The organism is Klebsiella sp. RHBSTW-00484 (genome assembly GCF_013705725.1).
Lineage (GTDB): Bacteria > Pseudomonadota > Gammaproteobacteria > Enterobacterales > Enterobacteriaceae > Klebsiella.
Window position 1 is genome coordinate 2693647 of sequence record NZ_CP055481.1, and the last position, 228755, is coordinate 2922401.

General features: G+C 53.2%; 223 protein-coding genes, 3 tRNA genes and 2 pseudogenes (1 of these 228 running past the window's edge). 97 read left to right on the plus strand and 131 right to left on the minus strand.

Annotated elements, in window-relative coordinates:
- Positions 1-185 precede the first annotated feature (185 nt).
- From nqrC to HV213_RS12840, 9 genes are all read left to right on the plus strand, one after another.
- On the plus strand, positions 186-947 hold the full coding sequence (nqrC, locus tag HV213_RS12800) for an NADH:ubiquinone reductase (Na(+)-transporting) subunit C (protein WP_181485950.1): 762 nt from the start codon (positions 186-188) through the stop codon (positions 945-947).
- A gap of 251 nt (positions 948-1198) precedes the next feature.
- Complete coding sequence (locus HV213_RS12805; protein WP_181485951.1) at positions 1199-3139, plus strand: FTR1 family iron permease; 1941 nt, start codon at positions 1199-1201, stop codon at positions 3137-3139.
- Positions 3140-3166: 27 nt separating this feature from the next.
- Positions 3167-3694 carry an iron transporter gene (locus HV213_RS12810; protein ID WP_181485952.1) on the plus strand — a complete coding sequence of 176 codons (528 nt, stop codon included), beginning with the start codon at positions 3167-3169 and terminating at the stop codon, positions 3692-3694.
- Positions 3695-3781: 87 nt separating this feature from the next.
- Positions 3782-5161, plus strand: a complete 1380-nt coding sequence (locus tag HV213_RS12815; RefSeq protein WP_181485953.1) for a Fe-S-containing protein — start codon at positions 3782-3784, stop codon at positions 5159-5161.
- A gap of 2 nt (positions 5162-5163) precedes the next feature.
- Positions 5164-6447: an ABC transporter permease gene (locus HV213_RS12820; protein ID WP_181485954.1), complete on the plus strand. Its 1284-nt coding sequence runs from the start codon at positions 5164-5166 to the stop codon at positions 6445-6447.
- Positions 6437-7567, plus strand: coding sequence for an ABC transporter permease (locus HV213_RS12825; protein ID WP_181485955.1), 1131 nt, complete (start codon positions 6437-6439; stop codon positions 7565-7567). The genes HV213_RS12820 and HV213_RS12825 overlap by 11 nt, the downstream gene beginning before the upstream one ends.
- 4 nt (positions 7568-7571) lie before the next feature.
- On the plus strand, positions 7572-8267 hold the full coding sequence (locus tag HV213_RS12830) for an ABC transporter ATP-binding protein (protein ID WP_064176584.1): 696 nt from the start codon (positions 7572-7574) through the stop codon (positions 8265-8267).
- Positions 8254-8739: a TlpA family protein disulfide reductase gene (locus HV213_RS12835; protein WP_181485956.1), complete on the plus strand. Its 486-nt coding sequence runs from the start codon at positions 8254-8256 to the stop codon at positions 8737-8739. Before HV213_RS12830 ends, HV213_RS12835 begins: the two co-directional genes overlap by 14 nt.
- 124 nt (positions 8740-8863) lie before the next feature.
- On the plus strand, positions 8864-9886 hold the full coding sequence (locus tag HV213_RS12840; RefSeq protein ID WP_181482372.1) for an IS110 family RNA-guided transposase: 1023 nt from the start codon (positions 8864-8866) through the stop codon (positions 9884-9886).
- Positions 9887-10290: 404 nt separating this feature from the next.
- On the opposite strand, the gene tal is transcribed toward HV213_RS12840, so the two are convergent.
- From tal to ptsP (HV213_RS12865), 5 genes are all read right to left on the minus strand, one after another.
- On the minus strand, positions 10291-11241 hold the full coding sequence (gene tal, locus HV213_RS12845) for a transaldolase (protein WP_181485957.1): 951 nt from the start codon (positions 11239-11241) through the stop codon (positions 10291-10293).
- 83 nt (positions 11242-11324) lie between these two features.
- Entirely contained in the window at positions 11325-12578 is a 1254-nt protein-coding gene (locus tag HV213_RS12850) for a class II D-tagatose-bisphosphate aldolase non-catalytic subunit (RefSeq protein WP_181485958.1), read from the minus strand.
- A gap of 9 nt (positions 12579-12587) precedes the next feature.
- The gene (locus HV213_RS12855) at positions 12588-13691 is read right to left on the minus strand and encodes a PTS fructose transporter subunit IIC (protein WP_181485959.1); all 1104 of its coding nucleotides are present in this window, start codon (positions 13689-13691) and stop codon (positions 12588-12590) included.
- 164 nt (positions 13692-13855) lie between these two features.
- Positions 13856-14176, minus strand: a complete 321-nt coding sequence (locus HV213_RS12860) for a PTS fructose transporter subunit IIB (protein WP_181485960.1) — start codon at positions 14174-14176, stop codon at positions 13856-13858.
- A gap of 61 nt (positions 14177-14237) precedes the next feature.
- Positions 14238-16748: a phosphoenolpyruvate--protein phosphotransferase gene (ptsP, locus tag HV213_RS12865; protein ID WP_181485961.1), complete on the minus strand. Its 2511-nt coding sequence runs from the start codon at positions 16746-16748 to the stop codon at positions 14238-14240.
- A 332-nt stretch (positions 16749-17080) separates the two neighbouring features.
- On the opposite strand from ptsP (HV213_RS12865), the gene HV213_RS12870 reads away from it, so the two are divergent.
- The 3 genes from HV213_RS12870 to HV213_RS12880 all read left to right on the plus strand — a co-directional run bounded on the left by HV213_RS12870 (position 17081) and on the right by HV213_RS12880 (position 20671).
- Positions 17081-17734: an HAD-IA family hydrolase gene (locus tag HV213_RS12870; RefSeq protein ID WP_181485962.1), complete on the plus strand. Its 654-nt coding sequence runs from the start codon at positions 17081-17083 to the stop codon at positions 17732-17734.
- A 12-nt stretch (positions 17735-17746) separates the two neighbouring features.
- A complete protein-coding gene (gene tkt / locus HV213_RS12875) occupies positions 17747-19741 on the plus strand; it encodes a transketolase (RefSeq protein WP_181485963.1) in 1995 nt (664 codons plus the stop codon).
- A 189-nt stretch (positions 19742-19930) separates the two neighbouring features.
- Entirely contained in the window at positions 19931-20671 is a 741-nt protein-coding gene (locus tag HV213_RS12880) for a phosphatase (protein ID WP_181485964.1), read from the plus strand.
- A gap of 122 nt (positions 20672-20793) precedes the next feature.
- On the opposite strand, the gene HV213_RS12885 is transcribed toward HV213_RS12880, so the two are convergent.
- The 6 genes from HV213_RS12885 to HV213_RS33235 all read right to left on the minus strand — a co-directional run bounded on the left by HV213_RS12885 (position 20794) and on the right by HV213_RS33235 (position 26629).
- Positions 20794-21183, minus strand: coding sequence for a PTS fructose transporter subunit IIB (locus HV213_RS12885; protein ID WP_181485965.1), 390 nt, complete (start codon positions 21181-21183; stop codon positions 20794-20796).
- Positions 21180-22034, minus strand: coding sequence for a helix-turn-helix transcriptional regulator (locus HV213_RS12890; RefSeq protein WP_181485966.1), 855 nt, complete (start codon positions 22032-22034; stop codon positions 21180-21182). Before HV213_RS12890 ends, HV213_RS12885 begins: the two co-directional genes overlap by 4 nt.
- A 1-nt stretch (position 22035) precedes the next feature.
- Positions 22036-23055 (minus strand): PTS fructose transporter subunit IIC, encoded by a 1020-nt coding sequence (locus tag HV213_RS12895; protein WP_181485967.1) that lies wholly within the window; start codon positions 23053-23055, stop codon positions 22036-22038.
- A gap of 23 nt (positions 23056-23078) precedes the next feature.
- Positions 23079-25580: a phosphoenolpyruvate--protein phosphotransferase gene (gene ptsP, locus HV213_RS12900; RefSeq protein WP_181485968.1), complete on the minus strand. Its 2502-nt coding sequence runs from the start codon at positions 25578-25580 to the stop codon at positions 23079-23081.
- Between the two features lie 351 nt (positions 25581-25931).
- The gene (gene cspF, locus HV213_RS12905; protein WP_181485969.1) at positions 25932-26144 is read right to left on the minus strand and encodes a cold shock-like protein CspF; all 213 of its coding nucleotides are present in this window, start codon (positions 26142-26144) and stop codon (positions 25932-25934) included.
- Positions 26145-26458: 314 nt separating this feature from the next.
- Positions 26459-26629, minus strand: coding sequence for a YnfU family zinc-binding protein (locus HV213_RS33235; RefSeq protein WP_220138899.1), 171 nt, complete (start codon positions 26627-26629; stop codon positions 26459-26461).
- Positions 26630-27110: 481 nt separating this feature from the next.
- Between HV213_RS33235 and HV213_RS12910 the strand changes: the two genes are divergently transcribed.
- The 4 genes from HV213_RS12910 (at position 27111) to HV213_RS12925 (ending at position 31179) form a co-directional block, all read left to right on the plus strand.
- A complete protein-coding gene (locus HV213_RS12910) occupies positions 27111-28298 on the plus strand; it encodes a trans-sulfuration enzyme family protein (protein WP_181485970.1) in 1188 nt (395 codons plus the stop codon).
- The gene (locus HV213_RS12915) at positions 28291-29709 is read left to right on the plus strand and encodes a Na+/H+ antiporter NhaC family protein (protein WP_181485971.1); all 1419 of its coding nucleotides are present in this window, start codon (positions 28291-28293) and stop codon (positions 29707-29709) included. Before HV213_RS12910 ends, HV213_RS12915 begins: the two co-directional genes overlap by 8 nt.
- A gap of 26 nt (positions 29710-29735) precedes the next feature.
- Complete coding sequence (locus HV213_RS12920) at positions 29736-30122, plus strand: RidA family protein (protein ID WP_181485972.1); 387 nt, start codon at positions 29736-29738, stop codon at positions 30120-30122.
- Positions 30123-30186: 64 nt separating this feature from the next.
- Complete coding sequence (locus HV213_RS12925; protein WP_181485973.1) at positions 30187-31179, plus strand: D-cysteine desulfhydrase; 993 nt, start codon at positions 30187-30189, stop codon at positions 31177-31179.
- Between the two features lie 155 nt (positions 31180-31334).
- On the opposite strand, the gene HV213_RS12930 is transcribed toward HV213_RS12925, so the two are convergent.
- The 3 genes from HV213_RS12930 to HV213_RS12940 form a co-directional block, all read right to left on the minus strand.
- Positions 31335-32645, minus strand: a complete 1311-nt coding sequence (locus tag HV213_RS12930; RefSeq protein WP_181485974.1) for an L-cysteine desulfidase family protein — start codon at positions 32643-32645, stop codon at positions 31335-31337.
- Between the two features lie 281 nt (positions 32646-32926).
- Positions 32927-33067: a hypothetical protein gene (locus HV213_RS12935; RefSeq protein ID WP_004102786.1), complete on the minus strand. Its 141-nt coding sequence runs from the start codon at positions 33065-33067 to the stop codon at positions 32927-32929.
- A 261-nt stretch (positions 33068-33328) separates the two neighbouring features.
- Positions 33329-34009: a helix-turn-helix domain-containing protein gene (locus tag HV213_RS12940; RefSeq protein WP_181485975.1), complete on the minus strand. Its 681-nt coding sequence runs from the start codon at positions 34007-34009 to the stop codon at positions 33329-33331.
- A 403-nt stretch (positions 34010-34412) separates the two neighbouring features.
- Between HV213_RS12940 and HV213_RS12945 the strand changes: the two genes are divergently transcribed.
- Positions 34413-34964, plus strand: a complete 552-nt coding sequence (locus HV213_RS12945; protein ID WP_181485976.1) for a tyrosine-type DNA invertase — start codon at positions 34413-34415, stop codon at positions 34962-34964.
- 39 nt (positions 34965-35003) lie between these two features.
- Here the strand turns inward: HV213_RS12945 and HV213_RS12950 are convergent, their stop codons facing one another.
- From HV213_RS12950 to HV213_RS12975, 6 genes are all read right to left on the minus strand, one after another.
- Positions 35004-35531: a fimbrial protein gene (locus HV213_RS12950; protein ID WP_181485977.1), complete on the minus strand. Its 528-nt coding sequence runs from the start codon at positions 35529-35531 to the stop codon at positions 35004-35006.
- A 45-nt stretch (positions 35532-35576) separates the two neighbouring features.
- A complete protein-coding gene (locus HV213_RS12955; protein ID WP_181485978.1) occupies positions 35577-36587 on the minus strand; it encodes a fimbrial protein in 1011 nt (336 codons plus the stop codon).
- 15 nt (positions 36588-36602) lie between these two features.
- Positions 36603-39185: a fimbria/pilus outer membrane usher protein gene (locus HV213_RS12960; RefSeq protein WP_181485979.1), complete on the minus strand. Its 2583-nt coding sequence runs from the start codon at positions 39183-39185 to the stop codon at positions 36603-36605.
- A 62-nt stretch (positions 39186-39247) separates the two neighbouring features.
- Positions 39248-39922, minus strand: coding sequence for a fimbrial biogenesis chaperone (locus HV213_RS12965; protein ID WP_228288610.1), 675 nt, complete (start codon positions 39920-39922; stop codon positions 39248-39250).
- Between the two features lie 115 nt (positions 39923-40037).
- Entirely contained in the window at positions 40038-40556 is a 519-nt protein-coding gene (locus HV213_RS12970; protein ID WP_181485981.1) for a fimbrial protein, read from the minus strand.
- Positions 40557-41015: 459 nt separating this feature from the next.
- On the minus strand, positions 41016-41564 hold the full coding sequence (locus HV213_RS12975; protein ID WP_181485982.1) for a tyrosine-type DNA invertase: 549 nt from the start codon (positions 41562-41564) through the stop codon (positions 41016-41018).
- 474 nt (positions 41565-42038) lie between these two features.
- Between HV213_RS12975 and HV213_RS12980 the strand changes: the two genes are divergently transcribed.
- Both HV213_RS12980 and HV213_RS12985 read left to right on the plus strand, forming a co-directional pair.
- Positions 42039-44444 (plus strand): membrane-bound PQQ-dependent dehydrogenase, glucose/quinate/shikimate family, encoded by a 2406-nt coding sequence (locus HV213_RS12980; RefSeq protein ID WP_181485983.1) that lies wholly within the window; start codon positions 42039-42041, stop codon positions 44442-44444.
- Between the two features lie 137 nt (positions 44445-44581).
- Positions 44582-44767 (plus strand): annotated as a pseudogene (locus HV213_RS12985) (DUF1543 domain-containing protein); the annotation flags it as partial.
- Between the two features lie 3 nt (positions 44768-44770).
- Here the strand turns inward: HV213_RS12985 and HV213_RS12990 are convergent.
- The 3 genes from HV213_RS12990 to HV213_RS13000 are packed head-to-tail and all read right to left on the minus strand — an operon-like array spanning position 44771 to position 46219.
- Positions 44771-45157: a GFA family protein gene (locus tag HV213_RS12990; protein WP_181486480.1), complete on the minus strand. Its 387-nt coding sequence runs from the start codon at positions 45155-45157 to the stop codon at positions 44771-44773.
- A 9-nt stretch (positions 45158-45166) separates the two neighbouring features.
- Positions 45167-45805 carry a CatA-like O-acetyltransferase, family 1 gene (locus tag HV213_RS12995; RefSeq protein WP_181485984.1) on the minus strand — a complete coding sequence of 213 codons (639 nt, stop codon included), beginning with the start codon at positions 45803-45805 and terminating at the stop codon, positions 45167-45169.
- A gap of 30 nt (positions 45806-45835) precedes the next feature.
- On the minus strand, positions 45836-46219 hold the full coding sequence (locus tag HV213_RS13000) for a VOC family protein (protein ID WP_181485985.1): 384 nt from the start codon (positions 46217-46219) through the stop codon (positions 45836-45838).
- Positions 46220-46310: 91 nt separating this feature from the next.
- Between HV213_RS13000 and HV213_RS13005 the strand changes: the two genes are divergently transcribed.
- A complete protein-coding gene (locus HV213_RS13005) occupies positions 46311-47081 on the plus strand; it encodes a DeoR/GlpR family DNA-binding transcription regulator (protein ID WP_181485986.1) in 771 nt (256 codons plus the stop codon).
- Between the two features lie 45 nt (positions 47082-47126).
- On the opposite strand, the gene HV213_RS13010 is transcribed toward HV213_RS13005, so the two are convergent.
- Positions 47127-47756 carry a LysE family translocator gene (locus HV213_RS13010; RefSeq protein ID WP_181485987.1) on the minus strand — a complete coding sequence of 210 codons (630 nt, stop codon included), beginning with the start codon at positions 47754-47756 and terminating at the stop codon, positions 47127-47129.
- Positions 47757-47991: 235 nt separating this feature from the next.
- Here HV213_RS13010 and HV213_RS13015 point away from each other — a divergent pair, with 235 nt between their 5' ends.
- Complete coding sequence (locus HV213_RS13015) at positions 47992-48627, plus strand: carbonic anhydrase (RefSeq protein ID WP_110273955.1); 636 nt, start codon at positions 47992-47994, stop codon at positions 48625-48627.
- A 131-nt stretch (positions 48628-48758) separates the two neighbouring features.
- Here HV213_RS13015 and HV213_RS13020 read toward each other — a convergent pair whose 3' ends face one another.
- Positions 48759-49643, minus strand: a complete 885-nt coding sequence (locus HV213_RS13020; protein WP_181485988.1) for an SDR family oxidoreductase — start codon at positions 49641-49643, stop codon at positions 48759-48761.
- A 404-nt stretch (positions 49644-50047) separates the two neighbouring features.
- Here HV213_RS13020 and HV213_RS13025 point away from each other — a divergent pair, with 404 nt between their 5' ends.
- On the plus strand, positions 50048-50197 hold the full coding sequence (locus HV213_RS13025) for a hypothetical protein (RefSeq protein ID WP_181485989.1): 150 nt from the start codon (positions 50048-50050) through the stop codon (positions 50195-50197).
- 68 nt (positions 50198-50265) lie between these two features.
- Here the strand turns inward: HV213_RS13025 and HV213_RS13030 are convergent, their stop codons facing one another.
- From HV213_RS13030 to HV213_RS13050, 5 genes are all read right to left on the minus strand, one after another.
- Positions 50266-51876 (minus strand): FAD-NAD(P)-binding protein, encoded by a 1611-nt coding sequence (locus tag HV213_RS13030; protein WP_181485990.1) that lies wholly within the window; start codon positions 51874-51876, stop codon positions 50266-50268.
- 133 nt (positions 51877-52009) lie between these two features.
- The gene (locus HV213_RS13035; RefSeq protein ID WP_181485991.1) at positions 52010-53581 is read right to left on the minus strand and encodes a carbohydrate porin; all 1572 of its coding nucleotides are present in this window, start codon (positions 53579-53581) and stop codon (positions 52010-52012) included.
- A gap of 123 nt (positions 53582-53704) precedes the next feature.
- Complete coding sequence (locus HV213_RS13040; RefSeq protein WP_181485992.1) at positions 53705-55102, minus strand: PTS transporter subunit EIIC; 1398 nt, start codon at positions 55100-55102, stop codon at positions 53705-53707.
- A 7-nt stretch (positions 55103-55109) separates the two neighbouring features.
- Positions 55110-56774, minus strand: a complete 1665-nt coding sequence (locus HV213_RS13045; RefSeq protein WP_181485993.1) for a glycoside hydrolase family 13 protein — start codon at positions 56772-56774, stop codon at positions 55110-55112.
- Positions 56775-56819: 45 nt separating this feature from the next.
- Positions 56820-57818 (minus strand): LacI family DNA-binding transcriptional regulator, encoded by a 999-nt coding sequence (locus HV213_RS13050; protein WP_181485994.1) that lies wholly within the window; start codon positions 57816-57818, stop codon positions 56820-56822.
- Between the two features lie 190 nt (positions 57819-58008).
- On the opposite strand from HV213_RS13050, the gene HV213_RS13055 reads away from it, so the two are divergent.
- Together HV213_RS13055 and HV213_RS13060 are read left to right on the plus strand one after the other, a co-directional pair.
- Complete coding sequence (locus HV213_RS13055) at positions 58009-58500, plus strand: GNAT family N-acetyltransferase (RefSeq protein ID WP_181486137.1); 492 nt, start codon at positions 58009-58011, stop codon at positions 58498-58500.
- 64 nt (positions 58501-58564) lie between these two features.
- Positions 58565-58942: a RidA family protein gene (locus HV213_RS13060; RefSeq protein ID WP_181485995.1), complete on the plus strand. Its 378-nt coding sequence runs from the start codon at positions 58565-58567 to the stop codon at positions 58940-58942.
- Between the two features lie 159 nt (positions 58943-59101).
- Here HV213_RS13060 and HV213_RS13065 read toward each other — a convergent pair.
- From HV213_RS13065 to mdtK, 4 genes are all read right to left on the minus strand, one after another.
- Positions 59102-59178, minus strand: a tRNA-Val gene (locus HV213_RS13065).
- A 4-nt stretch (positions 59179-59182) separates the two neighbouring features.
- Positions 59183-59259: transfer RNA gene (locus HV213_RS13070), tRNA-Val, on the minus strand.
- A gap of 4 nt (positions 59260-59263) precedes the next feature.
- A tRNA-Val gene (locus tag HV213_RS13075) sits at positions 59264-59340 on the minus strand.
- Between the two features lie 397 nt (positions 59341-59737).
- The gene (gene mdtK / locus HV213_RS13080; protein ID WP_181485996.1) at positions 59738-61111 is read right to left on the minus strand and encodes an MdtK family multidrug efflux MATE transporter; all 1374 of its coding nucleotides are present in this window, start codon (positions 61109-61111) and stop codon (positions 59738-59740) included.
- 231 nt (positions 61112-61342) lie between these two features.
- Here mdtK and HV213_RS13085 point away from each other — a divergent pair, with 231 nt between their 5' ends.
- Positions 61343-61978, plus strand: a complete 636-nt coding sequence (locus tag HV213_RS13085) for a riboflavin synthase subunit alpha (RefSeq protein WP_181485997.1) — start codon at positions 61343-61345, stop codon at positions 61976-61978.
- 145 nt (positions 61979-62123) lie between these two features.
- Here the strand turns inward: HV213_RS13085 and cfa are convergent, their stop codons facing one another.
- Both cfa and punC read right to left on the minus strand, forming a co-directional pair.
- Positions 62124-63272, minus strand: coding sequence for a cyclopropane fatty acyl phospholipid synthase (cfa, locus tag HV213_RS13090; protein WP_181485998.1), 1149 nt, complete (start codon positions 63270-63272; stop codon positions 62124-62126).
- A gap of 298 nt (positions 63273-63570) precedes the next feature.
- Positions 63571-64755, minus strand: coding sequence for a purine nucleoside transporter PunC (gene punC / locus HV213_RS13095; protein WP_181486406.1), 1185 nt, complete (start codon positions 64753-64755; stop codon positions 63571-63573).
- A 121-nt stretch (positions 64756-64876) separates the two neighbouring features.
- Between punC and punR the strand changes: the two genes are divergently transcribed.
- Positions 64877-65788 (plus strand): DNA-binding transcriptional activator PunR, encoded by a 912-nt coding sequence (gene punR / locus HV213_RS13100; RefSeq protein ID WP_181485999.1) that lies wholly within the window; start codon positions 64877-64879, stop codon positions 65786-65788.
- An 18-nt stretch (positions 65789-65806) separates the two neighbouring features.
- Here punR and purR read toward each other — a convergent pair whose 3' ends face one another.
- Positions 65807-66832, minus strand: coding sequence for an HTH-type transcriptional repressor PurR (purR, locus tag HV213_RS13105; RefSeq protein WP_110273968.1), 1026 nt, complete (start codon positions 66830-66832; stop codon positions 65807-65809).
- A gap of 296 nt (positions 66833-67128) precedes the next feature.
- Here purR and cydH point away from each other — a divergent pair, with 296 nt between their 5' ends.
- Together cydH and HV213_RS13115 are read left to right on the plus strand one after the other, a co-directional pair.
- Positions 67129-67218, plus strand: coding sequence for a cytochrome bd-I oxidase subunit CydH (gene cydH, locus HV213_RS13110; protein ID WP_154680799.1), 90 nt, complete (start codon positions 67129-67131; stop codon positions 67216-67218).
- Positions 67219-67385: 167 nt separating this feature from the next.
- Complete coding sequence (locus HV213_RS13115; RefSeq protein ID WP_181486000.1) at positions 67386-68552, plus strand: MFS transporter; 1167 nt, start codon at positions 67386-67388, stop codon at positions 68550-68552.
- Positions 68553-68629: 77 nt separating this feature from the next.
- On the opposite strand, the gene sodB is transcribed toward HV213_RS13115, so the two are convergent.
- Complete coding sequence (gene sodB / locus HV213_RS13120; protein WP_004102696.1) at positions 68630-69211, minus strand: superoxide dismutase [Fe]; 582 nt, start codon at positions 69209-69211, stop codon at positions 68630-68632.
- A gap of 313 nt (positions 69212-69524) precedes the next feature.
- Positions 69525-70409: a C40 family peptidase gene (locus tag HV213_RS13125; protein ID WP_181486001.1), complete on the minus strand. Its 885-nt coding sequence runs from the start codon at positions 70407-70409 to the stop codon at positions 69525-69527.
- Between the two features lie 339 nt (positions 70410-70748).
- Between HV213_RS13125 and HV213_RS13130 the strand changes: the two genes are divergently transcribed.
- Positions 70749-71096 carry a Grx4 family monothiol glutaredoxin gene (locus HV213_RS13130; RefSeq protein WP_110273973.1) on the plus strand — a complete coding sequence of 116 codons (348 nt, stop codon included), beginning with the start codon at positions 70749-70751 and terminating at the stop codon, positions 71094-71096.
- Positions 71097-71151: 55 nt separating this feature from the next.
- On the opposite strand, the gene rnt is transcribed toward HV213_RS13130, so the two are convergent.
- The 4 genes from rnt to HV213_RS13150 form a co-directional block, all read right to left on the minus strand.
- Positions 71152-71796, minus strand: a complete 645-nt coding sequence (gene rnt, locus HV213_RS13135; RefSeq protein WP_181486002.1) for a ribonuclease T — start codon at positions 71794-71796, stop codon at positions 71152-71154.
- A gap of 111 nt (positions 71797-71907) precedes the next feature.
- Entirely contained in the window at positions 71908-72315 is a 408-nt protein-coding gene (gene gloA, locus HV213_RS13140) for a lactoylglutathione lyase (RefSeq protein ID WP_004862713.1), read from the minus strand.
- An 84-nt stretch (positions 72316-72399) separates the two neighbouring features.
- Entirely contained in the window at positions 72400-73497 is a 1098-nt protein-coding gene (locus HV213_RS13145; RefSeq protein ID WP_181486003.1) for an alkene reductase, read from the minus strand.
- Between the two features lie 53 nt (positions 73498-73550).
- Positions 73551-74150 carry a TetR/AcrR family transcriptional regulator gene (locus HV213_RS13150; protein ID WP_112214407.1) on the minus strand — a complete coding sequence of 200 codons (600 nt, stop codon included), beginning with the start codon at positions 74148-74150 and terminating at the stop codon, positions 73551-73553.
- A gap of 91 nt (positions 74151-74241) precedes the next feature.
- Here HV213_RS13150 and HV213_RS13155 point away from each other — a divergent pair, with 91 nt between their 5' ends.
- From HV213_RS13155 to sodC, 3 genes are read left to right on the plus strand one after another with little or no spacing between them, the layout of a single operon-like run.
- Complete coding sequence (locus HV213_RS13155) at positions 74242-74532, plus strand: DUF1289 domain-containing protein (RefSeq protein WP_181486407.1); 291 nt, start codon at positions 74242-74244, stop codon at positions 74530-74532.
- A gap of 48 nt (positions 74533-74580) precedes the next feature.
- A complete protein-coding gene (locus HV213_RS13160; protein WP_181486004.1) occupies positions 74581-75477 on the plus strand; it encodes an aldo/keto reductase in 897 nt (298 codons plus the stop codon).
- A 60-nt stretch (positions 75478-75537) separates the two neighbouring features.
- Positions 75538-76059, plus strand: a complete 522-nt coding sequence (gene sodC / locus HV213_RS13165; protein WP_181486005.1) for a superoxide dismutase [Cu-Zn] SodC — start codon at positions 75538-75540, stop codon at positions 76057-76059.
- Here the strand turns inward: sodC and HV213_RS13170 are convergent.
- The 3 genes from HV213_RS13170 to HV213_RS13180 are packed head-to-tail and all read right to left on the minus strand — an operon-like array spanning position 76052 to position 79219.
- A complete protein-coding gene (locus HV213_RS13170; RefSeq protein WP_181486006.1) occupies positions 76052-78076 on the minus strand; it encodes an FUSC family protein in 2025 nt (674 codons plus the stop codon). The genes sodC and HV213_RS13170 overlap by 8 nt on opposite strands.
- Positions 78076-78972, minus strand: a complete 897-nt coding sequence (locus tag HV213_RS13175; protein ID WP_181486007.1) for an efflux RND transporter periplasmic adaptor subunit — start codon at positions 78970-78972, stop codon at positions 78076-78078. The genes HV213_RS13170 and HV213_RS13175 overlap by 1 nt, the downstream gene beginning before the upstream one ends.
- A gap of 10 nt (positions 78973-78982) precedes the next feature.
- A complete protein-coding gene (locus tag HV213_RS13180) occupies positions 78983-79219 on the minus strand; it encodes a DUF1656 domain-containing protein (protein WP_181486008.1) in 237 nt (78 codons plus the stop codon).
- Positions 79220-79389: 170 nt separating this feature from the next.
- Here HV213_RS13180 and slyA point away from each other — a divergent pair, with 170 nt between their 5' ends.
- Positions 79390-79830, plus strand: coding sequence for a transcriptional regulator SlyA (gene slyA, locus HV213_RS13185; protein ID WP_110273982.1), 441 nt, complete (start codon positions 79390-79392; stop codon positions 79828-79830).
- Between the two features lie 45 nt (positions 79831-79875).
- On the opposite strand, the gene HV213_RS13190 is transcribed toward slyA, so the two are convergent.
- Together HV213_RS13190 and slyB are read right to left on the minus strand one after the other, a co-directional pair.
- Complete coding sequence (locus HV213_RS13190; RefSeq protein ID WP_181486009.1) at positions 79876-81228, minus strand: sensor domain-containing diguanylate cyclase; 1353 nt, start codon at positions 81226-81228, stop codon at positions 79876-79878.
- A 232-nt stretch (positions 81229-81460) separates the two neighbouring features.
- Complete coding sequence (slyB, locus tag HV213_RS13195; RefSeq protein WP_110273983.1) at positions 81461-81928, minus strand: outer membrane lipoprotein SlyB; 468 nt, start codon at positions 81926-81928, stop codon at positions 81461-81463.
- A 268-nt stretch (positions 81929-82196) separates the two neighbouring features.
- On the opposite strand from slyB, the gene anmK reads away from it, so the two are divergent.
- The 5 genes from anmK to pdxY all read left to right on the plus strand — a co-directional run bounded on the left by anmK (position 82197) and on the right by pdxY (position 86899).
- Complete coding sequence (gene anmK / locus HV213_RS13200; protein WP_181486010.1) at positions 82197-83321, plus strand: anhydro-N-acetylmuramic acid kinase; 1125 nt, start codon at positions 82197-82199, stop codon at positions 83319-83321.
- A gap of 92 nt (positions 83322-83413) precedes the next feature.
- Positions 83414-83737, plus strand: a complete 324-nt coding sequence (gene mliC, locus HV213_RS13205) for a C-type lysozyme inhibitor (protein ID WP_112214429.1) — start codon at positions 83414-83416, stop codon at positions 83735-83737.
- Between the two features lie 57 nt (positions 83738-83794).
- Entirely contained in the window at positions 83795-84451 is a 657-nt protein-coding gene (gene pdxH / locus HV213_RS13210; RefSeq protein ID WP_181486408.1) for a pyridoxamine 5'-phosphate oxidase, read from the plus strand.
- Between the two features lie 251 nt (positions 84452-84702).
- A complete protein-coding gene (gene tyrS / locus HV213_RS13215) occupies positions 84703-85977 on the plus strand; it encodes a tyrosine--tRNA ligase (protein ID WP_112214397.1) in 1275 nt (424 codons plus the stop codon).
- Between the two features lie 61 nt (positions 85978-86038).
- On the plus strand, positions 86039-86899 hold the full coding sequence (gene pdxY / locus HV213_RS13220; protein WP_181486011.1) for a pyridoxal kinase PdxY: 861 nt from the start codon (positions 86039-86041) through the stop codon (positions 86897-86899).
- A 42-nt stretch (positions 86900-86941) separates the two neighbouring features.
- Here pdxY and gstA read toward each other — a convergent pair whose 3' ends face one another.
- From gstA to blr, 13 genes are all read right to left on the minus strand, one after another.
- Entirely contained in the window at positions 86942-87547 is a 606-nt protein-coding gene (gene gstA, locus HV213_RS13225; RefSeq protein WP_181486012.1) for a glutathione transferase GstA, read from the minus strand.
- A 108-nt stretch (positions 87548-87655) separates the two neighbouring features.
- Positions 87656-89161: a dipeptide/tripeptide permease DtpA gene (dtpA, locus tag HV213_RS13230; protein WP_181486013.1), complete on the minus strand. Its 1506-nt coding sequence runs from the start codon at positions 89159-89161 to the stop codon at positions 87656-87658.
- A 599-nt stretch (positions 89162-89760) separates the two neighbouring features.
- Entirely contained in the window at positions 89761-90396 is a 636-nt protein-coding gene (gene nth / locus HV213_RS13235; protein WP_181486014.1) for an endonuclease III, read from the minus strand.
- Position 90397: 1 nt separating this feature from the next.
- Positions 90398-91096: an electron transport complex subunit E gene (locus HV213_RS13240; protein WP_181486015.1), complete on the minus strand. Its 699-nt coding sequence runs from the start codon at positions 91094-91096 to the stop codon at positions 90398-90400.
- Positions 91097-91099: 3 nt separating this feature from the next.
- Positions 91100-91720, minus strand: coding sequence for an electron transport complex subunit RsxG (gene rsxG / locus HV213_RS13245; protein WP_181486016.1), 621 nt, complete (start codon positions 91718-91720; stop codon positions 91100-91102).
- Positions 91721-91730: 10 nt separating this feature from the next.
- Entirely contained in the window at positions 91731-92783 is a 1053-nt protein-coding gene (gene rsxD, locus HV213_RS13250; RefSeq protein ID WP_181486017.1) for an electron transport complex subunit RsxD, read from the minus strand.
- Positions 92784-95099: an electron transport complex subunit RsxC gene (gene rsxC, locus HV213_RS13255; RefSeq protein ID WP_181486018.1), complete on the minus strand. Its 2316-nt coding sequence runs from the start codon at positions 95097-95099 to the stop codon at positions 92784-92786. It lies immediately after the preceding gene.
- Complete coding sequence (gene rsxB, locus HV213_RS13260; protein ID WP_110273995.1) at positions 95092-95670, minus strand: electron transport complex subunit RsxB; 579 nt, start codon at positions 95668-95670, stop codon at positions 95092-95094. Before rsxB ends, rsxC begins: the two co-directional genes overlap by 8 nt.
- Positions 95670-96251: an electron transport complex subunit RsxA gene (rsxA, locus tag HV213_RS13265; RefSeq protein WP_181486019.1), complete on the minus strand. Its 582-nt coding sequence runs from the start codon at positions 96249-96251 to the stop codon at positions 95670-95672. The genes rsxB and rsxA overlap by 1 nt, the downstream gene beginning before the upstream one ends.
- 77 nt (positions 96252-96328) lie before the next feature.
- Complete coding sequence (locus HV213_RS13270) at positions 96329-96769, minus strand: DUF2569 domain-containing protein (RefSeq protein WP_112214389.1); 441 nt, start codon at positions 96767-96769, stop codon at positions 96329-96331.
- 205 nt (positions 96770-96974) lie between these two features.
- Entirely contained in the window at positions 96975-97190 is a 216-nt protein-coding gene (gene ydgT, locus HV213_RS13275; protein ID WP_004134363.1) for a transcription modulator YdgT, read from the minus strand.
- Between the two features lie 221 nt (positions 97191-97411).
- Positions 97412-98782 (minus strand): GH1 family beta-glucosidase, encoded by a 1371-nt coding sequence (locus HV213_RS13280; protein WP_181486020.1) that lies wholly within the window; start codon positions 98780-98782, stop codon positions 97412-97414.
- A gap of 103 nt (positions 98783-98885) precedes the next feature.
- Complete coding sequence (blr, locus tag HV213_RS13285; RefSeq protein ID WP_112214386.1) at positions 98886-99035, minus strand: division septum protein Blr; 150 nt, start codon at positions 99033-99035, stop codon at positions 98886-98888.
- A 187-nt stretch (positions 99036-99222) separates the two neighbouring features.
- Here blr and HV213_RS13290 point away from each other — a divergent pair, with 187 nt between their 5' ends.
- A complete protein-coding gene (locus HV213_RS13290; RefSeq protein ID WP_181486021.1) occupies positions 99223-100263 on the plus strand; it encodes an oxidoreductase in 1041 nt (346 codons plus the stop codon).
- Between the two features lie 49 nt (positions 100264-100312).
- On the opposite strand, the gene HV213_RS13295 is transcribed toward HV213_RS13290, so the two are convergent.
- The 8 genes from HV213_RS13295 to add all read right to left on the minus strand — a co-directional run bounded on the left by HV213_RS13295 (position 100313) and on the right by add (position 108692).
- Positions 100313-100894, minus strand: coding sequence for a fimbrial protein (locus tag HV213_RS13295; protein ID WP_181486022.1), 582 nt, complete (start codon positions 100892-100894; stop codon positions 100313-100315).
- A 28-nt stretch (positions 100895-100922) separates the two neighbouring features.
- The gene (locus tag HV213_RS13300; protein ID WP_181486023.1) at positions 100923-101462 is read right to left on the minus strand and encodes a fimbrial protein; all 540 of its coding nucleotides are present in this window, start codon (positions 101460-101462) and stop codon (positions 100923-100925) included.
- 114 nt (positions 101463-101576) lie between these two features.
- Positions 101577-102710 carry a fimbrial protein gene (locus tag HV213_RS13305; protein WP_181486024.1) on the minus strand — a complete coding sequence of 378 codons (1134 nt, stop codon included), beginning with the start codon at positions 102708-102710 and terminating at the stop codon, positions 101577-101579.
- Positions 102707-103441 carry a fimbrial biogenesis chaperone gene (locus HV213_RS13310; protein ID WP_228288612.1) on the minus strand — a complete coding sequence of 245 codons (735 nt, stop codon included), beginning with the start codon at positions 103439-103441 and terminating at the stop codon, positions 102707-102709. The genes HV213_RS13305 and HV213_RS13310 overlap by 4 nt, the downstream gene beginning before the upstream one ends.
- Before the next feature lie 27 nt (positions 103442-103468).
- Positions 103469-106039 carry a fimbria/pilus outer membrane usher protein gene (locus tag HV213_RS13315; RefSeq protein ID WP_181486025.1) on the minus strand — a complete coding sequence of 857 codons (2571 nt, stop codon included), beginning with the start codon at positions 106037-106039 and terminating at the stop codon, positions 103469-103471.
- 49 nt (positions 106040-106088) lie between these two features.
- Complete coding sequence (locus tag HV213_RS13320; protein WP_181486026.1) at positions 106089-106664, minus strand: fimbrial protein; 576 nt, start codon at positions 106662-106664, stop codon at positions 106089-106091.
- Positions 106665-106718: 54 nt separating this feature from the next.
- Complete coding sequence (locus tag HV213_RS13325) at positions 106719-107291, minus strand: fimbrial protein (protein ID WP_181486027.1); 573 nt, start codon at positions 107289-107291, stop codon at positions 106719-106721.
- Positions 107292-107687: 396 nt separating this feature from the next.
- The gene (add, locus tag HV213_RS13330; protein ID WP_181486028.1) at positions 107688-108692 is read right to left on the minus strand and encodes an adenosine deaminase; all 1005 of its coding nucleotides are present in this window, start codon (positions 108690-108692) and stop codon (positions 107688-107690) included.
- Between the two features lie 272 nt (positions 108693-108964).
- On the opposite strand from add, the gene metQ reads away from it, so the two are divergent.
- Positions 108965-109780, plus strand: a complete 816-nt coding sequence (gene metQ / locus HV213_RS13335) for a methionine ABC transporter substrate-binding lipoprotein MetQ (protein WP_110274011.1) — start codon at positions 108965-108967, stop codon at positions 109778-109780.
- A gap of 59 nt (positions 109781-109839) precedes the next feature.
- Here the strand turns inward: metQ and yedF are convergent, their stop codons facing one another.
- From yedF to ydfZ, 3 genes are all read right to left on the minus strand, one after another.
- Complete coding sequence (yedF, locus tag HV213_RS13340) at positions 109840-110073, minus strand: sulfurtransferase-like selenium metabolism protein YedF (protein ID WP_110274012.1); 234 nt, start codon at positions 110071-110073, stop codon at positions 109840-109842.
- Positions 110070-111281 carry a selenium metabolism membrane protein YedE/FdhT gene (yedE, locus tag HV213_RS13345; protein ID WP_181486029.1) on the minus strand — a complete coding sequence of 404 codons (1212 nt, stop codon included), beginning with the start codon at positions 111279-111281 and terminating at the stop codon, positions 110070-110072. Before yedE ends, yedF begins: the two co-directional genes overlap by 4 nt.
- Before the next feature lie 327 nt (positions 111282-111608).
- Entirely contained in the window at positions 111609-111812 is a 204-nt protein-coding gene (gene ydfZ / locus HV213_RS13350) for a putative selenium delivery protein YdfZ (protein ID WP_181486030.1), read from the minus strand.
- A gap of 307 nt (positions 111813-112119) precedes the next feature.
- Between ydfZ and HV213_RS13355 the strand changes: the two genes are divergently transcribed.
- Positions 112120-113148, plus strand: a complete 1029-nt coding sequence (locus HV213_RS13355) for a CorA family divalent cation transporter (RefSeq protein ID WP_181486031.1) — start codon at positions 112120-112122, stop codon at positions 113146-113148.
- Positions 113149-113198: 50 nt separating this feature from the next.
- Here HV213_RS13355 and HV213_RS13360 read toward each other — a convergent pair whose 3' ends face one another.
- From HV213_RS13360 to manA, 3 genes are all read right to left on the minus strand, one after another.
- On the minus strand, positions 113199-114371 hold the full coding sequence (locus HV213_RS13360; protein WP_181486032.1) for a MalY/PatB family protein: 1173 nt from the start codon (positions 114369-114371) through the stop codon (positions 113199-113201).
- Positions 114372-114589: 218 nt separating this feature from the next.
- Positions 114590-116149, minus strand: coding sequence for a YdgA family protein (locus tag HV213_RS13365; protein ID WP_181486033.1), 1560 nt, complete (start codon positions 116147-116149; stop codon positions 114590-114592).
- 101 nt (positions 116150-116250) lie between these two features.
- Positions 116251-117426 (minus strand): mannose-6-phosphate isomerase, encoded by a 1176-nt coding sequence (manA, locus tag HV213_RS13370; protein ID WP_181486034.1) that lies wholly within the window; start codon positions 117424-117426, stop codon positions 116251-116253.
- A gap of 197 nt (positions 117427-117623) precedes the next feature.
- On the opposite strand from manA, the gene fumA reads away from it, so the two are divergent.
- Entirely contained in the window at positions 117624-119270 is a 1647-nt protein-coding gene (gene fumA, locus HV213_RS13375; RefSeq protein WP_110274019.1) for a class I fumarate hydratase FumA, read from the plus strand.
- A 142-nt stretch (positions 119271-119412) separates the two neighbouring features.
- Positions 119413-120813, plus strand: a complete 1401-nt coding sequence (fumC, locus tag HV213_RS13380) for a class II fumarate hydratase (RefSeq protein WP_181486035.1) — start codon at positions 119413-119415, stop codon at positions 120811-120813.
- Here the strand turns inward: fumC and tus are convergent.
- The 3 genes from tus to rstA all read right to left on the minus strand — a co-directional run bounded on the left by tus (position 120803) and on the right by rstA (position 123844).
- Positions 120803-121735 carry a DNA replication terminus site-binding protein gene (tus, locus tag HV213_RS13385; RefSeq protein WP_181486036.1) on the minus strand — a complete coding sequence of 311 codons (933 nt, stop codon included), beginning with the start codon at positions 121733-121735 and terminating at the stop codon, positions 120803-120805. The genes fumC and tus overlap by 11 nt on opposite strands.
- Before the next feature lie 75 nt (positions 121736-121810).
- A complete protein-coding gene (rstB, locus tag HV213_RS13390) occupies positions 121811-123112 on the minus strand; it encodes a two-component system sensor histidine kinase RstB (RefSeq protein WP_181486037.1) in 1302 nt (433 codons plus the stop codon).
- Between the two features lie 15 nt (positions 123113-123127).
- Positions 123128-123844 (minus strand): two-component system response regulator RstA, encoded by a 717-nt coding sequence (gene rstA / locus HV213_RS13395; protein WP_181486038.1) that lies wholly within the window; start codon positions 123842-123844, stop codon positions 123128-123130.
- Between the two features lie 127 nt (positions 123845-123971).
- Here rstA and HV213_RS13400 point away from each other — a divergent pair, with 127 nt between their 5' ends.
- Positions 123972-124307, plus strand: coding sequence for a GlpM family protein (locus tag HV213_RS13400; protein WP_004119621.1), 336 nt, complete (start codon positions 123972-123974; stop codon positions 124305-124307).
- On the opposite strand, the gene folM is transcribed toward HV213_RS13400, so the two are convergent.
- From folM to ydgH, 3 genes are all read right to left on the minus strand, one after another.
- The gene (gene folM, locus HV213_RS13405) at positions 124304-125029 is read right to left on the minus strand and encodes a dihydromonapterin reductase (RefSeq protein ID WP_181486039.1); all 726 of its coding nucleotides are present in this window, start codon (positions 125027-125029) and stop codon (positions 124304-124306) included. The genes HV213_RS13400 and folM overlap by 4 nt on opposite strands.
- A gap of 36 nt (positions 125030-125065) precedes the next feature.
- Complete coding sequence (locus HV213_RS13410) at positions 125066-126448, minus strand: amino acid permease (RefSeq protein WP_181486040.1); 1383 nt, start codon at positions 126446-126448, stop codon at positions 125066-125068.
- A 179-nt stretch (positions 126449-126627) separates the two neighbouring features.
- Positions 126628-127578, minus strand: coding sequence for a DUF1471 family protein YdgH (ydgH, locus tag HV213_RS13415; RefSeq protein WP_181486041.1), 951 nt, complete (start codon positions 127576-127578; stop codon positions 126628-126630).
- A gap of 521 nt (positions 127579-128099) precedes the next feature.
- Here ydgH and pntA point away from each other — a divergent pair.
- The 3 genes from pntA to HV213_RS13435 all read left to right on the plus strand — a co-directional run bounded on the left by pntA (position 128100) and on the right by HV213_RS13435 (position 131366).
- On the plus strand, positions 128100-129629 hold the full coding sequence (gene pntA, locus HV213_RS13425) for a Re/Si-specific NAD(P)(+) transhydrogenase subunit alpha (protein ID WP_181486410.1): 1530 nt from the start codon (positions 128100-128102) through the stop codon (positions 129627-129629).
- A 10-nt stretch (positions 129630-129639) separates the two neighbouring features.
- Complete coding sequence (gene pntB, locus HV213_RS13430; RefSeq protein WP_112214364.1) at positions 129640-131028, plus strand: Re/Si-specific NAD(P)(+) transhydrogenase subunit beta; 1389 nt, start codon at positions 129640-129642, stop codon at positions 131026-131028.
- A gap of 149 nt (positions 131029-131177) precedes the next feature.
- A complete protein-coding gene (locus HV213_RS13435; RefSeq protein WP_181486042.1) occupies positions 131178-131366 on the plus strand; it encodes a YdiH family protein in 189 nt (62 codons plus the stop codon).
- A gap of 127 nt (positions 131367-131493) precedes the next feature.
- Here the strand turns inward: HV213_RS13435 and uspE are convergent, their stop codons facing one another.
- The 3 genes from uspE to ogt all read right to left on the minus strand — a co-directional run bounded on the left by uspE (position 131494) and on the right by ogt (position 134047).
- Positions 131494-132444, minus strand: a complete 951-nt coding sequence (gene uspE, locus HV213_RS13440) for a universal stress protein UspE (protein ID WP_110274030.1) — start codon at positions 132442-132444, stop codon at positions 131494-131496.
- 139 nt (positions 132445-132583) lie between these two features.
- The gene (gene fnr / locus HV213_RS13445; RefSeq protein ID WP_004102577.1) at positions 132584-133336 is read right to left on the minus strand and encodes a fumarate/nitrate reduction transcriptional regulator Fnr; all 753 of its coding nucleotides are present in this window, start codon (positions 133334-133336) and stop codon (positions 132584-132586) included.
- A 195-nt stretch (positions 133337-133531) separates the two neighbouring features.
- Entirely contained in the window at positions 133532-134047 is a 516-nt protein-coding gene (gene ogt / locus HV213_RS13450; protein ID WP_181486043.1) for a methylated-DNA--[protein]-cysteine S-methyltransferase, read from the minus strand.
- 301 nt (positions 134048-134348) lie between these two features.
- On the opposite strand from ogt, the gene smrA reads away from it, so the two are divergent.
- A complete protein-coding gene (gene smrA, locus HV213_RS13455) occupies positions 134349-134912 on the plus strand; it encodes a DNA endonuclease SmrA (protein ID WP_181486044.1) in 564 nt (187 codons plus the stop codon).
- Here smrA and HV213_RS13460 read toward each other — a convergent pair.
- Positions 134909-135715: an IclR family transcriptional regulator domain-containing protein gene (locus HV213_RS13460; protein WP_181486045.1), complete on the minus strand. Its 807-nt coding sequence runs from the start codon at positions 135713-135715 to the stop codon at positions 134909-134911. The two genes, smrA and HV213_RS13460, sit on opposite strands and share 4 nt — an antisense overlap.
- 167 nt (positions 135716-135882) lie before the next feature.
- Between HV213_RS13460 and HV213_RS13465 the strand changes: the two genes are divergently transcribed.
- The 6 genes from HV213_RS13465 to pcaC are packed head-to-tail and all read left to right on the plus strand — an operon-like array spanning position 135883 to position 140947.
- Positions 135883-136569 carry a 3-oxoacid CoA-transferase subunit A gene (locus tag HV213_RS13465; RefSeq protein WP_181486046.1) on the plus strand — a complete coding sequence of 229 codons (687 nt, stop codon included), beginning with the start codon at positions 135883-135885 and terminating at the stop codon, positions 136567-136569.
- Between the two features lie 10 nt (positions 136570-136579).
- Positions 136580-137236 carry a 3-oxoacid CoA-transferase subunit B gene (locus HV213_RS13470; RefSeq protein ID WP_181486047.1) on the plus strand — a complete coding sequence of 219 codons (657 nt, stop codon included), beginning with the start codon at positions 136580-136582 and terminating at the stop codon, positions 137234-137236.
- Between the two features lie 10 nt (positions 137237-137246).
- On the plus strand, positions 137247-138449 hold the full coding sequence (gene pcaF / locus HV213_RS13475) for a 3-oxoadipyl-CoA thiolase (protein ID WP_181486411.1): 1203 nt from the start codon (positions 137247-137249) through the stop codon (positions 138447-138449).
- A 9-nt stretch (positions 138450-138458) separates the two neighbouring features.
- On the plus strand, positions 138459-139811 hold the full coding sequence (locus HV213_RS13480; RefSeq protein WP_181486048.1) for a 3-carboxy-cis,cis-muconate cycloisomerase: 1353 nt from the start codon (positions 138459-138461) through the stop codon (positions 139809-139811).
- The gene (pcaD, locus tag HV213_RS13485) at positions 139801-140568 is read left to right on the plus strand and encodes a 3-oxoadipate enol-lactonase (RefSeq protein WP_181486049.1); all 768 of its coding nucleotides are present in this window, start codon (positions 139801-139803) and stop codon (positions 140566-140568) included. Before HV213_RS13480 ends, pcaD begins: the two co-directional genes overlap by 11 nt.
- Positions 140558-140947: a 4-carboxymuconolactone decarboxylase gene (pcaC, locus tag HV213_RS13490; protein WP_181486050.1), complete on the plus strand. Its 390-nt coding sequence runs from the start codon at positions 140558-140560 to the stop codon at positions 140945-140947. The genes pcaD and pcaC overlap by 11 nt, the downstream gene beginning before the upstream one ends.
- A 59-nt stretch (positions 140948-141006) precedes the next feature.
- Here pcaC and HV213_RS13495 read toward each other — a convergent pair whose 3' ends face one another.
- The 3 genes from HV213_RS13495 to HV213_RS13505 all read right to left on the minus strand — a co-directional run bounded on the left by HV213_RS13495 (position 141007) and on the right by HV213_RS13505 (position 144930).
- A complete protein-coding gene (locus tag HV213_RS13495) occupies positions 141007-141738 on the minus strand; it encodes a carboxypeptidase (RefSeq protein WP_181486051.1) in 732 nt (243 codons plus the stop codon).
- Between the two features lie 856 nt (positions 141739-142594).
- A complete protein-coding gene (dcuR, locus tag HV213_RS13500; protein ID WP_181486052.1) occupies positions 142595-143314 on the minus strand; it encodes a two-component system response regulator DcuR in 720 nt (239 codons plus the stop codon).
- Positions 143311-144930 (minus strand): sensor histidine kinase, encoded by a 1620-nt coding sequence (locus HV213_RS13505; protein WP_181486053.1) that lies wholly within the window; start codon positions 144928-144930, stop codon positions 143311-143313. The genes dcuR and HV213_RS13505 overlap by 4 nt, the downstream gene beginning before the upstream one ends.
- A gap of 433 nt (positions 144931-145363) precedes the next feature.
- Between HV213_RS13505 and mqo the strand changes: the two genes are divergently transcribed.
- The 3 genes from mqo to HV213_RS13520 all read left to right on the plus strand — a co-directional run bounded on the left by mqo (position 145364) and on the right by HV213_RS13520 (position 149472).
- Positions 145364-146974 carry a malate dehydrogenase (quinone) gene (gene mqo, locus HV213_RS13510; protein ID WP_249415949.1) on the plus strand — a complete coding sequence of 537 codons (1611 nt, stop codon included), beginning with the start codon at positions 145364-145366 and terminating at the stop codon, positions 146972-146974.
- A 265-nt stretch (positions 146975-147239) separates the two neighbouring features.
- Positions 147240-148415, plus strand: coding sequence for a multidrug effflux MFS transporter (locus HV213_RS13515; RefSeq protein WP_181486055.1), 1176 nt, complete (start codon positions 147240-147242; stop codon positions 148413-148415).
- A 130-nt stretch (positions 148416-148545) separates the two neighbouring features.
- Positions 148546-149472, plus strand: coding sequence for a LysR family transcriptional regulator (locus HV213_RS13520; protein WP_181486056.1), 927 nt, complete (start codon positions 148546-148548; stop codon positions 149470-149472).
- Here the strand turns inward: HV213_RS13520 and mdcH are convergent.
- The 8 genes from mdcH to mdcA form a co-directional block, all read right to left on the minus strand.
- Positions 149462-150364: a malonate decarboxylase subunit epsilon gene (gene mdcH, locus HV213_RS13525; protein ID WP_181486057.1), complete on the minus strand. Its 903-nt coding sequence runs from the start codon at positions 150362-150364 to the stop codon at positions 149462-149464. The two genes, HV213_RS13520 and mdcH, sit on opposite strands and share 11 nt — an antisense overlap.
- Positions 150361-150981, minus strand: coding sequence for a malonate decarboxylase holo-ACP synthase (locus tag HV213_RS13530; RefSeq protein WP_181486058.1), 621 nt, complete (start codon positions 150979-150981; stop codon positions 150361-150363). The genes mdcH and HV213_RS13530 overlap by 4 nt, the downstream gene beginning before the upstream one ends.
- Positions 150982-150983: 2 nt before the next feature.
- Positions 150984-151943 carry an AEC family transporter gene (locus HV213_RS13535; RefSeq protein ID WP_181486059.1) on the minus strand — a complete coding sequence of 320 codons (960 nt, stop codon included), beginning with the start codon at positions 151941-151943 and terminating at the stop codon, positions 150984-150986.
- A 131-nt stretch (positions 151944-152074) separates the two neighbouring features.
- Positions 152075-152875, minus strand: a complete 801-nt coding sequence (gene mdcE / locus HV213_RS13540) for a biotin-independent malonate decarboxylase subunit gamma (protein ID WP_181486060.1) — start codon at positions 152873-152875, stop codon at positions 152075-152077.
- Complete coding sequence (locus HV213_RS13545) at positions 152875-153708, minus strand: biotin-independent malonate decarboxylase subunit beta (protein WP_181486061.1); 834 nt, start codon at positions 153706-153708, stop codon at positions 152875-152877. The genes mdcE and HV213_RS13545 overlap by 1 nt, the downstream gene beginning before the upstream one ends.
- Positions 153701-154000 (minus strand): malonate decarboxylase acyl carrier protein, encoded by a 300-nt coding sequence (gene mdcC / locus HV213_RS13550; protein WP_142463105.1) that lies wholly within the window; start codon positions 153998-154000, stop codon positions 153701-153703. The genes HV213_RS13545 and mdcC overlap by 8 nt, the downstream gene beginning before the upstream one ends.
- Positions 154001-154017: 17 nt before the next feature.
- On the minus strand, positions 154018-154860 hold the full coding sequence (locus HV213_RS13555) for a triphosphoribosyl-dephospho-CoA synthase (RefSeq protein WP_181486062.1): 843 nt from the start codon (positions 154858-154860) through the stop codon (positions 154018-154020).
- Positions 154860-156515 (minus strand): malonate decarboxylase subunit alpha, encoded by a 1656-nt coding sequence (mdcA, locus tag HV213_RS13560; protein WP_181486063.1) that lies wholly within the window; start codon positions 156513-156515, stop codon positions 154860-154862. Before mdcA ends, HV213_RS13555 begins: the two co-directional genes overlap by 1 nt.
- A 326-nt stretch (positions 156516-156841) precedes the next feature.
- On the opposite strand from mdcA, the gene HV213_RS13565 reads away from it, so the two are divergent.
- Complete coding sequence (locus HV213_RS13565; protein ID WP_181482387.1) at positions 156842-157864, plus strand: IS110 family RNA-guided transposase; 1023 nt, start codon at positions 156842-156844, stop codon at positions 157862-157864.
- Positions 157865-158318: 454 nt separating this feature from the next.
- Here the strand turns inward: HV213_RS13565 and HV213_RS13570 are convergent, their stop codons facing one another.
- From HV213_RS13570 to HV213_RS13575, 3 genes are all read right to left on the minus strand, one after another.
- Complete coding sequence (locus tag HV213_RS13570) at positions 158319-159353, minus strand: AI-2E family transporter (RefSeq protein WP_181486064.1); 1035 nt, start codon at positions 159351-159353, stop codon at positions 158319-158321.
- Between the two features lie 164 nt (positions 159354-159517).
- Complete coding sequence (locus tag HV213_RS33565) at positions 159518-159730, minus strand: hypothetical protein (protein ID WP_327021798.1); 213 nt, start codon at positions 159728-159730, stop codon at positions 159518-159520.
- Complete coding sequence (locus HV213_RS13575; RefSeq protein WP_000019445.1) at positions 159712-160692, minus strand: IS5-like element ISKpn26 family transposase; 981 nt, start codon at positions 160690-160692, stop codon at positions 159712-159714. Before HV213_RS13575 ends, HV213_RS33565 begins: the two co-directional genes overlap by 19 nt.
- A 25-nt stretch (positions 160693-160717) precedes the next feature.
- Here HV213_RS13575 and mdtJ point away from each other — a divergent pair, with 25 nt between their 5' ends.
- From mdtJ to HV213_RS13590, 3 genes are all read left to right on the plus strand, one after another.
- The gene (gene mdtJ, locus HV213_RS13580; protein ID WP_228288627.1) at positions 160718-161053 is read left to right on the plus strand and encodes a multidrug/spermidine efflux SMR transporter subunit MdtJ; all 336 of its coding nucleotides are present in this window, start codon (positions 160718-160720) and stop codon (positions 161051-161053) included.
- Positions 161040-161369 carry a multidrug/spermidine efflux SMR transporter subunit MdtI gene (gene mdtI / locus HV213_RS13585; RefSeq protein WP_181486065.1) on the plus strand — a complete coding sequence of 110 codons (330 nt, stop codon included), beginning with the start codon at positions 161040-161042 and terminating at the stop codon, positions 161367-161369. Before mdtJ ends, mdtI begins: the two co-directional genes overlap by 14 nt.
- 105 nt (positions 161370-161474) lie before the next feature.
- Complete coding sequence (locus HV213_RS13590; RefSeq protein WP_181486066.1) at positions 161475-163631, plus strand: putative bifunctional diguanylate cyclase/phosphodiesterase; 2157 nt, start codon at positions 161475-161477, stop codon at positions 163629-163631.
- Between the two features lie 4 nt (positions 163632-163635).
- Here the strand turns inward: HV213_RS13590 and HV213_RS13595 are convergent, their stop codons facing one another.
- Positions 163636-164448 carry a trypsin-like serine peptidase gene (locus HV213_RS13595; RefSeq protein ID WP_181486067.1) on the minus strand — a complete coding sequence of 271 codons (813 nt, stop codon included), beginning with the start codon at positions 164446-164448 and terminating at the stop codon, positions 163636-163638.
- A gap of 576 nt (positions 164449-165024) precedes the next feature.
- Positions 165025-165951, minus strand: coding sequence for a LysR substrate-binding domain-containing protein (locus HV213_RS13600; RefSeq protein WP_181486068.1), 927 nt, complete (start codon positions 165949-165951; stop codon positions 165025-165027).
- Positions 165952-166068: 117 nt separating this feature from the next.
- Between HV213_RS13600 and HV213_RS13605 the strand changes: the two genes are divergently transcribed.
- The gene (locus HV213_RS13605) at positions 166069-166677 is read left to right on the plus strand and encodes a LysE family translocator (protein ID WP_181486069.1); all 609 of its coding nucleotides are present in this window, start codon (positions 166069-166071) and stop codon (positions 166675-166677) included.
- Here HV213_RS13605 and HV213_RS33570 read toward each other — a convergent pair.
- The 3 genes from HV213_RS33570 to HV213_RS13615 form a co-directional block, all read right to left on the minus strand.
- Positions 166671-166799 (minus strand): small membrane protein YdgU, encoded by a 129-nt coding sequence (locus HV213_RS33570; RefSeq protein ID WP_112214323.1) that lies wholly within the window; start codon positions 166797-166799, stop codon positions 166671-166673. The two genes, HV213_RS13605 and HV213_RS33570, sit on opposite strands and share 7 nt — an antisense overlap.
- Before the next feature lie 23 nt (positions 166800-166822).
- Complete coding sequence (asr, locus tag HV213_RS13610) at positions 166823-167188, minus strand: acid resistance repetitive basic protein Asr (protein ID WP_110274073.1); 366 nt, start codon at positions 167186-167188, stop codon at positions 166823-166825.
- Positions 167189-167362: 174 nt separating this feature from the next.
- Entirely contained in the window at positions 167363-168850 is a 1488-nt protein-coding gene (locus HV213_RS13615; protein ID WP_181486070.1) for a carboxypeptidase M32, read from the minus strand.
- Between the two features lie 487 nt (positions 168851-169337).
- On the opposite strand from HV213_RS13615, the gene HV213_RS13620 reads away from it, so the two are divergent.
- Positions 169338-170339, plus strand: coding sequence for a RelA/SpoT domain-containing protein (locus HV213_RS13620; RefSeq protein ID WP_181486071.1), 1002 nt, complete (start codon positions 169338-169340; stop codon positions 170337-170339).
- 245 nt (positions 170340-170584) lie between these two features.
- A complete protein-coding gene (locus tag HV213_RS33240) occupies positions 170585-170677 on the plus strand; it encodes a KPN_01571 family protein (RefSeq protein ID WP_220022287.1) in 93 nt (30 codons plus the stop codon).
- A gap of 34 nt (positions 170678-170711) precedes the next feature.
- On the opposite strand, the gene HV213_RS13630 is transcribed toward HV213_RS33240, so the two are convergent.
- On the minus strand, positions 170712-171962 hold the full coding sequence (locus HV213_RS13630) for an MFS transporter (RefSeq protein WP_181486072.1): 1251 nt from the start codon (positions 171960-171962) through the stop codon (positions 170712-170714).
- A 118-nt stretch (positions 171963-172080) separates the two neighbouring features.
- Between HV213_RS13630 and HV213_RS13635 the strand changes: the two genes are divergently transcribed.
- The 3 genes from HV213_RS13635 (at position 172081) to bioD (ending at position 175151) form a co-directional block, all read left to right on the plus strand.
- The gene (locus tag HV213_RS13635; RefSeq protein WP_181486073.1) at positions 172081-172974 is read left to right on the plus strand and encodes a LysR family transcriptional regulator; all 894 of its coding nucleotides are present in this window, start codon (positions 172081-172083) and stop codon (positions 172972-172974) included.
- A 133-nt stretch (positions 172975-173107) separates the two neighbouring features.
- A complete protein-coding gene (gene mlc / locus HV213_RS13640; RefSeq protein ID WP_110274081.1) occupies positions 173108-174328 on the plus strand; it encodes a sugar metabolism global transcriptional regulator Mlc in 1221 nt (406 codons plus the stop codon).
- A gap of 127 nt (positions 174329-174455) precedes the next feature.
- A complete protein-coding gene (gene bioD / locus HV213_RS13645; RefSeq protein ID WP_181486074.1) occupies positions 174456-175151 on the plus strand; it encodes a dethiobiotin synthase in 696 nt (231 codons plus the stop codon).
- Here the strand turns inward: bioD and clcB are convergent.
- The 6 genes and pseudogenes from clcB to HV213_RS13675 form a co-directional block, all read right to left on the minus strand.
- Positions 175104-176399: a voltage-gated ClC-type chloride channel ClcB gene (clcB, locus tag HV213_RS13650; RefSeq protein ID WP_181486075.1), complete on the minus strand. Its 1296-nt coding sequence runs from the start codon at positions 176397-176399 to the stop codon at positions 175104-175106. The two genes, bioD and clcB, sit on opposite strands and share 48 nt — an antisense overlap.
- Positions 176400-176541: 142 nt before the next feature.
- The gene (dmsD, locus tag HV213_RS13655) at positions 176542-177150 is read right to left on the minus strand and encodes a Tat proofreading chaperone DmsD (protein WP_181486076.1); all 609 of its coding nucleotides are present in this window, start codon (positions 177148-177150) and stop codon (positions 176542-176544) included.
- Between the two features lie 38 nt (positions 177151-177188).
- Complete coding sequence (locus HV213_RS13660) at positions 177189-178046, minus strand: DmsC/YnfH family molybdoenzyme membrane anchor subunit (protein ID WP_181486077.1); 858 nt, start codon at positions 178044-178046, stop codon at positions 177189-177191.
- A gap of 1 nt (position 178047) precedes the next feature.
- Positions 178048-178665: a DMSO/selenate family reductase complex B subunit gene (locus HV213_RS13665; RefSeq protein WP_181486078.1), complete on the minus strand. Its 618-nt coding sequence runs from the start codon at positions 178663-178665 to the stop codon at positions 178048-178050.
- Positions 178666-178675: 10 nt separating this feature from the next.
- Positions 178676-181111: pseudogene (ynfE, locus tag HV213_RS13670) on the minus strand (selenate/tellurate reductase subunit YnfE).
- Between the two features lie 151 nt (positions 181112-181262).
- Complete coding sequence (locus tag HV213_RS13675; protein WP_110274088.1) at positions 181263-181514, minus strand: DUF1161 domain-containing protein; 252 nt, start codon at positions 181512-181514, stop codon at positions 181263-181265.
- Positions 181515-181616: 102 nt separating this feature from the next.
- On the opposite strand from HV213_RS13675, the gene HV213_RS13680 reads away from it, so the two are divergent.
- Positions 181617-182327 (plus strand): YnfC family lipoprotein, encoded by a 711-nt coding sequence (locus HV213_RS13680; protein WP_181486079.1) that lies wholly within the window; start codon positions 181617-181619, stop codon positions 182325-182327.
- On the opposite strand, the gene speG is transcribed toward HV213_RS13680, so the two are convergent.
- Positions 182321-182881, minus strand: a complete 561-nt coding sequence (gene speG, locus HV213_RS13685; protein WP_110274090.1) for a spermidine N1-acetyltransferase — start codon at positions 182879-182881, stop codon at positions 182321-182323. The genes HV213_RS13680 and speG overlap by 7 nt on opposite strands.
- Before the next feature lie 60 nt (positions 182882-182941).
- On the minus strand, positions 182942-183283 hold the full coding sequence (locus tag HV213_RS13690) for a DUF1283 family protein (protein WP_181486080.1): 342 nt from the start codon (positions 183281-183283) through the stop codon (positions 182942-182944).
- Positions 183284-183421: 138 nt separating this feature from the next.
- On the opposite strand from HV213_RS13690, the gene HV213_RS13695 reads away from it, so the two are divergent.
- The 10 genes from HV213_RS13695 to HV213_RS13740 all read left to right on the plus strand — a co-directional run bounded on the left by HV213_RS13695 (position 183422) and on the right by HV213_RS13740 (position 194634).
- Positions 183422-183748: a YnfA family protein gene (locus tag HV213_RS13695; RefSeq protein WP_181486081.1), complete on the plus strand. Its 327-nt coding sequence runs from the start codon at positions 183422-183424 to the stop codon at positions 183746-183748.
- Positions 183749-183956: 208 nt separating this feature from the next.
- On the plus strand, positions 183957-185171 hold the full coding sequence (gene rspA / locus HV213_RS13700; protein WP_181486082.1) for a starvation-sensing protein RspA: 1215 nt from the start codon (positions 183957-183959) through the stop codon (positions 185169-185171).
- 10 nt (positions 185172-185181) lie between these two features.
- Entirely contained in the window at positions 185182-186201 is a 1020-nt protein-coding gene (locus tag HV213_RS13705; protein ID WP_181486083.1) for a Zn-dependent oxidoreductase, read from the plus strand.
- A gap of 43 nt (positions 186202-186244) precedes the next feature.
- Positions 186245-187621, plus strand: a complete 1377-nt coding sequence (locus HV213_RS13710) for an MFS transporter (RefSeq protein WP_181486084.1) — start codon at positions 186245-186247, stop codon at positions 187619-187621.
- A gap of 229 nt (positions 187622-187850) precedes the next feature.
- Positions 187851-189314: a mannitol dehydrogenase family protein gene (locus HV213_RS13715; protein ID WP_181486085.1), complete on the plus strand. Its 1464-nt coding sequence runs from the start codon at positions 187851-187853 to the stop codon at positions 189312-189314.
- Positions 189315-189678: 364 nt separating this feature from the next.
- Positions 189679-190662 carry a C4-dicarboxylate TRAP transporter substrate-binding protein gene (locus HV213_RS13720; protein ID WP_181486086.1) on the plus strand — a complete coding sequence of 328 codons (984 nt, stop codon included), beginning with the start codon at positions 189679-189681 and terminating at the stop codon, positions 190660-190662.
- Between the two features lie 48 nt (positions 190663-190710).
- Positions 190711-191190: a TRAP transporter small permease gene (locus tag HV213_RS13725; RefSeq protein WP_181486087.1), complete on the plus strand. Its 480-nt coding sequence runs from the start codon at positions 190711-190713 to the stop codon at positions 191188-191190.
- Between the two features lie 17 nt (positions 191191-191207).
- On the plus strand, positions 191208-192458 hold the full coding sequence (locus HV213_RS13730; RefSeq protein ID WP_249415950.1) for a TRAP transporter large permease: 1251 nt from the start codon (positions 191208-191210) through the stop codon (positions 192456-192458).
- 90 nt (positions 192459-192548) lie between these two features.
- A complete protein-coding gene (gene uxaC / locus HV213_RS13735) occupies positions 192549-193955 on the plus strand; it encodes a glucuronate isomerase (protein ID WP_181486412.1) in 1407 nt (468 codons plus the stop codon).
- A 247-nt stretch (positions 193956-194202) separates the two neighbouring features.
- Positions 194203-194634 carry a universal stress protein gene (locus HV213_RS13740; protein WP_181486089.1) on the plus strand — a complete coding sequence of 144 codons (432 nt, stop codon included), beginning with the start codon at positions 194203-194205 and terminating at the stop codon, positions 194632-194634.
- Between the two features lie 55 nt (positions 194635-194689).
- Here the strand turns inward: HV213_RS13740 and HV213_RS13745 are convergent, their stop codons facing one another.
- Positions 194690-195376: a GntR family transcriptional regulator gene (locus HV213_RS13745; RefSeq protein ID WP_110274099.1), complete on the minus strand. Its 687-nt coding sequence runs from the start codon at positions 195374-195376 to the stop codon at positions 194690-194692.
- Between the two features lie 88 nt (positions 195377-195464).
- A complete protein-coding gene (gene ydfG / locus HV213_RS13750) occupies positions 195465-196214 on the minus strand; it encodes a bifunctional NADP-dependent 3-hydroxy acid dehydrogenase/3-hydroxypropionate dehydrogenase YdfG (protein WP_181486090.1) in 750 nt (249 codons plus the stop codon).
- A 160-nt stretch (positions 196215-196374) separates the two neighbouring features.
- Between ydfG and dcp the strand changes: the two genes are divergently transcribed.
- On the plus strand, positions 196375-198423 hold the full coding sequence (dcp, locus tag HV213_RS13755) for a peptidyl-dipeptidase Dcp (RefSeq protein ID WP_181486413.1): 2049 nt from the start codon (positions 196375-196377) through the stop codon (positions 198421-198423).
- A gap of 134 nt (positions 198424-198557) precedes the next feature.
- On the opposite strand, the gene HV213_RS13760 is transcribed toward dcp, so the two are convergent.
- On the minus strand, positions 198558-199097 hold the full coding sequence (locus HV213_RS13760; RefSeq protein WP_110274102.1) for a DUF2058 domain-containing protein: 540 nt from the start codon (positions 199095-199097) through the stop codon (positions 198558-198560).
- 209 nt (positions 199098-199306) lie between these two features.
- On the opposite strand from HV213_RS13760, the gene HV213_RS13765 reads away from it, so the two are divergent.
- Complete coding sequence (locus HV213_RS13765; RefSeq protein WP_110274103.1) at positions 199307-199618, plus strand: hypothetical protein; 312 nt, start codon at positions 199307-199309, stop codon at positions 199616-199618.
- A 41-nt stretch (positions 199619-199659) separates the two neighbouring features.
- Here the strand turns inward: HV213_RS13765 and HV213_RS13770 are convergent, their stop codons facing one another.
- Together HV213_RS13770 and HV213_RS13775 are read right to left on the minus strand one after the other, a co-directional pair.
- Positions 199660-199932, minus strand: a complete 273-nt coding sequence (locus HV213_RS13770; protein WP_110274104.1) for an ElaB/YgaM/YqjD family protein — start codon at positions 199930-199932, stop codon at positions 199660-199662.
- Positions 199933-200040: 108 nt separating this feature from the next.
- Positions 200041-200367, minus strand: coding sequence for a hypothetical protein (locus HV213_RS13775; protein ID WP_181486091.1), 327 nt, complete (start codon positions 200365-200367; stop codon positions 200041-200043).
- Positions 200368-200644: 277 nt separating this feature from the next.
- Between HV213_RS13775 and HV213_RS13780 the strand changes: the two genes are divergently transcribed.
- The 3 genes from HV213_RS13780 to HV213_RS13790 all read left to right on the plus strand — a co-directional run bounded on the left by HV213_RS13780 (position 200645) and on the right by HV213_RS13790 (position 202380).
- Positions 200645-200899 (plus strand): hypothetical protein, encoded by a 255-nt coding sequence (locus HV213_RS13780; protein ID WP_181486092.1) that lies wholly within the window; start codon positions 200645-200647, stop codon positions 200897-200899.
- 28 nt (positions 200900-200927) lie between these two features.
- Positions 200928-201188, plus strand: a complete 261-nt coding sequence (locus HV213_RS13785; RefSeq protein ID WP_112214426.1) for a hypothetical protein — start codon at positions 200928-200930, stop codon at positions 201186-201188.
- Between the two features lie 103 nt (positions 201189-201291).
- Positions 201292-202380, plus strand: coding sequence for an AAA family ATPase (locus HV213_RS13790; RefSeq protein WP_181486093.1), 1089 nt, complete (start codon positions 201292-201294; stop codon positions 202378-202380).
- 52 nt (positions 202381-202432) lie between these two features.
- Here the strand turns inward: HV213_RS13790 and HV213_RS13795 are convergent, their stop codons facing one another.
- Both HV213_RS13795 and HV213_RS13800 read right to left on the minus strand, forming a co-directional pair.
- The gene (locus tag HV213_RS13795; RefSeq protein ID WP_181486094.1) at positions 202433-203683 is read right to left on the minus strand and encodes an MFS transporter; all 1251 of its coding nucleotides are present in this window, start codon (positions 203681-203683) and stop codon (positions 202433-202435) included.
- A 55-nt stretch (positions 203684-203738) separates the two neighbouring features.
- A complete protein-coding gene (locus HV213_RS13800) occupies positions 203739-206846 on the minus strand; it encodes a beta-galactosidase (RefSeq protein WP_181486095.1) in 3108 nt (1035 codons plus the stop codon).
- A gap of 207 nt (positions 206847-207053) precedes the next feature.
- On the opposite strand from HV213_RS13800, the gene HV213_RS13805 reads away from it, so the two are divergent.
- Positions 207054-208124, plus strand: coding sequence for a LacI family DNA-binding transcriptional regulator (locus HV213_RS13805; protein WP_181486096.1), 1071 nt, complete (start codon positions 207054-207056; stop codon positions 208122-208124).
- Between the two features lie 379 nt (positions 208125-208503).
- A complete protein-coding gene (locus HV213_RS13810; RefSeq protein ID WP_181486097.1) occupies positions 208504-208941 on the plus strand; it encodes a GNAT family N-acetyltransferase in 438 nt (145 codons plus the stop codon).
- 114 nt (positions 208942-209055) lie between these two features.
- Here HV213_RS13810 and HV213_RS13815 read toward each other — a convergent pair whose 3' ends face one another.
- Positions 209056-209619, minus strand: coding sequence for a hypothetical protein (locus HV213_RS13815; protein WP_181486098.1), 564 nt, complete (start codon positions 209617-209619; stop codon positions 209056-209058).
- A 337-nt stretch (positions 209620-209956) separates the two neighbouring features.
- Between HV213_RS13815 and HV213_RS13820 the strand changes: the two genes are divergently transcribed.
- A protein-coding gene (locus HV213_RS13820) for an IS1 family transposase (RefSeq protein ID WP_223335778.1) occupies positions 209957-210654 on the plus strand; the annotation gives its coding sequence in 2 pieces (ribosomal slippage) (positions 209957-210206 and positions 210206-210654; 699 coding nt in all).
- Positions 210655-210840: 186 nt separating this feature from the next.
- Here HV213_RS13820 and HV213_RS13825 read toward each other — a convergent pair.
- The 4 genes from HV213_RS13825 to ftrA all read right to left on the minus strand — a co-directional run bounded on the left by HV213_RS13825 (position 210841) and on the right by ftrA (position 214244).
- Complete coding sequence (locus HV213_RS13825) at positions 210841-211308, minus strand: DUF2846 domain-containing protein (RefSeq protein ID WP_181486099.1); 468 nt, start codon at positions 211306-211308, stop codon at positions 210841-210843.
- A 316-nt stretch (positions 211309-211624) separates the two neighbouring features.
- Positions 211625-212683, minus strand: a complete 1059-nt coding sequence (locus HV213_RS13830; protein WP_181486100.1) for a hypothetical protein — start codon at positions 212681-212683, stop codon at positions 211625-211627.
- Between the two features lie 318 nt (positions 212684-213001).
- Positions 213002-213097: a protein MgtS gene (gene mgtS, locus HV213_RS13835; RefSeq protein WP_049089018.1), complete on the minus strand. Its 96-nt coding sequence runs from the start codon at positions 213095-213097 to the stop codon at positions 213002-213004.
- A 136-nt stretch (positions 213098-213233) separates the two neighbouring features.
- A complete protein-coding gene (gene ftrA / locus HV213_RS13840) occupies positions 213234-214244 on the minus strand; it encodes a transcriptional regulator FtrA (protein WP_181486101.1) in 1011 nt (336 codons plus the stop codon).
- Between the two features lie 67 nt (positions 214245-214311).
- Between ftrA and HV213_RS13845 the strand changes: the two genes are divergently transcribed.
- The 7 genes from HV213_RS13845 (at position 214312) to urtE (ending at position 221644) form a co-directional block, all read left to right on the plus strand.
- Complete coding sequence (locus HV213_RS13845) at positions 214312-214704, plus strand: rhodanese-like domain-containing protein (RefSeq protein ID WP_181486102.1); 393 nt, start codon at positions 214312-214314, stop codon at positions 214702-214704.
- 149 nt (positions 214705-214853) lie between these two features.
- Entirely contained in the window at positions 214854-215957 is a 1104-nt protein-coding gene (locus HV213_RS13850; RefSeq protein WP_181486103.1) for a cobalamin-independent methionine synthase II family protein, read from the plus strand.
- Between the two features lie 178 nt (positions 215958-216135).
- A complete protein-coding gene (gene urtA, locus HV213_RS13855) occupies positions 216136-217407 on the plus strand; it encodes an urea ABC transporter substrate-binding protein (RefSeq protein WP_110274118.1) in 1272 nt (423 codons plus the stop codon).
- 84 nt (positions 217408-217491) lie between these two features.
- Positions 217492-219066: an urea ABC transporter permease subunit UrtB gene (gene urtB / locus HV213_RS13860; protein WP_181486104.1), complete on the plus strand. Its 1575-nt coding sequence runs from the start codon at positions 217492-217494 to the stop codon at positions 219064-219066.
- Positions 219066-220139, plus strand: a complete 1074-nt coding sequence (urtC, locus tag HV213_RS13865; RefSeq protein ID WP_181486105.1) for an urea ABC transporter permease subunit UrtC — start codon at positions 219066-219068, stop codon at positions 220137-220139. The genes urtB and urtC overlap by 1 nt, the downstream gene beginning before the upstream one ends.
- Positions 220139-220936 (plus strand): urea ABC transporter ATP-binding protein UrtD, encoded by a 798-nt coding sequence (urtD, locus tag HV213_RS13870; RefSeq protein WP_181486106.1) that lies wholly within the window; start codon positions 220139-220141, stop codon positions 220934-220936. Before urtC ends, urtD begins: the two co-directional genes overlap by 1 nt.
- 9 nt (positions 220937-220945) lie before the next feature.
- Positions 220946-221644: an urea ABC transporter ATP-binding subunit UrtE gene (gene urtE, locus HV213_RS13875; protein ID WP_112214280.1), complete on the plus strand. Its 699-nt coding sequence runs from the start codon at positions 220946-220948 to the stop codon at positions 221642-221644.
- Positions 221645-221784: 140 nt separating this feature from the next.
- On the opposite strand, the gene HV213_RS13880 is transcribed toward urtE, so the two are convergent.
- Both HV213_RS13880 and ydeE read right to left on the minus strand, forming a co-directional pair.
- Positions 221785-222255: a helix-turn-helix domain-containing protein gene (locus HV213_RS13880; protein WP_181486107.1), complete on the minus strand. Its 471-nt coding sequence runs from the start codon at positions 222253-222255 to the stop codon at positions 221785-221787.
- 117 nt (positions 222256-222372) lie between these two features.
- Positions 222373-223566 (minus strand): efflux MFS transporter YdeE, encoded by a 1194-nt coding sequence (gene ydeE / locus HV213_RS13885; protein WP_181486108.1) that lies wholly within the window; start codon positions 223564-223566, stop codon positions 222373-222375.
- A gap of 193 nt (positions 223567-223759) precedes the next feature.
- Between ydeE and eamA the strand changes: the two genes are divergently transcribed.
- The gene (gene eamA / locus HV213_RS13890; protein WP_181486109.1) at positions 223760-224659 is read left to right on the plus strand and encodes an O-acetylserine/cysteine exporter; all 900 of its coding nucleotides are present in this window, start codon (positions 223760-223762) and stop codon (positions 224657-224659) included.
- A 32-nt stretch (positions 224660-224691) separates the two neighbouring features.
- Here eamA and marB read toward each other — a convergent pair whose 3' ends face one another.
- Genes marB through marR form a run of 3 tightly spaced genes read right to left on the minus strand, consistent with a single transcriptional unit; the run spans position 224692 to position 225773 of the window.
- The gene (gene marB / locus HV213_RS13895) at positions 224692-224910 is read right to left on the minus strand and encodes a multiple antibiotic resistance protein MarB (RefSeq protein ID WP_112214277.1); all 219 of its coding nucleotides are present in this window, start codon (positions 224908-224910) and stop codon (positions 224692-224694) included.
- A 30-nt stretch (positions 224911-224940) separates the two neighbouring features.
- The gene (marA, locus tag HV213_RS13900) at positions 224941-225321 is read right to left on the minus strand and encodes an MDR efflux pump AcrAB transcriptional activator MarA (protein WP_004102351.1); all 381 of its coding nucleotides are present in this window, start codon (positions 225319-225321) and stop codon (positions 224941-224943) included.
- A gap of 17 nt (positions 225322-225338) precedes the next feature.
- A complete protein-coding gene (gene marR, locus HV213_RS13905) occupies positions 225339-225773 on the minus strand; it encodes a multiple antibiotic resistance transcriptional regulator MarR (RefSeq protein ID WP_110274127.1) in 435 nt (144 codons plus the stop codon).
- 261 nt (positions 225774-226034) lie between these two features.
- On the opposite strand from marR, the gene HV213_RS13910 reads away from it, so the two are divergent.
- The gene (locus tag HV213_RS13910; protein ID WP_181486110.1) at positions 226035-226703 is read left to right on the plus strand and encodes a MarC family NAAT transporter; all 669 of its coding nucleotides are present in this window, start codon (positions 226035-226037) and stop codon (positions 226701-226703) included.
- Positions 226704-226754: 51 nt separating this feature from the next.
- Here the strand turns inward: HV213_RS13910 and HV213_RS13915 are convergent, their stop codons facing one another.
- Positions 226755-227039, minus strand: a complete 285-nt coding sequence (locus tag HV213_RS13915) for a hypothetical protein (protein ID WP_181486111.1) — start codon at positions 227037-227039, stop codon at positions 226755-226757.
- Positions 227040-227679: 640 nt separating this feature from the next.
- Between HV213_RS13915 and HV213_RS13920 the strand changes: the two genes are divergently transcribed.
- Positions 227680-228309, plus strand: coding sequence for a hypothetical protein (locus HV213_RS13920; protein WP_181486112.1), 630 nt, complete (start codon positions 227680-227682; stop codon positions 228307-228309).
- A 134-nt stretch (positions 228310-228443) separates the two neighbouring features.
- Positions 228444-228755: the 5' end (the start) of a hypothetical protein gene (locus HV213_RS13925; protein WP_181486113.1), read on the plus strand. 366 nt of this gene lie beyond the right edge of the window; only the first 312 of its 678 coding nucleotides appear in the window; it begins with the start codon at positions 228444-228446; the stop codon falls past the right edge of the window.

A 228755-nucleotide genomic window follows, 5' to 3' on the forward strand; every position in this document is an offset into this window, starting at 1 on the left:
ATAAATTGCCTGCAAGAAAGATTATTTTTATATGTGTAAAAAATAGGGTTAATATTTTTGAGCTTAATTTTGATTGTCACGAAATATCAAAGCAAGTAAATGCGTATTGTCTGGAGGGCTAGACAAAAGAATGGGAATGGTTGCACTCTATATTACAGATGCCAACTGATGGGAAAGATGAGCGCATGCGTAAAGGTAAAATTATTGTTTTAGTTTTGATGGTTTTTTGTGTTCTTATTTTTGCAATTGTTGCTGCCTGGTTTTTGCTGTCCAAAGACAATTTTGCCGTACCCGAAAACGCGGAAACAGAAGCTGCGGTTCTCCAGGTTGCTGGTTTAACGCGTAATGGGCAACGCGATCCGCAGGCGCTGAAATCGCTCTATCAACAACGCGTGGCGGTGCGTCAGGTAAATCTTGATAACGGTCAGTTGTTGGCTATGGGAGCAGAGAGCAATGTGAAAAAACGCTGTGTCGAACTGGCAGCGTCACGTGATCCGGCGCAAATCCGCCAGCGCTGTTCACTGGGTGAGGTTTACGTTGTTCGAGATAATAATAATGAAATTCAGCAGGTTATACTTCCGGTTTACGGCAAAGGCGCGAAGTCGATGATGTATGCGTTAATCGCCCTTGAGACCGATGGCCGCACGGTAAAAGACCTGATGTATTACCAGCAGAATGAAACACCGCTGCTGGGGGCAAGAGTCGAAGACCCGGCCTGGCGTAGCCAATGGCCAGGCAAAAAAATACGCGATAATAACGGCCAGCCAGCGCTAAAGGTTATTCAGAATAATCCCGGTCAGCACAATGATTATACGGTGGACGGAATCAGCGGCGCGACCCTGACTTCAACTGGCGTCGAGAAGAGTATTAATTACTGGGTGGGTGAGCAGGGGTACGGTAAGTTCCTTCAGCGGCTACAGCAAAACCCTGAAATATTAAATCGTTAATAATAAATCCCGCAAAATATCCCTCAAACAACCGGTGTGAATACAGCACCGGTTTTTTATGCATCTGATTCCGTTATTCCACAACAGGAAAACCTCAACGCACGCCTAATAACCCAGCGTTATAAATATTTATTTCTTTGCAACATTTTACACAAATTGTCACAGTTTGACATTTTCATGATCCAGGTCATGTACATTACGAGTAAAAATGACAACGATAATCATTATCATTAACTCTAATGGGATGCGTCATGGCTGTTCCTCGTTCTTTCTTGCTGCTGATGTTGTTTAGCCTCGTGTTCGGCAGCGCGTGCGCGATGGCGCAGACCCACTATGCGCCGTATATCGAGGATATCGAGCAACGTCTTGATAAGACAGCCGAATTCTATCAGCAGCAAAAAAATACCGAAGCGCGCCGTGAGGTGCAAATGGCCTACTTTGAAGTGTTTGAAAACCTCGAAGGACCAATCCGCATTAACATTTCGGCGCGGAAAAGCTACGAGATGGAAAGCACCTTCGGTGAAATCCGGCGCATGATCGGCGAGGGCAAACCGCAGAGCGAAGTTCAGGCGCGGATCGACGGGCTGAAGCAGGCGCTGCGCGAAGTTGAGCCGATACTGGACGGCGGGCATCGACTGGTGGCGGAGGAGCAGCATACCGCGCTGTCGCGCGATGACATTGCGCTGCACTGGCAAGATAGTTTTCGCACCATTGACGATATGCTGGCGCAGGCGGTAACGGAGTATCAGGCCGGTAACTATGCGCAGGCCAGCCAGCAGGTGCAGCAGGCGCACTATCAAGGCTTCAAAAACTCCGAAATGGAAACCTCGGTACGTCAGAATCGCTCGGCGAAAGAGGCCGCCGCTATCAACCAGCAGTTTACCGCGCTGATTACCCTGACCTCCCAGCCGGACCACCTGAACGATGTTTCCTATCAGGTCACCACGTTATTGCAGGATCTGGAAGATATTCTGCCAGGTCTGCCAACCACCCGTGACGATCAGCCGGTAAGCGCTCCGGCTAGCGCCGACAACGCCGCACCGATTGAGGATGCGGGGGCTCGGGCAGATTGGGCGAGCGTCGCTGCCGGGATCAACCAAAGCATCAATGCCGCTCTGGAGCGCTATCAGAACGGGGAAGGGCAGGATGCGATTCTCGATGTCCAGGACACCTACTTTGACCGTTTCGAAGCCACCGGAATGGAGAACAAAATCGGCTCCCGCGACTCGGCGTTTAAAACCTCTCTTGAGGCGCACTTTACGCGCATGGTCAGCCTGATGAAGGCCAACCAGCCGCCGGAAAAACTGGTTGCCGAAGCCGCTGCGCTGGAGCAGGACCTGCAAAAAGCTGTGGCTATGCTGGGCGAGGGCGAAGAGACCCAATGGAGCCTGCTGCTCTACAGCCTGATGATCATCGTGCGCGAAGGGCTGGAAGCGCTGTTGATTGTGGCGGCTATCGTGGCCTATCTGGTTAAAAACAACCATCACGATAAACTGCCGCTGATTCGTCAGTCGGTGATTGTGGCGCTGGTGGCCAGCGTGGCGACGGCGTTTATCTTCCAACTGCTGTTTACCAACTCTGGCGCCAGCCGGGAGCTGCTGGAAGGGGTCACCATGCTGATTGCCGTGGTGATGCTGTTCTTTATGAGCTACTGGCTGCTGTCGAAGGTCGAAGCCCGCCACTGGAAAGCCTGGCTTGAGGGCAAACTCTCCCATTCGCTGTCGCGCGGATCGCTGGTAGGGCTGTGGCTGACCAGCTTTCTCGCGGTCTATCGCGAGGGTGCCGAAACGGTGCTGTTCTACTACGCCCTGATTGGCGATGCTCAGGGGCTGCCGGGTCATCTGGCCATCGGTGCCGGGTTTGTTATCGGCTGCGTGGTGTTGCTCATTGCCTGGCTCGTCATGCGCTACTCGGTAGTTCGACTGCCGCTTAAACCCTTCTTCATGTTCACCGGCGGTTTTATGTACCTGATGGCGTTTGTATTCGCCGGTAAAGGGGTACTGGAACTGGTGGAGGGCAAACTATTCCAGCCAACGTTGATTAACGGGATGCCCGAAATCAGCTGGCTGGGGATTTACCCCTACGTGGAAACGCTGTTACCACAAATTGTATTGCTGCTCGCGGCGCTGGTGGCGCTATGGATCATGCGCCGCCGCCGGGCACCCGATGAGACCATTAAAACAAGTTTCTAACTATTTTAAGACGAGAGGATGAGTCAGATGACCATTAAGAAGACCCTGATTATCAGCGCGACCGTAGCCAGTATTTTCACCGCACCTGCGGCGCTGGCTTTTAAAGAGTATCCGGCTGGTGAACCCGTCACCATGAATGAGATGGAGATCGCTGCGGTTTACCTGCAGCCGATCGATATGGAACCGCGCGGTATGGGTTTGCCGGCAGCGAAATCGGATATCCATCTGGAAGCCGATATTCATGCTGTTGAAGGCGGTAAAAATGGTTTTGGCGCAGGTGAATGGATCCCTTATCTGACCATCTCCTATACCCTGGTCAATAGCGACACCGGCGAAAAACAAGAAGGCACCTTTATGCCGATGGTGGCGAGCGATGGCCCGCACTACGGTGCGAATATCAAGATGATGGGCGTCGGTAACTACAAAGTGACCTACCACATTGACCCGCCGTCAAAAGCCGGGATGCACCGTCATACCGATAGCGAAACCGGCGTTGGCCGCTGGTGGAAGCCGTTTGATGTGAGCTATGAGTTTAAGTATGTCGGCCTGAACTAAGCGTCATTAAACGCGAGTACTATTACGCAGGATGGCCGGGCGGTCATCTTGCGGCGTGTTATTCACCCGCCGTACTGAGTTGAAGTCATGAGCTATTTTTTCGTCACGACGCTACAGGTCTTTTTCTGCATCACGCTGCTCTCCGCCGTACTCTGGGGCCGCGGCAACCCTCCTGCACTGCGCCCGCTGGTCTGGACGTTGCTCACCGCGCTGGCTGGCGGACTGATCGCCGGGCTGTTTATTCGCCCGAGCCAGTCGCTGGAGCTTCTTTTCGTTGGTGCTGAAATTCTCGTTTCACTGCTATTTTTGCTGAGCTTCTGGTGGTCAACGCCGCGGGTTCGCTATCTGTGGCAATGGATCCTGACCTTTGGCGCGGCCCGCCACTGGGCGCTGGACCCGAACCTCGGCGGCCTGACCTCCACACACGTGCTGAATACCGATCTGCTGCTGAATCTGACCGCGCTGGTGCTGGCGTTCGCGCTTTTGTGCCTGGCGTGTGCGCTCTGCGCCATGCTGCTGCGCCGGATGCGCGGGTTCTACTGGCCGCTGACCCTGCTGCTGATGGTTCTGTTGTGGCTGCCGCTGAGCGGGAATTTGCTGCTGCTGTTGATGAAGCTACAGGTGGTGCCGCTGCTCAAGCCGCTGCTGAGCTTTGTCGCCAAAGTGACCAATAATGCGGCGATGTACAACTGGGCCGCCGCCGCGGTACTGCTGTTAATGTGCCTGTTCTGGATCCCGGCGCTGCGCCGCTATTGCCGCAAGGTAAAAGCCACCGACGAGCCGATCTCCCGCCGTCTGGCGCTGGCCGAACGCCGTGGGGCGACCCGACTGTGGCTCACGACTATTTGCTGCGCGCTGGCGATTATCGGCGGCCAGCTATGGTGGGATCTGGTGGCTTCGCAGCCGCCGCGCTTGTCCGAGGCGCAGCCGGTCACGCTGGCCGCTGACGGTCAGGTGCATATTCCGGTCGAACAGGTGCGCGATGGCAAATTGCATCGCTTCGTCTGGGTGGCGGATGACGGCAAAGCGATTCGCTTTTTTATCATTAACCGCTATCCCGACAAACTGCGTTTCGGCGTGGTGTTCGACGCCTGCCTGCTGTGCGGCGATCAGGGGTATGTGATGGAAGGCAATCAGGTGATTTGCGTTGCCTGCGGCGTGCACATCTTTATTCCTTCCATTGGCAAACCCGGTGGATGCAACCCGGTGCCGATCGACGACTGGCGCAACGATGAAAAAGAGCTGACGATACCCGGCGCGGCGCTGGCCGTGGGAGGGAACTATTTCTCTACCGTCCTGACAATTAAAGTGACCGACCCGGTGGATGGTTCGAGCCTGACCAACACCAGCGCCGACTTCAAATACAGCTATGGCGGCAAAACCTGGTTCTTCTCATCAGAAGCGAACTATGACCGTTTCCGCAATGCGCCAGAGCAGTTTGTTCCTGACGCGGCGAAGGAGGAGTAGCGATGCTGTGGCGAATGATCTACCAGTCATGGGGGCGCAATCTGCGGCGTAAAGCGCTGGCGGTATTGACCGTGTTTCTGGCGACCAGCCTGATCTCGGCGCTGCTGGCAGTCTCTATCGACATCGGCGACAAGATGTCCCGCGAGCTTAAATCCTACGGCGCCAATATTCTGATTGAGCCTGCAGGGCAGGCGGCGCTGCCCGCGCTGTTTAGCGAGCAAAGCAACCCGCTGGCTAGCGACGATTTTCTGGATGAATCCGAGCTGCCGAATATCAAAGATATCTTCTGGCGCAACAACATTGTTGGCTTCGCACCGATGCTCGGCGGCGAAGTGAGCGTGGATGGCCATGATATCCGCGTGCTGGGGACCTTTTTCAGCCAGCCGGTCGATATCCCGGATGAAGAGGGATACGAAACCGGGCAGCGGACGGTCAGCCCGTTCTGGCAGGTGAGCGGCGAATGGCCGCAGGAGCCGGCCGGTGAGACACCGCAAACCCTGGTCGGCCACGCGCTGGCGCGAAACTACGGCTGGAAGCCCGGCGATCGCCTGGCGTTAAAGGTTGCGGATAACGTGGTAAACGTGCAGGTGAGCGGTATTTTATCCAGCGGCGGCGATGAAGATAACCAGCTGGTCATGCCGCTCAGCGTGGTGCAGCAACTGCTGAATCTGCCGGGGAAAGTGCAGGCGATCCGCGTGTCGGCGCTGACGGTGCCGGAAAACGAACTGTCGCGTCGGGCGCGTGAGGATCTCGAAGCGCTGAATGCCGAAGAGTACGATCTGTGGTACTGCACCGCCTATGTGTCGTCTATCGCCCACCAGCTTGAGGAGGCGATTTCCGGGGCGGAAGTGCGTCCGGTCTGGCAGGTTGCCGCTTCGGAAGGCGTGGTTATCGATAAAATTCAGCTGTTAATGGGCGTGGTAACTTTAGCCGCGCTGGCCGCCGCCGCGATGGGCATCGCCTCATTGATGACCAGCACCATTATGGAACGCGCCAAGGAGATTGGCCTGATGAAAGCGCTGGGCGCGCGGCAGTGGCAAATTCTGCTGCTGTTCTATCTTGAGGCGGCGCTGGGCGGTCTGGCCGGAGGAGCCCTGGGCTGCATTGCCGGATGGGGTCTGGCGAAGGCTATTGGCCTGATGCTGTTTGATACGCCGCTTAATTTTGCCTGGGTGGTGGTGCCCTGCGTGCTGGTGATTGCGGTGCTAATTGCGTTAATCGGCACCTGGTTCCCGGCGCGGCGTATTGCCCGTCTTTATCCTGTGGAGGTGCTGTATGGCCGCTAAGCGCGACATGCTGTGGTTATTAGTGTGGCGGGCGCTGCGGCTGCGTATGCAGCGGGTCAGCGTGGTATTTGCCGCGCTGGCGGTCGGCGCGACCATCGTCACGGCGCTTTCCGCCGTGTGGTTCGACATTAATAGCAAAATGAGCGAGGAGTTGCGCACCTTTGGCGCGAACTTCTACATTGGTCCGGGCCATGGCACCAGCATGCCGCAGCCGGAGCTTCAGGCGATTCTTGATGGCGCACCGGGGGGACTTATCCACGGTGCCAGCCCTTGGCTCTACGGTACCGCGCGCACCGAGCTGGAAAAAGTGGTGATGGTCGGAGTGTGGTTTGAGTCGTTGCAAAAACTTGTGCCCTATTGGCAGGTCAACGGTAGCTGGATCGGCGTTAGCTTTGACGATCGCAACGCGATGATTGGCGTGAAGCTGGCGCAGCGTCTGGCGCTGAATATTGGCGATAGCGTGACGCTGGTGGACCATAGTCGGCGCAAGAAACTGCTGATTAAGGGCATCGTTGAAGCCGGGGACGCGACCGACAATATGCTGATCGTCAGCCTCGACGTGGCGCAGTCATGGCTGCAAAAGCCCGGTGTTATCAGCCACGGGCTGCTTAGCGTCAGCAATGACCTTGGCCAGGTGGAGAGCTACGCCAGCCAGTTACAGCGGCAATACCCTGACCTTGAGATTCGTCCGGTGCGTAAAGTATCGGCATCTGAAGGGCAGGTGCTCGAGAAAATTAAGGGGCTGATGGGACTGGTATCGATAGTTATCCTCGCGCTCTCATCCCTGTGCGTGAACACCACCCTGATGGCGATTGTCGGTGAACGCGCCCGCGAGTTTGCCCTGCAAAAAGCGCTGGGGGCCAGCAACGGCGATATCATCCGTCAGATGCTGCTGGAGACCAGCATTATTACTCTTGCGGCGGTGGTTTGCGGTTGGGTTCTGGGCTATCTGCTGGCGCAGTTGCTGGGATTAACGGTGTTTAACGCCAGTATCTCGCTGCGCCTGCCGGTGCTGCCGATTACCCTGATTCTGTCTTTACTGGTCGCCCTGCTGGCGGCCATTGTTCCGGTGCGGCGCGCGGTGAGCGTCGAACCTGCGAAAGTGCTGAAAGGAGAGTAACGCCATGACCGTCACGTCTTTGCGTCAGATGGCGATTGAAACGCGTCATTTATATAAGCGGTTCGGGGAAGTCACCGCGCTGGAAGATATCAACCTGCGCATCGCCCGCGGCGAGTTTGTCGCCATTATGGGGGCGTCCGGTTCCGGTAAAACGACGCTGATGAATATTCTCACCTGTCTGGATACCGCCAGCGAAGGGCAGGTGATCCTCGACGGAACCGACGCGGCGGCGCTGGACGAAGAGGGGCGCAGGCGCTTTCGCGCGCAGAAAATTGGCCTTGTGTTCCAGCAGTTCCACCTGATCCCGTTTCTGACGGCGCTGGAAAATATCATGCTGGCGCAGCATTACCACAGTGTGGTGGATGAAGCTGCCGCCAGAGCGGTGCTGGCTCAGGTCGGCCTTGAGCATCGCGTGACCCATCTACCGAGCCAGCTTTCCGGTGGTGAGCAGCAGCGCGTCTGCATTGCCCGGGCGCTGGTTAACGAGCCACCGGTTATTTTTGCCGATGAGCCAACCGGTAACCTCGATGAAGAGAACGAACAGCGGGTGCTGGATCTGCTGACCGATTTGCATCGCCAGGGGCGCACCATTGTGATGGTGACCCACAATCCGGCGCTGGGGCAGTTCGCCGATCGCATCGTGCGTTTGCAGCACGGAAAGTATCTGGGAGAAGAGGTAAATCATCATGCGCATGCCTAAAGTGATGCTTGTCCTGCTGCTGGTGCTGCTCGGTGGCTGCAAAGAGGAAAAGCTGGCGCGCGGCGAGGCGGCACCCGCGCTGGCGGCGTTTGATTTGCAGGGGGAGTCGGCCAGCCTTGAGCGCTGGCAGGGCAAGGCGGTGTATCTTAATTTCTGGTCATCAAGCTGCGGCGGCTGCCTGGCGGAGATGGATACCTTACAAGCGCTCAGCCAGCGCTGGCCGGATAAGCTGGTGGTGGTGGGCGTTAATACCGACCCGGAATCAGTCGATATCGCGCCGCTGTTAGCTAAGCATGGCATCAGCTATCCGGTGCTGCGCGATCAGCTCAAAATGACCCAGGAGCGCTATCAGGTTATCGGCACCCCAACGTCGGTATTGATTGATAGCCATGGCACGGTGCTGGATTTGCATCAGGGCCTGCGCAAGTCCGAGGAGCTACAGACGGTGTTTGGCCAGCTGGCGCAGAAATAGTTTCCCCACGCGCGAGCAGTCTGATGGTTTTGTAGCCCGATGTGATGGACACCTCCCACCTTACGGCATCAGAACGTGCCAGACTGGAAGTGTTACCTGCAGTCCACAGGAGGAGGTGTCCACCATGAATATTAAACGTATCGGTCTTGACCTGGCAAAAAATGTCTTTCAGATCCATGCTGTGGATCACCATGAACATGTCGTCGTGCGGAAATCTCTCCGCCGCGCCCACATGCACGCTTATTTCTCTCAGCTGGCTCCCTGCACCGTCGGGATTGAAGCCTGCGCGTCATCCCACTACTGGGCCCGCGAACTCACCCGCATGGGACATACCGTGCACATTATTCCCCCGAAGTTTGTTAAGCCCTACCTCAGGGGCAACAAGAATGATGCCAACGATGCCGAAGCCATCTGTGAAGCCATCAGCCGCCCCGCCATGCGCTTCGTCGCGGTTAAGACAGAGCGCCAGCAGACTCTTCAGGCTGAGCATCGCGTGCGGGCCAGAGTGATAAAAAGCCGCACGGCGCTGTGCAACGAGATACGGGGCTTTCTGGGCGAATTCGGCGTGGTGCTGCCGGTCGGCATCAGCCAGTTGCGTAAGGCGCTGCCGGAGATACTGTCACAGCAGGAGCAGTGGGATGACCGGTTTATGCGCCTGCTGTGCGAGCTGGCCGAAGAGCTGCGGATGCTGGATGACCGGGTGGCGGGGCATGACCGGCGGCTCGCAGAGGCGGCGCGGGAAGATATCTGCATCCAGCGGCTGATGAAAATAGAAGGTATCGGCGTGATAACCGCCAGCGCGATGGTGGCGTTGTTGGGTGACGCGACGCAGTTTAAGAACGGTCGGGAGATGGCGGCTTATGTGGGGCTGGTTCCCCGGCAGCACTCAAGCGGCGGTAAGCAGCAGCTGGGGCATATCAGCAAGCGGGGTGACAGCTACCTGCGTACGCTGGTCATCCACGGGGCACGGTCAGTTCTGAAGACATGTGCAGGCAAAGAAGACCGGCGGAGCCAGTGGCTGCAGTCGGTGGCGGAAAGACGGAACCGGAATATCGCGACGGTGGCGCTGGCGAACAAGAATGTGCGGATAGCGTGGGCGGTGATGAGTCGCGGAGAAGATTACCATGGTTCACGGGTCGCCGGTTAACCGACGCCCCGTGAGCCATGCAGTAAAAAGAGCAGTAACCCTGTCGTGAGATTGCGAAGCGATTTAGCGTGATGAGTAACCGGTAAGACCAGCACCTGAGAAATCCGGCCTGTCCGAAGGCTCCCTGCGAAGCAAAGCCGATAGCCCGAAAGGAAGCAGGTGCGCAGAACACATCATGGCCCGGGTACGACGGTACCGAAAGAGAGGCCGGATATACGAACGCAACTTACCCTGGTGACTCACACAAAAAATAGCTTGCATCACGGGAGGTGTCCATATACGGACAGGCGCTTTAGCGCCGCCTCCGGGAAAATAGCTTTCAGTGGGCTTTCGTTGATTTCCCGGTGGCGTAGTTGCTTCCCGGGCTACAGGTTCGTCATCGTCTGCCACCCGGGATGTTTCACTTACAGATACTGGCTCAGCAGCGCCTCAAGGCTGTTCTGGTCCACGGCAAACAGGCGAATACCTTCGGCGAGCTTCTCCACCGCCATCGCATCCTGATGATGCGCCCAATAAAACTCCGCTTCACTCATTGCGGCGGGCTTCGCCTGAACCTCACCTTCATACGTCAACGGTGCGGGTACCGGCCCCTGAGTTTGCTGCAATTGCGCCAGCAGTGCCGGGGAAACGGTCAGACGGTCGCAGCCGTTAAGCGCCAGCACCTGTTCCGGCGTGCGGAAGCTGGCCCCCATCACCACCGTCCGGTAACCGTGCATTTTATAAAAGCGATAGACCTTCTGTACCGATTCGACGCCCGGATCGTTCTCGACGGTGAAGGTGGTATCAGGGTTGTTTTTCTTGTACCAGTCGTAGATGCGACCGACAAATGGGGAAATCAGGAAAACCCCGGCATCGGCGCAGGCCCTGGCCTGGGCAAAGGAGAACAGTAGCGTCAGGTTGCACTGGATACCCTCTTTTTCCAGGATTTCTGCCGCGCGGATCCCTTGCCAGGTGGCGGCGAGCTTAATTAAAACCCGATCTTTACCGATCCCTTTATCTTCATACAGCGCAATGATTTCCCGCGCTTTAGCTATGCTGGCCTGAGTATCAAACGAGAGGCGAGCATCCACTTCGGTTGAAATACGCCCAGGAACGCTTTTCAGGATCAGCGCTCCGATACTTACCGCCAGATAATCGGCAATATCCGCAGGCAGTACTGCTTTTCCACTCTGGCGGGACTTCACTGCCGCGACGGCATCCTTCACCAGTTTCTGATACTGCGGAAGCTGCGCTGCCTTGTAGATAAGCGAAGGGTTGGTGGTCGCATCTTCAGGCTGATAAGCCATAATGCTGTCAATGTCCCCGCTGTCGGCAACAATGGTTGTCCGCTGCTTTAGTTGTTCAAGCTGATTCATCGCTATGACCTGTTTTTCAATAATAGGGCTGGAAACAACAAGGAGGGGCAGGGCCCGCTCCTTGTTGTTGGCTGGATGGGTGATTATTTTGCCTGCGCGACGCGGGAGGTGAGGCCTGGCATATTGAAGCATTCGGCTTCGTTCTGGATCATATCTTTAATTTTATTGACCACGTAACGCTCAGGCTCGACGCCAAACGACTTCAGATTGGCAAACATGGTTTGCATCTCTTTGACAACGTCCGGTTTTTCGTAGTTGTAGTGGCCGCTGAGTTCAAGAATCTCTTTCAACAATTCTGGCTCGTTAAAGATTTGCTCTTCGGACTTGTTTTTGTGCTCATCGGTCATCCATTTTTCCCATTTGTGGCTCAGCACGCACTCGCGGGTCAGGACGGTTTTTAAATCAGACGCTGACTTGATAAAGCCTTTCGCTGCCAGATCTTTCTCGACTTCCGCCAGCTTCAGATAAGCGCGGGTTTCAATGGTGCCGTAGGCCGGGGCGACGTTCATCGCGGTGATGCCCAGACCTGGATGCTTCAGTAGAATTTCATCCGGCAGGTAGTCGCCGTTATGCTCTTTCAGGCCCACGCCATGGCGGGTGCTGATAGCCGAAAGCTCTGCGGACTGCTTATCATTAAAGTGGCCAACGTTCTTGGTCAGGCGGGTCAGAGTGCCGGTTTGACCGACGATAAACAGCGGCTGCGGCAGCGATTCAGCGGCCAGACGCTTATTCAGCTCGATAATAAACCCTTCATAGGCGCTGACGTCGGTCAGGCCGCCGTTGGTCTCTTCGGTACCGACTTCATAGAAGAATTCCTTCAGGTTATTGGCCTTACGGTACTCTTCGCAGAAGTGAATCAGCTCAACGGTGCGGCTTAGAACCAGTTCAATATCAATGACTTTACCAACAACGTACGGGTCTTTCGTCGGGTCAATATGCAACAGGTCGAAACCGGCATCCATATCAATCTGATAAGAGCGGCGGGCCAGCTTCATCGCTTCGGCTTCCGGAATATGATCTTTACGCTCTTTATCACGCTGCCATGGGCCGCCGTGGTCGCGGCAGAGGAAGTAATCGCCGTCGAAGCCGACTTTTTCCGCCATGGCTTTCAGGTCGGCAGCAAAGCGGAACTGATCCCAGTTATTAACGTAACCCGCGCCAAACTCATCGGCATCAACCTGGTTGCGGCTGGCAATAAACATCAACGGCAGATCTTTTTCTTTACCCAGTTCAAAGCAGGCCTGAATTAACGCCGGAGACATGGGGCCAATTCCCAGCATCGTAGACTTGCCACCGTTAACAATATAATCGACGTACTGTTTCATTGTGTTTTTCATGATAACTCCTCAGACTTTATTCATATCAGAAGTGATTGTTTTTTTAGCCGACTCTTTTTTTACCGGCTCGCTAATATTGGGGCGCAGAATATGCAGGCAGATGGCGGTGACAATAACGCCGATAAGCATATCGATGACGTACCACATTGGTGCTTTATTGACGCCAGCTATGGCAATTAATCCACCGTGGGGAACCATAGATTCGACGCCGTGAACCATGGCCAGACCGGCACCGACGGCGCTGCCGATAATAATTGACGGCAGCACGGTCTTCAGGTTTTTAACGGCGAAAGGAATCGCCCCTTCGGTAATGCCAATTAATCCCATAAAGGCAGCAGAGGTCCCCATTCTTCTTTCATCTTCAGCCCATTTACGCTGAGAAATAAAAGTCGAGAGGGCAATGCCGAGCGGTGGAATAGCGCAGGCAATACGGTAAGCACCGTTCGGGCCATAAATACCTTCAGCCATTAAGGCGAGGGTAAATGCCGTGGCGGTTTTATTAACCGGCCCACCCATATCAAAGGCCGCCATGGCGCCGAGAATTAAACCTAATACGACGCCGCTGCTTCCCTGCATATTAGAGAGCATGGAAACCAGCCATTTCATGGCAAAACCGATGGGCCCAATCAGCACGTACAGATAGAGCATACCGACAATGACGCTTGAGACGATGGGAATAATCATTATCGGCATGACCGGCATTAACGCCTTACCGACTTTCCAGGTTTTTATCCACTTAGCGACGTAGCCGCTGAGAATACCGAGCAGCATCGCGCCGAGAAAACCAGTTACCACGTGGTCCGCGCCTAGCGGCGTGCTGGCCATAAACCCGGTGATTAAACCCGGCGTCAGGCCCGGCTTACCGGCAATAGAGTAGGAAATATAGGCCGCCAGCACCGGGATCATCATTCCCAGCCCGGCGCTGCCGATAGCGCCAAGGTTTAATAAGAATGGATTGGTGACGACCATGCCTTTGCCAGCAACCGGCTCGCCGCCAATCAGCGACAGCGCCAGACAGATGCCGCCGACCACCACCACCGGCATCATATATGACACGCCGGTGCTAAACGCTTTGACTAAATCATCCTTAATGGCTTTTGCTTTTTCCGACATTTTTTATCCTCCCGATACCCTGTATTTTTATGGGATGACCACGGTATACGGGCGTAGTCATCCCCGGGCGCTTTTGCGTCATAATTGAAATACAGTGTTCGCAGAAATTTAATTAAAGTTTTATTCACCGATCGCGAATGCCGAAATAAATTCGCATCGGTGGTTTATTTAACCAGCTTCTCGGCTCTGTCAATAATCGCCGCCGGATCGCGAACGACTTCCGCCGGGTTGAGCGAAATAACCAGTCCGGCGTCTTCCTTTTCTTCAAAGCGTTCGACGCCTTCAATACCGATGGCTATTGCCAGAATAACCACATCGGCTTCGGCAATCTCATCTTCGCTTAATTCATTTTCAATCCCCATACCGCCCTGGGTTTCGACTTTGACGTCATAACCTCTTTTTTTACACTCCTGCTCAATCGCTTCCTGGGCCATATAGGTGTGAGCGACTCCGGTAATGCATGCTGCGACTCCGACAATTTTCATGAGTGACTCCTGATTTTTTATTTGGCTGTAATTTTAAATATGGCTTAATAATTTCCTGATTTCATACGGCCAGAGTATTGGCCATCAGGTTGTAGAGTACGGTGACGTTTTCGGCCTGTTTTATTTCATTGCGGAAATCCTCTTTCATTAGCTTTCTGGCAAGCGTAGAGAAATATTTCATATGTTCATTAGGGTCGGCGGATTTACTCACCGTCAGCATAAACACGGTTTCGACCTCCTGATCGCCCCACATAATGGGCGTCGCCAGGGTCGCCATACTGATAGTGGAGTAGTGAATATGGTCCGACTTGGTGTGCGGAATGGCGAAGCCATAGCCTACGGCGGTGGAGAATGAGTCCTCGCGCGCCCAGATGTCGTCGGTGAGTTGATCCCGATTATCGGTGCGATGGTGCAGCCACAGATTGTCGGTCATCTTTTTGATAACCTCGTTTTTATCACTGACTTCCAGATCACAGAGAATGAACTCCGGGGCGAGGATCGGCATTTTGCTGACCGCTTTTACGTCCGGTGAACGCAGCGCGGTTTTGACCTCAGCAGAGCGTTTTAACGCCACGATATCCTGCGCCAGCCGCTGGCATTTAGCGAAACTCAGCTCGCGCAGCGCATGTTTAACGCCTGGAATCGAGGTGCCGCTCATGCTGAGCTCGTCAAAGCCCATGCCGACGAACAGCGGCAGAAAATCTTTGCTGGCGCCCAGCTCCCCGCAGATGCCAATCCACTTGCCAGCACGATGGACCTCATCGGCGGCAAACCGCATGGCGCGAAGGAATGCCGGGGCATAGTTGTCGTACACCGCCTCAACCTGGGTATTTCCGCGGTCGGCGGCAAAAAAGTACTGCGTCAGGTCGTTACTGCCGACGCTGAAGAAGTCCGCGTATTCGGCTATTTCACGAATTGCGAAGATGACGGAGGGTACTTCCAGCATCACGCCGAGCGAAATCTCATCGTTGAACGCCAACCCCTCGCTGCGCATCGCGCTTTTCACCTCCTCCAGCACTTCACGGCACCAGATAACTTCATCAACGTTAGCGATCATTGGGATCATGATTTTGGCATTGCCAAATGCCGAGGCGCTGAGGATGGCCTTGAGCTGCATGGCAAAAAGGTCGCGATAGTGCGGATAGGTGCGTACCGCCCGGAAGCCGAGAAACGGATTTTCCTCTTCACCGAGGTTCATATAGTCGACGGGTTTGTCGCCGCCGATATCGAAGGTGCGAAATATCACCGGCTTCCCTTCGGCGAGCTTCATCACCTGGCCGTAGAGCTCAGCCAGCTCGCAGTAGTCCGGTGCGCTTTCACGATCCATAAAGGACATTTCGGTACGGAACAGCCCAATACCTTCAGCGCCGTTGTTGAACGCGGCTTCGGCTTCCGCCAGGCTGGCAATGTTGGCGGCGATTTCGATGCTATGGTTATCGCGGGTCATCGCGGGTTGGCGGACGTTAGCCAGCATCTGCTGTTGCATGGTCTGCTGTACGGCGATTTCATTGCGGTAATAGCGCAGGACTTTTTCATCCGGTGTGGTAATCAAAATAGCCGGATTACCATCGATGATGATGTCATTTTCTGCATTCAACGCCAGGGCTGAAAAATCGATATCCGTTAGGGTTGGGATGCCGAGCGAACGGGCCAGAATAGCGGTGTGCGATGTTTTACCAGTGGCAGATAACACCATTCCGGCAAGATACTCTTTATTGATACCGAGGAACTGACTCGGCGTCAGGCTATTGGCCAGAATAATCGATGCTTGTGTTAATTCAAGACTGTTTTGTGGTAATACGCCTGCACCATAAACCGAAGTCAGTAATTGTCCGGTAATATCGAGAACGTCCAGGGTGCGCTCTTTAATATATTTGCTTGATGAGCGATTAAGAATTTCACAGAACTCAATGGCAGCCTTAATGATCGCATCCCAGGCATTTTCTCCGCCAGCAATCGCGGTGGAGATATGGCGCTGGAAGGTTGCGTCGGTAATTATTGATAAGTGCGCCTGCAGGATATCATGCTCAACGCCTTTTTGGGTTTCCAGCGCGGTCTGCTTATCATTTTTGAGCGTTTCTAAACCTGCCATAAAAATACGCTGCTGGTGCTCAGTGGAATATTCACCGCCGGGGTTACGCGCCAGCATTTCATCCAATGACAGGCTCTGAATACGAACAGGTCTGGCAATGGCCACACCGCCGCTGATGCGTGAACCCTGAATAAAACTGAGCTGGGTTTCCCGTAGAGAGCGTGGGAGATAGCCTGCTGGCGCTGTTGTTTCTTCCACCTGGCTGACTTCGAAAGAGGGGAGTTTTTTGAGCAGCGCACTCAGCTTTTGAGCAGCGTTTGCAGCATCTTTTCCGTTGATTGTAATTTCACAGGCGTCGTTAAGTAAGGTATCGGTGGCAACAATAGAAAGCGCGCTTTTGCCATTGCCCGACATTCCGCTGCGAATATTATTCCAGCACACCGCAGATTGAAAAGTATTGCACAGTCGTTCGATATGCCCCGCCGGTCGGGCGTGAATACCATCCTTTAGATTACATTGATACGTTATTATCTCTGACATTGTCACTCCCGAGAATCTTTAAGCAAAAGCTAATTAATTTTTTGAGCAGGTATTAATGTCTGCGTTTCATGCTTTATATCCTTCATCGTTCTCGCTCTGCTTTGAATAGAAAAAAAGTGACCTTTGCTCGAATAAAAAAGCTCGGTCGTTATTTTGTGATCGCAGTCATGAATTTAGCGCGTAAAATCTCTTGTGATAGTTATCACACTCTTATTAACGATGGAAGGTCGGTAACGTATTTGCTATTAAAGTGCTTTTCTTTCTATTTAATGGTTGTGGGGTAATGGAGTACAAAATAAAACACACTCATTTATTTCGCTGTGGTAAGTACGATGTATTTTCGTGGAGTATTACTGGATTTAGACGGAACGCTGGTGAACTCGCTGGATTTCGTTGAGGCATCCTGGAGTTTATGGGCGACTAAAAAAGGACTGGAGCCGAGGGCGGTATGCCATTATCTCCACGGTAAACCTGCCCTGAGCACGCTGCGTCATTTTATGCCCGATGCCAGCGAACAAACCATCATTGATGAATTTCTCGCGTTGGAAGAGTTTGAAGCGCGCAATACTGACGGCATTACTGCGGTGAACGGGGCCGTTGATTTTCTCCGCCAGCTGGAGCAGTTGCAGTCCCCCTGGGCCATTGTGACTTCCGGGTCGCTGAAGGTGGCTTCGGCACGGATCCGACAAGCCGGTTTTCCGTCTCCGCCGGTGCTGGTGACCAGCGAAGATATTCACCACGGCAAGCCGCATCCCGAGCCTTTCCTGACGGGAGCTGCCCGACTCGGTCTTTCTCCCGCTAACTGCCTCGCTTTTGAAGATTCCACTGCCGGTCTGCTTTCCGCCACCCTGGCGGGATGCGTGGTGGTTGAAGTGTTGACCCGTCAGTCGGTGGTTCACGATATCGATACCTGGCAAACCATTGATAACTATCTTGACCTGCGCGTAATGCACAAGGGTGAGGCGGATTTTTTCCTTAAGATTTAGAGGGAGTTTTAAATGTCATCACGAAAAACCCTGGCCAATGCCATCCGTATGCTGAGCGTTGATGCCGTGCAGCGGGCGAACTCAGGCCATCCGGGCGCCCCTATGGGAATGGCGGATATTGCCGAAGTGCTGTGGCGAGATTTTCTCAACCATAACCCGACTAACCCCGCATGGGCCAACCGCGACCGTTTTATGCTCTCCAACGGCCACGGTTCGATGCTGATCTACAGCCTGCTGTACCTTACCGGCTACGATCTGCCAATGGATGAGCTGAAAAACTTCCGTCAGCTGCATTCGAAAACGCCGGGCCACCCGGAAGTCGGCTATACCCCCGGTGTGGAAACTACCACCGGGCCATTGGGTCAGGGGATCGCCAATGCGGTTGGCATGGCGATTGCCGAGAAAACCCTCGCGGCGCAATTTAACCGTCCGGGCCATGAAATCGTCGATCACTTCACATATGTCTTTATGGGCGATGGCTGCATGATGGAGGGCATTTCACATGAAGTGTGCTCACTGGCGGGGACGTTGAAGCTCGGTAAGCTGGTGGCGTTCTACGACGATAACGGCATCTCTATCGATGGCCACGTTGAGGGATGGTTCACCGACGATACCGCTAAACGCTTCGAGGCCTACGGCTGGCATGTGGTGCGCGGAGTTGATGGGCACGACCCTGAATCCATTCGTGCCGCGATTGATGTCGCAAAGTCGATTACCTCCATGCCGACGCTAATTATCTGCAAGACGGTGATTGGTTTTGGCTCGCCGCAGAAAGCGGGTACCCATGAGGTTCACGGCGCACCGTTGGGCGAGGACGAGGTGGCGGCGACGCGTGAGGCGCTGGGCTGGCCGCATCCGCCGTTTGTTATCCCTTCTGAGATAGCCGCACAGTGGGATGCTCGCAAATCAGGGCAGGCGAAGGAGGCTGCATGGAACGAGAAGTTTGCCGCCTACGCTCAAGCCTTCCCCGAGCTGGCTGGCGAATATACCCGCAGAATAAAGGGGCAACTGCCAGCAGACTTTGCCAGCAAGGCGCAGGCGTTTATTGAAAAATTACAGGCAAAACCGGCGAAAATTGCCAGCCGTAAAGCCTCGCAAAATGCGATTGAAGCCTTCGGTCCCTGGCTGCCTGAGTTCCTCGGCGGATCTGCGGATCTGGCACCGTCGAACCTGACCTTGTGGTCCGGCTCTAAAGCGATTAACGAAGACAGCGCCGGGAACTACATCCACTACGGCGTGCGCGAGTTCGGTATGACCGCCATCGCCAACGGTATTGCGCTGCACGGCGGCTTCCTGCCGTACACTTCGACGTTCCTGATGTTTGTCGAATATGCCCGCAACGCGGTGCGCATGGCGGCGCTGATGAAGCAGCGTCAGGTGATGGTTTATACCCACGACTCTATTGGCCTGGGTGAAGATGGCCCGACCCATCAGCCGGTCGAACAGATTGCTTCATTGCGCCTGACGCCGAACCTCAGCACCTGGCGTCCCTGCGATCAGGTGGAATCGGCGGTGGCGTGGAAATATGGCGTTGAGCGGCAGGATGGCCCGACGGCGTTGATTTTTTCCCGACAAAACCTGACCCAGCAGGAACGGACCTGGCAGCAGGTGCAGGATATCGCGCGCGGCGGCTATGTACTGAAGGATTGTGACGGGCAACCGCAGCTGATTCTTATCGCGACCGGATCGGAAGTTGAGCTGGCGGTAGCCGCATGGCAGCAACTGATGACTGAAGGTGTGAAGGCGCGGGTGGTCTCGATGCCGTCCACCGATGTCTTCGATAAACAGGATGCGGCGTATCGCGATGCGGTGCTGCCGCAGGCGGTGTCTGCGCGTATTGCCGTGGAAGCGGGGATCGCGGATTACTGGTTTAAATATGTTGGGCTGAACGGCGCGATTATCGGTATGCAGAGCTACGGTGAGTCCGCTCCGGCGGAACAGCTTTATCAGGAGTTCGGCATTACCGTTGAGGCGATGTTGCAGCAGGCAAAAGCGCTGCTGGCTTAATTTTTGACGGTCCCTTATACCCTAAATAATTCGAGTTGCAGGACAAGGCACTTGTGCCTTGAACAGCGCTTGCGCTGGCCCCGGAGGGGCGAGGCCCAGGGATGGGCCGAGTATTGCCAACGCACAAGCAACTTGAAGTATGACGGGTATATACGCTAAGGGGCAGCTTTTCATTAAGGGAGAGATAATATGTATCCCGTCGATCTTCATATGCATACCCTGGCCAGCACCCACGCCTACAGCACGGTGCATGACTATATCGCCGCTGCGGTGCGGAATCATATTCGCCTGATCGCCATCACCGACCATGGCCCGGAAATGGTTGATGCGCCGCATCCGTTCCACTTCAATAATTTGCGCGTACTGCCGCGGGTGGTTGATGGGGTCGGGATCCTGCGCGGTATTGAGGCTAATATCAAATCCGGCGGCGAGACCGATTGCAGCGACAAAATGCGCGCGTCGCTGGATTTAGTGATTGCCGGATTCCACAAGCAGGTGTTTGCGCCTGCGGACATTACCACCAATACCGATGCGCTGATTGCCGTGATAGCGAGCGGGAAGGTGCATATCATCAGCCACCCTGGTAATCCGGAGTATCCGATTGATATCCCGGCGGTGGTGGCCGCCGCCAAAGCCTGCGACGTGGCTCTGGAGGTCAATAATGCCTCTTTTGTCCTGTCGCGTCAGGGTAGTGAGGGGAACTGTCGCAAAATTGTTGCTGCCGTGCGCGACAGCGACGGACTTCTCTCGTTGGGTAGCGATTCACACAGCGCATTTTCGCTGGGGGATTTCAGCGCCTGCCAGCATCTGCTGGCGGAGGTGGATTTTCCGCCATCAAGAGTGCTGAACACCTCCGTGCGTCAGGTGCTGGCGTTTCTTGAACAGCGCGGTGGGGAGCGGATTGATGCGCTTTATGCGCTGCCGGGATGAAAAGCCTTGTGGGTTAAACCCTCTCCCTTAAAAAGGGAGAGGGAGTACGGCGTGCCCGTGCGGCTTTGAGGTTGGGCGGTTGTAGCCGGACAGGTGCGCAGCACCGCCTCCGGGAACTCCTTCTACAGGTCAATAACGTTGCCTCGCGGCAGATTTAAAGACTTGCGAATGGCGGCGATAACCTCCGCCGGTTTGAGCAGCAATGAGTTAATGCAGACGTTCAGAATACGACAGCCGTCAAAACGTGAGGGGTTATCGATCGTAATGTCGGAGGCAATAATTGCGAGCTCTGATTCGAAAATATCTTTATCGGTAATTGGGTTCTTGAGCCCCAGCACGCCCTGGGTCTCTATTTTGATCGTAAAGCGATACTGCTTCGCGAGTTTCTCCAGTTGCTCCGCGGCCATATAGGTGTGCGCCACGCCGGTCGCGCATGCGGTCACCGCCACAATATGCAGATTCCGTTCGCTGGAGAAGGGCTGAATCTCATCTCTTCCTGCACGAGTGGTCATATGCTTGCTCCCTTATTTTTGCGCCGGTACTCAAGCGGCGTACAGTCGTTAATATCGCGAAATACCTTGCAGAAATAGTTGGTATCAGTAAAACCGCACTTCTCTGAAACCTCGTTTATTTTCAGATTGGTATTGGTTAGCAGTGCTTTTGAACGCGAGATGCGTGCTAACTTGAGATATTCATTGAATTTCACGTCTGACTCCTTCGAAAACAGACGCGACAGATAGCCGGGAGAGATATTAAAGGTTTCGGCGACGCTCTCCCGACTAATGTCCGTATGGTAGTGGCTATCAATATGGCCTTTAATTTCATCCAGTAGCGAAAAGGGCCCTCGCGGGTTATTCAGGCCATCGGTAATTTGGTATAGCAGGTCGTTAAGCAGCGCATAGACGATATGGGCAAAGGTCTCGCCGGTATTGTCCTGCGCCCACGCCAGGGATTCGGCCAGCTCAAGCAGCCGGTCGCGAACCGAACTGCTGGAGTTTTGCAGGTTATATTTCTCCACTTCTTTAAACTGCGTACCGTCCCAGTTGCTGATGCTAAAACCGACATCCTGCTTCCAGAAAACAATCGACATGCAAATAACCGGGCTTTCCCACTGCGGTGAGTTCCAGCTGTTGGCGGGAATATAGGTAATGGTGCCGACCGGGCGTTCATATTTAACGATTCTGTCCGCCCCTTTCGGCAGCAGCATACTGAGCGCCCCTTTTACCGTCAGCTCGATGCGCGGCACGTGCAGATGATAGGCCATCGCCGGGGCCTGCGCGTTGCCGTTGGCCACCAGCACGCTCTCGTTAGTGGCGCACTGGTTACTGAATTCACTGAGGATCGATTGAATAAACGTAGCCATATTATGCCCGTGGTTTCATAACGGTCTTTAAGACCTTGACCGCAACTGCGGTTGTGATGGTCCCGGCGATCACCGAAACGATATAGCCAAAATGGTTACTGACCACCGGTAATACAATCAGCCCGCCCCACGGGGCGGCGTTGGTTGCCCCAAACCATAAAGAAAGGACGGCGGCGACCGCGCTGCCGAGCATAATCGCCGGGATCACCCGTACCGGATCCGCTGCCGCAAACGGGATCGCACCTTCGGTGATGCCGACAAAACCCATGATCACCGCGGGCTTCCCGGCTTCCCGCTCTACATCATTAAAAATGTCTTTAAACAGAAAGGTCGCCAGCGCCAGCCCCAGCGGCGGCGTGCAGTCGGCGGCGGCCACTGCGGCCATAAGCTGCGGATTGGTCGAGATCAGGGCGACGGCAAAGAAAAAGGCGGTTTTGTTCATTGGCCCGCCCATATCGACGGCAATCATACAGCCCAGAATGGTACCGAGAATAATGAACGAGGCCCCCTGCATATTGCCAAGCCAGACGCTAAGCCACTTCATGACCCCGGCAATCGGGTCGCCAATAATGTAATAAACCGCCATTCCGGTCACGAACGTGCCAATCAGTGGAATAATAAAAATCGGCAATATCATGCGCAGGAAGTGAGGAATATTGAGCCGGGCAATCAGATTAAGCAGGAGGTAGACCACCAGTCCGGCAATAATCCCGGAAAGCATGCCGCCTAAAAAGCCAGCGCCCATTTGATACGCCATTAACCCGCCGATGGCGCCCGGCGCGATGCCCGGTTTATCGACCATTGAATAAGCGATAAAACCCGACAGAATGGGGATGAACAGGGTTAATCCCGCCATCCCAATTTGCGACATCGCTTTCAAAAATCCGCGATCCGGCACGGCGGCTTCACCGTTAAACATTACCGCCAGCGCCAGCAGCACGCCTCCGGCCACCACGAATGGGATCATGTACGACACGCCGGTCATGAAATGCCGCTTGGTATTTTTTAATAGTTTTAACATGTCAGCCTCATAACGTTTGGTGATCAGAAGGCCAGAGTTCTGGATATCAGGTTGTAGAGTGCTTTTGGGTTTTTCATTTCTTTGACCAGACTGACAAATTCATCATTCATCAGCATGCGCGCCAGGGTGGAGAAATATTTCATATGCTCATTATCCTGCGCGGAATTGCTGATCGTCAGCATAAACAGGGTGTCTACCATCACGCCGCCCCAGGCTATCGGCTGCTTAAGCGTTGCGACGCTAATAGCAGAGTCGTGGATGTAGTCCGTTTGGGCGTGGGGGATGGCAAACCCCGAGCCGACAACGGTAGGAAAAGGCACTTCCCGGGCCCAGATGTCGTCACATAGTCTGTCACGCTCATCGGTACGCTCACGCAGCCACAGGTTATCGACCATCATTTTGATCGCTTCGTTTTTATCGGCGGCGTCAATATTCCACAGGATCATCTCCGGTGACAGAAGCGGTTTTTTCGCCGCTCCGCCGCCCGAGCTTTGCAGTATGGCTTTGACCTGGTCTGCGCGTTGGCTCGCGAGCAGGGTTTGCGTTAGCGTCTGGCAACCGGCAACGTTAAGCTTTCTGAGCGCATTTTTAATCCTTGGGATTGCGGCGCAGTTCATACTCAATTCATCAAAACCGATGCCGATGAGCAGGGGGAGAATAGGGGCGTCGGCGGCCAGTTCGCCGCAAAGCCCGATCGGTTTACCGGCGCGATGAGCTTCGCTGACCGCAAACTGCAGGGCGCGTAAAAAAGGCGGCGCGTAGCTGTCGTAGAGGCTCTTTACCTGAGCATTTCCCCGGTCGGCGGCGAAAAAGTACTGCGTCAGGTCGTTACTGCCAACGCTGAAAAAATCGGCGTATTCGGCCATTTCCGCCATTGCGAACAGCACCGAGGGAACTTCCAGCATGATACCGAGCGCGATCGCTTCATCGAATGCCAGCCCTTCACCGCGCATCTCCTGCTTGACCGACTCCAGTACCTCCCGGCACCAGAGAAGTTCTTCAACTCGCGTAATCATCGGCAACATGATTTTGGCCTGACCTGCCGCCGATGCGATAAGAATCGCCTTCAACTGGGCGGCGAAAAGGTCGCGATAGTGCGGATAGGTACGCACTGCCCGGAAGCCGAGAAACGGGTTCTTTTCTTTGTCGCTGCTAAGGTATTCGACGGGCTTATCACCGCCGATGTCAAAAGTGCGAAAGATAACCGTTTTACCCGCAGCCAGAATGATCACCTGTGTGTAAAGGTCGGCCAGCTCCTTGCAGGTGGGGGGCGTATCGCGGCCCATAAAGGTTATCTCAGTGCGAAACAGCCCGATGCTTTGTGCGCCATTATCAAAGGCGGCCTGCGCTTCGGCGAGGCTGGCAATGTTTGCCGCGATCTCAATGCGCTGCCCGTCGCCGGTCTGTGCTGGCGTTGAAGCGTTTGCCCGTAATAACTGCTGCATGGCCTGCTGTACGGCAATTTCCTGGCGGTAATAGCGCAGCGTCTTCTCATCTGGATGGGTAATCAGAATTCCGGGCTCGCCATCAATAATTATCTGCCGCTCAGGCTCAAGCTTGAGCGACGACATATCGATATCGGTCAAGGTTGGAATACTTAATGCGCGCGCCAGGATTGCCGTGTGCGATGTTTTTCCCGTGGACGATAACACCAGGCCGGCGATCCGGTTTTTGTCGAGAGCCAGAAACTGGCTGGGAGTCAGGTGGTTGGCGAACACAATCGCCGGTTCGTTGAGCGTAAGCGGCGAGTGTGCCAGCGCCTGTTCGCCATACAGCGTGCAAATAAGCTGTGTAGCGATGTCGAGGATATCCAGCGTTCGCTCCTGAATATAATGGCTGGATGAGCGCTCAAGCATGTGGCAAAAATCGAGAGCCGCCTGAGCGATGGCGGACCAGGCATTGATATTGTTACTAAGATAACCGATCGCCTTATCCCGAAAGGTCATGTCGGTAATTAGCGAGAGATGGGCTTCGATAAGCTCGCGTTCAACGCCGTGGGTTTGTCCAAGGGCCGTCTCTTTCTCTGCGCGCAAAGCGTCTAAACCAGCGATGAGTCGGGCCGTTTCATCTTCAAGGTGATCAACGTGGCCCGGATTTTGCTCGATGATGTCGGCGAACGTGAGGCTTTGCACTACCCTTGGTTTGGCGATCGCCGCGCCTTTATTGATGCGGGTTCCCTGAATAACCTGCGGGTTCAGCTCCCGCAGGCAGCGGGGCAGATAGCCCAGGCTGGTCACCGGTGCAGGTGCAAGGCTAAATGTCGGCAGGTCGCAAAGCAGAGCGTGAAGTTGTGCGGCGGCGTTCTGTTCATCATTGCCGCTCAGTGAGATACGACATTCGTCGTTTAACAGCGTGTCGGTAGCTATCAGCGAAAGGGCGCTTTTCGCGTTGGCCTGGAGGCCGGTGCGGGTGTTCTCCCAGTCGATAGTGGCCTGGAATAAATGACATAATCGCGCGATGTATCCAGCAGGCCTGGCGTGTATACCTTCACTTAGCTCGCATATATAAGTTAGGACCACCGCCATTTCGACTCCTGAGCGCTTTCGTGCACGACAATGAACTGCTGGATCCCGCTATCTTTCCCTGTTCGTACTGGTGATGACATAGTAAAAAAGTCACCTTTACTTAAAAATAGTGACCTGATTGTGATTTTGTGACTTTTGTCATATTTATCGCTGATGAAAACATTGAGTACTGAATTGATTTAAAATGCTTTTTACTTTTCTGCTTTTGCAATGGGTTTGCGAGATTGGTCACAAATTTAAAGCAATAAGAGAGGAGAGCGAACGGGGGGGAACCGCCAACAATCTGGGCAAAAAACACGTCGGTATTACCAAGGCAAGGCATCAGTAAAAACAGATGCTTTTTAATATGGTTTAAGAAAGATAGACGTTTGCTGCAGTTGGGCCCCGCAGTCCGTTTACCCGACGAAATTCGACGCGGATACCGGGGCTGATGGTGGTGGGTTCACCTGGGGATAATGCGGAAATGTGGACCTGAACGTCTTTACGACCATCAGAAGGGACTATCAGGCCTTTGCCTGTTTTATTATCGAATGTTTTGACAATACCTGTCATTTTTTGGAACAAATAAATACCTTTTAAATGTGAAAATCGACATAACTATACCCTAAATAATTCGAGTTGCAGGATAAAACGATTCATCGTTTTGAACAGCGCTTGTGCTGGCCCCGAAGGAGTGAGGCTGAATCACGCGGCTAACGCATATGTAACTTGAAGTATGACGGGGATATACAGTAGGCAAACGAGAAGTCTATTCATGTTGAAATAAAACCCGCGTGCTTGCGGGCTTTCTCTTAGCCAAAATAGCGTAAAAAGCGTCATCTGTGTTGTCTGATTATTGCTCAATCACGCGTTACAATCGGTAGTTGGCAAGGGATAAATTAAGCGGCAGTTCTTGTTGAAGACTGGAAAAGTTTATGGCAGTAGGGGCAAATGAGTTGAGCACCTTTTTGTACTCGACTGAAGCTGTGTTCTGAGTCCTGGGAGCAGTTAGGACAGTTGCATTTTACGAGATAATTACGGCGAGTTTTAGAGTCTTTGCGTTCTGACATATGATATTTCCTGATCTATGGAGTTAAGACCATACCTCATTTCCGCATAAATAGCTCTAACTGATTCTCGGTTGCATTCGATTGTGCGGCTTACGCTGTGATCAATTGATGACAGAAATAGTTTTTACGTACAGGACGTTGCGAAAGAGTAAAATTCCCCCTAATTTTTTGTGATTTAAATCACCATTTAAAATGGATGTGTTATTTATCATGGTGTTAGTGATATCATGTGTTTGCGATCAGAGAACAATTTTCTCCATATTCGCCTGATTAGAGGGAAAATAGGTAAGATTTTCTTCCCCGCCTAATATACATTTTAACTGTGGTTGAAGGATGCAAATCACTATGTTGATGATGAAATGGCCATCTATTATCTGGCCATTAAACGAAGTTTTGGCTGCTGTTTTATACGCCGACTTTGCTAACCAAAAAAATATAAGCTCACGATATTTTATGACTAATAATAGTTTGAGTGTACCCTATGAAAAATAGAACTATAGATATTGCCACCCTGGCCGTTCATGCTGGAAATCAATCCGATCCAGTAAATAACGCTATATTTACTCCGATTGTGACCGCCAGCTCTTTTATTCAACCTAATCTTTATGAAGGCGGCGATTTTTGCTATTCCCGCGTTTCTAACCCAACACGCACAGCTTATGAGTCAGCGCTCGCGGAACTGGAAGCAGGTATTTATGCTACCGCCACCGCGTCTGGAATGGCGGCAACGAACATTGTTATGGAGTTACTGCCGAAGGATGCGCATATTATCGCGATGAAAGGCGTATATGGCGGCACCTGGCGACTGTTTGAAAAACTGAAGACATTAACTACCGGGGCGACTATTTCCTATGTCGACCTTAATGATGAGGTGAGCCTGGTTAATAGTATTCAAGAGAATACGGCTTTAATCTGGATCGAAACGCCGACCAATCCACTACTTGAGCTGGTCGATATTGATAAGGTTTGTCGCATTGCTAAAGAATACGCAATCCTCACCTGTGTCGATAATACTTTTGCCAGCGCCTGGAATCATAAACCGCTCGAGATGGGGGCTGATATGGTGATGCTCTCCACCAGTAAATATATCGGGGGACACTCAGATTTAATTGGCGGTGCGGTGATCACCAATAATGAAGTATTAGCAGGGCGGCTCGACTTTATCAAAACCACTATCGGCTCAATTGCTTCGCCTTTTGATGCCTATCTCGCACTGCGTGGTATGAAAACGCTGGATCTGCGCATGGAACGTCAGTGCAGTAACGCGTTGCGTATTGCTCAATATCTCGAAAACCACCCGGTGATTGCCAGTGTTTATTACCCTGGCCTGCCGTCACACCCGCAGCATCAATTGTGCAAGAAGCAAATGCGTTCAGGCGGCGCGGTAGTGACTGCGACCTTAAAAGGCGACATTCAGAGCCTGAAGCAATTTATCAGTGGTCTGCACTATTTTGTGCTGGCGGAGTCGCTGGGCGGCGTGGAGAGCATGATTAACCATTCGGCCTCCATGTCGCATGGGGCGATGTCAAAAGAAGAGCGCGAGGCTATTGGCGTCTATGACACCACGCTGCGTTTTTCCGTCGGCATTGAACATGTTGATGACTTAATTCAGGACCTGGACATCGCCTTCGACGGTATGGACATCAAACAGGATAACCATCATGCATGACTATGGCATCTGGACGATCATTACCCCGCTGGTCACTATTATTCTGGCAATCCTGACCCGCCAGGTGATCCTCTCGCTGCTGACCGGTATTTTTGTCGGCTATGCGGTGATTAACCACAGTATTATTCAAGGCGTTGGCGGTACCCTGAACGGGATTATCGAAACCTTTGCGTCCGCAGGTAATGCGCGAACTATTATTTTTATGGTGATGATCGGCGGCATTATGCGGCTGATCGTCGTCACCGGCGGCGTGCGCAAGCTGGTGCAATATCTCTCGGAGAAAAACGATTTTGTCACCAATAAGAAGTCGGTTCAGCTGCTGGCGATGGTGGTCACATCGTTAATTTTTATCGAAAGTTCGATTAACCAGCTTATTGCCGGCGCCTCGACTAAAAACCTTGCCCGGCGCTATAAAGTCTCGCCGGAAAAGATGTCCTATATTATCCAGACATCCTGCGTCTCGGTCTGTTCATCGGTGATGATCAATGGCTGGGGGGCGGCAATGATGGGGGTTATCGGCGTACAGATTGCGCAGGGCTATCTGACCGGTGAGCCTTTTGAAGTGCTGGCCAGCTCAATGGTCTGGAATACGATGGCCTGGTTTTCATTAGCCTCGGTGCTCTTTTACATCCTCTCCGGCTGTAGCTGGGGACCCATGAAAAAGGCGGAAGTGAAGTTTGAAACCACCCTGACGGAAATAGAACAGGATCAGGGGGAAGATGAAGCGGACCCGGTTATTGATCACCCGGCATGTCACTCCAAGCTCAACTTCTTTATTCCGATTCTGTCCACCGTATTAATGGTGCCCGTGGTGCTGTATATCACCGGCGACGGACAGTTTTCCAAAGGCAGTGGCTCTATGTCGGTCTATTCCGGCGTGATGTTCGGTACCGTGGTCTCTTTTGTCTGGTTCAGAGTGCGCGGTATTCTCAACGTTGAGAACTTTTTCAAAGAGCTGTACATCGGCTATGCCAGCATGGTCAAAATTAGCTCAATTATGATTCTGGCCTTCCTGATGGGGCATATTTCGGCGGAGCTGAACACCGGGCAGTATATTGCCTCGATTACCTCCGGCGTTATTCCATCCGGTTTCTCGATTGGCTTTATCTTCCTGATTGCAGCGGTAATGTCGCTGGCGACGGGCACCTCCTGGGGAACCTTCGCTATTATGATCCCGATTGGCGTTCAACTGGGCGTGTCATTAGGTATTGACCCGCACTTTATGATCGGCGCGGCTATTTCCGGTTCAATTTTCGGCGACATGACTTCACCTATCTCCAGTGACGCTATCGTCGCATCGATGGCGACCAACTGCGACCACATTGAACATATCCGTACCCAGATGCCTTATGCACTGGTGACGGGAGGTCTGGCGCTAATTGTCTATTTAATTGTTGGGTTTACCCTCTGACACTAAACGTGATTTAAGGATTGACGATGACTAAGATTATTACGACTGAACAGGCTCCGGAAGCGATTGGCCCTTATATTCAGGGGGCGCGAACCGGTAATTTCATTTTTACTTCGGGTCAGTTGCCGATTAATCCGCAAACCGGAAATATTCCTGAGTGCGCTGAAGGTCAAACCCGCCAGAGCCTGGAGAATGTTCAGGCGATTATCGAAGCCGGTGGGCTAACGGTTGGTGATATTTGCAAGGTCACTATTTTTGTCAAAGACCTGAACGAGTTTGCCGCGATTAATAATGCCTATGCTGAATTTTTCACTCAGCGCAATGCCTCTTTCCCGGCGCGTTCTTGCGTGGAAGTCGCCCGGTTGCCAAAAGACGTCAAAGTAGAAATTGAGGCCGTGGCCTCTCAGAGCTAATCGAGCATCAATAAGACTCTACGGCGGCTGATGGCCGCCGTTTTTTTGAGAAAGGAAAGCGTCTATGTCCGTAAAGGAGTTTTTGAATACGTTACCGCGCGTAGAGTTGGTCGGTGGCGTTACGCCTGTTCAGCATTTGAAGCGCCTGTCGGAATATTTGCAGCGCGATATCTATATTAAACGCGATGATGTTTCGCACCTTGGCATGGGCGGCAACAAGCTCAGAAAACTGGAGTTTCTGGCGGCAGATGCCATTAGCAAAGGTTACGACACGCTGGTGACCGCCGGGGCGATTCAGTCCAATCACGTACGCCAGACCGCGGCAGTGGCGGCGCATCTGGGGCTAAAATGCGTGGCGCTGCTCGAAAACCCAATTCAAACCACAGAATCCAACTATCTCTACAATGGTAACCATCTGTTGTTTAGTCTGATGGGCTGCCAGGTTGAAATGGTTGATGAGCTTAATGACCCGGATGCACAGTTGCAGGTGCTTAGCGACCAGCTTTCGGCAAAAGGTGCGAAACCCTATATTGTTCCCGTTGGCGGCTCGAATGCGCTGGGTTCATTGGGCTACGTTGATTGCGCTTTAGAAATCGCTGAACAGTGCGACCAAATGAGCCTCAATGTTCAGTCCGTCGTGGTGCCATCAGGGAGCGCGGGGACGCATGCCGGGCTGGCGGTGGGTTTTGCTCACTGCCAGCCTGATATGGAGGTCGTAGGGGTCACGGTTTCTCGCCAGGTTGGCGATCAGCAGCCTAAGGTTGAGAAGCTGCAGCGCGAGTTATCCGCTATGTTGAAGGTCGAGTCACTGTCGCCGTTGACGCTATGGGATGACTATTTCGCACCGCGTTACGGGATGCCGAATACTGAGGGGATGCACGCGGTGGAGTTGCTGGCGCGGTTGGAAGGGATCATGTTAGATCCTGTTTATACTGGCAAGGCAATGGCTGGTTTGATTGATGGCGTGAAAAGGTCGCGGTTCGCCGGTAACGGGCCGTTGATGTTTATGCATACCGGCGGTGCCCCGGCGCTGTTTGCCTATCATCCTCACGTTTAGCCAGCATTTTAAACATGAGTTTGAACCACCCTGATGCCTACGGGCCGGGGTGGTTTTTTATGCGTAATCGCAGGGAGATAAAACGAGTGTGCGTATTTTTGCCGGGCGGCGGTTGACGCCTCGCCCGGACAACAGCTCAGGCTTGAGTAGACAGTTTAATACCGTTTATGCGCCATGATTTCGATGATTTGCCGGTCGGTATGCTGCATGGCGCGTCCAGCGATATCACAAAGATTGCGGATGGAATTTTCCACGTCGCGCTCAACAATTCCGTCATTCCCCGAGACCACCGAGTTATCCAGCGCCAGCAAAATGGCTTTCCAGGCAGAAGAGATACTGGTCGATACTTTCATTGAACAACTGCTGGAAGCGCCATCGCAAATCATGCCGCTGACGTCGCCAATCATGTTATTCACTGCCATGGCGATGTTGTCAAAGTTGCCGTCCATTAACCAGATAATCCCCGCCGCAGCACCCATCCCGGCGGTGGTGGTCGCGCACAGCGCCGACAGCCTTGGGAGTTTGCAATGGATATAGATAGCCACCAGATGTGAAAGCGCCAGCGCGCGGACCAACTGCTGCGGGCTGGCATTGAGACGCTCGGCTGCCACCACCACCGGCATGGTGGCGGTGATCCCCTGGTTGCCGGAGCCGGAATTTGTCATTGCCGGTAGCGTCGCGCCGCCCATTCTTGCATCTGACGCGGCGCTGGTTCGGTAGAGGATCTCGGTAAAAATGTCGTCGGAAACGAGGCCCTTATCGACCTGACGTTTGAGCGTTGGGCCGATGTGCAGGCCCCAGTCTTTAGACAGACCTTTCTTCGACAGGGCGTTGTTCATTGAGCCGGCGTCGAGAATAAAGTCGAGCTCTTCGCAAGGAACGACGCTAATGAAGTCATAAATGTCGCGCAGTGAACTGTGGGCGAGTTGTTCCAGCGGATTGATGATGTCGTCACTGACCAGGCTTTCGTCTTTGATAAACAAAGGCTGACCCATTTTTTCAATCGAAACTACGTTGGTGTGGTCGCCAACAATGGTGACCGTGGCGTGCTGATCCCCGGCGTAGACCCTGGCGCGAACGTAGAGTATTTCATCACAGGGATCCTGCAATACCACGCGCACGGCTCCGACTTCCAATAATGCTCTGGCGGCATCAATTTCCCGTTGGGTGGCTTTTTTCAGCACTTCGAGCTTCGCCTGAGGATCGCCGGCGATAGCGCCCAGGGCGGCCGCAATGGGCAGACCGGTCATTCCGGTACCCGGGATAGTCACGCCCATACCGTTTTTCATTAAATTCGGTGATACCGCAGCTTCGATACGCACAATCGCGCCGGACAGGTGCTGCACCGCGACGGCGCAGGCGAGGGCGACCGAGACCGGTTCGGTGCAGCCTAAAGCGGGTTTAACTTCCTGTTTTAGAGCATTAATGAAGATATTCCATTTAACGCGGCTTTCCCGGTGTGACATGACTGAGCCTCTGGGTCGGTACAGAAAAGTGTGCGTCGAGCGATGGCGTGATTTCTCGACGTTGATGTGCGCCTGTGGGCCGCGTTTGTCAATACGACCGGCAGGAACGATAGTGGGAATATTAGCGCACTCGGCAGAGAAAAAAGTTGCTAGTTAAGTCTGTAAAACAGAGTGTTAGGAGGAAAATTTTCTTCTTTTTGGTGAACAATAGAAGTTTTTTTACCGTGTCCGATCGGCGATAGGGGAGATAAAAAAAACCGGCAGGGCTGCCGGTTTTGCAATTAGATTTTGCAGGCGTCGCCGCAGTCGTCATCGGCAACGATTGCCTGGGCTTTTTTGTCAGCATCTTCAAGGCGTTCAGCGTTACGTTCTTGCGCTTCTTCCAGGCCGCTAAAAACCAGGTTGTCGAGATCAATTTCCATGAGTTACCCATTTAAGTTCAGTTTTGACCGTAAGCAAGTATAGGTAAATCGGTCAGCGGATGCACCTGGCGTGAGCGTGGACAGCACATACCGGTAAGCGCGATTCTTTATTTGATAACCAGAGATTAAAGACTGGAATACTTGCCATTCTATTTTGCCGGTCAACAGGAGTTGTTGGCCGGCAGTGTTTGCGTAGAGGTTCTGCGGGTTTTATCAGCGACGTAACCGCACATGAGCGCAGAGATATCACTATCAGTGGAGTTATTCTGTAAGGTCGAATTCCTTAAGACGTTGTGGTAGCTGATGGATAGCAATAAGAACACCGCGCGAGAGGTGGATAGCCCCCTGATCTTTTAACTTTGCCAACGTACGCATTACGCCGCTACGTGATAAAAATGTGCGTGAGAGAATGTAGTTTGCAGCAGTGATTTTATGCCTAATCTCCTCTGGTTCATTATTTAACTCGACTAATTGATGGAGGATGATTTCATAGCAAGAGAGTTTTGAAACCTTAAAACAGTGTGAGTAAACTTTTGCTGAAGAGTATTCCAGCAGGCGCGAAACGTTTTCCCATAGTTGATGCTCGGCGATAATTTTATACGCGTTTTCAATAGAGATTAATCCAATAATTGATGTTTCCTGAGTGCGTAGATAAATATGACGGGAGAAACGCAATTGACTATTCATACCAAATATAAACGGACCAGATTCGGAGTTGATGATCAGACCATCGTTGCTGCGATACAAAGCCATCGTACCACTGAATAAAATTAAACATTGCTGCTGATTTTCCCTCATTATGCCGATGTTTCGTCTTTTTTCCATTAACAATTTGTTACATTTGGCTTCCATGAATAGAATGAGTTGTTCGATGTCATATAGGGGTTTATTGATTGTACGAAGCAGATCGGTGTCATTTTGTATGCGAGGTATGATTTCCATGTGTTTGTTTTCCTTCTAAAAAAAGAGAACTCCCAAAAATAACAAATAGTAGAAAAAACATTATCAATGACTCTGTGTAGATTGATAAGACTCTATTTAGTCTACACATAGACCCGAAACATCTTGCTGGGGAAGTGGAGATAAGCTAAATATTAATTGTGTTGACAGAAAAGCAATCATTAACACCTTTCAGACTGCTTTAATTTTGAGTTTTATAATTTAAATTGATTTGGACTATCCTTAGTTGATGATTTTTTCTGGTAATGATATTAATAATTATTAGATGAGTGTGGTGTATGTAGTCATAAAGGATTGCTCGACAGTGGGTAGATAGTAGCCATGAGCAGAGTCAATACAGGAGTCATGTTCCTGATGCTCCTTTAAAAATACCGTCAGGTCGGCTATGAAAAAACGAAAATATTTGAGCAAAAAGGAAGTAGATGCTTTAATCCACGCATCACAGCAGCAGGAAAATACGTTGCGTGATTATTGCATGCTACTCATGTGTTTTATTCACGGGTTACGCGTCAGTGAGCTGCGATTTTTAAAAGTTAGCGATATTGATTTTTCCGGCCAGCGAATAGCTATACGGCGTTTAAAAAATGGTTTTTCAACAGTTCATCCTCTGCAGCCCAGAGAACAACTTGCACTTAAACAGTGGCTGGTTAAACGAGCGGGATGTTTAAATGCAGACCTTCCCTGGCTTTTTCTTTCGCGCATAGGCACGCCGCTATCGCGTCAGCATATTCATTCAATGATGCGCAATTATGGCGTGCAGGCGGGAATTCCCATCCCCGTTCACCCACATATGTTACGTCATGCTTGCGGTTATGCGCTGGCGGAAGAGGGTGTAGATACGCGACTGATTCAGGATTATTTGGGTCATCGTAATATTCAACATACCGTACTGTATACCGCCAGTAATCCGGCGCGGTTTAAAGTCATTATCCTTTAAATATTAATGAAACCTGGCTCCGTAAGAGCCAGGCAAGATTTAATTATAAGTGAAATTCATTATTACCATCGAACTGATATTCCCGGCCGTTGCGCCGCCTGTGGTGCTATAGAGGCGTGCTTGCATATCGAATGTAGCTCTATTATTACTGTCGACATTAACCGACAAGAATTGACCATTACCGGCATTAACTGAGCCGGTAACTCGCTGGAGTTCAATGGCAACATTACGTGAGTTGTCTGGCTGGCTTATATTGGCATATAATTTATTATCAATGCTGTCTATGGGGCCGGAAAAATGAGCGGTGACTTTGGATGTCCCGGTAGGGCAATCCCTCAATGTTACATTGAATTTTTTCCAGTCGGAATAGGAACTTGCCTCACTCAATTTTTGACTGGGGATATTCTGCCCCAGGTTAATGCTATGAATGCCATTGTTCTCAAGAGTGCAGGAGGAGGCTATGATATCCCCGCTAATATAAATTGTGACATCGGCAGCGTATGTGGGCCACGGTAACGAAATTGCCATAAATATAGTTATGACGACAGGGCTGGCGATAATTCGCATTATCGACTCCTTATTAACAGGTTATAAATATGGGGCGGAATATTTTCAGTTGTACATCATCGTTAAGGTTGCAACCGCATTGGCGCTTCCCGGTAAGATCTCCGGTGTATCCTGGTAATAGCGAAAAGTTAAAGGCAGGGCTATTGACGCTCCAGCTTCCGGGATATGCCCGACCGGAAAGAAAGTATCAAATTGCACGGGATTGCCGTTATATAACACCTGCACGCCAAATCCTTGCGCAACGCCAGTTTCATTGGTTAAGGCTATTATGCCGTTTGTCGTAGAGAGATAACGCTGACTACTGATTGAGGTATTCACCGTGACCTTATCATCACATCTCACCGGGATATTCAGGGTCTGTTCTGCGCTTGTGCTACCAGGGCCGGAGAATTGACTGACTGGAATGGTGCCCATCACAACATTTAACGTTGAAGGTACGGTACAGCTCACCGCTTTATAGATGATATCCCCTGTATAGCTTATGTAGTTTTGCGGCCCTTGATTGCCAATACCGAGGCCGGTGTCGTAAACCCCCATACCGAATTGAGTCTGGGCGGCGTCCAGCGTGCCGCTAATGGCGGTATCAGCCGTTTTCACCAGCGTTAATTTAACTGTATACCCGAAGGTCATTGAGGCGTCGGTAGAGATATACCCCAGAGCATCTGCGCGTGTATCGCATTGACGGCCTGCGCCTTTAATTCTGCGGCCCGCGCTATTTTGTAGCGCAATGCCAATACCCTCAACGCCCGTTTTATAGACCCCAGGAAAGCCAGCGATTTCCGTGCCGGTGCCGTAGTAGCAGGCAATAATGGGGTGCCCTGGTGTGACGGGTGCCCAGCCGACCCGGTTTTTACAGCTGCCGCTGAAGGTGTAGTCTCGTTGGGTACCGGGAATATCGCTACCAACCGGCAGCGCCCTTGATACCGCAATTCTTGAAAGCTGCTGGGTATAGGGTGTCGGGGGCGAACTGGGACAAAAGTTATTTGCCGCATGGGCGGCGGGTACTGCTCCTGCTGCCAGTATCGCGAGTACAAAGGGGAACGTTAATCTCTTCATGTCGCCATGCTCCTGTTACAGACACTGTCCGTTGATTTTGATGATCCCGCTGCTGTTTTGCGCCAGGCGGTAATTCACTTTGCATCGACCATCCGTCTCATTGCCCCATTTCACCTGCAGTTGGCCGTCGTCTTTCAGACCCGTCAGATAAACCTGCCCGCCGTCACCGACAATAAAGCTTTTCTGATCCGGGTTTTCTACATCGGTGACCATCGCGCCGAACGGAACCGGGAAACCGTCTCGTCTATGCAGATTCATCAAAACTCTTTTACCGAGGCTGGTTTGATAGCTGGCTTTCACCACCGCGCCGCGTGTTGGCGTGACGGTTTGTGTGGTCAGCGTCAACTCAGCATCATCAGCCAGGGTTTCGGTATTCAGCGTCAGATCGTTTTTACGATACGGGCTTACGTAGGGCACGATGGTATAGCCAAAGAGGTCGGTTTTGACACCTGACTGCCCCTGTACCATGACGTTTTGCGCGCCGGGAGCGGCGATCAGCGCAATGGTTTCTCCAAGAGGCTGACTGAAGGTAATGCCGTTGCGATGGGCGACAATACCGCCCTGCAGGCCGTAGTTCAGACGCTCGCTATAGCGGTCCCAGGCATATCCGCCGAGCAGTTCCCCATATGAGGCACGCCAGTCAGCATTGATCCCGCCGCTATTTCCCTGCCCCTGAGAACCATAGCCCTGCATCACGCTCCAGCTCAGATTGTTATCGGCAAGCAGCGTGCCGCCAATACTCAGGCTGTTGTTGGTATTACCCTGTTTGCTGGTATTGAGCATGTAGCTGGCATAGGTTGATTTGCCGGCAAAAAATTTGTCCAGCGGAACGTTGATATTGAGCGAGAAGAGCTGGTCACGGTCATATGTGCGCCCGGAGTGCTGACCGTAGCGTTCGGTGGAATTGATGTTGTAGCTGTAGGTCAGCCCGAAACTGATGCCGTTGTACGAATTATTGTAGCTCGCGCTGTAGGACTCCATACGCTTATGGCTGTTCCAGTAATCTTCGCGTATAGCACTGAGCGCGATGTTTCCACCAACCTGAAAAAGATCCTGGGTGATGGTGAGCTCGGCGCGATTGCGTCTGCGTTCGGTCTGGGTATACCGCTGTCCATCACGCCAGGTGTCGAGGACCTCCTGCATCCCCCAATAGCCGTTGGTGGCGTAGCGATAGCCCGCTAGCGCGAAGTTGGTGCCGGTCTGTACCAGATTTTTGCTGTAGCGAATCCGCCAGGATTGGCCATCTTCCCGCTCCTCACCTTTTTGATGCGACCAGGCCTGGGTAACATCAGCGGAAATAGCGCCGAGATAACCCAGGTTTTTACCGACACCTAACGCTAAAGACTGATATTTGCTGCTGAACTGACCGCCACCGTACAGGGTATATCCTGCAGGCAGTCCGTAAATTACGGTGCCAGTTGTCAGCGGTGTTTTGTCGATGCCGTTGTCATACGCGCGGTAGACCCCGGTAGTCACTGCGTATTTTAACCGGCCTTCACGTTGTAGTACGGGGACCGAGGCGTAGGGCACGACCAGTAACTGTTCGCTGCCGTCGGATTCTTTGATTGTCACATACAGGTCGCCGGAGCCGCCGGTGGGGTACATATCGGTAATTTCAAAGCTGCCGGGGGATACGTAGGTCTGATAAATGACGTAACCATTCTGGCGGATCGTGACCTGGGCGTTGGTTCGGGCAATCCCCCGGACCACGGGCGCATAGCCTCGCAGACTTTCCGGGAGCATGTCATCATCTGACGCCAGTTGGCCGCCGCGAAACGGAATACTGTCGAAAACATCTGAAGGCGTGGTGCTGTCGCCAAGCGTCAGGCGGCTCTTCAGAGAGCGTATGTCGCGCTGTGCGTAGGTATAGACCGTATCCCATTTTGCCGAGGTTGTGCCTTTTGCATCCTGACTGCTGTTGCGGTTCCAGGTGGTGTAGTTGCGCAGTCGCCAGGGGCCAACGTTAAGGCCGGGGCGTAAGTTGACGTACTGGCTGTTGTTGTCGTTTCCGATGCCGTTTTTCGCCCAGCTATTCGCGCCGCTCACGCTGTAATTTAATAAGGCCGCAGGAATGCCGTCATCCCACAGTGCCGGGTCGACCCATCCGCGTGCGGCGTTGGCAATCGACGACTGCGGGAAGCTCAGCAGCAGCTGTTGACGGGAGAAGCGAAAGTCGGCGCTGGCTTGCGCAATCGCGGAGAGCCTGGCGCAGGCGGCGTCGGCTGCCCCGAGTTGCGGGTAACGGCGAGTCATGACGCCCCATGAAGCCAGGTCGCTCACCGCCAGGCAGGGCTGCAATGTCTCTTGCCCCAGGGCGTTTTGTTGAAGCCGGAATTCAACATCGCGAGTATCCACCTTGCTGTTATTGACGTAAATATCCACCCGGTAAAGACCCGGTAACTGTCCTCCTTGTTCGTTGAAGGCCGATAGGTCGGTTGCAGCTTGTCCGCCCGAACCCGTTTCAAGAAGGGCAGAATTAAACAGCTCGCGGGCATACGCTTCGCAGGAAATACCCGCCATTAGAATAAATTGGGTGGCGATAAAATAGGCCAGATGTTTCATACGCAGGGGCGTATCGGTCGAAGGTCTTTTATTCATCCTGAAATACTCCTTAGCTGGCGGGGGAAATACCCGCAGCGTAAACAGTCGACTGCAGTTCGTTAGCGAACAACGCTGTGACTCTCCCCAATGCCGCCAAAGTCACTGATGATTTTCCAGGACACTTGACCTGATATGTTGGCTGGAGTGTCAAAGGTTGCCGTACTCATCGGCGCGACAAAGGTGGCTTGCGCAATGGGATGATTTCCTACCGTCACTTCGTTGAAATTCATATAAAACGCTGTCGGGTTTGTTACCGTCAGCTTGTTACCGTGATGGCTCCAGCTCAGTCTTTGCGTCACTTCTTCAGGAATGCCCTTTACCGTACTGGGACGATAGATAAGCTTGATACGGGTTCTGATAGCGACCTGTAGGGTGTTTGCGCCATCAGGAATATTGCTCGCTGGAATGGTTTTAACGTTGAGCCAGTAGAGCGATTCGCGATCGACAGGAAGCTTGCCGCCGATATAGACGATCCGCAGCAAATTCTGTTCGTTGCCCTCCAGACGGAATAGCGGAGGGGTAATAATAAAAGGTGGTTTCGCCGGATCGTTGGCTTGGGACTCAATCCACGACTGAATAAGGTAGGGGCTGGTATCGGAATTGCTGACGCTCAGCGAAGTCTCTTTTTTATCGCCGGCAAAAATAAGCCGCGTACCGCCGACGGTAACGCCACCGTTTTCTGCGGCGACGGTCTGACAGCAGGCCAGTAATGTGAGGAGGAGAGGGAGTGCCATATATCTGCTATGCATGATGTCCATATACTCCACAAAGAATAAGGGGGACGGACCGGTCGCAACCGGCCCGCAGGAATATCGCCTGCAGAACAGAAATAAGCAGGCGGAATATCCTTTAGTTGTAATTGAGGGTGAAGTTGCTGGTCGAATTCGCCTGACCTGCGGTCACAGTGCTTGCCGTCGCATAATAACGGGCAACGAAGTCGAGATTATTATTGCCTGGACGAAGCGGATAAGCGGAAGAGGCCGTATATAATGGAACAACGACATTTTTATTGTCCATCAGTTGAATACCCACCCCTTTCGCCATATCCGTCTGCTGGGTCAGTGCCAAAAGAGTACTGACGTTGCTATCCGCCGTGCCATCGAATTTAACCGTGGCGGAGCTGACGGATTTTGGGCAGTCTTTCAGGGCGATAGTGAATTTCGTCGGCGAGGCAGTGGACCCCGCACCGGTGAAGGCCTTGCTGGAGACCGTGCCCATCATGACCGACAGGGGGTTACTCATGTTATTAATAACGGTACAGGCGGTATCGGTAATTGAGCCGAAGAAATTAATTTTACCATCATCAGCAAATACGGATGCTGACATTGCGCCGGTCATCATAACTGCGGCAATAAGACATTTTTTCATAAATAGGGTCCTTAACATTTAATATCTATGATTTATAGGTGCTGCGATTTTTAAGATCGCAAAGCGCCCTTATTAATCTGAACGTCATGATTCCTTGGAAATATATTTCGCTGTAGGCGGGCTTATTTCTGCAGAAGACATTTTGTATCAAAGTGTCATGTTTGGTTTATTCTGTTTTGTTATTTTAATTTTCAGAAATAAATGCCATGGAAGGCGTCTTTTGTGAAATTAAATGCCAGCGCAGAGCGGGGAAATGTTAAGAGTGTAGGTTTGTGGCGATAGCGATATTGATAGGTAGATGAGAGTCAAAAAATGGAGGTGATTCTAATTAATTGATAATTAAGGTAATTAATCATTGCGCACAATAAAAACCACACAAGTTGACAGGTTATAGGCTATTCATTATGTTAGTGACAATCTGATACATTATGTCAAGTAAGGCGCGTATTATTTATGTTTTCACCATATATTTTTAAATCTTGCGGCATTACTCGCTGTATAAAGCACCGTATGCTGGATGTTTCTGTGGCCGAGGTAATCCTGTATCAGTCGGGTATCCATTCCTTTATCGGCGAGTGAAAAACCACAGGCATGGCGAAGCATATGGGGATGTGCCGCTATCCTTAAACCGGCCCTTTGGCTGTAATGGCTGATCAGTACATGGATCCGCTGACGCGATAGTGGCGTCCCTTTTTGCGATAAAAAAAACCAGTCACTGTCGCTATTACGATAGTTTTTTCGCACAGACAGCCAGTCATGGATAAATGCCTTCTCGCTGGAAAATAAAGGATGGGTGGTAGAAAAACCGTTTTTAAGACGTTTGACGTAAATCGAATTGTTATGTAGGTCAAGGTCAGATAGCCGCCAGTGACGAATTTCGCTCACGCGACAACCATGAATAAAACACATCCAGATCAAGCAACGGTCTCTTTCCGGGTTAGTGCCTTTCGATGCTTCGTTAATGATTTTTTTAATCTCCGTCTCCGTAAGATATTTTCGTTTGTTCATGATTAACCTCCTGAATAGTCGTGACAATATTTTTCCTACCTGGTGAAGGGGCGAACGGCTACGCCATACCGGGCGCAATCAACGGATTGCTCCCGGTATGATTAAACAGGGGGCGAAGGATAGCAAGGTGGTTTCCGGGTCTTCCGTCGCCCCAGTGTGGGCCGATTTTTGCCCGTATCTGACCCGTTTCGGTCGGCTGAAAATCCCCGTGCTCTTCGGTGTAAGACTCGTTTTCTTCTTAGTCTTATAACCGCATGACTTTTCAAATTACTTTTATAAATTAAAAAATTTTAAACATTTAATGCTGTATAATTTTACATAACATTTACAAATGCATATGATTTCTTACGTTCTTCGCTCTGGTCTGGAGCGTCCAACCAACATGATATGCGGTCTGTGCTTTTATCATCTTGATAATGCACTGTTTAAAATAAATGTTTTGGTTTTTTCGACTGACGTCGTATGGGATGAAATATGGACGAACGACAAGGTAGCGGGAGAGGGATTTTCTTCACCGTCTACCGGTTACTCTTTGTACTCCTAAGCTTTGGCATAGGGCTTTTTTTCACTATCTGGGGCGGCAAACTCCTCTCTCTTGGCGGTAGCGCCTGGTATCTGCTAGCCGGTGTGGCTTATCTGCTTATCGCCGTCGGCTTTATCACCCGCAGTAAATATGTTCTCCCTTTCGCTATTCTGACTTTCCTGTTAACCCTGTGCTGGGCACTGTATGAAGTGCAGTTCAGCTACTGGGGTCTGATCCCACGCCTGGTGGTTCCGGCGCTAATGCTGATGTTGGCGCTGTGGCTAGCGACCACGCTGCCGGTGAAACGCGCTCGGGTGCGCTACGCCAACTGGAGTGCGTCGGCGATTTTCCTCGTACTGCTGGCGACGCTGGTGTCGGCGTTTTACCCGCACGGTGGCATTCATAACGGCGCGGTAAAAGCGAGCAATGACAAAACGCCAACGCTGGCGTCGAAAAGCGATAACTGGGAATTCTTTGGTCGCGATGCGTCGGGAACCCGCTTCGCGCCGTACGATGACATCACCCCGGAGAACGTCAAAAACCTGAAGGTGGCGTGGACCGCGCATACTGGTCGCCGTCTTACCGGTGCCGGGATTGGCGTCGATGAAAATACTCCGCTGCAAATTGGCGACACGCTGTACTCTTGCACGCCGCTAAACGTTGTCACCGCGCTGGATGCGGATACCGGCAAACCGCGCTGGCGTTTTGACCCACAGGCGCAGACCGCTGAACACGTGACCTGCCGCGGCGTGGGTTATTACGATGTGCAGAGCGACGATTCGCTGAGCGCGGAAGAGAAGTCCAGTCCGGCGTTGCAGCAGTGCCCGCAACGTATTCTGATCTCTACCGTTGATGCACGCCTGATCGCGCTGAACGCCAAAACTGGCGAATTGTGCGATGACTTTGGCGACCACGGTAGCGTTGATCTGAAACAGGGCATGGACAATACCGAAAACAGCAAACGCTACCATCCGACTTCAACGCCGGTGATCATGGGGCACATTGCGGTGCTTGGCGGCTGGGTGCGCGATATTGTGCACGGCGAGCCGTCTGGCGTGGTGCGCGCGTTTGACGTGCGTACCGGTAACGTGGTCTGGGCCTGGGACGTGGGCCAGCCGGAAAACATTACCGACCCGGAAAAAGGTCGTGTCTACACCCTCGAAACACCGAACGTCTGGACGGTGCCGGGTTTTGATAAAGAGCTGAACCTGATTTACCTACCAACCGGTAACGGTCCGCCGGATTACTGGGGCGGCGATCGCAACGAGGCTAAAGAGAAATACGGCTCATCCGTCGTGGCGGTGGATGCCAGCACCGGGGAGACCAAATGGGTCTTCCAGACCGTGCATCACGATATCTGGGACTATGACCTGCCATCGCAGCCGGTACTGTTCCATATGAAAAACGACAAGGGCGAAGAGATTCCGGTTCTGATCCAGACGACCAAAACCGGGCAGATTTACGTCCTTGATCGTCGGACGGGCAAGCCGGTGACCCGCGTGGAAGAACGGCCTGTTGCTCACGATGGCGCAGAAGGTGAGCATCTCTCGGCGACTCAACCGTTCTCCACCGGAATGCCGCAGTTGGGCGTTGAACCGCTGACCGAGAAATCGATGTGGGGCGTCACGCCGTTTGATCAGTTGATGTGCCGTATCGACTTCAAAGAATCGACGTATCTGGGGATGTACACTCCGCCGTCAGAGAAGCCCTATATTGAATGGCCTAGCCTGCTGGGCGGCATGAACTGGGGTGGTATCACCATCGATGAGCGCACCGGTACGCTGTTCGTCAACGACATGCGGATGCCTCTGAGAATGTCGCTGGTGCGCCAGGAGGATATGGCGAAATACAAAGTCTCCACCGACGAAGTTCCGGGCTTTATGGGCACCGTTCGTCCGCAGGTTGCCGGGCCTTACGGCGGCGTGCGGATTGACATTCTGCAATCGGCGCTGGGCGTGCCGTGCAATACGCCGCCGTTTGGCACCATGAGCGCGATTGACCTCAACACCCGTCAGTTGATGTGGCAGGTGCCGATGGGGTCGGTTGAGGATACCGGTCCGCTGGGCCTGAAAACGCATCTGCATATCCCATTGGGTATGCCAACGTTGGGTGGCCCGACTTCAACCGCTTCCGGGTTGGTGTTCTTTGCCGGGACTCAGGATAACTACCTGCGCGCGCTGGATTCCTCGACCGGTAAAGAGCTGTGGCGCGCTCGTCTGCCGGTAGGTGCCGTGGCGGCTCCGCTTATCTATAAGTCACCGAAGACCGGGAAAGAGTATGTGGTGATCTCCGCAGGCGGTGCCAGCCACTCGCCGGACGTTGGTGATGATATTATCGCTTACGCGCTGGAAGAGTAGGCGACGTTTCTCCTTTATTGCATGAGCCAAACCGCTCCTGAGGGGGCGGTTTCACACTCTTTGGCCCCTCTAGCTGTTGCACTAACATTTCTGCCGGGTGGCGGCTGACGCCTTACCCAGCCTACAAATCCTACTACGAAGCGTTGCAAAAGCTGCTTTGCGGCGTCGATCAGCAGCATAAAGACAATCTTAAAGAAGTGGATGATTGCCTGCTATTGGAAAAGGTTGGCGACTGGTATCTCTATCTCACACCTAACGCCAAAGGCGTGGCTCCGAAACCAGAATGGCAGGGCTACCAGCCGATTGGCCTGGTAGCCGGTTAATCATTATTCTGCATCAGGGCAGATCTGCCGCCACCATGACGGCTTCATGTCCTCAAATGAGTGAAACTCAGGGGTAAAGGTTTTATCATTAGGCTGGTCGAACGCGCCGGTCAGCAGGGCGATAACCGGGCCGTCATCAATGGCCCCCAGTGAACTGCCGCAACGCGGGCAAAAGGCGCGGCAGGTGTTCTGTGACGAGCGCCATGTTGCTGGCGCGCCGCCATCGCCGGTCCAGTTGACGTCTTTGGCTGTGAACTCCAGCCACACTGCCGTCTGAGCACCGGTATGTTTCTGACACATATTGCAAGAACAGCTGTGCGGGCTGACTGGGTTAACGGCGCTGAAGCGAATATAGCCGCACAGGCAGCCGCCGGTTAGCGTTTTGCTCATCATATCCCTCTATTGTGGCTGCCACAGCGTGTCGGGTTCAGCAAAGCCTTCTTCTACTCGTGCGAAGAAGCGGCTGGCGTGCAGGCCGTCGACAAAAGCATGATTAAACTTGCCTGCTACCGGGATGATGCCGTTTTTTAGTTTACCCCAGGTGAGGGCGGGAACCGCCGCGCCGACATAGTATTCAGCGTGGGTAATCGCGCTGAAATGCAGCCACGGCAGGCAGCTGGCGCAGAAAAAGTTCTCGCCTTTGACAATGAGCGGAGCCGGAGCGGTGTGTTTGGCGGCATTAATGCTCGGCGTCGCTGCCCGGCTGAAGGTGCTAAAATCGGCGGCGTTGTCGCACCATACCTGGCGGAACCCTTCCTGAGCGGTCATCACCGGCGTCATCACCGCCAGTTCATCATATTCGATAATATCGTCGCCCAGCAGGCGCTGTTTAAGCTGTGGTACCCCGTTTGCCGCGCGAACCAGCGCGTAGAGTGCCAGTTGGAAGAAAGAGACGTCGCGGTCTTTTGCGCACTCGTATAACCGCTGTGCTTCTAAGGGTACGCAGAGGTTAAAACCAGGATTGGCAAAACCGCGATAAAAATCAAAATGATCTTTTCGCGGCCAGCTTTGTTTATCGATTACGCGATAGTTGGCCACGGGCATCTCCTTTTTAGCATTTGTCCCACACTATGCGACGATTTCAATCAGGTTGCCATCAGGGTCTTTGATAACCGCTTCGTAATAACCGTCGCCGGTAGTACGCGGAGCAGAGACCAGGATACCTTGCGCCTCGGCGCGTTTAGCCAGCGCATCGACTCTCTGCGCGCCGTCAACGCTTATCGCCAGATGCACCCAACCGGTGTGGTTATTATCCGGTTTCAGCTCGCTCAGACCCGGTTTGGTCATCAGTTCAATGGCAATATCATCACCGATTTTGACAAAGTAAGATTCAAACCCGAGGTTAGTCTGGCTGCAATATTTTTCATTTATTTCGCCTTCAAAGAACGACACCCAAAAGCGTGCCTGTTGCTCAAGCTGGCGGGTCCATAGGGCGATATGGGCAATTTTCATTTCAAACCTCTTCACACGGTGTGTTGACAGTCAGGGACAGAATGCACGATCATGCACTTTGTTGCTCGATAAAGATTTACCAGGAGTTATTGTGCTCGATTATGCTGCTTTCCCTAAACAACGACAAGCGTTGATTTGCCAGATCCTGCAAGAAAACGGTAGGGTGGTTTGCGCTGAGCTGGCCAGCCGCCTGAGCGTATCAGAACACACAATTCGCCGTGATTTACATGAACTTAGCAAAGAGGGTTTTTGCAAGAAGGTTTACGGTGGGGCGGTTATGACTCTGCCTGAGTCGGGAGACTACAGCGAGCGCAAGGATAAGAATACGGCGATAAAAAGCAGGATCGCGCAGAAGTGCGCAAGGCTGGTTAAGCCCGGCGGCTGCATTTTTATCGACACCGGCACCACTAATCTGGCGATGGCGGAGGCGCTGCCTGCTGAGCTGGCGCTAACGGTGGTGACCAATTCTCCGGAGATCGCCGCGGTGCTGCTCAAGAAACCGCTGTATGACGTGGTGATGCTGGGCGGCCAGATCCAACGGGCTACCGGCGGCTGCGTGGGGGCATCCGCCGTGGCGCAGATCCAGGGGATGTTGTTTGACCAGGGCTTTATCGGCGGCTGCGCGATGGCTCCGGAGTCTGGCCTCACGGGATTTGATTTTCCCGACTGCGAATTTAAAAAAGCGGTTATTAAGCAGTGCAGCGAAATCATCGTGGGCCTGACTTCGGATAAGATCCCCGCGGTGGCGCGCTTTGTGGTGGTCGAAAGCGGCGACATTGATGTGCTGGTGGTGGAAGAGAATGTCAGTCGTGAATATAGCGATGCGTTCCGCGAGCACGATATTCGTATTTACACCGTTTAAGCGCGAAGCGCTAGCCCGAGCGGCGAGTGCGCTCGGGCCATGAGGTTATTTCGATAGCGAAGTCGCTATCAGGCGCAATCCCAGCGCACCCAATACCGTGGCGGTGACGATATCGATTTTGTGCTTCAGACGCAGATAGACGCTGCGCGGCCGGGCGGAAGAGAGCACCAGGGCCACCAGTGAATACCAGCTGACATCAATCAGAAAGCTCATCAGCGGTACGATATAGTAAAAGGCTACCGGGATGCGCTCTGGCAGCAGGGCGGTAAAAATAGAGGCGAAGACCAGCGCCGTTTTCGGATTGCTGAGCTGGGTATAAAGACCGTCGCGGAAGGTTTTCAACAGCGACTGTTCTGCTGCCATGCCCCCGGCGGCGAAGTCCATCGGCTGCGCTGCGCTGCGATAGATTTTATAGCCTAACCACAACAGATACAGGCCACCGGCAACCTTCAGGCCGATAAACATCTCTGGTACCGCCGTCAAAAACTTCTGTAGACCCATCATTGCCATAATCGAAAAGATAGCTGCGCCGGTACCGGTCCCCAGCGCGGTGACCAGGCCATGAAGGCGTGAACGGGCCACCGCGTTGCGGGCGACGTAAATAAAGCTCGGTCCTGGGCTTATCACGCCCACGATAAGGACTGCGGCAATGGCCATCAGGCTGGATAAAAACATAAACGCTCCCGATTAATGTTTAGTGCTGAAGTCATCAATGACCTTCGCTCATAATTGTTTTCTAGTGAAAAAATAAACAATCTTTGCCGCAATGTCACCACGCTTTGTATCGGCAATTTGAGTGCGTTCTTAAGGCCATTTTCGAATAACGATTCCCATTCTGCTCTTCAGTGATACACTGGCTAAATGTGATCTTTGTCATATCGTCATTAAAACAGAGAAAAGAGACACTGCTATGCAACATATCATTGAGGGCTTCCTCAACTTCCAAAAAGAGATCTTCCCGCAACGTAAAGAGCTCTTCCGCAGCCTGGCGTCCAGCCAGAATCCCAAAGCGCTGTTCATCTCCTGTTCGGATAGCCGCCTGGTGCCGGAGCTGGTGACTCAGCAGGATCCGGGTCAGCTGTTTGTTATTCGTAACGCCGGTAATATCGTTCCCTCCTTCGGACCGGAGCCGGGTGGGGTTTCCGCCACTATCGAGTACGCTGTCGTCGCCCTGGGCGTGACCGATATTGTGATTTGCGGCCACTCCAACTGCGGAGCGATGAAAGCGATCGCGACCTGTCAGTGTCTGGATACGATGCCCGCAGTTTCCCATTGGTTGCATTATTCCGATGCGGCAAAAGCGGTGGTTGATAAAAAGACCTGGGCGAATGAGACCGATAAGGTGAATGGGATGGTGCAGGAAAACGTCATCGCCCAGTTGAATAATATCAAAACCCACCCGTCGGTCGCCGTTGGCCTGCGCGACAATACTCTGCGTCTGCACGGCTGGTTCTACGATATTGAAAGCGGTGATATTCGCGCGCTGGATAAAAACAGCAAAAACTTCGTTTCGCTGTCGGAAAATCCTGACGTTTTCTTCGAGTAAACCTCTCTTTTCAGGGCACGGAGGCCCTGTGAGTCGTGCTTTCCTGTTCGATATCTCCTGCCTGTCAAACTTCAGTTTTTATGCGCTTCCATAACGGAGTGCCGCTTCGTGAGCGCTCCATTACATCCGGCTTATAACACGCCGTCGCCGCCGTCCGAGCACCAGACCTGGCCGGAAGTGAAGGAACAGGCATCAGAGGCGAGGGTGACGTACAACGGGGCAATCTCCACCGGCTGGCCCGGGCGACCCAGAGGGGTATCGGCACCAAACTGGCGCACCTTCTCATCTGGCTGCCCGCCGCTGGATTGCAGCACCGTCCAGTAAGGGCCGGGCGCAACGGCATTGACCCGAATCCCTTTTGGCCCCAGTTGTTTGGCGAGAGATTTTGTGAATGCTACCAGGCAGGCTTTAGTTTGCGCATAATCCAACAGAATGGGGCTTGGCTTAAAGGCCTGCACGGATGAGGTATTAATAATGGCGCTGTGTTCTTTAAGATGGCGCAGGGCGGCCTTGGTTATCCAGAAAGCCGCATAGACGTTGGTTTTGAAGGTGGCGTCAAAATCCTCAGTTGATAGATCTTCCAGCGATTCACAATATTGCTGGCGACCGGCGTTGTTCACCAGAATATCCAGACCACCGAGTTCGCTGGCGGCTTGCTCCACCAGGGCTTCACAGAAAGATTCGCTGCGAATATCGCCTGGGATGGCCACGGCTTTGCGTCCTTCGGCCTGAATCAGCGCGATGACGGTTTCAGCATCAGATTCTTCCTCCGGCAGGTAGTTTATCGCGACATCTGCACCTTCTCGGGCAAAGGCGATTGCCACTGCCCGGCCAATCCCGGAATCACCGCCAGTAATTAGCGCACGTTTACCTGTCAGGCGATCGGAGCCGACATAGCTCAATTCGCCGTGGTCCGGGGCCGGTTTCATCTCTTCAGCTAAACCCGGTGGCGATTGCGGCTGGTCGACAAAAGGGGGGCGGGGATACTTCGCGGTATTTTTAGCGTTGTCGCTCATACGGACCTCCTCGTGGTAAAGGGTTAAGGATAGGCCCTCAGGCAGCGCATAAAACGTAAGTGGTGAATAAATGAACTCTTTCATTTTGTTAATTCACTGAGTGATTGACGGTAATTCACTGATTGCCGGGAAACTTTTTTGAATTGTGACGGCGTAAGTGTTGCGAATTTTAGGACTATTCTATCGACGTTGCATGGAATATTCAGGTCAGGTTTTATCAGGGGGGGATATATTTAAGCTGCTAAGAGTAAAATGAATAATATTATTATCGGACGATTCGTGAATTATTACAGTTGTGAAAATGGATATTAGCGACCAGACTTTATGAGACACACAGGATATTAATCGGGGGACTGCGGGAAATAAAAGTGGTCCCGAGGTGACAGTGAATACAGGAGAAACCTATGTCTGTTCACAATCCAGCCGATCCCGATAAGCAGGGGCGGCATCCGGCGAACGAAGACCCGTGCGAGCAGGGGGAAATCCCACGCAAAAGAGACGACAGCGAAGATCATAAAAAAGATCCTTATCATCCCCGGCCTGAAAAGCGCTAGAACTGATGACAAACCTGTTCTGGATATTGTGATCGTTCTTTCTGCGTCCGTGCGAAAGAATAACCGATTTAAAGGTCAATTAACGGCAAACGCCTGCGTGAGCGGCTCGCCGGTTGCGATATTGCTTTCGCTATCGCCGCGCCGATTTCTGCACAGGCGGTGATGCCCTGGACAAACGGCTGGTCATGCATCAGCCAGGGGATTGCGCCAAACGCAATGCGCCCACGCACCTCAGCCGGTTCCTGCAAGGTGTAGTCGTCCCCGACGTCAGGAATATCATCGCCGGTCGCCAGTAATTGCTTTCTTAAATGTGGAAAGGGGAGATCGGTAGTTTTGAGCGGTTTCTGCCCCCGCGCATCGATAAACACATCATAGATATAGCGGTTATCGTGGCTAATAATCTGCGTTTTATCTTGCTCAACTGATAACTCATAATCCGCGCCCAGAGCGAGAATGCTGATGACGCCGGCTTCGCGCAGCGCCAGTAGCCGGCGAATAGACTCGGAGGGAATGGCGGCGTAACAGTCAATAAACACCCGGGCGAGGCCCCGGCTGAAGCGCTCGCGGTCCCGATCGTTGAGATGCGGAACCATCTCCTGAACGGCTTCGTGTAGCCGCAAAATAACGTAGCGCCAGGGCACGGTGTAACGCTCTCGCTTATGACGTTCAACTTCGTCGAGATTCGCCCGCGCCCAGTGAAATGGGTTGTGCTGCTGGCGTTTTTGAAACCACGCCTCGCTGAAGCTGTCGGCGTCCAGCACGTTAAGGGCGATGTTCTCGCTCCAGCACGGGTCGGCCAGTTTGATTTCCTGCGCCATCAGCTGAAATACCCGGTCGAGTAAGCCGTCGGCACCCGCCGCGATCTCTTTTTCGACCGCACTTTCGCTGACGATATGCAGCGGCTCCCAGGGAATAGGGCAGTAAAAATCGGCTTCGGGCAGAATGCCGGAGCGGGACATCAACACAATATTGAGCGCCTTGCTGTCATCATCCAGCCTGAAGGTCAGCGCTCCATCGTCCGAATCAGTAAATCTGCCATGCTGAACGACGACGGCCATTGCTGCATCAATCCCGCTGAGCGAGGTGCCCATAATCCCCACCCGACAGGGCGGAATGTTGGCTTCCATCAGGCCAGACCACGGGCTGGGAAAATAAGTTCGGGTCGACTCCTCTTGCGTAGGCCACACGTGGCCGGTGGCGATTACTGCGAGACTGAAAACGTCTGCTGTTTGCTCACCTTCGGCCCACAGCCTGACGCCTTGCGCGGTGGCCTGCAGGTCGGTGACGGTGCAGGATTCATGAACCTGCACCCGAAAGCCTCGTTCTTTAGCTTGCGCAACCAGCCCAATAAACTGGTCGCGAAAGTATTCGCCTAGCAGGATGCGCGGCAAAAATTGACGATCATGCAAAGCGTCATAATCTACGCCATAGCGCGCAAGATGCGACTTGTCCTGGGCTTTTAGCCACTTGATGTAGGTGCACAGAATAGGCGGGATCTCAATGCTGGCGATATTCGCCAGCATCATGCGTGAATTTTCTTCATCACTGTAGGGCATGCCCACGCCCGCTTCATGGGCTTGCTCATAAATCGATACATACAGCGGTTCGTGGTGTTTAAGGAGTGCAAACAGGGTATAAATTCCGGTAGGCCCTGCGCCGATGATGGCAATTTTTTTCATATAGAATGACCCGCTGTTGTGTTGATGTTACATAGATTCGCTGTCCTTACGCAGATTTAGTGTGGTTGAAAATGGTGAGAGAGGCCAATTCAGAGACTCCTCTTCCGAAGTTGAGTCAGAAGAGGAGCCGATTTTAGAACCACGTTTCGAGCTGAGCGCCGAAGAAGAGCGTCCCGGCACCATGGTAACCGGCGCTGCCGAAGGTATCGGTGGAAGAGTAATTATCCAGCGATTTATCCCAGGTCATCCATGTAGCAAAGAAGCGAATTTCCGGGCGTTCAAAAAAGTCCGTCACGTTCTGCATTTTAAAGGTCGGGGCAAAGGTGAGCTTGTAATAACTGCCGCTGGCGGCTTTATTGCCGTTAAAGCCTTTCGGATCGATATCTATATATTGATAGCTGGTCTCATATTGCAGCGCGAAATTTTGGTTAATTTGCTGGATCACTCTGGCATTAAGCGTCACCCAGTCGTAATGGTCGGAATCGATATAGCGATTATTGCTGCTCTGAGCGACGATTAGCGGCGCGAGGCTCAGGCTATCGGTGAGCGAAGTAATGCCGTAAGAGGCAAATTTCACCGTCCAGGCCGGGTCAATCAGGTAGCCGTCGGAACCCGGCCCGCGCACTTCCGCACCCAGCGCGCGGCCATAAAGCAGCACCGTTTTAGTCAGGCCGGGGCGCAGGCCATAGAAACTGTCACCATGATAAGCCAGCATGGTGTTAAAGCCACGCGAGGCGGCTTTATCTGTGGCCAGCCCGTCGTTAATCCGCTTATCGTTATCCTGCGAGTAAAGACCGTTGACCATCCACTGCCAGTTATCCAGGCGGTTATTGAGCGAGAAGGTATAGTTCTGAATATAGGTGTTATCAGCCCCGGTCATGTTGTTATATTCAACGTTCTCCATCGTATCAATATCATTGAAGTTACGTCCGTAAACCGCCAGATTGGTCTTAATATCGCCCCAGAAGTTCACATCATAAATGCCGGCTCCGGTACCGATTAAATTCATCATGTCGGAGTCGAGCCAGTGAATATCGAAATTATCCCGGTCTTCACGTTTCCCGGCCCATAGCGTGGCATTTTTGAATGCGCCGCTGAACGAGGGCATGTCGCTCATTTCCACAAACGCCTGACGCACGTTCATCTGACCATTGAATGAGCTGTCGGTATTATAGGTTTTATCCCATTCGGCAATTTTCATGTAATAACGCAGCTGGCTATTATTGTCATATTTACGCCGATAGTTGATGTCAGCAGTGACGTAGGTATCGGATTCGTTACCAAGGCGACCAACGCTTCCCCCGGTGCTTCCCGCTGGCGTCAGAGAAGGGCCGACGGTGCTGGTGGTGCCTTTGCTGGTCAATATCCCCGTTCTCACATAGCCGCCAAATGTTATTTCCGAGCGATCGTCTTTTTTTTCTGCGCTAGCGGCTGACTGACTTTTGATTAACGCAAGATCTGCATCGGTTTTTTGTTCAACGGCTTGCAATCGTTCTTCTGCACGAGCGGCATTTTGCTCGGCTCTGGCGGCTCTTTTTTCCGCATTATCAATTTTGCTGCTGGCATCTTGTAATTGTATTCGCGACTGCTTTAATTCCGCCTCAAGCTTTTCCAGTCGGGCGTTAATTTCGCTTAAGGTTGTATCCGTCGCAAGGGCAGGCGCTGGCAAAGCCAGCGCACAGAGCGTAAGCATATAGGCTTTCATTATTAATACCTGTACAGGAGGAAGCGGTGCTCTGAACACAGGGGTGCAGAGCACATATTACTGTGCCATTGAAAATGGATTGTTTAACTGCTTGTTAAATTAATAATTGGGCTTTGTTATCCCCTAAGATTTTTTCGTGGTTTTATTGGTATTGACAAAAACGAACGTCATTATGAAGGCGAAGATAAATACGGCGATTCCGACGGTAATATAGGATATAAACTGATAACGGTCATACAAATACATTAATGGCGACAGCAGAACCGCCAGACCGTAAGAGTTGGCTTTTATCGACAGCAAAGAGAGGACCATTCCACCCAGCGCGGAGCTGGTTAACATTACGATAATAGCGCGGAGTCCGGACTGCATCACAATCCCGAACAACGCGGGTTCAGAAACGCCAAGTAGCTGGGTAATAGTGGCGGAAATACCCGCGGTTTTAAACGCGACATTTTTGGATTTTAACGAAATAGCCAGACACACGGCGGCGTTGGCAAAACCGTACATCGCGCAAACGGTAATTAATGGATTGAAGCCAGTACCAGCAATCAGCGAGGTTTCAATCATAATGAACATATGATGCATCCCGGTCATCACCGCAATCGGATAGATAAAACCAATTAACAATCCGCCAATACCCGCCGGTAATGTCAAAAATTGCTGGATGGCCATTACCGCATAATGTTCAAAACCATGTACCAGCGGCCCTAGAATTAATAAGGCGATGGCGACCGCGATCAGAATGACAATAAATGGCGTAAAAATAAGATCCATAGAATTAGGCATCACCCGGCGGAAAAATATTTCCAGTTTCGCGCCAATAATACCGGTGATGAGCGCGGTCAGAATCGACCCCTGATAACCCACCAGCGGAATAAAGCCAAAAACATAAATAGGGCTGCTGTTGCCATACGCTACGTCGTAGGCGTTCGGTAGTGCGGGGGAGACCAGCATCAGGCCGATCAAAAAGCCGATAATCGGCGTTCCGCCAAATTTCTTAAACGCCGACCAGCAGATAAATGCCGCAAGAAAGGCAAAGGCAGTATCGCAAAGCACCGTGGTCAGCGTTTGCAGGGCCACGGGAATGTCCGCGACGCTGCCGCCAAACCAGGCCTGCACCGTGTCATTAAAGATAACGCCCTTCAGGCCGAGGAACAGACCGGTTGCCCCGAGCACCGGTACTATCGGCACAAAGACGTCGGATAAATTGCGTATCCCTCGCTGTAAGCGTCCCGTGCTTTGCTTCGTCATCTCATCTTTGCTAACTTCGGCGACCTGATATTCGTTAACGAACTCCTGGTAGACTTTATTCACGATGCCGGTGCCAAGGATTATCTGATATTGACCTGAATTATAAAAAACGCCTTTCACTTCGCTGATGTTGCGGATTTTTTCATCATCAATTTTCTGCCGATCTTTCACCTGCAAACGTAAGCGAGTGGCGCAGTGCGTCGCGGAGGCAATGTTTTCCTTGCCAATGGTATTAACAATTTCGATGGCAATATTTTTATATTTGTTCATCTTTAACTCATTCCTTCACGAGAATGGTCTGATAGGGTTGCAGGGTTGCGCCAATATTGGCGTAATTATTGAGGACCACTTCGCCCGCCGGAAGCGTAAAAGGCAGGTGTTGGGCACTTAAATTAGTGATAGAGACAAAGCGTTGGGTGTCCGTTTTCCGTTCATAGGCCACGATGCGGTCGTCTACGTTCTCTATCGGCGCGAATGAACCGTAGATAAGCGCTTGCGGGTAGCGCTTATTTCTTAAATCGATCATCGTTTGATAAAAAGAGAAAACGGAATGTTTATCAGCAGCCTGGCTTTGCGCATTGACGCTAAAGTCAGGTGCGGAGAAAGGCAGCCAGGGCTTCGCGCCCAGGTTAAAGCCAGCATTAACGCCATCGGACCACGGGAAGGGGGTTCGTGAGTTATCCCTTGAGCGCTGGTTGATAAAGCCTAAAGCCTGTTCGCAGGTAAATCCTTCCGCCAGAGAGCGATGGTAGTTATCCAGGCTTGAAATATCATCAAATTCATCAATGCTCGTGCGCTGGAAGTTTTTCATCCCCAGCTCCTGGCCCTGGTAAATAAACGGCGTTCCCTGCATGAAAAAATACATACCGGCTAGCGCCCTGGCACCGATCGCATTTTGATACTCAACGTCGCGGATGAGTTTTGACAGCGCGCGCGGCTGGTCATGGTTTTCAATAAACGTCGTTCCCCAGCCGGTCTGGCAAAATGCCCGCTGGCTGGCAAACAGCGCTTCTCTGAATTCGCCAATACGCCAGTCGCGCTGTTTAAACCACTCTGAACCGTTTTCGACATCGATATCCGCAGCGTGGAAATCAAAGATCATATCGAAGTAGCCATTGGGGCCAATATAGCTGTCGTACTCATCCAGAGGGACGCCCGGCGCTTCGCCCACGGTTACGCAGCGGTGGCGGTTGAACGTTTTTTCTTTCAGCTCATTGAGAAATAGCTCAATCCCCGGTCGATTACGTGATTTACTTTTGATGGACGCCAGGCCATCAACGCCATCGGCAGGCAAAGAACCGTAGTCCTGATCTTTTTTAATAAACGTAATTGCGTCAATACGAAACCCGGCAATGCCTTTATCCAGCCACCAGTTGACCATGGAGTAGATTTCCTCACGCAGTTGAGGATTTTCCCAGTTCAGGTCCGGCTGTTTTTTATGGAAAACGTGAAGATACCAGGTCTCTTCGCCCGCGACTTTTTCCCATGCGCTGCCGCCGAAGATGGAGCGCCAGTTATTTGGCGCGCCCCCCGCAACCGCGGGTTTGAAAATGTAGTAATCACGATATTTTGATTGAGGGTCAGCAAGGGCCGCCTGGAACCAGGGATGTTCGTCGCTGGTGTGGTTGACCACCAGGTCGATCATTACCTGTATTCCCATTTCTGACGCCTGCTTTATCAGGTTGTCAACATCCTGCATTTGGCCCAAATCAGGGTTCACCGCATAGTAGTCGGCAATATCATAACCATTGTCCGCCATCGGTGACTGATAAAAGGGCGAGACCCAAATCATGGTAATACCTAACTTCTTGAGATAAGGCAGTTTGGCAATAATACCTTTGATATCGCCGATACCGTCGTTATTACTGTCATAAAAGCTTTTTGGGTAAACCTGATAAATAACAGATTCTTTCCACCATGCGGTCTGTTGCGGCTGGTTCATAGCTTCTCCTTGATATGAAATCGATACCATATTGCGATAAAAAAATTAAGCGGATGCCCTGATGATTAATTCAGACTGCAAATCTTCTTCGTCATAGCGATATTGAGCGTGGTTAATCATCGCCAGCAGGCGCTCTACGGAAATTCGGCCTAGCTGTTCAATGGGCTGGCTGATGGTGGTCAGCGGAATAGGGATCATCTCGGCAATGGGTAAATTATCAAAGCCCATAACCGCCAGTTCACCGGGAATGCTGACCCCTTTGGCTGAAAGCGCGGAAATTAATCCGCAGGCGACTTCATCGCTACCGGTAAAAATAGCATCAGGGCGCTCGTTTTTATCCATTTTCAGGATTTGCTCAGCCAGATGCCGCCCGTCGCGGTAAGTATGAAGATGGCGGAAAATAAGATGATCGTGAATTGGCTGATGTGCGCTTTGCATAGCGGTAATAAAGCCACGGTTTCGTCTGCTACCGTGCCCTTTTTGCTCAAAGCTCCCGCCCGTAGAGTAGGCGATTTTTTGATAACCTTTGTTGAGCAGCCAGCTGACCGCATTGTAGGTTGCCAGTTCATCATCCACCTTAACAACAGGCAGGCTGGTGTCATCAATGCTGGTGTTGCACAGCAGAATAGGGCCATATTTCTGATATTGCTCGATGACGTTTTTATCGTTCTCAACGGCACATAAAATAAGACCATCAATAATCTTTTTCTTCAGCAGATCGAGACAGCTTTCCTCTTCCCCTGCGCTGTCATGGTTTTGCACGATCAGTACTGAATAGCCATGCTTGCGTGCGGTCACCTCAAGGGCATCGACCAGGCTGGCAAAATAGGGGTTGGTTATCCGTGAGATCAGTATGCCAATCCGGTGGGTTTTCACGCCGCGCATCTGCTGTGCGACGGTGCTCGGTTCATAATCCAACGCCTTCATCGCCGCGAGGATTTTTTCCTTTTTATCTTCCGAGATATAAGGATGATTGTTCAGGAAACGAGAAACCGTCGTTACCGATAAGCCTGCTTTTTCCGCTACGTCTTTTATGGTTGCCATGGTTTTTATGAAATCGATATCACATGGGTGTAAAATATTTTTGGACGTCATATAAGTCAACCGTATTTTTAGAAAATATGATCTGATTCACAATAAAATGGCAGGATGCAAGAAGCTTACCCGCGTGCGTGAGGGGGGCTTAAAAGGTGTATTATGTGGGTCACAAAATGGATGCTGAAAAGGAAAAATGATGTCTACACCCATCTTTCGCCAGGCGACGCCCGCCGATGTTGATCGCTGCTATACGATAGAAATCACCGCCTATGAAGGCGATGAGGCCGCGACCCGGGAAAAAATCGCCACCCGTATTAATCGTTACCCGGAAGGTTTTATGTGCATGGAACTGGACGGTGAAGTGATTGGATTTATCAATGCGGGCTGCGCCTGGGACGTGGTGATGTCGGATGAAGAGTTCAAAGAGCTTATTGGGCACGACCCCGCGGCACCGAATGTGGTCATTATGTCGGTGGTGTTAGATCCTGATTTTCAGGGGCAAGGCTATTCATCGCTTATGATGCGCGAATTTGTCTCTCGCATGAAAGCCATGAACAAGCAAACTATCCATTTAATGTGCAAAGATCGGCATGTCGATCTTTACGCGCATTTTGGCTACCGTTATATCAAACCTTCTGAGTCCGATCATGGCGGCATGGCCTGGCATGAGATGATGATGGAGCTGTAAAAGAAACTACGCAGACGTTAAGCCGCAATAGGGGGGGCTGGTTGCCCTCAATAAGGAAGTCAGCATGGGTATGATAGTACGGAAGAATTATCCGCAATTGGGTGAGGTTAAGGCTCCCTATGTCCACTCAGTAAGGCATGGTAACACGCTCTATATTTCAGGGCTAACCGCGTTTGGCACGGCTGCGCAGCGCTCAGGCATTGCCGGACAGGCTGAAGAGATCTTCAGCCAGATCGGAAAAATCGCCAGCGCAGAAGGCACGGATTTTTCAGCCCTGATTAAGGTGACCCTATTCATTACTTCTTTTGAAGAGATCGACGAGTTGCGTGAAGTGCTCTACCGACATTACGGCGCCAGCTTGCCAGCCAGTTCTCTGGTTGAAGTTAGCCGCCTTTTTTCTCCCGATCTCAAGATAGAAATTGAGACTGTATTCGGCCTCTGACTTATTGCTTATCGCCGGACGGCAATAGCCGTTTGGCTTGATAGGCTTTTGCCGAACGTAGAGGCAAGCTGATGAATCAATCGGTTTTGTCAGGCACGACGATGAGAAGACTGAAGTAAAATCGGGATGAAGAAGAGAGGGAATAACCGGAAAACAAAATGGTGCGTCTGAATGGACTCGAACCATCGACCCCCACCATGTCAAGGTGGTGCTCTAACCAACTGAGCTACAGACGCATTATGGTGCGTTTAATTGGACTCGAACCAACGACCCCCACCATGTCAAGGTGGTGCTCTAACCAACTGAGCTATAAACGCATTATGGTGCGTTCAATTGGACTCGAACCAACGACCCCCACCATGTCAAGGTGGTGCTCTAACCAACTGAGCTATGAACGCAATGTTGCAGTGGCAACGGGGACGCATATTAGCGGCAGGGAGGGGTTGTGGCAAGAGGCAAACGTCACTTTTCTTCCAGATTTCACGCGATCGCAGAAGTTTTATCCATGTTGCTTATATTTTACTGATGCAAAAGAAGATTTCTTCGTCGATTACGGACAATGGCGCTCAATCAGCGCCGTTGTCATATACCCGTCATACTTCAAGCTGCTTATGTGTTGGCTACGGATTACTCGGCCCATCCATGGGCCTCGCCCTCACGGGCCGTCGCAAGCGACGTTCAAATCTGCTCCCGGCAGATTTGTCACTCGCCCCAGTCGCATAGTTATCTATGCTCCTGAGGACTCACTCCCTTGCCGCCTTTAAGCAACTCGAATTATTTAGGGTATAGATCGGATTAGCGCGTTGCGCGCTGCAAAATCACGCTGGAAGGCTGACGTTGCAAAAAGCGCATACGCAGCATCATCATGATGGCCGCAGAGGTTAAACCGATAATAAATCCGCACCAGAAGCCTGCAGGGCCCATGCGCGGAACCACAATATCGGTTAATGCCAGCAGATAGCCGCTTGGCAGTCCCAGCACCCAGTAGGCGGTAAAAGTGATAAAAAAGATGGAACGCGTGTCTTTATAGCCACGCAGGATCCCGCTGCCGATGACCTGAATCGAGTCGGAAATCTGGTAGATCGCGGCTAATAACATCAACTGGGAAGCCAGCGTGATGACCTCAGGGTTGTCGTTATACAACAGCGCGATTTGCTTACGCATCAGGACAGTAAAAACTGCCGTGATAACCGCCATGCACACCCCGACGCCAACGCCGGTTCTGGCTGACGTTTGCGCTTCCAGGGTTGAGCCCTGACCAAGGCGGAAACCTACGCGAATGGTCACTGCCGCCGCGAGGGACAGAGGCAGAACGAACATCAGCGAGCTGAAGTTTAGGGCTATCTGGTGCCCGGCCACGTCGACAATGCCCAGAGGGGAGACCAGCAGCGCGACGACGGCGAACAGGGTCACTTCAAAAAACAGCGCCAGCGCAATCGGCAGACCCAGTTGTACCAGTCGCTTGATGATTTCGAAATCTGGTTTGCTGAACGGCTCAGGGCTGCGAATATCACGCATTGAGCGTGCCCGGCGAACCCAGGAGATCATGCTGAAAAACATCACCCAGTAAACCGAAGCTGTTGCGACGCCGCAGCCAACGCCGCCAAGTTCCGGCATCCCGAAGTGACCGTAGATAAAGATGTAGTTAACCGGAATGTTGACCAGCAGGCCGATAAACCCCATGACCATTCCAGGTTTGGTTTTTGCCAGGCCTTCGCACTGGTTACGTGCGACCTGGAAGAAAAGATAGCCCGGTGTACCCCACAGCAGTGCGCGCAGATAGCCAACGGCTTTATCTGCCAGCGCCGGGTCGATGTTATGCATCGAACTGATGATGTAACCGGCGTTCCACAGCACAACCATCACCAGAACAGAGACGAAGCCCGCCAGCCAGAATCCCTGGCGTACCTGATGGGCAATGCGGTCGCGACGACCAGAACCATTCAATTGGGCAATGACCGGAGTCAGGGCCAACAGCAGGCCGTGGCCGAAGAGGATCGCCGGTAACCAAATCGAGGTACCAATGGCGACCGCCGCCATATCGGTTGCGCTATAGCCGCCTGCCATAACGGTATCGACGAAGCCCATAGAAGTCTGGGCTACCTGAGCCAGAATAACGGGTATAGCCAGTGCTAATAACTGACGCGCTTCAATAAAGTACTTCTGCACGTGAACACCTTTATCTTGTTGTTATTTTAAGACTAAAAAAGCCGCCCAATATGGCAGCAAGAAGAAAAAAGCAGAGGGATTTGCCAGACTATTGTAGCGAGGATTAGCCATTTAGCCAGTGAAAAAATCCCAGTGCACGTTGTGCGCTGGCAACCTGTTTTGCCACCTGTTATTGTTCCGCATAGCCTAAAACGGTAATGATACCGTCACGAATTTATACAGGAGCAAAATATGTTTACCGGTATTGTGCAGGGGACCGCGAAGGTTGTGTCCATAGACGAGAAACCCAATTTTCGTACCCACGTGGTGGAGTTGCCTGAGCATATGCTTGCGGGGCTCGAAACCGGGGCGTCAGTGGCGCACAATGGCTGTTGTTTGACCGTCACCGAGATTAACGGCCCGCGGGTGAGTTTTGATCTGATGAAAGAGACGCTGCGTATAACCAACCTGGGCGGGATCCGTGAAGGCGATTGTGTGAACGTTGAGCGGGCAGCAAAATTCAGCGATGAAATTGGCGGCCACCTGATGTCCGGTCATATTATGACGACTGCGGAAGTGGTGAAAATTCTAACCTCGGAAAATAATCGCCAGATTTGGTTTAAGGTTCAGGACCCAACGCTGATGAAATATATCCTCTATAAAGGATATATCGGTGTTGATGGGATTAGCCTCACCGTGGGTGAAGTGACGCCAACACGTTTTTGCGTGCATTTGATTCCCGAGACGCTGCAACGTACAACGCTTGGCGCGAAAAAACTGGGCGACCGGGTCAATATTGAAATTGATCCGCAGACTCAGGCGGTCATTGATACCGTTGAGCGCGTGTTGGCAGCAAAAGATGCCGCGCTGAAAGCGGCGGCGGAGTAATTTATTCGACAGCCCGGTTAACGTGGCCGGGCTGTCGCTTTAGCAAATGCCCTGTAAACCCTGGCCCAATGCGGGCAGGGATGTTACTGCCGTCGCGGTGAATAAAAAAGCAATCCCTGCGCCAGCGGCGCAGGAGGGACAGCGATTAGCGAGCCACGCGCAGGCCGTGTTCGACACCGCGAGAAAAAACCACCTGCCAGAGCTGAATATCGCGGGCGCGAAAAGCACCAGCACAGGCATTCAGGTAATAGCTAAACATACGTTTGAATCTTTCCGAATAGTTGTCAGCGATTTCCGGCCAGCTATTGAGAAAACGCTCATACCATGCCATTAGCGTGGTGTCATAATCGGCACCGAAATTATGCCAATCTTCCATCACGAAATGCGTTTCACTGGCCTGTGCGATGTGGCGTACCGACGGCAGACAACCGTTCGGGAAGATATATTTATTAATCCACGGGTCGACGCTATGGTCGGTTTTTTTCGAGCCGATTGTGTGCAGCAGGAAACGACCGTCAGCTTTTAAATTATGATCCACCACGTCAAAATAGGTGTCGTAATTTTTAGGCCCGACATGTTCAAACATACCAACGGAAACAATGCGGTCAAAACTATCATGCAAATCGCGATAGTCCTGAAGCAGAATTGTTACGTCCAGCCCTTCACAACGCTGCTGGGCCATCTTTTGCTGTTCGGCTGAAATAGTGACACCAATAACGCTGACCTGGTAGTTTTTAGCCATATAGTAAGCCAGACCACCCCAGCCGCAGCCAATATCCAGCACCCGCATTCCGGGTTCAAGCTGCAGCTTTTGGCAGATCAGATCTAATTTTGCCTGCTGTGCATCTTCCAGATTCTGCGCATCTTTCCAGTATCCGCAGGAATATTGCATAAAAGGGTCGAGCATGCGGCTGAAAAGATCGTTACCTAAGTCGTAATGTTCTTTGCCGACTATCCAGGACCTTTTTTTACTTTGCAGATTGAATAAGCGAGCGCCCGCGATGCGAAGGGTATCTTTAAAATGGTGGGGAAGTTGACTTTCCAGTCCGGCACGTAAGACTTTATGGAAAAATAAATCCAGCCGCTCACAATCCCACCAGCCGTCCATATAGCTCTCTCCCAATCCCAGCGACCCTTCTTGTAAAACGCGCTTAAAAAAGAGGGGGTTTTTAATCCGCAGATCGGAGGGGGCAGGACCGTTAATTTCGATGCCCGCACGGCCTAATAATTCAGCGACAATCCGGTACCAATCATCATTTGGTACGCTTACTTCTTCTATACACGATGAACTCATAGCTTCTCCATCACGCCCAAGTGATCAGAACCTTAAAACAGCGTAGACGCTTTTCTGGCTTTGTGAGAAATCTCACGGACAATCCGTGAGGCTGCTATCCGACGTAGAACAGAGGAAGGGAGATAACCCTTGCCGAAAGGCCTTCCATGGAGAAACGGGACGCATCCTGCTCCCGTTAAATCAATTAATCTTTCTATTTATGTGATGCCGGATCCAGTATAGGCCGCTAAAAACAGGCTTTCAATAAAAATATGTTAGCAAGCTAATTACTGGACCTTAACACTATCTGAAGATTACCTTAAGCATGTGACGATTCTGTTGCCAGCGCGGTGGCCTTGTACTGCATACGGTAACCGATACCGGCCAGCACAATGGAAATAAGCATCACGCTGGTGGTGGTTTGCAGCGGTGTCGCTATCAGCGTAGAAACCAGCAAGCTGGCGATAAAGCAAAGACCCAACTGTAAGGTATTTTGCAAGGCTGCGGCGCGACCGGTCGCCTGCGGGAACGGCTTCAGCGCCTGAGCAACGACGATAGGATAAATACCGCCATTTACCACTGCCATTGCGCAGAACGGAATCATTAATCCGACAAGTGTGGCATTAGCCTGCAAACCTACCAGCCAGGTAGCGGCAACGCTGATGGAGAAAATCACCAGCAGCCACGGCAGAATCTGCTGCCCTGACCATTTTTGTAAAGCCGCGCGACAGCCGTAACCACCAACCAGAAACGCGATAGTTTGTGGAACGTAGCTCAGGCCGATAACGGTCGGGCTATAACCCATCTCGTGAAGAATAAATGGCGAGCCGGTCAGCCACGCGAAAAAGCTGGCGGAGCAGGCGGCATAAATCAGCACGTTGCCGCTGTATTCGCGCGAGCGTAGTAGGGCAAGGAAAGTCAGCTTCTGCTGGGTGCCGACAACCGTCTTTTTCGCCGCTTTCAGGCGCAGGGCAGGCAGCATGAGCAACAGGGTTATCGCGAACAGAACGGCGAAAATAGCCTGCCATTCGAAATGAACCAGCAGCCAGCTGCCGAGCAGCGGCGCCAGTGCTGGAGACAAGCCCACCAGCGGCATAATGGCGGCAAAAATACGGTTCGTGCGATGGGCTGGGTAGTAATCGGTCACCATCGCTTGCCAGGTCACGGCGGCGGCGCAAACGCCAATTGCCTGAATGAAGCGCAGCGCCAGCATCAGTGTGGCATCTTGCACCCAAAGCATCCCCAGACAGCCGATAGCGAAAATGGCCAGGCCGCTTAGCAGTACCGGCTTGCGTCCGTAACGGTCGGAGAGCGGCCCCCAAAAAAGCTGTCCAATGGCAAATCCTGCCAGGAACAAGCTCAGGCTGGCGCTGACTGAAGCTGCTGAAGTGTTGAGATCTTGTTGGATCGCGGCGAAAGCCGGCAGATACATATCGGTGGCCAGAAAGCCGAGCACGCTGAGCCCGGCCAGCCAGACTAAAAATCCTTTCCCAGGTTGTTGCAATTGTTGCATAAAATTCTCTTGTTATTGATGCAGGTACGGTGCGGCAGAGTGTAGGGAGTGCATTCAGGCTTGTGAAACGCTAATATTTGTCAGGTGGATTCAAAAATTTTGTAGGCAGAATATGTGGTCAGAATACTCACTTGAGGTGGTTGATGCTGTTGCGCGTAACGGCAGTTTTAGTGCAGCGGCGCAGGAGCTACACCGCGTACCTTCAGCGGTGAGCTATACCGTGCGTCAGTTGGAAGAGTGGCTGGCGGTTCCGCTCTTTGAACGTCGTCACCGCGATGTCGAATTAACCCCGGCCGGGGTCTGGTTTTTGCAGGAAGGGCGCTCTGTTATCAAAAAAATGCAGATCACTCGTCAGCAATGTCAGCAGATAGCCAACGGTTGGCGCGGGCAGCTATCCATTGCCGTCGATGACATCGTCAAACCGGCGCGTATTCGGCAAATGATTGTTGATTTCTATCGTCATTTTGATGACGTTGAACTGATTGTCTTTCAGGAGGTATTCAACGGCGTCTGGGATGCGTTAGCTGATGGTCGCGTGGAATTAGCTATCGGCGCGACGCGCTCAATTCCCGTCGGTGGGCGCTATGCGTTTCGCGATATGGGGATGCTGAGTTGGGATTGCGTGGTGGCGAGCGATCATCCTTTGGCGAAAATAGACGGCCCGTTAAGCGACGATGTGTTGCGCAACTGGCCGTCACTGGTACGGGAAGATACTTCGCGCTCGCTACCGAAACGCACGACATGGCTGCTGGATAATCAGAAGAGGGTGGTGGTGCCGGACTGGGACGCTTCCGCGACCTGCCTCAGCGCAGGGTTGTGTGTTGGCATGGTGCCAAAGCATTTTGCGCAGCCGCGAATTGATAGCGGAGAATGGACGGCGCTGGCGCTGGAAAACCCATTCCCTGATGCGGCCTGCTGCCTGACGTGGCAACAAAGCGATGCTTCACCGGCGCTGATGTGGCTGCTGGATTACCTTGGCGACAGCGAAACGTTGAACCGGGAGTGGCTGCGGGCGCCGGAATAGCCGACGCCGCGAGGAGAATTAACGGCGATAATCGACAAACGGGCCGTCGGCCACGGATCGACGTTCGACCAGGCGCGGATGTACTTCAATAGACTGGGAAATTTCGCGCTTGTTGACGATGCGGTCCAGCAGCATGTTGAAGGCCGCTTCGCCCAGAGAATCTTTTGGCTGATGGATGGTGGTCAGCGCCGGGCTGAAGTAGCGGGCGTTGCGCACATTGTCATAACCGATCAGCGAAATATCCTGCGGCACGCGCAGACCCATTTCATCTGCTGCACAGATAGCGCCCATCGCCATGATATCCCCGCCGCAGAAAATCGCCGTCGGGCGATGGTGTTGACTGAGGATTTGCTGCATCGCGCGGTAGCCGGATTCCGGCTCGAAATCACCTTGCACGACCCAGTTTTCAGGAACGTTGATCTGCGCTTCTTCCATCGCTTTCATAAAGCCCGCCAGGCGGCCGGCACCGGTGTTCCGCTCAAGCGGGCCGGGGATCACGCCAATTTCGCGATGACCACGTTCCACCAGATAGCGCCCGGCGATATAACCCCCTTCGAAGGCGTTATCGATAACCGAGTCGGTGAAGTCGGCTTTTGCTTCACCCCAGTCCATCACGACCATCGGAATATGGCGATATTCTTCCAGCATGCTCAGTACCGACTCAGGATACTCAGAACACATCACCAGCAGACCGTCCACGCGCTTCTGCGCCATCATTGACAGGTAGGCGCGTTGTTTCTCCGGATCGTTCCATGCGTTGCCGAGAATCAGGGTATAGCCCTTCTGGAAACAGCTTTTCTCAACGGATTCGATAATTTCGGCAAAATAGGCCGCTTCGCTGCTGGTCGCCAGCAATCCGATAGACTTCGTGTGATTAACCTTCAGGCTGCGAGCAACGGCGCTGGGGGAGTAGTGCAGTTCTTTAATCGCAGCCCACACCGCGTTGCGCGTCTCTTCCGCAACGAAACGCGTTTTGTTAATTACATGTGATACTGTTGTAGTGGAAACGTTTGCGCGCTTCGCTACATCTTTAATAGTTGCCATTACTTCTCACTCCAGACCTTGACCTGATCGTCCGTTAATCGGTACGTAAACGTTTGCCTGTACACACCCTGATGCCAAAATTGAACATTGCATCACGTCGGGAAAACGACACAGAACGACAGGAAGGGGTCAATGGCCGATACGCTTTCAAATTAGCGTGGGATTTTGTCCGATCTTGGGGCAAAGGGGAAGAGCAAAAATGTGCATCCCTCTAAATCTCGGAAGATATTTGCGCTAATCTATGTAAAAATGAGCAAGCTCACTTTTTATGTGGGGATAATCAAGGGGAAAAATTGATGGATACAGATTTAAAGTTTTCGCTGACAACGACGATTATTGTTCTGGGTTTGATTGTCGCCTCAGGACTGGTCGCCGTACTGCACTAATTTCAATATGAGGGAGACATCGTGCTCCCTTTTCTTTTCCCTCCATTGTTATCAATTTCGCAAAAATCTTTTGCCATTTCGTTTACTTTTGTTTTTCTGTGATTGATGTCATGCTTTTGGCTTCTGATGAGATGCCGTCGCTGAAGACGGCCCGATGGAGTCATTGAATGAAAATCAACTTTCCCCTGCTCGCTCTGGCAATCGGTGCCTTCGGTATCGGTACTACCGAGTTCTCCCCGATGGGGCTATTACCGGTTATCGCCAAAGGCGTGGATGTTTCTATTCCGGCTGCGGGAATGCTTATTAGTGCCTACGCCATTGGGGTGATGGTTGGTGCGCCGCTGATGACTCTGTTGCTTTCGCACCGTGCGCGCAGAAATGCGCTGATTTTCCTGATGGCGATTTTTACTCTTGGCAACGTGCTCTCTTCAATTGCGCCGGATTACACCACTCTACTGCTGTCGCGCATTATTACCAGCCTCAACCACGGTGCTTTCTTTGGGCTTGGCTCGGTGGTGGCGGCAAGCGTTGTGCCGAAGCATAAGCAGGCCAGCGCGGTGGCGACCATGTTTATGGGGCTGACGATTGCCAACATTGGCGGTGTGCCGGCGGCGACCTGGTTGGGGGAAACTATCGGCTGGCGGATGTCGTTCCTCGCAACGGCGGGTCTCGGCGTGGTGGCGATGATCAGCCTGTGGTTTTCTCTGCCGAAAGGGAGTGCGGGTGAGCGCCCTGATGTTAAGCGGGAAATCTCGGTACTGATGCGCCCACAGGTGCTGTCAGCGCTGCTGACCACCGTTCTGGGGGCAGGGGCGATGTTTACGCTTTATACCTATATATCACCAGTTCTGCACAGCATCACTAACGCATCGCCACTGTTTGTGACCGCGATGTTGGTGCTGATTGGCGTAGGCTTCTCGCTGGGTAACTATCTTGGCGGTAAGTTTGCCGACCGCTCAGTTTCCGGGACGTTGAAGGGCTTTCTGCTGCTGTTGATGGTGATCATGCTGGCGATCCCGCTGCTGGCCCAGTCACAAATTGGTGCGGCTATCAGCATGGTTGTCTGGGGTGCCGCGACTTTTGCGGTGGTTCCGCCACTGCAGATGCGCGTGATGCGCGTGGCTCACGAAGCTCCCGGGTTGTCATCATCGGTTAATATCGGCGCTTTCAACCTCGGTAACGCGTTAGGCGCAGCCGCCGGTGGTGCGGTGATATCTGGTGGGCTGGGCTATGCATTCGTACCCGTGATGGGAGCGATCATTGCGGGCGTTGCGCTACTGCTGGTGTTTTTCAGCGGTCGGTCGCAGCCGGAAGAGGCTTTTGCTAACCACTAATCGTTCATGAATAGTATGTGAATTGTGAGTGAAGTGAAAAATAACCGCAGAAGGCGCAATCCTTCTGCGGTTTGCTTTTATGCCGCCAGGTTGGCCGCCACAAATTTCCAGTTCACCAGCGCCCAGAAGTGTTCCAGATAGTTCGGACGCGCGTTACGGTAGTCGATGTAGTAAGCGTGTTCCCAGACATCTACGGTCAGCAGCGGGGTTGCGTCGCTGGTCAGCGGCGTACCGGCGTTGCTGGTGGAAACAATCGCCAGGCTACCATCAGCGTTTTTCACCAGCCAGGTCCAGCCAGCGCCAAAGTTTTTCGCTGCAGCATCGGTGAATTTTGCTTTGAAATCAGCAAAGCTGCCGAAGGATTTAGCGATAGCTGCCGCCAGTTCACCTTCCGGTTCGCCGCCAGCGTTTGGTGCCAGGCAGTTCCAGTAGAAGGTGTGGTTCCAGACCTGAGCTGCGTTGTTAAAAACGCCGCCATCGGAAGAGCGAACGATCTCTTCTAAGGTCTTGCCTTCAAACGCGGTGCCTTTGATCAGGTTGTTGAGATTGGTGACATAGGCCTGGTGGTGTTTACCGTAATGGTATTCCAGGGTTTCTGCGGAAATGTGCGGCGCGAGGGCGTCTTTTGCATATGGTAATGCAGGTAATTCGAACGACATTGCTACTCTCCTTTTTATAGTTATACCCTTCATACTTCCAGCTGCATCTTTGTTGGCTGCCTGCACTTACCCCGGTCACGTACTATTTGTACGCTCCCGGGGATGCGCTTAGTTGCCGCGTTACTCGGCTTAAGCCTCGCCCCTTCGGGGCCAGCGCAAGCGCTGTTCAAAACGCCACAGCGTTTTGTGATACAACTGGAATTATTTTGGGTATAGTTCGCGCAATAACCATGTATTGCGCAAGGTAATAGTAGCAAATTAAAAGATGTGGCAAAAGAGAGAGTTACCCCGCCGCAGAGGCGACGAGGCACAATTAGCGAATGGTTTTTGGCGTCATGACGCGGCGCGCGCCAACGTAGTGGCGTTCCCAGTAATCTTCACTCAGCGAGGTTATCTGAATATCGCGACCGGTGCGCGGGGACTGGATAAATTTACCGTTGCCGACATAGACACCAACGTGATCGGCGGTACCGCGCCCACGGGTGCGGAAGAAGACTAAATCACCGCTTTGCAGCTCACCGCGATCGACCGGGCGGGCATCGCGCAGATGATACATTTCATTAGCGGTACGTGGGATGTGAATTTTCACCAGATCTTTATAAGCGTAATAGACCAGACCGCTGCAATCAAATCCGGTGCGTGGCGAAGTGCCGCCCCAACGATAAGGTTTGCCAATCTGATCCATTAACTTCGACATGGCGGTGCTTTGCGCCTTTTGTACCCGAGCTTTATGCGCATCGGCGATGGTCAACTGAGGCTCATCAGCGACAGGTTTACAGCGGGTTTTATAGCCTTTGCGCACGACGCACTTTTTCTGCACGCTTGCTCTGGCGACTTTGCTTTCTGCTACCGATTTTGTCGAGCTAGCGCACTGCTTTTTGTAGCCTTTGCGCAATACGCATTTTTTGCTTGCACCGGCAACCTGACGGTTAAGCGCGGTTTGGCTTGAGGCGGTTGTGCGGGTAGGGGCTTTTGCGCGGCTGGCGGTCGATGTTTTCTTGCTGGAGGTTTTAGCGGTGGTCTTACTTTTGGAACTGGCTGCTTTTTTCTTACGCTCTGCGGTAGTGCCTTTGGCCGGATGCGCTTTTGGCGTAGCCGAAGCGTGCGTATGCCCGGAAGCATGCGCCAGTGGCGTAAATGAGATTGACGTAATAAGTAATGCACAGAGCGAAATCGCGATTTTGTTAAGACGCGCCACTGAGCAATCCCCTGATTAAATTACAGACATATACAGATGCCTGACGATGAATGACAAACCGCATCGATTCTAAAGCATAAAAACCCTGAGAGTTAATATTCTTTTGTATCTAAAGTGTCGTTTGGTTAACGATTGCAAAAAAATACGTCAGACAATAACCATGTCGCGTGAAAAAAGAGCAGTGCACTCTTGCGCCAGACGATAAAATGATATTTTTGAGGCAACTTCTGGGCACAGAAGATAAAATGTGAAGAGTGACAAAAATGTTATTATCGGTCCTGCGTTCAGGACGCTACAATGACAAATTACTGCCGTAGAGAAGTTTAAGGAAGCAAGACAATGAGCACGACTTTAGAAAAAATCCAACATCAAATCGCTGAAAACCCAATCCTGCTGTACATGAAAGGATCCCCGAAACTGCCAAGCTGCGGCTTCTCCGCCCAGGCCGTACAGGCGCTGTCTGCTTGTGGCGAACGTTTTGCTTACGTCGACATCCTGCAGAACCCGGACATCCGCGCAGAGTTGCCGAAATACGCAAACTGGCCGACTTTCCCACAACTGTGGGTAGATGGCGAACTGGTCGGCGGTTGCGACATCATTATTGAGATGTATCAGCGCGGCGAACTGCAAACGTTGATCAAAGAAACGGCCGCTAAGTACAAGACTGACGAGCCGAAAGCAGAGTAATTTTTGCTGCCAATAAAAAAGCGACTTCTGGTGGAGTCGCTTTTTTTTGTCTCTACTATTCTTCGGCTACCGGTAACGGCCAGCCGCCAAGTCGTTTCCAACGATTGACGATTTCGCAAAACAGCTGCGCGGTTTGTTCGGTATCGTAAAGCGCCGAATGCGCCTGAGTTCCATCAAAAGCCATACCCGCGGCGATGCAGGCTTTCGACAACACCGTCTGGCCGAGCGCAAGCCCGCTTAGTGCTGCCGTATCGAATGTCACGAACGGGTGGAAAGGGTTGCGCTTCAGGCTCGCGCGCTCGGCAGCCGCCATGGTAAAACCATGATCGAATGTGGCGTTATGGGCGACCATAATGGCACGGCTACAATCGCTCTCTTTCATCCCTTTACGGATCATTTTGAAAATCGCGTGCAGGGCGTCATATTCGCTCACCGCGCCGCGCTCAGGATCGTTCGGGTTAATCCCGTTAAAGGCCAGAGCTTCAGGCTGCAGGTTGGCACCCTCGAAAGGTTCAACATGAAAATGCAGCGTTTCGTCCGGCATCAGCCAGCCTTGCTCATCCATTTTCAACGTAATAGCGGCGATCTCCAGCAGGGCGTCGGTTTTGGCATTAAATCCCGCGGTTTCAACATCAATTACCACAGGATAGAAACCGCGAAAACGGCCGCACAGACCATTAAGTTGAGCGTTCTCGGACATCAGATTCTCTTAGCTGGAAAAAAGTAGCGCGCATTATGGCAAATTTTGCCACCGCTTGCAGCAGGAAGGGGGATAAAACAGCGGGCGCCGCCGGTGGACGCCCGAAGCCGATTAGTTGCCGAGGCCTTTGCCGGCATCTTTCTCTTCAATCAGTTCAATTTTGTAACCATCCGGATCTTCGACAAAAGCGATGACCGTGGTGCCGCCTTTGACCGGACCCGCTTCACGCGTCACGTTGCCGCCGTTCTGGCGAATACGCTCGCAGGCTTCAGCCGCGTTATCAACGCTTAGCGCGATATGGCCGTAGGCGCTGCCGAGATCGTACTTATCAACGCCCCAGTTGTAGGTCAGTTCGATAACGGCGGTGTCGCTTTCTTCGCCATAACCCACGAATGCCAGCGAGTATTTGTACTCAGTGTTTTCGCTGGTACGCAGCAGTTTCATGCCCAGCACGTTGGTGTAAAACTCAATCGAACGTTGCAGGTCGCCAACGCGCAGCATGGTGTGAAGTAAGCGCATAATGTCCCCTATGCAGTTTATTTTGATACATCAGAGCGTTAAGTATAGCGGCGATAACCCGCCGCTATCAATGCAATGGAGGGATTACAGAGTAGGATAATCGGTATAGCCTTCCGCGCCGCCGCCGTAGAAGCTTTCCGGGCGCTGTTCATTCAGTGCGACTTTTTTCTGTAAACGCGCAACCAGATCCGGGTTGGCGATATAGTCCCGACCAAAAGCGACGGCATCAATCAGGCCTTTGCTGATTAAGTCGTTGGCTTTTTCTACCGTATACGCGCCTGCGCCGATAATTGCGCCTGGGAAACGGTCGCGCACTTTCTGGCGGAATTCATCGCTATATGGTTGGCCGCCTGCCCAGTCCGGTTCGGACATATGCAGGTAGGCAATACCGCGTTTAGCCAGCTCTTCAATCAGATACAGCGCATCGGCTTCTTCGTCCGGCCCGTTGTCGACGTTCTGGAAGCTACCGATTGGCGAGACGCGAATACCGATACGGTCGGCGCTCCACTCTTTGCTCACCGCATCAACGACTTCCAGCACCAGGCGAGCGCGATTTTCAACGCTGCCACCGTACTGATCGGTACGATGGTTAGAGGTCGGGGAAAGGAACTGGTGCAGCAGGTAACCGTGCGCGGAGTGCAGTTCGACAAGGTCAAAACCGGCATCGCGAGCGTTACCGACCGCCTGACGGAAATCATCAACGATCCCGGGGATCTCTTCGATTTCAAGTGCGCGTGGCATAGAGGTATCAACACGAATCGCGTGACCGTTTTCATCGCGCAGCGAAGTACGGGTACCGGCGCTAATCGCTGATGGCGCAACCGGAGCCTGGCCGCCAGGTTGGATGCTGTTATGCGAAATGCGTCCGGTGTGCCACAGCTGAACGGCAATGTGACCGTTTTCGGCATGTACACCAGCGGTGATTTTCGTCCACGCCGCAATCTGTTCCGGGCTGTGCAGGCCGGGGGCGCCAGCATAGCCTTTCGCCTGAGCGGAGATCTGCGTAGCTTCGGAAATAATCAAGCCGGAGCTGGCGCGCTGACGGTAGTATTCGCCCATCAGAGGGGTCGGAATATCGCCTGGTTCAATGCTACGCAGACGCGTCAGCGGAGCCATGAATACGCGGTTAGGTACGGTGACCGCACCGACTTTCAATGGGGTAAACAACTTAGATTCTGACATAATGACTCCTGAGTAGACCGGTCGTCTTGAAACTGGTTAAATAAAAACGCCTGTTAAACGGCAGGCGCAGCAATAATATTTTTAGCGTGGGCAAGGGCGCTTTCCAGCGGCGTTGCGCTACGGGTAATCTTGGCTTGCAAATTGGCCCCCAGCCACAGAGAGTAAAGCACCTGGGACAGAGTCAACGCATCGCCAGCGAACATCAGACTGCCTTCCTGACGGCCTTTCTCCAGGGCATCACCCAGCAGAACGATAATCTGGCTGGCACCTTTATCCATCGCGGTGCGCATGTCTTCCGACAGATCGCACACTTCTGCCGACAGCTTCACCGTCAGACAGCCGCTGATAATGCCCTGCTGACAAAACTGGGTCAGCGTATGCTGGTAGTAGGCCAGCAGACGGTCGCGATAGTTTCCCTCGCCGTGGTCGAAATGCTCGACCAGGCGTTGAAGATATCCGGCGTAATGGTACTCAAGCAGGGCCACGCCATACGCTTCTTTTGAGCGGAAGTAGTGGTAGAAAGAGCCTTTCGGCACTTCTGCTGTTTTCAATAATTCGCTCAGGCCCATACCGGTAAAGCCCCGCTGCATGCAGAGCTGCTCGCCGGTGACCAGGATATGTTCGCGGGTAGTGCATTCACTGTGCTTGTTCATGGGGCTCACTGTAATAGACCGATTGGTCTAATGCAAGCGATTATTAAAAATGCCGTCCGGCGCAGAGGCTGGTGAACAAAATTTGCGAATGATGAGTGAAACGTCTTCAATAAAGAAAGAGAAAGGTGGCAGGAGAGGCGAAGTGGCTGAACAACTGGAGTTCTTTCCGGTACAAAGTCCGTGTCGGGGGATTTGTCAGTCTGATGAACGCGGCTACTGTCGGGGTTGCCTGCGCAGCCGTGATGAGCGTTTTAACTGGCAAAAAATGAGCGATGTGCAAAAGCAGGACGTTTTGCGTCTGTGTCGGCAACGCTGGCTGCGTAAATTACGCGCAACCAAACAGGATAGTGCGGAAGAACCGCAGCAACCCTCACTGTTTTAAGCACGAAACTGCGTATACTCAGAACACTTTTTTGTTGAGGAAGCTGTTATGGTTCAGCGTATTGCTATGGCTCCGCAGGGGCCGGAATTCTCTCGTTTTGTGATGGGCTACTGGCGTCTGATGGACTGGAATATGTCCGCTAAAGAGCTGGTTGGCTTTGTTGAGCAACACCTGGATCTGGGTATCACGACCATCGATCACGCTGATATTTATGGTGATTACCGGTGTGAGGCAGCGTTTGGCGAGGCGTTGAAGCTGGCCCCGCATCTGCGTAGCCGCATGGAAATCGTCACTAAATGCGGGATCGCCACCCAGGCGCGAGCAGAAAACACCATCGGCCACTATATTACCGACCGCGACCATATTGTGCAGAGCGCGGAACAATCGCTGCGTAATCTGGCCACCGATCATCTCGACCTGCTGCTGATTCATCGCCCGGACCCGTTGATGAATGCTGACGAAGTTGCGGAAGCCTTCCTGGCGCTGCATCACAGCGGTAAAGTACGCCACTTTGGCGTCTCTAACTTCACGCCAGCTCAGTTTACTCTGCTACAGTCGCGCCTGCCGTTTACCCTGGCGACCAATCAGGTGGAAATTTCTCCGGTGCACCAGCCGCTGTTGCTTGATGGTACGCTGGATCAGCTGCAGCAACTGCGCATCCGACCAATGGCCTGGTCCTGCCTCGGCGGCGGTCGCTTGTTTAACGAAGAAAGCTTCCAACCGCTGCGGGATGAACTGGCCCGTGTGGCACAGGAACTGAATGCCGAAAGCATTGAGCAGGTGGTATATGCCTGGATCCTGCGCTTGCCTTCGCAGCCGCTGCCGATTATTGGCTCTGGAAAGATTGAGCGCGTGCGCTCTGCGTTGGTGGCTGAGAAGCTCAATATGACTCGCCAGCAGTGGTTCCGCATCCGTAAAGCGGCGTTAGGCTACGACGTTCCTTAAACCTCGCTCGCCTCCGTAATGGCCTACACTTGTCAGTGATACAGCCATTTCGGAGGTGTTATGCAACGATGTATTCTCGCACTCTTTACCCTTGCCGCCAGTATGGGCGTGCAGGCGGCAAGTGAAAATGTCGATATCAATCTTGTGACCAGCCAGAGCGTGGGTCAGGCTATTGGCAACATCAAAATCAGCGAAACGGATAAAGGGCTGGAGTTTACGCCCGATCTTAAAGCGCTGCCTCCCGGTGAGCATGGCTTTCATCTTCATGCCAACGCCAGTTGTCAGCCCGCTATCAAAGATGGCAAAGCTGTCGCCGCTGGTGCTGCCGGGGGACATTTTGATCCACATAATACTGGGAAACATGAAGGCCCGGATGGCGCAGGCCATCTTGGCGATCTGCCTTTCCTGGTAGTCAATAGCGATGGCAAAGCAACACAATCCGTCGTGGCTCCACGGTTAAAAACGCTTGATGAGGTGAAAGGAAAGGCGCTGATGATTCACGTGGGCGGCGATAACATGTCTGACAGCCCGCAGCCCCTCGGCGGAGGTGGCGAGCGGTTTGCCTGCGGCGTCATCAAGTAGCTCTTTCGGTAATCGTTCCGGCAATCGGGGCCTGCTCAAGCTGCGATAGCGCGCACCACAGTCGCCAGATAACCGCCGCCAGCTCTTTTGCTGCGGGCTGGTGGTGGTGATTGAGCGCGTCGCAAATTCGCTGCAATTCCTGGAGTGTTGAGGCGAGCGGTCGCTGCTGCACGCCGCGTTCGCTCATCACGTCGCGCAGCAGGCTAATACACAAATCGCGTACCTGCGAGAGCGGGTCGGAGCGTGTTTCCCATTCGCGAAGCTGCCAGACCACATGGGAGCAGTTGAGCAACACTACGCCCCAACGCAGCAGCCAGCGGCGTGCCAGCGCATCCTGACTGTTACTGAGTTGGCTGATGTGATGATAAACCAGCGATTCAAATTCGTGTTCGCTATGCTGCGGGCGGCGGCTTAATTGGTCGACAAAGTGACGCCGTAACGCCCGAATGTGCCGGCGGCTTTTACGCGCGTCTGAACCCGGACTGATAATTGCGAAGGCCAGCCAGGCAAGACCTACTCCGATGATTTTGCCCAAATTATCGTTGAGAAATGAAGCGTAATCATAGACCGGTGGATTGGTCACCGCGATAAATGAACCCATAAAGACAATCAGTTGTCCCCAGAGTCCGGCGAATTTGGGCATCTGTAATTTAAGCAGTTGCATGGTCGTCAGGAGCGGGAACAGAAACAGCAGAAATTGCCATAAATCGGTTATCTGCACCATCAAACCGAATTTAACCGCGAAGCTGAACAGCGAGAGCAGGACCAGCGTGCGCATTAAAAGCGTTAATGACTTAAACGGCGAAGGTGACACTGAGTAGAGCACGCAGCAGATGGCCGCCAGGGTCAGGGCGGCGGCACAGGCCTGCCATTGGGTGCTAATTCCCCAGGCACCCACCATCACCAGCGCGAAAAACGTACGTACACCGTTCCACAGCGCTTCAGCTTGATCGGTATGGCGAGTCAACGCAGGTGCTGAGGGAATGTTAAATTCGGTCAACACGGTGGCGTTTTCGATGCGCTTAATCCATCGGCTACTCTCCAGATAGAGGCGGCAAAAATAGCGCAGACGCTTCCAGAAGGCGATATGTCGATAGTCTGCTTCCGCTGGGGGCGCCAGGGGGGCGATGAGCTTCGCGATGCTATAGCTGTCGGTCCCTGAATGGGTCAACTCGTTCAGCAACGCTTCCAGAACCTCACGGGTGTTAGCGGGTGCCGCAGGCCAGTTGAGCAGCATTCGCCGCAGGCTTGAAATCACGCTGGTCATTCGCAACTGTTGATGCAGCAGATAGTTGAGCAGCGGGTTTTGCCGACGAAAGCGGTAGTGGCTCCAGAACGCCTGAATGCGCAGCAGATTCATGGTCAGTATTTGCCCAATCACACTTTCATGCGCGGTACGGATCGCATCAGTGGTTTCCGGAACCCACAACATGCTGGCGTGCTCTAACAGCCGGGCATGCATGTTTTTCAGGGCGGTCAGTAGCGTGGTGCCATCCGAGGTACTCGGCAAAATCATCATCATCAGACCGCCGCAAAGAATACCGACAATCACTTCACAGACCCGCGACTGGGCGATAGTCCACAGTTCGTTAGCATCAGTGATATTGATAACCGGAAAGGCGATGATGGCGCAGGTATAACCGGCGAGCTGGAAGGCGTAGGCAACGTTGTTGGTATACATTGCGCAGGCCCAGGTACAGAGCGCTATCCACGCCGAAATGCTAAACAGAAACAGCCAGGGATCGTTTAGGGTATGTCCGGCCAGCAGCAACGCCGCGCAGGCACCGAGCAGGCTGCCCGCAATGCGCCCGAAGCTTTTACTGATCACGCCGCCGACGGTGGGAAAGCTCACGACGGCGGCGGAAGTCATCGCCCAGTAGGGCTCATCAAGATTCAGCCAATAGGCGATGCTGAGCGCCAGGCACATCGCGATCCCGTTACGCAGAGCATAGCGCCACTGCGGACGGCTGGCCTTAATCCACGGGAGCGAGCGCCACGTCAGGGCCTGCAGCTTCATTACTGTGGGCCAATGGCGACGGTACAGGTGGTACCGGAAACCAGCGTGGTATCCGATGGTAAGCTGTCAAACTCAATGCGCACTGGGACGCGCTGGGCCAGGCGGACCCACGGAATATTTGGCTTGATGTCCGCAACCAGACCGCCTCCGCTTGCAACGCTTTGATCGACAATCGCACGACCGATACTACCTACGTGACCCTGTAACTTTTGTTGGCTGCTGTAGAGGATTATTTGCGCACTGTCGCCCGGGCGGATATTGCGCAGCTTGGTTTCTTCAAAATAGCCGACCACGTAGAAAGAGTGACTATCAACGAGAGCAAAAACCGGATGCCCCACGGAGGCGTAATCGCCAACGCGAGTTGACAGGTTGGTCACCCAGCCATCCACCGGGGCTTTAATTTCAGTTTGTGTGAGTTGCCACTGAGCGTGATCAAGGCTGGCCTGCGCGACGTCAACCACGGCTTTTATAGCCTCAAGATTGGTATTTGCGGTATTAAGGGCGGTATTGGCATTTTCCAGATCTTCCGCCGAGATAAAATTCTGCGACAAATTACGCCGACGGTTAGCATCGCTCGCCGCTTTCTTCTGTTCAGCTTTGGCTTTCGCCACTTCAGCTTTTGCTTTGGCTAACTGTGCCTGGGCGTTGAGAACGGCAATTTTATAGGGCGTATCGTCAATTCTGAACAGGACATCCCCGGCTTTAACCAACTGGTTGTCGCGAACGTTTAACTGCAGGATGCTACCGGAAACCTGTGGGGTGACCCCAACCTGTTCGGCGCGAACCTTTCCGTCGCGGGTCCAGGGGGATTGGGTGTAGTAATTCCACACCAGCCAGGCGGCAATGATGGCAAGCGCGACAACCAGTAAAGTGGATAGGTATTTTAGTTTCTTCATGAAATGAATATCACCAGGCAGTCAGTAAAACCAGCGCCAGACAGACGGAGAGCGCAAACAGGGACAGATCCATTAGCAGAGGGTGCCAAATCTCACCTGCGTACATCCAGTCGCGAAGGTGACGGTGAATCATCAACCAGATAAAGAAGCCCAACAGGACGGCTTTAAAAATAGGGGGGAAGTAGACAGAAGCGCCAAATACCAGGTCCTGGAGCGACAATCCGGCAGTGTTGAGACTCAGTTTCACAAGCAAAAATCCTTGCCGTTGCAGGAGAAATGTTCAGGTTATGCGATTATTCACATTGTAAATCATTGTCTTGATTTTAGTGAATCGGGTAATTCATTTGTTTTGATAATTTAAATGCTGCACACTATTCTAAAATCAGTATAATAACTTAGCAAGCTAATTATAAGGAGATGAAATTGGAATCGCCACTGGGTTCTGATCTGGCACGTTTGGTACGCGTTTGGCGCGCGCTAATCGACCATCGCCTGAAACCTCTGGAGTTAACGCAGACACACTGGGTCACTCTGCATAACATTCATCAGCTGCCGCCTGAACAGTCGCAGATTCAGCTGGCGAAAGCCATTGGTATCGAACAGCCATCGCTGGTCCGCACGCTTGACCAACTGGAGGAGAAAGGCCTTATTTCTCGCCAGACTTGCGCAAACGATCGGCGGGCAAAACGTATCAAGCTTACGGAAAAAGCCGAGCCGCTGATCAACGAAATGGAAGAGGTGATCGGCAAAACGCGTGATGAAATTCTGGCAGGTGTTTCCGCACAAGAAGTGGAAACGTTGCTCAATTTGATTCGTAAACTTGAACACAATATCCTCGATCTCCAGGCAAAAGACTGACCTTGTGAGGCCTTGAGTAGTTCCAAGGCCTCCTTTTTATTCACATTATTCATGCCAAACGACAACGCGATTTCGGCCGTTATTTTTGGCTTCATACATCGCTTCATCTGCGCGCCGAACGCACTCCTCTGCTGAAATGTCAGTGTTCTGCGTGGTGAAAACCCCCATACTGATGGTCATTCTTTCCGGTAGCTCAGCTCGTTCTTCACTGACGGTCAGGCGGATACGTTCAGCAATGGTTAGCGCCTCTTTGGCACTCGTATTCACCAGCAGTAAAGCAAACTCCTCGCCGCCGATACGTGCGGCTGCGTCGTGCTGCCGCACACTGTTTTGCAGGACGCTGGCGGCAAACTGAATCACCTTATCCCCTTGTACGTGCCCGTAGTTGTCGTTAATGCGCTTGAAGTGGTCAAGATCGCTGACGATAACCGATAATGGCTGTGAGGGGGAAACCTTCGGCAGCAGCCCGTTCAGCGTGTCGTAAAAGTAGCTGCGGTTATACAACCTGGTCAGAGGGTCGCGGATGGAGTTTTGGTAAGAGTGAATGTATTTATTGTTTGATTCGCGGTAGAGCATAAAAACGTCACAAAGCAGAACCAGAATCAGAAACAGGGTGCTCAGGGTTTCAAAGACGCGAGCCTGGTTCCAGGAGTGGTCACTACTACTCGCTGAGGAAAGTAGCATCATTAACGTAAAGATATAGGCGCTACAGAAGAACGCACCGCTATACCAGAATATATTACGTAGTTGCGTAATACTAATAAGTAAAAGCAGGGTTAATGACCAGATGATAATTAATATCCAGCCAATTCGGCTATGCCACAGTGGTGTAAAGGTAAAGGTTAAATTATCAATAAAGTCTATATTCAGCCATGGCGAATGGCTGGAGTGAACCCAGGATAGCGTCAGTATTACGCTGATGAAAAAAATGCAACCGATGAGCACTATACCATGAACTTTCCATGAGTGGACCGTTCTATGACGGAAGTAATATAAAATGGTTGAGGTGGTGAATAATACTGCCATCATGACGTTACGAAAAAAATAAAAAATCAGCGCATCGTTTTGATTAACGGCACGCCCCTGACCGCAAAGCAGCCAGTCCGGGTAGCTGCTCAGCGTTCCCAACATCAACAGGGCCGAGCAGCAGAAAGCGAAGGCGATGGGGGCCAGGTACAATCTTTTTTTATCGCAGAGATATTTCATTGCCATAAAACAGGCAATGGTAATATGGAAGCTCATCAATGAAATAGTCAGGACAGGAAACAGCGTGGGCGATGTTGTAGAGATGCGATGAATTAATGAGTTGGCCAGGAAATTAATCGCAGCAATAGAAATAATACAGGCAAGGACATAAAAAAATACACGATGAGATAAACGCTTCAGATGGAAAGGCATAAGCTGTATCCCGCAATAAAGTGCAATGTAAAACGACAAAACGTAAAACGACAAAACGTCGCAAATGGTTAGAACAAAATAACGGGTTGGAGGATTTGATTTATTGAGCGGGCGCAAATAGTAGAAGGAATATAAGGATAAAATTTAAACGTATTTCCTGTGTTTATGTATTTTGGTTAGTAATGCTTTTTTTGTATAAATATGCGGCCCGGGAGGACCGCATAAGCACTTTTTAGCGCGGGGACACCGTCACCTGACTGCCGCTGCCGGCAATCGCTACGCGCTGACCGACCGAGAACGGGGTGCTGCCCTGTTTCTGTACCACCATAATGGTGTTGCCGTCATCTTTGCGAATTTCCAGCTCAACGCCCTGGGTTTTGTTCATCGCACCCTGCACACCCTGGCCTGCAACGCCACCTGCGACCGCGCCTGCCGCCGTTGCCAGCGAACGACCCGTACCGCCACCGATGGTGTTACCCAGGAAGCCGCCCAATACCGCACCGCCGATTGCACCGATTGCATTGCTCTCATCACCGCCCTGAATCTGAACTGCGCGGGTGTGCACGATGGTGCCGTAGGTCACGCTTTGGACCTGTTTGGCTTCAGATGCGGAGTAAACGTCACCGGACAGGCCACTGCTGCTGACACAACCTGCAAGTGTAAAACCAATCATCGAGACAGCCAAAACACGTAAAATCATTTCTGAATCTCCTGTTCACCAAGAAGCGTTCTATTGAACTTCCTTGTAGCCAATTATATGGCATTTAAGCGTCTGCTGGCATAGCAGATGCGTGGACTATACAAAAAATAATAATCAGAGTCGTCTCAACCTAAACTAAACATAAGTTCTTTACGCTAAGGACAATCGCACTGCTTGTATTGTTAAAAAATATTATAGCAGCATAGCATTGCCCCCCCGTTTATGGTGGAGTGTGGATATACGAGAGTCATGGAATGAAGGAAAGCGTATGAAATCAGGTCGCTTTATCGGCGTAATGTCCGGCACCAGTCTTGATGGTGTTGATGTTGTTCTCGCAGCAATTAATGAAAACCTGGTCGCTCAGCAGGCCAGCCTGACGTATCCCATCCCCATTGCTATTAAAGAAGAGATTCTGGCTATCTGTCAGGGACAGCAGTTGACGTTGTCGCAACTGGGTCGGCTTGATACGCGCCTCGGGCGGTTGTTTGCAGATGCGGTTCTGGCGCTGATGCGTCAGGAGAATTTGCAGGCATCGGAAATCATCGCCATTGGCTGCCACGGTCAGACGGTCTGGCATGAGCCTGGCGGTGATGCGCCGCATACTATGCAAATTGGTGATAATAACCAGATTGCCGCGCACACCGGGGTGACGGTGGTAGGGGATTTTCGTCGCCGCGATATGGCGCTCGGCGGGCAGGGCGCGCCTCTGGTTCCGGCATTCCACCATGCGCTGCTGGCTCATCCGGTAGAGCGACGCATGATTCTCAACATTGGCGGCATCGCCAACCTTTCTTTGCTGGTACCGGGACAACCGGTACGCGGCTACGATACAGGCCCTGGCAATATGCTCATGGATGCCTGGATTTGGCGTCAGTGCGGCAAGCCCTATGATAAAGACGCGCAATGGGCCAGCGAGGGTAGAGTTTTGCTGCCGCTGCTGCAGGACATGTTAAGCGATCCGTGGTTTGCGTTGCCCGCACCGAAGAGTACCGGGCGTGAATACTTTAACTACGGCTGGCTGGCGCAGCATTTAGCGCGGTATCCGGGACTGCGTGCTCAAGATGTGCAGACTACGCTGACGGAACTGACCGCCGTGAGCATCAGTGAACAGGTGCTGCTCAGCGGCGGTTGTGAGCGTCTGTTGGTATGCGGTGGCGGAGCGCGTAACCCGCTGTTGATGGCGCGTCTGGCGGCGCTGCTGCCGGGAACCGAAGTGTCGACCACCGATGAGGCGGGGATCAGCGGCGATGATATGGAGGCATTAGCTTTCGCGTGGCTGGCATGGCGCACCCTCGCCGGATTACCGGGAAACCTGCCTTCCGTCACCGGTGCTTCGCAAGCCTCTGTGCTGGGAGCTATTTTTCCGGCAAATCCACCGCAGAATCGGAGTTAACTGAAATCACCCGCCGGTATTTATTTGTAAACTGGATATCGTTGAAGGAGGGCGTAATGCTCTCCTGGACCGGGAAAGTCGAAGGCAAACTGATGAAAAAAATTCTTATCCTTGCTGTACCTTTTATGCTCGCGGGCTGTAGCTACTACAACCAGTTTGTCGAGCGGATGAATACAGACACGCTGGAGTATCAATGTGACCAGAAGCCGTTGACCGTCCATCTGAATAACACCCGCCAGCAGGTCAGCTTTATTTACGATAACCAGCAGCTGAATTTGCCGCAGGGGTTATCAGCATCCGGCGCTCGCTATACCGATGGCGTTTACGTTTTCTGGTCTAAAGGCGATAGCGCAACCGTCTATAAACGCGACAGCGTTGTGCTGGAAAACTGCCAGCTACAGGCCGCCAAACGTTGAGATTTCAGTCCTGGGGGCGCACAATGAAGCCACCCTTTGACTACTTTCTCAATTGCCATGTCTGATAACGACGAATTGCAGCAAATCGCGCATCTGCGCCGTGAGTATATCCGTGGTGGCCTGCGTCGCCACGACCTTCCCGCCGAACCTTTGGCGCTATTTGAACGTTGGTTGCGTCAGGCTTGTGACGCGAAACTTGCCGATCCTACGGCAATGGTTGTCGCGACCGTTGATGAAAACTTGCAGCCTTACCAGCGCATCGTTTTGCTGAAGCATTACGATGAGCGAGGTCTGGTGTTCTACACCAACCTTGGCAGCCGCAAAGCGCACCAGATTGAAAAAAATCCCCGTATCAGCCTGCTTTTTCCATGGCACATGCTGGAGCGCCAGGTGATGGTTATTGGCAAAGCTGAGCGTCTCTCGACGCTGGAAGTAGTGAAGTATTTCCACAGCCGGCCACGCGATAGCCAGATTGGTGCTTGGGTGTCACAGCAATCCAGCCGCATTTCGGCTCGCGGTATCCTCGAGAGCAAATTCCTTGAACTGAAGCAAAAGTTCCAGCAGGGCGAAGTGCCGTTGCCGAGCTTCTGGGGTGGATTCCGCGTCAGCATTGAGCAGATGGAGTTCTGGCAGGGCGGTGAGCATCGCCTGCACGACCGTTTTCTTTACCAACGACAAAACAGCAGCTGGCAAATCGACCGCCTGGCGCCATAAAGGACGCAAAATGTTGTGTTAAGCGCTGGTGCAACGTGGCCCGGCGCTTTATTCTATACGCTTCATTTTTCAAGCCGCATCTTTGTTAGCTGCGCCTGCTCACCCCAGTCACTTACCTGAGTAAGCTCCCGGGGCTTCACATGCTTGCCGCCGCGATGCAGCTTGAACAATTTTGCGTAGATGTTTTTTTTCGCGTCTGGCGAAAAGTCGTGTACCGGCAAAGGTGCAGTCGTTTATAGATGGAGAATTTGATGGCAAGCAGTAACTTGATTAAACAATTGCAAGAGCGGGGGCTGGTAGCCCAGGTGACGGACGAGGAAGCGTTAGCAGAGCGACTGGCGCAAGGCCCGATCGCGCTCTATTGCGGCTTCGACCCAACCGCCGACAGCTTGCACTTGGGGCATCTTGTTCCATTGTTATGCCTGAAACGCTTTCAGCAGGCGGGCCACAAGCCTGTTGCGCTGGTTGGTGGTGCAACGGGTCTGATTGGCGACCCGAGCTTTAAAGCCGCCGAGCGTAAACTGAACACCGCAGACACCGTGCAGGAGTGGGTCGATAAAATCCGCAAACAGGTCGCACCTTTCCTCGACTTTGATTGTGGCGATAACTCTGCCATTGCCGCGAATAACTACGACTGGTTTGGCGGCATGAATGTGCTGACTTTCTTGCGTGATATCGGTAAGCACTTCTCTGTTAATCAGATGATCAACAAAGAAGCAGTCAAGCAGCGTCTGAATCGTGACGATCAGGGTATCTCTTTTACCGAGTTCTCCTACAACCTGTTGCAGGGTTATGACTTTGCCTGCCTGAACGAGTTGCACGGCGTGGCGCTGCAGATCGGCGGTTCCGACCAGTGGGGTAACATTACCTCTGGTATCGACTTGACCCGCCGTCTGCACCAGAACCAGGTATTCGGTCTGACCGTTCCGCTGATCACCAAAGCTGACGGCACTAAATTTGGTAAAACCGAAGGCGGTGCAGTATGGCTGGATCCGAAGAAAACCAGTCCGTACAAGTTCTACCAGTTCTGGATCAACACTGCGGATGCAGACGTTTATCGCTTCCTGAAGTTCTTCACCTTTATGGACATTGCCGAGATCAATGCCCTCGAAGAAGAAGACAAAAATAGCGGTAAAGCACCTCGTGCCCAGTATGTGCTGGCTGAGCTTGTCACGCGTCTGGTTCACGGTGAAGAAGGTCTGGTGGCGGCAAAACGCATCACTGAAAGCCTGTTCAACGGTAATCTGAGCGACCTGAGCGAAGCTGATTTCGAACAGCTGGCGCAGGATGGCGTGCCGATGATCGAAATGGAAAAAGGTGCCGACCTGATGCAGGCGCTGGTGGATTCTGACCTGCAGCCGTCTCGTGGTCAGGCGCGTAAAACCATCGCCTCTAATGCGGTAACCATCAACGGTGAAAAACAGTCTGACCCGGAATATTTCTTCCAGGACAGTGATATTTTGTTTGGTCGCTACACCTTGCTGCGCCGCGGTAAGAAAAATTACTGTCTGGTCTGCTGGAAGTAATTGCGTAAAGGCAGGGGCGTGGGAAACCACGCCCCTTATTTTTTGCTGTCAGGTAATCAAGATGAAGAATATCCTCGCCATCCAGTCTCACGTTGTGTTTGGCCATGCCGGTAATAGCGCCGCTGAATTTCCGATGCGTCGTCTTGGCGTTAACGTCTGGCCGCTTAATACCGTCCAATTCTCCAACCATACTCAGTACGGAAAATGGACCGGATGCGTGATGCCGCCAGCGCACCTAACGGAAATTGTTCAGGGTATCGCCGATATTAACCAACTGCAGCGCTGTGATGCTGTGCTGAGCGGTTATCTGGGGTCTGCCGAACAGGGCGAGCACATTCTCGGTATTGTGCGCCAGGTCAAAGCCGCCAATCCGGCAGCAAAGTATTTTTGCGACCCGGTCATGGGACATCCTGAAAAGGGTTGTATCGTAGCTCCTGGCGTAGCGGAGTTTCACGTGCGTTATGCGCTACCGGCGAGCGATATTATTGCGCCAAATCTGGTTGAACTGGAGATCCTTTGCGGGCATCCAGTGGCTAACGTCAGCGAAGCGGTTGCTGCCACGCGCGAGCTGATTGTTCAGGGGCCGGAAGTGGTGCTGGTCAAGCATCTCTCGCGTGCTGGTTTGAGCATGGATCGTTTTGAAATGCTGCTGGTCACTGCAGATGAAGCCTGGCACATCAGCCGTCCGTTGGTGGATTTTGGCATGCGTCAGCCGGTGGGTGTAGGCGATGTCACCAGCGGTTTGCTGCTGGTTAAACTGCTGCAAGGGGCTAATCTGCGCGATGCGCTGGAGCATGTTACCGCGGCAGTCTATGAAATCATGCTGGCGACAAAAAATATGCAGGAGTATGAGCTTCAGGTGGTGGCGGCGCAGGATCGTATCGCTCAGCCGGAGCATTACTTTAGCGCCACGCAGCTTTAAGCGTGAAGAGCTTGCCCGACGAGCGTCGGGCAAGTATTTGCCTTACTTCAGGCCTTCGGCTTCCAGCGCCGCGGCGACGGCAGGGCGCGCGGCAACATGCTTCATCCAGGCCGAAATGTTGCTATAACCTTCCATATCCAGCTTCACGGCATACGCCCAGCGAAGCACGGTGAACAGATAGCCGTCGGCGATGCTGAAACGGTGCCCGTTAAGCCACTCTTTATCCTGCAGGTACTCATCAACATACTGCATTTTTTTATCTAGCTGCGCGCGGGCGATGGGTTTGAAATCCTCCGGCGTATCCGGGCGGAATAGCGGGGTAAAGCCCTTATGCAGCTCTGTCGCCACGTAGTTTAACCATTCCAGCGTCTGATAACGGGCAATGGAACCCACCGGGGCCAGTAGCTGGCGGTCAGGCACGCGATCCGCGATATATTGCATGATAGCCACGCCTTCAGTCAGCAGCACATCATCATCCAGCAGCAGCGCCGGAACCTGCCCCTTAGGGTTGATCTGCAGATAATCATCCCCGTTTTCGAGGCGTTTTTTCATGACGTCAACGCCCTGCAAGGTGAAATCCAGCCCGCTTTCGCGCAGCGCGATATGCGAAGCAAGAGAACAAGCGCCGGACTTGTAGAACAGTTTCATCGATAACTCCTCGTGGCTACGGTTTTCTGTATGTTAGTCCGCCCAGGGATAAAAAAAAACCGCTAACAGCGCGTTAGCGGTTTAAATTTACTGGTTTTCCCGGAGCGCTTAAGCGGTAGCGGTATCGCTAGCTTTCGCAGTTTTATCGTCATCCAGGGTCATGCGGTTCAGCTTCGGTGCCGTCAGCAGCATCAGGATAGCGATAACGCCGGTTGCTACACCAATATGCAGGAACACGCGACCGTACACTTCCAGTGACATCAGCGGGTCAGTCACGTTTTCTGGTACTGCCATCATATTCGCGACATAGCCGCCGATGAGGTTAGCGCCAGCGGTTGTCAGGAACCAACTACCCATGATGAAGCCCATCAGACGCTGTGGAACCAGCTGTGCAACCATGGCCAGGCCGAGACCGGAAATCATCAGTTCACCAATACTCTGCAGGCCGTAGCTGATAACCAGCCAGCTGACGTTAACGATACCAGCATCGCTGGCGAACTTAGCGCCCAGCGGCAGCACGAGGAACGCGCCAGAGCACAGAACCATACCAATAGCGAACTTCATCGGCATCGGTAAGGTATCGCCCATTTTGTTATAAATAGCGGCCAGAATCGGACTACCGATAATGATCCAGAATGGGTTCAGCGCCTGATACTGTTCAGGCTCGAACGCGATGCCCAGCAGCGAGTGTTCAACGTTACGAATCGCAAAGAAGTTCAGAGAAGTTGGCATCTGGCTATACAGGACGAAGAAGATAATTGCCTGCAGCATCAGAATGAATGCCACCACCATTTTACGCCGCGCGGCGCCCTGCATTGCAAAGGCTTCTTTAGCGAAGATAAAGATGATACCCAGAGCGACGACGCCCAGCGCCATACGTGCAATACCCTGGTTGTGCAGCAGCCAGGTGGCGATCGCTACCAGAACCACTACACCGACGATAGTCGCCAGCAGTTTGCCGACATTTACCGGTTCGAAGTCAGGTTTAGAGCCGTACTGTTTCACCCAACGCTGGCAGAAAGCAAAGTTGATGATGGTGATCACCAGGCCTACGAAGCTCAGCGCAAACGCCACGCTCCAGCCAAATTTTGCCGCCAGCCATGGCGTGGCCAGCATAGAGAAGAAGGAGCCGATATTGACGGACATATAGTACATGGTAAATGCACCGTCCAGACGCGGGTCGTTCTTGTCATAGCAGGTAGAGAGCAGGGAGGACGGGTTGGCTTTAAACAGGCCGTTACCGACGGCGATAGTCGCCATACCCATATAAACGATAGAAGCATCGTGCCCGGACCAGGCGACGAGAGCGTAACCGATAGCCAGAACGATGGCACCGAGCATAATGACGCGTTTAGTGCCCAGTACTTTGTCGCCCAACCAGCCGCCGATAGCCACCAGACCGTATACCAGGGCGCTAAAGGAGGAGAACAGAGTGATAGAGTCCGCTTCTGACATACCCAGCTGTTTTACCAGGTAAACGGCCATGATCCCTTGCAGGCCGTAGAAACCAAAACGCTCCCATAACTCAATAGAGAAGATGAGATAGAACGCGCGTGGTTGTTTGAAAGCGTTCAAACTCACGCCTTCTGTTGGTTTATTGTTTGCAGTAGACACAAATACCTCTTTTTTTACATCCCATATTAACGGGGGGTGTTCGGGGCGCAATCTTAGAAGACCGCCGCCTTTATAGTTATTCTGGAGGGAAAACGGCAGGTAATGTTCACTATCCTGCCCCTTCAGGCAATAGCTTTGCAATAATCTGTTACACATATCCTGTGCGTTATAATACACCGCCTATTCAAATGTTATGCAGAGTTAAATTTCATCGTTTGACCAATGAAAGCGTTTTTATCTGCTGGGATCCGAAATTTATCGCATAATGGCAATATGTTCTGCTGTTAACGCTTGCATCCAGTCATATAGCCCATAATCCTAAAAATTGATGGGGTATTGTGTTGGTATTTAAGGTGAGGGTATTTGAATAAGCAGATTTACGTATTAATACATTAACAGTAAATTAACAAAAACATTGATAAGTGACCTGGATCACAAATGTATAGAAATTTTGACTCTGAAAAAAATGAATAACCTGGCTGGTGGTTATATCGCCGAATAATCAGCCAGTACATAGGCGAAACTATGGCGTTAATGACGGGGAAATAAGTGATTAAACAGGGTCATAACCACAGGTTGGGTTATGGCCCTGAATTTTGTCAAGAATAGACCTTCTCTTTGAACTCGCAAAGGTCTTCGATCAGGCAAGAGCCGCAACGTGGTTTACGGGCGATGCAGGTGTAGCGACCGTGTAGAATAAGCCAGTGGTGACAGTCTACTTTGAATTCGGCGGGAACCACCTTTAACAACTTTTCTTCGACTTGTTCAACGTTCTTGCCGGGGGCAAATTGTGTCCGATTGCAAACGCGGAAGATATGCGTATCAACGGCGATTGTCGGCCAGCCGAAGGCGGTGTTAAGCACCACGTTGGCGGTTTTACGCCCAACACCGGGCAGGGCTTCCAGTGCGGCTCTGTCTTCCGGTACTTCGCCGTTATGCAGCTCAAGCAGTAGCCGACAGGTTTTAATGACGTTTTCCGCTTTGCTGTTAAACAAACCGATTGTTTTGATATACGACTTAACGCCGTCAACGCCCAGCTCCAGCATAGCGGCTGGCGTGTTGGCTACCGGGTAAAGCTTTGCCGTCGCTTTGTTGACGCTGACGTCAGTAGCCTGTGCTGAGAGCAACACGGCGATTAATAATTCGAACGGAGAATTGAAGTTAAGCTCCGTGGTAGGGTGCGGGTCGTTATCCCTGAGCCTGGTGAGGATCTCCAGGCGTTTACTTTTATTCATCCTATACTCTTCCCGTCACATCAGACGGCGCAATAATTTCGGCTTCTACCGCTTTTGCTTTGCGCTGTTTGCTACGTTCATCGATGAGGTATTTTAGCGCCAGCATCATCCCAAGGCCAATAAATGCGCCCGGCGGCAGCATCGCCAGCAGGAAGGGGGTATCAGTATGAAATACTTCGATGCGCAGCACTTTAGCCCAGCTACCCAGCAGGCTATCTGCACCGTCAAATAAGGTACCGTTACCGATAATTTCGCGCATCGAGCCGAGGACAAACATGGCGCATGTTGCCCCCATGCCGATGGAAAACCCATCCAACGCCGACAGCGCTGGGCCTTTTCGGGCGGCAAAGGCTTCCGCACGTCCAACGACGATACAGTTGGTCACGATAAGCGGGATAAAGATCCCCAGCGACTGATACAGGCCAAAGGCGTAGGCGTTGATCAGCATCTGCACGACGCTCACTACCGAGGCAATGATCATCACGTAAATCGGAATACGGATCTCCGCAGGCGTCCAGCGGCGCAGGCTGGAAATCGTCAGGTTGGTCAGCGTGAGCACCAGGGTCGTTGCCAGCCCAAGCCCCAGGGCGTTGGTGGCGGTAGAGGTCACGGCCAGCAGGGGACACATCCCCAGCAGTTGAACCAGTGCCGAGTTGTTTTTCCACAACCCCTGAACAATAACGTCTTTTACTTCGCTCATGGTCTAGTCTCCACAGGCGGTGAATGTGGGAATCTGCGCAGGCAGCGTTTGTGCGTATAAACCCGCACGCTTAACGGCGTTAACCACAGCTCGCGGGGTAATCGTGGCCCCGGTAAACTGATCGAAATCACCGCCGTCTTTTTTCACGGCCCAGTGACTATCGCTTTGCCCGTGAATAACTTTACCGGCAAAGAGGGTGATCCAGTCAGAAATTCTGAGTTCGATTTTATCGCCCAGGCCTGGCGTCTCGTGGTGCTCGGTGACGCGGGTACCCAGCACGCTACCTTTAAAATCGGCGGCGACCAGTAGCTGAATGGCCCCGGAATAGCCGTCTGGCGCAGTGGCTTCCATTACAGTGGCGACTGGTTGATCGTTATTTTGCGCGATCCATACCTTATGCTGACCTTTACCCAACTCTGGCGCGGTAACCAGATAACAGCTTTTCAGCAAATCATTGTTATAAAGATTGGCCGGCATAACCTGGTCGAATAGGGCTTTTTGCTGCAGGGCGGCCTGGTCCTCAATGGTGCTTTTGGTCAGCTCATTAATGGCTGCCGTCAGCCCGGTCGAACCCGCAGCAAAGAGTGCCAGCGTAATGCCGTGTTTGCGCATGCTTTGTAACATGTTCGGGTCCTCAGCGGTGGCCATACGCGCGCGGACGCGTGTAGTAGTCGATCAGTGGAACGGTAATATTCGCCAGCAGGACGGCAAAGGCGACGCCGTCCGGATAGCCGCCGAAGCTGCGAATCAGCCAGACCAGCAGGCCCGCCAGCGCGCCGAAGATCAGGCGTCCGCGGTTGGTGGTGGAGGCGGTCACCGGGTCGGTCAGAATAAAGAATGCGCCGAGCATCGTCGCGCCGGACAGCAGATGGATCTGCGGCGAGGCGAGGCTCTCTGGTGAGAATATCCATCCCAAAGCGGCGCAAACGGCCAGGCTCAGCAGGAAACTGACCGGGATATGCCAGCGAATAGCTTTCTTCCACAACAGGAACAGACCGCCCGCCAGATAAGCCATGTTAACCCACTGCCAGCCGAGACCAGCCAGCGCGCCACCGTAGATAGGGTATTGCAGGATCTCGTTCACCCCATGGCCGGCATGCAGCGACGTTTTGAACGTGTCCAGCGGCGTTGCCTGGCTGATACCGTCGATCCCTATGCGCAGGCTGTTCATATCGCCGCCAGCCGCGGTTTGGCCGGTAAAAATCACCCGCAGCGCATCGCTAAATCCAGGGACGTTAGCCGCAATTTCATGCGGTGGAAGCCAGGAGGTCATCTGCACCGGGAAGGAGATCAGCAGCACCACGTAGCCAATCATCGCCGGGTTAAAAGGGTTATGGCCCAAACCGCCGTACAGTTGTTTGGCAATAATCACTGCGAAAGCGGTACCGAGGACGACCATCCACCACGGGGCAAATGGCGGAATGCTGACGGCCAGCAGCAGGCCAGTCAGTAGCGCCGAGTTATCGGCGAGGATCGCGGGAATATTTTGTTTACGCAGCTTAAGGATGGCGGCTTCCGCTCCCCATGCCGTCAAGGATGCAAGAATAATTTGCAGCACGGTGCCCCAGCCGAAAAACCAGGTCTGAACCACAATGCCGGGAACGGCGGCGAGCAGCACCAGCAGCATAATCCGCGAGGTCTGGCGCTGGTTGTGGGTATAAGGGGAACTTGCGATTCTGAAAACCATTTAATCCTCGTTAACTGCCTGCCGGGATGCTTTCCGGGCCTGAACGCGGGCGATTGCTTCAGCGACGGCCGCTTTACGGGCATCGTCATTGGCTGCCGACGGGGGAACTGCTTGTTGTTCGGCTTTGCGGGCCTTAGCACGGGCGATAGCGGCTTCAACCGCGGCTTTGCGTGGGTCAACAGCTGCGGCTGTTGGCTGCTCTGCGACGACAGGTTCAGCCGGAACCGCCTGCTGTTCAGCTTTGCGGGCTTTGGCACGGGCGATAGCGGCTTCAACCGCGGCTTTGCGTGGGTCAACCGCTGCGGCTGTTGGCTGCTCTGCGACGACAGGTTCAGCCGGAACCGCCTGCTGTTCAGCTTTGCGGGCCTTAGCACGGGCGATAGCGGCTTCAACCGCGGCTTTACGTGGGTCAACGGCTGTGGTTGTTGGTTGCTCAACTGCGGCAGGTTCTGCTGGTGCTGCCTGCTGTTCAGCTTTGCGGGCTTTGGCGCGGGCGATAGCGGCTTCAACCGCAGCTTTGCGTGGGTCAACCGCTGCGGCTGTTGGCTGCTCTGCGACGACAGGCTCAGCCGGAACTGCCTGCTGTTCTGCTTTGCGGGCTTTAGCGCGGGCGATAGCGGCTTCGACGGCGGCTTTACGTGGATCGGCGGCAGCTGGTTGCTCAACGGCGGATTCAACCGCAGCGCTATTCTGTTCAGCTTTTCGGGCGCGCGCCTCGGCCTTGCGAGCTTCGCGAGCGGCGATAGCCTCGCTATTATCCGGTTTGGCACCAGCCAGCACGATAATCGGCTGCGCGGAATCACGTTGTTTTTCACGAACGCGTGCCAGGGCGGCGTTAATGGCATCCTGATCTTGCACCGCCGGTTGTACCGCAGCTTGTTTATGACGCTCCTGACGTGCGGCCTTATCCCGCTCCAGGCGAGTCTGACGCGCTTCAAAGCGCGCTTTCGCTTCTGCGGCGCGCTTCTCTTCCTGAGCAATCGCGTAGATCTCGGCTTTTTCCTGACGGAAATACTGCACCAGTGGGATATTGCTTGGGCAAACCCAGGCGCAGGCACCGCATTCGATACAATCTGCGAGGTTGTGACCGGTTGCTTTGTCGTGCTGCTGACCTTTACTAAACCAGTACAACTGCTGTGGCAGCAGATCGGCAGGACAGGCGTCGGCGCAGGCGCTACAGCGAATGCAGCCTTTTTCCTCTTCTGGCTCGCCCATTTCCGTTGCCGACGGGGCCAGCAGACAGTTGGTGATTTTTACCACCGGTACATCAAGCCACGGCAGGGTGAAGCCCATCAGCGGGCCGCCCATAATCACCATTGGCTCAGCGCTCGGGCAGAAACCGGCGTCTTTAAGCAGATGGCTGACCGGGGTACCCAGTCGCGCCCAGACGTTACCCGGACGCGAAACTGCTTCACCGGTTAGCGTGACCACACGCTCTGTCAACGGCTCGCCGTCGATCACCGCGCGTTTTACCGCATAGGCGGTACCCACGTTTTGCATCAAAACGCCGATATCAGATGAACGTCCGCCGTGGGGAACCTGTTTCCCGGTCAGGATTTGCGTCAGCTGCTTAGCGCCGCCGGACGGATATTTCGTTGGGATCACACGCAGCGCAATACCGTGGGTATCGGCTAATACCGCGCGCAGCATTGAAATTGCCTGCGGTTTATTATCTTCGATGCCGATCAGCACCTGGCTCGGTTGCAGGATATGGGCAAGGATACGAATACCGTCAACGATCTGCGCTGCGCAATCCTGCATCAGGCGATCGTCGGCGGTGATATAGGGTTCACACTCGGCAGCGTTAATGATTAAGGTGTCGATTTTGTCGCCGCCGCCGCGCAGTTTCGTCCCGGTCGGGAAACCGGCGCCGCCCAGTCCGGCCACGCCAAACTGGTGAATGCGCTCAATGAGGTCTTCACGCGATTTATTCTGGTAGTCGTTCCAGCCGTCGCGCTCAATCCAGCGGTCTTCACCGTCGGCATCAATAATGACGCTCATTTCCGCCAGTGCGGACGGATGAGCGGTGGAGTGCGGAGCGATGGCCGTTACGGTGCCGGAGGTCGGCGCGTGAACCGGCAGCATTCTGCCCCAGCCGCGCGTCAACGGCTGGCCGCGCAGGACGCGATCGCCCGGCTGAACGCACAGCTCCCCTTCGGCGCCAATATGCTGTTTCAGCGGAATAACCAAACGCTGCGGCAGTGAAACCTGACGCAGCGGGGTGCCGTTGGACTGGGTTTTCATTTCCGGCGGATGAATACCGCCGTTGAAATCCCAGACTTTGTCTTTTCGAAAAGCGGAAAATAACTTAAACATGTTGTTCCACAGGAATAATGCGTACCGGAATGGTTTGTAGATCCCATTTCCAGGTTTCTGTCGTCGCGGCGACCGGGCGCAGTTCAATACATTGGGTCGGACAAGGCGCGACGCAAAGATTACAGCCGGTACAGAGGTCGCTCATCACCGTATGCATGGCACGGGTGGCACCGACGATGGCATCGACAGGGCAGGCCTGGATGCATTTCGTGCAGCCGATGCAATTTGCTTCATCGATCACCGCCAGCATCCGTACTGGCTCCAGCTCTTGCACATCGCCGTCAGTGGGCTGCGGGTCGACGTTCAACAGCTCGGCAATTTTGAGCATCACCGCTTCGCCGCCGGGGGCGCAGCAGTTGATTTTCTCACCTTGCGTGCCCACTGCTTCCGCATAGGGACGACAGCCGGGGTAGCCACACTGGCCACACTGGCTCTGCGGCAGCAGGGCGTCAATTTTTTCAACGACCGGGTCATCTTCCACCTCAAAGCGGCGGGAGGCGTAGCCCAGAATTAAGCCGAAAATCAGCCCAAGCAGGCTGATGGCGACAACGGCTATCCAGACAGCGTTCATTACAACTTCACCAAACCACTAAAGCCCATAAATGCCAGCGACATTAAACCTGCGGTGACTAACGCAATGGCGTTACCGCGAAACGGCGCGGGGACATCCGCAACCACCAGACGCTCGCGAATGGAGGCGAAAAGGGCCATAACCAACGAAAAGCCAACTGCGGCGGCAAAGCCGTACAGTGCCGACTGCAGGAAGTTATGCCCAAGGTTAATGTTCAGCAGCGCCACGCCGAGCACCGCGCAGTTGGTGGTGATCAGCGGCAAGAAAATACCTAACAGGCGATACAGCGCCGGACTGGTCTTACGCACCACCATCTCGGTAAATTGCACGACAACGGCGATGACCAGGATAAAGGCCAGCGTGCGCAGGTAGACCAGGTTCAGCGGGATGAGGATCCAGGTATCAATTAGCCAGGCGCAAATAGAGGCCAGCGTCATCACAAAGGTGGTGGCGAGCCCCATCCCCATAGCGGCTTCCAGTTTTTTGGAAACCCCCATAAACGGGCACAATCCAAGGAACTTCACCAGCACGAAGTTGTTAACGAGGACAGTACCCACAAAGAGCAGTAAATAATCAGCCATTATTCGACCTGAAATAGAAAAAGCCGTCTATTATCGAATAAATCGATACACGCGACAACAGGTTAACTGTGTGGTTATTACGGATTCACAAAGGTCCGTTTAACCCGCTCAGAACGCCTGAAGTAAGGCGCCAGCAGCGCAGCCGCGAGAAGAGGGAACAGAAGCTGGCGCAGCGCCAGGACGTCCGAAATCGGAGAAAAGGCAAAGGCTTTTATCGCCAACAGGAGCGTTATCAATAGCCAGATAATGTAATGTTTTGGTACACCTTTGCGCCGCTTGAAAAAGGCGATGGTCAGCCAAAGCGTGTAGTACCACATAGCAATCGAGAACGCTAAGGACGCAATCCACAGGGCAAGGTGCTCGGGACTCATATTACTCAGCAATGTATAAGTCTGGGAAGACATCAGGGCATGAGTAAAAAGAAGTAGCGACAATGAGGCGCTAAGTAGAGCAACCAGTAGCCATGCCAACGGCGCCAGAAGCCATCCGCCAATACGTTCCACAGAGTCAGAGGACATTATTACTCCCGAATTCAAAGCCAGTCATACCCGTCATACTTCAAGTTGCTTATGTGTTGGCTACGCTCGCTCACCCCAGTCACATAGTTATCTATGCTCCTGGGGACTTACTCCCTTGCCGCCTTTAAGCTACTCGAATTATTTAAGGTATATAAATAAAAGCAGGGCGGGAAGTATAAGCAACTGGCGTGAATGATTACAGTCTTTATTGCACGTAGCGCCAGACGGACTTAGGGACTTCACCGATGTTGAACAATTTACCGCCGGAAACCAGCTCCGCCCGGCGATGGTCGGCAGCGCGATACATGTTGACGATCTCTTCGTTATCGGTAAGGGAATAGTTAAGGTGGTCAAAAAGTTTTTCCAGACTTTCCAGCGAACTGATTTTACGGAATTTTAATAAGTAGTCCTGAACGGTCATTTGCGTATCCATTTTATAATCGGAATAAATAAGTCGAATATTACCAGCTTTCAGTAAACCTGTTCTCAACCAACAAGCCTTTACTTTCTCAGGCTGTAAGGAATTATTTCGGTTGTAAATACTTATGACAAGAACAGACGGCGTTCCCGGCGTAATACAAAGAAAATTTTAAGAATATTCCAGAACTGAATCAGGCGCCGGAAGGCGCCTGGGAGAGAAGATTAACGCTGTTCGCCTCGGCTGGCAATAACGTTTTGGTACCAGAAAAAACTCTTTTTTCGTTTACGCGCCAGGTTTTGCTGGTGATCGACATAGACGAACCCGTACTGCTTTTTATAGCCGTTAAGCCAGCTTAAAAGGTCGATAAAGGACCAGGGGTAGTAGCCGCGCACGTCAGCACCGAGCGCCAGCGCATTTTCCAGTGCATTAATATGGCTGCTGAGATAGTCAATGCGCGGGTCGTCAACGACCTCGCCATCAATAATCGGGTCTATTGCGCCCAGTCCGTTCTCAGTAATATAAATCGGAATATCACCATAGCGCTCTTTAACCATCATGATGCCGTCGGTTAACCCCTGCGGCCAAATCTCCCAGCCCCATTCGGTATAGGTGCTTTGCGGGTTGCGCACGAAGTAAAAGAGCCCATCAACCCCAGGCTCGCCGCCGGTCGGCTCTTCAGGAGGCTGCGCCGATACGGTTTCACGGCGATAGTAGTTAAGGCCGATAAAGTCACAACGGTTCTCGCGCAGCAGGGCATCGTCGCCAGCTGCAAACGCCGGGACGCCCCAGAGCGCTTGGGTTTGTTGTAGCAGCGCTTCAGGGTAGCAGCCTTTTAAGACCGGATCGTAAAGCCAGTGGGTGTGGATAGCGTCCGCCATCTCGGTCGCACGCTTATCTTCTTCGCTGTCGGTTAGCGAGGTGTGAGGTTGCAGGACGTTAACGAAGCCAATCTCGCCTTCAACGCCCATTTCACGAAAAGCTTTGATAGCCAGCGCATGGGCAATAAAGACGTGGTGACAGGCCTGAATGGCGCGCGCCGGGTCATGGACGGCTGGTGGGTGGAGGCCGTTAATGTAACCGTGGCCAATAAAAACGATGGTTTCGTTAAAGGTGGCCCACAGTTTCACGCGGGAGCCAAAACGTTCGTAACAGAGGCGGGCATACTCAGCGAAAGCCTCTGCCGTGCTGCGCGCTTCCCAGCCGCCTTCATCCTGCAATGCCTGCGGCAAATCCCAGTGATAGAGGGTTATCATCGGTTCAATATTATGCGCCAGCAGTTCATCAATCAGATCGCTATAAAATTGAATACCCGCTTCGTTAACTTCACCGCGGCCGTTGGGCAGCAGGCGAGGCCATGAAATAGAGAAGCGATAGCTCTGCAAGCCCATTTCCGCCATGAGAGCGACGTCTTCGCGAAAGCGATGGTAATGATCGACGGCGATATCACCGGTTGTGCCCTGAAAAGTGGTGCCCGGGAGGTGGGAATAAATATCCCAAATAGAAGGGCCTTTGCCATCGGCATCGTGTCCGCCTTCAACCTGATAAGCTGCGGTAGCGGCGCCCCATAAAAAGTGTTGCGGAAATCCGGCCATGAAGAAACTCCTTATCGAATGATAAGGTGAGTGTAATGAAAGCATGTGCAACTGTGCAACCGGTTTCTGAAACCGGTTGCACAGTTGCGAAGCGGGTCACTGTTTATTTAGACAGCGGCTTCGTCTGAACAACATCAATAGACGGTGGAGACTGGTAGTTATCAATATGATGAGCGATAACTAAAAGCAGGGCTGAAACGCCCAAAACAATCCAGCCAATAAGTTCAACAATACGATTAAAAACGTTTTCCATAACTCTAAAGCAAATAATCAAACCAGGCCGGAATGTTACTAAATGACTGAAGCAACGCAAGCGTTACCTGGCTTCAGTTGCGCAACTGACGTAAAAACGATCAATTATTCCCCCTGCGTTAGCAAAAATAATGACCTGAGACCTATAGTGAGTATAACGACGTTATTTCTCATTAAAGGAGGGCAAGATGAGTGACGCTATCCGGGTTGGATTAATCGGTTACGGTTATGCGAGCAAAACCTTTCATGCGCCATTAATTAGCGGCACGCCGGGAATGACGCTGGCGGCGGTATCCAGCAGCGACGAAAGCAAAGTGCTTGCCGATTGGCCCGTCGTAAAGGTGGTTTCCGATCCGGGACAACTCTTTAGTGACCCAACCCTCGATCTGATTGTGATCCCGACGCCAAACGATACCCATTTCCCGCTGGCGAAGGCTGCGCTGGAGGCGGGTAAGCATGTGGTCGTTGATAAGCCCTTCACCGTGACGTTGTCACAAGCTCGCGAGCTGGATGTGGTTGCGAAAAGAGAAGGACGCTTGCTATCGGTGTTTCACAATCGCCGCTGGGACAGCGATTTTCTTACCGTTAAAGCGCTGATTAACGAAGGTCTGCTCGGCGAGGTGGGTTATTTCGAATCCCATTTTGACCGCTACCGGCCACAGGTACGCAATCGCTGGCGCGAGCAAGGCGGTCCGGGCAGCGGCATCTGGTACGATCTGGGTCCACATCTTCTTGATCAGGTGGTCAATCTGTTTGGCCTTCCCGTTAGTATGAATGTCGATCTGGCGCAATTACGCCCGGGCTCCCAGTCCACCGACTATTTTCATGCTGTTTTGGCCTACCCGCAGCGTCGCGTGGTGCTGCACGGTACGCTGCTGGCGGCGGCGGAAACGGCGCGCTATATCATTCACGGTTCGCGTGGGAGCTATGTGAAATACGGCCTCGATCCGCAGGAAGAGCGGTTGAAGGGGGGCGATCGTTTGCCACAGGAAGACTGGGGATACGATATGCGCGATGGTTTACTGACGCGGGTTGAAGGTGAAGAGCGGAGCGAAGAGTCGTGGTTAACGCTGCCGGGCAACTATCCGGCTTACTATGCGGCGATTCGCGATGCCCTTAACGGGAGCGGCGATAACCCGGTCCCGGCGGGTCAGGCTATCCAGATAATGGAGTTGATCGAACTCGGTCTGGAATCGGCCAGACATCGGGCGACGTTGTGTCTGAACTAATCTTTCTGCAATAACCCGGCAGAATACTCATCTGCCGGGTTAGCCTGGTTTAATAATAAGTGATGTTATATGTGAGCGAGGCGTTCATCTTTCCCGGGACCACCGCACCGCTGCCGGGTACTTTGCGATAAGAGACCCGGTATAGATCGTTTATCAAATCGCCTTTCGTTTGTGCAAACCAGGCAGCATAGCTATTGCCGGTGTAGTTTGGCCTTTGAATGCCCGAATGAGCGCCATCCCTTGAGTAGTTGGTAATCTGGAAGCCAACATTTTTTGCGCTATCAGGAGTATTGGTTGGCATATATAAGCTGCCATCGCTGGAGACATTATCGGTGTGAAACGTGGGATAGCCGGTGTTCTCACCTTCCATAAGGACACAGTCGCGAAAATGCAGTGATAGCGTCGTTTCACCGGCAATTTCCCCGTCGGCCAGCACTTCAGCAGACACGTCAGGTAACTGGATAACCGGATTCATCGACGGGGTGCCGCCCGCCACCGAAATGCCGTCAAAGACGCAGGTCGACTGCACGGCTTCTCCTTCGAAGTTGAGAGCACCGTCCCAGGCGATGGCGGAGGAAGAGATAAGGCATGCCAACAACCCTGAGAATGCGCTCGCGGGTATTCTTTTCATGGGTAAAATTCCTTTTTGAGCCAGGTAATCAAAAATAAGTCACTTCGTAATAAGCCGTGCTGGTGATGCGCCCGGCGGTAATGGGTTTGGCAGGATCCAGTTTCCGATAGCTTGCGCCGTACATAATGGCGATATCCTCCCGGTCTTCCGATAACGCAATTATCGAGCGGCTATCGGTGTAACCATTAAAACTCATGGTTACCCCTGAGCTCGGGGATCCCCATTGTGTTTTTTCATACCAGTGCAAAATCTCAATGCCCAGATTGCTTGCCCCGTTCGCTGTCGTGTTTGTTAGCCGGTAATCGCCGGAGGTATTATTGGCATAAAACCCGACGACGATATTTTTCAGGGTAGCCGTCGCTTTGCATCCCTTTAGATAAATATAAAAACGACTGATGTCGCTGGTTCCGTTGGTTAAGCGGGTAGAGACTTTGGGGAGCCGGATGGTGGCATTCGTGGAGGGCGTTCCGCCTTCTGCTGCCGCGCCTGAAATCTCGCAGGTGCCATCGCTGATTTTGCCCAACACGGTGAGGGAACCCTCGTTTGCCCATGCGAGGGTCGCGCTCATAAAAAGGAGCGCCCCTGGTAATATCGTCTTCAGTTTTATTCTCATTGCCATCCCCTGGTGTATTTCGATGTTATTGTCCGCCAAACAACGGACCGTTTATTGACGAGTGAACTTTTAGTCGTAGGTCACCCAGATATTGACCTTGCCCTTGATGCCGCCGGTGTAGGGTTTCCCATCGCTGGTAATGGCTGCGTATTGAACGTATCGAGCCGTCAGGGCGAGGGGGGAGGCGGTACGATAGACAGGGAGGCTATTATTCTGCCCGTTGTTCCCGTATGCTCCCGCGTCCACAGGAGTACCATCACCGACATGAATACGCTTGCCGTTAAGCAGCATCTCAATCTCCAGCCCCTCAATGCTTTTGCTATCGTCATGCTGATACAGCACGATATTCTGCTGCGCCGAGGTCTGCGTGCCGCTGTCTTCAAAGCGCAGGCGCAGGTGCGCCACCTGACCGGTACACTCCAGCTGTAGCTCAAACGGCGTTTGTGCGCCGCGAGCCGGAAGTTCTTGTTTACTGCGGACCACCCAACGCCCCATCTCCACCTGATACGCTTTTGTTGAGAGCCGACAGGCGGGCGCGATTGGCGTTATGCCACCCAGCCCAAGATTCACGCTACTGCTCTGCGCCACGCCGGTATCAAGCCAGAGTTGACTGGTCAGTGGCGATATCGCCGTGCCGTATACCACCTCCGCGGTTTTCACCAGTTCCGCTTTGGCTGACAAGGTGGCGACTTTCCCGGGGTTAAAAATGTAGCGACCCGCGCTGTCGCTGCTGACCTCCAGGCTGGCACAGGCGCTAAGCTGGGACTGGTTTTTCACGATTTCCCCCTGCGCGGTACGAAAGTGCCAGCGGATCCCCACGCCGGGATTAGTGGTCGGCATCAGTTCATCGCCGCCCTTCACCGTGAGGCACAGTTGCCGGTTAGAGGGATTATCATGCGCGGCGTCGCGTAGTTGGGGCGTCGAGTTACCGATCCCCGAGCCGACGCAAGAGAGGGTGTAATCCGGTAAAAAGGTGGCGTAATCCCATGACCAGAGTCGCGTGCCGTACGGCTGAGCATTATCGACAACCAATGGGATGATCTCGGCAAACGGCAGTCGGTCAGGCGTGTGGTAGAGGCAGGTTGCCGCCTTCTGGCCCGCACGGTCGCCATCAAACCAGTAAACCTCCTCGCTGATGTTGGCGGCGAGCGCCGGATGCGTGCAGATGAGGCCGCTCAGTATCCCCGCGACCGATCGCTTCACAGCGCCACCTGCTGGGTTAATTCTTCTCCTGTGCCGCCATAATCGTGCACTGCGCTCCACGTCAGCGTGGCCTGGCCTCCGGCAAAGGCTGGCGGAACCTCATAGCGCTGACTCCCTTTCGGCGGCGGCATATGGAATTTGTCATTGAGCATCACTTCCGCTTTTCCGGCCCGCTTAAGCGCCAGCCTGCCGAAGCTGATGTAGTAGGGGGTAGGGTTGTTGGCGATAAGCCAGGTTTTACCGCCGCTCTTTTCCACCTGCCATTTCAGCTGTTTGACGGCACTGCGCGCGTCGTCGCCGTTGAGTCCCGTCGGGCGAACGAAAACTTTAATTCGACTACGGATCGCCATGACCAGCTTATTCCCGCCGTCGCCGGAAGCTTTTGGCGGGATCTCTTGTACCGCCAGCCAGTAAACGGACTCCCGGTCCTCGGGAATGCCGCCGGGGATCACCACCAGGCGCAGCTTGCCCTGCTTTTTGCCATCAAGTTGCATCACCGGCGGGGTCAGGACCAGCGGGATGTTATCGTCATTTCCCTGGGTATCCTCCAGCCAGGACTGCACCATGTAGGCCTGCGGCGCGTCGTTAATAATATCTACCGGAGTCTCTTTATCCGTTGCGTACGCGACGATACGGGTCAACATGGGACGCACGGCGGCCTGTACCGATGGCATCATGCTGGCGACAAGGGCCAGCGGAATTAGTGCTTTGAGGATGTGATTCCCTTTCATGGTCTTTTCCTTGTGATAAGTACGATATTACTGACACTGGACGGCGACTTTCTGATACCAGTTATTGGGCTCCAGTTGCGCTCCGCTCGCTACAGGTAGCAGGAAATAGCAGCGCTGGGCGGGCGTTTCTCCCCACTGCACGCGCAGTTTTTGCTCGCGGTCGGCGGCGATGCCGCTGAGATAAGCCAGGCCTTTATTCCCGACGATCCCTGCTTCATCTTTTTCACCTTCGACGTAAATCAGCGCGCCAAGGGGGATGGATTTACTACTGCGGATCTCAACCATTGCCCGACGACCGATACGGGTGGCGAAATGCAGCAGAACGGCGGCCCCCTGGGTCGGGACAATCTTGCGGGAAGACTCTTTCAGCTCCACGCCTTCGGTTTTGCTGGTATCCAGAGTCAGCGTGTTGTAGCGGTATGGCGTCATATATGAGAGCACCGTACGCCCCCAGCGATCGGTATTGGTGCTGCTGTTTCCGCTCACCTGAATGCCTTTTGCATCAGGCGTTTCGATAATGCCGATGGTATCGCCCAGCATCGGGGCGAGCAGGATGCCGCCGGAATAGAGCACCAGGCCGCCGCTCATGCCTGCGGAGAATTGCATGACGTCGTCGCTGTGCCCGATGGAACCGTTGAAGGCACCGAGGCTTGAGCCGTAACCGAGGGAGAGCGATTCGCTGGTGCCGCCGCCCGGATCGCGTTGAAGATTGGCGGAATAAGTCAGGGCGTTGTCCAGCGCGTTGCCGGAATAGCCCAGCGTCTGGCTATACTGGTTATCCCGGTTGCGTGTCATTCCGTAATTGAGCGAACCCGCGTTGTGCTGGCGTTTTCCCCAGTCAAAAGGGATGCTGACGTTCAGGTTGAGCTGGTTGTCTTTGCTCTGATCGCTTTTCGTCCAGCTCCAGGTCAGGGAGACGCTGGCCGGGCCTATTTGCGTGCCGCCACCGGCGGTGAGGGTGCTGTTTTTCTCCGAGGTGTGGTAGTAGCGGTCCTGGCTTAGGGCAAAATAGAGGTTACCCCAGGTGTTCAACTCCTGATTGAGATTGATCTCCGTTCGGCTACGACGGCGACGGTTCCAGCCTTCCTCACCGTAGTCGTAGCCATTCACCTCCTCATGGTGATATCTCTCCATGTAATCGCTGAAGTCCATAAAACCCTGGGAATGATACTGGTAGCCTGCAACCTGAAGATTAGTGTCAGTGGACTCGAAATAGCGGGCATAAAGCACCCGTAGCGCGGAACCGTTTTTTTGGGCCTCGTTTTGCCAGGTTTCGCGATAGCGGGCTCCTGCCAGCTCCAGCGAAAAAGCGCCGATAGCACCGATGTTCCATGCCGCACCCGCCGACAGCGACTGGTAGTCCTCCGCGACCAGCGCGGTGGAGAGTAACGTCAGATGTTCAAAACCGTACTCCAGGCTGCCGAAACCCAGCCAGGGTTCACCTTCGGCATGACTATTTTGTCGATATTGGCCCGCTGCCGCGCTATAGCGCAGCGCACCGGGGCGGATCATGGTAGGGAGCGTGGAATAGGGCACCCGGAACACTTGTCGGCTACCATCAGCCTCTTCAATCGTCACTTCTAGGTCAGCACCCGAACGCGCGCTGGAAAGGTCGTCAATGGCAAAGGCTCCCGGAGTGACCGTGGTGCTGTAAATCGTTGAGTTTTGCTGACGGATGGTTACTTTTGCATTGGTACGAGCGATGCCACGGATAACCGGGGAGAAATCAAACTGATTATCGAGCATCATGCGTTCGGTGGTCGCCAGCGTCACGCCGCGCAAGGGAATATTATTGAGAATCGCACTGCGTGACTGAGTAAAAATATCGCCGATGGAAATATGGCCGCGGGCGGCGGCAATGCCCCGATTGAGATAGAGGCTATCGTGATTGGTTTCCCAGCCGTTATCTTCATTTTTACTGAAGGAGTCAGTACTAAACAGCCGCCAGGGACCGGCTCCGCCCGTGCTGTTCAGGCTAATCCATGCGCTGCGGCTGATTTTGTCATCGCTCTCGCCAGCATCTTTAAGCTGTGATTGGTATAAGTAGCCGCTGTAGCTGGTGCGTAGATTCGCAACGCCATCATCCCATTCTTTAGGCGAAAGCATCGCGGAATCGATGCGCTTAACTGCTTCCTGAGGTACCTGAAGAGATAATGTTTGCAGGCTATTATCGTAGCTGACGGTCGCGGCTGGAATGCGGGTGGTAATGTCTTCGCACTGGCTGGCGGTCAGCGTTGCCGGGTCGATTTCCCCGTCAGCATCTGCGGGGAGTCGCCAGCCGTTGTACTGTTCGGTGCGTATCCCCAATTGTTGCAGAAACGCGGTGGAAAGGCAGGGGACAGCCGTTTTGTTTTGTCTGTCTTCAACAAACAAAATTGAATAACGATCTATAAAGCGATCGTTCAGGGTGAAATCGACGGTTTTCAGGCCTGGCGTTACCGCATTGTGATAGAGAAAAACTTCGGCTGTTGCTCCGCGCTTATCTTTACGCAAAAACTGGGTCTCATATTCACTGCCGATGGCCAGCGCGTGGTGAACAGGCGCAAAGAGTGCGCTGAGAACAAAGCCAGCCGAGAGCTGTTTTCCGTAACCTGTCACGCCATTTCCTTAACTATTTTGTGTTGTTGTCGTGTTTTACGCCGCCTGATTACTGGTATTCCATCTCGTAATCGACAAAGGTAGAAAACGCGCCGGGCGTGGCTGTTTCGCCATATGCGGTATGGGCGGAAGCGATAAAACCGAGCCGTATGGTGCCGTCCTCACTGCCGCTCAGCGCTGGCAGGTTGAACCATGCTGTTGCCGATCGACCCTGACCTACCGGCAGACTCTGGTTGCTGTTGTTGGTCACGCTGCGCTCATACAGCATGATGACCTTCCCCTGAGCGCCGCCGCTGATGGCATTGCGTAGATAACCGCTGCTGTCGGCGTAGGGGCTGGTTAAACGGACGCGGATATTTTGCCGTTGAGCCGCTGCGTAGCAGTTTTTGATATGGATTTGGAACCAGCGAAAGCTGGTGGCGGAATTTGAGTATTCAGAAAGATTAGTCAGAGTGATGACTGGATTAAGTACCGGCTGAGCAGTGCTAATTTCGCTATCGGAAATGACGCCTAACACGTTGCAGGTGCTGTCGGTAATCGCGCCGGAAAGGGTCAATGAACCCTCGGTAGCCTGCAATAAAGGAGACGACAGAATTAAAGTTAGAGCCAGCAATTTTATTTTCATATCAGCGATAACCTGGCGGTGGATAACCTCCCGACCAGTGGCCGGGAGATAAAATCAAAAATAAGATATTTCGTAGTTAATGGTGTTATAAACCGCGCCAGCGGTGACCGCAGCGCCGCTATTGACGACGGAATAAGAGGCCTGATATTTCATGGTCACATCGCCAGAAGTTGTTGGCAGTGCTGCGCCCGGATCCAGATTGGTCCCGCCGTTGACGTCAATGGCCGCGCCTGTTTCTGTCTGAAGAATGACCCCAATATTGCCTGCAGCGGCGCTGTTACCATTCGCACCTGCGACGATCACGCCGTTGCTGACGGTATCAGCGGTGGTGAACAGGGCGCGCACGTTTTGCAAGCTGGTGGTTGCCAGACAACCGGTCAGCAGGATCTCAAAGTTGGTGGTGCCCGCGATGTTGGTGCCGCTGTCGAAAGCCGATGTTGGCAGCGTTGGCAGGTTAATCGTCGCAGCGGTGGAGTGAGTCCGGCCGGTTTGCGCCGCCCCGGCGACAACGCAGGTTGAGGCGGTGATGGTTCCGTTAAAGGTGATGGTACCGTCCGATGCCTGAACCAACGGAGAGGCCAGCATCAGCGCCGTAGTACCGGCAATCAATGTTGTCTGGATATTCATAAAATTCACGTCCTTTGAAGTAATAATACTCCCGCCATAGACTCGAATTGGCAGTCACATTGCGCGTCTCGAGTTATTTAGGGGTTCATGTAACGTAAGCATTTTTTAAAACACATACGGATAACAATAATTAATATTAATTGGATGTGCTCAGCCTTTTATTAGTTGAACATTTAAAAGGTTTTGCTATATTATTATGATGTGGCCCGTTTTGTGTTTCAGGATAATAAAGTGTCAAAAATAACAATTCAAGAGAATTGTTTATTACAGGTTCCTGTTAATTAATATCCTGTTGAGTTTGTTTTTGTGTGTTTTACAGTTATTTATTGTTGTGGTAAAAATTGAGCTAATTAACTCGATATAAAGAAATCCCCGCGTTGACGCGGGGGGTAAATATTATGAAGCCTGTTGTACGCGTGCAATCAATGCTGTTTTTTCCTGTGGGCTTAAAAAAGCGAGTTCCAGACCATTCACCTGCGCCTGACGAATTTGTTCGCGGCTCAGTCCCGCAGCCGGAGCCGCGACGGTGTATTCGTGGATAATATCAACGCCCTGTACGGCCGGGTCATCAGTGTTAATGCAGGCCAGCACGCCGTGTTCCAGGAACGTTTTCAGCGGATGCTGGGCCAGTGAGGGTACGGTACTGGTCTGGATATTTGACGTCAGGCAGGACTCAATACCGATCCGCTGTGCGGCAAGATAATCCATCAGCGCCAGATCTTGTACCGCTTTTACGCCGTGACCGATACGTTCCGCGCCCAGCTCACGAATCGCCTGCCAGATGCTTTCCGGGCCTGCGGCTTCTCCCGCGTGCACGGTAATGCGCCAACCCGCATCGCGGGCGCGGCTGAAGTGGTCCATAAACAGATTGCCAGGAAAACCGAGTTCATCTCCGGCGAGGTCGAGAGCAGTAATGCCGTCGCGGTGGGCAAGCAGGGCTTCCAGTTCCTCGTTACACGCCGTCTCACCAAAGGTGCGGCTCAGAATTCCGATCAGACGCGCTTCAACGTTAAAATCGCGGCTGCCTTCTTTCACGCCAGCGATGACCGCTTCTACCACGCCTGCAACCGGCAATTGGTGTGTCATTGCCATATAGCGCGGGGAGAAGCGCAGTTCAACATAGTGCAGACCATTTCGCGCGGCATCTTCGAGGTTTTCGTAAGCGACGCGGCGGCAGGCTTCCAGCGAGGCCAGCACTTTCACGCCCCAATCCAGCTTAGAGAGAAAACTCACCAGGTCAGGTTCATTGCTGGTGACCTGTACGTGCGGGCGCAGGGTATCAAGAGTGTTTGCCGGAAGAGAAAGATTGAACTGACGGCCAAGATCGAGAATAGTTTGGGCCCGGATATTGCCATCAAGGTGGCGGTGAATGTCGGTTAGTGGCAAAGTTGAATCAATCATGGTCGCACTCTTTTTTTAGTTAAAGTGCGCACTATTGTACATCAGAGCGATAAACGGTTAAAAGCTCTGAAAAATACCGAATAAATCAATGGAAAAGAGAAAAAGCGGGGAGGATTACCCTTTTTAGCGCATGGGCGACGGTAGCGTTCATAGCAAAACGCTATTAATCATAGTGAAACAGTCTTTAATTTTGCCAGCGAGATTTTTTATAGTCTCCGGCACTAGTTTTCCTGCAATGAGTGGCAGGCTATTTTAAAAAGGACCCTGGGAATATGGTTTTCACGTTAAAAAAAATCACGGTATCGCTGGCTGTGGCAAGCGCACTGTTGCTGAGTGGCTGCAAACCTTCTGAGCAGGACCCCAATCACGTCAAAGTGGGGATTAGCGCGGGCGTTGACCAGGAAGTGTGGGCGGTGGCGCAAAAAGTCGCAAAAGAGAAATACAATCTCGATGTTGAAGTCGTGACGTTTAATGATTTCGTTCTTCCCAACGAGGCGCTCAACAACGGCGACCTGGATGCTAATGCCTTCCAGCACAAGCCCTATCTGGATAAACAGATTCAGGAGCGCGGTTACAAACTGGTTGAAGTGGGGACGACGTTTGTTTATCCGATAGCCGCCTACTCGAAGAAAATCAATTCGGTCGCCCAGTTGCAAGATGGCGCACAGGTCGCGGTGCCGAATGACCCGACCAACCTTGGACGTGCGCTGCTTCTGCTGCAAAAACAGGGGCTGATTACGCTTAAAGATGGCGTCGGGCTGTTGCCGACCTCGCTGGATATTATCAGCAACCCGAAAAATCTGAAGATTGTTGAAATTGAGGCCCCGCAGCTAACCCGCGCGCTGGACGACCAGCAAATAACGATGGCGATCATCAATACCACCTTCTCAAGCCAGGTGGGGTTGTCACCGTCGCGCAATGGCCTGTTTGTCGAAAGCAAAGACTCGCCTTACGTCAACATCTTCGCCAGCCGCATCGAAAACAAAGACAGTGAAAAGGTGAAAAACCTGGTAAAAGCCTATCAAAGCGATGAAGTCGCCGCTGCGGCGGAGGAGCTTTATAAAGGTGATGCGGTGAAAGGCTGGTAATCCTGTGAAATACCCGGCCCGGTAAGGCGTCAGACGCCGCCGGGCCTGTTGGCTCGCGCCTATTTTTGAATTAAATAACGAATGGTTGGCCCATCCTGCTGGATATCAAGCACGGTGTAGCCATGATTTTTCGCATCCAGCGGGATATTGTTAATCGACTGCGGACAGTCGCTGACCACTTCCAGAATTTCGCCTTTCTTTAACGAAGGCAGAGCTTCCAGAGTGGCGATTGCCGGATAGGGGCAGGGTTCGCCAACCATATCGAGGCGATAATCAGGAACGATAGTTTTCATGCTGTCTCCTTAATGGACGCGGCGGCGAGGGACTTGCGGCGGAAAAAGTGTTTCTCCCAGGCGATGACCAAAATGAGCGCGATAAGCAGCAAAAGATAGGTCACCAGCAGGCCGCCGAAGGGGCCAAATGTCGCTAACAGATTGATTTTATCCCAGTTGGTTGCCAGCACCGGTGAGAGCCCATCCCAGTAATAAGCAAGGATAGTTGAGCCAATAACGTTGCCCAATCCGACCCACCAGAAATGCACCTGTCCCTCAACAGCACGGTACATCCAGCCGGTTTCACAGCCGCCCGCCAGCACGATGCCGAAGCCAAACAGCAGGCCGCCGATGACCGCATTAGGGCCTGCCCACATAATTTTCGGCTCCATGCCAAGCTGCACGTAGCTAAAAATCCCAATAGCGCTGGCGGCCATACCGAAAATAATCGCCTTCGCCATATTGGTACGCCCGGTGATCCACATATCGCGGAAAGCGGAAGTAAAGCAGATCTGTGCACGTTCAATCAGCAGGCCAAATCCAACGCCGAACAGCATGGCCAGACCGAGCTTAGGTTGATTCGCAGCCGTCAGCAGTCCCCAGGCGATCATGGCGAAAAATACCAGCATCCCAAGGCGGAAACGACGTCGCGCCTGATCTGGCTTTTGCGTTAAAGGCGACGCGCTAGAGACCTTTTGCATCTTCACCGGAATGCGAAAAATAGGTAGCAAGGTAAAGCGCGCGCCGAACCAGGTGCCGATAGCGGTAGCGATGGCAAAGAACCAGGCATGCAGAGAAAACTGCGGAATGCCGGTGAAGAATGCCGCCAGATTACAACCCATCGCCAGACGCGCGCCGAAACCGGCGATGATCCCTCCGGCGATGGCCTGGAGAATACGAACCCGGCTGCGCGGGAAGCGTAGCTTAACGTTGTTGGCCCACAGCGCCGCAGCGAAGCAGCCGCCGAACATGCCGATAATCATCATGCCGTCGATGCGGGTTAACGGTGTTCCCTCAAGATGAATCAGTTTGTAGTAGCCCCACTGTTCGCTGTGTACGCCGACCAGTTGCAGTAACTGTCCGCCCCAGCGAGTAAATTCGCCGGTGACCGCCCAGAAGGTACCGGTAATACCGAAGTAGTAGGTAGAGAGAATGCCGGCGGCGATAACTGCGGGAACGGGTGACCAGAACTTAATCAGCCACGCTTGTTTGAATTGTTGCCATGTCATGAAAATGCCTCTGAACTCAGAAGGTTTATACCCTAAATAATTCGAGTTGCAGGCAGGCGGCAAGTAAGTGAATCCCCGGGAGCTTACTTGAGTAAGTGACAGGGGTGAACGAACGTAGCCAACGAACATGCAACTTGAAGTATGACGGGTATATTACCCGTATCGGGTTGGAGAGGCGCAATAATACGCCGTTTGAGCAGTTAAAACTCTCGACGGGATCAAAGTGAGGCGATGATATGAAGGTAAAAGGCCACGCGTTGTGGCCTTTTACAAGCGGCTATCCACTGCTTTACCGAGGTGATGATGGATTGTCAGCTTATTCTTATATTAATTGAATCCTAGGCGAACGAGACCCAGCGGACAATATAATCCCTCATGGCCTTCAATTTCCACGCAATCTGAGCGGCGGAGCTGCTCTGCCGTTTTGCCGCTCCCGTGAATGGCCTTAATAACGCCCGTCGCGCCATTGTCGGCTACCATAACCATGCTGCCTGTCGAGATAGCGTTACGGTTACGATCGTAAGTTTTCATTGTTTCCTCCTTTTTAAGTCTATTTTGACGGGATGGTTAAAACGGCATTTTAATACACCTACGGAGAAGGATTTTTTTTGAGTTTTGTCAAAATAATGAACGGTTTTTCGCTAAAAATATAATAGGGTGGAATGGTTAAATTTAAAGTCTGATTATTCATAGGGGGTATGGCGCTGAGCAATAAAGGAGCATTTCATTCACGTTACCGTTTTATGAACGGATTATTACGCTTGTCAGATGCGCGATAATAGCGAAAGATAACCTTCTTCGGGCTTAATTAGCGCTCACTGAGGATCCTGAGGGATATATGAGTCAAGACGTCACCAGTAAGATGTTAAAGCCTGATTTTGATATGGAAGTGTCCGGCTTAGTGCACGGATATGTCTTTCGTGAAGGGAGTTTACCCCTGCGGATCACCTCAAATGAGGTTTGCACCCAATATCAACAACTGGATAAGGAAAATGATTTTGTCTGGCTGCATCTGAATCTCAATCATGCGACCGCTGAGAAGTGGCTCAAAAGTCAGTTTGCCGTGGCTGACTTTTTCTTTGAAGAGATCCGTGGCGGTTCCCACACCACAAGGATTGAACGGCAGGGCGAAAATTTGTATGCCGTTCTGAACGATGTCATTTTTCATCCCAAGGATACCGACTCGGAAACCTCGACGCTGTGGTTATATTGCAGCCAGAAGCTGGTGGTGACCGCCCGCTATAAGCCGCTGCGCTTTATTGAATGGATGCTCCCGCGCTTGCAAACCCTCAAAGTGAATTCATCGACCGAACTGCTGGCTTTCTTGCTGGAAGAGCAAGAAGAAGTTCTCGAGCAGGTGGTTCGTCAGGCCAGCCAGCACGTGGATGTGATTGAAGAACGCTTGCTAAGTAATCATGTCCAGCGTAATCGCGCCGATCTGGCGCGTCTGCGGCGAATGCTGCTGCGCTTTCAGCGTCTGTTAGCGCCCGAACCGGCGGCGATGTTCCGCTTACTTAACCGTCCTCCGGCGTGGATCGACCGCTCGGTAGTGCAGGAATTTCGCCAGTTCACCGAAGAGTTTACCGTGGTGCTGAACGATCTTTCTGGATTGATTGAGCGGATCAGCTTGCTTCAGGAGGAGATCAGCGCCAGACAGCTCGAACAAAGCAACCGCACGCTCTACACCCTGACGGTGATTACCGTGCTTGCGTTGCCAATTAATATCGTCGCGGGCTTTTTTGGTATGAACGTCGGTGGAATACCGCTATCGACCAACCATCATGGTTTTATTTGGCTGGTGGTGATTGTCGCCGTATTTACGATTGGGGCTGGATATTTGGCTTTTCGGCGGCGGGATGAGCTCTAACGACAGCGGTAGCGGGTTGACCGCTACCGTTTTCGTCGTTTAACGCGCGGTCAGCGCAGCGAACGCAGGGCGGCAATCAGCCCCTGAACGCCTTTTTCTAGCTTCTCGCGTGGGCAACCCGCGTTCAGGCGCACAAAACCCTTTCCTTCATCACCGTAAGTGTAGCCGGGCATAATGGCCACTTTCTGCTCTTCAATTAACGCTTTTTGCAAAGCCTGATCATCAACGCCCAGCACACGCAGGTCAATCCACGCCAGATAGGTTGCCTGCGGTGGCTGCCAGCTTAGCTCGGGGAAAGCGAGATTGAGTTCATGGGCGATGTAGCGCAGGTTTTCTTGCAGATACTCGCGCAGAGCGTCAAGCCAGGCGGCCCCTTCACGATAGGCGGCAACATGGGCGATCAGCGCCGGGACAGAAGGGGAAGAGAGACCGTCGCGGTTCTTGAGCGCCTGTAAATAGCTTTCACGTGTGGTGCTATCGTCAATTAACCCGTATGCACCGGTAAAAGCCGGAATATTGAAGCTTTTTGATCCGGAAGTGAACAGCGCCCACGGGCCGCGAGCGACATCGCACCATGGGGTATGCTGATGTTCAGCCCACACCATATCCATATGGATCTCGTCGCTGATCACCTTCACGCCATGCTTCTCGCACAGTTGCGCCATGGTTTCCAGCTCTTCGCGGGTCCAGACTTTGCCAGTTGGGTTTTGGGGACTGCACAGCAGCAGGACCTTATTACGTGGTTGAGCCAGTATCTGCTCAAATTCGGCCATATCACAACGCCATTGGCCGTTGTCGAGCGTTAGCGGAGCCGGGGCAATGCACCGCTGGTTGCCTTCAATAGTCTTATAAAAAGCGTCATAAGCTGGCGTATGCACCACGATACCGTCGCCAGGCTCGGACCATTGGCGAATCATCTCCGCCACCATATAGATAACTGACGGCCCGTAAACAATGGCTTCACGGTTGATTGGACTATGAAAACGGCTGGCGAACCAGTGGCTCACCGCGCTAAGGAATTCATCATTTTTCCAGCGGCTATAGCCAAACACGCCGTGCGCCAGACGCTTGCTAACGGCATCCAGAATGCAGGGGGCGGTGGCAAAATCCATATCCGAGATAGTAAATGGTAGCAAGTCGGCGGTACCGAAGCGGTCGGCAACGTAATCCCATTGCGTACACCAGGTGCCGTGACGGTCAACCGGCGTTGAAAAATCAAACATCTGAACTTCCTTAATCAGAGTCTCCCTTCGGTAACGAAGGGGGAGCGGAACTTAAGCCTCAACGGCATTTATCAAATAGCCCTCTGGATTCGCTTTCAGAGCTGACGGAATCGCCGCAGCATTTTACGCTGATTTACCAGTGATGCAGGTGACGGATTTCTCAAATGCGACAGTGCCAGTAATGTGAAATAGCCCCTCGTAAAGGGGCTATTTGTTGTTTACTGCTGCGGGGCGGCTGGCGGAACCACCGCTTGCGGAGTGGTTTCTTGTGGCAGGGTTTCCTGCGGTGCCGGTTCCGACACAGCAGGAAGCTCTAAGCCAAACATGCCGGCAAACTCATCCAGCGGCATTTTTTGCCCGTTGAGCGTCACCTGACCGTCAGCGTACTGCAGGCTGGAGGTGATGGCGTTATCTTCCATGGTGGTGATGCGGAACATCTGGCCCATCGCCGCCAGGCCTTTCACCTGCTGATCAGCCAGTTTGGCGGCGTCTTCGGGCTGATAGCCTTCAAGCCCGGCAATTTGGGTCATAAAGGCGGTTGCCATATCTACAGGGATCACCAGCTTGCCGTCGAGAGACTTGACGCTACGATCCACTTCATCGGCCAGGGTCTGCGGCGGTGTTGTGTTTTGCGACGGGTCTTGCAACAGAATGGAGAAATTGAGCGTCGTTTCGCCTTTCGCATTACGCCAGCTCAGCGGTGCGATGGTTAGCGAAGGATTGCCTTTCAGCATCATCGGCAGCGTGCTAAAGAAGGTTTGCGTCAGTGCCTGCTGGTACAGCTCAGGATCCTGCGCCAACTGCGGATCTGCCATCAGCGCCTGCGTCTCGGTGTTATATTTTTGGCTGAACGCATGGAAAGCCTGGCCATCAATATTATCCAGCTTCAGGGTTAGCCTGCCGCTACCGATATCCTGATTTTGCAGCTTCAGGCTGTTGACGGTGTAATCCAGCTGGCTATTAATGCCTTTTCCGTCGGCGGTCAGCGTGGAATTGCCGTCGACTTTCATCCCTTCAAACAGCGCCAGCTCTTTGCCTTCAACGCCAACCGATAACTTCTCCAGAGAGATGGCCTGTTTGCCAATGCGCTCGTTGAAGCTGGCCATCTCGGTGGTGCCATCGGTTTTCAGGTTATTAAAGGTGAGCTGAATCTTCTGATTGTACTCGTTAACCGCGTTGATCTGCCCGCTGCCCGCTTCGCCGCTCAGATTGATGGTTTTACCTTCACGGTCAGAATCCAGTTGGAACTGCCCGCCGCTGAAGGTCACCTTCTCATCGCCTTTCGCGTAATCCAGTGGATTGAGCACAATCGCGGACTGATTATCGCCGCTGTAGGCGATGCGGGTATCGATGGTAAACGGTGTTTCGCCTTTCGCGATGTCGAACAGCGCCTTGCTAGCGTCGTTATTGACTAACGTGGTTTTGACGGAGGCCATCGATGGCGCGAGGTTAAAGTTTTTCAGTGAGGCCAGCGGGAAGGGGCCGTGATCGACGACTTCGTCAAAGGCCAACGATTGTCCGGCAGCAAGCCAGCGGGTCTCTTTACCGGCAATCGGTTTAACCACCAGCTGTAAATGGCTGCTGAACAGACCGCGTTGGTAGTCCTGATAAGTCAGCTCAACGCCTGCCTGCGGTGCGCTGCTTTGTAACTGAGCATTGGCCTGTTGCACCATATCGGCAATACGGCTTTCCAATTGCTTTCCGGTGTACCAGGAGCCGCCGGTCCAGACGACGCCCAACGCGATGATAACTCCTGCGGCGATCAGCGATTTTTTCATAGCATTTGTCCATAAATGAAACCAGGCGGATCGGGCCGCCTGGTTGTGTTGTCATGATGGGTGAAAGTCTAGCAACTGTGGATAAAAAGTTCAGTAACTTACTAGAGCTTATTGAACACGCGCGCTACGCGACCGGTGCCGCTAACCTGTACTGGCGATTCGTTACAGGCGACAAACGCCGATTCACCCGCGGTCAGCGTCAGGCTTTGCTCGCCTTTAGTGATAACGGCTTCACCCTCAACGCAGAACAGAATCGCCGCGCTATCCTGGGCGATGGTTGACGCCTGCGCAGACAGGTCGTGCAGAGAGAAGGCAAAATCATCGACCGGGATCGGGAAATCCAGCTCCGCGCCGTGGGTCACTGGCTGAGTCAGCAGCTCACCCGCAGGTTTGGCTGTAAATTTAACGTTAGCGACCAGCTCTGGAATATCAATGTACTTCGGCGTCAGGCCCGCGCGCAGAACGTTGTCCGAGTTAGCCATCACCTCCAGCGCCACGCCCTGCAGGTAGGCGTGCGGGGTTTCCGCAAACAGGAACATCGCCTCGCCTGGGTTCAGCTTCACTACGTTGAGCAGCAGCGGAGAGAAGAGGCCGCTATCGTCCGGATAGAACTCGGCGATCAGGCGAATCGTCTGCCACGGTTCTCCCTGCTCGCTGTCCAGCGCGGCCTGCAAGACGCTTAAGGCGTGCGCTTTCTCATCGCCTTTCATATTCAGCAGGCTGGCAAACAGCTGGCTCAGATGTTCGCCGTCCGGCTGCGCAAGAAACTGGGCAATGGCCGGATGGGCATCGGCTATCGGCTGCAGCAGATTGACGATATCGGCAAATTCGCGGAAGGCGTTCATGGCGAGGAACGGGGTCAGGGCAAAAACCAGCTCAGGCTTGTGGTTTGGATCTTTATAGTTACGCTCGGCGGCATCAAGCGGGATCCCGGCAGCGTTCTCTTTGGCGAAACCAATTTCGGAGGCCTGTTTGTTCGGATGAACCTGAATAGATAGCGGCTGTGCGGCACACAAGACTTTAAACAGGAACGGTAGCTCGCCGAAACGCTCTGCCACTTTCGCCCCGAGCAGGGCGGTTTTATCGCCTTCAATCACGTCACGCAGCGAGCGCGGAGTACCGGCGTTATCCAGAATCTGCGAGCTGCTCTTCGGATGCGCACCCATCCACAGTTCTGCCATCGGCAGGTTGTTCGGGTTGGCGATCCCATAAAGTTCGGTTAAGGCGGTATGACTTCCCCAGGCGTAGTTTTGCACTGAGTTGATGAGCTTTTGCATTCTCAATCCCTGTTTCCACTTGATAGTAATGGCTCTATTAAACCAGCAAACGCCCGATAAGCAACCGGCGCGAAGAAAAAGTCGTCCTGGTCTCAGTTTTTGTTAAGAAATTGTGTAAAATCGATCGGCTCGCTTTTCTACGGGCAAATGGAGTGTCTGCCTGAAATATAATCAGCCAAGCAGTAAGTGAGAGCACAATGTCGAATAAACCGTTTGTATATCAGGATCCTTTTCCACTGAAAAAGGACGATACCGAGTACTACCTCCTCAGCAGTGATTACGTCTCCGTCGCCGAATTCGCCGGCCAGGAAGTCCTGAAAGTTGAACCTCAGGCGCTAACGCTACTGGCACAACACGCTTTCCACGACGCCTCCTTTATGCTTCGCCCGGCTCATCAGCAGCAGGTCGCCGATATCCTCAACGACCCTGAAGCCAGCGAAAACGATAAATACGTGGCGCTACAGTTCCTGCGTAACTCGGATATCGCCGCTAAAGGCGTGTTGCCGACCTGCCAGGATACCGGCACCGCGATTATCACCGGCAAAAAAGGTCAACGTGTGTGGACCGGCGGCGGCGATGAAGCGGCGCTGGCGCAGGGGGTCTATAACACCTATATCCAGGATAACCTGCGTTATTCGCAGAACGCAGCGCTGGATATGTATAAAGAAGTGAACACCGGCACTAACCTGCCTGCGCAAATTGATCTCTACGCCACCGACGGCGAGGAATACAAATTCCTCTGCATTGCTAAAGGCGGCGGCTCGGCGAACAAAACCTATCTGTATCAGGAAACCAAGGCGCTGATCACCCCGGCGAAATTGAAAAACTATCTCGTCGAGAAGATGCGTACCCTGGGAACCGCTGCCTGTCCGCCGTACCATATTGCCTTTGTCATTGGCGGCACCTCGGCGGAATCTACGCTGAAAACCGTTAAGCTGGCCTCAACCAAGTACTACGATGGTTTGCCGACTGAGGGCAACGAGCACGGTCAGGCCTTCCGCGATATTCAACTGGAGCAAGAGTTGCTGCTGGAAGCGCAGAATCTCGGCCTCGGTGCGCAGTTCGGCGGTAAATACTTCGCTCACGATATTCGCGTCGTACGCCTGCCGCGCCACGGCGCATCCTGCCCGGTGGGTATGGGGGTTTCCTGCTCGGCGGATCGCAATATCAAAGCGAAGATCAACCGTGAGGGGATCTGGCTGGAGAAACTGGAGAGTAACCCGGGGAAATATATTCCCGAGCATCTGCGCCAGGCCGGTGAGGGCGAAGCGGTTAAGGTCAATCTGAATCAGCCGATGAGCGATATTCTGGCACTGCTGTCGCAGTATCCGGTGTCGACCCGACTGTCGCTGAGCGGCACTATTATTGTGGCGCGCGATATCGCCCATGCGAAGCTGAAAGAGATTATCGATAACGGCGATGAGCTGCCGCAGTACGTGAAAGATCACCCGATTTACTACGCGGGCCCGGCGAAAACGCCGGACGGCTACGCTTCCGGCTCCCTCGGCCCAACCACCGCGGGCCGTATGGACTCTTACGTTGACCTGCTGCAAGCGCACGGTGCAAGCAAGATCATGCTGGCGAAAGGCAACCGCAGCCAGCAAGTCACCGATGCCTGTCACAAACACGGTGGGTTCTATCTTGGCAGCATCGGCGGCCCGGCGGCGGTGCTGGCGCAGCAGAGCATCCGCAGCCTGGAGTGCGTGGCCTACCCGGAGCTGGGGATGGAAGCTATCTGGAAAATTGAAGTGGAAGACTTCCCGGCGTTTATCCTGGTGGATGACAAAGGCAATGACTTCTTCCAACAGATCCAGAGTTCACAATGCACCCGCTGTGTGAAATGATCTCAGCCGCCCTTCGGGGCGGTTTTTTTATGCCGCTTAGCGGCACGAACCACCAAAACAACTTATAAATCTGACCCATACTTAACGCTTTAAGCAAGTGAGCTTTGTCGCTATTACACACTTTGAATTCAAGGAGAAAGTAATGACAACGCATCGCAGTGAAAAAGACTCAATGGGTGCTATTGACGTGCCTGCAGATAAACTATGGGGCGCGCAAACCCAGCGCTCGCTGGAACATTTCCGCATTTCGACGGAAAAAATGCCGGGCGAGCTTATCTATGCGCTGGCGCTGACCAAACGCGCGGCGGCGAAAGTGAACCACGACCTCGGCCTGCTGGCGGCAGAGAAAGCTGATGCCATTATTCGGGCCGCTGATGAAGTGCTGGCGGGCAAGCATCCCGACGAGTTTCCGCTGGCCATCTGGCAAACGGGTTCTGGCACCCAGAGTAATATGAATATGAACGAGGTGCTGGCTAACCGTGCCAGTGAACTGCTCGGCGGCGTGCGGGGAATGGAGCGTAAAGTTCACCCTAACGATGACGTCAATAAAAGCCAAAGTTCCAACGACGTTTTCCCGACGGCGATGCACGTGGCGGCGGTTATTGCCCTACGCGTAAAGCTGATCCCCCAGCTTAATGTGCTGAAAAAGACCCTCTACGATAAATCCGTTGCCTTCAACGATATCGTCAAAATTGGCCGTACTCATCTACAGGACGCCACGCCGCTGACCCTCGGCCAGGAGATTTCAGGTTGGGTGGCGATGCTTGAACACAACCTCAAACACATCGACTACGGCCTACCGCATCTGGCGGAACTGGCGCTGGGCGGGACGGCGGTCGGAACTGGACTGAACACACATCCGGAATATGCGGTGCGGGTCGCGGCTGAATTGGCGAGCACCAGCGGTCAACCGTTTGTTACCGCGCCGAATAAATTTGAAGCGCTGGCGACCGTTGATGCGTTGGTGCATGCTCATGGGGCGCTAAAAGGTCTGGCCGCCTCGCTGATGAAAATCGCCAACGATGTGCGTTGGCTGGCATCCGGTCCTCGCTGCGGGATTGGGGAAATCTCCATTCCGGAAAATGAACCGGGATCGTCGATTATGCCGGGTAAGGTCAACCCGACCCAGTGCGAAGCCCTGACCATGCTGTGCTGTCAGGTGATGGGTAACGATGTGGCGGTGAATATCGGCGGCGCGTCGGGTAACTTCGAGCTTAACGTTTATCGCCCGATGGTTGTCCACAACTTCCTGCAATCCGTGCGCCTGCTGGCCGACGGTATAGAGAGCTTTAACGAACACTGTGCGATAGGGATCGAGCCTGAGCGCGAGCGTATCAGCCAATTACTCAATGAGTCGCTGATGCTGGTGACAGCGCTCAACACCCATATCGGCTATGACAAGGCGGCGGAAATCGCTAAAAAAGCGCATAAAGAGGGGCTCACCCTGAAAGCTTCCGCGCTGGCGCTCGGCTACCTGACGGAAGCTGAGTTCGATAGCTGGGTGCGGCCTGAAGAGATGGTCGGCAGCATGGCTACTCGCTAGCCAGCCACAGGTGCAGCCTCGGGATCAATAACCTGAGCGACTGTGCCTGCGGTTTATAGCGGTACTGCACGTTATCGGCATCATAGTTCAGCAATTCCCCCAGGTCCGGCACGCTGACGCCTTTGGTGCCGGATATCAGCGTAATCAGCGGCCCGGGGCAGGCATATTGCACCTGCTTTTGCTCCCCGGTATACCAGACACGGGCGATGGGCTGCACTTTCACCGGCCGTTTGATCTTAAGCTTTGCCCGCTGCGGCAGGGCGGCAATATCCTGATACTCCCGTTCCAGCTTGCTTTGCCACTGTTCGCGAGTCCACGGTGGAACCGCGCGCGGCGATTGCAGGCTTTTCTCCAGCCGCACCAGTACCTGATCGCGGGTCAGGTTTTTAATCACATGCTTATTAGCCCAGCCGAAACGGATGGTGCTCGGGTCACGCAACGGCGTCAGCGTGCGGTAGGCGCTGAGGGTAATCAGGCCCGGAAGATGGCGATGGACCCACTCGAAGCGCGCGGCGCTGGGGAGTCCGGAATCAATGGTGACAATCTTCTCGAAGGTCGCTTTGAGGGCGTTGATATGGGCGATTTGGCGCAATAATTCGGCCTGCTCGTTGATATCAGTTTGCAGACAAATCGCCCCTGGCAAACGCACGGCAGCCTTACTGCTGCGACTTTCCGACTGCTGCTGGATAAACAGGTGGCTATAGTGGCTGAGCGCCATCTCCAGCGCGGTTTTGCCGGTATGCTGAACCACATTGATCGCGTCCAGCGGCTGGTGTTCGGCATTTTTGCTCACCGGCGGTAGCTCAAATACCCGGGCAGCCAGCAGGCGGCAAGTACTCAGGGACTGCCGCAGCACCAGGAGTTCTCGCTCCAACTGACGAAAGGTGTCATTCAAACGGTCAACAAGGTCATAGCTAGCCATATTTTCCACCTTAGTTACAACATACTGGATGTTTTTTTAACTATACTCAGGCCTCGGCATCTGCGCAAGGGCTAATCAGGTAGAGGTAAAATCAGGCAACTGGTGGTAGATAGGCCAGCTAAAACAGAAACTTGCCCCGCCCAATGGACTGGCGTCGCAATGAACCTCTCCGGCCATCGCCAGGGCGATACTGTGCACGATAGCCAGGCCGAGACCGCAGCCGCCGGTGGCGCGGTCACGGCTGGGGTCGAGGCGGACAAATGGCTCAAAAATCCGCTCCCGTTCATCAGGCGCAATCCCCGGACCATCGTCTTCTACCCACAACGTCGCACGCGAGCCTTCTAGCGTTAGGCTCACTTGAATCCGTTGATGACTGTAGCGCAGGGCATTGTTGACCAGATTATCCAGCACGCGTTCCATCAGACGCATATCCAGCGCGCCATAATTTCCGGGGATGACCTTACTCAGCGTCACCTCGCGCTGTGGGTTAACCATCTGAATGTCTTCAATGTGAGCGCTGATCCACGCCGGGAAGTTGGGGGTGGTGAGCTTCAGTTCGTTTTGCGGGCGGTCAAGACGGGCGTAGGTCAATAGCTCCTCAATCAAAGCTTCCAGTTGGCCAATATCGCGGTTTAGCGCCAGCGATTCCGCTTCAGTCAGATTCTCGCTCATCTCCAGGCGATAGCGCAGACGAACCAGCGGCGTGCGCAGTTCATGAGCGATACCGTCAATCAGCTGTTTCTTGCTGGCAATGAGCGCATTGATGTTATCGGCCATCTGGTTAAACGCCACGCCCAGACGCTCAAAGCTGGACATGCTGTCAAAATGAATTCGCTCGGTCAGATGTCCTTCACCAAAGCGCTGGGCGGCGGTCTCGATTCGCAGCATGTCCTGCCAGTGGGGGCGCATCCAGATAAATACCGGGAAGGCCAGCGAGATAGCGATAAAAGCCATCAGCGCGATATCCAGTAGCCGCATCTCGTGCAGAAAATAGAGATAGGGCACCGGGCCAACAGAAAGGACATAGTGGCTGCGCGGTATTCGCTGGATAAAAGTGTACTGGTCATCGAGGGCGACAATATCCCCGGCGCGCAGATGCTGCATCGAATTTTCCGAGAGCTTAAATTTGCTGATCGGTTCGATATGCAGGTCGAAGGAAAGATTCAGGTCCAGTTCTTTGAGGGTTTTGCTCCAGTCGCGAGGTGGGATCTCCCGCAGCTCGCTACGCATCAGATACAGCGAGCTTTTCATCAGGTCGTCCAGCGACTGACGGCCTGCGCGCTCGGCGGTGAATTTGTACACCAGACCGACCATCATGGTCATCACCAGGAAACAAACGAACAGCAGCAGGTAAAACTGCACAAACAGTTTCTTCATAGCCAGACCCGTAAATTAATTATCCCAGGCGTGCGGGGCGAACAGATAGCCTTTATTGCGCACCGTCTTGATGCGATACGGCTCAGTCGCGTTATCGAGAAGCTTTTTGCGCAGCCGTGAGATAGCAACATCAACGCTGCGGTCCATTCCGTCGTAGGTCACGCCGCGCAGGTTTTTCAGCAGAGCGTCGCGGTCCATAATTTGTCCAGCATGGGTTGCCAGCTCCCACAGTAGATCGAAGTCTGCCGTGGACAGCGCGATGCTTTCGCCGCTCAACATCACCTGGCGATTGACCGGGTCAATGCTCAGGGATCCAAACGTGATGGCTTTATGCGGCGTGAGCGAGGAGGGCGCTCCGCCTGCTGGTGTGGTGATATGTTGACGCAGATGCAGGCGCAAACGAGCCAACAGTACGGCGGGTGGAGTGGTTTTCAGAATATAATCGCTGGCACCCATTTCGAGCGATAAAATATGGTTCATATCGCTGTCAAGAGAGGTCAGCAGCACGATTGGGCCCTGCCACTGGCCGCGTAAATCCCGGCACAGCGTCATACCGTCTTTACCGGGTAACATGATATCCAGTAGCACCAGATCCGGCTTTTCTCGAGCGATGACTTCTTCCGCCCGGTCTCCACGCGGCTCCACGATGACATCCATATCGTGTTTTCCCAGATAAGCGGCGATGAGCGCACCAACTTCCGGCTCATCCTCAACATAAACGATTTTATTCATATTTTATGCGTATATGTAAAAGGGCTAACATACACTGCGATTAATTTACCTGCCATTACTCTTTTATAAACAAATGTTCTTCCGTTATGCTGCGGGTACTTGTTGTTTAAATGTTAAGGCAAAAGGAATGGGGTTGTTGATTAAAGCGCTGCTCGGGGCGCTGGTGGTTGTCCTGATCGGCGTACTGTCCAAAACGAAAAATTACTATATCGCCGGGTTAATTCCACTCTTTCCTACCTTCGCGCTGATTGCACACTATATCGTCGCCAGCGAACGGGGCATTGAAGCACTGCGGACTACCATTGTGTTCGGCATGTGGTCAATCATTCCGTACTTTATCTATCTGCTTTCGCTGTGGTATTTCACCGGGGTGATGCGCCTGCCGTTTGCTCTGGCAGGTGCTGTCGTGTGTTGGAGTCTTTGCGCGTGGCTGTTAATTATCGGCTGGAGCCGCTTTCACTAACGCAGATGACGGCCGCCGTCGACGGCGAATGAGCGGCCAGTCACATAGCCACTACTGAATAGATATTCGATAAGGTCGATAATCTCTTTTTCGCCCGGGGCAATTTTCATCAGCGATTTGTCCAGCGCCTGTCGACGGTACTCTGCATCGTCGCCTTCATTAAACAGGATAAGCGATGGGGCAATGGCGTTGACTTTAATTTCCGGTGCCAGCTTGCGGGCAAACGAGCGGCTCATGTTATCCAGCGCGGCCTTACTGGCGGCGTAGGCAATATGTTTATCGCTGCCGCGTTCCACGACGTAATCGGTGATGTGAATAATATCGCTGGCAGCATGGCCGTGACCGCTCAGCAGGCTTTCCAGCGCATGGTTAAGCAGGTAGGGCGCGTTGACGTGAATTTGCATCATGCTGGCAAGCACCGTGGTTAACGCAATTCCCGGCTTTTCCGCCATCCAGCCGCTGGCGTTATGAATGATGGCTCGCAGACCGCTGCTGGCGTGCGCTTTCACCTCTTCAGCGAAAGCCAGAATGCTTTCGTCGGTGCTGAAATCCGCATGCAAACAGATAGCCCCGGCGTCACGCAGAGCGTCGATAGCCGGATAGTACGTGCGGTAGCTGATGATAACGGGCTGTTGTTGTGTCAAAAAATGGTGGGCCAGGGCGAGGCCAATACGACGACCTCCGCCTGTTATCAGAATCGGGCGAGGCTGGATTTCAGCCATGGGTATCTCCTTTGAGTTCAGCGGTAGGGCAACCGCTTACCCCACCAGCATCCACGTTGCCGGTACGGCGGCAACCAGCAAAAAACCAATTAATGCCAATTCACGGCGTTTGAGCGAGCGATCGTGCTGGTGTGTACGACGGGCATACAGGAAAACCAGAAGACCCGGGGCGTAAAGTATCACCGACATCAGCAAATGCACAGGGCCGGACGCATATAATAACCATAAGCCATAAATGCAGGCTCCGACACCCACAGCCTTATGCAGCGGGCGGGCCGCAATCTTCAGCAGAAACGCGCCAACGAGGAAATAGGGGACCAGAATCATCTCGGAAGCGATAGTCAGTAGCGTGTTGTAATCCGATCCGGTGAGCCAGATCAGCACCAGTGAAACCTGCACGCTGATATTGGTGAGCCACAACGAAGCCGACGGTGCGTTATTTTTATTCTGCCGGGCGAAGAGACGCGGGAACGCTTTATGCGTTGCCGCCAGAAAAGGGACTTCCGCTGCCATAATTGTCCAGCTCAGATACGCCCCGCAAACTGAGATAATCAGCCCTGCGGCGATAACAATCTCGCCCCATGACCCCATCATTTTGACCATCAACCCGGCCATCGAGGGATTACGAATTTCCGCCAGCTCAGCGCGCGGAACCACGCCCAAAGAGAGCAGTGTCACCAGCAGATACACCGCCAGGGCTGACAGCACCGCCAGCAGCGTGGCGCGTCCTACGTCCTGTTTATTGCGAGCGCGGGCGGAAACCACTACCGCGCCTTCAACGCCGATAAACACCCACAAGGTGATCAGCATGGTGTTTTTCACCTGCTCCCACACCGGAACGCCTAGCGCCAGGCCGCTAAAATCGAGGCGGAAAGTCTCCAGGCGAAACGCGATGGCGGCCAACGCGACAAACGCGCCCAGCGGCAATAGCTTAGCGAGCGTTGCGGCCAGGTTGATACCCGCTGCCGTCTGCACCCCGCGCAGAACGAGGAAATGCACTACCCACAGCAGTACGGAAGCCCCCACGATTGACTGCCAGGTGTTGCCATCGCCAAACAGGCGCAGTTCTGGGGTATCGGTAAAAAAGCTTAGGGCGGAGAAAACGATAACCAGGTAGGAGACATTAGCGATAACCGCGCACAGCCAGTAGCCCCATGCAGAGCAGAAGCCAATCAGCTCACCAAAACCTTCGCGGGCGTAGGTAAAAATGCCGCCGTCGAGTTCGGGGCGAATTCGGGTCAGCAGCAGCATGGCGAAGGCAAGAAACAGAATTCCCACACCGGTAATCGCCCAGCCGATAAGCAGAGCGGAAGGGCTGGCGACGGCCGCCATGTTCTGCGGCAAACTGAATACACCTGCACCCAGCATCGAGCTGAGCACCAACGCGGTCAGGGCGCTAAGGCCCAGTTTCTTATCCATTGCATTCCCGAGGTGATAACCATAAAGCTAAGAATATTTATTTTGCGAAATCGCATAAAAATGGAGGATTGCGCTAAGGCGCGGGATTTTACGGAGTGTTTTGTATGCATGCAATGGAGAGAAATGAAAAAAAGCAAAAAGGCGACAAAGCGTCGCCTTTTTGTTCAGTCGGGGAACTGTTATTTGTACAGATCGGCGCTGATGGTGATGTTGCCACCACGTTCCTGCCACTGACGGGTGATGTGATAGTACTTCGCGCCTTTCTTCGCTGCGCGTTTTGCCGTCTGGTAAGAGATTTCAGTCATGTTACCGTAGTTGCCGGTGAACTTGATGCTGTCATAAGGAACCATTTGTGCGGCAGTGACCTTGTTCACTTCTTCAACTTTAGTACCATCCGGTAGCGTGACAGTGTAACGCCCACCTTTAGAGGATTGCGTTTCAAAGAAGCGACCTACGCCAGTACCTGAACCCACGGCTGCGGTGGTAGCAACGCCTGGAATTTCAACTTTTTTGGCTGCGTCGCCGCCTTCAGCCAGCGCTGCGCGACCCGCTTCTGAATCCGCAGGAATGGCATCTGCGCTTTGCAGAACACGTTTTTTGGCATCAGCTTTGTAGATGTAAGCGGTAATACGCTGGTTGCCGCCCTGGTTAGCATCAACCTGACGCACGATAAAGAAGGAGGCTGCGCCTTTGGCTTTCGCCGCTTTGGTGATGGCGTCGTTAACTTCCGGCTGGCTGCGATAGAAGCCCTGGACGGTGACGGTATCAAACGGTTCCAGCTCAACGGCCTGGTCTTTAGGCAATTCCATGACGCCGTTGATAATGCGATTTTTTGGCGCGTCGGCCTGCGGGGCGTTTTCTTTATAAAAATCTGCCGTTACGCGCAAATTGCCGCCGCTGCCAAAATCAGACGTGTCGACAACATAAAAGGAAGCCGCGCCTTCTTTGTCCGCTTTACGGGAAACGGCCTGCACCGCATCGCCGATGGCGTTAAAACGGCCAGTGACCTCTACGCGGTCGTAGGGCTTCAGCGCTGCCGCCTGCTCTGGAGTCAGCTCGGTCGCTGCATGCGCAGACAACGCGGTCGTAGCCAGAAGAGCAGACGCCAGGAGTGAGTTCTTAAGCTTCATAAAAATAATCCTTTGCCTTGCGCAAACCATGTACTGGTATTGTTGTTGACTGAAAACGTTTGATTATTGCATTTATCGTAAGTGACTGTCTGCGTCAATTTTCAGTTGTCGCCCGAAACGTATAGTGCAGAAATATAACATTTTTCGATATGTGGAAAAAACAGCCGCTTGACCAGCAAAATCGATAATCCATATCACTTTCATAAGTTAACGTAATGTTAATGTGATGTTCCGGATGGTAATAAATGGCGAATTAACCCATCATCCAGGCGAATTATCAGGTGTTGGCGTAAAAATGAGGTAAATATTGCTGCCTGACACGGTTAGCCGTGCGTTTTACCAATAAAATCGAAATTTCTGTTTTATCGCTGTAGATCACAATCGGTATTTTCAGTAGGTTATAAAAAGTTTGTTACTGTTTCATTTTTTCAGACATATGTCAGGTCGCGCTTTCTTTCGCCACCGGACGGTCGTTTGTGAGAAAAGTAAACCATCATCAAAAACCGATGGAAGGGAAAACTATGCGTATTGGTGTACCAAAAGAGAGACTAGCCCAGGAAACCCGGGCAGCCGCCACGCCGAAAACGGTGGAGCAACTGCTGAAACTCGGGTTTAACGTCGCGGTAGAAAGCGGCGCCGGTAAATTGGCCAGTTTCGACGACGAGGCTTTTGTCGAGGCCGGGGCAGAGATTGTTAGCGGTAATGACGTGTGGCAGTCAGACGTCATTCTGAAAGTTAACGCGCCGGATGATGATGAGATCCAGCTGCTTAACCCTGGCACGACGCTGATCAGTTTCATCTGGCCTGCGCAAAACCCGCAGCTGATGGAAAAACTGGCGGCGCGTAACATTAACGTGATGGCAATGGACTCGGTGCCGCGTATTTCCCGCGCCCAGTCGCTGGATGCGTTAAGTTCAATGGCTAACATCGCCGGTTATCGTGCGATTGTCGAAGCCGCTCACCAGTTTGGTCGCTTCTTTACCGGGCAGATCACCGCCGCCGGTAAAGTTCCTCCCGCCAAGGTGATGGTTATTGGGGCAGGGGTTGCGGGCCTGGCGGCCATTGGTGCTGCGAACAGCCTCGGCGCGATCGTCCGCGCGTTCGATACCCGTCCGGAAGTCAAAGAACAGGTGCAGAGTATGGGCGCCGAGTTCCTGGAGCTGGATTTTAAAGAGGAAGCGGGCAGCGGCGATGGCTATGCCAAAGTCATGTCTGAAGCCTTTATCAAAGCCGAGATGGCGCTGTTTGCCGCCCAGGCGAAAGACGTCGATATCATTGTGACCACAGCGCTGATTCCGGGCAAACCTGCACCGAAGCTGATTACCCGCGAAATGGTTGACTCCATGAAGCCTGGCAGCGTGGTGGTCGATCTGGCGTCGCAGAACGGCGGTAACTGTGAATACACCGTGTCGGGTCAAGTGGTAACGACCGCTAACGGCGTGAAGATCATCGGCTATACCGACCTGCCGGGCCGTTTACCGACTCAGTCCTCACAGCTGTACGGCACCAACCTCGTCAACCTGCTTAAACTGCTATGCAAAGAGAAAGACGGCAATGTCGTTATCGATTTTGATGATGTCGTTATCCGCGGCGTTACCGTGGTTCGCGAGGGTGAAGTCACCTGGCCCGCACCGCCCATTCAGGTTTCTGCTCAACCGCAGGCGGCAGCGAAGAAGGTTGAAGCACCAAAAGCTGAGGCGAAACCGAGCTCACCGTGGCGCAAGTATGCGCTGATGGCGCTGGCGATTATCCTGTTTGGCTGGCTGGCAAGCGTGGCGCCGAAAGAGTTCCTCGGCCACTTTACCGTTTTTGCGCTCTCCTGCGTGGTGGGTTACTACGTCGTGTGGAACGTTTCTCATGCGCTGCACACGCCGCTGATGTCGGTGACGAATGCTATTTCAGGCATCATCGTCGTCGGAGCATTACTACAGATAGGCCACGGCGGCTGGGTTAGCTTCCTGAGCTTTATCGCGGTGCTGATCGCCAGCATTAATATTTTTGGTGGTTTCACCGTCACTCAGCGCATGCTGAAAATGTTCCGCAAAGGATAAGGGGTAACAAATGTCTGGTGGATTAGTTACAGCTGCATACATTGTTGCCGCGATCCTGTTTATTTTTAGCCTGGCAGGGCTGTCTAAACACGAAACCTCTCAGCAGGGCAACTACTACGGTGTTGCCGGGATGGCGATTGCGCTGGTGGCGACCATTTTGGGGCCGGACAGCAGCAACGTCGCGTGGATCCTGCTGGCGATGGTTATCGGTGGCGCCATTGGTATTCGTCTGGCGAAGAAAGTTGAAATGACCGAAATGCCGGAGCTGGTGGCGATTCTGCACAGCTTCGTAGGTCTGGCGGCGGTGCTGGTAGGTTTTAACAGCTACCTGCAGCATGAAACCGGCATGGAACAGATTCTGGTCAATATTCATCTGACCGAAGTGTTCCTCGGCATCTTCATCGGTGCGGTAACCTTTACCGGTTCCGTTGTCGCGTTTGGCAAGCTGTGCGGCAAGATGTCCTCCAAGCCGCTGATGCTGCCGAATCGCCACAAGCTGAACCTGGCGGCGCTGGTGGTTTCTTTCCTGCTGCTGGTGGTGTTTGTTCGTACCGACAGCGTAGGCATGCAGGTTCTGTGCCTGCTGGTGATGACCGTTATCGCGCTGGCATTTGGCTGGCACCTGGTGGCCTCTATCGGCGGTGCAGATATGCCGGTCGTGGTTTCAATGCTGAACTCCTACTCCGGTTGGGCGGCAGCGGCGGCGGGCTTTATGCTCAGCAACGACCTGCTGATTGTGACCGGTGCGTTGGTCGGTTCTTCCGGTGCGATTCTGTCTTACATCATGTGTAAGGCGATGAACCGTTCGTTCTTCAGCGTGATCGCCGGTGGTTTCGGTACCGATGGTACGGCTGCAAGCGGTGATGAAGAAGTGGGCGAACATCGCGAAATCAGTGCTGAAGAAACGGCAGAAATGCTGAAAGAGTCGCACTCGGTGATCATCACCCCAGGCTACGGCATGGCGGTAGCGCAGGCACAGTATCCGGTAGCGGAAATCACTGAGAGACTGCGCGCGCGCGGGATCAAAGTGCGCTTTGGTATTCACCCGGTAGCCGGGCGTTTGCCTGGTCACATGAACGTGCTGCTGGCTGAAGCGAAAGTGCCTTACGACGTGGTGCTGGAGATGGATGAAATCAATGATGATTTCTCCGATACCGACACCGTGCTGGTTATCGGCGCGAACGACACCGTTAACCCGGCCGCGCTGGACGATCCAAACAGCCCGATCGCCGGTATGCCGGTGCTGGAAGTGTGGAAAGCGCAGAATGTGATTGTCTTTAAACGTTCGATGAACACCGGCTACGCTGGCGTACAGAACCCGCTATTCTTTAAAGAAAACACCCACATGCTGTTTGGCGATGCCAAAGCCAGCGTCGATGCAATTCTCAAATCTTTGTAATGTAAAGCGTTTAATTTAAAACGTTTACTTCTTAAGCCGTCTCTTCTGAGACGGCTTTTTCATATGCATGATGAAGCCATGAATTGCTCATAAAATAGTCAGTCCGCAGTGTTATACTCAGTTCGTTTTCCCACCAAACTGAGGATATTATGGATACCGAGTTAACCCCCACGCAATTGGCCATCGAATTTCTGCGTCGTGACCTCACCGTTTTAACCCCTGCGCAGTACCTGAAAAAGCTAAAACTGCTGGAGCTGGAGTTTGCCGACTTAATGGCGCTCTCATCCATGGAGCTTAAAGAAGAGATCGATCACGCCTGGCGTTTAGGTATCCACTAACGTTTCGTTACCGACATTTGCTGTTGATGACAGGGGCCATAAAGGGCCCTTTATTTTTGCCTTGAACATAAAAAAATCCCCCGCGCAGGCAGGGGATTTTTTTTATTACAGTCTATTTAAGCGCTGGCTAATCGTCTTCGTCGTCATCCAGTTCAACCGGCGTCTGGTACTGATCTGGTTTCAGCGCCAGCAGGTCGCAGCGCAGGTGATCGATAACCTGTTCGGCAGTATTGCCGAGGAAGGCCGCCGATAACCCGGTGCGCCCGATGGTACCCAGCACCACAATCCCTGCCTGCAGATGCTCAGACAGGTCGGGAATCACCTCTTCAGGTAGACCTTTCTCAACGTGGGTGCGGCTTTCATCAATGCTGAATTTCTGTCGTAACGCTTTCATCGCCAGCAGATGCTGACCGCGAATGGCGTCGTTATAGATACTGGGGTCAAAATCAGGCAGTTCAATCGCGATATTGATTGGCGTTACCGGATAAGCGCCCACCAGATGGACCTCGGTATGGTTAACCTGTTCCGCCAGTTCAATTGTTTCTCTTACCAGCTTCTCATTGAGCGCGTTGTGGTAATTCTCTTCGCTGGCGAGGTTGACCGCCACCAGCGCTTTACCCCCTTCCGGCCATGGCTGATCTTTGACCATCCACACCGGACATGGACATTTGCGCAGCAGATGCCAGTCTGTCGGGGTGAAAATGACCGCTTCCAGCCGGTCGTGCTGGTGCGCCATCTTCAGGACCAAATCATGCTTATCGCTGATGATTTCCTGAATAATGGCCTCAAAGGGACGGTTGTGCCATACCACTTTGATGTCGATGGGAATACCGGAATCAATATAAAATTTGGCCTGCTCGCGGATCCAGGCGCTACGCTGGCTGATAACGCCCTGGCGCATGGCCGTGCGTTCATCAGGTGACAGCAGGGTGGTCATCTCATAGGAAAAATCATAGATCGGCAAAAAGGCTTTGATGCGTCCACCAATCCTTTGGTGCAGATACACCGCACGCCGCAATGCAGGCTGGTCGTCCTGATTGGGGTCAATTACTACCAGCATGTTCTGATACTTTGCCATACAGGGTCTCCTTACAACTGTAACCACAGTTCGTAATTAAAAAGATAACCTATATGGATGAAATGAAACAGGGGATGTGCCTGGCCAGATCAACAAATTAGAAAAAAATTCGCGATCTGGCCCAGTAACAGAAGAGTTATCAGGCGACGTTGCGGGCCTGACCGGCAAGTTGTGCCAGCAGGTCGCTATTTTCGATGGTGATATATTTGCCTTTGACCGCCAGCATACCGCTTTTCTGGAAACGCCCCAGCAGGCGGCTAATAGTTTCCACCGTCAGACCCAGATAGTTACCGATATCGCCACGGGTCATGGTCAGGCGGAACTCACGCGGAGAGAAACCACGCTGAGCGAAGCGACGGGAGAGATTATAGATAAAGGCCGCCAGGCGCTCTTCTGCGTTCTTTTTGGAAAGCAGCAGGATCATGTCCTGATCTCCTTTGATCTCGCCGCTCATCAGACGCATCATCTGCTGGCGCAGATTCGGCATTTTACCGGAAAGATCGTCCAGGGTTTCGAAAGGAATCTCGCAGACCATTGAGGTTTCCAGCGCCTGAGCAAAGCTCGGGTGATGGCCGGTGCCGATGGCGTCAAAGCCCACCAGATCGCCCGCAAGGTGAAAACCGGTAATTTGCTCATCACCCTGTTCAGTGATGGTGTAACTCTTGATGGTGCCAGAACGAATTGCATACAGCGATTTCAGCTCATCACCGGCTTTGAACAAGGTCTGTCCTTTCTGGATAGGCTTTTTCCGCTCGATGATGTTATCAAGCTGATCAAGCTCATGCTCGTTCAGAGTAAAAGGGATGCAAAGCTGGCTAATGCTGCAATCCTGGCAATGGATTGCACAACCGCCAGACTGAATGCGTCGTATAATTCGCTTTTCCGGGATCATAAGTCTGCTCAGGCTTTTAATTGATATTGGTCAATTTTAACATCTTTTTGGTGAGCAGGTAAGTCTCGAACCTCTGAAACACGTAATATTAAGAGGGTAAATCAATTATCCCTCTTATCTGCTTGATTACGAATGAGTTGTCGGAACGTATGAGATTGTAAAATTACCGGAAGATTCCAGAAAAGGCACATACGGTCAAAGAAGCAAATATCCCTCGTGGCGCAATAACCACTCTTTTCGTTGTACGCCGCCAGCGTATCCGGTCATGGTGCCGTTGCGCCCGATCACGCGATGGCAGGGCACCACAATACTGATTGGGTTGGATCCGTTCGCGGCACCGACCGCGCGCGCAGCACCAGACCGACCCAGCGTTTCCGCGAGCTGGCCGTAGTGCATGACCTGGCCGCAGGGTATGGTGCGCAGCGCTTTCCAGACTTCACGTTGAAACGGCGTGCCTGCGGTAGCGGTAGGAAGGGTGTCGATAATGCTCAGATCGCCTGCGAAATAGTCGGCGAGCTTACGGCTTAAATCACCCGGATTTGTGGCGGCAACGCGCTGGTATCCTTCGCGGTGATAGTGCAGATCCAGCAGTTGCTCCATGCGATCGCTATGCTCTTCCCACTCCACGGCGCGTAGTAGGTATTGCTCGTCGCAAATGATCCACAGCGGCCCCATTGGGGTATCGATTTTATCCTGCAGCAGCGTCAGCATCGTTATTCCTCTTCCCTTGTATTAGGCCAACAAGATACCACGTGGCCCGCGCGGGCAACTATACCCGTCATACTTCAAGTTACATGTGCGTTGGCAATAACTCGGCCCATCCCTGGTCCTCGCCCCTTCGGGGTCAGCACAAGCGCTGTTCAAGGCACTAGTGCCTTGTCCTGCAACTCGAATTATTTAGGGTATATACCCCCAAAAGATAAACATCTCTGGCGGCAAAACAACGTAAACGGATTGAGGGCGCAGGGTGTCGCCGCTATAGTAATCCCCGGTGGTAGCTGGAGGAACGCGCATGAATCTTGACGACAAATCCCTATTTCTTGGCGCTATGGAGGACGTACAGCCTCTGAAGCGCAATAACGACGTTCACTGGCATCCCGAGCGTAACGCTCGCCCCGTACAACGGGTAGACACCCTGCAGCTCGATAACTGTCTCACCACCGGCTATCTCGATATTGTGCCGTTAGCCACCGCGCTGGAGTTTAAGCGCGAAGGGCTGCAATCCGGGGTGCTGGATAAACTGCGACGCGGCAAATATAGCCAGCAGGCGAGCCTGAATCTACTGCGTCAGCCGGTTGAACAGTGCCGACAACTGCTGTTCGCCTTTGTGGTTCAGGCGCAGAAGGAGGGGCTGCGCAATTTGCTGATCGTTCATGGCAAAGGACGCGATGATAATGCTCACGCCAATATCATTCGCAGCTATCTGGCGCGCTGGCTGGTGGAGCTCCCGGAGGTTCAGGCCTTTTGTACCGCGTTAGGACACCACGGCGGCAGCGGCGCGTGCTACGTTGCTCTGCGCAAATCTGCCGAGGCAAAACAGGAAAACTGGGAGCGCCACGCCAAACGCAGCCGCTAGCGCATCAGTAACGTCAGCTCCCGGGCCGCTTTTTGCAGCTCGGGCAAAACTCTTTCCAGCATTTCACGCGTTGAAACCTGCCCGGCATGAACGCCGACGTTAAGCGCCGCCTGAATTTGCCCCTGCGGGTTAAACAGCGGCACCGCCAGCGAGCGTAGCCCCATTTCCAGCTCCTGATCGTTAAGCGCGTAGCCTTGTTGATGAACGCGTTTAAGTTCAGCGCGCAGTTTCGCCACCGAGTCGACGGTTTGCGGGGTATAGCGAATCATCGTCACCCGGCCCAGCATATCGTTGAGCTTCTCTTCCGGTTGATGACTCAACAGCACCCGTCCCATCGAGGTCGCCCACGCGGGAAGGCGGCTACCGATATCCAAATCAATGGTCATAATTCGCGAACTGGAAGCGCGGGCAATATAGAGAATGTCGTCGCCATCAAGCGTCGCGATAGAGCAGGACTCATTAAGCATTTCGCTTAAATGCTTCAGTACCGGCTGCGCGGATCGCGCCAGCGGCGTGGAGGCAAGCCAGGCGTGTCCCAAAGCCAGAATCTTCGGGCGCAGCTGGAAATTTTTGCCATCCTCGGCGTAAACAAAACCTAATTTGCTCAGGGTATACAGGCAGCGACGCACCGCCGCACGCGGAATACCGGTCTTCTGGCTGATTTGCGAGATGGACAGCAGTGGGCGCTGTGGGGTGAAGGCCTGAATCACTTCCAACCCGCGCGCCAACGAAGCCATAAAGTTCGGATCGCCCTTAAACGGATCGCTATCGCCCGTCAGTAAATCGTCTGGATGTTTCTCCATTTTCGTCTCCGTATTTGCCATCGATCACATTCTTTCGCTAAAGATATACGATGTTCGATTATCGCACCATATTTCGATTATCGCCCTTGACCAGCATCGTTAAGCGGGTCACATTTTGTGCGAACAACGAATAAAAGTGCGATTACCGCACATACAGGAGCGACCTGATGATTGATAAAAGCGTGTCGACGCTAAGTGATGCCATCGCTGGGATCCACGACGGGGCGACCATTATGATTGGCGGTTTTGGCCCCGCCGGTCAGCCGACGTACCTGATAGATGCTCTAATAGAACAGGGGGCTCGTGATTTAACCATCATTAACAATAACGCGGGCAACGGCGAGGTGGGCCTGGCGGCGTTACTGAAAGCCGGGCGGGTGCGCAAGATGATTTGCTCGTTCCCACGCCAGGTGGACTCACAGATTTTTGATGATCTCTATCGCCGCGGCAAAGTGGAGCTGGAGCTGGTACCGCAGGGAAATCTGGCGGCACGCATTCAGGCGGCAGGTGCCGGTCTCGGTGCGGTATTTACTCCTACGGGTTACGGTACGCCGTTGGCTGAGGGTAAAGAGACCCGCGAGATCGACGGCCGTCATTACGTTCTTGAATATCCCATCAAAGCAGATTTCGCGTTGATTAAAGCCCATCAGGGCGATCGCTGGGGCAACCTGGTTTATCGCAAAGCGGCGCGCAACTTCGGTCCGATTATGGCGACCGCCGCGCAAACCACCATTGTGGAAGTCTCACAACTGGTCGCCCTGGGGGACCTCGACCCGGAAAGCGTTATCACGCCGGGAATTTTCGTCCAGCGTGTTTATTCCCTGGAAAACCTGATTGCTGCCAAAAGCGCCTGAGGAACCCATTATGCAAAAACTGACTCGCGATGAGATGGCCCAGCGCGTGGCTCGCGATATTCCTGAAGGTGCTTATGTCAATCTGGGCATCGGCCTGCCGACCCGTATCGCCAACTATCTTCCGGCGGATAAAGAAGTGTTCCTGCACAGCGAAAACGGCCTGCTCGGGATGGGGCCGAAACCGCAGCCGGGGGAAGAGGACCCGGAGTTGATTAACGCCGGGAAAGAGTATGTGACTCTGCTTCAGGGGGGCTGCTATTTCCACCATGGTGACTCCTTCGCCATGATGCGCGGAGGCCATCTGGATATCTGCGTCCTTGGAGCCTATCAGGTCTCCGCCCGCGGCGATCTGGCTAACTGGAGCACCGGGGCGCCCGATGCCATCCCCGCCGTCGGTGGCGCGATGGATCTGGCTATCGGCGCGCGTCAGGTGTTCGTGATGATGGATCACCTGACTCGCGATGGCGAATGCAAACTTGTCGAACGCTGTACCTATCCGCTGACCGGCGTTGGCTGCGTCAGCCGCATCTATACCGATCTGGCGGTGATCGATATCAGTGAGAACGGCCCAGTGGTGCGGGAAATCTTTAACGGCCTCTCTTTTGAAGAACTGCAGCGCATCACTCCGGTGACGCTGACTTTCGAGCAACTGGCGGAAAGCGCGTAAGGAACCTATGATGAATCAGGCATTTATCTGCGATGCGGTGCGTACGCCGTTCGGTCGTTTTGGCGGTACGCTGGCGACAATGCGCGCTGACGATCTGGCGGCGCTGCCGCTAAAAGCGCTGCTGGAACGTAACCCAGGCCTTGACCCAGCGCGTATTGATGATGTGATTTACGGCTGCGCCAACCAGGCCGGGGAAGATAACCGCAACGTTGCCCGCATGGCGCTGCTGCTGGCCGGGCTGCCGGAAAGCGTGCCGGGCAGTACCGTTAATCGCTTGTGTGGTTCCAGCCTTGATGCGATCGGCATCGCAGCGCGCGCGATTAAAAGCGGCGAAACTCAACTGATGATTGCCGGTGGTGTCGAAAGCATGTCGCGGGCACCGTTTGTGATGGGCAAGGCGGAAAGCGCCTTTAGCCGAACGATGCAGATGGAAGACACCACTATCGGCTGGCGCTTTATCAACTTGCAGATGAAAGCGCTGTATGGCGTTGATTCAATGCCGGAAACTGCCGAAAACGTGGCGGGCGATTTTGCCGTTTCGCGTGTAGATCAGGATGCGTTTGCGCTGCGTAGCCAGCTGCGCACTGCGGCTGCGCAAGCGGCTGGGCGCTTTGCCGATGAGCTGATCGCCGTTTCGGTCCCGCAGCGAAAGGGTGAAGCGCTGCTATTTACCCAGGATGAACACCCGCGCAGCACTAGCGCAGAGGCGCTGGCGAAACTACGCGGGGTCGTGCGTGCTGACGGCACGGTCACGGCGGGTAACGCCTCTGGGGTTAACGACGGTGCCTGCGCGTTATTGCTCGCCAGCGAGCAGGCGCTTACGGCAAATGATTTACAGCCGCTGGCCCGTGTGGTCGGCGTGGCGACGGCGGGGGTTGCGCCGCGGATTATGGGGTTTGGCCCGGCACCGGCGGTGCGCAAGGTTCTGGCGCAAACCGGCCTGACCCTTGGGCAAATGGACGTCATTGAGCTGAATGAAGCCTTCGCCGCCCAGGCGCTGGCGGTGACGCGCGATCTGGGGTTGCCTGACGATGCCGCGTACGTAAACCCTAACGGCGGCGCGATTGCGCTGGGCCATCCGCTGGGGGCTTCAGGTGGGCGTCTGGCGATGACTGCGGCGTATCAGCTGCGGCGAACAGGCGGACGCTATGCGCTGTGCACCATGTGTATCGGCGTCGGTCAGGGGATCGCGCTGATTATTGAACGCGTTTAAGGAGCCAGAATGAGTTTGTTGACCCCGATGATGCGCACCAGTCCGCTGACCGCCTGGTTCAGCGATGCGCAGCGGGTGCAGGGTATGCTGGATTTTGAAGCCGCGCTGGCCCACGCTCAGGCCGAGTGCGGGCTGGTGCCGCAGGCGGCGCTTAACCCGATTATCGAATCATGCCAGCATCAGCAAATTGACTTTGCGGCTTTGGGACAGGCCGCCGCCAGCGCGGGCAACCTCGCCATCCCGCTGGTAAAACAGCTCACCGCGCGGGTAAAAGCTCAGGACGAATCGGCTGCGCGCTATGTCCATTGGGGAGCAACCAGTCAGGACGCAATTGATACCGGCTTGATCCTGCAACTGCGCGGCGCGCTGGCGGAAACGGACGCGCTCTTACAACGCCTGCTCGATGCGCTGGCCAGCCAGGCCGAGCGACATCAGCATACGGTGATGCCCGGGCGTACCTGGATGCAGCATGCGCTGCCGGTGACCTTTGGCCTGAAGCTAGCGGGAACGCTCGACGCGCTGCTGCGCTGGCAGATACGTCTGCGTGAAATGCGATCAAGGATGCTGGTGCTGCAATTTGGCGGTGCCGCCGGCACGCTTGACTCGCTCAAAGCGCAAGCGCCACAGGTTGCCGCTGCGCTGGCAAAAACGCTCGACCTGAACCTTCCCGATACCCCATGGCACAGCCAGCGCGATCGTCTGTTAGAAGTGGGGGCGTGGTACGCGGGTGTTTGCGGCACTCTTGGTAAATTCGCCAATGATTTTTCCCTGCTGATGCAAACCGAAGTTGCCGAAGTCTCTGAACCGGTCGCCGAAGGTCGCGGCGGTTCATCGACCATGCCGCACAAACGTAATCCCATCTCCTGCGCGGCTATCTTGACAGCCGCTCAACGCACGCCCGGACTGGTGGCAACGCTGTATGCCGGACAGATTCAGCAGCATGAGCGCGCGCTGGGCGGATGGCAGGCGGAGTGGGAAACGCTGCCGGATCTGATCACCCTCGTCGGCGGCGCGATGGCGCAAAGCGAAACACTGGTGCGTGAAATGCAGGTGTTTGCGCATAAGATGCGCGCCAACCTTGATATCACCCATGGCCTGATTATGGCGGAAGCGGTCACCCTGGCGCTGGCGGAGTTTATCGGTAAAGCCGAGGCCCATCATCGGGTTGAGGCCTTGTGTCGTCAGGCGATGGATGAATCTCGTTCGCTGCTGAGCGTGCTGGATAACGATCCCTTGGTCGGTGAGCATCTTTCCACCAGCCGTTTAACCCAACTGCTGGACCCGGCAACGGCGACCGGCAGCGCTGAACTCTTCGTGCGTCAGGTGATGGCGCGCTATAAGGAGCAACGTAATGAAGGTTGATTATCAGATTGACGGGCCGGACGGTGCGCCGGTCATCGTACTCTCCAATTCGCTGGGGACCACCCGGGCGATGTGGCAGCCGCAGCTCGCGGCGCTAACTCAGCATTTTCGCGTCCTGCGCTACGATACTCATGGTCATGGTAAAACCGGCAAAAGCGGAAAGGTAACGCTGGCGCAGCTTGGCGAAGATGTGATTGCGCTGCTCGATCATCTTAATATTGATAAAGCCTGGTTTTGCGGTATTTCAATGGGTGGGCTGACCGGACTGTGGCTGGGGCGTTTTGCGCCTGAACGCTTTTATGGCCTGGTCGTCGCCAATACCGCAGCACGAATTGGCGATCAGTCGGGCTGGCTGTCGCGTGCCCGCGCGGTTCGTCAGGAGGGCATGGACGTTGTGGCTGCCGGATCGGCGGATCGCTGGTTTACCCACGAATTTCGCCAGAAGACGCCGGAAGTGGTGGAAGCGCTGTGCCATCAACTGACCCATAGCAATGCAGAAGGTTATGCGGACTGCTGCGAGGCGCTGGCGGCGGCCGGCCTTCGCGCTGAAGTGGCGCAAATTCCGCTACCCGTTTTGATTATTGCCGGGGAAAGTGACCCTGTCACCACGGTGACGGACGCCAACTTCCTGCATCAGCAGATCCCCGCCTCACAGGTGGTAGTACTGGCAGCTTCTCATTTATCGAATATCGAAGCACCGAAGGCGTTCAGCGCCGCGTTGCTGGGCTTTTTCCAGGGAGAACAGCATGGAAGATAAACAGCGCTATCAGCAGGGAATGGCGGTGCGCCGCAAGGTGCTTGGCGATACCCATGTTGATAAAACCCTGCAAAAACTGACGCCGCTCAATGAGGAGTTTCAGGATTTTATCACCCGCTACGCCTGGGGTGAGACCTGGACCCGTCCGGGCCTCGATCACCATACCCGCAGCATGATTACCATCGCGATGCTGATTGCCCTGAACCGCGAAGCTGAGCTGAAAATGCATCTGCGCGCGGCGTTTAATAATGGCGTCACCCGCGATGAGTTAAAAGAGCTGATTATGCACTCCGCGCTCTACTGCGGCCTGCCCGCAGCTAACGCCACGATGCATCTGGCGCAGCAGGTTTTTGATGAGGTGGATAGCGAGCATAGGTAGTTTCCGATTCGCTGGCTGCAAGCGTTAAGCATCGCAGCCAGCGTCGGACGGCAATTTGGTTAAAGGTACTTGTGCGTTAAATTAGCAATATCATGCTGATGGTCGGTGCCATTAATGCAGTGTCTGGCGCCAATAAAATCGACGTGATTATGATTGATATACTCGGTAAGTTTAAATCCGGTAAAAGCCCCGACTTTAAAACCATGAACTAATATGAATAATGACGTATTGGGCTCGAGGGCGAGATCTGGGTTTTCAGAAAGATTCAGATCGAGGATTTTTGCATACATTTCATAATTATTTTTCCATGTTAGTTGTACGTAGCCCCGGCCGTAGTAGGGATAATATTTAAGATTTTTCTTGCACCAGCTCTCATCAAGCCAGAAAGCCTCCCGAACCGGTTTGAATGTTTTTGCCGTTTCCCATTCTACCGTTGCTAAAACATAGGCCATTTGGCTATTAAGCGATAGCCCCATGGCATTACACATCATTTTTATGGCATTAATCGTACTGTCTTTATCATCCAGCTCATATTTGATGGGCCATACTGCGTTAACTTTTTCTTGAAGACTGTGAACTGAGATAGGGCCAATAAGGTCGGGATTGCCTTCAATAACGTCTTTCTTGAAATTAGCCCAGGCAGTTTTGGTTTTAGGTCCAATCATCCCGTCGATGTCCCCGACGGGATAACCTATAATAGATAAACATCGCTGAATGCTTTTTATTTGAGCATTATCAAGTGCATATAACGGTGTCGGGGAGGTAATTGAATCCAGATTCTCAAATGACATTATTTATTCCTCTAGTTTGAGGGCAGTGGATGCGATCAATTACTGCGAACAGAACACTGGCATAGCGAAACCACCCCCTTTTATAAACCCAGGGGGTTCATTGGGGTCGATAACCAATAAAAAATTGTCCTTTTTATTTTTATCATGTGACCACACTAGATTATATCCTGTGTAAATAAGATAGCGACCCTGTTTAGTGAGCGTTGATTTGCCTTGCCAGCATCCGGTATAGGCGCAGACGGACATATTTTTATTATCAACGCTTATGGATGCAGGGGTGAAAGATGTCGGTGAGGAACAGCTATTTTTATCGCACTGGACTTCAATGCTTTTATTTGTACAGTTCCAGCTCGATGAAAATACAGTGAAAGGTAACAGGGAAAAAATTAGCAATAAGTATCGCATAATGGTTTCTCTCTAGATTTGCCATGGAGTAGTCAATCTATATTGCCACCAGTTTATATAACTATACCCTAAATAATTTGACTTGCAGGACAAAACGGTTAACCGTTTTGAACTGAGCTTGCGCTGGCTCCTTAAGAGGTGAGACCACTGGCGGACGTAGCCAACGCGTCTATAGCTTGAGGTATGACGGGTATATACAACACGATCTGCTGGCATTACTGATTACACTGTAGTTGGTTTTCATCAGGCTTGAGCAAGATTATTTTAAGACAATAGCCGGTTTTTTTATTCAATAATGAACTAAAACGATGCCGGGTATTAATCATTGAAGAGGGACGAAAGAATGATAAAAATAGTAGACCCGACAGGTGATAAATACGCTAATAATAAGCAGTGGAATTAAATTCCCGACGGTTTTTCCGCCGGTGGTTGTCTTTGATCGGTATAAGCCTTACTGACAGTATTGCTTAAGCAGGTCGTACTGCTCAGCGATCAGATGATAGCGATACACCGGACGCCCGGTGGCGCCATAGTGAATGCTGGTATACAGAATGTTAATCTGCGCCAGCCAAATCAGATACTTACGGCAAGATACTCGAGAAATACTTACCGCTGCCGCCAGTTCGTCGGTGGAAAACTCAATGTCCGGGTGCGCATCAATCCACTGGCAAAGGGTGCGCAGCGTCTGGGAGGTTAAGCCTTTTGGCAGCTTACGCGCATCGGTAGCTTCCGGCGCGCTGCCGTGCAGCAGCCGATCGACATCTGCTTGTTCGTACCAGGGTTGGCCGGTCATCAGCTTGCGCTTTTCGCGCCAGGCGGTAAGCGCCTCTTCAAAACGGGGGAACTGGAAGGGTTTGATCAGATAGTCGACTACGCCATAGTGCATAGACGTCTGCACCGTTGTGGCGTCGGCGGCGGAAGTAATCATAATCACATCGATGGCCCGGCCCGAGGCGCGAATGGTGGGCAGCAGATCCAGGCCGCTATCCTGCTGCATATACACATCCAGCAGGACCAGGTCTATCTCCAGATCCTTATCGTCAATCATCTCCCTGGCTTTACTCAGCGTTGACGCCGTGCCGCTGCAACGAAAGCCGCTGACGCGCGCTACGTACAGGCGATTCAGTTCGGCTACCATGGCATCATCGTCAACAATTAATACATTTATCACGCACTTTTCCTCTTACTATCCCAGGGAAGATGAACAAAAAATTGGGTAAACACGCCGGGTTCGGACTCGACGGCCAGCGTGCCGCCCAGTTCGTGAAGCTGCTGGCTGGCAAGAAACAGCCCGACGCCGCGATTCTCGCCTTTGGTGGAGAATCCTTTATTAAAAATATCATCAATAATCGCCTGTGGAATACCGGGGCCATCATCGCTGACTTCGCCGCTCAACCAGCCGTTCTGATAGTGTAACAGCAGGCTGACTTCGCCCTCGGCCTGGCCGCTCATGGCATCGAGCGCGTTCTCGATTAAATTGCCCAGCACGGTGATCAGCACGGTTACCTGTTTTTCATTCGGGCTGTCCGGCACCAGGCTCTCTTCGGCAAGCGTGAGGGTAAAACCGCGCTCCCTGGCATGCTGAATTTTGCCGATTAAAAATCCCGCGACGACCGGCGATTTAATGCGGTTCTGGATTTCACCAATATCCGCCTGATAAGTGTGGGCGGTGTGCAGCACGTACTCTTCCAGCTTGTCGTAACTCTTTATATTCAGCAGGCCGAGAATCACGTGCAGTTTATTCATAAATTCATGTGAGGTGGTGCGCAGGGCGTCAACGTAATTCACCATCCCATCGAGGCGCTGAAGCAGTTGGCTGACTTCGGTTTTATCACGGAAGGTGCTGATTGCGCCCACTACGTCATCCTGGCTGCGCACCGCAACGGTGTTGCTGATCAGCAGAAGGCCGTTACAGCCCAGCTCCCGATCGTAAATGGGTTCTCCGGTTTGCAGCACCTCCTGCAAATCCGCCAGCAGCGGCGTATCGGTGATGTCATTATTAGGGCCGTTAAACAGGATATCGCGCGCGGCGGGGTTAATCAGCGTGACCTGGCCGTCAGCATCTACCGCCACGACGCCCTCTTTTAACGAGTGCAGCATCGCCTGGCGCTGCTGAAACTGGTTGGATATCTCCTGCGGCTCCAGGCCCAACAGAACGCGCTTCAGACCGCGAACCAGACTCCAGGTACCAATGGCGCAAACCAGCGCACTGAACAGCACGGTCAATATTACATCCCGGCGGCTGGTAGCGATTTGCTGATCAACTTTGCTCAGCGAAATGCCAATCGCCACCACGCCAATTTGCCGGTGGTTATCGTCAAAAACAGGCGTAAAAACCCGCAGCGCCGGGGCCAGTACGCCGTGGTTAACGGCAACGTTCTCTCGACCTTTTAGCGTTGGCAGAATGTCATCGCCAATAAAAGGTTGACCGATAATCTGGCTATTGGGGTGCGAATAGCGGATGCCGTCCATATTGGTGACTACGGCAAACAGCAGCCCATTGCGTTTGGTGGCCGCCAGCGCCAGCGGCTGGATGATATTATTTTGCGGCGATAAGGCCAAACCACGTTTGACTTCGGGGGTATCGGCCAGCGTTCGCGCCACCGCCAGCGCCGTATCTTTCACACCGTCGCGCGTCGCGCCGCTGATCTGCATAAACCACAGGGTATAGACCAGAAGCAACACTGAACCGATCACGCTGCTAATCATTAAGGTGACCGCGGTGCTCAGCTTCATACTCATTGAGCGTTTACGGGCGGGCGAAGCCTGCTGCGCTAATTCATTCATACTAACCCCGGTGAATCGCTAATAAGCGTGTCGCTGAATCAAAGGATCTCTTAAAGCCGTGTAAAAAGCAAAATTGACCGTCAGGAGCCGGTTAAGAGAGTAGGGCAATAGCGAAGCCGCACCGGAATAATGCCATCTTCCATCATCGAATATCCCTACTGAATTTGTGAGAATTAACGTATTTATAAACAAATATATCCTCCCGGAATGGCGATTCCTGCTGTTGAATATTTCATTTTTTTAATGGTTATTTTACTTTTTTAAGTTAAAAAACCAGGTTAATAATAATTGGCTATGTGTGCGAAAGTGTAAATGATATTTTAAAATAAAGTAAAAGTGCGTTAATATGCACCCTCTTATTACACTTGTGCTATGTGATATTTCTATTATGCCTGCAATTAAAAATACGATTATATCTATGACCGCATTAGCGATGTTCGTCAGTTCGGCGACATATGCAAATGACGATACCTCGAAAAAAACCGATTTCCTGTTGATTGGCGGCGGCATTATGAGCGCGTCGCTGGGGACCTGGCTGCACGAATTACAGCCGGAGTGGAAACAGGTGATGGTTGAGAAGTTAGATGGCGTTGCGCTGGAGTCCTCGAACGGCTGGAACAACGCCGGGACCGGGCACTCCGCTAACATGGAGCTGAACTACACGCCGGAACGCCCGGATGGCTCTATCGACGTCAGCAAAGCGCTGGATATTAACGAGCAGTTTATGATCTCCCGTCAGTTCTGGACGGCGCAGGTCAAACGCGGCATTTTGCACGATCCGCATGCATTTATTAATTCCACCCCGCATATGAGTTTCGTCTGGGGTGATAACGTGGATTATCTGCAAAAACGTTATACCGCCTTGCAGCAAACCACTTTATTCCAGGGGATGAAATTCTCCACCGATCACGCGCAAATAAAGCAATGGGCGCCGCTGGTTATGGAAGGTCGCGATCCGCAGCAAAGAGTCGCGGCGACATGGACGCCGGTTGGTACCGACGTTAACTATGGGGAAATAACCCGCCAGCTGATCGGAAGCCTGAAGAAAAATAACAACTTCACGCTGCAAACTTCGTCTGAAGTGACCGATTTTAAACGTAATGCCGATAATTCATGGCACGTGACGATTAAAAACGTGAATAGCGGCGAAGAGCAGGCGATCGATGCCAAGTACGTCTTTATCGGCGCTGGCGGCGGTGCGCTGAAATTACTGCAAAAAACCGGTATCCCGGAAGCGGATAACTACGCCGGTTTCCCGGTGGGCGGCTCCTTCCTGATGACCGAAAATCCGGCAGTGACCAAAGAGCATCAGCAAAAAGTCTATGGTCAGGCCTCGGTGGGCGCACCGCCGATGTCGGTACCGCATCTTGATGCCCGTTTCCTCGACGGCAAGCGCGTGGTGCTGTTTGGGCCATTCGCCACCTTCTCAACTAAGTTCCTTAAAAACGGCTCGTTCCTGGATCTGCTGAGTACCACCACCACCGATAACGTGCTGCCGATGACTCACGTTGGTCTGGACAACTTCGACCTGGTGAAATACCTGATTAGCCAGGTTATGTTGAGTGATGATGACCGCTTTGCAGCGTTGAGAGAGTATTACCCTAGCGCACGTAAAGAGGACTGGAAGCTGATTCAGGCCGGCCAGCGCGTGCAGATCATCAAGAAAGATGCTGAAAAGGGCGGCGTGCTGAAGTTGGGTACGGAAGTGGTGGTCGATCAGCAGAAAACCATCTCCGCTCTGCTGGGTGCATCGCCGGGCGCTTCTACCGCCGCGCCAATTACCCTGAATGTGATTAAGCAGATGTTCCCGGAGCAGTTTAACTCCCCGGAATGGCAGAGCCGCATTCGCGATATCGTCCCAAGCTACGGTCAGAAGCTGAACGGCAACGTTGCGCTGACTCAGCAGGTTTGGAATGACACCGCTGCCGCATTGCAGTTGACCAAACCGCCGGTGATCGAGATGAACGCCGCCGCGCCGGTCATGACCGCAAAACCGGCAGAGCCGAAGGCGGAAGCGTCGCCGCAGCACGATATGGCACTCTAAGCCCACGCCTGTGAAATTGCCCGGTGGCGGCTAGCGCCTTACCGGGCCTACGGGACGAGTTCGGGTTTTGTAGGTCGGGCATGGCGCTAGCCGCCGCCCGACAGAAAGGCGAGCACGGTAACCCAAATAAGTTGGCGACTCGACTCCCACGATTAATGAATCTCACTCATAACCTCAATCCCCCTCGCAGGGATTATCCCGCGCGCCTTTCCCGCTAAACTTGCCGCTCTCCTCATCGCAATCCCTCTCCTCAACGGAAATAATAATGACTTCACCGCAAACGCGTGCAGCCAGCGGGCCGCTGTTTATTCTGATTCTCAGCGGGCTGATGGCGTTCACCTCGCTCTCGACGGATATCTACCTGCCGGCGATGCCGGTAATGGCTGCCGAGTTACAGGGTGATGCTGAAATGACTATCACCGGTTTTCTGATTGGTTTTGCCCTGGCGCAGCTGGTTTGGGGCCCAATTAGCGACCGCCTCGGACGACGAACGCCGCTGTTTATCGGCATGGTACTGTTTATTATCGGTTCTGCGGGCTGTGCGCTGTCGACTACTATCGATCAAATTGTCTTCTGGCGCGTCTTCCAGGCGCTGGGAGCCTGCACCGGACCAATGCTGGCGCGGGCGATGGTGCGCGATCTCTTTGCTCGCAGCCGGGCGGCGCAAATGCTTTCAACTTTAACTATCGTGATGGCTATTGCGCCGATTGCCGGGCCGCTAATCGGCGGGCAGATGATTAAAGTCACCAGTTGGCACGCTATCTTCTGGCTGTTGGCAGTGATTGGCGCGCTGATGTTTATTGCGCTGCGCTGGCTGCCGGAAACACTGCCGCCGGAACGTCGTCAGCAGGGCTCAATGCTGGGGGCATTTCGCAATTATGGTCAGCTGTTGAAAAACGCGACTTTTATGCGCTACACCCTGAGCCTGACCTTTTTCTACGTCGCCGCCTATGCCTTTATTACCGGTTCGCCGGATGTCTATATTCGTTACTACGGCGTTGCGCCGCAGCATTACGGCTGGTTGTTCGCGGTGAATATTATTGGGGTTATGGCGATGAGCGTGGTAAACCGCCGTCTGGTTCAGCGCCACGCCCTGAGCTCGCTGCTGAAAATATCGCTGGCGGTTGCCGCGCTAGCCGTCGTGATACTGGCGACGGGTGTCAGGCTGCATATTGGCGGCATTGGTCTGATAGTGGCCAGCGTGTTCCTTTTTTTCTCGATGAACGGCGTGATTGCCGCCACCTCGACCGCCGCGGCGCTGGATGAGGCAGGGGCGTTTGCTGGTTCGGCCTCAGCGCTGATTGGCTCATTGCAGTACGGCAGCGGGATTATTTCTTCGTTACTGCTGGCGTGGCTGCGTGACGGTACGCCATGGACGATGGCGTGGATCATGGCTGCTTTTACCCTTGCCAGCCTGCTGCTGGCCTGGCGAAACCGATAAATTGCACTAATCGATATCTCTGCGCGTATATCCCGGTTTCGGCTAATACGTCAATCGTTAATTGCGTTTATACTGTCTTGAAATCACACAAGAAAATGCAAATGAAGACCGAAATGCGGGGCGCAATGCAATGAAAGACGACATTAATCAGGAGATCACCTTCCGCAAGCTGTCGGTTTTTATGATGTTTATGGTGAAGGGCAATATCGCCAGAACTGCAGAGGCGATGCAACTGAGCGGCGTCAGCGTTCATCGGGCGCTGCACACCCTGGAAGAGGGGGTTGGCTGTCCGCTTTTTATCCATAAAGGACGGAATCTGTTACCGCTCCCGGCGGCGTGGACGCTGCTTGAATACTGCCAGGACGTGATGAGCCTGATGACTCGTGGACTGGAAGCAACGCGCAAAGTGGCTGGCGTCGGACAGGGGCGGCTACGCATCGGTACGCTTTATTCCCTGACGCTGGAAACCGTACCGCGCATTATTATGGGCATGAAGCTGCGCCGTCCTGAGCTGGAGCTGGATCTCACCATGGGATCCAATCAGATGCTGCTGGATATGCTGGAAGATGATGCGCTGGATGCGATTCTGATTGCCACCAACGAAGGTGAGTTCAGCAATTCCGCTTTTGATGTGGTCCCGCTGTTTGAGGATGATATTTTCCTCGCTGCCCCGGCAACGGAGCAACTGGATACCAGCCAACCTGCCGAGCTGCGCGATTACGCTGAGCGTAAGTTTGTCTCGCTGGCGGAAGGGTTTGCTACCTATGCGGGCTTTCAGGATGCGTTTCAGGTAGCCGGATTTGAGCCGGAAATCGTTACCCGGGTTAACGATATCTTTTCAATGATTAGCCTGGTTCAGGCGGGGGTGGGGTTTGCGCTGCTGCCGGGACGCATGAAAAAAGTCTATGAAAACGACGTACAGCTGTTGAAGCTGGCGGAGCCATATCAGATGCGCCAGCTTATCTCGATTGTCTATTCACATCATCGCGAGCGCGACGCCGACCTGCTGGCGCTGGCGGCAGAAGGGCGCATGTACGCCCGCAGCCTTAGCCATTAAGCCGGATAGCCAGGTGACGAGCGACTTCTACGCCGCTGCGTTCCAGCGAAATGCTCTCACCGTGCCAGCCCGCCTGGCGGGTAAGACAGGTCAGAACGCCGCCCGGCGGCATCTCAATTGCCAGCCGCGCCTCGCGCTCATCGGCGGCAACCATCGCCTCCTGCCAGCGCACGGTGCGCGCCATATTCAGCGCCAGATCGTCGGCGATTTTCAGCGGGTCCCAGAGCACGCGCGCCGTGGAGCCGCTCAAATACGCGCAGCGTGGGCGCTTGAGCGTGATGGCAGAAAAGGCCTTCGCCAGCTCAGCCGCCGGTTTATCCAGTAACGCGCAGTGCGACGGTACGCTGACCGCTAGCCGCTGCGCTTTGCTGGCACCCGCCTTCAGCGCCAGCTGTGCCACTCGCGCCATCTCCTCGTCGCGCCCGGCAATCACTATCTGCGTTTCGGCGTTAAGGTTGGCGATATAAAGCTCGCTGTCGGCAATCAGCTTTTCTACGCGGTCGAGCGTCAGGCCCATAATGGCGGTAAGCCCGTAGCCTTGAGGATAAGCTTGCTCCATTAAATCGCCGCGTAGCGCCACCAGACGCAGGGCGTCGGCGAAGTCCAGCGCATCGGCAATCACCGCTGCCGGGAAAGCGCCGATCGACAGGCCGCTGACCATGTCCGGGTTTACGCCCTGGCGCTGAAGCTCCCGCGCCCAGGCAACACCGGTAATTAACAGGCACAACTGCACCGCGCGGGTATGTTGTAACGCGGCGGCGTTATCTAAATTATCGACTTCATCGCCAAGCACGGTGCGCGCTTCAGCCAGAATATTCTGGCGATCGGGGATAGCGGCGAGCATACCTTGCCGCTGGTTTCCCTGACCGGGAAAGGTAAAGAGAATTTTCATGCTTCCTCCCTGTTCCACGGCGTCTCGGTAAGACGCGCGCCGTGGGACGTCTTCAGCAGAGCGCGGCCATCGCGCAGCCACTCGTTAAGCGCGAAAGCTCCGGCTGGCGTTTCGACCTGGGTATCCGCCCGGCAGGGCAACTGGGCGACGCGGGCTTGCCATTCGAGCAATGCCTCACGGGTGACAGGCTGCGGGGCGCGAATGAGTAGATCCAGATCGCTGGTGGCGTGGAGAACGGGAATTTCGGTGGCCAGCGCGTAGCCAGTGCTGCCGGTAATGCCCCAACGCCATGGCCAGTCGTGCAGGGTCAGTGAAATAGCCGCCTGTAGCGGCGGCTGAGAGACAAACGGCGAGCGCAGAAGCAGCTGGCGGTCGGCGAGCGTTTCCGGGCTGATGGTACGAACGATATTCTCCATCCGTACCCAGCCCGCAGCCCGCTGTTCGCGCTTCATGCCGCGCACGCCCACCGGAATGCGGGCGTCGGCATCAACGTCGCGTCGGACCACCACCGGCAGGCTGACTCGCCAGTGCTGGGCGACCCAGAGTTCCTCGGTAGCCTCCAGCGCACAGGCTTGATTCAACCAGACTAAATCGTGAGGACGCGGCATTGATGACATCGTTAGATCCCTGAAGTTAAAGTGATAAACAGCGGCAGCGACAGGATACACAGAACCGAGCTTAACAGCAGCACCGCTTCCGCATCCGGCGACTGCACGCCAAAGCGGTTACCGAACACCACGCCGAAGAAACCGGCCGCCAGGGCAATCATCAGAATCGCGGTGATGGCGATGGAGCCATGCAGACCGAGTAGCATCACCAGACCCCAGGCGATAAACGGCTGCACCAGCAGTTTGACGATGGTTGACGTCGCGATCAGCGCGTTGAGCTGCAGTTTACGCGCCGACAGAATCACCCCGGTCAGGAACAGCGCTGCGGCGGTTGCCGCCAGGCCCAGCGGTTTAATGGAGGAGAGCAGCAGATCCGGCATTTTGATACCGATGGCGGAAAGTACCACCCCCAGCAGCGGGCCCCAGACAATCGGTTTTTTCACCGAACGCCACATCAATACCGGCAGCATCGCCAGCGTTGAACCGCTGTTTTCTCCGGCTGCCAGCGCTTTTTCACGTTCCAGAATCAGCAGACAGAACGGCGTCATCAATACCGAACCGCAGGCAATAGACACGGCGACCGAGAGCGAGGTTGACGCACCTTCACCGAGCACGCTGCCAAGAATCGGCAGGCCGAGCGCGGCGTAGTTAGGCAGCGCCACGGTCAGGGTCAGCACGGCGGCATCCTGCGGTGAGCGCTTAAAGACGCGGGTAGCGAGGAAGTAGATGGCCGCGTAGGTAATCCACATCGCGCCGGTGAGCACCAGCACCAACGGTGATTGGGCGACGATGCCGCCCCACGGCGTCTGTACCGTGGCGCTGAACAGCGTCGCGGGCAGGGCGAAATCCATTACGAAAATGTTGAGCAGCGAGACGTTTTTGTTATCGACCATTTTGGCCTTACCGGCCCAGAAGCCCAGCAGCATGATGACAAAAATCGGCGCAAGAGCATGAATAATCACATAAGTCATAAATCACCTGTAAATAGAATAGAGTACTGGCGCGATTGTTATAATTTCTAAAAGCAGTCTCTCCCCAAAGACACTCGATAAGTGCCTTTGGGTGGCCGCTTCCGGCAGGTTTTCTTTTACTTAGGGACTGACTACCAGCTGGCGCGCATGCGTTCGCGCACCTGTTGGGAACTACGGCGGTTCTCCGCACCCAGGCGGCATTTCAGGGTGACATCCTGGCGAGCGTCAGCGATGGCGTCGCGCAGGGTGGCGGTGACCAGAGCCAGATCGCGAGCGTCTGGGGCATCCGGATGACTAATATCGAGCAGGGAGGAGAGCAGGCCGAGCGTTGCGTAGTTGCTGACGTCATAGGCCATCGGCGGAATAGTTGCCGCCAGTTTCTCCAGCGCCTCAACGGTACGCAGGGTGATCCGCGCGGCAGACTCTTTGCCCATCGCATGAACCAGCACGCCGCTGTCGTTAAAGGCGATCAGGCGGTTGGCCTGGTAGCCGTGGGCCAGAAACGCCCCGGACATCGCTTTGCCGACAATCAGGCCAATCACCGGGTGACCAGCAAGACGCGCTTTGGCATAAGCGCCTGCCGCACCGGCCAGCGCCTGATGAATACCGAAGGCCTCTTCGCGGCGACCATAGGCCTGGCTGGGCACATCGATAACCGCAATGATTGGGCGCTTCACCGGGTTATCCGCATCGGCGTCGATAGTTTCGTTAACCACTTTCGCCAGAGTCCAGCCTTCAAGCAGGCCGACTTCGCCCTGAGCGGCGCGCGGGTAGTGGTTATTAGCATCCGGCACCACGGCGATAAAACGCACGGACTCGCCGTTAAAATCGGCATCGGCAACCTGTACTGACGGGCACAGACCGCTCATCAGCGGGGCATTCGGTGCCAGTTGGTTTAGCCACAGCGCGGCGCGATTAGTGAACTGACTCATTATTTCTCCTCCCGGGCGAATAGCTGTTTGATCTGCGCGGTAGCCGCCTGCTGGCGGGTATCGAAGTGGGTCAAACGGGTCAGGAAATCATCATATTTGTCGCTGCGATGCTGGGCCGGTACGCCCTGGGCAATCGCCTCGTTCATCGCCGTTTTCACCGCGTTGACGCCGTCACCCACCAGCGCATCCACCAGGCCGCTGGCGTAGCGAATTTCGCCGCCGGTCATGCTCCAGATAAACGGACGGTCGCGGGAGTCATACTCTTCAATGCCTGCTTCCTGTTCAATAACCTGTGGCCCGTTGAGCCCCAGGCGCGCTTCGCGAGTGACAATCAGGTAGCTGCACAGCGCTGCGGCGATGGACATCCCACCGAAGCAGCCGACGGTGCCGGTGATAATACCGACCACCGGGGTGTAGCGACGCAGGTCGACAATCGCGGCATGAATATCGGCGATAGCGGCAAGGCCCAGGTTGGCCTCCTGCAGACGCACGCCGCCGGTTTCCAGACACAGCACCGCCTGGGTGGGGATACCGTTGCGGTTATCTTCCGCCGCCAGCTCAAGCGCGGCGGCCATTTTCGCGCCGGAGACTTCGCCCATGCTGCCGCCCTGGAAGGTGCCTTCGATGGCGATAACGACTGCCGGTTGACCGTTAAGGGTACCTTTCGCCACCACCATGCCGTCATCGGACTGCGGGACGATACCTTGCGCGCCCAGCCACGGCGACATGATGCCTTCGAACGGGTCGAGCAGCTCGCGATAGCTACCGTCGTCCAGCAGGATGCGGGCGCGTTCGCGGGCACGTAATTCGATAAAGCTGCGATCGTTACGCATGAGCCACCTCCTCAAAAACCTGTTCAATACGGATACGCGCCACGCCCGGCGTGGCGCCGAAATCGTGGATAACCAACAGCCCGCCGGGCAGGCCGTTAACCAGGTTCAGGCGGTCGAACAGCGCGTTCCAGCGCGCCTGGCTGTTGTCCACCGAGGTGGTGATTTCTACGTTGAGCGTGTCGCTCTGTCCGGCGGTATAGAGCACTTCCATATCCCCGGAGCCTACAACGCCTGCCAGCGCTTTGCCGCTAAGGGCGCGGTTGGCAGGAAATGACAATTTAATCTGTTCCATAACATCCTCTGAATGCGTTAGGCGGAAACCCGGTCGAGAAACAGGGTGGCGGCAAGCAAGTCCGCAGCGCCACCCGGCGAGGCGTTCTGCGCCAGCATCTGGGCATCAAGTCGCGCCAGAGCGGCTCGGCCCGCAGCTGCCGCACATCCTCCGGCGGTTAGCACCTCGGCAGCGCCTTGCTGCATGGCGTCAAGTCCCGCCATTCCGGCGCGGGAGAGCACGCAGGTATCGCTGAGCGAAGTCATAATCGCTATCAGCGCGTCGAGGCGGGCTTGCTCTTCGCTGGCCCCCTGCGCCCGGCTGCGCAGTAGCTGCGGCAGCGCCAGGGTGGTGATGTGCGGAAAAGCGCACTGCGCCTCTTCACGCGCACCCGGCACCTGCCAGCGGCGGCTGGCGCGCAGACCTTTACTGAAGGTCTTCGGCGCGCACGCGTCCGGCAAACGGGCGAGGGCGGCGGCAGTTTCCGCGATTCTCTGTGAATGACCTTTTCCCCCCAGCATGGCCGTTGCGCTGACCAGCAGGCCAAGGGCCCAGATAGCGCCGCGATGGGTGTTGACCCCCGCCGTCGCCTGCATCATCTGCGCTTCACCTTCACGGCCCAGACGACCAACGGTCTCGCGCAGGGCGATATCAACCGGGCGCAGCCAGCTTTGCTGCGCCAGCGCGTGAAAAGTCGGTGTCAGGCTGTGGGCTGAGCGTTCCATTAGCGCCAGATTCAGGTCCTGATGCGCTCCGTTGCCACGGCTATCAACCAGGCCCGGTTTCGGGCTAAGGCGCGCTTCGTCGATCAGGCAGTCGCTGGCGATTTGCGCCAGGCGCTGGGCCCGGGTTTCTGCGAGTTGGGGAGCGAGGTTTTTCATTACCAGCTCCGGAATTTTGCCGGTGGGTTGTACAGGCCGTCGGACCATTCCACCAGGTCGGCGACGCTGCCAGCAGCAAGCAGGGAGCGGGTGGCATCGCTACGGCGAATACCGATATCTTCCGGGTAAACGACTTTTCCGCTACGGCGTAAGTCGGCTACGCGTTTGGCGTCAACGCCGAGGCCGATATCGGTGATCCCGGCCACCGCAGCGACCATCGCCCGGCGCTCCTCAAGACTTTCCGCGCGATAGAGATAAGCGATCCCTTCTTCGGTCAGTACGTGGGTGACGTCATCGCCGTAAATCATTACTGGCGCCAGCGGCATTCCGGAGGTTTTCGCCACTTCAATGGCATCCAGTTTTTCTACGAAGGTTGGTTTAACGCCTGCCTGGAAGGTTTCCACCATCTGCACCACCAGCTTTTTGCCGCGCTGCATTGGGGTCGGTTCGGTCATCATATTCAGCCAGGCCGGGGTGGCGTGACGACGACCGTGCGGGTCATGGCCCATATTCGGCGCGCCACCGAAGCCGGAAAGACGACCGCGGGTGACGGTTGAGGAGTTGGCGTAGCCATCCACCTGGAGCGTTGAGCCGATAAACATATCCACCGCGTACTGGCCTGCCAGCTGGCAGAAGGCGCGGTTGGAGCGCATAGAGCCATCTGCGCCGGTAAAGAACACGTCAGGGCGGGCGCGGATGTACTCTTCCATCCCCAGTTCGCCGCCGAAGCAGTGCACGCTCTCCACCCAGCCGCTTTCAATGGCCGGGATCAGCGTTGGATGCGGGTTCAGGGTCCAGTGTTTACAGATTTTGCCCTTCAGGCCGAGCTGCTCGCCGTAGGTGGGCAGCAGCAGTTCGATGGCGGCGGTGTTAAAGCCGATGCCGTGGTTCAGTGACTGCACCTGATGCTCGGCGTAGATGCCTTTAATCGCCATCATCGCCATCAGAATATGTTCTTGCTTAATCAGGCGTGGATCGCGGGTAAACAGCGGTTCGATAAAGAACGGTTTGTCGGCGACAACGACGTAGTCAATCCATGAACCGGGGATATCGACGCGCGGCAGGTCGCATTCGTCGTCGACCAGTTCGTTAACCTGCGCAATGACGATGCCGTCATGGAAAGCGGCGGCTTCAACCAGCGCCGGAGTATCTTCGGTACTTGCCCCGGTGTAGAGATTACCTTTGCGGTCGGCTTTGAAACCGGCAATCAGTGCGACGTTCGGCGACAGGTCGACGTACAGGCGGGAATAAAGTTCGATATAGGTGTGGATCGCGCCAATTTCCAGCAGACCATCTTCCAGCAGTTGCGAAATGCGCAGGCTTTGGGTGCCGGAGAAGGAGAAATCAAGTTTGCGGGCGATGCCCTTTTCGAAGAGATCCAGATGCTCGCTACGCCCGACGCTCGGCATAATCATATGCAGGTCGTGGATTTTTTGCGGGTTGACTTCAGCCAGCATCCGCGAGAGGAAATCGGCCTGTTTCTGGTTGTTGCCTTCCAGCACCACCCGGTCACCGGGAGCCAGCAAATGTTCCAGAACCGCAACCAACTGATCGGTGGGAATGACTTTACCTGAGATCTTAGCCTCGGCCAGTCGCCGCTGTTTTTCCGTCCGGCGACGGTTCCAGACCCGTCCGGTCGTTTGTTCGGCACTCATTGTTAACCTCCTGATTCGACAAATCGTTTTGATTGTCCTGGTGTGGGAGTAAGTGTGCGTCCCGACGTGGCAGGCATCAATTAAGGCTGGCGGCGAATTGTTAGCGTAAGAGTAATAATTGGCGGGTGAGAGATGTGATGGCGATCAATAATGAAGGTGAATGATTGGTCTACGAGCAGGGGGATATATCAATGTGGCTGGGGGGCTACGGGTTCACCGCCATCTGCGGACAGGTAGCCCGATGTGATGGACACCTCCCACCTTACGGCATCAGAACGTGCCAGACTGGAAGTGTTACCTGCAGTCCACAGGAGGAGGTGTCCACCATGAATATTAAACGTATCGGTCTTGACCTGGCAAAAAATGTCTTTCAGATCCATGCTGTGGATCACCATGAACATGTCGTCGTGCGGAAATCTCTCCGCCGCGCCCACATGCACGCTTATTTCTCTCAGCTGGCTCCCTGCACCATCGGGATTGAAGCCTGCGCATCATCCCACTACTGGTCCCGCGAACTCACCCGCATGGGGCATACCGTGCGCATTATTCCCCCGAAATTCGTCAAGCCTTACCTCAAAGGCAACAAGAATGATGCCAACGATGCCGAAGCCATCTGTGAAGCCATCAGCCGCCCCGCCATGCGCTTCGTCGCGGTTAAGACAGAGCGCCAGCAGACCCTTCAGGCGGAGCATCGCGTGCGGGCCAGAGTGATAAAAAGCCGCACGGCGCTGTGCAACGAGATACGGGGCTTTCTGGGCGAATTCGGCGTGGTGCTGCCGGTCGGCATCAGCCAGTTGCGTAAGGCGCTGCCGGAGATACTGTCACAGCAGGAGCAGTGGGATGACCGGTTTATGCGCCTGCTGTGCGAGCTGGCCGAAGAGCTGCGGATGCTGGATGACCGGGTGGCGGGGCATGACCGGCGGCTCGCAGAGGCGGCGCGGGAAGATATCTGCATCCAGCGGCTGATGAAAATAGAAGGTATCGGCGTGATAACCGCCAGCGCGATGGTGGCGTTGTTGGGTGACGCGACGCAGTTTAAGAACGGTCGGGAGATGGCGGCTTATGTGGGGCTGGTTCCCCGGCAGCACTCAAGCGGCGGTAAGCAGCAGCTGGGGCATATCAGCAAGCGGGGTGACAGCTACCTGCGTACGCTGGTCATCCACGGGGCACGGTCAGTTCTGAAGACATGTGCAGGCAAAGAAGACCGGCGGAGCCAGTGGCTGCAGTCGGTGGCGGAAAGACGGAACCGGAATATCGCGACGGTGGCGCTGGCGAACAAGAATGTGCGGATAGCGTGGGCGGTGATGAGTCGCGGAGAAGATTACCATGGTTCACGGGTCGCCGGTTAACCGACACCCCGTGAACCATGCAGTAAAAAGAGCAGTAACCCTGTCGTGAGATTGCGAAGCGATTTAGCGTGATGAGTAACCGGTAAGACCAGCACCTGAGAAATCCGGCCTGTCCGAAGGCTCCCTGCGAAGCAAAGCCGATAGCCCGAAAGGAAGCAGGTGCGCAGAACACATCATGGCCCGGGTACGACGGTACCGAAAGAGAGGCCGGATATACGAACGCAACTTACCCTGGTGACTCACACAAAAAATAGCTTGCATCACGGGAGGTGTCCATATACGGACAGGCGCGTTGAGCGCCGCCTCCGGGGAGTGTGCCGGAGCTGATGCATCGGCGCGGTTTCTTCCCGGCTCGCACTACGTTTAGCCGGGCTACGGGTTCACAGCCGTCTGCGGACAGGTAGCCCGGACAGATGCGCCAGCATCGCCTCCGGGGAAAGCGCGTGTAATGTCGTTAGTTTTTACTCAAATCACTCAGCAAGAAGGCGATACTTTGCCCGGCGACCGTCTGCTCGAGTGCGATTTTGACGATAATCGTCAGCGGCACCGATAGTAGCATTCCTACCGGTCCCAGCAGCCAGCCCCAGAAAATTAACGACAGGAATACCACCAGCGTTGATAACCCCAGTCCACGGCCCATAATGCGCGGTTCGAGGATGTTACCGAACACCAGGTTGATAATCAGATAGCCCGCCAGAACTACCAGCGCGTCGTACAAACCACCAAACACCAGCACCTGCAAAATCGGCGGGATTGCCGCGAGAACCGAACCAATATTAGGAATGTAATTCAGCGCGAAAGCTAACAGTCCCCACATAAAGGCAAAACGCACATCGAGCAGCACCAGCATTCCCCATACCACCAGGCCGGTTACCAGGCTGATGGCGGTTTTTAACACCAGGTAGTGGGAGACGCTATCGAGTGCGCGCTGAATCGCCCCCATGCCTTCCACCGGCCGCGACATCAGCTGTTGCAGCTTGGCGGGTAGCTGCGGGACTTCCAGCAGCATAAACACCACCGTCAGTAGCAGCAGGAAGATAGAGGACATCGCGTTTGAAAGCTGAGTGAGCAGACTGGTGACCAGAGTCATTACTGCGTTAGGGTCAATATATTTATTAAGCTCAACCACCGAAACGGTAAAGCCGAAGCGCTGTAACCACGGCGCAATGGTCTGCATCGGTTCATAGAGATAGTTGCGATACTGCGGCAGGGTACGCGCCAGCTCATTGAGAGAAGTCCCCAGCGAAGCCAACAGCACAACGGCAAGCAGGACAATCAGGCCCACCAGCAGTGAAATGGCCAGCACTCTCGGCACCCGACAGCGCACCATAAGCTGAACCAGTGGGTTAATCACTACCGCCAGAAACAGTGCCAGCACGAAAGGGACGATGATATCCGCCGCGAAGCGAATGCCGGTCAGGATGATAACCATCATGCCGAGCATGATGACCATTTTTAAGCCGTTAAGCGTGATGATGGGTTTGGCCATACCGCTCCCTGCGAGAAAAAATGAGCTCTAATGTGTGTTTATTGTAGACGCTGGCAAACCTGGCGTCTCAGCGCTGCCCGTCTCTTTTAAAACGTAAGACCACACCGTTAATAAATAATGGGTGGAACGATATCATAATGGCGATTGTTATCAGAAAAAACTAATCAAAATAAAATATCCAAGGTAAAGAACTGCAAAGACTTTGAGTTAAGGAAGGTGCGAATAAGCAGGTCATTTCTTCCCAAGCTGACTCGCTGATTAAAATTTCGCGGATCTGGGCCGATTTTTTTCCCGCAAACACATCGAATCAGCCTATTTAGGCTATTTTTTCCACCATTTCTGGCGTTATTTCCGGTTTTTACTGAGATCTCTCCCACTGACGTATCATTTGGTCCACCCGAAACAGGTTGGCCAGGGTGAATAACATCGCCAGTTGGTTATCGTTTTTCAGCAGCCCCTTGTATCTGGCTTTCACGAAGCCGAACTGCCGCTTGATGATGCGAAACGGGTGCTCCACCCTGGCACGGATGCTGGCTTTCATGTATTCGATGTTGATGGCCGTTTTGTTCTTGCGCGGATGCTGCTTCAAGGTTTTTACCTTGCCGGGACGCTCGGCGATCAGCCAGTCCACATCCACCTCGGCCAGCTCCTCGCGCTGTGGCGCTCCTTGGTAGCCGGCATCGGCTGAGACAAATTGCTCCTCTCCATGAAGCAGATTACCCAGCTGATTGAGGTCATGCTCGTTGGCCGCGGTGGTGACTAGGCTGTGGGTCAGGCCACTCTTGGCATCGACACCAATGTGGGCCTTCATGCCAAAGTGCCACTGATTGCCTTTCTTGGTCTGATGCATCTCCGGATCGCGTTGCTGCTCTTTGTTCTTGGTAGAGCTGGGTGCCTCAATGATGGTGGCATCCACCAAAGTGCCTTGGGTCATCATGACGCCTGCTTCGGCCAGCCAGCGATTGATGGTCTTGAACAATTGACGGGCCAGTTGATGCTGCTCGAGCAGGTGGCGGAAATTCATGATGGTGGTGCGATCCGGCAGGGCGCTATCCAGGGATAATCGGGCAAACAGGCGCATGGAGGCGATTTCGTACAGGGCATCTTCCATGGCACCGTCGCTCAGGTTGTACCAATGCTGCATGCAGTGAATACGCAGCATGGTCTCCAGCGGATAGGGCCGTCGGCCATTGCCCGCCTTGGGATAAAACGGCTCGATGACAGCGGTCATATTCTGCCATGGCAGAATCTGCTCCATGCGGGAGAGGAAAATCTCTTTTCGGGTCTGACGGCGCTTAGTGCTGAATTCACTATCGGCGAAGGTGAGTTGATGGCTCATGATGTCCCTCTGGGATGCGCTCCGGATGAATATGATGATCTCATATCAGGAACTTGTTCGCACCTTCCCTAGCGTAAGCGGTGGACATGCTGGCTTTATTTTGATGCTGGTGATGATAGCACTTTCATATATTTTCCTGGCCTTCGCGGTCAAAAAAATCGCCCTCGGCGTAGCCTACGCCTTATGGGAAGGGATCGGTATTTTACTGATCACTATTTTCAGCGTGCTGTTGTTTGATGAGACGCTATCGGCGATAAAAATTGCTGGTCTGGTCACCCTGGTCGCCGGGATCGTATTAATCAAGTCCGGGACGCAAAAAACGGTGAAAGAGCGCAAGGAGAGAACTCATGCAACAGTTTGAGTGGGTTCACGGCGCCTGGTTGGCGCTGGCGATTGTGCTGGAAATCATCGCGAACGTTTTTCTGAAGTTTTCCGACGGGTTCCGGCGTAAATTCTACGGCGTAATGTCGCTGGCTGCGGTGCTTGGTGCCTTTAGTGCGCTTTCGCAGGCTGTTAAGGGGATTGATCTGTCGGTGGCCTACGCGCTGTGGGGCGGTTTCGGCATTGCGGCAACCATTGCTGCTGGTTGGGTGCTGTTTGGTCAACGTCTGAATTATAAAGGCTGGGCCGGACTTATCCTGCTGGTGGCAGGCATGGTATTAATTAAACTTGCCTGATGTGATGCTGCTCGCGAATGCGGGCAGCAAAATCTGTTCTCTGTATTACTCTTTAAAAAGAGCCAGTTCGGCGCATCTCCCGGCTGGCCGTGATGAGGACAGAACATGATTCACTCGTTAGGTTGGCGCAATATTCCCTCCGCCAGAACGCTTTCCGTCATGATCGTCCTCGCTGGGGTCGGCTTAATCGTGTCTGTTATTTCTCTACTCTATCTCTCTCAACATCTGATAGGCCTCAAAGCCAACGAAATAGACAAACATCGCTCGGTGCTATCGGTGAATGGCGCAGTACAGACCTCGGTCAACCGCGTGCTGTCCCTGGTGCTGGATAACTCTATCTGGGACGACGCGGTCACTCAGACCTATGCCACGAAGCTCGACCCGAAATGGCTCTACAATTCATGGGGGTCGGGTTTTAAAATTAATAACCTCTATGACGGCACGTTCGTGCTGGACCAGAACCACCACGTACTGTGGGGATCGTTTCGCAGCCAGTCCTTTACTGAGCAGGATACGCAATTTTTAGGCGGTGGTTTCCAGACGCTGATTACGCAACATGCGGGAGAGCTACGCAGCGGTAAAAGCGCCTTTGCCGGGATTACGCGCACCCGTGCTGGGATTGCCTTTGTGGGGATCGGCCTGATTCGCCCAACGGTCGGGCGTTTGCAGGTTTATGATGACACCCGCCGCTACCTGGTGATCACCCGCCATATCAACCCGCAAATGCTCGAACGCCTGGGGGATACGTTTCAGATTCGTAATCTGCACGTCACGCTGACCGGCGGTGAGTACAGCAGCCCGCTGCTCACTCAGTCCGGGGAAATCGTCGGCTACCTGAGCTGGCAGCCCCGGCTTCCTGGCGCAGAGGCATCGCGAGCGGCATCGAACAGTATTCGCCTGATTGCTGCGGTAGCGGCGGGGTTGATCCTGCTGTTTATTCTCTTTAGTAGCCTTGGGCTGTACAAGCTGGCGCGCGGCGAAAAGCTGGCGCGCAATATCGCCATGACCGACTGGCTCAGCCGCTTGCCCAACCGTCGGGCGCTGATCGAGCGGCTTAATCAGGTCTGCGAAAAATCGCAGCATGAAACGCAAAGCGTGGTGTTTATCGACCTCGACGGCTTCAAAGACGTCAATGACAATTATGGCCATGATGTTGGCGATGCGCTGATCACCTATATTGCGAAGGAATTGCGGGAGCGCGTTCCTTCCGGCGGGATGCTGGCGCGGATGGGCGGCGATGAGTTCGCGATGACAATTAGCGGGGAGCTGGCAGTCAATCAGGCGTCGGCATTTGCCTGGGCGGTGTTGGAAATGCTGAAAGCCCCCGTTACCTTAAACGATCGCAAAATCTATATCAGCGCCAGCATCGGCATTGCCAGCGGTGTTCCGGCGACCTGCTCCAGCACCGAGCTGTTTCGCCGTGCCGATATTGCCATGTACCACTCGAAGAAAACCGGCAAAGGGCGCACAACCTGGTATGACGAAGCGCTTAGCGACGCGCGGCAATATCAGCTCAATATCGAAAACGGTATCCGCCAGGGGCTGGAGAATGAAGAGTTTGACGTCTGGTATCAGCCGATAGTCAACGCCGACACGCTGGTGATGGAAGGGGTGGAAGCGCTGTTGCGCTGGCCGCGACGTCCTCAGGGGGCGCTGCCGCCGGATGCGTTTATCGGCATTGCCGAGAGCAGCGGCCTGATCTACGCCCTCGGCCAGTTTGTCCTCTATCGCGCCTGCAGCGACCTGCAGCCGATGGGCGACCTGCTGCTGTCGGTGAATATTTCACCGGCGCAGTTCCGCGACCCGGAGTTTGAGTCACGCGTGGTACAGGTGCTTGGACGCTGCCATTTCCCGGCCCGCCGATTGCAGCTTGAGGTCACCGAGAGCTATGTTCTGGAAAATCCCGATCGCGCGAGGGCGGCGATTGAAAATTTAAAATCGCTGGGCATTGCGGTGGCGCTGGATGATTTCGGTACCGGATACTCCAGTATCGGTTATTTACGCAGCTTCAGATTTGACAGTCTCAAAATCGATAAATCGCTGGCTGGGCTGGTGGATGTCGATACTCAGGCGGCGGAGCTGGTACGCGGTACCGTGCGTATTGCCGGGGCGCTAGGCATTACGGTAGTGGCGGAAGGCGTTGAAAATCAGCAACAGTTGGCGCTGCTGCGTCGTGCCGGATGCGACAGATTGCAGGGGTTCTATTTCAGCGAGCCGATGCCCGTCGCTTCTTTACTACAGCTGCGCCAGCAGCAGGGCTGACCGCTTATTGGGCGGCCAGCGTTTCCAGTTTGTCGCGAAAACCGGTCACCGATATGGCTCGGTTATCCGCCCGCCAGCGATCTTTAGGTCCCGGAGCCGAACTCTGTACCGCAATAACCTGCCAACCCGCGTCGGTTTTCAGCAGCAGCGGGGAACCGCTATCGCCCGGTAAGGTGTCGCACTGATGCGACAGCACCGAGGTCTGCGCCCAGCCGGTCACCACACAATCTTCATGAGTGTAGAGATTATCCAGATGATCTTCCGGATAGCCGGACTGCGTGACTTTGCGTTCAGCGGTCTTCAGCGCGGCGGTCAAATCGGCCTTATTGCCGCTAAAAATGGGTATCGGCGTAATTCCTGAGGGGGCATAGCGCAGCATGATAAGGCCAAAATCCCACGGTGCTGCCGCGGAGGGCACTATCCAGCCATCGCCGTCGGCCTTCAGCCGTTTACCCAGCGATGGGTCAACCCGGCCTTCAATACCGTGAATTTCATACACCCATCCCCCTTTACGCGAGATGAAGCGCAGCGCGACGGGTTTATCCGGCTTGCCTTTGGGCGGCGTAAGCAGGCAGTGCCCGGCGGTCAGCGCCAGATTGGGCGCAATCAGCGTGGCGGTGCAGAGGTTGCCGCTGGCGGTTTCCAGTTGCCCGATAGCGTCCCACGGTGTATCTGTGGGGTTATTCACCGGTTTACGATCATCATGACCGAAAAACAGCGTCTTAATATCTTTTGCACTCATGCCATCATCATCAGCCTGAGCTAGCGCGGGAAATAGACAAAATGAACACAGTAATAACAGTACGTCTCTACGCATATCACTCTCTGGGGAGTTAATTATGTATATTGAAAGTAGCAGCAGATTTAAGTTTATGAAAGTTAAGAATAATTTTAATGAAGCCCTAACGCCCGTAAAAGCAGAAAAAACAGTCTTTTTTACGTAGGCGAATAGCGTAATTTCAAACGGTTAACATCGATTTTCTGCTGCGTTATTTCCGCAGAAACAGGGGCCGGAAGCAACATAAATCGTGTATCCGAACGTACAGCATCCTGCGCGGGGTAAAAAGCTTTCTTACTACAGATTTTTCTTAAGGTGAGTGTTCCAGAGGGCGATGTTACTGGTTAAACAAGAGCTATCTATAAAAGAAAAAATACTTCTTTACCTGTTACTCAATTACTTTCAAAGCGAAACATTTTCTCACCCAAAACGTTGTTATTGCTATCACCTTGTTGAGCAAATAGAGATGTTGTCCCGGCGATGATATCTGCAATCTCTCATTACCCGATGTACGGGAGGGTCTATGTCTAAACAAGGTATTCGCGCATTAGTTTACGTTTCTCTGGTGTCCGCCATGATTTGGGGCACCACGGGTTATCTGCTGGTCACGGCGGTTCATGTCTTGTAAAAAGGCGCTTGCCCCAGGCGAGTGATACTGTCAGGGAGAGGCTCGGGAACATGCTGATGCAAAAAGTCGTGCAGCAATGCGATGGGCTGTGAGTTAAGCGTGTTTTTGGGCCACACCAGATAGTATCCCTCGCCGGTGGCAACGGCTGTCGAAAAAGGCAGCGCCAGCAGTCCGGCGCGGATCGCGGGTAGATTGAGCAGCAGATCGCCAATACTGACGCCATGGCCGCTCATGGCTGCCATGGTGCCTTGTTCCAGGGTATCAAAAACTAAGCCCTGACTAATATTCGGCTGTTGTTGTTGCCCGCAATATTGCAGCCACCGCCGCCAGTCCCGACGATCGGTCGAAGGGTGAATCAGCGTGCAGGTGGCTAAGTCCTGCTGGGCTTTTTGTTGCATCCCCGGTGCGCAAAGCGGGATGAGCCATTCGGCAAACAGCAGACTACAGACATTATCGTCGCCAAAATTACCGTCGCCGAGCAGGATCGCGCAGTCAAACGGCTCTTGAGCGAAATCGACGCAGTCCCGATCCATCCACAGGCTACTCATTTCGACTTCCGGGCGCTGATGCTGCTGGCGAAACTGTTGCAGAACGTCCAGTAACCAGCGCATGGTGAGGGTGGACGGCGCTTTCAGCCGTAGCTTTCCCGCCTGACGGCGCAGGGTCTGGCAGGCCCGGTCAATCGCCGAGAAACTCTCTTCTAATGCTTTCGCCAGCTGCCGTCCTGCGTCGGTAACCGTGACTTTTGGCCCATGGCGAAAAAAGAGCTGGCACTCAAACCACGCTTCCAGGGTGCTGACATGGCGGCTGATGGCTCCGGGCGTGACGTGTAGCGCGGCGGCGGCCTTGCTAAATGAGCCAAGACGCGCGGCGGTTTCAAAGGCGCGCAGAGCGTAGAGCGGCGGCATCGACATCGACTATTACTCTCTATATTGAGTAAAACTCACATTGAAGCTCACTATTTGTCGTTTTTCAACTCTGAAATCAAGGCGGAATATAGCGTCTTTATCATTGAATAGTGAGTTCAGTTCATGGATTTTTCATTGCTTGCAGCCTACTGCCTGACGGTACTGGCGCTGATTGCCACGCCGGGGCCGGTGGTGTTATTGGTCACCGGAGCCGCGGCGCGCGAAGGGTATGCCAGCGCGGTACGCACAATGGTCGGGGGAAATCTGGCTTCGTTAGTATTGATTGCCGCGGCAGCCGCGATGCTGACGGGGCTGGTGGCGTTAGATCCACGAGCGTTGACGCTGCTGGCGATTGCCGGGTCGCTGTATATCATCAAGCTTGCGTTGAGTATGTTGCGCGAGAGAGCGGCACCAGGGAGCGTATCGGTGAAACGGAGCGGGGTGATGGCAGGGTTTGTGACGGCGCTAAGCAACCCGAAAGATATTCTCTTTTTTGCCGCTTTTTTTCCGCAGTTTATTCATATCACCGCCAGTATCGGTTTGAGTCTGGGGCTGTTGACAATGGTGTGGGTGATTATCGACCTGAGCGTACTGTCGCTCTATATTCTGGCGATTCGTCGCTGGTTAACGGCGCACTATGCGAGGAAGTTGACCACGGTGTCGGCGCTATTCTTGTTGTTTTTGGCCCTGTATGGCCTGGGCTATAACCTCTGGCGGCTAACGGTTCAATAGAGGAAAAAGCGGCTGGCGATCAGCGCGCAGATAATCAGTAATATCAGGATGAGCTCAAAACGATAGCGCCGCAGCATGGTGCTCTCCAGAAAAAAACGGCGCTGAAGCAGCGCCGATATCATATCAAACAGCCTAACCGGGGAGATTAAGCAGCCGGTTGTGCAGCAGGTTTAGCGGTGTTGTGTTTGGTCGTTTTGTGGTGCTTTTTAGCTGCCTGTGCTTTCTGAGCTACAGGTTTAGTGGCGGCTTTTTTGTGTTTTTTAGCGGCCTGGGCTTTCTGGGCAGCAGCGGGTTTGGCTTCTGCTTTTTTGTGTTTTTTAGCAGCCTGAGCTTTCTGCTCTGCGGCCGGTTTGGCAGCGGCTTTGTGGTGTTTTTTGTGATGAGTGGTTTTCGCGGTGGTGCTGTGGGTTGCAGCAGCCGGAGCCGGAGTGGTGGTGGCAGCATCGGCAGCGAAAGCAACAGAAGACAGACCCATTGCAGCGGCAACGACCAGAGCTAATACTTTTTTCATTCTGATATCCTCGAAAAGGTTTCTTGTTTCAACCCCACTGCGGGGCCGTTGAAAGAACTATATGCTTGTCTTATCGAGGTTTCCGTGAGTGTTTGGTTTCGGCGTGTAACGGTATGTACAACGCCTCTGAACAAAGACGGAATAAGGCGTCGGGGAGATCCGACGCCGCTGCTTTTACAGGTAACGCGAGGTCAGGTGCTGGCGGAAAAAGGCGCTATTGAGATCTTCTCCGGTGGCATGTTGAATCAGCTGAGAGGTACTGAAGCGGCTGCCGTGCTGCCAGATATTCTGCCGCAGCCAGTCGAACAGGGCGCTAAAGTTGCTGTTGGCGATGTCGCTTTCCAACTGCGGTAGCGCCCGTTTGGCGGAGGCCATCAACTGCGCGGCGTACATTGCGCCCAGAGTGTAAGACGGGAAGTAGCCAAAGCCGCCGTCGGTCCAGTGGATATCCTGCATACAGCCATCACGGTAGTTACCGGTGGTGGAAAGACCCAGCCAGTGCTGCATTTTTTCATCCCACAGCGCCGGAATATCCTCCACTTCAATATCGCCATCAATCAATGCGCGTTCGATTTCGTAACGCAGAATAACGTGTGCCGGATAGCTCACTTCATCGGCGTCAACGCGGATAAAGCCCGGCTTGACGCGCTGGTTCCACGCAATGAAGTTGTCGCGATTGAAGGCCGGTTGCTCACCAAAGTACTGGCGTACCGTTGGCAGCAGCCGTTGCAGGAATGCCTCGCTACGGCCCAACTGCATTTCGAAAAACAGGCTTTGTGATTCATGGATTGCCGTCGAACGGGCGAGGGCGATAGGCTGATCGAGCCAGTTACGCGGCAGATTTTGTTCGTAGCGCGCGTGGCCGGTTTCGTGGATCACACCAAACAGCGCGCTGAGCAGGTCGTTTTCGTTGTAACGCGTGGTGATGCGCACATCCTGAGGGACGCCGCCGCAGAACGGGTGGACGCTGATGTCCAGGCGTCCGCCGTCAAAATCAAACCCTAGCACGCGCATCGCTTCCAGCCCCAGCTCACGTTGGTCGGCGACGGGGAACGGCCCCTGCGGTTCGATGAGCGGCATCTGCGCCTGCTTCTCAACAACGTTAGCGAGTAAAGATGGAAGCCAGGATTTGAGGTCGGCGAACAGGACGTCCAGCCGCGCGCTGGTCATATCCGGCTCGAAAATATCCAGCAGCGCGTCATAGCGGGAGCAGCCCTTGGCTGCGGCGCGGATTTGCGCTTCTTCGCGGCTGAGCTTGACGACTTCGCGCAGGTTTTCGGCAAATCCCTGCCAGTCGTTTGCCGGGCGCTGACTGCGCCAGGCGTGTTCGCAGCGGCTACCTGCCAGCGATTTGGCTTCAACCAGGCTTTCGGGCAGCAGCGCCGCCTGTTCATACTGACGCGTCATTTCGCGCAGATTCGCCTGTTCTACATCATTCAGCTCTTCCTGGCGGGCATTGCGTAGCCATTCGCCTGTTTTTTTATCGGTCAAAATTTGATGCTGCAAAACGCCGAGTTCAGCCAGCGCCTCACCACGCGCTGCGCTGCCGCCGGGCGGCATCATGGCGAACATATCCCAGCCAGCGATGGCGGAGAGATGCGAGAAGCGTGAAAGACGCTGAAAGGTGCGAGTCAGCTGATGATAGTTTGATGCGTTATTCATATCGGGATTCTCGCCTGTTATCAGTTATCTGAAGGAGTTGAAGCATGAAGAGTATACCCGTCATACTTCAAGTTGCTTATGTGTTGGCTACGGATTACTCGGCCCATCCATGGGCCTCGCCCTCACGGGCCGTCGCAAGCGACGTTCAAATCTGCTCCCGGCAGATTTGTCGCTCACCCCAGTCGCATAGTTTATCTATGCTCCTGGGGATTAATGAGAGGCTCCTGCCTCTCACCGGAGGCCAGCCTTCGGCTGGTCAAATTCGTTCCCGACGAATTTGTCACTCCCTTGCCGCCTTTAAGCAACTCGAATTATTTAGGGTATATATCGACTTTACACCATTGTAATCCTTCACTGGCAGAGGAATGTGCTGGCTCTCTGCGCACAGGACGTGCGAAATCACATGTACAAGTGAAATCTTTGTTTTGATGACGGTTTCGGATGTGGGAAAGTGATCCACTTCATGTAGCCAATTAACGATAAAATCATGCCCGATAGCGCATTTCAGGATGGTGAATTCATCCTTAAGCATTCCCGTAGTCAAATTGAAAAAGCAGGCAGACGTATTCGTAAAGGCACTGCCTCTGAAAAGGACATCGTTATCATCCAGGAATACCGGGCGGCACACGATCGACCGATGAGGCATATTCGTAGCGCCCTGGAGCAGTTTGGCGTGGGGCAAGTCACCTCAAGGTTAAAACGTTTCCCCACTATTCTGGATAAATTATCCCGTCCCTCTCTGGATGGCATGACCTCCACGACCATCAACGTGAGCCAGATGAGCGATATTGCAGGCTGCCGCGTGATTATGGACAACTATGATGATTTGGTTGAGGCCGAAATCTATCGAACGGATATCGACGGGGCGATCGTTAAGCGAACAAGAGACTATTTAATTGCCCCCAAAACCACCGGATATCGCGGAATTCATCGAATTTATTCCTGCGGAGGGTTTGATGTTGAAGTGCAGTTTCGCACAAAATTACAACACGTCTGGTCAACCGCCATTGAGATTGTTGACTTGTTTGAAGGCACAAAACTTAAGACCAGTCCGCAGCAGGCGGACCCTCGTTGGCTGGAGTTTTTCAGGCTATTTAGTGAAATCCTTTACTGCAAGGATGCCGGGATTGTTACGGCGGAATTGCCAGGTAACATCAACGCTCTCAGGGCGCTGGAGTCCGAGCTTTCCGTCTATACCAAGTTGATGTCTTTTACTATCTCATCGCCGCACATCCTTGATGATTACACTGGTATAGATAGCGCGGTGATCTCTGTGACGCCTGCAGGCAAAGTGATGCAGGTCGATACCGTTTTATTCACTGAATTTGAGAAACTGGATGCGATGGCCCTGTATCAACAAAATGAGGCGAAAGGGCTCACCACCATCATGGTCAATGTGGGTGACTTCAGCAAGTTACAGGAAGCCTATCCGGCCTATCAGATCGATATCAGCCAGTTCACCAGCGAATTACTGAAGATAGTGCAGTAAATAGTGTGAATTCAGTTGGTGGGGCGTGGTGCACAACTTTTGCAGGCGATGGGGAATGCTGAAATAAGCGTGCTGACGCGACCTTAAACGCCCTGGCCTAAGGAATTCAGCATAATATCTTGATTAATCGATTGCCTGGTTTTTGTTTGGGTCGAAATAATCCAAATGTGCGCAAAATAGCAGACTCTTTCTCTGGCCAGCGGCTAAACTCATCACAGGCGCTGGCTGCTGATGCGGGGTTGATTATGAATCCGTTTACCTGGTTGTTTATCGCACTGCTTTCCGTTGATGCTCTCAGAGAGTTAATGGGTATGTCGTCGGTTCTGGGAATGTGGTGAGCAACGTGGCCCGTTCAGGCCACGTTAAGACGTTTTATTTCAGACGTTTGTGTAAACACGCGCCGGTCAGAAGTGCTGCTATTAACATCAACGCGATAAACCCGCCGACGCCGTTCCAGCCGTAGTTATGCCAGAAAACCCCACCCAATGTACCCGCCATACTGGAACCCAGATAGTAGCTAAATAAATAGAGCGATGATGCCTGACCGCGCGCGCGTCGGGCCCGTGGGCCTATCCAACTGCTGGCGACCGAATGCGCGGCGAAGAACCCGGCGGAGAACAGCAGCATGCCAATAAAAATCAGCCATAGCGATGAGAACAGGGTCAGCAGCAGGCCGCCGAGCATCACCGCCGTGGAGAACAACATCACCGGGCCGCGACCGTAACGCACCGTCATGGCCCCGGCTTTCGGTGAGCTCCAGGTGCCGGTCAGATAGGCCACCGACAGCAGGCCAACGACCGCCTGGCTCAGCGACCACGGCGAGAGCATCAGGCGGTAGCCGATATAGTTAAACAGGGTGACAAACGACCCCATCAGCAGAAAACCTTCGAGAAACAGCAGCGGCAGGCCACGATCGCGCCAGTGCAGGCGGAAATTGATCAGCAGCGATTTCGGCCGCAGAGAGGTCGGACGAAAGTGGCGCGACTCCGGCAGGATGCGCCAGAACATGATCGCCGCGGCGAGGGCAAAACAGCTAATCACCGCCAGCGCGATGCGCCAGCCGAAGAAATCGGTGAACACCCCGGTCAACAAGCGGCCGCTCATGCCGCCAATGGAGTTACCGCTGATATACAATCCCATTGAGAACGCCACAACGCTGGGATGAATCTCTTCACTCAGATAAGTCATACCGACCGCCGCCACGCCGCTTAGCGATAAGCCGATCAATGCGCGCATAATCAGAATTCCGTGCCAGCTTGACATCATCGTCGACAGCAGAGAGCAGCACGAGGCCAGCACCAGCGCGGTAACCATCACCTGTTTGCGACCAATGGCGTCGGAAAGCGGGCCGGTAAACAGCAGGCCGACCGCCAGCATGGCTGTTGAAATCGACAGCGAAATACTACTGCTGGCCGGTGAAACGCCGAACTCGCTGGAGAGCACCGGCAGAATTGGCTGCACGCAATAGAGCAGCGCAAAGGTCGCCAGTCCGGCAGAAAAGAGCGCGAGGGTAACGCGAATAAATTGCGGGGTACCGCGTTTAATAAACTGATTTGGCTGGGGAACGATAGCGTCGCTGACGTCGCTTGCCGGCACGATGTCAGCGGTAGTTGTACGACTCACGGAAAAATCCTTGCTGATAAACAGAGAGTTAAGTGGCCTCGCAGGTCACCAGTAAAGGGTATGAAAATGTAAATATTCTGTCTAATATATTAATAATCTCAAATAAGACGTTTTAAATATGAATATCGAACTGCGTCACCTGCGCTACTTTATTGCCGTTGCCGAAGAGCTACATTTCGGTCATGCGGCGGCGCGTTTGAATATCTCCCAGCCGCCGCTTAGCCAGCAGATTCAAATCCTTGAACAGCAGATTGGCGCGCGTCTGTTTGCCCGAACTAACCGCAGCGTCAGCCTGACGGAAGCAGGCAAGCAGTTTTTGGCTGATAGCCGACAGATTCTTACCCTGGTTGACGAAGCCGCCGCCCGTGCCGCCCGTTTACACCATGGTGAAACCGGTGAGCTGCGAATCGGCTTTACCTCCTCGGCTCCCTTTATTAAGGCGGTATCCGACACGCTGTCGACTTTTCGCCGCCGCTATCCGGATGTGCATATCCAGACTCGGGAAACCAACACCCGGGAACAAATCGTGCCGCTTAACGAGGGAACGCTCGATCTGGGGCTGATGCGCAATACCCAGTTGCCGGATACGTTAGCCTGGGAAAGGGTGCTGCGCGAGCCGCTGCTGGCCATGGTCCCGCGCGACCATCCCCTGGCAAAGCAACCGAGTGTCAGCCTGCGGGAGCTGGCGCGGGAACCGTTTGTGTTTTTTGATCCTCACGTAGGAACCGGGCTGTACGACGATATTCTGGGGCTGATGCGTCGCTATGGCTTAACGCCGGTTATCACTCAGGAGGTGGGTGAGGCTATGACCATTATTGGACTGGTCGCCGCCGGGCTTGGCGTGTCAATTCTGCCCGCATCGTTCAGGCGGGTTCAACTGTCGGAAATGCGCTGGTTACCCATTGAGGAGCAGGACGCGGTATCTGAAATGTGGCTGGTGTGGTCGAAGCATCACGAGCAGGGACAGGCGGCGCAGCGCTTTCGTGAGTTGCTTCTCGCCAGCGCTACATAAGATTTTTAGGACAAAAACCATCTAGAAATGTGCGGTAAATCACAAGGCTAAGTAAAAATTTGACGTGAAGCATTGAAGTGCTTCACCATAGCCCTCAGTTTATTTCGAAGCGCGAAAATAAAGGGAGTCAACGGTGGTAGCGGACAGTCAGCCAGGCCATATCGATCAAATAAAGCAGACCAACGCAGGCGCGGTATATCGCCTGATTGATCAGCTTGGCCCGGTGTCGCGTATCGACCTCTCGCGCTTCGCGCAGCTGGCGCCTGCCAGTATCACCAAAATCGTACGTGAAATGCTCGAAGCGCACCTGGTGCAGGAAACCGAAATCCAGGACCCCGGCAGTCGTGGGCGTCCCGCCGTTGGGTTAATGGTGGAAACGGAAGCCTGGCACTATCTTTCCATCCGCATTAACCGCGGCGAAATCCATCTCGCCCTGCGTGATTTAAGCAGCAAGCTGGTGGTGGAAGAGCAGCTTGAGCTGGCGTTACAGCATGTTCAGCCTTTTGCGACGCGCGTACTCGATCATGTTGATCAGTTTTTTATTCGTCATCAAAAAAAGCTGGAACGATTAACCGCTATTGCCATCACCATGCCGGGAATTATCGACACTGAAAACGGCATCATCCACCGGATGCCGTTTTATGATGATGTTAAAGATATGCCGCTTGGCGAGATCTTATCTAACCATACCGGGGTCTCGGTCTACATTCAGCATGATATCAGCGCCTGGACCATGGCTGAGTCGCTATTTGGCGCGTCGAGAGGGGCACGGGACGTCATTCAGGTGGTTATCGACCATAACGTTGGTGCTGGAGTCATCACCGATGGCCGCCTGCTGCATGCGGGCAGCAGCAGCCTGGTGGAAATCGGCCATACTCAGGTCGATCCGTACGGCAAACGCTGCTACTGCGGTAACCATGGCTGCCTGGAAACCATCGCCAGCGTCGAAAGCGTGCTCGAACTGGCACAGGTTCGGATGGCTAAATCGATGAGCTCAATGTTGCATCAGCAGCCGTTGAGCGTTGAATGGTTATGTCAGGCCGCGCTGCAGGGTGACCTGCTGGCGCGGGATATTATCAGCGGCGTCGGGAACCACGTCGGGCGGATTCTGGCAATCATGGTAAACCTTTTTAACCCGCAAAAAATCCTCATTGGCTCCCCTTTTAACCTGGCCGCGGATATCTTGTTTCCGGCAATTTCTGATTGTATTCGGCAACAGTCGCTACCGGCCTACAGTCGCCATATTGCGGTAGAAAGCACCCAGTTTTCTAACCGGGGAACGATGGCTGGCGCGGCTCTGGTCAAAGATGCGCTCTATAACGGATCGTTGCTGATACGACTGTTACAGGGTTAACATTTTTTCATATTCACACCAAAAATTGCGCTATCTCAAGCTGGACTTTGGCAGCTTCGCGTAGACTTTTTCCACAGTTGACTATTTCTCTCCTGTATTTTTCATCAACATAACTGTGGGGCTAGTGATGTTTAAGCGTTTCTTCATAACAGGTACTGACACTGCTGTCGGGAAGACGGTGGTCTCCCGTGCGCTGTTGCAGGCACTTGCTGCCAGCGGCAAAAGCGTGGCCGGGTACAAGCCTGTGGCGAAGGGCAGCAAAGAGACGCCGGACGGACTGCGGAACAAAGACGCGTTGGTTTTACAGAGCGTTTCTTCGCTGGTGCTACCGTATGACGCTGTCAATCCCATCGCGTTAAGCGAAGATGAAAGCAGCGTGGCGCATAGCTGCCCAATTAACTACAGCCTGCTGTCGGATGGCCTCCAGCGCCTGAGTGGTCAGGTCGATCACGTGGTGGTCGAAGGCACCGGCGGCTGGCGCAGCCTGATGAACGACCTGCGTCCGCTCTCAGAGTGGGTGGTGCAGGAACAGCTTCCGGTCTTGATGGTAGTGGGTATTCAGGAAGGCTGCATCAACCACGCCTTGCTGACTGCGCAGGCCATTGCCAATGATGGTTTGCCGCTGATTGGCTGGGTGGCCAACCGTATCAACCCCGGTCTGGCGCACTATGCTGAAATCATCGACGTGCTGAGCAAAAAACTGCCGGGGCCGCTTATTGGCGAGCTGCCTTATTTACCGCGCGCCGAGCAGCGCGAGCTGAGCCAGTATATTGATTTATCGATGCTCGGCGAGATGATGGCGGTAGATAGAGTCACGGCGTAACGTCCGCGACAGCACCGATGCCAGTACGCTGGCTATCAATAAACCGGGTAGCAAAACATACTGCCCGGTCATCTCACAAATCATCAACGTAGACATAATCGGCGCATGGGTCGTGGCTGCCAGAAATGTCGCCATGCCGGTTAAACCAATCATAATCGCTATTTCCTGATAATCGTGCAGCCATAGCCCCGTAAAGCTGGCGAACAGCATGCCTATCCCCAGCCCAACAAACAGCGTTGGCGTAAATACGCCGCCCGGAGCGCCGGAACCGCTGCTTGCCAGCACCGCCAGCAGCTTGCACACAAAGACGATAATCACGGCACTAAACAGCGGCGGCGACAGAAGATAGCTTTGCACCACGCTATAGCCGTTCCCCCAGACCGCCGGGGTGATCAGCGACAGCAGACCGACGATGATGCCTCCCAGCGCCAACTGCCACGGAGGAGTCAGGCGAAGGCGAACAAAACATTGATGGCTGAAGCTCATCAGCCAGATAAAGAGCGGCCCGCATAGCCCAGCTAACAGGCCGGTTGCCAGCATCAGAGCATAATGCGTGGCGCGCAGGGTGTCGTGGAATTCAACGTGATAAAGCGGCGCTGACCCACCATTCATCAGATTGGTCAGCAACAGGGCAACGACGGCGGCAATCACTACCGGGCCAAGCGAGGCCAGCATCAGGGTGCCGAATAATATCTCGGCGATAAACAGGCTGCCGGCCAGCGGCGCGTGATAGGCGCTCGCCATCCCGGCGGCGGCACCGCAGGCGACCCATAACTTCCACTCGTCTTTTGGCGTAAAACGGCGGGCAAACAGCGAAGCCGCCAGCGCCGCCAGCAGGATCATCGCCCCTTCGCGACCAATGGCGCTGCCGGTGGCGACCACCAGCAGTGAAGCCAGCGATTTCACCAGACTGGCTGGCGTATCAAACACACCGTCCCCGGTTTCCAGAGCTTCCATGTAGTCGGTTGGCGCATGAGGGCGCTCAACCGTGCGGCGTTGCCAGAGCCAAAGCAGGCATCCCGCGGCCATCCCGCCAAGCGCAGGCGTCAACAGCCGCCGCCACCAGGGGAGTGATTGGGCAGCATTAACCAGGCTGCCGCTGTCATTGCTGAGAAACAGGCTTTCCAGGCCCGCCATGGCATGGCGAAACAGGGCGACTGCCAGTGCGGCAAAGATGCCGACTAGCGTGGCAATCAACAGGCGGCGAAACATGACCTGGACATCAGGATAACTATGCAGACGGTGCATCAGAGGGTACGGGTAGTGGAAATTATGGTATATTGTGATTGGAAATAAGGATATACGCAAAAGCTATAAGTGCTTACACTGGTTTTTAAGTGACAGTGTCACTTAGTGCGCCATGCCTGTGGGGCAGGCATGGCGCGGAGGATTACCGATAGAGAGGTTTCTCAGCGACCGCGCAGGGTAAGTGTTCTTGCCATTGAGCGAGCGTTGCTAGCGCCAGTTGGCCCAGCGCCTGATAAAACGGATTTCCGCCATCGGCGATAAACACGCTCAGAAAACGGCCTGACCACGGTAGCAGATGCCAGGCAAGCAACTGCGTAAAAGCCTCATCCTGACCTGACTCGCAGAGCCAGGCGGCCAACAGCAGCAAAGTACCGAAGCCATCTTCCGGTTCAGAACGCTGCTCTGCCAGACTGATGCCATTCGCGCGCATCCACTCACGTAGCGCCAGCGTTGAATCGCCGAACAGCACGCTTTCTTTGTCCAGCCACACGGAGCCCCAGGGCGGTGCAGGCAGCGCCCACGGGCCGATAAACAGGCGTTGCCAGGCTTGCGGCAACGGTTCATCGTCAGCCGTCGAGAACTGCGTCGCTAGCGTATCGGCGACCGCATAAGGCCACTCAGCCTGCCAGCTACCGTCGCGAAAAGCGGCGATCAGCGGGGCGGCCTGCTCGTTATCCGGAGCAAAGGAAAACAATGCGCCCAGCGTACGGGCGCTAAGGGCGACGGCGTCGCGGTCTTGCGGTTGCATCATACTTGTTCCTTACACGGTGGGGGCGGCTGCACCCATTTTTAACCGGCAATCGCCGTACCGACGGTCATATGCAGACCATAAAACAGGCCGCGCCCGATGAACTCACCGAGCAAAACCAGAATCAAACCGAGCACCAGACTGGCGACATGCGGGTTTTTGCGTCTTGCCAGCGGGCAAATCCAGCAGCCGAGGCCCAGCGTCAGCAGTACTAAGCGCAGGATTTGCAGCCAGCCATAATCCGGTAACAGGGCGCTGGCCTGCTGGACTGAACTGTGGATCTCCGCCAGTTCGCTGTTTTGTAAAATCACCACCGCCAGGCTGGCTAACAGCGCCAGGGCGCTCATTGAGGCGAACACTCTGCCATTAAAAGGGACGTTGGCGATGCGCAGCAGCAGGGCGGCGAACAGCGGACCGCACAGCACCATCGTCAGGAAGAATGAGGCAGTGGTGTAGACGTTATACCAGGTGGGTACGGTATCAATCTGGTATACCAGCGTCATCTCAAGCACGAAAAGGCAGCCGAGCAGCATGGTCAGCAGCAGCCATGCCTTAGTCAATATTCGCGGCATTTTTCCGAGAATATTGAGCAGCCACCAGATTCCACCCACGGCGAAGAACAGCGCGCCGCTGGCGATTTCGTTACTCAATGCCGATGAGCCAACGCGGTTAAGGGAGTTAAATGCCCTCAGCGGCGAACCAAGGTGAATGATCGAGGCAAGAAAGCCAATGTCCATCAGCAGCCAGATAAAAAACATGCTGCGTACCAGGCGCTGCTGAGCCTCAGAGTTGTTGTTCAGCGATAGCCAGCCGAGTCCGGCGACGATAATCGCCCCTGCGACGCTTTGCCCCAGCACGGTAAACAGTACTAGCGGCCATTCATGCCACCCATTTCCCATTTTACACCTCCTTTGGATTAGCCAGATAGCCGGTGGTATCGCCACACGGACGCGCATTGGCGTTCGGTTTGATAACGATACTCGGCCTGGTGAAGTGTGCCGACGGCAGCGGTGCGACGGCAGCAAGTTGACCATGTTTTTGGCGCAGTTCTTCAATAGGACCAAAATCGAGCGCCCGCAATGGACAAGACTCGACGCAAATAGGTTTTTTACCCTCGGCAAACCGGTCGTAGCAGCCATCACATTTGGTCATATGGCCTTTCGCCGCGTTGTACTGCGGTGCGCCGTATGGGCAGGCCATATGGCAATAGCGGCAACCGATGCAAACCTCTTCATCCACGACGACGAATCCGTCTTCCCGCTTGTGCATCGCACCGCTGGGACAGACCTTAGTACAGGCCGGATCTTCACAGTGGTTACAGGCGATTGAGAGGTAATAAGCGAAGACGTTTTGATTCCAGACGCCGTTATCCTCCTGCCAGTCGCCACCTGCGTATTCATAAATGCGGCGAAAGCTGACGTCCGGGGTTAAGTTTTTATAATCCTTACAGGCCAGCTCGCAGGTTTTGCAGCCGGTACAGCGGGCGGAATCGATAAAAAAGCCATACTGTTTGCTCATGGTTTACTCCTTAAACCTTCTCGATTTCGACCAGATTGGTATGCTGCGGATTGCCTTTAGCCAGCGGCGATGGGCGATGGGTAGTGATCGTATTGATGCAGGCACCGTGATCGACGCGATCGCCACTCATGTTGGCATCATGCCATGCGCCCTAGCCCATTGCCGACACGCCGGGCATGATGCGCGGGGTGACTTTGGCCGGGATCCGCAGCTCACCGCGAGCGTTGAATACTCGCACCATATCGCCGTTCTTAATCCCGCGCTTTTCGGCATCCAGCGGGTTGAGCCATACCTCCTGACGGCAGGCGGCCTGTAGCACATCGATATTGCCGTAGCTGGAGTGGGTACGCGCTTTGTAGTGAAAACCGAACATTTGCAGCGGAAATTTATCACGCAGTGGGTCATCCCAGCCTTCGAAGGTGGGGGCATAGACCGGCAGCGGGCTGATGGTTTCATCCTTTTCCAGTTGCCATTTGGCAGCGATATCTGCCAGTCGGCTGGAGTAAATTTCGATTTTACCCGATGGGGTTTTCAACGGATTAACAAGCGGGTCTTTGCGGAAATCACGATAAGCGACGAAGTGTCCGTTAGGGTCTTTGCGCTTGTAGATGCCCATCTGTTTCAACTCGTCATAGCTCGGCAGCGCCGGGTCTTTTGCCAGCATTTTGCCGTACAGATGCTGCAACCACTGTTCCTGAGTACGGCCCTCGGTAAACTTCTGGTAGACATCATCGCCTAAGCGTTTTGCCACTTCGCTAAGGATCCAGTAGATAGGCTTGCGTTCGAATTTGGCGGAAGTCACCGGCTGAATGAAAATGAGATAACCCATATTACCGGCGTAGTCGTTGGGAATAATATCTTCCTGTTCAACGGTCATCAGGTCCGGCAGTAGGATGTCGGCGTATTTAGCCGACGATGTCATAAAGTTTTCGATAACCACGATCATTTCGCATTTGCTTTCGTCCTGCAAAATCTCATGGGTTTTATTGATGTCCGAGTGCTGGTTGATGATGGTATTACCGGCGTAGTTCCAGAAGAACTTAATCGGTACATCCAGCTTCTCTTTACCGCGCACGCCGTCGCGGGTGGCGGTCATCTCTGCGCCACGATCGATGGCATCGGTCCAGCTAAAGCAGGAGATGGCGGTTTTGACCGGGTTGGTCAGCACCGGAAAACGTTCGATGGTGATGGTATAGGTGGATTCGCGCGCGCCGCTGTTGCCACCGTTAATGCCGACGTTGCCGGTCAGGATCGGCAGCATGGCGATAGCACGAGCCGCCAGCTCGCCGTTGGCCTGTCGCTGTGGCCCCCATCCCTGGCAAATATAAGCCGGTTTGGCGCTGCCGATTTCCCGGGCCAGTTTCACAATGCGGTCAACGGGAATACCAGTAATGCGTGAAGCCCACTGTGGGGTTTTGGCAATACCGTCATCGCCTGTGCCAAGAATATACGCTTTGTAATGCCCGTTTGCCGGGGCATCCGCCGGAAGCGTTTTTTCATCGTAACCGACACAATATTCATCAAGAAACGGCTGGTCGACCAGATTTTCGTTAATCAGCACCCAGGCGATGCCTGCCACCAGCGCGGCGTCGGTGCCGGGGCGAATGGGGATCCACTCATCCTCACGACCAGCGGCGGTATCGGTGTAGCGCGGGTCTATAACGATCATTCGCGCGTTTGAACGCTCGCGTGCCTGCTCTAAATAATAGGTAATGCCGCCGCCGCTCATGCGGGTTTCCGCCGGATTATTGCCGAACATGACCACCAGTTTGCTGTTTTCGATATCGGAGGTGCTGTTGCCGTCATTGCTACCGTAGGTGTAGGGCATGGCGCAGGCGATTTGCGCTGTACTGTAAGTCCCGTATTGATTTAGTGAACCGCCATAGCAGTTCATCAGGCGCATTACCGGTGAGGCCGTTGGCGACGAGCGGGTCATATTGCCGCCAACAATCCCGGAGGAGTAGTTAATATAAACTGCTTCGTTGCCGTAATCGCTGACGACCCTTTTGAGGTTATCGGCAATCGTATCCAGCGCTTCTTCCCAACTAATACGCTCAAACTTACCCTCGCCGCGTTTACCGACGCGTTTCATCGGATAGTTGAGACGGTCAGGATGATTAATACGTCGGCGAATAGAGCGGCCGCGCAGGCAGGCGCGCACCTGATGATCGCCATAAACATCCGGCCCGGTATTATCGGTTTCTACCCAGACAACTTCGTCATCGCGTACGTGCGAACGCAGGGCGCAGCGGCTGCCGCAGTTGACCGAGCAGGCGCCCCAGACAATACGTTCTTCGCTCTGGGTAGCCTGTTGAACCGCAGCAGCGGCGGTACGCAGGCTGAAAGGTAACGATAAACCGCCTGCCGCAAGAGCCAGCGAGCCAAGGGCGGATGATTTTATTAGCGTTCGACGGCTGAGGCCGCCGGAATGTTCCTGGTTAGACATAGCTCACTCCCTGATCTTGTTATAATGGTATAGCGCCGACGCCGCCGTAAAATGGTGGTGTGGAGTGAGAAATAATACTTAAAAGGAGGTAAAGAGATCTTATCCCTGGTCAACCGAGGGATAAGACCTTTTACAACAAAACGGCGGGAATTTACTGCGAGTCGCTGTCGCGGGTGTAGATAATTTTAAAGGTATCATTGGCGCAGTGGCCGACAACCTGCGCTCCGGGTTGATCGGTTTGATCGTTCGGGACAATCGCGAGGCTAAATCCTGATTCAGGGACGCCGTTATTGATGATTTTTTGCTGAATATCGTTTTTAACCCGCTCGCATGAGTCGGGTGCTGCCAAAGCAGATGCCGAACCCAGCAGCAGAGCCGCGCATAGCCAGGGTGATAATTTCATCATAAACTCCTTATTGACCTTATCCAGATTTAAGCATAGCAGACGTGGTGTAAACAATTGTATTTGCTAATATGATTGCACTATGCACAAAAGGAATCGCGCGTGAAAAGACTGTTTTTGCTGGTATCGGCGGTATGGGCGCTTAGCGCCTGTGATGAAAAGGCAGCGCCACAAGCGTTTACGCCGGAAATGGCGAGTTTTTCTAACGAATTTGAGTTCGATCCGCTACGCGGGCCGGTGAAGGAGTTTACTCAGACGCTGTTTGATGAACATGATAAAGCGATTAAAGAGGTGAGAGCGCGTTTGTCAAACGAAGGGTGCTTTGATCTTATCGCTCTGGATAATCGTGAAGAGAACACCGGTGGGGCGTGGTTGCTGGATGCGAATTACTACCTTGATTCTGAAACTCATGAAAAACGCCTGCGCTTGCAGGGGAAATGCCAGCTGGCTGAAATGGTGTCTGAAGGGATGAAGTGGGAGATGGATGATAATGGTTTTATCGTAACGTCAATGGGTAAAAAAACAACGACCTCTTATCGCTATGATAGCGAGGGTTTTCCGCTGGGGAAAACCACAGCGGCTAAAGATGCGCGTTATGCGGTAACGCTGACACCTTCAGCCGACTCACGTCAGAAGTTGAACTATAGCGCCGTATTGGTTTCAGATGATAATCCGGTCGGCAGCGTACAGCAGACCTGCGAATACGATGATTATTACAACCCGACTCGCTGCGAGCAGCAGATGGTCGATAACAGCGTCCAGCCCCCGCAGAATTATCACTACACTATCAAAAACACCATCGAGTATTACTGAGCCGTCGGCTTGAGCAACGTCTGACCCGGTGCTTTGTGCTCGGTCAGGTACTGGTGCTGGAACAGACACATGCGGATAGTATTGCGATATTCGCCGTTGATGAAGAATTCATGAATGAGTTCACCTTCCACTATGAAACCGAGCTTGCGGTAAATGTGAATTGCCTTTTCATTCTCTTTATCAACAATGAGATACAGCTTATAGAGGTTGAGCACCATAAAGCCGTAGTCCATGGCGAGCTTCGCAGCGCGGGTTGCCAGACCTTTCCCCTGATAATCCGGTGAAATAATTATCTGGAACTCCGCACGGCGGTGAACGTGATTGATTTCCACCAATTCCACCAGGCCGGCTTTTTCACCGTCGCATTCGATGACAAAGCGGCGTTCGCTCTGGTCGTGAATATGTTTATCGTACAGATCAGAAAGTTCGACAAAGGCTTCATAAGGCTCTTCAAACCAGTAGCGCATAACGCTGGCGTTATTATCGAGCTGGTGGACAAAGCGTAAGTCTTCGCGCTCGAGCGGGCGAAGTTTGACGTGATGAGCGTCAGTCATGGGAATACCTGTGAGTTATTGCGGAGTTTTGTTGATTGTGGCGCCCGCAGGCGCCATAAATTACGGTGCTACGGTACGGCCAGTGCGGCGATCAAGGCAGCGTAGGGTGTTGGGTTCCCAGTACGCGTTAACGTTCGCGCTCTTCTGGCAGTTGTCCTGAGCATCAAAAGCCACGTCGGCTTTGTCCCACTCTTTCTCGGTACGCGTGTTGACCTTCTGGCGTAAAGAACGGGTGTCATTCCACTGTTCTTTTTCCATCGCTGCCTGCTGGCGGCTTTGCGCGCTATCGCCGGATTCAATCACCAGCTTGTCGGTTTTGGCAAATGACGATGCGGTAAAGATCATCGCGCTCAGCGCCAGCATAGCGGTCAGGCACCAGCGTTTGTTCAATGTCATATTCATCACGATTTCCTTTAAGTGATCCCCTTAGTCTGAGTTTACTACATCTCTTTTCGACGGCATACCCGACAAAACAGACCTGGTTATGGGGCATTATTGCGTAGAATGGATTAATTCATTGCCCCCTTTACGAATCTTTAAATGCTAAAAACAACATTACTTTTCTTTGCTACCGCCCTGTGTGAAATCATCGGCTGTTATTTACCCTGGTTATGGCTAAAACGTGGGGCAAGCCCGTTACTGTTGATTCCGACAGCTTTGGCGCTGACGCTGTTTGTCTGGCTGTTGACGCTGCATCCAGAAGCCAGCGGACGCGTCTATGCGGCTTACGGCGGTGTTTATGTCTGTACGGCGCTGCTCTGGCTGCGTTTCGTTGATGGCGTAAAACTGAGTCATTACGACTGGACAGGGGCGCTGATTGCGCTGTGCGGGATGCTTATTATCGTGGCTGGATGGGGGCGAGCATAGCACTTGCCTTGCGTTGATCATCCGGACCAAACCCGCATTGGTCCGGGTTGTTTTTTCCCCATCTTAATTCATTCCCGTTTTTTGAAATCCCATTTTGGCAACCGAGATAATGTGATCGAACGCATTCTTTTTGATCGTCATACTTGTATGGTAGTAGGTCTGATGTTTTAATTTTATTCACTAACCGCATAGATGTAAGGAAGATGAGATGAAGATCGTTGCCGCCGAAGTTTTCGTCACTTGTCCAGGACGTAACTTTGTCACCCTTAAAATCACCACCGATGACGGAATTATCGGTTACGGTGACGCCACGCTAAACGGCCGTGAGCTGCCAGTCGCATCGTATCTGCGCGATCACCTTTGCCCGCAGCTGGTTGGGCGTGATGCGCACCGTATTGAAGACATCTGGCAGTTTTTCTATAAAGGCGCGTACTGGCGTCGCGGCCCGGTGACGATGTCGGCCATTTCCGCCGTCGATATGGCCCTGTGGGACATTAAAGCAAAAGCAGCAGGCATGCCTTTGTATCAACTGCTGGGCGGGGCATCGCGGGAAGGGGTCATGGTTTACTGCCACACCACGGGCCACTCCATCGATGAAGTACTCGACGATTACGCTCGCCATCAGGAGATGGGATTCAAGGCCATTCGCGTGCAGTGCGGTGTGCCGGGTATGAAAACCACCTACGGCATGGCGAAAGGCAAAGGCCTGGCCTACGAACCAGCAACCAAAGGGCAGTGGCCGGAAGAGCAGCTGTGGTCGACAGAAAAATACCTCGATTTTACGCCGCAGCTATTTGCTGCCGTGCGCGAAAAGTTTGGCTTTAACGAGCATCTGCTCCATGACATGCACCACCGCCTGACGCCAATTGAAGCGGCGCGTTTTGGCAAGAGCATCGAAGATTATCGCCTGTTCTGGATGGAAGATCCGACCCCGGCAGAGAACCAGGAGTGCTTCCGCTTAATTCGTCAGCATACCGTCACACCGATTGCAGTTGGGGAAGTCTTTAACAGCATTTGGGATTGTAAGCAGCTGATTGAAGAACAATTGATCGACTATATCCGCACCACCATTACTCACGCCGGTGGGATTACGGGTATGCGCCGCATTGCCGATTTTGCTTCGCTCTATCAAGTGCGCACCGGTTCACACGGGCCGTCGGATCTGTCGCCAGTTTGTATGGCCGCAGCGCTGCATTTCGACCTGTGGGTGCCGAACTTTGGCGTGCAGGAATATATGGGCTATTCCGAGCAAATGCTGGAAGTCTTCCCGCATAGCTGGACGTTTGATAATGGCTATATGCATCCGGGGGAAAAACCGGGTCTGGGCATTGAGTTTGATGAAAAGCTGGCAGCGAAATATCCCTATGAACCTGCTTATTTGCCGGTAGCCCGTCTGGAAGACGGCACGTTGTGGAACTGGTGAGGAGAAAGAAATGAAAAGTATTGTGATTCGTCAACCTAACGAGTTAGTGATTGAAGAGCGTCCAATTCCGCAACCTGCGGCAGGGGAAGTACGGGTCAAAGTGAAACTGGCGGGAATATGCGGTTCCGATAGTCATATTTATCGCGGACACAATCCGTTTGCTAAATATCCGCGCGTGATAGGGCATGAATTTTTCGGCGAGATTGATGCGGTTGGTGAAGGTGTCACCGATAAAGCCGTTGGTCAGCGTGTGAGCGTTGACCCGGTGATTAGCTGCGGTCATTGCTATCCTTGCTCAGTGGGAAAACCAAACGTCTGTACCTCGTTGGTGGTGCTGGGCGTTCATCGGGATGGCGGTTTTAGCGAGTACGCCGTCGTGCCGGCTAAAAATGCCTGGTTGGTACCGGATACGGTTTCTGACCGACATGCGGTGATGATCGAACCTTTCACCATTGCGGCTAACGTTACCGGGCATGTCTCGCCGACTGACCAGGATGTTGCGCTGGTTTACGGAGCAGGGCCGATGGGCCTGACCACTATCCAGGTGCTGAAACGGGTGTACCGCGTCAAGCAGGTGATTGTGGTTGACCGCATTGATGAACGTCTGCAGATGGCACAGCGCAACGGGGCCGATTGGGTTATCAATAATGGTGAGGAGCCGTTATCTGAAACGCTGAAAGAGAAAGGAATACAGCCGACGCTGATTATTGACGCCGCCTGTCATCCGACTATTTTGCAAGAAGCCGTCACGTTAGCCTCACCGGCGGCAAGAATTGTGTTGATGGGATTCTCAACAGAACCATCTCAGGTTGTGCAACAGGGTATTACCGGGAAAGAGCTGTCTATTTTCTCGTCACGCCTGAATGCCAATAAATTCCCGGTGGTAATTGATTGGTTAGAGCAAGGATTAATTAATCCAGAGGAACTCATTACTCACGAATTTGCGTATCAACATGTTGTTGATGCACTGGAACTTTTTGAGAATGACAGAAAACGTTGCTGTAAGGTTTTATTAACCTTCGGTCAATAATTACGAGTGCGGACTCTATATCCTACAATTAGAGATAATCATTATGACTACAGTTAAAAATGAGAGAACAACATCAGATCTCATTCGTGCAGCCGTATCTGGTTGGTTAGGTACCGCGCTGGAGTTTATGGACTTCCAGCTCTATTCTCTTGGCGCGGCGCTGGTTTTTCATGAAATATTTTTCCCTGAGCAATCAGCCGCTATGGCGCTTATTCTGGCAATGGGGACTTATGGCGCAGGATATATTGCGCGCATCGTCGGGGCATTCTTTTTTGGTAAGATGGGCGACAGTATAGGGCGTAAAAAAGTTCTCTTTATTACGATCACTATGATGGGGATTTGTACTACCCTGATTGGCGTTCTGCCAACTTATGCTCAGGTCGGTATTTTAGCACCGGTATTGCTGGTTACTTTACGTATTGTACAGGGGTTAGGCGCCGGGGCTGAAATTTCCGGAGCCGGTACCATGCTGGCAGAATATGCGCCAAAAGGTAAACGCGGAATTATCTCTTCGCTGGTCGCAATGGGAACCAACTGCGGAACGTTAAGCGCCACGGCTATCTGGGCGGTCATGTTCTTCGTCCTGGACCGTGAACAGCTCGTTGCGTGGGGATGGCGTATTCCGTTCCTGGCAAGCGTTGTGGTGATGATTTTTGCTATCTGGTTACGTCTGAACCTGAAAGAAAGCCCGGTGTTTGAACAGGTTAGTGAAGGAAATGTTTTGCAGGAAGAGACTGCGGCCAATGAGAACACTTTCGGTGCGATGCTGAAAAGTAAGTCCTTCTGGCTGGCGACGGGTCTGCGCTTTGGGCAAGCGGGTAACTCCGGCTTACTGCAAACATTCCTCGCAGGTTATCTGGTACAAACGTTATTGTTTGATAAAGGTATACCCACTGACGCATTAATGATTAGCTCGGTTATTGGCTTTATCACCATTCCTTTCCTGGGATGGCTATCAGATAAAATTGGTCGTCGCGTTCCTTACATTATCATCAATATTTCGGCGATTATTCTGGCTTACCCGATGCTGTCGATAATTGTAGATAAGAGCTATAGCGCAAGCACTATTATGGCATCATTAATTGTGATTCATAATGTGGCGGTGTTAGGTCTGTTTGCTCTGGAAAATATCACCATGGCCGAGCTTTTCGGCTCCCGTAATCGCTTTACCCGTATGGCGATTTCGAAAGAGGCCGGTGGTTTAGTTGCAGTAGGGTTTGGTCCTGTACTGGCTGGTATTTTCTGTAATATGACCGGCTCATGGATGCCTATCGTTATTATGCTGGTTTGTTATTCAATCATTGGTTTAATTTCTGCCATTCTGATGCCAGAAGTCCGCGACCGTGATCTGAGTTTGCTCAATGATGCTGCCGATTGCACGCCAGAGAAAAAATCGGTCGGCAACGGGCAATATATTTGAGTTCCATAGAGTCCGCACTTTGATGATAGCTGTAAGTAAGGACCTGCCGGGCTTTTAGCCCGGCATTTTCTATCCCTTCATGCAAAAAATGCTGAATATATAACGACTTTATCTTGTATGGTAGTTGATGAAAATCAAAGGTGTCATACCAATCATATGAGATGGTTTATATCACTGAGCCATTCCCATTCGAGAATGGATTTCTGAACATCATAAAATGAGAGTCACCATGGAAAACACGCTTTTAACAGCTAACGCCACGCTGCCTTCTTACGATCGCAACCGGCTCGTTCCGCGCATCGTTCACCTGGGATTTGGCGCGTTCCACCGCGCCCACCAGGCGGTGTATGCCGACATTCTGGCAACAGAGCACGGCAGCGACTGGGGTTATACCGAAGTGAATTTAATCGGCGGCGAGCAACAGATTGCCGACCTGCAACAGCAGGATTTGCTGTATACCGTCGCCGAGATGTCGGCAGATGCCTGGACTGCTCGCGTTGTCGGCGTAGTGAAGCAGGCAATGCACGCCCAGGTGGATGGTCTGGAAAGCGTGCTGGCGAAAATGTGTGAACCGCAGGTCGCCATTGTCTCATTGACCATTACTGAAAAAGGTTACTGTCATTCACCAGCGAGCGGTGAACTACAGCTGGATCACCCGCTGATTGTCGCCGACTTGCAAAATCCGCATCAGCCTAAATCGGCTCCGGGTGTGGTTGTGGAAGCTTTGGCACGACGTAAGGCGGCTGGACTGGCCGCATTTAGCGTCATGTCCTGCGATAACATGCCGGAAAATGGCCACGTGATGCGTAATGTCGTTTGTTCCTATGCCCGCGCGGTTGATGCCGATCTCGCTGAATGGATTGTGCACAATGTTACTTTCCCATCCACGATGGTTGACCGCATCGTGCCTGCCGTTACAGCGGATACGCTGGACAAAATTGAACAACTCACCGGCGTGCGCGATCTTGCTGGTGTCGCCTGTGAACCGTTCCGCCAGTGGGTTATTGAGGATAACTTTGTTGCCGGTCGTCCGAAATGGGAAAAAGCGGGCGCTGAACTGGTATCCGACGTGCTGCCGTTTGAAGAGATGAAGCTGCGTATGCTCAACGGTAGCCACTCCTTCCTGGCTTACCTGGGTTATCTGGCCGGTTATCAGCATATTAACGACTGTATGCTGGACGACAACTATCGCCGTGCCGCGCATGCGCTGATGCTGAATGAACAGGCTCCGACGCTGAAAGTACAGGGCGTAGATCTAGCGCGTTACGCAGGTTTGCTTATCGACCGTTACAGCAATCCGGCGTTGCAGCACCGCACCTGGCAGATAGCGATGGACGGTAGTCAGAAGCTGCCACAGCGGATGCTGGATTCGATTCGTTGGCATCTGGCACATGGCAGCGACTTTACTCTGCTGGCGATGGGCGTTGCGGGCTGGATGCGCTACGTCAGCGGCGTTGATGAGCAGGGACAGGCAATTGAAATTTCGGACCCGTTGCTGCCGGTGATTGCCGAGACCGTGCGCAACAGCGAAGAAGGTGAAGGGCGAGTGAAGGCATTGCTGGGTATTGAGGCCATTTTCGGTCAGACTCTGGTACAGGAAGGCCACTTTGTCGATGCGGTCACTAACGCCTATTTAGCGTTGCAAAAACACGGTGCAAAAGCCACCGTTGCTGCGTGGGCCCAGGCCAACTAAATTTATCCATTCTGATGCCGCCATACTGGCGGCATTATCACTCGCAATCCTACGATGTATCCTGCCTGGATTTCCCATTATTGATTTTAACTCCGGCTCTGCTTTCATCAGATGCGGAACAAAGACTCTGCAGAGAGTATTAAATAATATTTGTGCTCACACTATATGATTAATTAATTCATCATTCTTATTCCAAAACCTTTGTTGATTAGCACGTTAAATACATATCTATATTAGTGTGATCGTTGATGGTTTTTTAATGTCACTCACTTGTATGGTAGTAGGTCTGATGATTAAATTCCGCGTGATGATTGCTGGTAAATTGGCATGGAACGATATCTAATCAATCAGAAAAGGTGCAGGAATGCGTGATTTAAATAATAAATGCAAATGGTTGGCCAAAACAGTCTGTGTATTGCCGTTATTGATTGCTGGCGTATGTAGCGGGGCTGAATCACTAAACGTAAGTACCTCTTTATCTCCTGATGACCCTATCTACAAGGGATTGCAGTCGTTTAAGAAAAACGTTGAGTCACGCACCAATGGTGACATTAAAATAAAGCTGTTTTCGAGCGGGCAGCTTGGGGCTGATAATGAACTGCTACAGCATGCCCAGGCAGGAAGTAACGTCGGCGTTATCGTTGATGGTGCCCGACTGGCACAATTTGTACCGGAAATGGCCATTATCCCAGCACCTTTTGTTTTTAAAGATTACCAGACGCTGAAAACTTTTATTAACAGTCCTGTTTTCGCTCAATGGAGTGAAAAGATGGCGAAAAACTCAGGGCTCACGCCGCTATCATTTAACTGGTATCAGGGCGCTCGTATGCTGGTGACGCAGAAACCGGTGCAGAAACCCGAAGATTTATCCGGTGTGAGAGTTCGTGCACTGGAAGCGCCGGTAACCATCGAAACGATTAAATGTATGGGGGGCGCGCCGACGCCTCTATCCTGGTCTGAAATTTACTCATCGATCCAAACCGGTGTTGTTGATGCCGCTGAAGCGCAACCTACCGCGGTATATGGTTCTAAATTATATGAAATCACAAAATTCATCACCAAAACAAACCATATACATTTGATGACCGGCATTATTGTTTCAGAAAAATGGTTATCCACGTTAACGCCTGAACAGCAAGCGATCCTGAAAGAAGAAGCACAGAAGAACGGCGATATTGCTTCCGATAATACCATTACCGCCGGGGACAAAATGCTGGCGGAAATGGCGAGCAAAGGAATGACGATATCTGAGGTTGATGTTAAGCCTTTTGTTGATGCCTGCGCCTATGTGCCGAAAAAACTGGGTCTTGAATCTGCACTTGAACAGGTAAAAAGCGTTATTAATTAAAATTACCTCGGGGGTGGATAGCCCCCGTTTGCAGCATTGAGGTTAAAGATGAAAGTTTTTCGCCAGTTTGAACTCGCATTCGCGCGTATTGGCTTAGTTGCAATCGTTATTATTATTCTTGCCGGGGGCGTGGGGCGTGCTATCGGTCATCCTCTTATTTGGTCGTTAGAAATTGCCATGGTTATTTTTGCGTGGATCAGTATGTTTGCTATTGATTACGCGTTCCAGACCCGGCGCCATATTGGTATTGATGCCGTAGTTAATTTTTTCCCGCAAAAATTAAAAAGAGTATGTTTGTGGGGGAATGAAATTATTATTCTTGGCTTTTTATTATGTGGCGTCTGGTACGGTTTTAACTTCGTTATCACCACACATCTTCAGGTTCTGCCGGTTACTGAGTTATCTCTGGCCTGGTTGAATAGCGCAGTACCTACTGGATGTCTGCTTATGCTTTTTACCTCGCTGGAGTTTTTATTCGGCGGTTGTCAGGAAAAACAGCAAAAAAATGAGGTCGAGATATGCTCTTAACCGTAGCCCTGTTTGTGGTGTTATTGATTGTTGGCATGCCGGTAGGGATGGTTATCGCGATATCCAGCCTGAGCTATTTTTTTACCGCTGATTTTCTGCCAGTCGGTATTGCTTTTCAAAAATTTTCTGCGCCGACGCAATCTTTTCCTATTCTGGCAACGCCGTTATTTCTCCTTGTTGGGAATTTACTGAATAAATCAGGTGTTACCCATCGTCTACTCGATTTTGCCCGCATCATCTCGGGATGGATGGTCGGTGGTCTGGCGCAGATCAACGTGCTTTTGGCGTGTTTACTGGGGGGCGTTTCTGGTTCAGCTACCGCAGATGCGGCGATGCAGGCGCGTGTCCTGGGTTTACCGATGGTCGCTCGCGGATATCCGAAAGCGTTTAGCGCCGTGGTTATTGCGTTTAGTTCGTTGATAACGGCGACCATTCCACCGAGTATCCTGCTGATCTTGTATGGTTTTGTCGGCAACGTTTCCATTGGAAAACTGTTTATTGCTGGGATTTTTCCGGGATTGCTGCTAACTATCATTATTATGGTGACAAACTATATTCTTGCCCGGCGCATGAATATTAAGCCGGAAATGGCTTCGTTACCAAACAGGAAAGAGGTTTGGCTGAGTTTTAAAAACAGCTTCTGGGCACTCATGTTCCCGGTTGTTTTAATTGTTGTTATTCGGTTGGGTATTTTTACTACCACGGAAGCAGGCGCGTTTATTGTTTTATACGCCTTTGTTATTGGCCGCTATGTCTATAAAGCCCTTGATAACGCCACGTTATGGGAAGTTCTGAAGGAAACCATTAGCGATATCGGCGTCGTTATGCTGCTGATTATGTCTGCGGCGATTCTTGGGCATATCACTATTCTCGATCAAATTCCGCAGCAGCTCGCCGAGGCCATCATCGAGATTACGGAAAACCGTTATGGTATTCTGGTCCTGCTATTGGCTTTAATTGCGGTTGCGGGGATGTTGTTTGATGGTAGCGTTATTATATTACTCCTGACCCCCATTTTATTGCCCATCGCGGTTGAGGCTGGATTTGATCCGATACATTTCGGTTTGGTTTTTGTGGTGCTCACCTTATTGGGAGCCAATACGCCCCCGGTGGGGATCTGTATGTATACCGTTTGCGGGATCTTAAACTGCAGTACGGTCGCGTTTGTCAGAGCTTCAATTCCTTATCTGATCGCATTCTTTGTATTCATTGCGATGCTGGTGATCTTTCCGTCTATTACTTTGTTCCTGCCGCAGACACTGATGTAAATCTTGATTGCATCAATATCATATAACATAGGGCAAGACCGTAAATTGAATATTTACGGTATTACTTTTTTATATTATTTGAGGTTATATATGCCGCTAGTTAACGCTTCGTTTATGATCAACAATGCACCCGGTGTGAAACTTTACAATGAGGTGGCAAAATCGTTGCCGATTATTGATTATCATTGTCACCTTGATGCCAGAGATATTTATGAAAATAAATCTTTCAACCATATAACAGATCTATGGCTGGAGGGCGATCACTATAAATGGCGAGCGATGCGCGCCAACGGTATTGATGAGCGATATATTACTGGCGATGCCAGCGCAGATGAAAAATTCCGCGCATGGGCGTTGACGGTCGAATCCTGCTTTGGCAATCCGTTATATCACTGGACGCATCTTGAGCTGCACGCCTATTTCGGTTGTGAAGAAACGCTAAACAGCCAGAACTGGCAGAGAATCATGGCGCACTGCAATGCGCTCATTGAAAAAAAAGAGTTTTCACCTCAAGAACTCATTAAGCGGTCAAATGTTGAAGTTATCTGCACCACGGATTCGCTTCTCGACACTTTGCACTTCCATCAGCAGTTAAAGAATGAGTCCAACTTTGAAGTGAAAGTATTACCGACTTTTCGTCCCGATGAGCTTTTCGTCGCTGATACCCATGCGTTTAGCCTGTTTATCGACAGATTCTCGCAGGTCAGCGGTTTTGCCATCAAAACGTTTAATGATTTTGATAAAGCTATAGGTCAACGTATTGACCATTTCCATCAGGTCGGTTGCCGTATTTCCGATCATGGGCCGCAGTTTATTTGCTGGAATTGCGCAACGCAGTCAGAAGTAGAGTCAATTTTTTGCAGAAAACGGCAAGGAAAAAAACTCACCACAGATGAGCAGACGAGTTTAAACAGTGCGATCTATCTTCTTTTAGCCCGCCATTACAAGCAGCGTGATTGGGCGATGCAAATTCATTTCGGGGCGATTCGTGATAACAACAGTACGATGTTCTCACGTTTAGGGCAAAATAAAGGGTTTGATTCGATAATGGATCAGTCTCTGCTTGCGGTACATCTGAACCAGTTTCTCGACGCCCTGGCACGCAATAATGCATTACCAAAAATCATTTTCTACAATCTTAACGCCAATGATAACGATATTGTCGCCTCGACGATGGCCAACTTTCAGACTGCGGATAATGGTGTGAAATCGCCTTTGCAGTTGGGTTCCGGCTGGTGGTTTAACGACACCCGTCGCGGTATGGAGAACCAGTTAAATACGCTGGCCGATCAGGGGTTGCTGATGCATTTTGTCGGTATGCTTACGGATTCGCGTAGTTTTGTCTCTTATACCCGTCACGACTATTTCCGACGAATTGTTTGTAACCTTATTGGTGAATGGGTTGCCCGCGGAGAAGTGCCTGACGATCAGGAGATTTTATCCCGGATGGTCAGAAATATTTGTCATGATAATGCCGAGCGTTACTTCAGATTCTGATTTTTTAGCGTCAGTAGGTGAGGGGAGCGACCTCGATTATCGGTTAATGCAAATCAAGCCATTAGCGTAAAAATTGATCCAGATCGTTGAATACACATAACTTTAGCTATCCACAGCTAAATATATATAATTTATATTTATTTTAATGAATTAAATATTTATTTGGCGGATGTGTTGTTCTCCCGTTGTGATAAATATGGCATGATGGCTTAGATTATTCAGTTTCTTAAGAAAAGGAGAACGGACTATGTACAAAAAAATATTGTTGCCCGTAGACGTTTTTGAAATGGATTTAAGTGACAAAGCCGTTCGCCATGCGGAGTTTTTGGCCTCAGCGGATGAAGGTGAAATCACGCTGCTGAACGTATTGCCAAACAGCAGTAGCTCAGTTCTGCGCGGTTTCGCAGCCGATATTCGTAAATTTGAAGCATATATGCGGGAAGAGTCAGAGAAAAAGATGAAGTCGCTGTCCCGTCTGTTCTCAATTCCTGCTGAACGCATTCACTCCCGGGTCGTGTTTGGTAACGTGCGTGATGAAATCTTAGCGATCGGCAGTCATGATGACTATGACGTGATTGTGATTGGCTCGCGTAAACCGGGCATTTCTACTCATCTGTTGGGATCCAACGCCGAGTCGATTATTCGCTACGCTAAAATACCGGTTCTGGTGATTAGATAACATCGATAGCCTGAACATTTGGCGGCAGGTGAGAGACTCTGCCGCTATCTATATTTTACTCTTCGCTGAACCAGTCGCTATTTTCCTGACGTACGAGCAGAACGGACTCACTAATTTCCTGCAGATGCAGGCTCATCGCTTTTTCTACGGCATCCGGGTTACGGGCGACCAGCGGCTGGAAAATATCATAATGCTGGCGCAGCATCATATCGGGAGGCGTGACGTGGTCTAGACTCATGTAGCGCACCCGGTCAATGGTGGCTTTAATATTTTCGACGGTATCCCAGGCTAATTGGCAGTCGGCAATTTGCGAGAGCTTCTGGTGAAATTCATCATCCAGCTGAAAGAAATCATTTAACTGTTGGCGTTCGACCGCCGCACGCTGCTGATTGAGATTTTGCTCAAGCTGATAGAGCTGTTCGTCATTCACCATCCCGGCGGCGCGGCGCACCACAGCGCATTCAATGGCCTGGCGGACAAAACACCCATTACGCACCTGCGAGAGGGAAATCTTGTTCACATAGCTGCCGCGCTGTGGGCGAATCTGAATCAGGCCGTTTTCCGCCAGTTTAATAAAGGCTTCACGTACCGGCTGACGAGAAACGTCAAAGCGTACGGAAACTTCCTTTTCGGACAGTGGGGTGCCGGGCGGGATCAGGCAATGGACGATATCCCGACGAAGGATACGATAAATTTGCTGGTTTACAGGCTGTGTCGGATTCAGTTGGGATTCTGCGGCCATTGTGCTTACTTTTAAATGGAATTTTGCGTTATTTTACGCGATTTTTGCTTTCCAGCCCAGACCCGGTCTGCTGACCGGGTCGTTGAGCTTAGCCCTGACGATGAACGTTCAGACCGGCAAAACTTTGGCTGACTGGCATCATTTCAAGGGTGTTGATATTGACGTGTTTCGGCAGGGTTGCGACCCACCACACCGCTTCGGTTACATCTTCCGGCGTCAGGGCTTGCGTATTCTCATAAGCTTTGTCCGCTTTGACGTCATCACCTTTAAAGCGCACGTTAGAGAATTCGGTTCCGCCTACCAGACCGGGTTCAATATCGGTCACGCGAACGGCGGTGCCGTGAAGGTCGGCGCGCAGATTCAGACTAAACTGGCGAACAAAAGCCTTCGTCGCGCCGTAAACGTTACCGCCAGCATAAGGCCAGCTACCAGCGACTGAACCGATGTTGACGATATGACCGCGGTTACGTTCCACCATACCAGGCAGAACCGCACGGGTCATGTACACCAGCCCTTTATTGTTGGTGTCAATCATATCTTCCCAGTCTTCAACGCTGGCTTTGTGTGCGGGTTCGAGCCCCAGCGCCAGTCCGGCGTTATTAACCAGAACGTCAATGGCTTGCCACTCCGCGGGCAGCTCGGCGATCATCTCTTCGATAGCCGCGCGATTACGCACGTCCAACTGCGCGGTATAAATGCTCTCGCCCAGCTCATCCTTCAGCGTCTTCAGGCGCTCTTCGCGACGCCCGGTGGCAATGACTTTGTGACCGTTAGCGACAAAACGGCGAGTAATACTTTCACCAAAACCTGCTGTTGCTCCGGTAACCAGGATAATCATCTTACTGTTCCTCAACGCTTTTTGTGTCTTTATACCATAGCACGCGATATCGGTGACGGGTAATGGAAATCGTCGGACAACATTTGGCGTGCGGGGGAATCATTGCGATCAATCAATGAGTTGCCTAATCTTACAGAATAATTGTGTTCAGGAGATGATGATGTTGGACAACAACCCTTTTTTAAGCGTCAGCCTGCTACCTTACCAGGCGCCGCGTTTTGATTTGATTTCAGATAGCCATTACCGCCCGGCCTTTGATGAAGGCGTACGGCGTCAACGTGAAGAGATTAGCGCGATCGTTAATAACCCGGTTCCGGCGGATTTTACCAATACGCTGGTGGCTCTGGAGCAGAGCGGGCAGCTGCTGGCGCGGGTGACAAGCGTCTTCTTTGCTATGGCTGGAGCGGATACCAACCCAATAATTCAGGAACTGGATGAGCAGTTTTCTGCCGAACTGGCTGAATTGGGCAACAATATCTGGCTCAATGAAGCGCTGTTTGAGCGTGTAAAACAGGTTTGGCAGCAGCGTGGTTCTCTCTCTCTGGACGCTGAATCCATGCGTTTGCTTGAGGTGACCTGGCAACGTTTCACCCTCGCAGGCGCAACGTTGGCAGAAGAGCAAAAAACGGTGCTGCGGGCGCTGAATACGGAAGCTGCGACCCTGCAAAGTCAGTTTCAGCAACGTCTGTTGGCGGCGGTGAAGTCCGGTGGTCTGGTGGTAGATTACGCCCATCAACTGGAAGGGCTTAGTGAGGATGAAATAAGCGCAGCGGCAGAAGCGGCGCAGGAGAAAGGCTTAAAGGACCGCTGGTTGCTTGCGCTGCTTAATACGACTCAGCAGCCCGCGCTGCTTTCCCTGCAGGACAGGCAGACGCGAGAAAACCTGTTCTCTGCGGGTTGGACGCGTAACCAAAAGGGCGATGCTAATGATACCCGCGAGCTGGTATTGCGGCTCGCGGAGCTCCGGGCCCGTAAAGCGCAACTGCTTGGGACCGCTGATTATGCCAGCTGGTCGATGGCTGACCAGATGGCCAGAACCCCTGAGCAGGCTTATGCCTTTATGCGGCGGATCGCCCCTGCGGCGCGAGCCAGAGCCGAGCAGGAGCTGGCGGATATTCAGCAGGTTGTCGATAATGAAGGCGGCGATTTTCAGGCTGCGGCCTGGGACTGGCTCTACTATGGCGAGCAGGTGCGCCGGGCGAAGTTTACTATCGACGAAGCGCAGCTAAAGCCGTATTTCTCCCTCGACCGCGTCCTGCGCGACGGCGTGTTCTGGGCCGCTTCTCAGCTGTTTTGCATCCGCTTTGTTGAGCGCTTTGATATCCCGGTTTATCACCCAGATGTGCAGGTATGGGAAATTTTTGACGCAAATGGTGAGGGGATTGCGCTGTTTTATGGTGACTTTTTCGCCCGCGATAGCAAAAGCGGCGGGGCGTGGATGGGCGTTTTTGTTGAGCAATCAACTTTGCGCGCGCAGCATCCGGTCATCTACAACGTTTGTAACTATCAGAAACCCAAGGCTGGCCACAGCGCATTGCTGTCGTGGGATGAGGTGATTACGTTATTCCACGAGTTTGGTCACACGCTGCACGGCCTGTTTGCCAGCCAGCGGTATGCCAGCCTCTCAGGCACGAATACGCCGCGTGATTTTGTTGAGTTCCCGTCACAGATTTTTGAACACTGGGCCAGCGAACCGCAGGTATTCGCCCACTATGCGCGGCATCATCAAACCGGTAAAGCCATGCCGGAAGCGTTACGTGATAGCATGTTCCGGGCGGCGAAGTTTAATAAAGGTTACGACATGAGCGAGCTGCTCGCGGCGGCGCTGCTGGATATGCACTGGCACAGCGTGTCGACGGAAACGCTGCCGCAGGATGTTGATACCTTCGAAGCGACGGCGCTGCAAGCGGAGAAGATGGACCTTTCCGCCGTGCCGCCGCGTTATCGCAGCAGTTACTTCTCACATATTTTCGGCGGCGGCTACGCCGCAGGTTATTACGCCTACTTGTGGACGCAGATGCTGGCGGACGATGGCTATCAGTGGTTTGTTGAGCAGGGCGGTCTGACGCGCGAAAACGGCCAACGCTTTCGCGAGGCGATTTTGTCGCGCGGCAATAGCACTGATTTAGCTGAACTGTATCGGCAGTGGCGCGGGCACGATCCTAAAATCGAACCGATGCTGGAAAATCGCGGGCTGAACGTTTTATAGTCGGTTTTGTAAGCCGGGTAAGGCGCTAGCCGCCACCCGGCAGAAATACGAGAACAGTAACAAAAACCGGTTTGTTTATCGTTTGAAACTCCGGGTAGGACTATTTCCGCTGATAAACATTGGCAAAATGTGAATTACCACATCAAATCGTCGGGCACTTTAAAATCAGCATACGGATCATCTTCATCCTGCTCTTCCTGACTCAGCGCGCTGTTTAAAACAATACTGTTTGCATCTCGCTGCGCGATTTTATCGGCCACGATCGCGGGGATAATTGCGTATTCACTCTCGCCACTGCCATCAATAACCAAACGCGCAATGGCGAGACGGCCGTTAATCAGCTGAGTTTGCGTTGTCTTATCCACAACAACTTTTTTAATTAAGTTGTTATCCGTGAAGTTAAAATCAATATTGCCTTTTGCAATGACGATTTTGTTCATTTCAATGAGCTGCTTCACCTGAGCTTTATACTCTTTAGATAAAACAGCTTGTTTTTGTTGTTCGCTTAGCTGTTTATCACGCTCAAGCTGCGCTTTTTTATTTTCTTCCACAGCCTCTCTTGCTTCGCGAGCCTGAACTCGGGATTTCTTCGCTGTTCTCTGGACCTTAGCCATCTTTTTGCTGGTGACTAGTCCTGCTTTTAGCATCTGTTCTTGTAAGGTGAGTTTTGTCATCTTCGCTTCTAAACCCGTTGAAAAATTTTTGCGATTATACCTGTAATTTTAGCTGATGTGTCAGTGCGCGGGGATGACGTTGCGATACGGTCAGATCGAGGTGGACCTGGTGAACCATTCAGTACAAACATGGAATGCATAAAAAATCACATAAAGTGGTTTATTTTTGTTATAAATGCATCTTTGGTGGTTTTTTATGGAGAGCGAAGATGATTGTCAGAACCTGGCACGGCTGTGTTCCTGTTGATTTTGGTGAAGCGTTTGCAGACCATTTGCAGGCAACCGGCGTGCAACATTCGGCGGGTATCCCTGGAAACGCGGGAGCGTTTGTCAGGCGAGAAACTCAGGGAGAATGGGAACACTTCTTTCTGGCGACTTACTGGGAGGATCTGGATGCGGTCAAAGCGTTCGCTGGTGAGAATTACCATGTGGCGGTAACCTACCCTGATGATGAGCAATTCCAGCTCCTGTCCGATCCCTATGTCTTCCAGTTTGATGTGGCGAACGTCGTGGCGATTTGAGTGGGTAAAGCACAAAAAATTAAGGCCCGAAGGCCTTAATCTTACTTACGTCCAGCCAGTAAACCAATGACCAGCCCGATGGCACCGGCGGCCAGCAATCCGGTAAGCGGGTTTTCTTTGACTCGCTCCGAAACTTCGGAGACCGCATCTGACGCCTGGGCCGCGTATTTACGCGCTGCGCCTTTCAACTGATGCTTAGGCGAATCTACCGCATCACCAAATTGCTGTTGGGCTTCCCCGGCAATTTCGTTGACTTTGTTACCGACCTTGTCCGCCAGATTTTGCGCGTCGTTTTCATAATCTTGTGATGACATGTGATTCTCCTTTCGTTTGACTCATTCAAGTCTAGTGGCTGACGGAAGAAGTTCAAATGCACAGGCCGCTGCGGCTGTATTCCAGGATTTTTCCAAAGACCGGATGAGTTACACGCTGCCGTGCTTTTTCAATATGCCTTTGTCGTCAAAGATAAACATAATCGACTGCCCAAGTCCGTTCTGGCAGACAACGCCATCGGCGTTGGTTTTATCGGTGATACCCTGGCACTCCATATTGCTGACGTAAGGACGAATCTGGCATTTTAGCGTTTTGCCATCTTCAATAATCAGTTGTTTAGATTCGCTGAGCTCATTTGCCGCAGGCGCCGGGCAGGTGCCTTCACCCCAGTTAACGCCATGGTGCCTGTCAAACGCCGAGCAGCCCTGCAATAGCGCCGCCCCTGCCAGAAAAAGCATCAGATAGTGTTTCTTCATTATATAACCCCGGTTGTTGTTTTCCGCTTCAGTATAGGAAACAACCTCGCCATAAAGCCTTCGCCAGAATTAGTGGTTTTCCTGATATTTCAATTGATTGAGACTATTCTGAGTAATAAAATCCACATAACTTGCTTTCTTCCAAAGCGATGACTGATAAATAAGAGCTATTGAGATTCACAATTCCTCTTTTTTCCTTCATCATTTGTCAGCTTTTGCTACTAATAATCAGCGTTTAGCTCAGCATAAGAAATTTATTTTTTTACTCAAGGTCGGTATGAACTATAAGAATGTACTGAAGGTTGCGTTACTGCTTGCTCCCGTGGCGTTGCTGAATCTGTCCACGCCTGCCTGGGGCGCGGACGCGGCGAAAACAACAACCTGTCAGAAAGCGCCGCCTGCGGTGGACAAAGAGGGCGTGCCGCTACCGCCCGTTGTCGGAAAAGAGGGGGCTCGGCCTGCTCCGGCAAATGGCAAACCAGGTCATGACGGCCCCGCTACAAACTGTCAGCCAGTGGCTATCGAAAACTAATCATTGACCTCAACCCGGGAGGGACATGGTGCACCCGTTAATTAAGGTCATGCTGGTAGGTGGTAAAGGGGATGGCCTGCTGGTCAGCGTCGCCGATACCGCGACGGAAGTTTCCGTCACACCTGCGCAGTACGGCGCGAAATCCGGCCAGCCGCTGAGCTATCGGATTGTGTCGCAGACTATCGATGATGAGCGCTACTTTTTCGGCGTTTTCAGTGAGAGCCATGAGGATACGGATAAACTCAAAAGAGTGGCGTTGACTCGCGGCATGAAAAAGTTCTTCAGTTGATCCGGTGCCGGGCGGCTATCTGTCGTCCGGTCGGGTCATGTTTTGTTTTCCTCCCGCCTCCGATACAGTATAGCGATACGCCTTTGCACGCTTCGGAAACGCTATGATTAACCACATCCGCATTAAAAACTTCAGATCGGTCAGGGATATCGAGCTGGAGCTGGGTGCGCTGAACATTGTTTTCGGCCCCAACGGCTGCGGCAAGTCCAATATCTACAAAGCTATTCATCTGCTAACTGCCTCCGCTGACGGACAATTTTCCGGCTATATCAGTGATGAGGGCGGACTGGAAAATATTATGTGGTCAGGGCCGAGTGCGCCAACGGACCGCTTTCCGCGACGGCTGCAGATTGCCTGTCTGACCGATGAGTTCGACTATGAGTTACAAGTCGGTTTTCCGGAAAAACTGCCTTATCCGACCCAGTTCGTGCTGGACCCAATTGTCAAAGAGGAGTCTATCTGGCTGGCGGGCTTTTCCCGACGACCATCATCGCGCGTGCTACAGCGCAAAAATCAGGCCGCGTTTCTGGTAGATGTTAACGGCGAAAAAAGTACCTTCACCGATACTATTTATGAGAACGAATCCATCTTTGGTCAATTGGGTGAACCGCATCGCTTTCCAGAGGTCTCGCGGGTCAGGGAGACCATGCGACGCTGGCGTTTTTATCACGAGTTCAATATTGGCAGGCACTCGCCGCTACGCCAACCGGCGGTCGGCTACCGCTCGCCGGTGCTTGATAGCAATGGGCATAATCTTGCTGCCGCCTTTCAGACTATTGTGGAAATCGGCGCGGAGGAACTGCTGCATGAGATCCTCGCCGAGGCCTTTCCGCAATGCACATTCTATTGTGAGAATGAGAATTCACGTTTCTCAATGAAGATGCGGCGTAACGGTGTTTACCGGCCTCTACTGGCCTCCGAGATGTCCGATGGCACGCTGCGTTTCCTGTGCCTGGCAGTGGCATTGTTAAGCCCTCGACCACCAGCATTTCTGGCGATCAATGAGCCGGAAAACAGCCTGCACCGCCAGATGTTTCCGGCGCTTGCCAGATTAATTGTTGAAGCGTCTCGATATAGCCAAATTTGGTTGACTAGCCATTCTGCCGAGCTTTCCGAATTGATTTCCTCAATGGCCGAAGCGCAAATTTATGCGCTGGAAAATAGCGATGGAGAGACGCGAATTATTGAGTGATATTGGCTATATGCTTCGAAATGCCGCCGGATTATTTCCGGCGGCATCTATTTTATGCTGCTGCCGGGAGGAGCGTTTTGCTACCTTTCAGGGTAAATAGTGAGATAACCGTAAAGCTCAGGGTAATACAGCCGAGGATCAGATAAGCCTGATGGAAGCCAACGGTATCGTACATCCGTCCAACCCACGCTGACAGCACAACGCCCGAAAGCTGTTTCGATAAATTAAAACCAATCAGGAACAGCGTGGCAGAGAGTTTTGGGTTAAAGGCCGACGAGATATATTTAAAAGTGCCCACCAGCAGGAACGGAACTTCAAACATATGCAGCATTTTTAAGATAACCACTTCCACCGCCGAGGTAGCAAAAGACGATCCTAAAATACGCACTGACATAATCAGTCCGGCGGTCAACAGGGCATTCTTGGCACCAATTCGGTTAACAATAGCCGGCGCGCAGAACATGATTAGTGCATTAAGTAGTTCCCCGCCGGTGGTGACGAAGCCAAAGATTTCGGTCCCACGCTGCGGGCTGGAGAAGAAGCCTTTAAAGAAGTTGGCGAACTGCTGGTCGAAGACGTCATAGACGCTGGCGACGCCAACGACATAAATGATGAAGCCCCAGAAACGTGGCATCCGCAGCAGCTCCGCGGCGGTGCGCATCGAGAAGGCCTGGCGATTAGCACCCAGCGCGTCGATAACTTGTTCACTATTGCTGCTTTCCGGTTTTGATACCCACAGCAGCACGCCAAGGATCAGCGCAAAACCGGAGGCAATCCAGAAAGTAATATTGGGATCAATACCAAATAAAATGCCGGTGATTGATGCACATAGCGCCCAGCCGATACAGCCGGAAACGCGAACCTTACCGTATTCAAAACGGTTAGCGCGGCTGACGCGTTCAATATAGGCTTCTACCGCCCCGGAGCCGCTGGAGAATACTATCCCCAGGTAAATCCCGCCCGCCAGCGCGCCCGCGATGATATTCATCTGCAATAGCGGCGAGAAGACGAAAATAAAGAATGGCGCGAACAGGATTAATAAAACTGTGATGGTCCATAGCAGATGCTTGCGTAGCCCAAGCTTATCTGAAATCAAGCCAAATATGGGTTGGAAGATAATGGCGAAGAGCGAAATTGAGGAGAAGACAATCCCCGTTTCGGTTTTGGTTAAATGGTTAACTTCCGCCAGCCACACCGGGAAAAAGGGAAAGTAAGCCGACATAATGAAATAGTAGAAGAAAAAGAACAGCATAAAGTAAAAGAAGTTATGCCGTTCTCGGGGCGCGAGTTCAGAGAGTTTCATTGTGAATATTCCATCTTATTATGCCTGTAAGGTTGGGGGCTTTCGCCCCCGATTATTATTGGAAGTGAATCGTTAACTGATATTGCCATTGTGTCTCAAGCAGCAGCCATTGCTGTAGTACGCTTGGCGTCCAGGAGTCATCGCCGCCGATGCCCATATGCTGGCCATCGAGGGTGATCCAGACGCCGTCTTCCGGCTTCATCCAGTGCCAGTGGTCCGTTTCTGTTAACTGCGCGGTACTGTAGGGTTGTACTGAGAAGTGGAAGTTACCCGCCACATGCCAGCGACCCCAGTCCAGCGCCTTGTTATCACAACGCAGACCGTTTTCGGTTGGGAAAATATACGCTGTGCTCATCTCTTCCAGCGGCAGCTGCCAGCGGGAGAAGCAGGCACTGGTGCGGCGATCCGGGTAGTTCTCATGCGGGCCGTAACCCAGCCAGGAGACCCGCTGATGCTGGTCCGGGACCTGGAAATTCAGCCCGACGCGCGGCAGCGGCGGCAGGGTGCCAGCGCGTTCGCCATCAACCGCCAGATGCAGCTTACCCTCAGCATCAAACGTCATCCGCCAGTGGCTGACGATCACCACTTCTTCATCGCGCAAATAGTGCCAGCGGCTATCGATCACCACTTGATGGGCCAGACTCTGCGCCTCGCACTGCACGCAGCGGGCGCTGAGATTGTAGAGACCGGCGCTTTTCCAGCGTTCAACCCAGGCGTTAGGATCGATGCGTTCTACTTCGCTAACGCCAATATCGTTATCCAGCGGTGCGCGTACGAACTGGTCACGCAGCGGCGTCAGTAGCTGTTCCACGCCGTCTACCTGCCAGTGGCTCAGCAGACCGCTTTCCCGGTCGATAGTCCATTGTTGCGATCCACTGCGTACAGTCCAGGCGCTGTCGCTGCTGTCCAGCGTTGGCGCAGCACCCGCAGACGCAGGGGCGCGCAAAGCTAGTGGCGCGGCGAGGGCGAACTGTTGCCATGCGACGCGATGCCCGGCGTCGGACCAGGCGGTGGCCTGCGGCTGGACCACGTCCAGCGTCAGCCACACCTCTTCGGCACCGGCAGGCAGCACCAGGTTCTCGCATAGCGTCAGCTCGCGTTGGCCTTCGGGCGCAAGATCGAGCTTCATGCTGCCCTCGGCAAAGGTTTCACCTGCCGCCTGAACCTGCCAGCGCAACTCTTCGTTATCGGTAGTACGGAACAGATATTCGCTGCTGATGCTGATACGCAGCGGGTTTTGCGCCAGCAGGGTAAACTGGAAAAACTGCTGCGCATGTTTAGCTTCAATTAATGAAGGGTGCGCGCGGCGATCCGGGAACACCAGACCGTTCATACAGAACTGGCGATCGTTCGGTTTATCGCCAAAATCGCCGCCGTAGGCCCAGCCCACGCTGCCGTCGTCGAAGGTTTTGCTAATGGCCTGATCGGCCCAGTCCCAGATAAAGCCGCCCTGCAGGCGCGGGTAGTCGCGAAACGCCTGCCAGTAATCGGCAAAGTTACCCAGGCTGTTGCCCATCGCGTGGGCGTACTCGCAGAGGATCAGCGGACGCTGCTCGCCCGGCAGGCTGATCCATTTTTTGATCCCCCATTTGGGCACAGTTGGAATCAACTGGTCACGCTCAACGCGGGCGTACATCGGGCAGATAATATCGGTAGTCGTGCTGTCGGCGCCGCCGCCTTCATATTGCACCGGGCGTGAGGGATCGTTGCGTTTCAGCCAGTGATACATCGCTTCGTGGTTGCTGCCGCCGCCGGATTCATTTCCCAGCGACCAGATAATAATTGACGGATGGTTACGATTGCTTTGCAGCATCCGGCTGACGCGGGCGCTGTAGGCCGGCAGCCAGGACGGATCGTCGGAAAGGCGATTCATCGGCACCATGCCGTGGGTTTCGATATTGGCTTCGTCGACCACGTACAGGCCGTAGCGGTTGCATAACTCATACCAGCGCGGAGCGTTAGGGTAGTGGGAGCAGCGAGCGGCGTTAAAATTGTTCTGCTTCATCAGCAGAATATCCTGCACCATGTCCTCTTCGGTCACCACCTGGCCGCGCTGGTGGTGATGCTCGTGGCGGTTGACGCCGCGGATGAGCAGTGCTTTGCCGTTCAGCAGCAGCAGGCCGTTTTTGATTTCGACACGACGAAAACCGATATCCCAGGCTTCAGCTTCAATCAGCTCATCGCCGCGCCACAGCGAAACGACCGCCCGGTAGCAGTTCGGCGTCTCCGCGCTCCACAGCGCCGGGCGTTCAACCTGCAAACTAATTGCCGCGCGTTCGGCGTAGTTTCCGCGCTCATCAATCATCGGCGAGCCCGGCAATTGCTGGTGGCTGGCGACCAGATGAGCGCCATCCCACAGTTCAACCTTTACCGTCAGATCTTCCAGTTGCTGTACCGGCGCAGCGACGCTTAAATTGACCAGCAGCTCAGCATCGCGATACAACGCATCCAACTGAGGAGTTAGCTGAACATCGCTGAGGTGAAGCTCCGGTTTATTTAACAGCCACACCGAGCGGAATATCCCACTCATCCGCCACATATCCTGATCTTCAAGCCAGGTTCCCGCGCTCCAGCGCATCACCATGACGCAGATGCGGTTTTCTCCCGCCTGCAGATACGGGCTGAGATCGAAGGCGGCGGGCAGGCGACTGTCCTGCGAGTAACCGACCCATTTGCCGTTGCACCACAGATGAAACGCCGAGTTGACGCCATCGAAGATAATCTGCGTCTGACCTTCGACCTGCCAGTGTTCATCGACGCTAAAGGTCAGCGAGTAGCAGCCAGTGGGGTTCTCGTCAGGGACGCGCGGCGGCGTCGTATCGATAGGGTAGCGGACGTTAGTATAGATAGGGGCGTCGTAGCCTTCCATTTGCCAGTTCGACGGTACCGGGGTACTGCGGCAGTCCGGCAGATCGTCATTGATCCAGCTGGCATCCACATCGAACGGGCTGGGAACGTAAGAAAACTGCCACTGACCATCAAGCAGACGACGGCTTGCCGAAGGCTGGTTATCCCGCGCCGCGCCGGTATCGCGCCAGCTGGCGAAAGTCGGGTGGGCCGCTAAGCGATTGAGGTGAGAAATGGTCTGGTTTTGCCAGTCTTCTCGGGCAATCACTTCATGAAACGTCGGTCCTGCGGTGGAGATAGAGTCATGTTGTTGCATATACATACCTGACGGATAAGTGAGAAAATGTCATTCGCTAGACAAGAATGGTTTCGTTATCAGATATTTTCATTAAGGCCGCAATATTGGCGAAATTGAAACCCACTGGCGATCACGAAATGCCTGGAAAATGGCTGATTCTTGTCGTCTTTTAAACATAAAATGTTAGCGGGCGACATTTGGGTTTTCAGGCAGAAGGAGCAGGCGATGCAGCGCCGTTTGGCAACGTTAGAAGATGTGGCCCGCGAGGCCGGGGTTTCTCAGCAGACGGTCTCTCGGGTACTGAATAATCCGGAGGTGGTTTCTGAACGAACCCGCGACAAAGTGATCCGCGCGATGCAGGCGTTGCACTATGTGCCGAACCGCTCTGCGCAGCTGCTGGCGGGAAAATCCGCGCCGTCGATTGGGCTCATTACCGCTTCGTTGACCCTGCACGCGCCTTCGCAAATCGCCGCGGCGGTAAAAAGTTATGCCGGTTCACATCAACTGGAGGTGTCGATTGCGATGCCAGCGCAGATCGATTATTCGTCACTGCAGGCGCGGTTGAATGAGTTTCGTGCCCAGCACATTCGCGGAGCGATTATCAGCCTGCCGCTGGAAAGCAGCCTGGCGGAGCGGCTGGTAGAGGAGAACCCGGATATTTCCTGCCTGTTCCTTGACGTTTCGCCGGAGACCGATGTGTGTTGCGTGCGCTTCGATCACCGCGACGGCTGCGGAGCCTGCGTGCGCCATCTGTGGGATTCAGGACATCGCGAGTTCGGATTACTCGCCGGGCCGGAGAGTTCGGTCTCGGCACGGATGCGCTTGAGCAGCTGGCGCGAGGCGCTACACCGGCTGGGGGTCAGCAATGCGGTGACGGTGTTTGGCGACTGGAGCGCAGCCAGCGGCTGGAATAAAACCTTTGAACTGCTGCATCAGCATCCCAGTATCAGCGCGATCGTGGTGGCAAACGATCAGATGGCGCTCGGGGTGCTGAGCGCTCTGGCGCAGCTTAATCGCACCGGTAGCCAGGCAATTTCCGTTACCGGCTACGATGATACGGCGGATAGCCTCTACTTCCAGCCGCCGCTCACCACCGTCGCTCAGGATTTTAATGTACTGGGAAGAAGGGCGGTCGAGCTGTTGATCCAGCTGATGGCCTCCCCACAGTTAAGGATCCGCGAACTGCTGCCCACGCGGTTGATCATCCGCCACTCAACCTGGCCTTGCGCGGTTGAGGCGAAAGATGAGAAAGCGCAGTTAATCGCGCAAATAAAAACGCTGGTGGAAAAACTTTGAGCAACGGCTTCGTTTAGCTTTCATTGAAGAAGCGTGTGATAGCGTAATAAAAAGACGTAGGCAGGGTGATTAATGCTCTGAACGTAAAAACAATCTATCCATGCAAGCATTTATTTACCGCCAGTCACATGGCGGTTTTTTTTGCCCGTTTTTTGGCCAGTGGGCAAGAGTATATTTTATTTAGTGCTGTAATTAGGTGATAATTTGACCTTTCAGAAGCATAAATACGTTGTTTTTCATGTCGGTGGTTAACAAATTCTCGAGGGTTATAGTTTTGTTAGTAGCATAAAATGCTGTTGGCGAGAAAGTGAGTGAAATCTTTGTCAGGCCAAGCATAGATGCTCTACTCTGGAGCGCATAAACCGGGGGGGATAAAGTGATGATGAAACTGGTCGGTAAAGCGCATCTGGAGCAGGTGGACTGGCATGCAGTTGCGGCTATTATCGCCGCCGCAGGTCTTAATCAAAGAGACGTCGCATTAGTTGAGCGGGCCTTTCGCCACAGTACTTTTTGCTGGTTTGGTTATGAAAATGGGCTGCTGATTGCGGTGGCTAGAGCTATTAGCGACCTGACCTGGTGCAGCTATCTGGCGGATGTTGCGGTTGTCCCCCGCTGCCAGGGAAAGGGATACGGGCAGCAACTGATGCAGGCGGTCAGCAATGAACTGCAGCCGTTTGGTAAAACCTTTATCTACTCAGTTGTGGATAAAATAGACTTCTATCACCGCTTTGGTTTTGAGCTGCTCACGACGGGAATGGTATGCGCCAGCGAGGAGAGCCTGATTCGCATGCGTGAGCAGGGGTGTATTGACGAATAAGGCCATTTAAACCAACAGGAATATATATGAGTGCGGGAGTCGCGGAACCGACAACAACCTTGTTGTCGGTATTTTCTGTGCATGTTATCTGCTGCCCTGAGACCGAACAACGGTCTATTTATTCGTCGTTAAGCTCTGAAACAGAGAAGCGAATTTGTTTACCACATAAGGGGCAAATAAAGTCATGCCAGCAATCAAAAATTTAATAATTTCACTGACAGAACCCGGAGTGGATATTTTTCCGTTTTTGCCAAAGTCCAGTAATATTAAAACGCCAAAACCGATAAACATAAACAAAATGACTATCGTACCCATCAGCGCGATGAGTCGGCTCGAACTGGCTTTCATTACCGGAGCCAGAACAGGTTTTCCAGCAGCGTCATAAAGAGGGGATTTTGTCACTGTAGTCGTACCTCCTGCTGTCACCGTAACCTCATTGATAACCGGTAAATCAACATCTTCAGAAAGCGCATCGGCCAAAGACCACTCTTCAGGTAGAGAATTGCGGATGACTAAAATAGAAATCAGCGCACCGAAAGTAACGATAAAAAGTAATATATAAATAAAAGCCATACTGGTGTTTACCCTATCAGAGGCAGGGACTTGCGCTTGAACTGCAGTAGAAAATAAGAGTAGTGTGATTGCATATGCTGATGCGTGTCTTTTTAACAAAAACATAAATATACTCCTCACCAATAAATATAGATTTAATTATTATTTAAATGCGAAGGCCGAATAATCTACAATCATGATTCTGTTTATCCGAAAATAGAACATACACACTCCTGTAATGGGTGGGGATAACATGTATATTGAATTCACTAAATCAGCATTGTTAACTCATCGATCAATAGCAGTATAGATTGGCTCCTTAAACCGTGCCAATGGTTACCAGCCTGGAGACCATTCCAAAGAGAGGAAAAAAATTTAATGCCATTACTTTATTTCTAAGTAAGGGTCGGTGATGCTGCCAACTTACTGATTTAGTGTATGATGGTGTTTTTGAGGTGCTCCAGTGGCTTCTGTTTCTATCAGCTGTCCCTCCTGTTCAGCTACTGACGGGGTGGTGCGTAACGGCAAAAGCACCGCCGGACATCAGCGCTATCTCTGCTCTCACTGCCGTAAAACATGGCAACTGCAGTTCACTTACACCGCTTCTCAACCCGGTACGCACCAGAAAATCATTGATATGGCCATGAATGGCGTTGGATGCCGGGCAACCGCCCGCATTATGGGCGTTGGCCTCAACACGATTTTCCGCCATTTAAAAAACTCAGGCCGCAGTCGGTAACCTCGCGCATACAGCCGGGCAGTGACGTCATCGTCTGCGCGGAAATGGACGAACAGTGGGGATACGTCGGGGCTAAATCGCGCCAGCGCTGGCTGTTTTACGCGTATGACAGGCTCCGGAAGACGGTTGTGGCGCACGTATTCGGTGAACGCACTCTGGCCACACTGGAGCGTCTTCTGAGCCTGCTGTCGGCCTTTGAGGTCGTGGTATGGATGACGGATGGCTGGCCGCTGTATGAATCCCGCCTGAAGGGAAAGCTGCACGTTATCAGCAAGCGTTACACTCAGCGCATTGAGCGACATAACCTGAATCTGAGACAACATCTGGCAAGGCTGGGACGGAAGTCACTGTCGTTCTCAAAATCGGTGGAGCTGCATGACAAGGTCATCGGGCATTATCTGAACATAAAACACTATCATTAAGTTGGAGTCATTACCGTAAGGGTCTTGTGTTAGATAAAGAGATAATAAAAGAATAAAATAGTCCTCTCCATGGAGTCATTGATCTAAAGCGCAGTCGCGCCTACTAACTTTGGAAATCCCGACTTATGTGAAATAACATCCAGCCGCAATGCGGACTGGATGTCCGTGGTAAACCATTGCAACCGATTAGTTATTGCACTTGCCCGGTACGGCTAGCTTAACTTCCGGTTTGGAAACAACGCGCATACCTTCGCTTTCAGGAACCTGTTCCAGCCCGGCCCCACCAACGAATACGCCCATTTTAATGTACTGGCGAACAAAATAGTTCTTCCCTGGGGTGGCATTGAGCGTCAGATTATTTGGGGAAAACTCGGATTCTGTCCCCAGCACATGCGGCTGACCTGTCGATATTTGCTGATAGAAAAAGACTTTGTCAGCGGTTTCTCCGATGCAGCGCCCATCAATATAAACATCTTTTTTTAACGCTTTGCCGACAAAGCTGTCCCTGTATATGTAGAGACCTGCTTTACCGTTTTCCGGTGTAGGAAACGATTTAGCCGTTGTGTTTTCAGTATTGCTGGCTAAAGGGACCGAGGCGCAACCGCCAAGAAGCATTGAAGAAAGAATAACAGCTGTAAGGATTATTTTATTCATAGGATTCTCAATGAGTTAAAAAACAGCAGAGCAAGGATAATCTCATTTTATAAGTATGTCACCACTGAAATGTCGCGTAACAAATTGTAAACATAAGGTGCAGGTGTTAGATAGGACCTAACTGAGGGCTGAGAATGACCACATACTGGTGGGTGCTCGCAGAGTATTCTGAACGGGGCTTATTGCAGTGCAGTTCTATAAAACGGAAGTATTCACCAGGAATTGCCATCGTTTCTGCTCATCAGGGTAAACGCTTTGGCCGATGCATTATAATTTTGGCGGGCAAAGACTTAGAGCAAGTCTTTGCCTTGTTTCGTCAGGCTGGGCGCAAAAAGAATTTCGTTGGGGTTCTGCCTTTTCCGCTGGCGAAGCGCTCATGCGGTACTGGTTTTTGATTATCGGCAATAATCATTTTATCGTCGTCAATACGCTCCAGAACCAGATAAATATGATCATAACCATGGTGAGCCGTCGGTCCGCAGGTGGAACCAACATCGCCTGGCTGCTGTTGACCAACAGGAATGGTTGTCCATTGTCGATGATCGTGCAGATAATTGCCCAAAGCTAACGCCTGCATAATATCCGGAACGGCTATGTCCCCTTCTTGTAATAGATTGGAGAGGTTTAGCGCACAACCATCATGCGGCCAGTGCTCATGGGCTAATTTAAAGAGCTCAATCGCCGCGATTTCCTGAACCTTGTCATAACGGGACGGGGTCCGGGCAATATTCATCACTTCGATAATTTTTTCTTTGTCGCTGAGCAGCACAGTATTCTTAGCGAACATCGCCTGAGGAGGGGTTTTGAGCGAGAGAAATGTCTGGAATTCTTCCACTGCATCACGCCGCACATGTGAGATAACCTTGCTGGGGTCTTTTATCGTGCCGCACCAGGTGGTGTTGATGCGCAACAATCGCGCGCAATACTCTACTGCCAAATCGTGGTCTTCTTTCATTTTTGTAATGAACGTTTCAGCCGTGTCTATACCGCGTTGTTTGGCAAAGTCAAACAACGCGGAATGTCGACCACCAATACTGTCAAATGATACCTGAAAAGCTCCGGCTTCTTCGCTCTCAATGTGAGTCAGGGAACGATGATTTTTCTTATCAACACCTGCACTCCAGCGCCAGTCGGATTCAAAACCCGCCTGTACACGAAGTACCTCACACATGACGGCTTTTCGGTGTGCAAGGCTGGTATATGGCCCTAACGCACCTTTCATTACTGCGTAGATATCATGAAGCTTATTTTCAGCGAAAACATCATCAGGTAAAGCATCTAAGGTATCGACTATTTGATCCAGAAACTCGATGGGCGGGCGGGCGTGTTGCGCGCTGACAGGGTAGCGGGTCGTAATGAATATACGTTTGTTCATAGTAGCGGTATCCACTGTGTAGAGTCGTCACCGGGAATCACATCAGGAAGTGGAAGGTTGAGCGTTTTTCACTCAGCTCTCCGCTGAATAGTATAGAGAGGTTATTATTCACTATATGGCATATCTGGTTAAATTTTTGAGTACAGATAATCCAGGCCAGCAGACACGCAGCTTTAGAAGTTCAAGCGCAGGCTAAACGGTAAAATATTGAGTTTTTCGCAGAGAATCTAACGATGTGATTTCAAAGCCCAGAAAACAGAACGCCCCCTGGTGCATCAGCAGCAGGGGGCGTTTACGGGTGGGGATTATCGGCGTTCATCAGTCGTCCCATTTGTGGCTTAGATACGCGGCAAGAAATCCAAAGAACACAATGGTTCCCAGAACTGCCATAAATACATGCATATTTCCCAGCATGATTAACCTCCATTAGTTTTGCTTTGCGCTAAGTTGTCCTCATTGAACAGGTTTACGGTTGTTGGATACATCATAACCCGGCCATTCTAAACAAACGCTTAACAAATTGCCGGGAGTGACTATTTCTGATGAAGGGTTACACCACTTTCCTGTCAGCGAGTGACTTCTTCCTGTACTGCAGCGGGCTAAGCGCAAACTGTTGGCGGAAATGGTGGCGCAGGGTACTGGCATTGGAAAAACCGCAAAGTTCGGCAATCTGCTCAACGCTCAGTCGGCTGTGAGTCAAATGTTGCGTAGCGCGCAGCAGGCGCTCATCAAGCAGCCAGCGGGCAGGGGTTTTGCCGGTGGCATTTTCAAAACGACGTAAAAATGTGCGCGGCCCCATACCGGCTTTTTCCGCCAGCGAGGCTACGGTGTGGCTGCTGGCGAGATTCTGATGCAGAAAATCGAATAGTTGTCCCAGCCGCTGGCTCTCTCGCGCTTTGGCTACCGGGCGCACAATCTGTTGCGCCTGGCCGCCGTCGCGATGAGGGGAAACCACTAAACGCCGCGCGACGGTATTCGCCGCTTCGATACCAAAATCTTCCCGTACCAGATGTAAACACAGATCGATGCCCGCAGCGCTTCCTGCGGACGTCATCACTCCCTCTGCGCCGACGTACAGCACATCGTCGATCACCTCAATCAGCGGAAATCGTGCGCGGAGCTGCTCGGTATAGCGCCAGTGGGTTGTGGCCTGGCGTCCGTTAAGCAACCCGGCGGCGGCCAGAACAAAGACTCCGGAGCAAATAGAAATGATCCGACAGCCTCGTTTATGTGCCGTGACCAGTGCTTCGCACAGCGCAGGCGGAACGGGGGCGTCGATACCGCGCCAGCCGGGCACCACGATGGTATCCGCCTCGTTTAACAATGCCATGCCGCCGTCGGTCATCAGACTAATCCCGCCGGTAGCCCGCAGTTCGCCTTCATCGACGGCAGCCACGGCAAATTGATACCAGCGTTCGCCCATCTCCGGGCGAGACAGGCCGAAGATTTCTACCGCGACGCCAAATTCAAAGGTACATAACCCGTCATAGGCGAGGGCAACTACCCGGTGGCGTGACAACGTCACGGATGAGGTTGTCATGATTTCAACGTTTTCAGTCATGGTGAGCGGCAGATGTCGTGCTGGAGGTTAATTAAAGTAGTGGTATCACAGACAAGGAGAAGATGCCATGAGTGTTGTAACCGCAATTGCCCCTGCCAGTTCCACCGACGCTGTCGCCTGGTTTCGTCATAAGCTCAGTCTTGAGACCGACTGCGCCGATGTTTACAGCGCGATACGCGACGGCGCTCCTGACTTCGTGCTGCTGCACGTGGTTGGGAGTGAAGAGACGTTTGCCCGCCGCCATCTTCCCGGCGCGCTGCATTTACCGCATCGGCTGATAGATGAGGCCCGAATGGCACAGTGGCCTGAAGAGACGCTGTTTGTGGTCTACTGCGCCGGTCCGCACTGCAACGGGGCAGATGCCGCGGCGATGAAGCTGGCTCTGCTGGGGCGTCCGGTCAAAATGATGCTCGGCGGCCTGACCGGCTGGGAAGATGAAGGATTGCCGTTCGCAAAATGAATTTATTTCATGTGACATGAATTATTCTCGTTTGCCGATGCGCTGCGTGCATGACAGTATCTGGACATATAGCCATCCAGAAGTCTAAATATTCAAATAATAAACTATCACGGTGGGCAACTAACCTTGCCCACTGCTAAGGAGACACCATGCAACGTCATCAGGCCCCGTTCCGCGCAGATATCGTCGGCAGTTTTTTACGCCCGGACGCCATTAAACAGGCCCGTCAGCAGCTCAGCGCTGGCACCATTGATGCGCAGCAACTGCGTCAGGTTGAAAATGAGGCCATTCGCCATCTGGTGCAACAGCAGTGCGAGTGCGGCCTGCATGTGGTGACTGACGGTGAGTTCCGCCGTGCATGGTGGCACTTTGATTTCTTCGACGGCTTACAGGGCGTTGAGCGCTACGATTCTGAAAAAGGCATCCAGTTCAACGGTGTACAAACTAAAGCGCACGGCGTTCGCGTCACAGGCAAACTGGCCTTTGGCGATCATCCGATGCTGGAAGACTTCCGTTACCTGAAAAGCATCAGCGGCAGCGCGCAGCCGAAAATGACCATTCCCAGCCCAAGCGTGTTGCATTTTCGCGGCGGGCGCAAAGATATCGACGCCACCGTCTACCCGGATCTCGCCGACTATTTCGATGACCTGGCAACCACCTGGCGCGATGCGATCCGTGCCTTCTACGATGTGGGCTGCCGCTATTTGCAGTTGGATGATACCGTCTGGGCCTATCTGTGCTCCGATGAACAGCGTCAACAGGTTCGCGATCGCGGTGAAGACCCGGACGAACTGGCGCGCACCTACGCTCGTGTCCTGAATAAGGCCCTGGAAGGAAAGCCGGAGGATCTGACTATCGGGCTGCACGTGTGTCGCGGTAACTTCCGCTCGACGTGGATCTCCGAAGGCGGCTACGAGCCGGTAGCGGAAGTGCTATTTGGCGGCGTCAATATCGATGCCTTTTTCCTCGAATACGATAACGACCGATCCGGTGATTTCGCGCCGCTGCGCTTTATTCGTCCCGGTCATCAGCAGGTCGTGCTGGGGCTGATCACCACCAAAAACGGTGAACTTGAAAACCCGGAGGGCGTGAAAGCACGCTTACAGGAAGCGGCGCAATTCGTCCCGCTGGCGCAGATTTGCCTCAGTCCACAGTGCGGTTTTGCCTCCACCGAAGAGGGGAATTCCCTGACAGAGGCTCAGCAGTGGGACAAAGTCCGTCTGGTTACTGATATTGCCGAACAGGTCTGGTAATTTCTCTTCTTAGCGCAGCGCTGCACTATTTTGAGGCAGCGCTGCCCATTATTTTTCCCTCACAACGTCTCCCACCACGCTTTAAGGCCACTGAACAACCTGGCACCATTTTTGCCTTATCACTTCCTGTTAGTCGTTAATTCATTTTTTGTCTTTGCGCTATTCAGGAGTGAAATACATGCAGCGTCGAACATTATTAAAAGCTTTTGCACTCTCCGCCTCTGTGATCAGCATGGGCATCTCTTTTCAGGTTTATGCCGCCGACACCATTAAAGTCGGGATTATGCATTCGCTCTCCGGGACGATGGCGATTTCTGAAACCCCACTGAAAGATGTCGCCCTGATGGCTATCGACGACATCAATGCCAAAGGCGGCGTGTTGGGGAAAAAGCTGGAGCCGGTGGTGGTGGATCCGGCGTCAAACTGGCCGCTGTTTGCCGAAAAAGCGCGTCAGCTACTGACGCAGGATAAGGTCGCGGCGGTGTTCGGTTGCTGGACCTCGGTGTCGCGTAAATCGGTTCTGCCGGTGTTCGAAGAGCTGAACGGCCTGCTGTTCTACCCGGTGCAGTATGAAGGTGAAGAGATGTCGCCAAACGTCTTCTACACCGGCGCGGCGCCAAACCAACAAGCGATCCCGGCGGTGGAATATCTGCTGAGCGAAGACGGCGGTGGGGCGAAACGCTTCTTCCTGCTGGGCACCGACTACGTCTACCCGCGCACCACCAACAAAATTCTCCGCGCCTTCCTGCACGCCAAAGGTATTCAGGATAAAGATATCGAAGAGGTCTACACCCCATTCGGCTATAGCGATTACCAGACCATCGTTGCCAATATTAAGAAATTCTCCGCTGGCGGCAAAACGGCCGTGGTCTCCACCATTAACGGCGATTCCAACGTCCCGTTCTATAAAGAGCTGGCTAACCAGGGGCTGAAGGCGACTGATGTTCCGGTGGTGGCGTTCTCCGTCGGCGAGGAAGAGCTGCGCGGCATTGATACTAAACCGCTGGTGGGCAACCTCGCGGCGTGGAACTACTTCGAATCCGTAGATAACCCAACCAACCAACAGTTCGTTGCCGATTATCGTGCTTACGCCAAAGCGCACAAGCTGCCGAATGCCGACACCGTGGTGACCAACGACCCGATGGAAGCGACCTGGGTCGGGCTGCATATGTGGGCGCAGGCGGTGACCAAAGCGGGCACCACTGATGTCGACAAGGTTCGCGAGGCGATGGCCGGTCAGACCTTCAAAGCACCGTCGGGATTTACGTTGACCATGGACGCCACCAACCACCATCTGCACAAGCCGGTGATGATTGGCGAAATCGAAAGCAACGGTCAGTTTAACGTGGTCTGGCAGACCGAAGAGCCAGTACGCGCCCAGCCGTGGAGCCCGTGGATCGCCGGTAACGATAAGAAGCCCGATCACCCGATAAAAAGCGCCAGCAACTAAGCGTTAAACCCCGGCACCGCGCCGGGGTGATGGATTCTGTCGTCCGGGCCCGGTGCCCGGATTTCCCGAGAAAGGAGAACGACCATGAACGCATTGCGCCTCATGAGTTACTTCGCGCTGCTGATGGTATTGATACCGTGGCGAGCGCAGGCAGCGGACGCCGACGATTTCGTAGCCGCCAACCGTAGCCAGCAGGCCCAACTGCTTGAACAGTGGGCCGCCGCACCGCAAGCGCCACGTTTACCGCTGCTACGGGCGCTGAAAAGTGAAACATTACAATCAGATAATAGCGGTCATGCTTTCAGCAAGCAGGGCGAAAACCTGCTTGCGTTGGGCGCGGTCTCAACGCCTGACGGTACAACAAAACCCGTACGCCTGACCAACCGCCTGCGTAATCTGGCAGCCAGTGCGCTGGCGACTCATCTACTGGTAAGTGACAACGTCACGGAAAGAGCCGCGGCGGTAAAAACGCTCCAGCGCGAAGCGACGCCAGAGATGGCGGGTCTTTTACAGCAGCGTCTGACGGTGGAAAGCGACAGCACGGTGAAATCGCAGCTGGAAATTGCGCTTGCTCGCCTGCAGCTTGCCAGTCCGCAGCCTGCACAGAGGCTGGCGGCTATTGAACTGCTCGGTCATTCTGGCGATCCGGAAACCCAGGCGCTACTGACGCCTCTGACCGACCCACAACATGAACCCAACCCGGCGATTCGCGCGGCGGCGCAGGAGAGTCTGAGCAAAATCCAGCATCGCCTGCTGTTGGGCGATCTTCTTGGTCAGGCGTTTATGGGGCTGTCGCTGGGCTCTGTTTTACTGCTTGCCGCACTTGGCCTGGCGATCACCTATGGTCTGCTGGGGGTCATCAATATGGCTCACGGGGAGATGCTGATGATTGGCGCTTACAGCTGCTGGCTGGTTCAGCAGGCGCTGGCGCAGCTGGCCCCGCAGTGGCTGGCTTTTTATCCGCTGATTGCGCTGCCGGTCGCGTTTATGGTGACTGGCGGCATTGGCATGGTGCTCGAGCGTACCGTTATCCGCCATCTTTACGGACGCCCGCTGGAGACGCTGCTCGCCACCTGGGGTATCAGCCTGATGCTGATCCAACTGGTGCGGATGCTATTTGGCGCGCAGAACGTTGAAGTGGCTAACCCGGCGTGGCTCTCCGGCGGTGTGCAGGTTTTACCAAACCTTATCCTGCCGTGGAACCGGCTTGCGGTACTGGCTTTCGTGCTGCTGGTGCTGCTGTTCACCTGGCTGACGTTGAATAAAACGCGATTGGGGATGAACGTACGCGCGGTGACGCAAAACCGCGCGATGGCGGCCTGCTGTGGGGTGCCTACCGGACGCGTGGATATGCTGGCGTTTGGTCTTGGCTCCGGCATCGCCGGACTGGGCGGCGTAGCGCTGTCGCAGCTCGGCAACGTCGGGCCGGAACTCGGTCAGGGCTATATTATCGATTCATTCCTCGTGGTGGTGCTCGGCGGCGTCGGACAGCTGGCCGGGAGCGTGGCGGCGGCGTTTGGCCTTGGGATCTTTAACAAAATCCTCGAACCACAGATGGGCGCGGTGCTGGGCAAAATCCTGATCCTGGTGATGATTATCCTGTTTATTCAGAAACGTCCGCAGGGACTGTTCGCTCTCAAAGGGAGGGTTATTGACTGATGAGCCAACCCATTACCTTAACGCTGGCGCGCAAAGCGCCGCGCCCGCTGCGATGGCTCGGTGTTCTGTTATTGCTGGGCCTGCTAAGTATGCCGTTTCTGGCGCTACTGCCCGCCACACATCCGCTGGCGGTTTCCACCTGGCTGCTGACGCTCACCGGTAAAATCCTCTGCTACGCGGTTGTCGCCGTGGCGCTGGATTTAGTCTGGGGCTACGCCGGAATGCTCTCCCTCGGCCATGGGATCTTTTTTGCCCTCGGCGGCTACGCGATGGGCATGTACCTGATGCGCCAGGCGGCGGGCGACGGGCTGCCAGCCTTTATGTCGTTTTTATCGTGGAGCGAACTGCCGTGGTTCTGGTGGGGCACTCAACATTTTGCCTGGGCAATGCTGCTGGTGGTGCTGGTGCCCGGTTTATTAGCGCTGGTTTTCGGCTGGTTTGCCTTCCGCTCGAAAATCAAAGGAGTCTATTTTTCAATAATGACCCAGGCGCTGACCTACGCCGGGATGCTGCTGTTTTTCCGTAACGAAACCGGTTTTGGCGGTAATAACGGTTTTACCGGCTTTACCACGCTGCTCGGTTTCCCCGTCACCGCTATCAGCACCCGGGCGGCGCTGTTTATGGCAACGGTGCTGCTGCTGTTGCTCACCCTTTGGATTGGCTATGTATTGGCACAAAGCAAATTTGGTCGGGTACTGACGGCGGTACGCGATGCTGAAAACCGCCTGATGTTCTGCGGCTACGACCCACGCGGATTTAAGCTTTTGGTGTGGACGCTGTCGGCGGTGCTGTGCGGCCTGGCGGGCGCGCTATACGTGCCGCAGGTCGGGATCATCAACCCCAGCGAAATGTCGCCAACCAACTCTATCGAAGCGGCGATTTGGGTGGCGCTGGGGGGCCGCGGGACCTTAATTGGTCCGGTACTCGGTGCAGGGCTGGTCAACGGCGCGAAAAGCTACTTTACCGTGGCGATGCCGGAATACTGGCAGCTCTTTCTTGGGCTGATTTTTATTATCGTGACCCTGTTTTTACCGCGCGGAGTGATTGGCCTGCTGCGTAAAGGAGACCGCTGATGCAACCGGACGAAGGACTTTTTACCCGTCAATTGCCGACGGACAGATTCCGTGAGCAAACCGACCCGGTTTTGCAACTGGAAGAGATTAACGTCAACTTTGATGGTTTTCAGGCGCTGACTAATCTGTCGCTGCAAATTGGCGTGGGTGAACTGCGCTGCGTGATTGGCCCTAACGGTGCCGGGAAAACCACGTTAATGGACGTGATCACCGGCAAAACCCGCCCGCAGAGCGGCAGGGCGCTTTACGATCAATCGATAGATTTAATGACCCTCGATCCCATCGCTATCGCTCGTCAGGGCATTGGACGTAAGTTTCAGAAACCGACGGTGTTTGAGGCGCTCACGGTGGCGGAAAATCTTGAACTGGCGATGAAGGGCGATAAGTCGGTGTGGGCCAGCCTGCGGGCGCGCCTGAACAGCGAGCAGACCGATCGAATCAGCGAAACCCTGCGCCTGCTGCGGCTGGAGGGTGAACGTTCCCGACCGGCCGGACTGCTGTCGCATGGGCAAAAGCAGTTTCTTGAGATCGGTATGCTGCTGGTGCAGGAGCCGCATCTGTTGCTGCTGGATGAACCCGCCGCCGGGATGACCGACGCCGAAACGGAGTATACCGCCGAGCTGTTCCGCACCCTGGCCGGGCAGCATTCGCTGATGGTGGTCGAGCATGATATGGGGTTTGTCGAGACCATCGCCGACCGGGTGACGGTGCTCCATCAGGGGCAGGTGCTGGCGGAAGGGTCGCTGCGCGAAGTGCAGGCCAACGAACAGGTGATAGAAGTTTATCTCGGACGCTAAGGAGCGCGGATGCTACAGGTTAATCAGTTACATCAATACTATGGCGGCAGCCATATTTTGCGCGGCGTGGATTTTGCCGCTCGTCAGGGAGAGATTACCTGCCTTCTCGGGCGCAACGGAGTGGGAAAAACCACCTTGCTGAAGTGTCTGATGGGGCTTATTCCGGCACGCAGCGGCGAAGTGCTGTGGCAGGAGAAAAATATCACCCAGCGCAAACCGCATCAGCGAGTGCAGTCCGGGATCGCTTACGTTCCGCAAGGGCGCGAGATTTTTCCGCGCCTGACGGTAGAAGAGAACCTGCTGATGGGGCTATCGCGCTTTCCCGCTCGCGACGCACGGACGGTGCCGGAAGAGATTTATCAGCTGTTTCCGGTACTGAAAACCATGAAGCAGCGGCGCGGTGGCGACCTTTCCGGCGGTCAACAGCAGCAGTTAGCGATTGGTCGCGCGCTGGCCAGTCGCCCGCAGTTGCTGATCCTTGATGAGCCAACGGAAGGTATTCAACCATCGGTGATTAAGGAGATCGGCGAGGTTATCCGCCAGCTAGCGAATCGTGGCGATATGGCGATTCTGCTGGTTGAGCAGTTCTATGATTTCGCCGCCGGGCTGGCGGACCGCTACCTGGTAATGTCGCGCGGGGCTATTATCCAGCAGGGTAACGGCAGCGATATGGAAGCCGAAGGCGTGCGCGGAATGGTCACCATCTAGTCATTCCCGGATGGCGGCGTCTCCCCGGCTCGCGCTGCGCTTAGCCGGGCTACGGGTCTACAGCCGTCTGTGGCCCCGTAGCCCGGGCAAGGCGCGTTAAGCGCCGCCCCCGGGAAAAACGCGCAGAGTCGTTCAAAAGGCTACTTGCGCAACAGCCGCTGCAAGCGCGCCTGCCGCCAGTTCCTGATCCATTCGCCAAACACAAACAAGCGCAACCCTTTGACCATCAGCAGCGCCCCCCAGATAATCGCTACCCACGCGGACCAGTAGCTATCGGAACCGGTGAGCCAGTTCAGCACCGCCAGCAGAGCGCAGACCACCATCGCCACCGTCAGCGATCGATAAAACCGACTCTCTCGCTCAACGCGCTCTTTAGCTTCTTCAATACGTAAATCCAGCGACTCTTCATGCCCTGCAGATGAATCGCCGCTAATCCCGGCGACGTTCACTTCAAATACCGCCGCGAGAGCGCTCAGCGTTTCCAGACCTGGACGCTCGCCGTTCTCAATACGCTGAATGGTCCGCACGCTGAGCCCGGTAAGTTCGGCAAGCTGCTCTTGTGACCATGCGCGCTGCAAACGCAATTGTTTAACCTGATTATTGCTGTTCATTATTTCTATCTCCGGGTGAAAACCTGAGATGGAGTGTTATCTATAAGGTTGTCGGGCACCACGATCGGAACCCGACAGAGACGCGACAGTAACCTGACAGCCGTGCGGTGCCTGGGTTTACGCGCTGGCGACCACGTTTCCGTTCCACGGGCGCACGTTCATGCCGCGGAAAATCATCAGCCATGCGGCGACAATCGCCACCATCAAAATCACAAACAGCGACCAGTGCGGCAGGTGGGTCAGAATGGTGCCGGTCAGCATCGGGTTAAAAGCCGCCCCCAGCCAGCCCAGTGATTGAGCAGAAAAGTAGCTGGCCTTCATACCCGCCGGGGCGATGTTATCGATAAGCATATACTCGCCCGGCGCATATATGACTTCACCGAGCGTAAAGACCGCCGCTGAAACGCCCCACAGCAGCAGGCTATTACCAGAAATCACAAAGCCGCCAAGCCCGAGCACAAAGCACACCGTACCAAACGTCATTAGCGGACGAATATTGCGGGCGGTCAGGCGACGCCCAACCGCGTACTGCAGCGCCACCACTACGGCGGCGTTGACCGGCAATACCACGGCAACCACTTTCTCGGCAAAATCGCTATCAGCAACGACCAGCACGTACTGGGAAATACAGGAAGCAAAAGAGCCGCCAACGAAAGAGGCTAACAGGCCGGAAAGGGTAAACCACAGCAGCGCCCAGTCGCGTAACAGCACCGAAGGCGACCACTGGGTGGCGTTATCCTGAGCAATTGCCGCCGTTGTACGCTGTACAAACAGCTGAATAAACACCAGCGGCAGCGCCGCGCATCCCGCCGCCAGCCAGAACGGCAGATTGATGCTGTGCATCACCAGCAGGGTGCCAATAGGTGGCCCGACGGTCCAGCCAATATTGAGAAAGGTATAGTTGAGCGAAAAAATCTGCGCCTTCTTTTCCGGCGACAGCACGTCGGCGAACCAGGCTTTTAACACGGTCGAGAACACGGAATAAGCGCAGTTAATCAGCGCGAAGAAAAACACGACCAGCGCAACGCTATTGACCAGCGGAATAGCAACAAAACCGCCAATAAACGCCAGTACGGCGATGGTCATATAGCGTTTTTTGTCGAACTTATCGGCCAGGATACCAAACCCCATACTGAACAACACGCCGACGATCAATGCAGTTGACAGCGCATAGCCGATTTTATCTACCTCCAGTTGGTACTGGCGGGTGAGGTAGATAGTCATAAAAGGTAACGTTGCGCCACGACCAATAGTTAACAGCAACGACGAAGCCAGCAGCGCCGCGGTTGAGCGCCTGAGTGTCGGTATCATTTTTTCCTTGCCTGATGTGATGTTATTTTTGTTGTCCCGATCACAAATAGCACGCTAACCGAGGCTTGTATAGTTCCCTTCGGTGATGAAAAGAGCACCTGGGCCCTACCGAAATTAATGATCTATGCGTCGGGCGAATTATTCGGTACTTTGATTTTGTTCACAAAAATTCCAATAACAACCGAGGCAGGTTATGACGCGTAAAGACGGGCTGCTGGCATTGCTGGTGGTCGTGGTATGGGGGCTGAATTTCGTGGTGATTAAGATGGGGCTGCATAACATGCCGCCGCTGATGCTTGCCGGACTGCGTTTTTTATTGGTGGCGTTCCCTGCCTTGCTGTTTGTCGCCCGGCCGAAAATTCCGCTGCGCCTGCTGCTGGGCTATGGCCTGACGATAAGCTTCGGTCAGTTTGCCTTCCTGTTTTGCGCCATTAACCTCGGCATGCCTGCCGGACTGGCATCGCTGGTGCTGCAAGCTCAGGCTTTCTTCACCATTATTCTCGGGGCATTTGTCTTCGGTGAACGTTTGCAGGGCAAACAGGTAGCGGGGATCGCACTGGCGATTTTTGGTGTGCTGGTGCTGGTGGAAGCCAGTCTTGGCGGCCAGCATGTGCCGTTGGTGGGTTTTATGCTCACGCTGGCGGCGGCGCTGAGCTGGGCCTGCGGCAATATTTTCAACAAGAAAATCATGTCGCACGAGAGCAGACCGCCGATTATGTCGCTGGTGGTGTGGAGCGCGCTGATCCCGGTGCTGCCGTTTATGCTGGCATCGTGGCTCCTCGACGGCCCTCAGGTGATGGCGGCAAGTCTGCTGCATATCGATCTGCTGACGATCCTCTCGCTGCTGTATCTGGCGTTTATCGCCACCATTGTTGGCTATGGGATCTGGGGTTCGCTACTCGGACGCTATGAAACCTGGCGCGTGGCGCCGCTGTCGCTGCTGGTGCCAGTGGTCGGAATGGCCAGCGCCGCGCTGCTGCTTGGCGAGACGCTAAACGGTCTGCAACTGCTGGGTGCGGTGCTAATTATGGCCGGGCTGTATATCAACGTGTTTGGCCTGCGGATCGTGCGTCCGGGCATGGCGCGGGGATAAAAAAAGCCCCGTTGCCGGGGCTAAAAGGGATTTTACAGGCCTTGCTGGTTGTAATACGGCACGCCTAATTCGTCTGATTTATCACTGCCCGAAGCCATGTGATTGAAATCAAACGGCGAATCATTATGTTCGGAAGGAATAATCATCGCATCCCGATTGTTGTGACGAACCGGAGTGGTGGTTTGCTCCGCGAAACTCTGGCTGGAGACCAGCGCCAATAGCACGATGGCGGCGGAAGCGAATAATTTCATGATTTCCTCAATACGTCTTTTTGCAGGCGATTAACAACAGTTATTTAGTGGGAGCAGGTAGCGCGACTCGCCCGGTACGTTGGTAATGCGATACTGGTGCGGCGGCACATCGAAATAGTTTTTGAAAGTCCGCGTCAGCGTTTGCTGCGATTCAAAGCCATAACGCTCGGCCAGATACAAAATCGGCTCGTTGCTTTGCTTGAGCTTCTGCGCAATTTCAGTCAGCTTACGGCTACGGATATACTGGCCCAGAGAGTGACCGGTCTCTTTCTTAAACATTCTTTGCAGGTGCCACTTGGAGTAACCTGAGCGCTCTGAAACCTTCTCCAGCGACAGGGGCGATTCCAGGTTATCCTCAATCCACGACAAAATACTATGGATAGTGATGGCGTCGTTATTACGTCTGGACATCATCTTACCTCTTCTTATTACGGCAGAACTTTTTTGAGCAAATACTCAAGAGTGACCACTTCATCTGCCGACAGATTTTTTGTTAGTTCCTGGTGCAATTTCTGACCCACAACCTGATGACAATGCTCACAAAGTGCTGCGCCGTCTGCTGTTAGCTGCACCAGTACGCCGCGCTTGTCAGTGGGGTTGGGTAACCGTTCAATCCAGCCCTTACAGACCAGACGGTCAAGCATGCGCGTCATTGCGCCTGGGTCGACCGAGAGCACGGTTTTAAGCTCAACGGGGGTAATACACACTTCGCAACGAATGGAACAGAGCACCCGAAACTGGGTGGACGTAATATCCATCGGTGAGAGGTAGTCGTTGAGCAGGCGATCTTTCTGCTGGTTAACCATCTGGATCAAGCGACCAAGGGGGATCATTTCGTTAAACAGGTCGCTCGTACTTTTCACAATGGTTGCCCAGGCAATGACTTAGTTGCCGGGGATATTATTGCCTAGGCAAATATAAGTCAAACTGATTGATTGGCCGATGCCACGATTTGCTAAAACGAATCGTTGTGACTCAGGTCACTCTATTTCACGTTGCTGTCTTATGATTTTACTGATTGATGAATACGTTCTGCGGGAAACTGGCAACAACCTGATGGCAAACGATATACTCAGAGCGCGTCATTTCTTGATAATCCAACACTTACAGGACCTTAATTTTCTATGATGGATCTCTTTAAAGCGATAGGCCTGGGGCTGGTCGTGATCCTACCGCTGGCAAACCCGCTGACTACCGTGGCGCTATTCCTTGGCCTTGCCGGGAATATGAACAATGCCGAGCGTAACCGTCAGTCGTTGATGGCCTCGGTTTATGTGTTCGCTATCCTGATGGTCGCATGGTATGCCGGGCAGGTGGTGATGAACACCTTCGGAATATCGATTCCCGGACTGCGTATTGCCGGGGGGCTGATCGTCGCCTTTATCGGTTTCCGCATGCTGTTCCCACAGCAGAAAGCGCACCATTCGATGGAAGCTAAGCTGAAATCAGAAGAGCTGGAAGACGAACCGACGGCTAACATTGCTTTTGTCCCGCTGGCGATGCCAAGTACCGCAGGTCCGGGGACCATTGCGATGATCATCAGCTCTGCGTCGACGGTAAATCATGCGGCTACCTTTCCTGATTGGGTGGTGATGGTGGCGCCGCCGGTGACGTTTGCGCTGGTCGGACTCATCCTGTGGGGCTGCCTGCGCAGCTCCGGGGCGATTATGCGCCTGGTGGGCAAGGGCGGCATCGAGGCTATCTCCCGCCTGATGGGCTTCCTGTTGGTCTGTATGGGCGTGCAGTTTATTATTAATGGCGTGCTGGAGATCGTCTCCACTTATCACGCCTGATTGGTTCTTGCTCCGGATATGGTTCGTCGTGCCATATCCGGAGGATTTATACTAAGATTCAACTTTTACCGTCTTTCCTGTTCCAAAATAGGTAGCCAGCGCGCTGGCCGATAATGGACCAGTGTATGTCCATTTAAATTCGTTGGTTACCGATGTTGGCTTAACGCTTAGTTTTACTTCAGAGCTTAATGCGACAATCGTCGCAATGCTAAACGTTGGCACGGTAGCCAGTCGAATAATACCCAGCAGCGGCGGGATTCCCGCAGCGCTATTAATCCCCGTTTGTCCTGAGGGTTGAACTTCAAACAACGTCACTTCTTCATTTGCTTCAGACATTTTATCACCCGCAAGTTAATGGCTATCAGGATCTTAACAAGTGCCGAAAATTTTAATGCAGTAAATTAATTATTTTGCCCATGGCTTTATCGCACTAATTATAACTTCAGCTAAGAAGTTATTTATTGGTGAGATAAATCAAACTCAGGCATAGCACCTGCAGGTTATGCCGTAGATAAATATTTCATGGCGTTTCCTTTTGATTTATTAGAATATTGCAATATCTGGAAGCAACAGGTGCTGCCCCAGTACGAATTAACAGACATGAAAACATTCAGAGCACTGACTTTTCTGCAGTCAGTGGGAGTTAATAATAATTAATTAAGCGTAAATAGCAAGCTGGGCTGTTGTTTTTTTATTTTCAATAAAATCAATGCTGTCATTTTAATGTTATGAAATACTTGGGTTATTTCCTGTAAATTACCTGACTTTCAATAAAATCATGATGATAAACGTTAGGTTATGATATTTATCACTTCAGGTTATCTTATTTGTTAATTTTAAAGAGTTGGGGGCGCAAAAAATATATTTGCGTAATGAGAAATATTGATAATAATTACTTCGTTCCGGAACGCAACGTCGCAGCCATCTGGCTGCAAATACCATTCTGTAGTTAATACACACTGAAAGGAATAAACCTATGTCTTCCTATTCTATTTCTGTATTAAATTCTAGCGGCGCACCCGCAAATGTTGCTATCTATCAGACATACCCTAACCTTATCGCGGGGTTGCCTCTGGTCTGGCTACTGCAAACGGTTAATGACGGAAATACTAATACCTATAACTGGTCAATTGATTGGGCGCTAAACTGGGGTACCTCCGAACAACCATTAGCACCGGGGGTTTTATGGAGCTCTGGCGGGCCGATTCAAAGTATGAATCCGACAGCCGCTGGCGGGAATAACGAGATGGGCGTGACGTTCTCCAACGGCCAGTTTCAAACGCAGCCGCAGGCGTTTTGCGACCCGCAAGTCCCTAGCGGTAGTATGCTGGTAACAACGGACTCAACATTTACCGTATCGCAATCCAAAGCAATGAGTCTGGCAGTTTATATGAATTCTTTACCGGCATTCGCTATGCAGGGTAAACCCAATGGTAATTTCCTGTTTGATACGCATCCAACATATTGGATTTGTACTACCGATTCGAAACAGGGCGTCGCTGTCTCCGGAACATTTGTGAGTAGCCCAACGAAGTTTTCCTTTGCCAATGGCGTAACCTCATTAAAATACCAACTTAATGAAACATTGCAATTTGTACCGATTTAACCTTATTCGTTTTATAATTGTTTTCAAGTAATAACACACAGCTAACGTTAATGAAAACCAACCTGTCATTCCCGGCAGGTTGGTTTATCAGGCATGCTGTTTGATGCTTAAACATTACGCCAGAATATTTTCAAATGGGGGTGATTGTGACTTATTCTGTGACGATAGCGAATAATAGCGGTGCTCCGCAAAATGTGGCGATATTTGTCGCGACGGGACTGAATCAGGCATTCTCTCTGGTCTGGCTTTCGCAGACTATCAACGACGGTGGGAATCATCAATTTAAATGGAATGAAAAAGCCTTTGGGTTAGGGTGGGGTACCACTGCTCAGCCTATTGATATTGGCGGCCAATTTAATTCCGGCCATCCTCCGGCAGTCGTTGAACCTTATTCAGCTGGCGGTAAAAATACGTTGCCGGTAAAATATGACAATCAGAGTTTTATG

Excerpts from the sequence above, each read along its gene's own strand:
- nqrC (WP_181485950.1), top strand. The coding sequence starts at position 186 with ATGCGTAAAGGTAAAATTATTGTTTTAGTTTTGATGGTTTTTTGTGTT.
- HV213_RS12805 (WP_181485951.1), top strand. The coding sequence starts at position 1,199 with ATGGCTGTTCCTCGTTCTTTCTTGCTGCTGATGTTGTTTAGCCTCGTG.
- HV213_RS12810 (WP_181485952.1), top strand. The coding sequence starts at position 3,167 with ATGACCATTAAGAAGACCCTGATTATCAGCGCGACCGTAGCCAGTATT.
- HV213_RS12815 (WP_181485953.1), top strand. The coding sequence starts at position 3,782 with ATGAGCTATTTTTTCGTCACGACGCTACAGGTCTTTTTCTGCATCACG.
- HV213_RS12820 (WP_181485954.1), top strand. The coding sequence starts at position 5,164 with ATGCTGTGGCGAATGATCTACCAGTCATGGGGGCGCAATCTGCGGCGT.
- HV213_RS12825 (WP_181485955.1), top strand. The coding sequence starts at position 6,437 with ATGGCCGCTAAGCGCGACATGCTGTGGTTATTAGTGTGGCGGGCGCTG.
- HV213_RS12830 (WP_064176584.1), top strand. The coding sequence starts at position 7,572 with ATGACCGTCACGTCTTTGCGTCAGATGGCGATTGAAACGCGTCATTTA.
- HV213_RS12835 (WP_181485956.1), top strand. The coding sequence starts at position 8,254 with ATGCGCATGCCTAAAGTGATGCTTGTCCTGCTGCTGGTGCTGCTCGGT.
- HV213_RS12840 (WP_181482372.1), top strand. The coding sequence starts at position 8,864 with ATGAATATTAAACGTATCGGTCTTGACCTGGCAAAAAATGTCTTTCAG.
- tal (WP_181485957.1), bottom strand. The coding sequence starts at position 11,241 with ATGAATCAGCTTGAACAACTAAAGCAGCGGACAACCATTGTTGCCGAC.
- HV213_RS12850 (WP_181485958.1), bottom strand. The coding sequence starts at position 12,578 with ATGAAAAACACAATGAAACAGTACGTCGATTATATTGTTAACGGTGGC.
- HV213_RS12855 (WP_181485959.1), bottom strand. The coding sequence starts at position 13,691 with ATGTCGGAAAAAGCAAAAGCCATTAAGGATGATTTAGTCAAAGCGTTT.
- HV213_RS12860 (WP_181485960.1), bottom strand. The coding sequence starts at position 14,176 with ATGAAAATTGTCGGAGTCGCAGCATGCATTACCGGAGTCGCTCACACC.
- ptsP (WP_181485961.1), bottom strand. The coding sequence starts at position 16,748 with ATGTCAGAGATAATAACGTATCAATGTAATCTAAAGGATGGTATTCAC.
- HV213_RS12870 (WP_181485962.1), top strand. The coding sequence starts at position 17,081 with ATGTATTTTCGTGGAGTATTACTGGATTTAGACGGAACGCTGGTGAAC.
- tkt (WP_181485963.1), top strand. The coding sequence starts at position 17,747 with ATGTCATCACGAAAAACCCTGGCCAATGCCATCCGTATGCTGAGCGTT.
- HV213_RS12880 (WP_181485964.1), top strand. The coding sequence starts at position 19,931 with ATGTATCCCGTCGATCTTCATATGCATACCCTGGCCAGCACCCACGCC.
- HV213_RS12885 (WP_181485965.1), bottom strand. The coding sequence starts at position 21,183 with ATGACCACTCGTGCAGGAAGAGATGAGATTCAGCCCTTCTCCAGCGAA.
- HV213_RS12890 (WP_181485966.1), bottom strand. The coding sequence starts at position 22,034 with ATGGCTACGTTTATTCAATCGATCCTCAGTGAATTCAGTAACCAGTGC.
- HV213_RS12895 (WP_181485967.1), bottom strand. The coding sequence starts at position 23,055 with ATGTTAAAACTATTAAAAAATACCAAGCGGCATTTCATGACCGGCGTG.
- ptsP (WP_181485968.1), bottom strand. The coding sequence starts at position 25,580 with ATGGCGGTGGTCCTAACTTATATATGCGAGCTAAGTGAAGGTATACAC.
- HV213_RS33235 (WP_220138899.1), bottom strand. The coding sequence starts at position 26,629 with ATGTCAGAACGCAAAGACTCTAAAACTCGCCGTAATTATCTCGTAAAA.
- HV213_RS12910 (WP_181485970.1), top strand. The coding sequence starts at position 27,111 with ATGAAAAATAGAACTATAGATATTGCCACCCTGGCCGTTCATGCTGGA.
- HV213_RS12915 (WP_181485971.1), top strand. The coding sequence starts at position 28,291 with ATGCATGACTATGGCATCTGGACGATCATTACCCCGCTGGTCACTATT.
- HV213_RS12920 (WP_181485972.1), top strand. The coding sequence starts at position 29,736 with ATGACTAAGATTATTACGACTGAACAGGCTCCGGAAGCGATTGGCCCT.
- HV213_RS12925 (WP_181485973.1), top strand. The coding sequence starts at position 30,187 with ATGTCCGTAAAGGAGTTTTTGAATACGTTACCGCGCGTAGAGTTGGTC.
- HV213_RS12930 (WP_181485974.1), bottom strand. The coding sequence starts at position 32,645 with ATGTCACACCGGGAAAGCCGCGTTAAATGGAATATCTTCATTAATGCT.
- HV213_RS12935 (WP_004102786.1), bottom strand. The coding sequence starts at position 33,067 with ATGGAAATTGATCTCGACAACCTGGTTTTTAGCGGCCTGGAAGAAGCG.
- HV213_RS12940 (WP_181485975.1), bottom strand. The coding sequence starts at position 34,009 with ATGGAAATCATACCTCGCATACAAAATGACACCGATCTGCTTCGTACA.
- HV213_RS12945 (WP_181485976.1), top strand. The coding sequence starts at position 34,413 with ATGAAAAAACGAAAATATTTGAGCAAAAAGGAAGTAGATGCTTTAATC.
- HV213_RS12950 (WP_181485977.1), bottom strand. The coding sequence starts at position 35,531 with ATGCGAATTATCGCCAGCCCTGTCGTCATAACTATATTTATGGCAATT.
- HV213_RS12955 (WP_181485978.1), bottom strand. The coding sequence starts at position 36,587 with ATGAAGAGATTAACGTTCCCCTTTGTACTCGCGATACTGGCAGCAGGA.
- HV213_RS12960 (WP_181485979.1), bottom strand. The coding sequence starts at position 39,185 with ATGAATAAAAGACCTTCGACCGATACGCCCCTGCGTATGAAACATCTG.
- HV213_RS12965 (WP_228288610.1), bottom strand. The coding sequence starts at position 39,922 with ATGGCACTCCCTCTCCTCCTCACATTACTGGCCTGCTGTCAGACCGTC.
- HV213_RS12970 (WP_181485981.1), bottom strand. The coding sequence starts at position 40,556 with ATGAAAAAATGTCTTATTGCCGCAGTTATGATGACCGGCGCAATGTCA.
- HV213_RS12975 (WP_181485982.1), bottom strand. The coding sequence starts at position 41,564 with ATGAACAAACGAAAATATCTTACGGAGACGGAGATTAAAAAAATCATT.
- HV213_RS12980 (WP_181485983.1), top strand. The coding sequence starts at position 42,039 with ATGGACGAACGACAAGGTAGCGGGAGAGGGATTTTCTTCACCGTCTAC.
- HV213_RS12990 (WP_181486480.1), bottom strand. The coding sequence starts at position 45,157 with ATGAGCAAAACGCTAACCGGCGGCTGCCTGTGCGGCTATATTCGCTTC.
- HV213_RS13000 (WP_181485985.1), bottom strand. The coding sequence starts at position 46,219 with ATGAAAATTGCCCATATCGCCCTATGGACCCGCCAGCTTGAGCAACAG.
- HV213_RS13010 (WP_181485987.1), bottom strand. The coding sequence starts at position 47,756 with ATGTTTTTATCCAGCCTGATGGCCATTGCCGCAGTCCTTATCGTGGGC.
- HV213_RS13015 (WP_110273955.1), top strand. The coding sequence starts at position 47,992 with ATGCAACATATCATTGAGGGCTTCCTCAACTTCCAAAAAGAGATCTTC.
- HV213_RS13020 (WP_181485988.1), bottom strand. The coding sequence starts at position 49,643 with ATGAGCGACAACGCTAAAAATACCGCGAAGTATCCCCGCCCCCCTTTT.
- HV213_RS13025 (WP_181485989.1), top strand. The coding sequence starts at position 50,048 with ATGTCTGTTCACAATCCAGCCGATCCCGATAAGCAGGGGCGGCATCCG.
- HV213_RS13030 (WP_181485990.1), bottom strand. The coding sequence starts at position 51,876 with ATGAAAAAAATTGCCATCATCGGCGCAGGGCCTACCGGAATTTATACC.
- HV213_RS13035 (WP_181485991.1), bottom strand. The coding sequence starts at position 53,581 with ATGAAAGCCTATATGCTTACGCTCTGTGCGCTGGCTTTGCCAGCGCCT.
- HV213_RS13040 (WP_181485992.1), bottom strand. The coding sequence starts at position 55,102 with ATGAACAAATATAAAAATATTGCCATCGAAATTGTTAATACCATTGGC.
- HV213_RS13045 (WP_181485993.1), bottom strand. The coding sequence starts at position 56,774 with ATGAACCAGCCGCAACAGACCGCATGGTGGAAAGAATCTGTTATTTAT.
- HV213_RS13050 (WP_181485994.1), bottom strand. The coding sequence starts at position 57,818 with ATGGCAACCATAAAAGACGTAGCGGAAAAAGCAGGCTTATCGGTAACG.
- HV213_RS13055 (WP_181486137.1), top strand. The coding sequence starts at position 58,009 with ATGTCTACACCCATCTTTCGCCAGGCGACGCCCGCCGATGTTGATCGC.
- HV213_RS13060 (WP_181485995.1), top strand. The coding sequence starts at position 58,565 with ATGGGTATGATAGTACGGAAGAATTATCCGCAATTGGGTGAGGTTAAG.
- HV213_RS13085 (WP_181485997.1), top strand. The coding sequence starts at position 61,343 with ATGTTTACCGGTATTGTGCAGGGGACCGCGAAGGTTGTGTCCATAGAC.
- cfa (WP_181485998.1), bottom strand. The coding sequence starts at position 63,272 with ATGAGTTCATCGTGTATAGAAGAAGTAAGCGTACCAAATGATGATTGG.
- punR (WP_181485999.1), top strand. The coding sequence starts at position 64,877 with ATGTGGTCAGAATACTCACTTGAGGTGGTTGATGCTGTTGCGCGTAAC.
- purR (WP_110273968.1), bottom strand. The coding sequence starts at position 66,832 with ATGGCAACTATTAAAGATGTAGCGAAGCGCGCAAACGTTTCCACTACA.
- cydH (WP_154680799.1), top strand. The coding sequence starts at position 67,129 with ATGGATACAGATTTAAAGTTTTCGCTGACAACGACGATTATTGTTCTG.
- HV213_RS13115 (WP_181486000.1), top strand. The coding sequence starts at position 67,386 with ATGAAAATCAACTTTCCCCTGCTCGCTCTGGCAATCGGTGCCTTCGGT.
- sodB (WP_004102696.1), bottom strand. The coding sequence starts at position 69,211 with ATGTCGTTCGAATTACCTGCATTACCATATGCAAAAGACGCCCTCGCG.
- HV213_RS13130 (WP_110273973.1), top strand. The coding sequence starts at position 70,749 with ATGAGCACGACTTTAGAAAAAATCCAACATCAAATCGCTGAAAACCCA.
- rnt (WP_181486002.1), bottom strand. The coding sequence starts at position 71,796 with ATGTCCGAGAACGCTCAACTTAATGGTCTGTGCGGCCGTTTTCGCGGT.
- gloA (WP_004862713.1), bottom strand. The coding sequence starts at position 72,315 with ATGCGCTTACTTCACACCATGCTGCGCGTTGGCGACCTGCAACGTTCG.
- HV213_RS13145 (WP_181486003.1), bottom strand. The coding sequence starts at position 73,497 with ATGTCAGAATCTAAGTTGTTTACCCCATTGAAAGTCGGTGCGGTCACC.
- HV213_RS13150 (WP_112214407.1), bottom strand. The coding sequence starts at position 74,150 with ATGAACAAGCACAGTGAATGCACTACCCGCGAACATATCCTGGTCACC.
- HV213_RS13155 (WP_181486407.1), top strand. The coding sequence starts at position 74,242 with ATGAGTGAAACGTCTTCAATAAAGAAAGAGAAAGGTGGCAGGAGAGGC.
- HV213_RS13160 (WP_181486004.1), top strand. The coding sequence starts at position 74,581 with ATGGTTCAGCGTATTGCTATGGCTCCGCAGGGGCCGGAATTCTCTCGT.
- sodC (WP_181486005.1), top strand. The coding sequence starts at position 75,538 with ATGCAACGATGTATTCTCGCACTCTTTACCCTTGCCGCCAGTATGGGC.
- HV213_RS13170 (WP_181486006.1), bottom strand. The coding sequence starts at position 78,076 with ATGAAGCTGCAGGCCCTGACGTGGCGCTCGCTCCCGTGGATTAAGGCC.
- HV213_RS13175 (WP_181486007.1), bottom strand. The coding sequence starts at position 78,972 with ATGAAGAAACTAAAATACCTATCCACTTTACTGGTTGTCGCGCTTGCC.
- slyA (WP_110273982.1), top strand. The coding sequence starts at position 79,390 with ATGAAATTGGAATCGCCACTGGGTTCTGATCTGGCACGTTTGGTACGC.
- HV213_RS13190 (WP_181486009.1), bottom strand. The coding sequence starts at position 81,228 with ATGCCTTTCCATCTGAAGCGTTTATCTCATCGTGTATTTTTTTATGTC.
- slyB (WP_110273983.1), bottom strand. The coding sequence starts at position 81,928 with ATGATTTTACGTGTTTTGGCTGTCTCGATGATTGGTTTTACACTTGCA.
- anmK (WP_181486010.1), top strand. The coding sequence starts at position 82,197 with ATGAAATCAGGTCGCTTTATCGGCGTAATGTCCGGCACCAGTCTTGAT.
- mliC (WP_112214429.1), top strand. The coding sequence starts at position 83,414 with ATGAAAAAAATTCTTATCCTTGCTGTACCTTTTATGCTCGCGGGCTGT.
- pdxH (WP_181486408.1), top strand. The coding sequence starts at position 83,795 with ATGTCTGATAACGACGAATTGCAGCAAATCGCGCATCTGCGCCGTGAG.
- tyrS (WP_112214397.1), top strand. The coding sequence starts at position 84,703 with ATGGCAAGCAGTAACTTGATTAAACAATTGCAAGAGCGGGGGCTGGTA.
- pdxY (WP_181486011.1), top strand. The coding sequence starts at position 86,039 with ATGAAGAATATCCTCGCCATCCAGTCTCACGTTGTGTTTGGCCATGCC.
- gstA (WP_181486012.1), bottom strand. The coding sequence starts at position 87,547 with ATGAAACTGTTCTACAAGTCCGGCGCTTGTTCTCTTGCTTCGCATATC.
- nth (WP_181486014.1), bottom strand. The coding sequence starts at position 90,396 with ATGAATAAAAGTAAACGCCTGGAGATCCTCACCAGGCTCAGGGATAAC.
- HV213_RS13240 (WP_181486015.1), bottom strand. The coding sequence starts at position 91,096 with ATGAGCGAAGTAAAAGACGTTATTGTTCAGGGGTTGTGGAAAAACAAC.
- rsxG (WP_181486016.1), bottom strand. The coding sequence starts at position 91,720 with ATGTTACAAAGCATGCGCAAACACGGCATTACGCTGGCACTCTTTGCT.
- rsxD (WP_181486017.1), bottom strand. The coding sequence starts at position 92,783 with ATGGTTTTCAGAATCGCAAGTTCCCCTTATACCCACAACCAGCGCCAG.
- rsxC (WP_181486018.1), bottom strand. The coding sequence starts at position 95,099 with ATGTTTAAGTTATTTTCCGCTTTTCGAAAAGACAAAGTCTGGGATTTC.
- rsxB (WP_110273995.1), bottom strand. The coding sequence starts at position 95,670 with ATGAACGCTGTCTGGATAGCCGTTGTCGCCATCAGCCTGCTTGGGCTG.
- rsxA (WP_181486019.1), bottom strand. The coding sequence starts at position 96,251 with ATGGCTGATTATTTACTGCTCTTTGTGGGTACTGTCCTCGTTAACAAC.
- HV213_RS13270 (WP_112214389.1), bottom strand. The coding sequence starts at position 96,769 with ATGTCCTCTGACTCTGTGGAACGTATTGGCGGATGGCTTCTGGCGCCG.
- ydgT (WP_004134363.1), bottom strand. The coding sequence starts at position 97,190 with ATGACCGTTCAGGACTACTTATTAAAATTCCGTAAAATCAGTTCGCTG.
- HV213_RS13280 (WP_181486020.1), bottom strand. The coding sequence starts at position 98,782 with ATGGCCGGATTTCCGCAACACTTTTTATGGGGCGCCGCTACCGCAGCT.
- blr (WP_112214386.1), bottom strand. The coding sequence starts at position 99,035 with ATGGAAAACGTTTTTAATCGTATTGTTGAACTTATTGGCTGGATTGTT.
- HV213_RS13290 (WP_181486021.1), top strand. The coding sequence starts at position 99,223 with ATGAGTGACGCTATCCGGGTTGGATTAATCGGTTACGGTTATGCGAGC.
- HV213_RS13295 (WP_181486022.1), bottom strand. The coding sequence starts at position 100,894 with ATGAAAAGAATACCCGCGAGCGCATTCTCAGGGTTGTTGGCATGCCTT.
- HV213_RS13300 (WP_181486023.1), bottom strand. The coding sequence starts at position 101,462 with ATGAGCGCGACCCTCGCATGGGCAAACGAGGGTTCCCTCACCGTGTTG.
- HV213_RS13310 (WP_228288612.1), bottom strand. The coding sequence starts at position 103,441 with ATGAAAGGGAATCACATCCTCAAAGCACTAATTCCGCTGGCCCTTGTC.
- HV213_RS13320 (WP_181486026.1), bottom strand. The coding sequence starts at position 106,664 with ATGAAAATAAAATTGCTGGCTCTAACTTTAATTCTGTCGTCTCCTTTA.
- HV213_RS13325 (WP_181486027.1), bottom strand. The coding sequence starts at position 107,291 with ATGAATATCCAGACAACATTGATTGCCGGTACTACGGCGCTGATGCTG.
- add (WP_181486028.1), bottom strand. The coding sequence starts at position 108,692 with ATGATTGATTCAACTTTGCCACTAACCGACATTCACCGCCACCTTGAT.
- metQ (WP_110274011.1), top strand. The coding sequence starts at position 108,965 with ATGGTTTTCACGTTAAAAAAAATCACGGTATCGCTGGCTGTGGCAAGC.
- yedF (WP_110274012.1), bottom strand. The coding sequence starts at position 110,073 with ATGAAAACTATCGTTCCTGATTATCGCCTCGATATGGTTGGCGAACCC.
- yedE (WP_181486029.1), bottom strand. The coding sequence starts at position 111,281 with ATGACATGGCAACAATTCAAACAAGCGTGGCTGATTAAGTTCTGGTCA.
- ydfZ (WP_181486030.1), bottom strand. The coding sequence starts at position 111,812 with ATGAAAACTTACGATCGTAACCGTAACGCTATCTCGACAGGCAGCATG.
- HV213_RS13355 (WP_181486031.1), top strand. The coding sequence starts at position 112,120 with ATGAGTCAAGACGTCACCAGTAAGATGTTAAAGCCTGATTTTGATATG.
- HV213_RS13360 (WP_181486032.1), bottom strand. The coding sequence starts at position 114,371 with ATGTTTGATTTTTCAACGCCGGTTGACCGTCACGGCACCTGGTGTACG.
- HV213_RS13365 (WP_181486033.1), bottom strand. The coding sequence starts at position 116,149 with ATGAAAAAATCGCTGATCGCCGCAGGAGTTATCATCGCGTTGGGCGTC.
- manA (WP_181486034.1), bottom strand. The coding sequence starts at position 117,426 with ATGCAAAAGCTCATCAACTCAGTGCAAAACTACGCCTGGGGAAGTCAT.
- fumA (WP_110274019.1), top strand. The coding sequence starts at position 117,624 with ATGTCGAATAAACCGTTTGTATATCAGGATCCTTTTCCACTGAAAAAG.
- fumC (WP_181486035.1), top strand. The coding sequence starts at position 119,413 with ATGACAACGCATCGCAGTGAAAAAGACTCAATGGGTGCTATTGACGTG.
- tus (WP_181486036.1), bottom strand. The coding sequence starts at position 121,735 with ATGGCTAGCTATGACCTTGTTGACCGTTTGAATGACACCTTTCGTCAG.
- rstB (WP_181486037.1), bottom strand. The coding sequence starts at position 123,112 with ATGAAGAAACTGTTTGTGCAGTTTTACCTGCTGCTGTTCGTTTGTTTC.
- rstA (WP_181486038.1), bottom strand. The coding sequence starts at position 123,844 with ATGAATAAAATCGTTTATGTTGAGGATGAGCCGGAAGTTGGTGCGCTC.
- HV213_RS13400 (WP_004119621.1), top strand. The coding sequence starts at position 123,972 with ATGGGGTTGTTGATTAAAGCGCTGCTCGGGGCGCTGGTGGTTGTCCTG.
- folM (WP_181486039.1), bottom strand. The coding sequence starts at position 125,029 with ATGGCTGAAATCCAGCCTCGCCCGATTCTGATAACAGGCGGAGGTCGT.
- HV213_RS13410 (WP_181486040.1), bottom strand. The coding sequence starts at position 126,448 with ATGGATAAGAAACTGGGCCTTAGCGCCCTGACCGCGTTGGTGCTCAGC.
- ydgH (WP_181486041.1), bottom strand. The coding sequence starts at position 127,578 with ATGAAGCTTAAGAACTCACTCCTGGCGTCTGCTCTTCTGGCTACGACC.
- pntA (WP_181486410.1), top strand. The coding sequence starts at position 128,100 with ATGCGTATTGGTGTACCAAAAGAGAGACTAGCCCAGGAAACCCGGGCA.
- pntB (WP_112214364.1), top strand. The coding sequence starts at position 129,640 with ATGTCTGGTGGATTAGTTACAGCTGCATACATTGTTGCCGCGATCCTG.
- HV213_RS13435 (WP_181486042.1), top strand. The coding sequence starts at position 131,178 with ATGGATACCGAGTTAACCCCCACGCAATTGGCCATCGAATTTCTGCGT.
- uspE (WP_110274030.1), bottom strand. The coding sequence starts at position 132,444 with ATGGCAAAGTATCAGAACATGCTGGTAGTAATTGACCCCAATCAGGAC.
- fnr (WP_004102577.1), bottom strand. The coding sequence starts at position 133,336 with ATGATCCCGGAAAAGCGAATTATACGACGCATTCAGTCTGGCGGTTGT.
- ogt (WP_181486043.1), bottom strand. The coding sequence starts at position 134,047 with ATGCTGACGCTGCTGCAGGATAAAATCGATACCCCAATGGGGCCGCTG.
- smrA (WP_181486044.1), top strand. The coding sequence starts at position 134,349 with ATGAATCTTGACGACAAATCCCTATTTCTTGGCGCTATGGAGGACGTA.
- HV213_RS13460 (WP_181486045.1), bottom strand. The coding sequence starts at position 135,715 with ATGGAGAAACATCCAGACGATTTACTGACGGGCGATAGCGATCCGTTT.
- HV213_RS13465 (WP_181486046.1), top strand. The coding sequence starts at position 135,883 with ATGATTGATAAAAGCGTGTCGACGCTAAGTGATGCCATCGCTGGGATC.
- HV213_RS13470 (WP_181486047.1), top strand. The coding sequence starts at position 136,580 with ATGCAAAAACTGACTCGCGATGAGATGGCCCAGCGCGTGGCTCGCGAT.
- pcaF (WP_181486411.1), top strand. The coding sequence starts at position 137,247 with ATGAATCAGGCATTTATCTGCGATGCGGTGCGTACGCCGTTCGGTCGT.
- HV213_RS13480 (WP_181486048.1), top strand. The coding sequence starts at position 138,459 with ATGAGTTTGTTGACCCCGATGATGCGCACCAGTCCGCTGACCGCCTGG.
- pcaD (WP_181486049.1), top strand. The coding sequence starts at position 139,801 with ATGAAGGTTGATTATCAGATTGACGGGCCGGACGGTGCGCCGGTCATC.
- pcaC (WP_181486050.1), top strand. The coding sequence starts at position 140,558 with ATGGAAGATAAACAGCGCTATCAGCAGGGAATGGCGGTGCGCCGCAAG.
- HV213_RS13495 (WP_181486051.1), bottom strand. The coding sequence starts at position 141,738 with ATGTCATTTGAGAATCTGGATTCAATTACCTCCCCGACACCGTTATAT.
- HV213_RS13505 (WP_181486053.1), bottom strand. The coding sequence starts at position 144,930 with ATGAATGAATTAGCGCAGCAGGCTTCGCCCGCCCGTAAACGCTCAATG.
- mqo (WP_249415949.1), top strand. The coding sequence starts at position 145,364 with ATGTTCGTCAGTTCGGCGACATATGCAAATGACGATACCTCGAAAAAA.
- HV213_RS13515 (WP_181486055.1), top strand. The coding sequence starts at position 147,240 with ATGACTTCACCGCAAACGCGTGCAGCCAGCGGGCCGCTGTTTATTCTG.
- HV213_RS13520 (WP_181486056.1), top strand. The coding sequence starts at position 148,546 with ATGAAAGACGACATTAATCAGGAGATCACCTTCCGCAAGCTGTCGGTT.
- mdcH (WP_181486057.1), bottom strand. The coding sequence starts at position 150,364 with ATGAAAATTCTCTTTACCTTTCCCGGTCAGGGAAACCAGCGGCAAGGT.
- HV213_RS13530 (WP_181486058.1), bottom strand. The coding sequence starts at position 150,981 with ATGTCATCAATGCCGCGTCCTCACGATTTAGTCTGGTTGAATCAAGCC.
- HV213_RS13535 (WP_181486059.1), bottom strand. The coding sequence starts at position 151,943 with ATGACTTATGTGATTATTCATGCTCTTGCGCCGATTTTTGTCATCATG.
- mdcE (WP_181486060.1), bottom strand. The coding sequence starts at position 152,875 with ATGAGTCAGTTCACTAATCGCGCCGCGCTGTGGCTAAACCAACTGGCA.
- HV213_RS13545 (WP_181486061.1), bottom strand. The coding sequence starts at position 153,708 with ATGCGTAACGATCGCAGCTTTATCGAATTACGTGCCCGCGAACGCGCC.
- mdcC (WP_142463105.1), bottom strand. The coding sequence starts at position 154,000 with ATGGAACAGATTAAATTGTCATTTCCTGCCAACCGCGCCCTTAGCGGC.
- HV213_RS13555 (WP_181486062.1), bottom strand. The coding sequence starts at position 154,860 with ATGAAAAACCTCGCTCCCCAACTCGCAGAAACCCGGGCCCAGCGCCTG.
- mdcA (WP_181486063.1), bottom strand. The coding sequence starts at position 156,515 with ATGAGTGCCGAACAAACGACCGGACGGGTCTGGAACCGTCGCCGGACG.
- HV213_RS13565 (WP_181482387.1), top strand. The coding sequence starts at position 156,842 with ATGAATATTAAACGTATCGGTCTTGACCTGGCAAAAAATGTCTTTCAG.
- HV213_RS13570 (WP_181486064.1), bottom strand. The coding sequence starts at position 159,353 with ATGGCCAAACCCATCATCACGCTTAACGGCTTAAAAATGGTCATCATG.
- HV213_RS13575 (WP_000019445.1), bottom strand. The coding sequence starts at position 160,692 with ATGAGCCATCAACTCACCTTCGCCGATAGTGAATTCAGCACTAAGCGC.
- mdtJ (WP_228288627.1), top strand. The coding sequence starts at position 160,718 with ATGAATATGATGATCTCATATCAGGAACTTGTTCGCACCTTCCCTAGC.
- mdtI (WP_181486065.1), top strand. The coding sequence starts at position 161,040 with ATGCAACAGTTTGAGTGGGTTCACGGCGCCTGGTTGGCGCTGGCGATT.
- HV213_RS13590 (WP_181486066.1), top strand. The coding sequence starts at position 161,475 with ATGATTCACTCGTTAGGTTGGCGCAATATTCCCTCCGCCAGAACGCTT.
- HV213_RS13595 (WP_181486067.1), bottom strand. The coding sequence starts at position 164,448 with ATGCGTAGAGACGTACTGTTATTACTGTGTTCATTTTGTCTATTTCCC.
- HV213_RS13600 (WP_181486068.1), bottom strand. The coding sequence starts at position 165,951 with ATGTCGATGCCGCCGCTCTACGCTCTGCGCGCCTTTGAAACCGCCGCG.
- HV213_RS13605 (WP_181486069.1), top strand. The coding sequence starts at position 166,069 with ATGGATTTTTCATTGCTTGCAGCCTACTGCCTGACGGTACTGGCGCTG.
- HV213_RS33570 (WP_112214323.1), bottom strand. The coding sequence starts at position 166,799 with ATGATATCGGCGCTGCTTCAGCGCCGTTTTTTTCTGGAGAGCACCATG.
- asr (WP_110274073.1), bottom strand. The coding sequence starts at position 167,188 with ATGAAAAAAGTATTAGCTCTGGTCGTTGCCGCTGCAATGGGTCTGTCT.
- HV213_RS13615 (WP_181486070.1), bottom strand. The coding sequence starts at position 168,850 with ATGAATAACGCATCAAACTATCATCAGCTGACTCGCACCTTTCAGCGT.
- HV213_RS13620 (WP_181486071.1), top strand. The coding sequence starts at position 169,338 with ATGCCCGATAGCGCATTTCAGGATGGTGAATTCATCCTTAAGCATTCC.
- HV213_RS33240 (WP_220022287.1), top strand. The coding sequence starts at position 170,585 with ATGAATCCGTTTACCTGGTTGTTTATCGCACTGCTTTCCGTTGATGCT.
- HV213_RS13635 (WP_181486073.1), top strand. The coding sequence starts at position 172,081 with ATGAATATCGAACTGCGTCACCTGCGCTACTTTATTGCCGTTGCCGAA.
- bioD (WP_181486074.1), top strand. The coding sequence starts at position 174,456 with ATGTTTAAGCGTTTCTTCATAACAGGTACTGACACTGCTGTCGGGAAG.
- clcB (WP_181486075.1), bottom strand. The coding sequence starts at position 176,399 with ATGCACCGTCTGCATAGTTATCCTGATGTCCAGGTCATGTTTCGCCGC.
- dmsD (WP_181486076.1), bottom strand. The coding sequence starts at position 177,150 with ATGATGCAACCGCAAGACCGCGACGCCGTCGCCCTTAGCGCCCGTACG.
- HV213_RS13660 (WP_181486077.1), bottom strand. The coding sequence starts at position 178,046 with ATGGGAAATGGGTGGCATGAATGGCCGCTAGTACTGTTTACCGTGCTG.
- HV213_RS13665 (WP_181486078.1), bottom strand. The coding sequence starts at position 178,665 with ATGAGCAAACAGTATGGCTTTTTTATCGATTCCGCCCGCTGTACCGGC.
- HV213_RS13675 (WP_110274088.1), bottom strand. The coding sequence starts at position 181,514 with ATGAAATTATCACCCTGGCTATGCGCGGCTCTGCTGCTGGGTTCGGCA.
- speG (WP_110274090.1), bottom strand. The coding sequence starts at position 182,881 with ATGACTGACGCTCATCACGTCAAACTTCGCCCGCTCGAGCGCGAAGAC.
- HV213_RS13690 (WP_181486080.1), bottom strand. The coding sequence starts at position 183,283 with ATGAATATGACATTGAACAAACGCTGGTGCCTGACCGCTATGCTGGCG.
- HV213_RS13695 (WP_181486081.1), top strand. The coding sequence starts at position 183,422 with ATGCTAAAAACAACATTACTTTTCTTTGCTACCGCCCTGTGTGAAATC.
- rspA (WP_181486082.1), top strand. The coding sequence starts at position 183,957 with ATGAAGATCGTTGCCGCCGAAGTTTTCGTCACTTGTCCAGGACGTAAC.
- HV213_RS13705 (WP_181486083.1), top strand. The coding sequence starts at position 185,182 with ATGAAAAGTATTGTGATTCGTCAACCTAACGAGTTAGTGATTGAAGAG.
- HV213_RS13710 (WP_181486084.1), top strand. The coding sequence starts at position 186,245 with ATGACTACAGTTAAAAATGAGAGAACAACATCAGATCTCATTCGTGCA.
- HV213_RS13715 (WP_181486085.1), top strand. The coding sequence starts at position 187,851 with ATGGAAAACACGCTTTTAACAGCTAACGCCACGCTGCCTTCTTACGAT.
- HV213_RS13720 (WP_181486086.1), top strand. The coding sequence starts at position 189,679 with ATGCGTGATTTAAATAATAAATGCAAATGGTTGGCCAAAACAGTCTGT.
- HV213_RS13725 (WP_181486087.1), top strand. The coding sequence starts at position 190,711 with ATGAAAGTTTTTCGCCAGTTTGAACTCGCATTCGCGCGTATTGGCTTA.
- uxaC (WP_181486412.1), top strand. The coding sequence starts at position 192,549 with ATGCCGCTAGTTAACGCTTCGTTTATGATCAACAATGCACCCGGTGTG.
- HV213_RS13740 (WP_181486089.1), top strand. The coding sequence starts at position 194,203 with ATGTACAAAAAAATATTGTTGCCCGTAGACGTTTTTGAAATGGATTTA.
- HV213_RS13745 (WP_110274099.1), bottom strand. The coding sequence starts at position 195,376 with ATGGCCGCAGAATCCCAACTGAATCCGACACAGCCTGTAAACCAGCAA.
- ydfG (WP_181486090.1), bottom strand. The coding sequence starts at position 196,214 with ATGATTATCCTGGTTACCGGAGCAACAGCAGGTTTTGGTGAAAGTATT.
- dcp (WP_181486413.1), top strand. The coding sequence starts at position 196,375 with ATGTTGGACAACAACCCTTTTTTAAGCGTCAGCCTGCTACCTTACCAG.
- HV213_RS13760 (WP_110274102.1), bottom strand. The coding sequence starts at position 199,097 with ATGACAAAACTCACCTTACAAGAACAGATGCTAAAAGCAGGACTAGTC.
- HV213_RS13765 (WP_110274103.1), top strand. The coding sequence starts at position 199,307 with ATGATTGTCAGAACCTGGCACGGCTGTGTTCCTGTTGATTTTGGTGAA.
- HV213_RS13770 (WP_110274104.1), bottom strand. The coding sequence starts at position 199,932 with ATGTCATCACAAGATTATGAAAACGACGCGCAAAATCTGGCGGACAAG.
- HV213_RS13775 (WP_181486091.1), bottom strand. The coding sequence starts at position 200,367 with ATGAAGAAACACTATCTGATGCTTTTTCTGGCAGGGGCGGCGCTATTG.
- HV213_RS13780 (WP_181486092.1), top strand. The coding sequence starts at position 200,645 with ATGAACTATAAGAATGTACTGAAGGTTGCGTTACTGCTTGCTCCCGTG.
- HV213_RS13790 (WP_181486093.1), top strand. The coding sequence starts at position 201,292 with ATGATTAACCACATCCGCATTAAAAACTTCAGATCGGTCAGGGATATC.
- HV213_RS13795 (WP_181486094.1), bottom strand. The coding sequence starts at position 203,683 with ATGAAACTCTCTGAACTCGCGCCCCGAGAACGGCATAACTTCTTTTAC.
- HV213_RS13800 (WP_181486095.1), bottom strand. The coding sequence starts at position 206,846 with ATGCAACAACATGACTCTATCTCCACCGCAGGACCGACGTTTCATGAA.
- HV213_RS13805 (WP_181486096.1), top strand. The coding sequence starts at position 207,054 with ATGCAGCGCCGTTTGGCAACGTTAGAAGATGTGGCCCGCGAGGCCGGG.
- HV213_RS13810 (WP_181486097.1), top strand. The coding sequence starts at position 208,504 with ATGATGAAACTGGTCGGTAAAGCGCATCTGGAGCAGGTGGACTGGCAT.
- HV213_RS13815 (WP_181486098.1), bottom strand. The coding sequence starts at position 209,619 with ATGTTTTTGTTAAAAAGACACGCATCAGCATATGCAATCACACTACTC.
- HV213_RS13825 (WP_181486099.1), bottom strand. The coding sequence starts at position 211,308 with ATGAATAAAATAATCCTTACAGCTGTTATTCTTTCTTCAATGCTTCTT.
- HV213_RS13830 (WP_181486100.1), bottom strand. The coding sequence starts at position 212,683 with ATGAACAAACGTATATTCATTACGACCCGCTACCCTGTCAGCGCGCAA.
- mgtS (WP_049089018.1), bottom strand. The coding sequence starts at position 213,097 with ATGCTGGGAAATATGCATGTATTTATGGCAGTTCTGGGAACCATTGTG.
- ftrA (WP_181486101.1), bottom strand. The coding sequence starts at position 214,244 with ATGACTGAAAACGTTGAAATCATGACAACCTCATCCGTGACGTTGTCA.
- HV213_RS13845 (WP_181486102.1), top strand. The coding sequence starts at position 214,312 with ATGAGTGTTGTAACCGCAATTGCCCCTGCCAGTTCCACCGACGCTGTC.
- HV213_RS13850 (WP_181486103.1), top strand. The coding sequence starts at position 214,854 with ATGCAACGTCATCAGGCCCCGTTCCGCGCAGATATCGTCGGCAGTTTT.
- urtA (WP_110274118.1), top strand. The coding sequence starts at position 216,136 with ATGCAGCGTCGAACATTATTAAAAGCTTTTGCACTCTCCGCCTCTGTG.
- urtB (WP_181486104.1), top strand. The coding sequence starts at position 217,492 with ATGAACGCATTGCGCCTCATGAGTTACTTCGCGCTGCTGATGGTATTG.
- urtC (WP_181486105.1), top strand. The coding sequence starts at position 219,066 with ATGAGCCAACCCATTACCTTAACGCTGGCGCGCAAAGCGCCGCGCCCG.
- urtD (WP_181486106.1), top strand. The coding sequence starts at position 220,139 with ATGCAACCGGACGAAGGACTTTTTACCCGTCAATTGCCGACGGACAGA.
- urtE (WP_112214280.1), top strand. The coding sequence starts at position 220,946 with ATGCTACAGGTTAATCAGTTACATCAATACTATGGCGGCAGCCATATT.
- HV213_RS13880 (WP_181486107.1), bottom strand. The coding sequence starts at position 222,255 with ATGAACAGCAATAATCAGGTTAAACAATTGCGTTTGCAGCGCGCATGG.
- ydeE (WP_181486108.1), bottom strand. The coding sequence starts at position 223,566 with ATGATACCGACACTCAGGCGCTCAACCGCGGCGCTGCTGGCTTCGTCG.
- eamA (WP_181486109.1), top strand. The coding sequence starts at position 223,760 with ATGACGCGTAAAGACGGGCTGCTGGCATTGCTGGTGGTCGTGGTATGG.
- marB (WP_112214277.1), bottom strand. The coding sequence starts at position 224,910 with ATGAAATTATTCGCTTCCGCCGCCATCGTGCTATTGGCGCTGGTCTCC.
- marA (WP_004102351.1), bottom strand. The coding sequence starts at position 225,321 with ATGTCCAGACGTAATAACGACGCCATCACTATCCATAGTATTTTGTCG.
- HV213_RS13910 (WP_181486110.1), top strand. The coding sequence starts at position 226,035 with ATGATGGATCTCTTTAAAGCGATAGGCCTGGGGCTGGTCGTGATCCTA.
- HV213_RS13915 (WP_181486111.1), bottom strand. The coding sequence starts at position 227,039 with ATGTCTGAAGCAAATGAAGAAGTGACGTTGTTTGAAGTTCAACCCTCA.
- HV213_RS13920 (WP_181486112.1), top strand. The coding sequence starts at position 227,680 with ATGTCTTCCTATTCTATTTCTGTATTAAATTCTAGCGGCGCACCCGCA.